Origin of the sequence: Rhizobium sp. FKL33, from assembly GCF_005222915.1 — a bacterium.
Taxonomy (GTDB): domain Bacteria; phylum Pseudomonadota; class Alphaproteobacteria; order Rhizobiales; family Rhizobiaceae; genus Rhizobium_E.
Genome location: NZ_STFX01000010.1, coordinates 1 through 230,686 on the forward strand (window position 1 = coordinate 1; position 230,686 = coordinate 230,686).

The window sequence follows — 230,686 nt, forward strand, 5'->3', positions numbered from 1 at the left end:
CGCCCAATTCACTCCAACGGATGAAGCGATTGTAGAGCGTCTTGTGGGGGCCGTATTCCTTTGGAGCGTCTTTCCACTGAAGCCCATGTTTCAAAACATAAATAATGCCGCTGACCACACGCCGATCATCAACCCGCGGGATGCCATGGGCCAGTGGGAAGTACGGGCGAATTCGGGCAAACTGGGATGGTGTCAGTAAAAACAAATCACTCATGGCAATTCCTCCCGCCGTGAGTGAATCAAAATTCGCCCGCTTTTAAAAGCCCCTTAATTAATGAGGCCTGAGCCTAGACAGATGTTGGTCTTGACGCCTGGGCCACGCCGTAGATGTTTTGCAGCGGTCGAATTTCGGCGAGTGCACGCGACAAGCGATTGAGGACCGCGCAGCCGAGGGCGTGCGATGCGAATGAACGCGCCTGCAGCCGGCGTCCTATGACCGATTTGCAGCGGCCGATCGCGGTCTCAGCCATAGATCCTTTCCCGCAGCCGGTAGCGGTCGGCCCCTTTCCCAACGACGACGTCATTGTCCGGCTCGTCCGCGCTATGCTGCTCGAACAGAATGACGAATGGGCCGTCCCGCGATCCAGATACACGACCCTGGAAACCATCGGACAAATCAGCGATGATCCCATTATCAGCCTGCCCGCTGTGGCGCGCTGACATCCCATCCGGCCCAACGCCGTAATGAACCGTGGTCGTCAAAAGCTACACCATGCTACGGGACACGATCCATCGGTTTGGTTCGGCGCCGGTTGCGGTTCAGTTCAACGGGAAATGGCAGGCGACGGAACGGCCATCCGCAGCCTTCGTCAGCACTGGTCGCTCCGCGCTGCAGCGCGGCTGGGCGTAGGGGCAGCGGGTCGAGAATTTGCAGCCCTTGGGCGGATCGAGCGGGCTCGGGAGATCGCCCGTCAGGAGGATTCGCTCGCGCTTTCCCTGCGCGCCATGTTGCGGAATGGCCGAGAGCAACGCCTGGGTATAGGGATGCCGCGGCTTGTCGTAGAGCGCATCGGTGTCGCCGAGCTCCATGATCGAGCCGAGATACATCACGGCGACGCGGTTCGAGACCTGTCGCACCACGGCGAGATCATGGGCGATGAACACGTAAGTGAGCTGCAGCTGATCACGGAGATCGGCGAAGAGATTGACGATCTGCGCCTGCACCGAGACATCCAGCGCCGAAACAGGCTCGTCGGCGACGATCAGCTTGGGCTCGACCGCCAGCGCCCTGGCGATGCCGATGCGCTGGCGCTGGCCGCCGGAAAATTCGTGCGGATACCGGTCGAGATAGTCGCGTCTGAGCCCGACGATCTCCATGAGCTCCGTGAGACGCTCGTCAATGCCCGCGCCGCTGCGGATGGCGTGGACCTTGAGCACTTCCGAGAGCATGTCGCGAATGCGCCGGCGCGGATTGAGCGAGGCGGAGGGGTCCTGGAAGATCATCTGCATCTTGCGCCGCACCCGCTTCAGCGCGCGCGTATCCGCCTTGGCGATATTCTCTCCGTCGAAGGTGAGCTCGCCGGAGGTGACGTCGTAAAGCCGGGTGAGACAGCGTCCCAGGGTGGATTTGCCGCTGCCGGACTCGCCGACGAGGCCGAGCGTTTCCCCGGGATAGACGTCGAGGCTGATCGCGTCGACCGCATGCAGCGTCCGGCCCGAGCCGGGTCGCATCGTCTTGCCGACGATGAAATTCTTGGTCAGTTCGCGGGCCGAAAGAAGGGGGGCGCTGGTCATATCCACCATCATGCAGTCTCCTGGACGCCGAGAATCTCCCCGCGCCTGTCATAGCGTTCATCATCATGGAGAACGCAGAGCGCGCTTTGCTCGCCCTCCCGGCGGAGCGGCGGTCTCGCGGCGCAAGCGGGCCGTGCGAAGCGACAGCGCGGGGCAAAGCCGCAACCTTCCGGGATCGAGCCGGGCAAAGGCGGCATGCCGCCAATGGAGACGAGTCTGTCCGGCCTGACGCCGGTGAGAGGCGGAATGGAGGCCATCAGACCCCAGGTATAGGGATGTAGCGGATTGTTGAAGAGATCGGCCGCCCTGCCGCGCTCGACAATGCGGCCGGCATACATTACCGCCACATGGTCGGCGACTTCGGAAACCACGCCCATATCATGGGTGATCAGGATGATGGCCGCGCCATGGTCGCGCCGCAGCCGTAAGAGAAGGTCGAGCACCTGCGCCTGCACGGTCACGTCGAGGGCCGTGGTCGGCTCGTCGGCCACCAAGAGCGCCGGCTGGCAGGAAATCGCCATGGCGATCACCGCGCGCTGGCGCATGCCGCCGGAGAGCTGATGCGGGAAGCGGTCGACAGCCTCATTGGGATTGGAGAAGCCGACTTCAGCCAGCAGTTCCACGGCGCGGGCGCGGGCGGCGCGGGCCGAGATCCGCTCATGTTCGCGGATCTGTTCGGCGATCTGCCAGCCGATCGTGTAAACAGGCGTCAGCGCCGTCATCGGATCCTGCGAGATCAGGCCGATCTCCTTGCCGCGGATGCGGCGCATGGCGCTTTGCGGCAGGTCGAGAATGCGCTTGCCGCGAAAGGCGACTGCGCCGTCGACACGGGTGGTCTTGGGATCATGCAGGCCGAGCAGCGATTGCAGCGTCACGGATTTGCCTGAGCCGGATTCGCCGACGATTGACAGGATCTCACCCTCGCGCAGGCTGAAGGAGACGTCGTCGACGGCGCGGATATCGCCGCGATCGGTGCGGAAGGAGACGGTCAGGCCGTTCACGTCGAGGAGAAGGGGCTTTTCCATGCTCAGCTCCCCCTCACGCGCGGGTCGATCAGCACATAGACGATGTCGACCACGGCATTGGCGAGCACCACGAAGAAGGAGGCATACATCACCGCGCCCAGGATCATCGGCAGGTCGAGATTGAGAAGCGCCTGATAGGTGAGGCGCCCCACGCCGTTCAGGCCGAACACCACTTCCGTCAGCAGCGCTGAGCCGCCGACCAGAGCCCCGAAATCGAGGCCGAACATAGTGACGAAGGGGATCAGCGAGGTGCGCAGCGCATGCCGGAGCATGACGCGTGTCGGGCTCAAGCCCTTGGCGCGGGCGGTGCGGATGAAATCTTCCTGATAGGCTTCGACGAGAGTGGCCCTGAGCACCCGACCGTAAAGGCCGATATAGAGGAAGGCCAGGGTGCACCAGGGAATGATCAGCGTCTTGAACCAGCCGACGGGGTCCTCGAACAGCGGCTTGTAGCCGAGCGCGGGAACCCAGGAAAACAGCCAGGTGTCGTGAAAGCGGCTCTGGGTGATCAGGTTCATCACCTCGCCGAGCCAATAGACCGGCATCGAGACGCCGATCAGCGCCACGATCATCAGCCCTCGATCCAGCAGCGTGTCGCGGCTCATCGCCGAGAGGACGCCGACCACGATCCCGCCGATGACCCAGAGCACGGCGGCGCCGAACACCAGGGACAGTGTCACGGGCGCCGCGTCCGCCACTTGCGGCACGATGCGCATGCCGCGATTGACGAAGGAGGTCAGGTCCTGCGTCACGAACAGCCGCTTCATCATAATGGCGTATTGGACAGGGAGAGCCCGGTCGAAGCCGAATTCGGTGCGGATCGCCGCGATGGTTTCCTGCGAGGCGTTGCGGCCGGCGATGCGGGCGGCGGGATCGGAGCCAGGGGTGGCGAAGAAGATCAGGAAGACCAGCGCCGAGATGCCGAACATCACGAAAATCATCTGCGCCAGTCGCTGGAGGATAGCAAAACCCATCTCGGCCTCCTCAAACGATCTTGGTGCGCGGATCGAGCGCGTCGCGGATGCTGTCGCCGATCACGTTGAGTGTCAGCACGGTCAGTGCAATGGCGATCCCCGGCGCCAACGCGACGGCGGGACGGGTGTAGAGCAATGTCTGTCCGTCCTGGATGATGGTGCCCCAGCTTGCATCCGGCGCCTGCACGCCGATCGACAGGAAGGACAGCGAGGATTCGGTGACGATGTTCAGCGCCATCATCAGCGGGATGAAGACGATCAGCATGGTCGAGACATTGGGCAGGATGTCTTTGAACAGGATCCGCCAGGAGGGAATGCCGAGGCCGATCGCCGCGAGCACGAATTCGCTGTTCTTGAGCGCCAGCACGCGGCCGCGCACGGGGCGGGCGACATAGGGCACATAGATGATGCCGATAATGCCGATGGGCAGCAGCAGGCTGTTGGCGTTGATCTCAAGCGGCCCGATGGTGATGCCTTTGGAGATCAGCACGATCGAGAGCGAGATGGCCAGCAGATAGACAGGAAAAGCCCAGAGAATATCGAGGATGCGGGACAGCACCATATCGACGACGCCGCCGAAAAAGCCGGCGGTCACGCCGATCAATGCCGCCAGCGTCAGACAGATGGCGGTGGCCGAGCCCGCGATCAGCAGCGAATTGCGACCGCCATAGAGCAGGCGGGCGGCGACGTCGCGCCCTTGCGTATCGGCGCCGAGAAAGTATTTCGCCTCCCAGGTCGGCCCGATCGGTGTCACGCCGAGGCCGAGACCTTCGGTGGAGGCCTGCATGATCTTCACCTTCTTGCCGTCGATCTTGATCTTGCCGCTGAGATTGGAGCGGAACGGATCTGTCTCGGCGACGTGGCGCGCATAGATCGGCGCAGCAAGGCTCGACAGGATGATCAGACAGAGCAGCACCGCTGCGGCGATGGTCGGTTTGTCGCGCTTCAACAAAGTCCAGGCGCGCCGCCAGGGACCAGCGCCGGCGCGCGCCGGTTCAGCCTTGCCTGCCGCGTCGGGCAGCGTCTCGGTAAGGGTGTTCATGTCTTTTCCTTGCAGGGAGCGTCGGCGTGACGGCGATCCTGCCGCCGTCGCGCGTCTTGGGCGACGGCGGAGCGTGGCTCCGCCGTCCTTCTGGTCACTTCACCCAGGATTGGGAGGCGATCCAGCGGTTCTGCTTGTTGAAGACATAGTTGCCGAGCCGGGCCGAGGTGAAGTTGACGCTTTTCGGCGTGAACAGCGGCGCGAGCGGCGCCTCAGCCATGAAGCCCTTGTCGATCTTGGCCCATTCGGCGTTGGCGGCCTCCTGATCGGTCAGCGACAGGGTCATCGCCGACTTCATCTTGGCGTCGAGATCCTTGTTGCAATAGCCGGCGATGTTGATCGAGGAGTCGCTGCCCTTGTGGAAGCTGTCGCAGGACAGAAGCACATTGAGGAAGTTCGACGGAGCCGGATAGTCCATATACCACTGCGAAATGCTGATCTGGACGTTGTTGTTGGTGTTCTGGATATAGGTGAACTGGATGTTCGGCGAGATCGCCTTCATCGAGGCGTCGTAGCCGAGATCGCTGAGCACGCTCTGCAGATAGGTGCCGATCGAGCGCGACACGGCGTTGTCTTCGGCGATCACCGTCACCTTCTGGCCCTTGGTGCCGGACTCCTCGACCAGTTGCATCGCCTTGTCCATATCGGCTTCCGACCATTCGGCCCCCGGATCCTTGGTGTAGATGCAGTCGTCGACACGGCCCGGGAAATCGGGCGGAAGAATCTGGCAAGTGGGCTGCGCCAAGGCTTCGCCGCCGAACAGGCCGACCAGCGCGTCGCGGTCGAGCGCATAGTTCAGCGCCTGACGGACCTTCACATTGTCGAAGGGCGCGAGATTGGTGTTCATCGGCGCGTACCAGAAGGCGGCCAGCGGATCGAGATGGATCTGCTTGGCGTATTTCTCACCGATTTCAGGCAGACGGTCGGCCGGCGGGGTGTCGAACATCCAGTCGATCTGACCGTTGATGACCGCGTTGATCGTCGCTTCTTCGGTCATGCCGAATTTGTAGACGATCTCGTCGGCATAACCATCAGGCTGGGCGTCGACGCTCCATTCCTTGAAATGCGGATTGCGCTTCAGCACCATCTTGTCGTTGGGATTGTAGCTTTCGATCATATAGGCGCCGGTGCCGGGGATCGGCGTGGTGCCGGCGTCGGCTGCGGGCGCGTCTGCCGGCAGGATGCTGGCATGCGGCACGGCGAGCTTGGAGAAGAACTCCGCATCGGGAGCGACGAGATTGATGGTGACCGTGCCGGCCGCGTCATCGGCGATCACGCCGCCGTCGAGCGTGCATGTCTCGCCCTTCTCGATGCATTTGTCGGCGCCGACAAAGCCGTTGTAGAAGCTGCCCATGGTCGGGCCCTTCACCTTGAAGATGCGCTGGAAGGAGGCCAACACGTCAGACGGCATGACCTCCTTGCCGTTGGAGAATTTCACGCCCTTGCGGATCTTGAACACATAGGTCTTGCCGTCATTCTTGACTTCGGGCATCGCCTCGGCGAGCGAGGGGACGATCTTGAAGCCTTCCGTGCCGCCGGCCTGCTTGAATTTCAGGAGGCCGTCATAGGTCATCTGGAAGATCTGCCAGAACTGGCCGGTATAGTTGATGGCCGGGTCGATGGTGCCGGCGGCTGAGACGGCGGCGAGCGTCATCGTGCCGCCGCGGTGCTCGGCCATCAGCTTGGCGCGATCTTCTTCAGCATGCGCAAGTCCGGACAGCGCCGTCTGCGCGAGAAGCAGGCCGGCAAGCAGCGCGCCCGCGCGCCGCGTCACTTTCGAAAAGGTCGATGTCATCTAGCAGTTCCCTCTGTTCTTGTTGTGTTTGAACGTTCATTGGGCATGCGCCGCCGCCCTGTGACGGGCGGCGTTATCAGGCGGCCTTGGCGTCGAGGAAGGCGGCGACCTCAGCCATGCAGGCCTCGCGCTCTTCGACATGCGGCATGTGGCTGGACTGTTCGAAGATCGTCCAGCGGACATCTGGGATTTCATCGGCATAGGGCTGCACGCAGGCGACCGTCGCTTCGTCGAAGCGGCCGGAAATCAGTAGCGTGGGCACATTGATGGTCGACAGGCGGCCGACGATGGACCAGTCCTTCATCGTGCCGATGACGTGGAATTCGTTGGGGCCGTTCATCGTGTGATAGACGGTCGGATCTTCGGCAATGGCGTCGAAAGTGCGCTTGACCTCGGCCGGCATCGGCACGACGCGGCAGACATGGCGTTCGTTGAATACGTCGGTCGCCGCCATATAGTCGGCGCTGTCGGTGGTTCCCGCCTGTTCGTGTTTGAGAAGGGTCGCCTGCACTTCGGCTGGCAGTTCCTCGCGCAGACGGTTGGCTTCGGAAATCCAGGTATGCATGGCCGCCGGCGAATTGGCGACAATCAGCGCCTTCAGGCCCGCCGGCTGGTCCACGGAGAATTCCGCGCCGAGCATGCCGCCCCAGGACTGACCGAGCAGGCAATATCCGTCGCGGATGCCGAGATGATCGATGAGATTGTGCAACTCCTTCTTGAAGAACTCCACCGTCCAGAAGTCGCCGCCCTTTTCGGGCAGATGCGTGGACTTGCCGTTGCCCACCTGGTCGTAATGCACGACGGCGCGGCCGGTGGCGGCGATGTCCTTGAAGCTGTCGACATAATCATGTGTGCAGCCGGGACCGCCATGGGCGACGATCAGCGGCGGCTTGCCGGATTTCAGATCTCCGGTGATCCGGTACCAGGTCTTGTATTCGCCATAGGGCGCGAAACCTTCGGTGACTGACAATTTAATGCTCCCTCTCGCTTGATGCTTTTCGCCAAGCCTATCCGCTCGTGCGCATGCGTTTGTCGCCACGACAGATTGCGTCCGCGGCGTCTTCAATGGTCATGCCCCATTCCATGGCGATCGAGCGCAACCGCTTCAGCGCCGCCGCTTCGTCGGCGCTGCCCGCCTGCATCAGGCGCAGCACGGCCTTCACCACCAGTGGTCGCTGGCGCAGTCGCTGTTCGAGCGCGCGGACATCATCCGCATGGGCCCGCATCTGCTGGTACCCGATCGCCGCGATCAGCAGCGCGCTATAGGCGCCCGTGGAGCTGATGGGTTTCAGAAGATGCGCATTGGCGCCCTGCGACAGCGCCCATTCGATGCGTCCCGGCGCTTCAGATCCGATCAGCGCGATCATCGGCATGGGCGCAAAACCGCGCGGCCAGGGAAACTGTTCGTCATGGCCCATATCGGCGTCGAAGAAGACAACATCGGCCTGCGCGTCGGCCTCGTCGAGCTGCGGCCAGACATCACGGCTCTCGATCCGCAGGGATTCGAGCTGGCGCGTCAGAGCATCGACGGAGGGATGCGGGCGATGCAGGATCACCGCGCGCCAGTTCAGGAAAGAGGGCCGCTCCATCCGCGTCATTTGACCACCTTCAATCCGCTGCTGGAAAGAGGCATGCGCATCGTGGCATGCGTGGCGGTGAGAAGATAGGGATCCGCCTGGATCGGCTCTCTGACGGTTTCCAGGATCGAAAAGGAGCCGTCCTCTTCCGATCGTCCAAAAATCGGCGCGAGCGCGGCATGATGCGTGCGGCGATCGATCGCGACGTCGCCCACCGGCGTTGCGAAGCGTCGGGAGGTGACGACGGCCCTGATTGCATCGGGATCGTCGGTTCCAGCGTCGGAGATCGCCTGCCCGAGCATGGACACAGCCATATAGGCGAAGGCGAAGGGGCCGGTGATACGCCGCAAAGCGCCGTGCCGGGCATGGATCTTCTGCTTGAAACGGCTGTTGTCTTCGCTGTCGAGATTGGCGAGGTAGGTCCCGACCGTGATGTGTCCCGCCTTGGCCGCCGGCGACAATCCGTCGAGATCTGACTCCGACAGATTGCAGGCGACAATTGGTCTGCGATCCCATGCGAAAGATGGATCTGCGGCCCGCAAGTCGGCATAGGCGCGGATAAAGGCGTTGGCGGAGCGGCCGACGAGATTGCTCAGAATGAAGTCGGGTTTCTTCTGGCGGATCTCTGCGATCAGATGTTCGACCTCTTCCGAGCCGAGCGGCATGAAGCGCTCGGCGACCACCTCGCCGCCGGCGGCTTGAGTCAATTCACGGGCAATGCGACCATTTTCCCAGCCCCAGATATAGTTTGAGCCGACAATGAACGGTCTTTGCCCGTAGATCGGCAGCACATGGTCGAAGAGCGGCAAAAGATGCTGGTTGGGACAAGCGCCGAGGTAGAGCACGCTGTCGCTGGCTTCATATCCTTCATAGGGAAAGGCGTACCATAGCAGCGCCCGCTGGCGCTCCACCACAGGCAGCACTTCCTTTCGGCTCCAGGAGGTGATGGTTCCGATCACATGGCGGCAGCCGTTTTCGCGGATTGCGGTATCTGCGAGGCCAGCATAGCGTTCAGCCATTCCTGACGGATCTCCGATCCGTGCCTCGAAGCCGAAGCGCCGGGAACCGTCGGCGTTGATTTCCGCCACGGCAGCCATGGCCCCGTCGATGGCATCGCGGCCCAGCGCAGCATAGGGACCTGAAGTGGAATAGAGGATGGCGAGCGGAACAGTGTGCCGAACCATCAGCAGACGCCCTCAATCCAAGAGATTTGCAAGGTCAATGTGAAAAGCGGTCGATCTGACATCGCAGCCTCATGTCTCATTTTTCGGACACGGATCGGATCTGGCAAAACCAATAAAAAAAGCCCCTTGCCGCCGTTAAGCGGTGCAAGGGGCTCGGTTGCCTTTGGCGATCAGCGCCATTTGAGGAACAGGCTATGCTAGGCTTATAAAGTAGTCAATAGGAATGTGTGCGGAATTTTTAGGCATTGATGCCCCGTGTATTCCTTTATCCTCTAGATCGGCAAAGGGGCCGTGATCGAGGCTTCCCTGGAATGTATGTTGGAGCCGCGAAGCTATTGAAATGGCATGAGCCGGGCCCTTTCGAACCCGGCTCAGTATACTAAAATCTCTCTTACAAGACGCCCACCCTTCAGGCAGCCGGCAGCAAAGACCTGGTCTTGCGGCGAGCGGGGCGAGCTGAGTGGATGACGGCCTCCTCATCGTCATGAACGTTCTGAGTATGCGCCTCGTCCGGATGCTGTATCAGCGCCCTGTTGCCGGTCATCCGCCGCGCCAGCACATAGAAGACCGGGGTCATGAAGATGCCGAAGAAGGTCACGCCGATCATGCCGGAGAACACCGCGATGCCCATGGCGGCGCGCATTTCCGCGCCGGCTCCCGTCGAGACGACGAGGGGAATGACGCCCATGATGAAGGCCATGGACGTCATCAGGATCGGTCGAAGCCTGAGCCGGCTCGCCTCGATCGCGGCCTGCACCGGGGTGCGGCCCTCGAATTCCAGTTCTCGGGCGAACTCGACGATAAGGATGGCGTTCTTTGCCGACAACCCGACCAGGACGACAAGTCCAATCTGGGTGAAGATGTTGTTGTCGCCGCCGGTCAGCCAGACGCCGGACAACGCCGCCAGCACGCCCATCGGCACGATCATGATGATCGCGATCGGCAGGGTGAGGCTCTCATACTGCGCCGCCAGAACCAGATAGACCAACAGCAGCGCGAGCGGAAACACCAGCACGCCCGAATTGCCGGCGAGGATCTGCTGGTAGGTCAGATCGGTCCATTCGAAGCCGATGCCCTTGGGCAGAGTCTCAGCCGCGATGCGTTCGATGGCAGCCTGCGCCTGGCCCGAGGAGAAACCGGGGGCAGGGCAGCCATTGATGTCTGCGGCGAGGAAGCCGTTGTAACGGTTGGTGCGCTCCGGCCCCGTGGTGGCGTCGACCCGTAACAGCGCCGAAAGCGGGATCATCTCGCCGCCTGCGGAGCGCACCTTGAGCTGACCGATATCCTCGGGATTGGCGCGGAACCTGGCGTCGGCCTGGGCGCGGACGCTGTAGGTGCGGCCGAAGGCGTTGAAGTCGTTGACATAGAGCGAACCCAGATAGATCTGCAGCGTCTCGAACACGTCCGTCACCGACACGCCGAGCTGCTGCGCCTTGGTGCGGTCGAGATCGGCATAGAGTTGCGGCACGTTGATCTGGTAGCTCGAGAACAGGCCGGCGAGTTCAGGCGTCTGATAGGCCTTGCCGAGGAAGGCTTTGGTCGCCTCGTCGAGCGCTTGATAGCCCAGCCCGGCCCGATCTTCGAGCTGCAGCTTGAAGCCGCCCGTCGTGCCCAGACCCTGCACGGGCGGCGGCGGGAACATCGCGATAAACGCGTCCTGGATGGCGCCGAATTTCTGGTTCAGCTTCATGGCGATCGCGCCGCCCGAAAGATCCGGCGTCTTCCTCTCCTCGAAATCCTTGAGGGTCACAAACACGATGCCGGCGTTGGACGAGTTGGTGAAGCCGTTGATCGAGAGGCCGGGAAAGGCGATGGCGTGTTCGACGCCCGGTTCGGCGAGCGCGATGTCGCTCATGCGCTTGATCACGTCCTCCGTTCGGTTAAGCGTTGCGGCGTCGGGAAGCTGGGCGAAGCCGATAAGATATTGCTTGTCCTGCGCTGGCACGAAGCCGCCCGGCACGGCGTTGAATAGGCTGTAGGTCCCTGCGGCCAGTGCGAGATAGACGCCCATGACCAGGGTCTTGCGCGTCAGGAGCCCGCCGATGCTGCGGCCATAGCCGTTGGAGCTGGCGCCGAAAGCGCGGTTAAAGCCGCGGAAAAACCAGCCGAACAGGAAATCCATGCCGCGAGTCAGCCAATCCTTCGGCGCATGGTGATCCTTGAGCAGAAGCGCTGCAAGCGCCGGCGACAGCGTCAGCGAATTGATCGCCGAGATAACCGTCGAAATGGCGATGGTCAGCGCGAATTGTCGGTAGAACTGGCCTGATAGGCCGGTGATGAAGGCGAGCGGCACAAACACCGCCACCAGCACCAGCGCGATCGCGATGATCGGGCCGGACACTTCCTTCATGGCGCGATAGGTCGCCTGACGTGGCGACAGACCATTCTCGATGTTGCGTTCGACATTTTCCACCACGACGATCGCGTCGTCGACGACGATGCCGATCGCCAGCACCAGACCGAACAGGCTGAGCGCATTGATGGAGAAGCCGAAGGCGTACATGACGCCGAATGTGCCGATGATCGACACGGGCACGGCGATCAGCGGAATGATCGAGGCGCGCCAGGTCTGCAGGAACAGGATCACCACGAGCACCACGAGCGCGACGGCCTCGAGCAGCGTGTCGACGACCTTTTCGATCGAACTGCGGACGAATTTGGTCGTGTCATAGACGATCTCGTATTTCACGCCTTCCGGCATGGCGACCTGCAGCTCGTTCATGGTCTTGACGACCTCGTCCGAGATTGTGATCGCGTTGGAGCCGGGGGCCTGGAAGACGGGAATCGCGACTGCTGCCTTTCCGTCGAGCAGCGACCGCAATGAGTAGTCGGCGGCCCCGAGTTCGATGCGCGCAACGTCGCGCAGGCGGGTTACCTGTCCTGCTGCGCCGGTCTTGACGATGATCTCGCCGAATTCCTCCGGCGTCTGCAGCCGTCCTTGGGCGTTGACGTTCAACTGCACGTCGATGCCGGGGAGATTGGGAGAGGCGCCGATGACGCCGGCTGCGGCCTGGACATTCTGGCCGCGGATCGCATTGGTGATGTCGCTGGCGGCGAGGCCATGCTCTGCCGCCTTTTGCGGATCGATCCAGACGCGCATCGAATAATCGCCGGACCCGAAGATCTGCACCTGGCCGACGCCGGGAATGCGCGCCAGGCGGTCCTTGATGTTGAGGACGCCGTAATTGCGCAGATAGGTGATGTCGTAGCGGTTGTCCGGCGACAGCAGGTTGACCACCATCATCAGATCAGGCGAACTCTTCGCCGTGGTGACGCCGATGTTTCGGACTTCTTCAGGAAGGCGTGGTTCGGCCTGCGACACCCGGTTCTGCACCAGTTGTTGCGCCTTGTCCGGGTCGGCGCCGAGTTTGAAAGTGACCGTCAGCGTCATGACGCCGTCGGATGTCGCCTGGCTCGACATATAAAGCATGCCGTCGACGCCGTTGATCTGTTCCTCGAGCGGGGTCGCCACCGTTTCTGCGATGACCCGCGGATTGGCGCCCGGATAGGTGGCGCGGACAACGATGGAGGGCGGCACGACGTCTGGATATTCGGAGATCGGCAGGGCTTGCATGCCCAGAAGGCCGGCGACCACGATCAGCACCGACAGCACGCCGGCGAACACCGGGCGGTCGACAAAGAAGCGGGAGATGTTCATGAGAGGAACCCTCTTCAACGAGAATTTTAAGGCGCAACTGGCATCCCCGCTCGCTTGACGCGCCGGGCAGGAAGTCTGCGTATTCGGTGGAGCCTCCCGTTCCGAAGGGAGCAGGAGGCTTAGGATGTGCTACTGCGCCTGCGCCGCCGCCTTCTCTGCGGTCAGGGCCGCGGTCTTTTCCACTTCAGGGGCAACCACGACGCCTGGACGGACGCGCTGCAGACCGTTGACCACGATCCTGTCGCCAGGCATCAAGCCGGTTTCGACAACGCGCATCCCATCAACAGCCGCGCCGAGCGCGATCTGCCGATAGGCGACCTTGTTTGCCGCATCGACGACGAAGACGAATTTCTTGTCCTGGTCGGTGCCGATGGCGCGTTCGCTGACCAGGATCTTCTTCTCAGCTTTCGGTTGGCCCATCCGGACCTTCACGAACTGACCGGGGATCAATCGACCGCCTGGATTGTCGAAGACCGCGCGCACCGCGATCGTACCGCTGGCGCTATCGACCTGATTGTCGATCAATTGCAGACGTCCCTTGATCGGCGTGCCCTTGTCGGCGACGGTGCCGATCTCCACGGGGATCTGATCGAGCGCCGGCGAGGCTGTGGTGGACTCTGGCAGCTCCGCGAGCGCCCGCGTCACTGTTTCTTCACTGACATTGAAGCCGGCGTAGATCGGATCGATGGACACGAGCGTCGTGAGCGCAGGCGAGGCCGCGCCGGCCTCCACGAGATTGCCGACTGTAATTTCCACCTTGCCGACCCGTCCGGAGACCGGAGCCTTCACCTTGGTGTAGCTGAGACTGAGGGACACGGTGCGCAGCGCGGCTTCCGCGGTCCGCAGACCCGCTTCGGCTTCGGTCAGCGCATTCTGCCGCTCGTCGAGGTCGCTTTGTGAAATCGCATTGTTTTCCGTGAGCTTCCGTCCGCGTTCGAATTGCAGCCGCGCAAGGCTTACCCGCGCCTGGGCGGACGCAACCTGGCCTTCCGCCTGGGCGACTGCCGCCTCGTAGGGCGCCGGGTCGAGGGTGAAGAGCGGATCGCCCGCCTTGACCAGCGCGCCCTCGCGGAAAGCGATGGTCTGGATGACGCCGGAGACGCGCGGGCGGATCTGCACCCGTTCGACGGCTTCGAGCCGGCCGGAAAACTCTTCCCAGGCGGTGATGGATTTGGCTTCGATGATCGCGACCGTCACAGGGACGGCGGGCGGCGCTGCCGGCGTGGCAGGCGCGGCCGCAGCGGCGGCGCCGGGAAGATCGAAGAACACTGTCGCGGCTGCCAAAGACGCAGCCAGTCCCAGGCCGGCGCCCGCGAGGGCCCAGCGTTTGCTGTTCGGTGTCATGGAATGTCTCCTTGCGATCCCGGGAGGGAGACCCGGGCTCAGTAGAGTGTCGTTATAGATCAGCTGCCGCCGAGTTCGCGCACGAAGTCCGCGAAATGCTGGCGAAGGCCGTCCGCCCACGTTGGCGCGTGACCGGATGTTCCGCCGTAAAGCTCAGGCCAGCCTGCTCCGGCGGGAAGCAGATGCTGACGAACGCGATTGCCCGCCTGGCCCAGGCGTTCCGCATAACCCAGCGCTTCGTCGCGCAGCGGATCATCCTCCGACGTCGCCAGAAGCGTCGGCGCCAAACCGGACATGCGCGAGCACAGGCACGGCGCCGCGTAGGGATGACAGACGCCGGCGCTGAGATAATGGCTCCAGCCCTCCGTCCACCGCTCCCGCATGCCCGCCGCATCGGCATCGCGCATCGACGCGGACCCCATGAACGGATCGACCAGCGGCGACAGCAGCACCTGACCATCCAGTTCGCGCGCCAGATGATCCCGGGCCTTGAAGGCGACCGCCGCCGCAATGTTGCCGCCAGCTTCTTCCCCGCCGATCAGCAGCAGGGATTTTCGGTCTCCCAGCCCCGCCCGTTTCTTGGCGAGATAGGAAAAGATCGAAAACCCGACCTCAAGCGGCTTGGGAAAAACCCCGCCAAGAGGCCTGGTGTAGTCCGGCACCACCACGATCGCTCCGGCACCCGCCAGGCATTCCGCAGCCGCATTGCTGCGGATTTGCGATTCCAGAAAAGCGCCGGCTCCGAAATACAGCAGGACCGGGGCGCCTTTGCTGTAATCCGCGCCTTGATAGATCCGCGTCGACACGGGGCCGATGGCCACCTTGTCGAACACCATGTCTTTCACGTCCACTGGCATCGTCTTCGCTTTCATGCTGCCGCATTATCACGCCCCGGATGCACAATGCTCGTCTTTTGTAGGCGGAATGTAGATTGACTTGAATGATTGAACAAGTTCCCTATTTCTGCCATCACTATTCGAAATTTCGAACAATATTGCATTGCATACAAAAGGGCAGTGGAAGGTTTAACCGATATGGATCAGCTTTCAGCCATGCGCGCCTTTGTCCGAGTCGTGGAGACCGGCAATTTCACCCGCGCCGCCGACGCGCTTCGCATGCCCAAGGCGACCGTCACCAACCTCATTCAGGGGCTCGAGGCGCATTTGCGCACGCAACTGCTCAATCGCACGACGCGGCGGGTTGTCGTCACCACGGATGGGGCGCTCTATTATGAGCGCGCCGTGCGCATCATCTCCGAGGTCGACGAACTGGACAGCAGCCTGTCCAATTCCACGACGAGCCCGAGCGGGAGACTGAGAGTGGAAATGGCCGGCGCATTTGCCGACTGGATCGTCATCCCGGCGCTTTGCGATTTCGCCATGGCCTATCCGGATATCCTCCTCGATCTCGGCGTCGGCGACCGGACGGTCGACTATCTTGCGGAGAATGTCGATTGCGCATTGAGAGCGGGCGCTCCTGGCGACCAATCTCTAATTGCGCGACGCGTATCGGAAATCTCGGTGCTGAGCTGCGCCGCGCCATCCTATATCGAGAAATTCGGGTTCCCCCAATCGCCCGCCGAATTGGAAACAACACATTACTGCGTCAACTACTTCCGCGCCCAGACCAACCGCACGCTTCCATTCGAATTCAGCCGCGATGGCGAAAAAATCGAGGTGACCGGCCGCTATATTCTCTCCGTCAACGACGCGCGCAGCTATGTCGCCGCAGCGCTGACCGGCCTCGGCGTGGCGCAATTGCCGCATTTCATGATCCGGGACGAATTGCGGGACGGACGGCTCATCCCTGTGCTCTCCGACTGGTCATGCGAGGTCATGCCGCTTTATATCGTCTATCCGTCGAACCGGCATCTGAGCAACAAGGTCAGGGTGTTTGTCGACTGGCTCGTGAAACTGCTCGGCAATCGCGCAATGAAGGACGTGGCGACGCAGAAGGAATAGGGGCTCATATCGCAGCTTGCGACCGAGATTCAGCCTCGTTTAAAGCATCAGTTGGATTTTCCTCTCAGATAAACGTCCGCCTGCCTTTGCGACAGGTCTTCCCAGATCTGATGCGCCCCCTGATCCGGCTCCGTCGCTTCGGCTTGATGCGACATGGCGTTCGTACCGCTCTTGAAGCCGTCGAACCATCCGGCCCCGACAGCCGCCGAAATGCCGGCGCCCAGCGCCGACGCCTCATCGGAGAGGCTGCGCCGCACCGGAAAGCCGGTGGCGTCCGCCACCATCTTGCGCCAGAGCGGGCTGGCAGCGCCGCCGCCGATGACATAGATCTCTTCCGCCCCAGGCGCGGCTGCTTGCATCTGTTTCAGCGCCCTGGCGAATTCAAGCGTGATGGCTTCGAGCGAGGCCCGGTAGAGGTGGCTGATCCGATGGTTCGGCCCGAGGCCGACAAATGAGGCGCGGGCTTCCTCGTCCCAATGCGGGTCCATGCAGCCCATCAGATAGGTGCAGGCGAGCACGCCGTCTGCACCGACGGGAATGGACATGGCCTCATGTTCAAGCCGCTGGAAAATGGCGGGATCACTGCGGCCGCCGGCGAAGTTGTCGATGAGCCAGTTGACGAAAAAAGCGCCTGCCCGCTGGACGGCTTCGAGCAAAAAGCCTTCCCCTGTCGGCGAAATCAGCGTGCGCCAGTAGGAACTAACCGCCGGCGTCGGCGACCAAACCCCGCCCACGACTGCGGTGCCCAGATTGAGGTAGACGGTGCGCGGGTCGATGGCGCTGACGCCGAGACCGGCGCAGTGGCCGTCGCCGCCGGCTGCAAAAACGGGAACGCCCACAGGCAGCCCTGTCGTCGCCGCAGCCTCCGGCGTCACTCGACCCAGCATGGCCCCCGGAGGATGCGTAACGGGCAGTTTTTCCAATCCGATGCCGAGGTGATCGAGCAGCGGCTTCGACCATTCCTTGGCCTCGATGTCGAAGATGCCGAACGGATCGGCGCTGGTCCATGTCGCCGCGGGTTCTCCGGTCAGGTTCATGACCAGGAAATCGTGAACCGAGAGGATATGACGGGTCCGGTCGAGGAGGTCCGGCTGATGGGCGCGATAGTGTCGCAGCCGAAAGACGCAAGGTATGACATCCACGGGTTTGCCCGAAATGCGATGCAGGCGCTCGCGACCGATTTCGTCCGACAGGATATCCGTCATGTCGCGGGCGCGGCGGTCGAGCCATACGGTCGCAGGGGCGAGCGGCCGCCGGTCATTGTCGAGCAGCACCATGGTCTCGCGCTGGTTGGAGATGGCGATGCCGTCGATGCGGTTCGGATCGATCCCGGCGACGCATTTGCGCAGCGCCGTCTGGGCCGCCGACCACCATTCATCCGCGTCCTGCTCGGCCCGGTATGGATCGGGCGTCAGCAGGGTGTGGGCGGCGCGGCCCTCGCTGCGCGGTTCGCCCGTTTGCGTCCAGGCGATCGCCTTGACCGACTGGGTCGATGAATCCATGCCGATGACATAACGTTCGTTCGGATGCATGCGGCTCCTCCTTCCGCTAGACTTCCGTATGGCGACGCCGCGGCAACCGCGGCCATCATTGTTGGAGCAGGGCTTCTCCCGTGGCCATGTCCGTGACGAGATGGGTGGCGTACCCGCCTCGCAAGGTGGCGAGAATGGCGTCTATCTTGCCTGCGCCGCCGGCGACGCAGATGCGGTTCGGCGTCTGCTTCAATTCTTCGAGCGCGATGCCGACCATGCGCGCGTCATGCTGCCCGCCGACGCCGCCTCCCGCGGCGTTGATGAAGCGGCCGATGATGACGGCGACCGCGCCATTGCGGACATAGTCGTCGATTTCTTGCTGGCTGGCGATGCCGGAGATGCGCACCGTGCTCTTCGCGCCGACATCGCCGACGCCGAACAGGATGCGGTTGGTCGAATGGATCAGGTCGAACTGCTTTTTCAAGACCGGCTCTTCGAGCAGCATGTCGCGCAATTCCGGGGTCGACAGCACCGCCGGGGCGAGCAGGTTGACGCAGCGCGCTCGAATGCGGCTCGATAACAGCGACGTGCACAATTCAGGCGAAAAATCCGGTTCGCCTGTCGAACTGCCAGACACCTGCACCACGGTGAGATCATTGACGGGGTCGGGCAGGGTGATCTGGTTGGCGACCGACAAGACGGTTCTTCCCCAGGCGACGCCGATGACGTCTCCCTGCTTGATCTGGTCGGCCAGCACGCGTGCGCCCGCATCGCCGAGGCGGCGCACGAGATCCCGATCTTCCCCGGTGGGAATGACCAGCGCGCCGTCGAGCCCGAAGCGATCCATCAGCCGACGGGCGATTTCGGTGCGTCCGCTCGCCTGCGTGTTCAGGCGAATCGAGACGATGCCGCGTTCCCGCGCCTCCTGCAGATAGTTCACGATCGTCGCCCTGGACACGTTGAGCGCCTTGGCGATTTCGCTCTGGGTCATTTCATCTGCGTAATAGAGCCACGCCGCCCAGGTGACAGCGTCCTCGAATTCGGTCGGCTTCTCGGCCACGCCTTCCAGCATGTGTTTCCTCTAGCAGTCTTTTCATCGCCATCTGACGGCATTGGAAGACAAATGTCAATGTCGCCTGTCATGTGTGTTGACAAGTGTCACAAACTGGTGTCACTTGTATTCAAGCAAAAAAATTGGATGACGGGAATGGAAACGCTGAGGAACCGGGGCGCTGCCGAGGGCGCGCCCATGGGCGGCTGGACCGCGCTTATCGATGACATCGTGGCAGGGGAATGGACCAATCCCGAAACGGGCGAACGTCCGTCCGTGCCATATGACTCGATCGTCATCGCCGAAAGTCTCGCTGGCCGCGAAGCGGACCTGGTGGAGAGCCTCGACCTCGGGTCGTCCTTCACCGTCGTGGCCGATCATGCGACATGGGAGGCGATGGGCGCGCGGGTCGCCAAGGCGCTTCAACGCCTGGGTCCCGTCAAGACGGTGCTGCTCGACCATCCGCACGCGGATATGGCGACAGTCGCGGACCTGACGGAACGGCTCAAGGGAGCCGAGGGGCTGGTGGCTGTCGGCTCCGGCACCATCAATGATCTGGTGAAATACGTGACCGGTCTCGATGGCCGCCGCTATTGCGTGTTCGGCACGGCCGCGTCGATGAATGGCTATACGTCCACCACCGCCTCCATCACGCTGGACAGCGGTCTGAAGGTTTCCTTGCCGTCGCATGCGCCGGCGGGCTTCTTTGTCGATCTCTCGGTGGCGGCGGCGGCGCCGACTTATCTGTCCGCCGCAGGATTTGCCGATTGCATCTGCCGGTCGGTCGCGCAGGTCGATTGGTGGATGTCGCACCGCCTTTTGGGCTCCGTCTACGCCAATTCGCCCTATCTCATTCAGGCCCGGGACGAGATCGAACTCAATCGCCGCGCCGCCGGGATCGGCCAGGGCGATGTCGAGGCGAATGGCTATCTCTATCGCGTGCTGACGCTGTGCGGCCTCGGCGTCTCCTTCACGGGCATGTCCAATCACGGCTCGATGGGCGAGCACCAGATTTCGCATTATATCGATTGCTTCGCCGGCGAACGGCATCCTGGGACATTGCATGGACAGCAGGTTGGCGTCGCGTCCCTGACCATGGCGCGCATCCAGCGCCACTTTCTCGACAGCGCCGCGCCGCCCAGGATCGGGCCGACGCGGATCGATCGCGACGACATGATCAGGCGCATGGGCGCGGATGTGGCGGATCAATGCCTGACTGATATCGCGCCCAAGATCTACGACCAACGCGCAGCGGACGAGATCAATGAACGTCTGGCCGACCTCTGGCCGACGCTGCGCCGCGAACTCCAGGATTTCGTCATTCCCGTCGACGCCATGACGCGCCTGCTGAAGGATGCGGGCGGTCCGACGACGGCGGCCGAGCTCGGCGTTCCCGTCGACTTCTATCGCGAAGCGGTGATCCATTGCCGGGAAATGCGCAATCGCTATTCGTTCCTCGACATCGCCGCCGACAGCGGCGTGCTCGAAGACCTCGCCGCGGCGGAGGTCTGAGCCATGCGCGCGGTCGCCGATATGCCCATCGAGACGGCCAGAAGCGTGACGACGCTGTTCGCCGATATCGACGACACCTTGACGACAGACGGACGGCTGCCCGCCGCCGCCTATGCGGCGCTGGAAGCTCTGTCGGAAGCGGGCGTCTCCGTGGCGCCGATCACCGGCCGGCCGGCGGGCTGGTGCGACATGATCGCCAGAATGTGGCCCGTCGCGGGCGTAGTGGGCGAAAACGGCGCTTTTTATTTTTCCTATCATGCGAGCGACCGCCGCATGCGCCGTGTTTTCGCCACGCCCGACCAGCAGCGGGCAGAAAATCGCCAGCGGCTGGAGCGGGTGCGCGCCCGGATTCTCGCCGAGGTGCCAGGCGCGGCAATCTCGGCAGATCAGCACTACCGCGAAGCCGATCTCGCCATCGATTTCTGCGAGGACGTGCCGCCGCTCGGCGCCGGCGAAGTGGACCGCATCAAGCGCATTTTCGAGGAAGAGGGCGCCGTCGCCAAAGTGTCTTCGATCCATGTCAACGGCTGGTTCGGCTCCTATGACAAGCTGACCATGACCCGGCGTTTCGCCATCGATGTGCTGGGCCTCGATATCGACGGCGCCAAGGACAGGATCGTCTTCGTCGGCGACAGCCCCAACGACGCGCCGATGTTCTCCTTCTTCCCGAACGCCTGCGGCGTCGCCAATGTGCTGAAATTCCTGGGGCGGATCGATGCCGAGCCGGCCTATGTAGCCAGCGCCGAGGGCGGGCAGGGCTTCGTCGAAGTCGCCGAACGGATTCTCGCTGCGCGGTCGGGGAGGGCGGCGGCATGACGGCTCCTCTCTACGACATCGCGATCATCGGCGGCGGCATCAACGGCGCGGGCATCGCCCGTGACGCGGCGGGCCGTGGCCTCAAAGTGTTTCTTTGCGAGAAGTCCGATCTCGGCTCGGCCACCTCTTCGGCCTCGACCAAGCTCATTCATGGCGGCCTGCGTTATCTCGAACATTACGAGTTCCGTCTGGTGCGGCATGCGCTGGCCGAGCGTGAAGTGCTCTGGAGCATTGCCCCGCATATCATTTGGCCGCTGCGCTTCGTGCTGCCGCATCGCAAGGGGCTTCGTCCTGCATGGCTCTTGAGGCTGGGTCTCTTTCTCTACGACCATATCGGCGGCCGGAAGAAGCTGCCGGGGACGAAGACGTTGCGCCTGAACCGCCATGAAGCGGGCGCGCCGTTGCGGGATGTCTCGTCGATTGGCTTCGAATATTCCGATTGCTGGGTGCAGGACAACCGGCTCGTCGTTTTAAACGCCCGTGACGCCGAGCATCGCGGCGCTGTGATCCGCACCCGGACACGCTGCACCCGCGCCTTCCGCGATAACGACATCTGGAAGCTTTCGCTGGAAAATCTCCGCGACGGAACTGTGGAAACCATCAGGGCGAAAGCAGTCGTGAATGCCGCCGGCCCCTGGGTCGATCGGGTGCTGGCAACCGCGATCGGCCGCAATGCGCCGGGCTCCGTGCGTCTGGTTCAGGGCTCCCACATCGTCGTGCCCCGGCTCTATGACCACGACCGATGCTACATTTTCCAGAATCCGGACGGGCGCATCATTTTCGCCATCCCCTATGAGGACGACTTCACGCTGATCGGCACCACCGATGTCGATTTCACCGGCGATCCCTCGGCGGTGACCATCACGCAGAAGGAAATCGATTATCTCTGCACGGCAGCCTCGTCCTATTTCAACCGCACGGTCACTCCCGGCGATGTTGTCTGGACCTATTCCGGCGTCCGCCCGCTCTATGACGACGGCAAGGCCAACGCCCAGGAGACGACGCGGGACTATGTTCTGACGCTGGATGCCCAGGCGAGTCAACCGCCGCTCCTCAACATTTTCGGCGGCAAGATCACCACCTACCGCTGCCTGGCGGAAGACGCCTTGGCGCGGCTTGCGGAGACGTTTCCGGAATGGAGCCGCGGTCACGGCTGGACGCGCCGACAGGCATTGCCGGGCGGCGATTTTCCCGCCGGCGAAGCCGGTCGCCTCGCTGTCGATCTCCAGCGCGACTACCCGTTCCTGGCCGAGAAGGCGGCGCGACGGCTCGTCCGTCATTACGGCACGGAGGCGCGTCTCATTCTCGGCGGCGCCCGCGCGGCGTCCGACCTCGGAAAAATGTTCGGTCCAGAACTGACCGAGGCCGAATGCCGCTTTTTGATGGAGCGGGAATATGCCCGGGACGCTGAAGACATCGCTTTTCGCCGAACCAAGGCCGGCATCCGCATGAGCCGCGAGGAGCTTGCGGCGCTTGGGGAATGGATGGCGGACGCAGAGATCGGACTGCCGGCGCGAAAAGGCGTCGCCAATGGCTGAGGCTGCGTCGCCATAGAGGGCGCGCGCGCATGACCGGCGGAAGAGGAGCCGCCGGCGTTTGAAAGGATGGGACGCGGCCCGTTTCCGCGTCCGGTCGGCATTCGCTCTTGGGAGGAGTACGGAATGTCCGTATTGCAGGTGAAACGCATCGCGATCTCGGATTCGCCATGGCCTTGGCTGGCGCCGCTCGTCGCGTTGCTCGTGGTCTTCACGATCTATCCGCTCATCTACAATATCTGGCTGAGCTTTCACGAGTTTCTGCCGCGCAAGCGAACGCTCGCTTTTGTCGGCTTCGACAACTGGATCCAGCTGTGGAACGACACGCGGTTCTGGGGCGCGCTCGCCGTCACCTTTATCTACTTCTTCATCGCGCTGATCTTCGAACTCGTATTGGGCATGGCTATCGCGCTTCTGCTCGACGCCGAACTGCCGGGCTTCGGCGCGCTTCGGGCCGTCTTGTCTATGACGCTCGTCATCCCGCCCGCCATCGCCGGCATGATGTTTTTGCTGATGGAAGATCCGCAATTCGGCGCGATCACCTATTTCCTCAATCAACTCGGCCTGCTCGACAAGACCACGCCCATTCTGGCGACCTCGTCGCTGGCGCTGACCGGCGTGCTGGTCGCGGAAATCTGGCAATGGACGCCGTTCATGGTGCTGATCTTCATGGCCGGCCTGCGCTCGCTGCCCGCCGAGCCCTATGAGGCCGCGATGATCGACGGCGCTTCCGCCGTGCAGATGTTCCGCCGCCTGACGCTGCCGATGATGAGCCGCGTCATCGCCGTCGCCATTCTGCTGCGCGGCATCGATCTGTTCCGCGTCTTCGACTATGTCTTCGTCATGACCTCGGGCGGTCCCGGCACCGCCACCTATACGGTCAGCCTGTATGCCTGGCAGCAGACCTTCAGCAATCTCAAATGGGGTTATGGCGCGACCCTCAGCCTGGTCAGCCTGCTGATCGTCATGGTCATGGCCAATCTGTTCATCAAGATCTTCAAGGTGAGGTGGTGACCATGCGCCAGAGCAGAACCGCAAGCGCCGTCCGCACCATCGCCGGCTGGTTCGTTGTCGCGATCTTCTTTTTCCCGATTTTCTTCTGGACATCGGTCGCTTTTCGCGACGCCCGGGACATTTTCAGCTGGCCGCCGAAATTCATTGATTTCGACCCGACCGTGCGCAATTTCGAGAAGGTCTTCGGCATTTCGCTTGGTTTCGGCTACGGCACCCAGGAGACCGTCGATCCCGGCGGCGGCAACTTCTACATGGCCCCCCGTCTTCTCGATTCCATCATCGTGGCGACATTCTCGACGATTCTGGCCATCGTGGTCGCCACGCTCGCCGCCTATTGCCTGTCGCGCATGCATTTCCGCGGCCGCCACGAATTCGTCAACTGGGTTCTGTCGACGCGCATGATGCCGCCGGTGGCGGTGGCGATCCCGATGTTCTTCATCTTCAAGCAGTTCAGCCTGCTCGACACCTATCTCGGGCTGATCCTGGTGCATGGGCTGATGAACCTGCCGCTCGCCGTGCTGCTGATGAAGAGCTTTTTCGACGATATCCCGGCGGAAATCGACGAAAGCGCGCTGCTCGACGGCGCGTCGCGCTGGACCATCTTCCGCCGCATCGTTTTGCCGATGGCAAAGGGGGGCATCGCCGCCTCCGCCGTGCTCTGCTTCATCTTCAGCTGGACGGAATTCCTGTTCGTCCTGACCCTGACGCAGACCGGCATCAAAACCGTTCCCGTCGTGTCTTCGACCTTTGTGACGTCGATCGGCACGGCATGGGGCAACATGGCCGCCTTGGGAGCGGCGGCCATCGTGCCAGCCTTCATCGTCATCCTGCTGGTTCAGCGCCACCTCGTGCGCGGCCTGACCATGGGATCGCTGAAGCAATGAACCGGCGCCCTGGAGGGGCCAGCCGAAACATCAATCCGGCCGACGCTTTCGTCGTTCGATAGAGGAGGAGAAGAGCATGAAAGACAGTTTGAGGAAATCATATCTGGCTTCGATCACGGACAAGTTCGTCCGCGGCCAGATGGGCCGGCGCGACTTCCTGCGCGCGGCCGGAAAGCTCGGTTTGGGCGCAGGCGCGCTCGGCATGGGGTTCGGCAATCGCCCATTCAGCATGGTCTCCAGCGCCCAGGCCGCCGAACAGTTGACGCCCAACCCGGAAATCCTCGCCTGGCTCAAGGACGTCGGCAAGCCGTTCGCCGGCACGACGCTGAAGCTCGCGACGGAATCGACGCCGCCGTCCAACGCCATCAACAGCCAGCTGAAGAAGTACTTTGAGGAAGCCACCGGCATCAAGGTCGAGATCGAAGTCCTGCCGCTCGAACAGGTGCTGCAGAAGCTGACGCTCGACGTCGCCTCTTCGCTCGGCACCTATGACCTCTACTATATCGACCAGAGCTGGGCGGCGAGCTTCAGCCAGGACGTGTTCGACCCGCGCGAACAATATTCCGGCAAGGCCGATCTCGCCATGCCCAACTACAATCTCGACGACTTCCTGCCGGCGCTGGTGGACGGGATTGCAAAATACGAGGATCGCTGGGTCGGCGTGCCCTATGACATCCCGATCTTCATCATGATCTACCGCAAGGACATCTACGAGAAGTTCAAGCTCAAGGCGCCGGAGACGCTGGAAGAGCTGTACAGCAACTCCAAGATCATCACCGACGAGATGGGGCCGACCGTCTATGGCACCACGGGCCAGATGAAGTCGGGACATTACAGTCTCGAATGCGACTGGACGGCCTGGCTCTGGGGCCATGGCGGCTCGATCTTCGGACCTGACGGCCAGTTCACCGGCAATGACGAAAGAGGCATCGCCGCGATGGAATACTGGAGCAAGCTCAAGGCCACCATGCCTCCGGGCGTCGATGGCTGGACCTGGGACGGTCAGGGTCAGTCGGTGGCCCAGGGCGTTGCGGCTTCCATGCTCTCTTGGGGCGAGTTCTTCCCCTATTTCGACGATCCGACCCAGACCAAGGTTTCCGGTCTCTGCGAAGTGGCGGTGCCGCCGCGCGCCTCGTCGCTGCGCACGGTCAAGGAAACCGGTTACGGCGAAATCCCCGGCGTCGGCCATCAGGGCGGCTCCTCGCTCGCCGTTTCCCGTTACTCCAAGAACCCGGACGCCGCCTGGATCTTCATGCAATGGGCGACCTGCGCAGACACCCAGGCGCTGATCACCACGCTCGGCGGCGGCACCGGCCCGACGCGGTCGTCGGTTTATGACGATCCGCGCGTGCTCGCCAATGCCCGTGTCGGCGCCGGCACCACCCGCCACCTGCCGGTGGTGCGCGAAACCATCGCCAAGCATATGGGCTCCGAGCCGGATCTTCCGGAATGGGCGCAGCTGTCGAGCGACACGATCCCGGTCGGGCTCGGCAAGTATTTCGCCGGCAATTACGGTTCTCCCAAGGAAGCCATGGACGACATCGCCAAGCAGGTCGGCGAAGTCCTCAAGGGCTGATCCTGCGAAGCGGGCGCGGGGGGATTATCTCCCGCGCCCGGTCCCTGGTGTTGAACAGCAGCAATCCGAGAGTCTGACATGACAAGCAAACCTCTGATCGCCATCACTGGCGCAAGCTCCGGCATCGGCGAGGCGACCGCCCGGGCCTTCTCCGCTGCAGGCCATCCTCTGCTCCTGATGGCGCGCCGTCTGGATAGGCTGGAAGCGCTCGGTCTGCCGAATGCGGTGCTGAAAAAGGTCGATGTGCGCGATCGCGCCGCAATTGCAGACGCCGTGCGCGATGCGGAAGCGCTCCACGGTCCCGTGGACATGATGTTCGCCAATGCCGGCATCGCCCGGCTGGGCGACATCGCCAAACAGCCGCCCGAAGAATGGGACGAGATGATCGACATCAACGCCAAGGGCGTGATGAACAGCGTGCATGCGGTGCTGAACGGCATGATCGCCCGCAAGACCGGCACGCTGATGATGATGAGCTCGATCGCCGGCCGGAAGGTCTATCCCGATCACACCGTCTATTGCGGCACGAAATATTTCGTCCATGCGATCTCGGAAAGCCTGCGCGCCTATCTCGCGCCGCATGATGTGAGGGTGATCGTGCTGTCGCCGGGGATCATCGACACCGAAGTGCTCGACCATGTGAAGGATGAGACGACGCTCGCCAATTACAAGGCCAACAAGGCGGCCATCGGCGGCGGCATATCGGCCGACATCGTCGCGCAACTGATCCTCGACGCCTACCAACTGCCGCAACGGGCCATCGTGCAGGAAATCGTCATTACGCCGACCCGGCAGACATACTGACGCGCAGACCTTCTCATTGATTGGAATTCGACATGGCCACCGTGGAATACAAGAACATAGGCAAGTCCTTCGGCGCCTTCACCATCATGCGGGATATCTCCTTCCTGATCGAGGACCATCAGTTCGTGGTGCTGCTCGGTCCATCGGGATGCGGCAAGACCACGCTGTTGCGGATGACCGCCGGACTTGAAACGGTGACCGCCGGCGATCTGATGATCGGCGGCCGCAGGGTCAACGACGTGCATCCCCGCGACCGCGACATCGCCATGGTGTTTCAGAACTACGCCCTCTATCCGACCATGAAGGTCTATGAGAACATCGCCTTCAGCCTGGAAGTGGCCAAATTGCCGCCCGCCGAGATCAAGAAACGGGTGGAGCGGGCGGCGGAAATCCTCAACCTGACGCCCTATCTGCAGCGCTATCCCAAGGAACTGTCCGGCGGCCAGCGCCAGCGCGTCGCCATGGGCCGCGCCATGGTGCGCGAAGCGGCCGTCTTCCTGTTCGACGAGCCGCTCTCCAATCTTGACGCCAAGCTGCGCGCGCATATGCGCACCGAAATCCGCCAGCTTCACAACCGACTCAAGACCACGACGATCTATGTGACCCACGACCAGATCGAGGCCATGACCATGGCCGACAAGATCGTGGTGATGCGCGCCGGCAAGATCGAGCAGATCGGCACGCCCGACGATGTCTATGATCGCCCGGCCAGCAAATATGTCGCCGACTTCATCGGCTCCTCGGCGATCAATTTCCTGACCGGCGTCGTGGTCTCGGACAATGGCGCGCCCGCCGTCGACACAAAGGCGGGCAAGGTGCGGATCTCCACCTCCCATGCCGTCGAGCCCGGACGGCGCGTGGTGATCGGCATGCGGCCGACCGATGTGACCGTCGACGAAGCCGGCGGGATCGCGGCGCGCTCGTTGCTCATCGAGCGCATGGGGCATGACGCGCAACTCTGCTGCGACGGGCCGGAAGGCCAGTTCCTCGCCATCGTCGACAAGAGCGCGCGCTTTGCCGAGGGACAGGAGGTTCGCTTCGCGATCGCCCCGGAGAAAGTGCACGTCTTCGACGCGGAAACCGAAAACCGGCTCTGAAGAGCCAGAAAACTGACAGTGATCCCGCCGGTCGCCGCGCGGGCAGGAAGGATATTGCCATGAAATCGAGATGGAACGACGGCGATTTCGCCTCCGTGGTGCAGGCCTATGTCGACAAGGGCGTCAATCGGGATCTCGCGATCCGCACCTATACGACGCGGCTGCTCGGCCAGGATCCGGAGCTCGTGCTGCATGGCGGCGGCAACACCTCCGTCAAGACTGTGATCGCCGATCGCGACGGCTCCGACGTCGACGTCCTCTGCGTCAAGGGTAGCGGCTGGGACATGGGCGTGATCGAACCGCAGGGCCTGCCGGCGGTTCGACTCAAGTCGCTTCAGGACCTGGTGAAATTCGACAGTCTCTCTGATGAAGACATGGTGATGTTGCAGCGGCGGCTTCTGCTCGATCCCGCCGCGCCCAATCCTTCGGTCGAAGCCATTCTTCACGCCATCCTGCCGTTCAAGCATATCGATCACACCCATGCCAACGCCATCGTCTCCCTGACCAATCAGCCGCATGGCGAAGAGCTGGTGCGGGAGCTTTTTCCTGACAGCATCATCGTGCCCTATGTCATGCCCGGCTTCGTGCTGGCGAAAGTCTGCGACGAGGCGTTTCGCGCCCAGCCGTGGGGCGACGGCATGATCCTGCTCAAGCACGGGATCTTCACCTGGTCGGAAGATCCGCGCGAGGCCTATGAGGACATGATCGCCAAGATCGACACGGCGGAACGCCGGCTGGCGCGGGGAATTGCGCGACCGTTCAAATCCTCTCCGGTGGTCAAGCCTGTTGCCGCAGCCGAAGACATTGCGCCCATTCTGCGGGGCGCCATCGCCATCGATGCCGGGCGGGAAGGGGCGCCGAAGCGGTTCATCCTCGATCACCGTGCAAGCGAAAAGATCCTCGACTTCTGCAATGCCGACAAGGTCGGCGATCTCGTGCGCCGCGGCAATGCGACGCCCGAGCACGTGCTGCATATCAAGCGCTACGGCGTCGCGCTGCCTGCGCCCGATCCTGAAAAGCTGGACGATTGGGCGCGGGATGTCCGCGCCGCCGTCGCCCGCTATGCGGAGGAGTACAAAGCCTATTTCGCGCGCAACAATGCGCGGGTCGGCGGCATCAAGACCATGCTCGATCCGATGCCGCGCGTCTTCTATGTCCAGGGCGTCGGCCTGTTCGCCGCCGGTCCGACCGCCAAGAATGCGCGCATCGCCGCTGATGTCGCCGAGGCGACCATCGACGTGATCACCAAGGCCGAGGGCATCGAGGCGTTCGAAGCTCTGTCCGAAGAAGATCTGTTCGACATCGAATATTGGTCGCTGGAGCAGGCCAAGCTCGCGAAATCCGTCGAAAAACCATTGACCCGCCAGGTGGCTGTGGTCACGGGCGGGGCCGGCGGCCTGGGTCTTGCGATCGCCAAGGCGCTGAAAGCCGATGGCGCAGAAGTGGTTCTCGTCGACATCGCCGAAGAGGCGGTGAAAGCCGAAGCCAAAAAGCTGGGCGGGGTCGGCGTCGTGTGCGACGTGACGGACCCGGTTTCGGTGAGCACGGCGATCGGCAAGGCGGTAAGCGCCTTTGGCGGCGTCGACATCGTCATTTCCAATGCCGGCGCCGCTTTCCAGGGCAAGCTCCTGGAGGTATCGGACGATATCTTCCGCAAGTCGATGGATCTCAATTTCTGGAGCCATCAACTCGTGTCGCGGGAAGCGGCGAAAGTGATGCGCAAGCAGGGCACGGGCGGCGCGATTGTCTTCAATATCTCCAAGCAGGCCGTCAATCCCGGCGCAGAGTTTGCGCCCTATGGAACGGCGAAGGCTGCAGCGCTGGCGCTGATGCGCCATTCGGCCATCGAATACGGGCCGATGGGGGTGACCTGCAACGCCGTCAACGCCGACCGCATCCGCACCGGCCTGATGACGGACGCCATGGTCGAGGAACGTAGCCGCGCGCGCGGCGTCACGCCGCATGATTATATGCGCGGCAATCTTCTCGGTCGCGAGGTGACGGGCGAGGATGTGGCGGAGGCGTTTCTGCATCTCGCCAAGGCCCGCGCCACCACCGGCGCCGTGGTCACCGTCGATGGCGGCAATGTCGCCGCGATGATGCGGTGAGGGCGCCATGGCCAAGATCGTGATCATCGGCGCCGGCGTCATGGGCTCGGCGCTTTCGGTTCCGGCGGCTGACAACGGCCATGCAGTGACGCTGGTCGGTTCGCCGCTCGACGACGGCATCATCGACCTTTTGCGAGCCCCTGGCGGCGTGCATCCGAAACTGGACGCGCCATTGCCGGCCAGGATCAGGCCCGAGACGTGTGCTGAGCTCGATCCGTCGGAACTTGATGACGCCGATATCATTGTCGCGGGCGTCAGCAGTCCGGGTATAGACTGGTTCGTGGACTATGTCGAACAGCGGCTGTCGCGTTCGAAGCCGATCGCTTTCGTCACCAAGGGCCTCGATCTTCTCGACGGGCGACTGGCGACCTATGCGGATACTTTGCCGCGGCGCATGACGCGGATGCAGACATTCATCGGCATCGGCGGCCCTTGCATCGCGCGGGAACTGGCCAATCGCAATCCAACGCTGTCGATCTATGGTAGCGCGGATCTCGGGGCCGCAAGTTGGCTTCGCGGCCTGATGCAGACGCCCTATTACCGGCTTGCCACGACCACCGACGCCATCGGCGTCGAAGCCTGCGCCGCTTTGAAAAATTTCTACGCCATCGGCGTCAGCGCCATGCAGACGCGCTACCCCGACGACAAGCGTACTGATGGGCAGTCAAAGAACCCGTGTGCAGGGGCTTTCTCCATGGCTGTTGCCGAGATAGCGGAAATCGTCAAGGCGATCGGCGGCGGCGCCGATACAGCCTTCGGATTGGCAGGTCTCGGAGATCTCCATGTCACCGTTGGGGGAGGGCGCAACAGTAGGCTCGGTCACGCCCTTGGCTCTGGCAGAACGGTCTCCGCATCGCTTGCTACCGAACTCGCTGGCGAAACCGTCGAAGGCGTGGACACCGCGCGGATGCTGGCGCTTTGGATGAAGGAGAAAGAGCGTATGACCCGCCGTTTCCCGCTCGGCGCCGCTATCATCAAAGCGATTGCCGAGAACGGGGGGCTCGATTTCGATTTTTCTGAGCTCGACTTCGAACAATGACTGCTGGAATTGGCCCCGAACGCCTTTATGCAATTCGGCCGCGTACTAACCCAAGATAGGTTCGATCACCTCTGCATGGAGCTGGCAAGCTGCTTTCCTGCTCCATCAGCGCGGAGCCGCATAGGCAGAAGAGGATTGCGATGGATGTGAATTGCCACACTTCATCACCCGCTGCGCTATACTGTCGCTCAGCCTTCGAAGGAACCGTGGCCGAATGCCAACATGCATCGATCTTATCGGTGCGCGCTAAGCCGCCAATCCAATCGTATGCTCGCGGGCCCAGGACAGCATCACCTCGTCGCCTTCCGCGGTCTCCATCGGAGCCGAACTCGGAAGACCGACGCGGATCTCCTGCTCGCCACGCTGGATGAACAGGGTCGTCCAGTGACCGGAGAAGAGACGGCGCGTGAGCCGTCCCGTCAGTCGGTTCAACTCCCCTGATGTCGGATTGGTCGGGGCGGTGATGGCGATCCGTTCGGGGCGGACCAGACAATGCGCGGCGGCGCCGTTCGGTCCGGTCTTGGCGTCGGCAGCGGCCAGAATTTTGACGCCGTCTTGGAGCTCGACTGCCCCATCCGCCCAGCGTCCTTCGAAGATGTTGGCTTCACCCAGAAAGGTGGCGGCAAACAGCGTGTTGGGCCGGTGATAGATGTCGGCGGGCGCGCCTTCTTCGATCACCCGACCGCCGCTCAGAATGCCGATGCGGTCGCTCATCGTCAGGGCTTCTTCCTGGTCATGGGTGACGAAAATCGTGGTGACGCCGATCTCGCGCTGGATGCGTTTCAGCTCCACCTGCATGTCCAGCCGCAGCGACTTGTCGAGTGCGCCGAGCGGCTCGTCGAGCAGCAGCACGCGCGGCTTGATGACGATGGCGCGGGCGAGCGCTACGCGCTGACGCTGGCCGCCCGAGAGCTGATTGGGCTTGCGATGCCCGAGCGCCGACAGTTGCACCAGTTCCAGCGCCTCGCCGACGCGCGTCTTGATCTCCTGCCGCGACACGCCGCGGATTTCCAGCCCGAAGGCGACGTTGTCGAAGACGGTCATGTTGGGAAACAGCGCATAGCTCTGAAACACCATGCCGATATTGCGCTTTTCAAGCGGCACGCGCTCGACGCTTTCGCCGTTCATGGCGATGCGGCCCTGATCGGGATAATCGAAGCCGCCGATCATCCGCAATAGCGTGGTCTTGCCGCTGCCGGACGGGCCGAGCAAGGCGTAGAACCCGCCATCCTCGAAACGGATCGAGACATCGTCGAGCGCCTTGTAAATGCCGAAGCTGCGCGACAGATTGCTGACTTCCACGCTGGCCATCAGTCATTTCCTCCGAATTTGTAGAACCGCGCGGTGAATAGCATCACGCCCATGGAGAGCACGATGATCAGCGTCGACACGGCGTTGATTTCGGGCGTGAAGCCCTTGCGGATGGCGGCGTAGATTTCGACGGGCAGGGTCGTCTCGCCCGGCGTCGCCAGGAAATAGGAAACGACGAACTGGTCGAAAGACACAGCGAAAGCGAAGAGGCCGCCCGCGATGACCCCCGGCGCGATCCAGGGAAGCGTGACGCGGCGCGTCACCTGCCATTGATTTGCGCCGAGCGAGCGGGCGGCCTCTTCGAGCTCCCGGGGAAACGTCTTGAGACGCGCATTCACCACGATGATCACATAAGGCAGCGCAAGCGCGACATGGCCGAGAATGATGGCATGCAATCCGCGGCCGATGCCTACGCCGAAGAAGAAGATCAGCATGGCGGTGCCGGTGATCAGCCAGGGAATGGCGATCGGCGGCAGCAACAGCGCCTGCAGGATTTTCTTGCCGGCGAACTCGTAGCGGAACAGCGCCAGAGACGCCGCCGTGCCGAGAGCAGTCGAAATCACCGTGGTCAGTGCGGCGATTTTCAGGCTGTTGAGCGCAGCCGAAATCAGCTGGTCGTCCTGCCACAGCGCCTCATACCAGGTCGTCGACCACTCGATCGGCAGCATGTAGAAGGGCGAGGCGTTGAACGACATCAGCGCCATGATCACGATTGGCAGATAGAGAAAGGCAAGCAGCACACCGACATAAAGCCGGCCAAGCGCATTGAGAAGCCGTGTGGTTGCGGTCATGACGCCCTCCGCATCACGGGCGACGCCAGCGCCAGGATGATCAGCACGAGCCCGAGCAGAATGAAGGACAGCGCCGCGCCCAGCGGCCAGTTGAACACCGCCACGAACTGGTCCTCGATCACGGTGCCATAGAAAGTGCCGGTGCGGCCGCCGAGAATGCGCGGCTCCATGAACGAGCCGATCACCGGCACGAACACCAGCACGGCGCCCGCCACCACGCCCGGCATGGACAATGGCAGGATGAGCCGACGGAGAATGGTGAAGCGCGAAGCGCCGAGCGACCGCGCAGCCTCGATCAGGCTGTCGTCGATCGCCTGCAGGCTCAGATAGCAGGTGAGCACGATGTAGGGCACATAGGAATGCACCAGCCCGATGATGACGGCCGGATAGGAATACATGAGATCGATATTGATCTCGAAGGGCAGGATGGCGTTGAGCCACGTATCCAGAATGCCGCCGCTTCTGAGCACCATCGCCCAGGAGAAGACGCGGACCAGCCCGTTGCTCCAGAAGGGCAGGATGACGAGCAGGAAGATCATCTCGCGGCTGCGCCCCTTCAGCACTTTCGCCAGCACGAAAGCAGTGGGGAAGCCGAGGACAAGGCACCAGAAGGTCACTTCCAGCGCCAGCCTGAGCGAGGCGAGAAGCAGTGTCGCGTAAATGCCGGTCGAGAAGAAGGCGGCATAGTTGGCGAGCGTCAGCGTCCATGGCTTGCCGGACAGCGGCAGGTCGGTGACGAAGCTGAAGAAGATCATCGCCGACAGCGGCAGAAAAATTGCCACTGTCAGCCAGAGATAGGCGGGAGCGAGCAGCGGCGCCGCCTTCGCGCCATCGGAGATGCGTCCATTGCCGCCCCCGAGGGCTGACGACGCCACAGCTGTTCCCGCCTGTCCCACTGTCATTTCACGTTGACCTTCAGTTCCTGCCAGAGCTGGAGGTACTTTTCGCGGTCGGCGTCGGACACCGGCGCCTGGAACTGGATGCGGGCCGCAACAGCCGGATCACCCATGACGGTGCGGTTGAAGGCGTCTGCCGGAAGGCCTGCGACCGCCTTGGTGTTGGCGGACACCGGCGCGCCGACCTTCGTGTCCCACTCGATATAGAACGCGGGATCGATCATGTAGTTGATGAAGGCTTCCGCGCCCTCGGCATTCTTCGAGCCTTTCGGGATCGAGAAGGCGTCGAGCCAGCCGACCGCGCCTTCTTCCGGAACGACGAAGGTCACTGGCAGCTTGAAGTTCTTCTTGGCGCGACCGGCCGAGCCGCTCCAATAGGTTCCGACATCGATCTGGTTGGCGGCGACCATCTGGTTCCAGTCGTTTTCGGCGCTCCAGAAGGTGCGGATCTGCGGCATCAGCGAGGCGAGCTTCGCCTTGACGGCGTCGAGATCCTTGATGTCGTTGATGTTCTGGCCGCTGGCGATCGCGCCGAACTGGATGGCTTCGAGCGCATCGTCACGCAGCACGACGCGACCCTTATGCGCCGGATCCCACATCACCTGAATGGAGGTCGGCGTCTTGTCGAAGGCCTTGTCGTTGACGGCGATCGAGGTCAATCCCCAGACCCAGGGAACGCCATAAACCTTGCCATCGTGATTGAGCATCGGCGACTTGGCTTTTTCCTCCCCGAGATCGGCGTAATTGCCGATCTTGGAGACGTCGATCGGCTCGATCAGCCCTTCCTTGAAGGCCTGGTCATTGAAGGCTGCGTTGATCATCACCACGTCGTAAAGACCCGGATTGGTGCGCAGCTTGGTGAGCATTTCCTGCTCGGAATTGAAAAAATCGTTGATGACCTTGTGGCCGGTGGCCTTTTCAAAGGCTGCGATGGCCCAGGGCTCATCGGCGCCGTAGCCCTTCCAGTTCAAGACATGGACGTCGCCGGCGAGCGCGGTTTGCGATAGCACGGCAAGCATGGCGGTCGCCGCCAGTTTGGCGAATAGTTTCATGGCATTCTCCTCTCAGTCGCAACGCGCGTTGTTCCCGGTTTTTTCATTGATCACGCTTCCCCGCGCGGCTCAGGAAAAGATCAACGTCTTCGCGGCGGGGCGCGGTGGCTCCGCCGTGTTCGAGTGTGGAAAGGGCGGCGGCGGCATTGGCGTATTCCACCGCCCTTTCCGGAGCGCCGCCGCGGGAGAGTGCGGCGACGAATGCGCCGAGGTGGCAATCGCCTGCGCCGGTCGTGTCGACGGCGGCAACCTCGAATGCAGGAATTGTCTGGGGTTCGGCGTCACGCATGGCGAGGATCGCGCCGGATGCGCCGAGGCGTAGCACCACGCCCTTGGCGCGAGGACAGAGCCTCTCCACGAGTGTGCGCGCGAGATCGCCGGGCTCGAGATCGTCGCCGATCATCGCGATCGCCTCGTCGCGATTGCAGCTCAACCAATCGGCGCGGGCCAGCGCCACATCCAGCCGCTCGCGCGGAATATCCGCAACGATGCCGGTGGGGTCGAAGACGAACGTCAGCCCGGGGTCGACTTCGGACAGGAACCGTGTCTGCTCCCCGCCGGATTGCGGGTAGAGAAGCGTGTAGCCCGAAGTGAACAGCCAATCCGTCGGCCTGAATTCGAGCTCCAGCAGGTCGTCGGCAGACAGGCGGCTCTCGGCGCCGGGATAGGAGACGAAGGTGCGCTCGGCGTCATCCGTCACCATCACGATGCAGACGCCGGTGTCTTCCCCCTGATAGAGCGGCGTCAGCACGTCTATTTCTTCGTCGCGGAATGCTTTGTGCAGTATGGCGCCAGCGGGCCCATCGCCGATCCGGCCGGCGAAGGCGGTGGCGAGACCGCTCCGCTTGGCCGCCGCCATCATATTGAAACCGCCGCCCGGCATGGAGAAGTAAGACGAGGCGATCAGGTCTTCGCCCGGCCGAGGCAGCCGATCCAGCCGATAGATGAAATCGATAACGGCGCTGCCGAAATGAACAAGCCGAGGCTCAGCCATCGCCGCCTCCGCCGCTTGCGGCGATCCGCGCCGTCACCAGCGCCTCGACCAGATGATCGACCTCCGCAAGATCGATGCCGCGCAGTTTCGCGATTCTGTCCTGTGGCAGGGTCTGCATGCCAGAGCATGCGCCGGCCATGGAGCAGGCGATCGCGCCGATCGTGTCGGTGTCGCCGCCGAGATTGGCGGCGATAACCGCCGCCTTCCAGCAATCGCCATCGGCGAGCGCGAGCGCCGCGAAAGCGGCGGGTACGGATTCCTGCGAGGCGACGCTCGAGCCGAGAATTGCAAAGAGGCGCATAACGTCCTCTCTCGATTGCGCTTTCCCTGCAAGGTCCAGCGCCAGTTCGATGCGGGCGGCGAGTTGGCCGCCGGCGATCCAGACGCCCTGATCCGCGCCGGCTCTTGCGGCGTCTGCCGCCTTCGCTGCGGCGTCGCGCCAGCCCATGCCGTCGAGGCCTGAACTGATTACCATGGCGACGGCGGAGGCGGCCGAAATGGCGATCGAGGTGTTGTGCGTGGCCCGGCAGGTTTCGGCCACCCGCGCGATGAGGTCGGACGAAGGCGGCGACATGATCCCGACTGGGGCAATGCGCATGGCGGCGCCATTGGTGTCGCCGTAGCGGCCAGCCTGTTCGGGCGTCATGCCGTTGCGGATCGCCTCGATGGCGCGCTTGGTCGAAGGCCCCAGGAGATCATAACCGCCGCGTCGGCGGATGTCGTCTTCCCAGGCGACCAGCGCCTCGATCCAGGCGTGATGATCGAAACCGGCGGGCGAGGCCAGCAGCACCTTGGCGAGCAGCAGCGTCTGCTCGGTGTCGTCGGTGATCGCGCCGGCCTCGAGCCCCTTGGAGACGGGATGATCGGCGTCAGGGGCGACGAAATCGTCGACATGTCCGTAGCGCGCCGCAATCTGATCCGCCGACAGCAGTTGCGTCGGCATGCCCATTGCATCGCCGAGCGCGCCGCCGATCAGCGCTGCACGGGCGCGATCCATCATCTCTGTTTTCGAAAGCGGCATGCGTTAGAACTCCAGATGCAAGGCGAAATAGGCGGGATGCAGCAGGCTGACGACATATTCGATCGGTCTGCCGTCTTCGTCGCGGCTGAGCCGGCGGGTCCTCAGAAAAGCGGAGCCGGCTGCATTCTTGAGCAGTTCGGCGTCTTCGGCCGAGAGCATTTCAATGTCGGCCCATTCCTCGCCCTTGGCGGGAACCAGCCCCGCCTCGCGCATGGTTTCCCGGAGCGAACCGGCGGTCAGACCGCGGATCGGCAGCGATTCCAGCTCCGGCAGAAGCGGCAGCCGGCTGCGCTCCAGCGAAATGGGTGTATCGCCCACGGTCAGGCAGCGCAGACGGTCGATGGCGATGAACAGGTCCCGCTCTGCGCCGATCTCGGCCGCCAGCGCCTTGTCCTCAAGCACCTCGATGCGCAGCACGCGCGTGGTCGTTTCCGCGCCGACATCGGCGAGCGCGCGCGACCAACCGGCGGCGTCATTGATCGTCTTACCTTCGAAGGTCACGAAGGAGCCGATGCCCACTTTGGTGGTGATCAGCCCGCGGTTGTTCAATTCTTCCAGCCCCTTGCGGAGCGTGTTGCGGCTCACCGAAAAGCGCTGCACCAGCTGGTTTTCGCTCTGCAAACGCTCGCCGAAGCCCAGTTTGCCGGTAAGGATCTCCTGTTCCAGCACATTGGCGATCTGCGTCGGTTTGGGCGCGCCGGGTGATAAAGCTCTCTTCATCAGAATCTGCTGTCTACCTGTTCTGTAAACCTGTTCACACCTGTATAAAATGGGGTCGCAAGCTGTTTGTCAATCGCGATTCCACGCGACGCGCAAAAAGCGGGATCGAGACACGATGTCTGGATAGGGGAGCAAGGCGTTTATACGAAGACGCCATCCGGATCGCCCTTTCGGCAATCCGGTTTCATCGACGGGTGAGTGCGCTTAAAGCGCGGCAATCCGGGATGGCGAGAAATCTTCCAGCAGGCCCGTATAGGTCTTGTGGACGGGCGTCGCGTAAGCCCCGCGTTTAGCCGTCTTGAGGCCGAGGGCGACCAGCGCTTCCGCCTGCTTCACGGCGGCGGCGACGCCATCGACGATGGGGACGCCGAATTCATGCCGGAGTTGCTCCACGAGATCCGCCATGCCGGCGCAGCCGAGCACGATGGCCTCGGCCTTGTCGTCGCGGAGCGCGGTGGCGATTTCATTGCGCAACCGGTCGCGGGCGTTGGACTGCGGGTCTTCTAGCGACAGGACCGGGATATCGGCGGCGCGGACCTTGCAGCGTCCGGCCATGCCATAGCGATGGACGAGCCCCTCCAGCGGCAGCCGCGACCGCTCCATGGTGGTGACGATGGTGAAACGCTGCGCGATGAAGGCCGTCGAGGCGAGCGCCGCCTCGCAGATGCCGATGACGGGGATGCTGGCAAGCGCCCGGGCGGCGTCGAGGCCGGTGTCGTCGAAACAGGCGATGATGGCGGCGTCAGCCCCGGCTTTCTCGCCCTTGGCAAGCTCCAAAAGCAGGCCGGGCACGGCGAAGGCTTCGTCGTAATAGCCTTCGATCGACACGGGTCCCATCGACGAGGTGACGGCGACGATCTCGGTCAAGTCATTTTTCACCCGACTTGCTGCGTCCGCTGCCGTGGCCGTCATCGTCTTCGTCGTATTGGGATTGATCAGAAGTATCCGGGTCACGCGCGCATCCGTCTGCGATTGATCAGCATGATCGTTCCGATCGTCACGGAGATCACCAGGAAGGAGAAGAAGGTCGTCACGGCTCCGAGTGCATAGAGCACGGGCGTCGTGACATTGGTGGTCATGCCGTAGATTTCGAGCGGCAGAGTGTTGTAGGTGCCCGATGTCATCAGCGTGCGGGCGAATTCGTCATAGGAGAGCGAGAAGCCGAACAGGCCGACGCCCACCAGGCTCGGGGCGATCATCGGCAGGACCACGTGATAGAAAGTCTGCCAGGAATTGGCGCCCAGATCGCGGGCGGCTTCTTCATACGCCGGCGAGAAGCGGTTGAACACTGCGAACATGATCAGCACGCCGAAGGGCAGCGTCCAGGTGAGATGCGCGCCGAAGCCCGAGGAATACCAGGCCGGCTGCAGGCCAAGCTGCGAGAACAGCACGCCGATGCCGAGCGAGATAATGATCGAAGGAACGACGAGGCTTGCGACCGAGAGATAGAACAGCGGCGTAGCACCAATGAACTTGCGGCGGAAGGCGAGGCCCGCGAGCAGCGACACCAGCACCGTGACGACCATCACCATCAGGCCGAGGAAGAGCGAGCGCCGGAAGGAGCCGCCGAAATCGCCCACCGCCTGCTTCTCGAACAGATTGACGAACCAGTGCACCGACACGCCATTGAGCGGGAAGGTCAGTCCCCCATTCGGCCCCTGAAAGGCGAGGATGAGGATGGCGGACATCGGCCCGTAGAGAAACAGCACGAAGAGCGCGAAGAAGATCGCGAGGATATAGAATTCTCGGGAGCGTTTTTCTCGATGCATGGTTCAAAGCTCCTTGCGGATATCGACGACGCGGAGAATGGCGGCCACCATCAGCAGCACCAGGATCAGCAGCACGACGGCGTTGGCGGCGGCGGCGGGATATTGCAGCAGCGACATCTGGTTCTTCATCATAAGCGCTACCGAGGCGCTCTGGCCGCCCGACATAACCTGCACCGTGGAGAAGTCCGCCATCACTAGCGTGACCACGAAAATCGTGCCGATGGCCATTCCGGGCTTGGCGAGCGGGATGATGACATTGGTGAGGATCTGCCAGCTCGAAGCGCCGGCGTCGCGAGCGGCTTCCACCAGCGATTTGTCGATGCGGGTCAGCGTGTTGAAGATGGGCGTGACCATGAACAGCGTATAAAGATGCACCATGGCCAGCACCACGGCGAAATCGGAATAGAGCAACCATTCGATCGGCTGCGGCACGATGCCTGCCCCGACCAGCGCCTGGTTGATCAGGCCGTTGCGCCCCAGCACCGGAATCCAGGAGATCATGCGGATGATGTTCGACGTCAGGAACGGCACGGTGCAGACCAGGAACAATACTGTCTGCATAGCGCTCGACCGGATATGGAACGCCAGGAAATAGGCGACCCAGAAGCCGATGAACAGCGTGATCACCCAGACGATCGCCGCGAATTTCAGCGTGTTGAGATAGGTCTTCCACGTCACCCAGGAGCCGAGCGTTTCGGTATAATTGAAGGTGACGAAATCTGGATACATCTGGGCGAAATCGTAATCCCAGAAGCTGACCACCGCGATCAGCAGGATCGGCGCGAGCAGAAATGCGGCCAGGATCAAGGTCAGGGGAGCCGCTTGAAGATAGGGCGGCAGCCATGCGGGCAGGCGCAACGTGCGCGCCGAAGGCTTGTCGCTCACGCCGATCAATCTGACTGTGGTCATGGCTGTCTCCCCGAAAAAATTGGATCTTCAGGGAGTCTTGGAGGAAGCGTTTGCCCCTCATCCCCCTGCCGGGACCTTCTCCCCGCGCGCGGGGAGAAGGAGGATGTGGCGATGACGGCGCGCCGATCGCCCTTCTCTCCGCAAGCGGGGAGAAGGTGGCGGCAGCCGGATCAGGGGCGGTGCTCCACCCCTCGCGTTGATCACGCCGCGATGAACTCGTTCCAGCGGCGAACCATGTAGCGGTCTTCGTCCATGACCGAGTTCCAGCAGGCGACTTTGCCCATGCGCTCTTCGAAGGAACCGCCGTCGCGCACTGCGCCGGCCTTCTCCATGACCTTGCCTTCCGGCGACATGATCTCGCCCTTGGCCGGCTTGCCTTCGATCCAGTAGCCCCACTCGTCTTCGGACATGAAGCCCTTGGCGGTGTCCATGCAGGCCGAATAGTAGCCCTGACGGTTGAGATAGCCGCCGACCCAGCCGGAGGTGTACCAGTTGATATATTCATAGGCGGCGTCGAGCTGCGCGCCTTCGAGATGCGCGGCGAGGCCGAGACCGCCGCCCCACGAGCGGTAGCCTTCCTTGAGCGGCTGGTATTTGCAGGCGATGCCCTTGGAGCGGACGGCGGCGACGGCCGGCGACCACATGGACTGGATGACGACTTCGCCCGAGGCCATCAGGTTGACCGACTCGTCGAAGCTCTTCCAGAAGGCGCGGAACTGGCCGGCCTGCTTGGCCTTGATCAGGAAATCGATGGTGGTGTCGATCTCCGCCTTGGTCATGTTGCCCTTGTCGGCATATTTGATCACGCCCATCGCTTCGCAGATCATGGCGGCGTCCATGATGCCGATCGACGGAATGTTGAGGATCGAGGTCTTGCCCTTGAAGGCGGGATCCATGATGTCGGCCCAGGTGGTGATCTCGCGACCGACCAAGTCAGGGCGGATGCCCAGCGTGTCGGCGTTGTAAATCGTCGGCATCATGGTGAAGAATTCGGTTTCGCCCTTGGCGAAAGTCTTGGTGTCCTTGCTTTCGACATAGCCGACGGTGTGCGGGGCGGTGCCCTGGGCGATCACGCTGTCGGGAAGCAGCTTGCCGGTTTTGAACAGCGGCACGACCTTGTCGTAATATTTCAGCTTCTTGGTTTCCATCGGCTGGATCACGCCGGTCGGATAGACCTTCTTCAGGATCCAGTATTCGATATCCGCGATGTCGTAGGAGTTCGGCTGGGTGACTGCGCGCTGGGCGGCGGCGTCGGAATCGGTCGCCGTCATCTCGAGCGTGATGCCGAGGTCCTTCTTGCACTGCTCGGCGATGGCGTTGATGTTGGAGACGCCGGTGCCGAACTGGCGGAGCGTGATCGGGTTCTGCGCCCAGATGGTGGGGAAGCCGGTGATGACGCCGGCGCCGGCTGCGGCGCCGACGGCTGCGGCGCCGGTCTTGAGCAGTGAGCGGCGGGTGACGCCGGTCTTCGCCGGAGTGGTGTTTTCAGTGGTCATGCGCAGTCTCCTCTGAGGTTTTTTGTTGTTACTTTTCAAGTTTGCCGAGCACGATGACGTCGCCCGGATTCCACATCAGCGGCAGGGCGTCTCCGACGGAGATCGTCCGGCTGAAGAAGTCGTCGTCGCGCAGGATGGCGGTAAAGTCGTCGACGCCGGCGCCGGCCAGCGAGAGCTTCACGGTCGAGCCGCGATATTCGATATTGGTCACCACGCCGTTGAAGCCGAAGCCCGGCAGCGATGTCTCGCCGATCATCACGCGGTCGGTGCGGATGGCGATGTCGACAGCTTCACCCGCGGCGGGGCCCTGGCCCGGGGCCGCGAACTGGCCGCCGCCGGCGACATCGAGCGTCAATCCGCTATCGGACACCGAGGCGACGCGGCCGGAAACGACGTTATGGTCGCCCATGAACCGCGCCACGAAGGCGGTGGCGGGCCGCTCGAACACTTCGCGCGGCGACGCCGCCTGCTCGATGCGGCCGTCATTCATCACCACGACGATGTCCGCGAGCGCCATGGCCTCTTCCTGGCTGTGCGTCACATGTACGAAAGTGATGCCCAGCGAGGTCTGCAGCTTCTTCAGTTCTGCGCGCATGCGGATCTTCAGGAAGGGGTCGAGCGCCGACAGCGGCTCGTCGAGCAGCAGCACTTCCGGATCGGTGATCAGCGCCCGCGCCAGCGCCACGCGCTGCTGCTGGCCGCCGGACAATTGCGCCGGGCGTCGCGTGGCGTAGGGTTCGAGCTGCATCAGCTTCAGCATTTCGAGCGCCTTCGACCGGCGCACATCCTTGTCGACGCCTTTCATCTTCAGGCTGAAGGCCACGTTGTCGACGAGATCGAGATGCGGGAACAGCGCATAGGACTGAAACATCATCGCCGTGCCGCGCTTGGCGGGCGGCAGATCGGTGATGAGCGTGTTGCCGAGCAGGATGTCGCCTGTCGAAATCGTCTCATGCCCAGCGATCATTCGCAGCGTAGAGGTCTTGCCGCAGCCGGATGGCCCCAGAAGGCAGCAATAGGAACCAGCGGGAATCTTGAGGCTGATCGCATGCACGGCGGTCGTTTGGCCGTAGATCTTGGATACGGCGGCGATGTCGATGTCTGCGGCTTTGCTCATGCGGCGCTCCTTTTCGCGTCGCAACATGTGATGCATGCCGCGTGCCAGTTCGAAAAAGCCTAGGAGTCAGGCGCGATTCTGCGGGTTACGGCGGTCTTCGCCGTTGTTTTCATCATTGCGGTAAATATGCTGCGCATTATTTGTGCGATTGTCATCAATATGCATATCATATTGTATGCAATATCCGTGTCGGCTGGATGCGATTGCAGGTTCCCCCGAGGTCGATTTCGCGATAGAAAGACTCTGCACGAAAGAAGCGCCATGAATCTCATCGATAAGAACCTTTTGCTCGACCAGAACCAGGAAGATCGCGCCCAGTCGATCCGCGACAGCCTGCGCGATGCGATCATCGATCGCCGTCTGGGGCCGGGCTCGAAACTCGCCGAAGCCGAAGTCGGCGCGCTGTTCGATGTCAGCCGGACGGTGGTGCGGTCGGCTTTGCAAATGCTGGCTTACGAAGGGCTGGTGCGGATCGAGCGCAATCGCGGCGCATTCGTCTCCAATCCGACCCCGGAAGAGGCGCGACAGGTGTTCGACACCCGGCGTCTCATCGAGCCGGGGATCGTGCGCGCGGCAACCGTGCGGATTTCAAAAGCCGATATCGAGGATCTGCGGGATCATCTAATCCTGGAAGACCGGTTCATGAACGAGCGCGGTCCGGCGGCGCGACGGGCGGAGATCAAGGCGTCAGGCGATTTTCATCTCAAGATCGCCCGGCATTCCGGCAACGCCATTCTCGAAAAATTCATGGACGAACTGGTGGCCCGTTCGTCGCTGGTAATCGCGCTCTATGGCCGCACCGGCGTTTCCCGCTGCGGCCACAGCGAACATCGCGATTTGCTGGACGCCATGGAGCGTGGCGATGCGGACCGCGCCTGCGCTCTGATGCTGCATCACATCGATCATATCGAGGCGGATCTCGATCTGCGCGAGGTGGCGGCGATGACGCTGAAGGACGCCCTGGCGACCTGAGCGCTTATAGCCCCTAAAATCAGCGGCTTGCGATATACATCGGCCCGCCGGTATGGGCCGGAAATCCATAGCCGTTGATGAGCACGAGATCGATATCGCTGGCTCGGAGCGCCACCCCGGCATCCAGGAGACGCTGGCCTTCGTCCGCCATGGCTTTCAGCAGTCGATCGACAATCTCTTGCTCCGAAAAGCTCTGTGGAGCGATGTTTTTCGAGGCGCGGAGTTCGGCGATGAGCGCGGTCACATCGGCATCCACCATGCGTTTGCCGTCGACATATCTGTACCAGCCCAGGCCGTTCTTCTGGCCAAGACGTCCGGCTTCACATAGCCTGTCGGCTGTTTCCACATAGCGCTCGGCTGGATCGCGCGTCGCCGCCTGCCGCTTGCGTCGCGCCCAGGCGATTTCCAGTCCGGCGAGATCGGAAATGGCGAAGGGGCCCATGGCCATGCCAAAGGCTTCGATCGCGCCGTCGACCTCATGCGGCTCAGCGCCGTCTTCCACGAGATATTCGGCCTCGCGGCGATAGGCGGAGAAGATCCGGTTGCCGATGAAGCCCTCAGTGACACCCGAATAGATCGGCAGCTTGCGCATCGCCTTGGCGACGGCGAAGCCGGTGGCGACCACATCAGGCGCGGATTTCGCGCCGCGCACCACTTCCACCAGCCGCATGATATGCGCCGGCGAAAAGAAGTGTAGTCCGAGAATGCGCTCAGGACGGGCGGTCGCAGCGGCAATCACATCGGGATCGAGATAAGAGGTGTTGGTGGCCAGAATGGCGTCGTCGCGCACGACGCCGTCGAGTCTGCGGAAGAGATCGATCTTGACGTCGAGATCGTCGAACACCGCTTCGATCACGAGATCGGCGTCGGCCAGAGCGGCGAGGTCGCTGGCGACAGTCAGACGAGCGAGCCGACCCGCATGCGCTGCCGGGTCGATGCGTCCACTCGACAGCGCCTTATCGACAAGGCCGGTGATGCGCAGCCGCCCTTTTTCGGCGGCATCCGCCGTCTGTTCGACGACTGTGACGCTAAAACCGGCATCCAGCGCTGCGACGGCGATGCCCGATCCCATCAGGCCTGCGCCAACCACGCCCAATGTCTGGATCTTCCGCGGCGCCACGCCTTCGAGGCCGGGGATCTTGCCTGCTTCGCGTTCGGCGAAGAAGACGTGCCGCAAGGCTGCGGATTGCGGCGATTGTTTTAGCTTCAGGAAGGCGGCGCGTTCCTGGGCAAGGCCGTCCGGGAGCGGCGTCCGGCCTGCGGTTTCGATCAGCGTCACCGCTTCTCCTGGGGCGATCTGGCCTTTTGCCTTCGACAGGACTTTGCGCTTTGCAACTGCGATGTCTTCGTCGGAAGCAGGGGGAGTAGTCATCTCCCCGGTCTTGCGGAAACGATGGCCAACTGCCTCCGACGCAACGTCGATCGCATGGGCGACGGGGTTTGCGGCGATCGCGTCTATGACGCTGAGCGACAGCGCTTCATCCGCCTTGACACTTCGGCCGGAACCGATCAGGTCGATGGCTATGGCTGCGCCGGTCAGTCGCGGCAGGCGCTGCGTGCCGCCCGCGCCGGGGATCAGACCCAGCTTGACTTCGGGGAATGCGACAGAGGCGCTCAGTGCGGCGATGCGGTAGTGGCAGGCGAGCGCAATCTCCAGCCCGCCGCCGAGCGCTGCGCCGTTCAATGCAGCAATGATCGGCTTCGATGAATTTTCGAGCAACTGGCAGACATCGGGCAAGATGGGATCAACAGGCGGTTTGTCGAATTCGGTGATATCGGCGCCGCCCACGAAGATCCGCCCGGCGCCTGTCAGAACGACAGCCTTGATTGCAGGATCATTGTGAGCATCGGCGATGGCTGCAGCAAGTCCCTGCCGCATCGCAAGCGAGGCGGCGTTGACGGGCGGGTTGTCGATGGTGATCACCAGAACGCCGTCCTGCGCCACGCCGCTGACGCAGATCGAATAGGTTCTCACCGGGTTTGCCGCCGCGTTTGTCATGATCAGGCGTCCGGAATGACGGCTGTGGCCTGAATTTCGATCTTGGCGCGATCTTCGACCAGCGCCACCACCTGCATGGCGGCCATGGCGGGATAGTGCCGACCGATCGTCTCGCGATAGGCCTGGCCGATGCCCTTGAGATTGCCGAGATATTCCTGCTTGTCGGTGAAATACCATGTCATCGAGGTGATGTGTTTGGGCTCGGCGCCGGCTTCGGCCAGCACGGCCACGACATTCTCCAGCGTCTGGCGCACCTGGCCGACGAAGTCATCGGTTTCGAACTGGTTCTGGCCGTTCCAGCCGATCTGGCCGCCGACGAAGATCATGCGTCCACGCGCCTCGACGCCGTTGGCGTAGCCGATGGGCTTGGCCCAGCCTTCAGGTTGCAGGATCGTGTGCATGGTCGGTCTCCAGATGATGGGTCAGCGCGGCGCGGAGGTGATCCGGCCACGGGCAGGAAGAATGGGTGTCGAGGGATGTGGCGACCAGCCGATGGCTGGCGGTGAACAGATCGTCGCCGCGCGCCGAGACAGTGTGGTCGAGGTCGAGCGAGGTGCGTCCGATGCCCGCGACCTTGATGGCAAATTGCAGCAGATCGCCGTGAAAGCCCGGTCGCTTGAAAGTCAGATTGAGGCTCACGGTCGGCGTCCCCATCCTGAGATCTTCGATCATCGGGCGACGCGGGGCGCCGAGCGCGGCGAAGAACTCCTCGATCGCGCCATCGAGAAGGCGCAGATAAGACGGGTAATAGGCGATGCCGCTCGGGTCGCAGTCGCCGAAACGCAAGGGCGTGGTATGCTGGAACATCGCTCAGCCCGCCTTTATAAGTTCGCGCGCCACGATCAGCTTCTGCACTTCGGTCGCGCCTTCATAGATCCGGAGTGCGCGGATTTCCCTATAGAGGCTTTCGACGATCTCGCCTGTGCGGACGCCGCGACCGCCGAACAGCTGCACGGCGCGGTCGATCACGCTTTGCGCCGTCTCTGTCGCGGTCATCTTGGCCATGGCCGCTTCCTTGGTGGTCGGCAGTTTCTGGACATCGCGGCGCCAGGCGGCGCGATAGGTCAGCAGCGCGGCCGCATCGATGCCGGTCGCCATGTCGCCCAGCGAAGCCTGGGTCAGTTGCAGATCGCCAAGGGTCGCGCCGAACATCTTGCGGTTCTTGGCATGCGCAAGCGCCTCATCCAGCGCCCGCCGGGCGAAGCCGAGCGCGGCGGCCGCGACCGAGGCGCGGAAAATGTCGAGCGTGCGCATGGCGATCTTGAAGCCTTCGCCCGGCGCGCCGAGCCTGCGCGACGCCGGAATGCGGCAGCCGTCGAAGCGGATGGTGGCGAGCGGATGCGGCGCGATCACGTCGATACGCTCAGCGATCGAGAAGCCGGGATCATCGGCGAAAACCACGAAAGCCGAGATGCCGCGCGTGCCCGGGGCTTCGCCGGTGCGGGCGAAGACGGTGTAGACATCGGCGATGCCGCCATTGGAAATCCAGGTCTTTTCGCCGTCGAGCACATAGCTGTCGCCATCCTCGCGCGCAGCGCAGGCCATGGCGGCGACATCGGAACCGGCTTCCTTTTCCGACAGTGCGAAGGCGGAGATCCATTCGCCTGAGGTCACTTTTTGAAGAACGGCGGCTTTCAGCTCGTCCGATCCCGAGAGACCGATCGCGCCTGTGCCCAGGCCCTGCATGGCAAAGGCGAAGTCGGCGAGACCGTCATGCCAGGCAAGCGTTTCGCGCGCGAGGCACACCGAGCGAGAGTCGATTGCAGTTTTGCCCGCGTCGCCGGTGGCAAGGCCCAGAAGCCCTACCTCACCCAGCCGCCTGACGAGGTCGCGGCAGGCATTGTCGGTGTCATGGTGATCGACAGACGCCAGTGCGCCGCTTGCGGCGAATGCGTCCAGCCGTTCCGCGACGGCGCGATGTTCCGAACCGAAAAATGGCCAGTCGAGATGGTCGCGGGTGGGGCCTGTAAGCGTCGACATCAGTTGCCCTCGTAGACAGGCTTGCGCTTGGCGGCGAAGGCCTCGAAGGCGCGGCGGAAATCGCCTGTCGCCATGCAGATCGCCTGCGCCTGGGCTTCGGATTCGATCATTTCATCGATGCCCATCGCCCATTCCTGGTTCAGCATGGTCTTGGTGACGCCATGGGCGAACCAGGGGCCATCGGCGATCGAACGCGCGAGATCCGCCGCTGCTTTATCCAGATCTTCGGCGGCATGCAGGCGATTGAAGAAGCCCCAGCGTTCGCCTTCCTCGGCGCTCATGAAGCGGCCGGTATAGAGCAGTTCCGCGGCGCGTCCCTGACCGATGATGCGCGGAAGAATGCCGCAGGCGCCCATATCGGCGCCGGCGAGACCGACGCGGGTGAACAGAAACGCCGTCTTGGCCTCAGGCGTTGCCAGCCGGAGGTCCGAGGCCATGGCGAGGATCGCGCCCGCGCCGGCGCAGATGCCGTCGATGGCGGCGACGATCTGCTGCGGGCATTTCTTCATCGCCTTGACGAGATCGCCGGTCATGCGGGTGAAGGCCAGGAGGTCCGGCATTTTCATGCGCGTCAGCGGCTCAATGATCTCGAACACGTCGCCGCCAGACGAGAAATTGCCGCCCGCGCCCTTGAGAATGATCGTCCTGACATCGGAGGCGTAAGCGAGATCGCGGAAGAGATCGCGTAGTTCCGCATAGCTTTCGAAAGTCAGCGGGTTCTTCTTGTCCGGCCGGTTCAGCGTCAGCGTCGCCACCCGTCCGTCGCCGTCGGCGGACCACAAGAAATGCTTGGGGGCATAGTCTCGGAAGGGGCGGAGATGGCCGCTCATGCTCGCCTGTTCGTTGCTCATCCTGTCATGACCTCTCCGCCGGCGATGGCGATCGCCTGGCCTGTGATTGCATCTGCGCCGGGCGACGCGAGCCAGAGAACCGCGTCCGCCACCTCTTCCGGCTTCACCAGCCGCCCTTGCGGATTGGACTTGGTGAATTCGGCCAGCGCCTGTTCTTCCGTCCGGCCGGTCTTGGCGACGATTTCGGCGATCGAGCGGGCGATAATCGGCGTATCGGTAAATCCAGGGCAGACGGCGTTAACGGTCACGCCCTTCTTGGCGAGCTCCAGCGCCAGTGACCGGGTCAGGCCGACCACGCCATGCTTCGCCGCGCAATAGGCCGAGACATAGGCATAGCCGGTGAGCCCCGCGGTCGAGGCGACATTGACGATGCGCGCGCCCTTGCCGAACGCCTTGAGATCGGTAAGCGTCGCCTGCGTGACGTTGAAGACGCCGGTGAGATCCACCGACAGGACATGTGTCCACATGTCGAGCGTCGTCTTCTCGAACGGCGCGCTCGGCGCCTCGCCGGCATTGTTGACGAGGATGCTCACGGGGTCAAAGGCGGCGCGGGCAGTCTCCAGACCTGCCGCAATCGCCTTGGGATCCGTCACGTCGAACCCGGGCAGCACGAGGGTGACGCCTTCGGGGAAATCCCGCGCCAACGCTTCCAGCGGCTCCCGGCGACGGCCTGCCAACGTGACCCTCGCGCCGGCCTGCACGAGACTGCGCGCGATGGCCGCGCCGATGCCGCTGCCGGCGCCGGTGACGAGAGCGTGACGTCCTTCAAGTGGAGACGACATCGCTTACTTCGCTCCGCCGGCGGTCTGCTGGGCGCGAACGAGATTGGTCTCGTATTGCGCCTTGCCGGAGTAATACTGCTTCGGCCAAGGCACCGAGTGAAGCCCGATCTTGGCGGCTTCATGCAGCGCCCAGGCCGGATCGGCGAGATGCGGACGGGCGACCGCGCAGAGATCGGCGCGGCCAGCCGCAATGATCGAATTGGCGTGGTCGGCTTCCGAGATTGCGCCCACGGCAATGGTGGGGATGCCGACTTCGTTGCGGATCTTGTCGGAGAAAGGCGTCTGGAACAGACGGCCGTAAACGGGCTTTTCCTCCTTCCAGACCTGACCGGACGAGCAGTCGATCATGTCGGCGCCGGCTTCCTTGAACATCGCGGCGAAGATTGCGGCGTCCTCGGGCGTGTTGCCGCCGTCGAACCAGTCATGGCAGGACAGGCGCACCGATATCGGCTTGTCCTCCGGCCAGACCTCCCGGATGGCCTTGAAGACTTCCAGCGGATAGCGGGCGCGGGCGGCGTGATCGCCGCCATATTCGTCGGTGCGGCGATTGGTGAGCGGCGACAGGAAGCTCGACAGCAGATAGCCATGCGCGCAATGGAGTTCGAGCCAGTCGGCGCCGGTGGTCGCGGCCAGTTGCGCGGCGCGGACATGGTCCTGCAGCACCCGGTCGAGATCGGCGCGATCCATCGCCTTCGGCGTCTGGCTATGCTTGAGATAGGGAAGGGCGGAGGCTGACATTAGCGGCCATGAACCCTCTTCGAGCGGCTGGTCGATGCCGTCCCAGGCGAGCTTGGTCGCGCCCTTGCGGCCGGCATGGCCGATCTGGATGCCGACCTTGGCGGGCGAATTGAAATGCACGAATTCCACAAGCCGCTTCCAGCCGTCCGCTTGCTCCTCGTTCCAGAGACCGAGGCAGCCGGGCGTGATCCTGCCATCCGGCGAGACGCAGGTCATTTCGCCAAACACGAGGCCGGCGCCGCCCATGGCGCGCGAGCCGAGATGGACGAGATGGAAATCGTTGATCAGGCCGTCCTTGGCCGAATACATCGCCATCGGCGACATCACCACGCGGTTCGGCAGCGTCACGTTGCGGACCGTGAAGGGCGTGAACATCGGCGGCAGGCAGCGGTCGTTCGCCGCAGCTGGGAGGCCGGCCTTGCGGGCGAACCAGCGCTCATAGCCTTCGAGCCAGTTCTTGTCGCGGAGACGCAGATTTTCATGGCTGATGCGCTGCGAACGGGTCAGCATCGAATACATGAACTGCTCGGGCTCCAGCGTGTCGGCGTAGCGGCGGCCGACCACTTCGAACCATTCCATGGCGTTGCGCGCCGCGTTCTGGATGCGGGCGACATCGACACGGCGGATCTCTTCATAGCTCGCGAGAACGGCAGGGATCTTTGCCTTGTCGTGGCCGGCCTTGTTGAACTGGTTGGTCAGTTCGATCGCGTCGTCGATGGCGAGCTTGGTGCCCGAGCCGATGGCGAAATGGGCGGTATGGGCGGCGTCGCCCATCAGCACGACATGGGAATTGCCGTTGAAATGGCTCCACTTGCCGCAGATCAGGCGATTGAAATTGAGCCAGGCCGATCCGCGCAGATGCCGCGCATTGGTCATCAGTTCGGCGCCTTCCAGCACCTCTGAGAACAGGTCTTGGCAGAAATCAATCGAGCCCTGCTGATCGAGCGCGCCCAACCCATGCTTCTCATAGGCTTCTTCGGTGGTTTCGACGATGAAGGTCGAGGTCTGGTCGTCGAACTTGTAGATGTGCGCCTGGAACCAGCCATGGTCCGTCTTGCGGAAATCGAAGGTGAAAGCGTCGTAGAGTTTGTTGGTGCCGAGCCAGATATAGCGGTTCGGCCGCGTGACGAGATCTGGCTGGAAGACTTCAGGATAATGATTGCGGACCTTGGAATTGAAGCCGTCGGAGGCGATGATCAGGTCGGCGTCCGGGAAGTCGAGGTCGCTGTCGACGTCGGTTTCGAACTTTAGTTCGACTCCGAGCGCTTCGCAGCGGCGCTGCAGGATGTTGAGCAGCTTCTTGCGGCCGATGCCGACAAAGCCATGGCCGGTTGTGCGCTGGCGCGTGCCCTTGAACAGGACTTCGATATCGTCCCAATGGTTGAAGGCGTCCTGGATTTCGGCGGCGCTTTCCGGATCCCAGACCTTCATTGCCTGCATGGTGGCGTCGGAAAACACCACGCCCCAGCCGAATGTGTCATAGGGGCGGTTGCGCTCGACCACGGTGATGGAATGCGACGGGTCGAATTTCTTCATCAGCAGGCTGAAATAGAGCCCGGCGGGGCCGCCGCCAATACATACGATCCGCATTTCGGTTCCCTCTTTCCCATCGAGAGCATGTCGCTCTAATATTTTAAGATTAAAGTAAATTGACGGACTGCGTCTGTCAATGCGGCGACATCGCCCTTGCGCAGATATTTTAACATTAAAATATCGAAACGTAAGACGGTCGAAAGCCGCCCGGAAACATACGCGGGCGGCTGATGCTCGGATTGTGAACCCGGGTCAGGCAGCGAGTTTTTGCAGATAGGCGTCTGCCTCTTCCGGAACCGCGAACCACGGGAAAAAGTCGCGGGGATCGTTGAAGCCGTTGGCGATGCGCTTTGCCAATGCCGGGAAGGCCTGCGCCGAGCCCATGATGTTGAGCACATGCGGCGGAGGCGGCTGCAGCAGCGCATTGGTCCAGCCCACGACGAACTGCGCATAGGCCCAATAACTGTCGAACGCGCCTTGCATGAAGGCGGCGTCGAAGGGCCGGTCTTCCTGCGCGAGAATGGCGTCGAGATAGGCTTTCGCCGCCTTCGACGCGTTGTTCGAGCCCTGGCCGGTGATGGGATCGTTGAGGCAGACCGCATCGGCCATTCCCAGCACCAACGCGCCCGATGGCAGGCGACCGATCGGCTTGCGCACTGTGGGGGCAAAAGCGCCGGACAATACGCCATTGGCGTCAGTGAGGCTGATGTCCCGGCAGCGCTCCGCCTCCCAGGGCAGGAAGGTCTCCAGCACCCATTCCGATCGCGCCAGATGCGCCTCCGGCGATGTCACGTCCTTCCAGCAATCCATGGGGCCGCCGGGAATGCCTTCGAACACCATGATGTCGCAGGGACCGCTGACCGTCAGCGCCGGAAACACGAAATATTCACCCACCGTCGGAATGAGATTGAAGTTGACGGCGGAATGATCCGGCCGGGGTTGCATGCCATGCACATAGGTCAGCGCCAGCGCCCGCTGCGGCTTGTCGAAGGGTGATTTCTCCGGGTCGCGTTCAAACAGGCGGGCAATATCGCCCTTGCCGGCGGCGGCGATGACGAGATCCGAGTTTTTGGCATAGGCTTCGAGATCGTCGATGCCGGCGTCATGAATGCTGAGATTGCCGCCACGCCGCGAAAACTCCTCCATCCAGCGCGGAATTTTCACCCGTTGGTCGACGCTCTGCGCAGGCTTGTCGAGCTTGCCGTTCCAGTCCAGCGCTTTGCCGGAGCCATCGGGGGCGGGGACGCAGAAGTTGATGGACTCGACGGTCGGGCACTCCCCAACCCAGAAATTCAGGCCGATGTCGCGCTCGTTCTGCAAGGCGGCGTCGAACATGCATTGGCTCGACAGGACCTTGCCGTTGCGGATTTCGTCGGCGCTGCGGTTCTGAATGATATCGACTTCATAGCCGTGGCCCAGCAGGGCGCAGCCGAGCTGCAAGCCGGATTGGCCGCCGCCGACGATGGTGATCTTGCGTGATGCGCTCATAGTCTAGTTCCCTCTTTTTTGATTGATGATCAGGCGCGTTCATTCCATGAGTTTGGGGATGGCTGGCACATTCTGCTCCGGGCCCATGGCGGTGTAGCCTCCGTCGACGCGGATATCGGTGCCGGTGATGAAGCTGGCATTGTCGGAGAGCAGGAAGGCCACCGCTTCGCCCACTTCGGCGCCGTCGCCTGTGCGACCGAGAAGATGGAAGGGCGCGGCGACCGCATCGGTCTTGGCGCGGTCATTGCCGGTCAGTTGCACCATGATGTTGCTCCAGGTCCAGCCGGGAGAGACGGCGTTGACGCGGATGTCGTCGGGCGCCAGATCCATGGCCTGATTGCGCGTCAATTGCAGGATGGCGGCTTTCGACACCGGATAGACCCAGCGGCCGGTTTGTGCGACACGGGCGGAAATCGAGCCGAAATTGACGATCGCGCCCTTGTTGGCCTTGAGATGCGGCCGCGCCGCCTGCATCAGCATCACCGAGCCGACGATGTTGATGTCCAGCGCCTTCAGCCAATCCGCTCGGCTCGTTTCTGCGCCATTGTCGAGATAGGTGCAGGCGACGTTGACCAGGAAGTCGAGACGCCCCGTCTGTTCGACGGCGCCGGCGACCAGGGCCGCGACATCGGCGTCGCTGGTGACGTCGGTGCGGATGAAAGACGCCTGCGGGCCAAGTTCCGCAACGGCCGAGTTGCCCCCGTCTTCATCGATATCGGCGATCACGACTTTGGCGCCGTAACCGATCAATGTCGCCGCCACGGCGCGGCCGATCAAGGTCGCTCCGCCGGACAGAATTGCTGTTTTCCCTGCCAATCCACGCATGATGTTCCCCTTTTCTTGATGCGGATGCTGGTGTTTGCTGTGGTCTTGAACCTCACGCCGCCGCGAGCGTCGTGGTGAACTGGCCCGCCACATAGACGAGCGGCTCGGCGTCCGCGGCTTCGATGAGCGTGCGGCGAACGCTGCCGATCAGGATGACATGGGTGGCGAATTCCACCGCCTGTTCGAGCTGGCAATCGAAGGCGGCGATTGCGCCTTCCAACACCGGCGCGCCGGTTTCCGCCGTTCGCCAGGCGCCGATATTGAAGCGTTCGCCGGCGGCAAGCGCCGTTCGGCCTGCAAAGGTTTCGGCCACATCCTGCTGCGTCCGCGAGAGAATGTTGACACAGAAGGCGCCGCTGAGCGGGGCGACCTGGCCGACCCAGGTCTCCCGGTTGATGCAGGCGACAACTGAGGGCGGGTCTGCCGTCAGCGAGCAGACGGCTGTGGCGGTGACGCCGCGCCATTCGCCATCGGGCGTGCAGGCGGTCACCACCGTCACTGCGCCTGCCACCTGCCGCATCGCTCTTCGAAATTCGTCTTTGTCCATGACTGCGAGCCTCCTCCCGGCCGGCGCCATGCGCCAGATCCGGCGTCCATGCATTTTAAATTTAAACTAATGGCATGATCGCGCCGTCGAGGTCTTGACGACAATCCAGATTGCGCAGACCATGATCCAGATCCGGCAAGCGCATTGAAAATCGTCGCTGCCGGCGGATCGCGCCGGAGAAAGCCCATGTCGCCTTCAGACACGCCGCTGTCCCGATTTGTCGCCGTCGACACGCGCTCGGCCGATGAGGCGCGAGACGCCGTGGGCCGCATCTTTTGCCCGCATTTCCTGAGCCCGCTCGGTCGCGCCGATCAGGGTTTCCACGCTCGCCATCATTCTGCGCCGCAGACGGGCTATTCGGTGAACTTTGTTTCCTACGGCGCCGATGTGGACATCGATCCGGGAGAACTCGAACGTTTCTATCTGGTCCAGCTTCCGCTTCGTGGGCAGGCGCGGGTCCGTTGTGGCACGCTCGCGGTCGAGGCTGACGCCGGACGCCGCGCGTCTATCCTCTCGCCAACTCTTTCGACGCGGATGACTTGGAGCGAAGGCTGCGAAAAGCTGATCGTGCTGATCGATCGCGAGGCTTTGGAAACACAGTTCGAAAGCCTGACGTATGAGGCCCGCCGCTCCGTTCAATTCAACACTGGGATCGACTTCGAAACGCCTTCGGGTATGGCCGTGGGACGTCATGCGGAGATGATGTTGGCTGCGGCGGAAGCAGGGGCCGCCATGCCGGACGCCTATCGGGTTTTGTTGCGGGATGGCTTGATCACGCTGCTCTTGACCAGCCAGCCGAGCAGCGTTTCCTGGGTCTTTTCACGACCTGCGCGTGGCGCCGATCCGATCGCGGTGCGGCGCGCCCAGGATTTTATGGCGGAGAATGCCCATCGCGCCATCGCCATGGCCGATATAGCCGAGGCGGCGGGCACACCCTTGCGGTCTCTCCAGGACGCCTATCGCAAGGCGCGGGGCGTGACGCTGTCCGAAGGGTTGTTGTCGCTGAGGCTCGATCTGTTCCGCGCCTCACTCCTGTCACGCGACAAGACCTGTTCGGTGGCGGAGGCTGCATTTACGGCTGGTTTCGGCCATCTCGGACGCGCCGCTGCCGCCTATCGCCAGCGTTTCGGCGAAGCGCCGTCCGACACGGTCAGACGGCGCTCCTGATCCCGGCTTATTCGGCGGGCTTCTTCGGATCCCAGAGCTTGGTTTCTGCGGTCTTCTCGTAAGCCATGCCATTGGGATAGCTGATCGCCTCGAATTGCAGGCCCCAGGGCGCCTGGAAATAGAGGATGGTCTGGCCAGCGGCCGGGCCTTCGGAGATCGGGATGGGACCAAGCCGCGTCGCGACACCCTTGGAATCGAGATAGGCCTTGGCGGCGGCGACATCATCGACATAGAAGGCGATGTGGAAGGCGCCGATATCGCTGTTCTTCTGCTTGATTTCCTTCTGGTCCGGAGCGGCGTATTCGAATAGTTCAATATTTGAGCCGAAGCCGCAGCGCATCAGGGTGATCTGCTTGATCACGGTCTTGGGATCGACGCCGAGCGCGTCCTCCATGAATTTGCCCTTGTCATCGCCGATCGGGCCGAAGGACATGGCCTTCTTGCAGCCGATGACATTGGAGAAGAAGTCCACGGCCTGTTCGAGATTGGGCACGGTCACGCCGGTATGATCATGGCCGCGCACGCCCGGGATCATGTCGGCCTTTGCCGCCGTCGCCCCGAGCAAAGATAAAATCGCTGCGCTGAAAATGCTGATCTTCATGGTCATTCCCCTCTGATTGCGGGCAAGGCGTCGCACTTCACCGGAACCCGCGTTTCCGGCGTGGCGTGAGTTGGAATGGATCCATGCGACGGCCGCGAGCGCGGCCGGGTGTTCAGGCGTCTTCGACCAGGCTTTCGCGCTGGAGCCAGTCGGGATCGATTTCCGGCAGCGGAATGGCGTCGAGAAGGGCGCGGGTATAAGCCGTGCGCGGCGCAGAGAAGACCTGCTCGCAAGGACCTTCCTCGACCACCTTGCCGAACCGCATCACATAGACACGGTCACAGACCGCACGGATGACCGAGAGGTCGTGGCTTATGAAGGCCATGGCGAGCCCGAGATCACGGGAGAGATCCTTGAGCAGATTCAAGACCTGCGCCTGGGTCGAGACGTCGAGGCCGGAGACGATCTCATCGGCCAGCACGAAATCGGGCCGAAGCAGCGCGGCGCGGGCGATGCCGATACGTTGGCGCTGGCCGCCCGACAGTTCATGAGGGCTGCGCTCCAGCACGATCCTGGGCAATGTAACCCGGTCTAGGATGTCCAGAACGAGTTTTTCCGCCTGCCTGCCGTCCTGCGCCAAGCCATGCAGCAGCAGCGGCTCGACGAGAATGCGGCGGATCGAGTGGCGCGGGTTGAGGGAGGCCATCGGGTCCTGGAAGATCATCTGCATGCGTCGGCGCAGAGGCCGCGTCTGCTGGTCGGGCAGATGGGTAATGTCGGCGCCGTCGAAGCGGATCTCGCCCGCGGAGACATCGACAAGCCGCAGCAAAGCCCGGCCCAACGTGGTCTTGCCCGAACCGGATTCGCCGACAATGCCGACGGTCTCGCCGCGTCCAACGGTGATGTCGACGCCATGCAGTACGCGATGGCCGGGGCTGCGGATGAGGCCGCGGCCCGCGCCATAGGTGACTTCAATGCCTCGGGCGACAAGCAGGTTTTCGGTCATCGGCTGATTCCGATCTCGGCGCGGAGTTGTTCGAACACGCTTTGCGGCACCGGCTCCAGCCCGGCGTCTGGCCGGTCGTAGCGTGGGCCGGCGGCGATCAGCGCCTGGGTGTAGATATGCCGCGGCGTCGTCAGCACCTCGGCGGTCGATCCCTGTTCGATCACCTTGCCGGCATAGAGCAGCGTGACGCTGTCGCAGATCTGGGCGACGACGCCGAGGTCATGGGTGACGAAGATCACGCCGGTGCCATGGGCCTGCTGCATGGATCGGATCAGGCGGAGGATCTGCTTCTGCACGGTCACATCGAGCGCGGTGGTCGGCTCATCGGCGATGACCAGCTTGGGTTCGAGCGCAAAGGCGTCGGCGATCAGCACGCGCTGGCGCATGCCGCCGGAGAGCTCATGCGGATAGCTGCGCAGCACCCGTTCGGGGTCGCGGATATGCACTTCTTCCAGAAGTTTCGCCGCGCGGTCATGGGCCTCGCGGATCGACAGCCCCCGCCGCATCCTGAGCCCATCGGTCAGTTGCGCTTCGATGCGCCGACCCGGATTGAGCGCCGTTTGCGGATCCTGCGGGATCAGCGAGATTTCGCTGCCCATGATCTTGCGGAGTTCGTGCGCCGGCAGCGTCAAGAGATCGCGGCCTTCGAAGCGGATCGCGCCGCCGGTGATGCGCACCGTGCGGGGCAGAATGCCGAGCAGCGCCTTGGCGATGGTGGACTTGCCGGCGCCGCTTTCGCCCACGAGTCCGCGGACTTCGCCGCGCGTCAGGGTGAGCGAGACGTCGCGAAGAATGGGCGCGCCGTTTTCGCGTTCGGAGACGGCCGACAGACCGGTAATGGAGAGGAGCGGATCGGTCATCGGCGCATCATCGGGTCAAGGGCGCGGCGCAGGCCGTCGCCGAGTTGATTGAAGGCGAGCACGGTGAGAAACAGCATCACGAGCGGCGCGAGCAGCACCCACCAGCCCTGATAGATGATCGTGCGTCCCTGCGCGATCATCGCGCCCCAGGTCGGCGTATCGGAAGACACCGACAGGCCGACGAAGGACAGGATAGCCTCGACGATCACCGCGATGCCCATTTCCAGGCTGATCAGCGCGATGATGACAGGCGCGACATTCGGCAGGATTTCCTTGAGCAGGATATGCAGCCTAGAAAAGCCGATCGTCCGGGCCGCCGTGACATAATCCAGTTGCGCCTGCGCCAGCGTCTCGGCGCGGACGACGCGACAGAAGCGCGTCCAGTCGATGATGACGATGGCTGCGATGACCGAATGCACGCCCGAGCCGAGCACGGCGACCAGCAGGATCGACAGCAGCACCGGCGGAAACGCCATCCAGATATCGACCAGCCGGGAAATCACCAGATCGACCCAGCCGCGATACCAGCCGGCGAGAAGCCCGAGCAGTGAGCCGAGAAGTGCGGCAAGCCCGGCGGCGACAAAGGCGACAAGCAAAGCGATGCGCGCGCCGTGGATGACGCGGGACAACACATCGCGGCCGAGATCGTCGGTGCCGAGCCAGTAGCCGGGCTCAGCGCCGTCCATGCCGGCAGGCGGCAAGGTTCCGAGCATCAGATCCTGTTCCAGCGGATCCTTCGGCGCGATCCACGGGGCAAACAGCGCCAGCACGATGAGCAACAGAATGAAGCCGCCGCCGAAGATGACCTTCGGCTCCTTCAAGAGAGCGCGGAGCGACTTAGCCATGGGCGAGCCTCGGATTGAAGGCCGCCACCAAGAGGTCGACGCCGAGATTGATGAGAATGAACAGCGCGCCGAAGGTCAGGACCAGACCCTGGATCAGCGGCAGGTCGCGATTGATCACCGCATCGATCGCCATATTGCCGATGCCGGGATAGGCGAAGATGCGTTCGACAATGACGGTGCCGCCGATCAGGAAGGTGAATTGCACGCCTGTCAGGGCGATCGTCGGGCCGACGGCATTGCGCAGCGCCTCCTGTAGGATCAGCCGCAGCGTGGATTTTCCCTTGAGCCGGGCGAGCAGGATATAGTCCTGCACCATGGCTTCCAGCAGCGCTTCCTTCAGCACGCGGGCGATGATCGCCGCCAAGGGCAGGCCGAGAGCCAGAACCGGCATGATCATATGGGCGGAGATGTCGATCAAAGCCGAAACGTTGAGCGTCAGCAGGCTTTCGAGCAGATAGAAATGCGTGACGAAATTGGTCTCGACGCTTGGATCCATGCGGCCCGACAGCGGGAAGACCGGATAAAAGACGCCGAAGATCAGGATCAGCGCGAGCGCCCAGATGAAATCCGGCACCGCGAGCACCGTGCCGTTGATGGTGTCGACCACCGGTTCAATCAGAGTGCGGCGGACCAGCGTGCCTGCTATCGCCACGGCGCCGCCGACGACGACGGCGAAGACCAGCGCGGCGGCCGCGAGCTCCAGCGTCGCCGGCAGGCGTTCGCCGAGCAATTCCAGCACATTGCGGCGGAGCGAGATCGACGTTCCGAAATCGCCCGACAGCGTAGCCTTCAGCCAGATGACGAACTGGCTGAAGATCGAACCGTCGAGCCCGTAATTGGCGCGCAATTGCGCGATCTGTTCCGGGGTTGCGCCGGGAGAAATCATCATGGCGATGGGATCGCCGGGAACGACGCGAAGAAGAACGAACACCACCACGGCGACGCCCAGAAGAGTGACGGCGGCGAGGAGGACGCGGTTGAAAACCGACAGGACAAGCAGCGGCATGAAAATTTGAGCCTCAGGCGCGACGACCCAGCGCGCGGCCGGCATGCGGCGCGCCTCCAGGCCAAAGAGCGGGTAAAAGGTCCGGGCGATTTCCCGCCCGGACCTCTTCAATCAGGCCTTTGACACCAGGACCGGCTGAAGCGCGCCGGACACATTCGGGGTGACCTTCAGCGTGGACTTGTAGACGATGGGCTGGGCATATTGCAGCAGCGGGATCACATAGCCCTGTTCGGCGATATATTTATCGACCGCCTTCCAGCCCGCGATGCGCTTGGCTTCGTCTTTCTCGCCCCAGAGCGGTCCGATCATGCCGTCGAGATCGTCGGTGTTCCAGACCGAATGCGGCGAGGGGCCGAACATGGCGAAGCCGGTGGAGGTGGTCGGATCGCCAATCGCATTGCCCCAGTTGTAGAAGGCGGCGGGGGCGAGCTGATCGGCGGCGCGAAGCTCGTAATGCTTGGCGATTTCGTAGACTTCGATTTCCGCTTCGATGCCGACCTTGCGCCACATGCCGACGATGGCCTGAACCATCTCGTAATCCTTCGGCTTGAGGCCGCGGGTGGTCTGGATCTTGAACTTGGCCGGCTTGTCGGTGGAGTAGCCGGAATCCGCCAGCAGCTTCTTGGCGAGTTCGGGATCGTAGGGCACCTTGATCGAGGCGTCGTAAGCCGAATATTCAGGCGCTTCGAGCGTATCGATCGGCACGCCATAGCCGCGCAGCAACCGCTTGACGATCGCGGCCTTGTCGATGGCGTGATGGGCGGCGAGACGAACGTTCTTGTCGTTCATCACCTCGATATTGTTGAGGAAGATCATGCCGATGTCGGAGATCGGGGTCGCGACGCCGGCAAGGCCTTCCTTGGCTTTCAGGCGGTCGAAATCCTCATAGGGGATTTCGAGCGTGATGTCGGACGAGCCGGATTCGATTTCAGCGACGCGGCTGGTGCTGTCGGGGGTGAACTTGAAGATCACCGTCTCGAACGCCGGCTTGCCGCCCCAATAATTCGGGTTCGCCTTGAGACGCAGGAAGGCGTTGCCTTCATAGGCGTCGACCATATAGGGGCCGGTGCCGACAGGCTTCTTCTCGAAGCCTTCCGCGCCGACTTTTTCGTAATAGGCCTTCGGCAGCACGTAGCCGGTCAGGAAGGCCATCCACATGAAGAAGGTCGGCTCGAACCGCAGCACGTCTGCCGTGATCTTGTTGCCGTCGATCTTGTAATTTCCGGCGGTCGACCAGACGAACTGGATCGGGTTGCCGGTCTTCTCATTTGCGGCGCGTTCGAGCGACCAGACCACGTCTTCCGCCGTGAACGGCGAACCGTCATGCCAGGTGACGCCTTCGCGGACGTCCATCCAGAGCTTGGTCTTGTCGTCGTTCCAGCCCCAGGCGGTCAGCAGACCCGGCTGGAATTTCAGGTCCGGCGCCTGCCCGACATATTGGTCGAACACAGAGCGATAGATTGCCTGGATCGTCGGATTGACGGCGGAGGGGCCGACCGTCGGATCGAAGGACGGCAGGTTGACGTTGAAGGCGATGGTCAGCGTGCCGGCTTCGGCTGCCTGGACGGGCAATTTGCCGGCCAGAACGCTGGACAGGAATGCGGCTGCGCCCAGACCCAGTGTCTGGCGGCGTGTCAGTTCAGTCATGATTGGCTCCGTTGTTCCCCAGTGTTCCGCCGGATCCAACCACCCGACGGCAGGCATTATTTGCTCGGAATGTTTTAATCTTAAAATTAATTTTCGACGCTTGGCAAGCGGATTTTTTGGCGCGAGCGGCTTTCGCCGTTCATGGGCCGAAAAAGTCATATATATTCATTTGCATATGAGCTCTTGGGCTTCGTGACGCCGTTCTCCTGCCGAGAAAATGCTTGCGGGAGGCCGCCATTTTTCCCGCTTGACAAGCGCCTGCAATCAGAAACATGATTTTGCATATATCTAATCGAAGACCTCGAAACGAGGCTAGGGGAACTGACAATGGCCGAACGATCGTTTGCCAGCGAGGTCGAAGACCTCAAGCTGGGCGAAGGCGAAATCTTCCGCGGCGAGGGCATCCTCGCCATCACCAAGGCACTCCTGCAATCCGGCGTCTCCTATGTCGGCGGCTATCAGGGCTCGCCGATTTCGCATCTGATGGATGTGCTGGCGGACGCCAAGGACGTGATGGACGATCTCGGCGTCCATTTCGAAACCTCGGCGTCGGAAGCGGCGGCGGCGGCGATGCTGTCGGCGTCGGTCATGTATCCCGTGCGTGGCGCAGTGACCTGGAAATCTACCGCCGGCACCAATGTCGCCTCCGACGCGCTGTCCAACCTGTCCTCGGGCGGCGTCACTGGCGGCGCGATGATCATCATCGGCGAGGATTACGGCGAAGGCTCCTCGATCATGCAGGAGCGCAGCCATGCCTTCGCGATGAAGTCGCAGCTCTGGCTGCTGACGCCGCGTCCCAATCTGCCCTCCATCGTCGCGATGGTCGAACAGGGCTTCGAGCTTTCGGAAGCGTCGAATACGCCCGTGATGCTGCAAGTCGGCATTCGCAGCTGTCACGTGCATGGCCAGTTCGTCGCCAAGGACAACAAACGCCCGGAATTTACGCTCCGCCAGGCGCTGGAGCAGCCTGTTCGCGATGTGAGCCGCATCGTCCTGCCGCCGGCATCCTTCCTGCATGAGAAGGAGAAGCTGGAGCGGCGCTGGCCGGCTGCGGTGAATTTTATCCGCGACCGCAAGCTCAACGAATATTTCGGTCCTGAAGAGGGCGAGATCGGCATCATTCTGCAGGGCGGTCTCTACAACGGCGTGCTCAGGGCGCTGCAGCAGCTCGGCCTCGCCGATGTCTACGGCCAGTCTTCCGTGCCGCTCTATGTCATGAACGTCTCTTATCCCCTTGTCGACGAGGAAATCGTCGACTTCTGCGCCGGCAAGAAGGCTGTGCTGATGGTGGAGGAGGGCGCGCCCGAATATATCGAGCAGTCGCTCAACACGCTCCTGCGCCGGCGCGACATCCAGACCCGTATCGCCGGAAAAGATGTGCTGCCGATGGGCGGGGAATACACCGCGCCGGTGCTGGTCAAGGGGCTCAAGACCTTTATTGAAACCTATCAGCGCAATCTGCTCGGCAATCAACCGCCGATTCCTGATCCGACTCCGGTGCTCGCCGATCCGCGCGTCAAGGCGCTGGCCGAAGTCGTGCCGCCGCGACCGCCCGGCTTCTGCATCGGCTGTCCGGAGCGGCCGATTTTTGCGGCGATGAAAATGGTGGAGCAGGAACTCGGCCAGCATCACGTCTCCGGCGATATCGGCTGTCACTTGTTCTCTATCCTGCCGCCCTTCAATATCGGCGCGACCACGATGGGTTACGGCCTGTCGCCGGCCGCGGCCTCCGCCTTCAACGTCAAGGCCGACAAGCGCGTCATTTCGGTGATGGGCGATGGCGGCTTCTGGCACAATGGCCTGGCGACTTCGGTCGGCAATGCGGTGTTCAACAAGCAGGATGGCGTCATTCTCGTCGTCGACAATTTCTATTCGGCGGCCACCGGCGGGCAGGACATCCTGTCGTCGCGCGCCGACAATCCGCGGCGCAAGACCAAGAATTCCATCGTCGACGCCGTCAAGGGCATCGGCGCCACCTGGGTGCGCCAGATCGACCGCACCTATGACGTGACCAAGATGCGCGACACGCTGAAGGAGGCCCTGACCACCAAGGAGGAAGGGCCGAAGATCATCGTCGCCTCCTCGGAATGCATGCTCAACAAGCAGCGCCGCATCAAGCCTTTGTTCGCCAAGGCGGTGAAAGAGGGCAAGCGCATGGTTAAGGAGCGGTTCGGCGTCGATGAGGATGTCTGCACCGGCGATCACGCCTGCATCCGGCTATCCGGTTGTCCGTCTCTCTCGGTCAAGCATACCGACGATCCGCTCAAGGACGATCCGGTGGCGGCGATCGACAACAATTGCGTTGGCTGCGGCAATTGCGGCGAAGTGTCGGAGGCGGCCGTCCTCTGTCCCTCCTTCTATCGCGCCGACATTATCCACAATCCCACCCGCTGGGACCGTTTCGCGGCGTCCCTTCGCGCCAAGGTGATCGGCTGGCTGCAGGCCCGCCGCGCCGTCGGCCGCGTCGTCTTCGCAGATTGAGGAGAGCGTCATGAACGAACATGTGTCCATCGACACCATCCGCGCCGACCGCCTCGCCACCGACAAACCGCTCGCCATCGCCGTGCTCGCCATGGGCGGGCAGGGAGGCGGCGTGCTCGCCGACTGGATCGTCAGCATGGCCGAAGCGCAGGGCTGGATGGCCCAGACCACCTCGGTGCCGGGCGTCGCCCAACGCACCGGCGCGACGATCTATTATATCGAGATGCTGCCGGAGCGGGACGGCCGCGCGCCGATCTTCTCGCTGATGCCGACGCCTGGGGATGTCGACGTCGTCATGGCCGCCGAGCTCATGGAGGCCGGCCGTTCGGTTCTGCGCGGTCTGGTGACGCCGGATAAGACCACGCTGATCGCATCGACGCACCGCTCCTTCGCGGTCGCCGAAAAGCAGACGCCCGGGGACGGCATCGGCAATCCCGAGACTGTGGTCGAGGCGACCGATTTCGCCGCCCGCCGCACCATCGCCTTCGACATGGAAACGCTTGCCGTGCGCAACGGCAGCGTCATTTCCGCCTCGATGTTCGGCGCGCTGGCCGGCTCCGGCGCCTTGCCGTTTCCGCGAGAGGCTTTCGAGGCGACGATCCGCGCGGGCGGCAAGGGCATCGAACCCTCGCTGAAAGCCTTCGCCGCCGCCTTCGACCGGGCGCGGGACAAGCCGCGCGATCCCGTCTCAGCGAAACCGGTCAAACGACTTGATCCGCTGCCGGCCTCGGCGGGTCATGTCGACCTCGATCGCCTGCTGGCGCGAATCCGCTCGGATTTCCCGGAGACGCTGCACGCCATGCTCTATGCGGGCGTCAAGAAGCTGACCGATTTCCAGGACCCCGCCTATGCGGGCGAATATCTCGATCGGGTCGCGGCGCTCCATTCCCTCGATCGCGCCAAAGGCGGCGCGGACAAGGACTTCGCTTTTTCACAGCAGGCGGCAAAATATGTCGCCGTCGCCATGGCCTATGACGATGTGATCCGGGTCGCTGATCTCAAGGTTCGTCAGTCTCGGTTCGAACGGGTGCGGAAGGAGGTCGGCGCCAAGGACGACCAGATCATCTATATGACGGAATATATGCATCCGCGCATGGAGGAAGTCTGCGGCACGCTGCCGAAGGGGCTGGGCCTGTGGATCGAAAACAGGCCTAAACTGTTCGCCTTTCTCGATCGCCGGATCAACAAGGGGCGCCGGGTGAAAACGGCGACGCTTTTCTGGTTCCTGGGGCTCTACCTGGTCTCGTCGTTGCGCTCGCGCCGTCGCGGGACGCTGCGCCATGCCCGCGAAATGGAGCACATGACCGCCTGGCTGAAGACGGCGACCGAACTTCTGACGGTGAATTACGATCTCGCGACGGAAGTTCTCGCGACGCGTCGCCTGGTGAAGGGCTATTCCGACACCCATTCGCGCGGCCTGTCGAAATTCGATCGTGTGCTCTCCGCCCTGCCGATGTTGCGCCTTCGCCAAGACGGCGCCGACTGGTTGCGGCGTCTCAAGCAGGCGGCGCTTCTCGATGAAGGCGGAATTGCTTTGGATGGCGCGCTCAAGACGGTGGCAAGCCTTTGAAGACCACGATCGCGGACGAGACGCTGTTCCCGTTCGCATTCGCCTGAGACGTTTCGTTTCCCCGCGGTCGGTTTTGCCGACGTTTGCCGGTCTTCCTTGCGAAAGGAGGACCGGTTTTGTTTGTGCGGGATAGGGTTTCTTCACAATCCGCGTTCCTGAAATATCAAGGAAACATTCGAGGAGTATCGATAAAACAAATGCATATCAGTGGATTTCGCCGATTTCTGAATCTTGTAGACACGTATTTGGTCATCTGATATATCAGACTCATCACTTGATGGCGGCGCCGCCGCCCCAACGCAGGAGACCACAATGACGGCGAATGTTTTCAGCGGCTGCATGCCCGCACTCATGACTCCCTGCAATCCGGACCGCACGCCGAACTTTGATCAGCTCGTCCGCAAGGGACAGGAGCTCATCGCAGCCGGCATGTCCGCCGTCGTCTATTGCGGCTCCATGGGCGACTGGCCGCTGCTCACCGATGAACAGCGCCAGAAAGGCGTGAGCCGTCTGGTCGAGGCCGGCGTGCCGGTGATCGTCGGCACGGGCGCGATCAACACCAAGTCCGCCGTCAGCCATGCCGCGCATGCCGCCAAGGTCGGCGCCAAGGGTTTGATGGTCATCCCGCGCGTCCTGTCGCGCGGCACCTCGGTTTCGGCCCAGCGCGATCATTTCTCGGCCATTCTCTCGGCCGCCAAAGATCTGCCGGCGGTCATCTACAACAGCCCCTATTACGGCTTCGCCACCCGCGCCGACCTGTTCTTCGACCTGCGTTCGAAGTTCTCCAATCTCGTCGGCTTCAAGGAATTCGGCGGCAAGAAGGACATGACTTACGCGGCTGAAAACATCACCTCGGGCGATGACGCGCTGACGCTGATGGTCGGCGTCGATACCGGCGTCTATCACGGCTTCGTCAATTGCGGCGCCGGCGGCGCCATCACCGGCATCGGCAATGCGCTTCCGAAGGAAGTGCTGCATCTGGTGTCGCTCTGCGAAAAGGCCGCCAAGGGCGACGCTGCCGCCCGCCGCGAGGCGCTCGAACTCGAAGAAGCGTTGACGGTGCTTTCGACCTATGACGAAGGTCCGGATCTCGTCCTGCACTACAAGCATCTGATGGTGCTGAACGGCGATACTGAATACACGCTGCATTTCAACGAAACCGACAAGCTCAGCGCTTCGCAGCAGCGTCATCTCGAAAACCAGTACGCCCTGTTCAAGGCTTGGTACGCGGCCCGCTACGCCTGACAGGAATAAACGATTGCTCCTAAACGCCTCGCGCCTGAATGGCGTGGGGCGTTTTTTGCTTTTCCGGATCGCTCTGTCAGATATCGTTCTGCCTGATATTGCGCAGGATACGGTGCAGCACCCCGATGAAGGTCTTGTATTCCTCTTCCTCGATGCCGTCGAACATCCTGAGGAAGTCGTCATACATGGTCGGCCAGATCTTTTCAAAAGCCGCGCGGCCGTCTTCCGTAATCGTCACGTCGCGGATACGCATATCGTCTGGGCGCGGCTGGCGGCGGATGAAGCCTTGTTCTTCGAGCGAATCCAGCGTCCGGCTCATCGTCGACTGTTCTGTGACGGCGAAGACCGACAATTCGTTGATGGTCACCGATGGCGTGATCGACAGGATGGCGAGCGCCCGCATTTTTGCAGTGGTGATGTCGAGCGCCTTGAGGTCATCGGCCAGATTGGCGTTCCAGCGCGCGATCACCCTGTTCATGAGATAGGGGGCGAAATTGTTGAGCCCGATTTCTCCCATGGTCGGGCGCTTGTTCTCCGGGCCTTCGACCGGGCGGAACACGGCGCCAGAAAATCGATCCGTCATGCAACCTTCCTGTTCATTTCAGCGATGAGGCCAGCAGGAAGCCGGAGCCGCCGCCAAGGCCGGGTCCGGGATGCGTCGATGCGCCGATGTGATAAAGCCCGGGAACATGGGTGCGGTGGTTAACCGAGGACTTGAAGGGACGCCAGAGGAAAAACTGATCGACGCCGCAAAAGCCGCCATAGGGATCGCCGCCGACGAGGTTCATATTCATGCCTTCGAGATCGCTCGGCGCATAGGCGCGACGGGCCAGCACATTCTCTGACCAGCCGTCGATATGGCTTTCGAGAATGCGCTCGACGCGATCGGCGAAGCGTTCCCGCAACTCTTCCGTCCAGCGACCGTCGGCGGGAATCGGCAGTTCCGCTGCGGCGTCGCCTTTGATGTAGCGCGGCGTCTCAGGCAGTTGCAGCCACAGGATCGACTTGCCTTCGGGCGCGCGGCTGGGATCGAGCGCCGTGGGCTGGCCGACGCAGATGGTCGGCACGGCGGGCAACAACCCGCGCTCGCATTCATTGGCGGCGCGGGAGACGCCGTCGAGACCCGGGGTCAGATGCAGCAGCGCCACCTGACCGAGTTCGCCGCCTGCCTTCCAGCGCGGCGGAGATTTCAGCGCATAATGGATCTGCATATTGCCCTTGCCGTAGCGATAGGTCTTCAGCCCCTCGCCAACTTCGACCGGACGCGGCTTCGTCGATGACTTCAGCAGCCGGTCGTAAAGCTGGGTTGGCGTCACCGAGGCGATCACGCCGCTCCTCGCCTGAAGCATTTCACCGCTGGCGAGGCGGACGCCGTTTGCGCGGCCGCTGGCGTCTTCGGTCACGACATCGACATCGGCATGTGTGCGGATCTCGCCGCCCTGATCCGTGATCAGCTTTTCGAACGCCTTCAGCAGATTGTCGGCGCCGCCCTTGACGATCGGGCAGCCGGCCAGCTCGATGGCGAAGCCGATCACCTTCAGCATCTCGCCGGAATAGGCGCTTTCGGGGTTCAGGCCGCAATGCAGAACCCAGGGCGCGAACAGAGCCTGCAGTTCCTCGGAGCGATAGGTGGTTTCAAGATGAGATCTGCCGCTGACCAGGGCTTCGCCGAACCAGGCCGCCAGGCCGCGCGGGCCGCGCCGCCAGGCTTCCTTCAGCACGGTTTTCAACACGCTGCCCGACCAGAGCGCGCCGCCGAGCAGCGAAAACAGGAAAGGCGCGTCGGCGCCGAGCCTGTCCATCTCACGCGAAAATGCTTGTCCGTCGCCCTCAGCGAAGGCGTCGAAGGCGGCAACGTTTCGTTTGCGATCCATCGACAGGATGGCGTGGCGGCCATCCGGCATCAGCACGCCGGTGGGCAGAGGCGAATGAGCGAATTCGAGCCCGCGCGCTTCGAGTTCCTTGCCGAGAGCGCCATAGGCGGGCGAGGTCAGGAACAGCACCATGGTCGTCGCCATCACGTCATGGCGGAAGCCCGGCTCGGTGATTTCCTCGGTGCGCAGGCAACCGCCGATGCGGTCATTGCGCTCGAGCACGAGAACTTTCTTGCCCTTTTTGCCGAGAAGCGCGGCTGTGATCAGCGCATTGATGCCGCTGCCGACGACGATATAGTCATGGATGCTCATGGCGCCCGCCCTGCCTTGTTTTTCTGCCTCGTGCATCGAAAAAGCCGGCGAAAATCTCCGCCGGCTTTTCGATGCTTACTTGCTGATCAGCGCCAGCGCGCGGATCGGCGAGCCCGTGCCCTTGACAAATTTCAGCGGCGCGGCGATCAGGATCGCGCCCTTGGCGGGCAGTTTGTCGAGATGGCAGAGGCTGGCGAGACCGTAACGGCCGGCCTTGTGCATAAGGTTATGGGCGGGGAAGGGCGGGTTCATGCCGCCGGCGGAGCCGGCGTCGGTGCCGATGGTTTCCTGGCCCCACCCCATGATGTTCTTGGAAACGAGATATTCGATCGCCTCTGCAGTCGGGCCCGGAGAATGCGGGCCGTTTTCGTCGGCGTTCAGGAAGGTTTCGGTCGAGCCGTTGCGCTTGTACCAGTCGGTGCGCATCACCACCCAGCTGTTGGCTTCGATCTCGCCATGCTCGGCTTCCCATGCCTTGATGCTGTCGACGGTCAGCAGGTAATCCGGGTTTTCCACGGCTTCCTTCGAACGGTCGATGACGTTGACCGGGCCGACGAAAGCCTGCGGCGGAATGGTGTCGGTGGTGTTGCCCGGCAGGTCCTTGCCGGTGATCCAGTGCGAGGGGGCGTCGAAATGGGTGCCGGTATGCTCGCCGAGCTCCAGCCAGTTCCAGGCCCAGAAGGGACCGTTCTCGTCGTACTGCGAGATTTCATGCACCTTGACGCTCGGCGTGTTCTTGCCGAACTGCGGCGGGAGATACAGCACCGGCGTATTGGGACCGAGCGGCGCGGTGAGGTCCACGACCTCGATGGAACCGGAAAGAAGCGCTTTCGCGACATCGGCGATAATGGTGGCTGACATGATCTGTTCCCTCTTTGGCAGGGTCTCGCTGCGGCCGGTTGCAAGCGCCGCAGCTGCCCCATGACCGCGACGCTAAGTCAGCAAATATGAAAATGCAAGTATCGGTCCGGCTTCCGCAGAAGCTGGAGTTCGTCCGGAAGCCTAATCATAAGTCGCTGAATATACTTATTAAAACCGCACTTTTCTCCCTGGTGCAAAAACCTTTAGACTTCAAATAATTTTTGCTTGCCGCTTCGTCTTCAAGATGTATGCATATGAAGCTATCGATAAAAATCGGGGAACGGACAATGAATTACGACGCCGTGGTCATCGGCGCTGGCCATAACGGGCTGGCGGCCGCCGTGGAACTGGCTTCGCGCGGCTGGAAGGTCGCCGTCGTCGAAGCGAAGGAGGAGGCCGGCGGCGCGGTGAAGACGCGAGAGGTCACGCTTGCCGGCTTCCGGCACGATCTCTGCGCCATGAACCTGTCGATGTTCGCAGGCTCCGCTTTCTTCAACAAGAACAAGGACGCGCTCTTCGCTCATGGCCTCGGCTTCGCGCCGGCCGGCGATTGTTTCGCCAGCGTGTTTCGCGATGGAACCTGGCTCGGCGTCAGTTCCGATCTCGAAACGACCGCGGGCCGCATTGCCGCCTTCTCTGCCCGCGACGCCGCCGCCTGGCGGACGATGTTCACGGAATTCGGCGCCGACGCTCCCCACATCTTCGGGCTTCTGGGGTCGCCGATGCCGTCTTTCGCTGCCGCCAAGGTGGCGTGGAAGGCCTGGCGCGCGAGAGGAACCGCCTGGCTCTATGAAACGGTCAAGCTGCTCCTGTCGTCGCCGCGCGATTTTCTCGACGCCCGTTTTGAAAATCCCAAGGTCAAGGCGATGATGGCGGCCTGGGGCCTGCATCTCGATTTCTCTCCCGATGTCGCGGGCGGCGCGCTGTTTCCCTATCTCGAAAGCATGGCCAACCAGGCCTTCGGCATGGTGATCGGCCAGGGCGGCGCCGATACGATCATCAAGGCGATGTCCGGTCTCCTGAAAGCTAAGGGCGGTGAGATCATCCTCGGCGCGCCTGTTGCCTCGGTGGAGACGTCGGCGGGCGCTGCGACCGGCGTGCGGCTTGCGGACGGACGCGTTCTGACTGCAACAAAGGCAGTGATCGCCAACGCCCATCCGCAACTCGTCTTCGGCAATCTCCTGAAACCCGAACCATCCCGCGCCGAGTTCGACGGCAAGATCGCCAAGTTCCGCGCCGGGCCGGGTACGATGATGATCCATCTGGCGCTCGACGGCCTGCCGGACTGGGCGGCGGGAGAGGCGCTGAAGCGCTTCGCCTATGTGCATCTGGCGCCCGATCTCGAAATGATGTCGCGTGTTTATGCGGAAGCGGTCGATGGTCTCTTGCCGGCCGAACCCGCTTTGGTGGTCGGCCAGCCGACGGCCATCGATCCCAGTCGCGCGCCTGAGGGCAAGCATGTGCTCTGGGTGCAGGTGCGCGTGCTGCCGGCGGATATCCGTGGCGATGCTGCAGGGGAAATCGACGGGAAAGACTGGGACGCGATCAAGGAGATCTATGCAGACCGCGTGATTGCGCTTCTGGAGCGCTACGCGCCCGGGCTCAAGAGCAAAATCCTGGGTCGCTCGGTCTTCTCGCCGGTCGATCTCGAACGGGAAAACCCCAATCTCATCGGCGGGGACAATCTGTCGGGCTCACATCACCTCGATCAGAACTTCCTCTTCCGCCCGGTTGCGGGCTATTCGCGCTACAAGACGCCGGTCAAGAACCTTTATCTTTGCGGCGCATCGACCTGGCCCGGCGCCGGGACGGGGGCGGGGTCCGGCTTCATGCTGGCCTCGATGTTGGCGGGCAAGTGACTTTCCACCGGCAAACATTGAAAACCGCGCGATTTCCGGGCATGAAGCGGGATCGACTGAGGCGAGCGGCATAGGGACAGGCGCGTGACGGCGGAACACCATAGCGGGATCGAGACGGCGGAGAGCGCCAAGCAGGAGTTGCGGGTCTGGCTGAGAATGCTGTCGACCACCAAACTGGTGACCCAGGAGATCCGTCGCCGGCTGCGCGCCGAGTTCGGGGCGACCCTACCGCAATTCGATCTTCTGGCGCAGCTCTATCGCGAACCCGAAGGTTTGCGGCTCGGGGAAATCTCCAAACGCACCATGGTCACCAACGGCAATATCACCGGTCTCGTCGAGCGGCTCGAGGCCGATGGGCTTCTCGTTCGGGAAACGCCCGGCGACGACCGCCGCGTCACGGTCGCGCGGCTGACCGAGCAGGGTCGGAAGACCTTTGCCGAGATGGCGCGGGTGCACGAGACCTGGCTCGGCGAAATGATGGCGGATGTCGACAAGGACGTCTTTCCGGCGCTCAATCACAGCATCGACCAGTTGCAGGCTTCCGTCCGCAACCATCTTTCGGGCACGGATTAGAGTGTGAAGGCGGCGCCGATCAGGGCTATTGGCTCGCCATCTGCTCCTGCCGACGCCTGTGGCGCGAAAAGAAGCGGTCGAGTTCCGATTGGCTGGCCGTCGCGCCGCCGAAGATCGTCACATATTCCGGAATCCGCAGAAACCTAGTTTCCAGATCCTCGCGCGTCTGCATCGAGATATAGCCGATCTGAACGAGATAAAGCGTCCGCGCATGCACATCCGCCGCGACGGGATCGAAGCCATGGCGCTGAAACATGCGGCAAAGCGCATCCAGCCGCGTCTGGTCGGCGGATTGCACCTCTTTCAAGATGTCTTCTGATTGCAAGGACCAACTGCGGATGGCGAATTCGAATTGGGAATCGAACAGCTTGGTGTCGAGCCAGCAGTCGAACACGTTCAACACGGCCTCGGCGATCGTTTCGGAATAAGCGTCCGTTTGTTTGACCAGATTGCCGGTATTCTTGTCCCGCCAGCGGGCGACGAGCGCAGCCAGCAGTTCTTCCCGATCTTTGAAGAACCAGTAGAAGCTGGTTCGGGACAGGTTGAGGCTCTTGGCGAGCGGCAGGATCTTCACCGCGTCGACGCCGCCTTCGAGCAAGGCCTCATAGGCGGCTTCGAGCCACCCGTCGATTGATCCGCGCCAGCCGCTGTCCGTCGAAGTCTGCACCATGAATGATTCCCAGCAATCCCTCTTTCTTACGACGCCTTGTCTGAGATTTCGACATTCAAGCTGAGAATTCGCCGAAGACCTATTTTCCCTTAGAGAGAAGCATATCCGGGATCGGACGCGACGGCGATCGCCGCCGCGTCCTGTTGGTCGCTAGAGATAGGCTGCGGCTAGCCCGCCGTCGATCGGCAGATTGATCCCCGCGACCCAACGGGCGTCGTCGGAGCAGAGGAAGAGCACGGGGCCGGCGATCTCGTCGGCGAGCGCGGGGCGCTTCATCTTGCCTGCGTCAGCCTCGACGCGATCCTGGCCGAGCATCGCCACGAAATCGCCGAGGATCGGCGTGAAGACCGGGCCGGGCGCGACGGAATTCATGCGAATGTCTCGCTCCAGAAACAGTTGGTGACCGCGCATCATGGTCCAGACGATCAGCGCTTCCTTGAAATACTGGTAGCAGGTTTCCTGGGGCGCCGGATTGGCCGCGAGCCAGGCTTGCCCTTCGGCGAAACTATTAGTCTTCGCCAGCGTCCGGTGAATATCCACGCGCTTCGGCCATTCCGCCCCGAGGATCGAGGCGAAGTTGACGATCGCCGCGCCTTTCGGCATGCGGTCGAGCAAAGCCTCGGTCAGATGTCGGAGGCCGAGATAGTTCACGCGTGCCACGAGGTCCTTGTCGGTCGTGCCAGGCACGCCCGCGGCGTTGACGACCGCATGGATCTTGTCGGGGAACAAGAGCAGTGCGGCGTCGATCGCTTCGGTGGAGCCGAGGTCGAGCTTGATGAATCCGTCGAGCGTCAACATGGCGTCGTTGCGGTCGACGCCGATCACCGTCGCGCCATGGAAGCGCGCGAGACGGGCGACTTCGCCGCCGATGCCGGAGGAGACGCCGGTGATGACGATGGTTTTTCCTGCGAGGGTCATGATGGATCTTCCTATAATCGTGGAATGACGGGCCTGCCCGCATATCCGGGCAGGGCGGCTGAAGAGGGGTGAAGACCTAGCGCCTCAGAACGGGTAGGGCGTCGCTTGCGGCTTGATCGACACCCATTGCCACTGGGTGAATTCCTCGATGTCGGCGGGGCCGCCGACACGCGTGCCATTGCCCGATTTGCCGCGACCGCCGAAGGGCGCATAGGGTCCGCCGTTCACCGTCTGGTCGTTGATGTGCAATTGGCCGACATTGAGTTGACCGCCCAGCGCCATGGCGCGACCGAGATTGGAAGAAATGACGCCAGCGGCCAGGCCGTAATCCGAGCTATTGGCCAGCTCCACGGCTTCGTCGTCGGTTTTGAACGTGGCGATGCAGGCGACGGGACCGAAGATTTCCTCCTCGAAGGCCAGCATGCCGGGTTTCACGCCGGAAAGAACGGTGGCGGCATAGAAGCGACCGTCATGGGTTCCGCCGGCGAGGAGTTTGGCGCCCTTCGCCACGGCGTCGTCGACGACCGCCTGGATCGTCTGGACCTGTCCGTCGGAGATGATCGGCCCCAGCGCAACCTGGTGGGTGGAGGGGTCGCCTGCCGGCAGATGCTGCGCCTTTGCGACCAGACGATCCGTGAACCCGGCTTCAATCTTCTCGTCGACGAGAATAAGGCCCGTGGCCATGCAGATCTGGCCTTGATGCAGGAAGGCGCCCCAGGCGGCGTTCGAAGCGGTGATGTCCAGATCGGCGTCGTCGAGAATGACGAGCGCGTTCTTGCCGCCGAGTTCGAGTTGCACACGCTTGAGGTGACGACCGCAGACCTCGCCGACTTTGGCGCCGCCGCGCGCCGAACCGGTAAACGACACCATGGCGATATTGGGATCGCTGCAGATCGCTTCGCCGGCTTCGGCGCCGCCCGGCAGGATATGCAGCACGCCTTCGGGCAGGCCAGCTTCCTCGAAAATGCGGGCGATGATGACCCCGCCCGAGATCGGCGTGCGCGGATCGGGCTTGTGAACGACCGTGTTGCCCAGCGCGATGGCGGCGGCGATGGAGCGGACGGACAAAACGAGCGGGAAATTGAACGGCGAGATGACGCCGACAACGCCATGCGGCACGCGACGCGCATAGTTGGTCCGATCGTCCATGCCTGGCAGGAACATGCCCATGGGCTGAGTGGCGAGCGTGGCGGCATGGCGGATGAAGAGCGCGCCATGTTCGATCTCGATCATCGCTTTGGGGTGGATCGAACCGGTTTCCCGCATGATCCAGCCCGCAAGTTCCGCGCCGTTCTGTTCGAGCAGATCTGCAGCGTGGTTGAAAATGCGGGCGCGTTCCGCCGGCAGGGTTTTGGCCCAGCTCTTCTGGGCGGCCCGCGCCAGCTCTGCCGCGCGCGCCACGTCGCTCTTGCCGCAGCAGCCCACGGAGGCGACTGAATTGCCGTTGGCGGGATCAGTGACGGCGATCGCGCCTTCGGAACTTTCACGCCAGCCGGAGCTATAGGCGCGACCGGTCCAGCGAGCAGCATCAATAAAATTGGGGGAATGAATGTTCATGGTTGGGGCCTCCTGTCCCAGGGATTTGGGAGGTGCAGGCATGGCTTCGCCGACGTGAGAAAGGCTGTCGCCAGCCGCTCACAGGTCGCGTTTTTCCGTGCAGTCCTCCAGCCGCCTCCTCATGCGGCCTGTTCCCGTTATCGCAAGCAGCGTGCCAGTCTATGCTGCAGCCGCCGAATCTTTTGTCTCAATCCGCATTCTGCATTGGAAAGACAGGTGTTTTGGGGGGAATCCGCAATTCAACTCAAATACTGAAACGCTTGCAAAATTCATCAAATAGTGAATGAGTAGAGAAAAATTCATAATTTGGGGAACCTGAATGGCCGATCTCGATCCGCCGCTGCTTGTGACTTTGGCCGAAGTGACGCGCGCCGCCGGCGGATTGTCGAAGGGCGCTTTCAGCGAACTTGCCAGCGGCGCCTCTCCGACGCTTGCAGAATTGAGCGAAGCGCTGCGCTTTGCTCTGGGCGACGGCCGCATCTGGCTCAACGATCAGCGCATGGTTCTGATGCAGAGCCAGGTGCTCGGACGTCTGAGGCAGGAGATCATCGACGCCTTCGGCATCGAGGTCGCCAAGGGCATCTTCATGCGGGTGGGCTACATGCAGGGCGTACGGGATGCGGAACTGATCGAGAAGCGATTTCCGAACAAGGACCTGACTCATGCGCTCGCGGCGGGGCCGCGCGTCCATACGCTGGAGGGTTTCGTCAAAGTCGAGACGAAGCAGTTCGAGTTCGACAGCGAGAAAGGCCGGTATTTCGGCGAGTTCTACTGGCGCGATTCATCCGAGGCGGCCGAGCATCTCGCCCATCATGGTCTGGCGAGCGAGCCGGTGTGCTGGATGCAGACCGGTTATCCCAGCGGCTACACCAGCACATTGTTCGGCCGTCCCGTGATTTTCCGCGAAATCGAATGTAGCGCCATGGGCGCGGAACGGTGCTATGTGGTCGGCCAGAATGCCGAGGAGTGGGGAGAGGATGCTCCGGAGCGCGCCTATCTCGGGCTGGAATGGCCGCGGCGTCAGCGGACGCAGAGGCGCGGAGCCGCGCAGCCGGTGCGGCAATCCGATGGTCCTGACGCCATCGGCGCGGGCGTGGACGCCGTGGTCGGTCTGTCGGCCAGTTTCCTGCGCGCGCGACTGATGGTTGAGAAGGTTGCGGACACCGAAGCGACCGTGCTTCTGGTCGGGGAATCCGGGGTCGGCAAAGAGTTGTTCTCGCAGCAACTGCATCGCTTGAGCCGCCGAGCGACAGGCCCCTGCGTGGCGCTGAATTGCGCCGCCATTCCCGAGACGCTGGTGGAGTCGGAATTGTTCGGTGTTGAGAAGGGCGCCTTCACCGGCGCAACGGCCTCCCGCCCCGGCTATTTCGAGCGGGCCAGCGGCGGCACGCTGTTTCTCGACGAGATTGCATCCCTGGCCTATGCGGCGCAAGGAAAACTGCTTCGCGCCCTGCAGGAGAGGACTATCGAGAGGGTCGGCGGATCCCGAACCGTGCCTGTCGATGTCAGGGTCATCGCTGCATCCAATGTCGACCTGGCCGAGGAGGTCAGGGCCGGGAGATTTCGCCAGGACCTTTACTACCGGCTCTGCGTGTTTCCGATCGCGATTCCACCGCTCCGGGAGAGACGGGACGACATCCCGCTGCTGGTCGATCATTTCTTGCGACGATTTTCCGAGCAGCATCGACGCCAGGTCGTCGGGCTCACGCGGCGGGCGATGGACGCGCTGCTCGCCTACGCCTTTCCCGGTAATATTCGAGAATTGCAGAACCTCATCGAGCGTGGCGTGATCTTCGCCGACCCGGGCGGCTGGATCGATACGCCGCATCTTTTCACCGCCGGCGAGAGCGTGATGCCTTTTCAGCCCTCGTTGACGCCCGATGGTCGGCTGACTCTCTCCGGATTTGCTGGAGGCGCCCCTTCAGGCGAGATGCGAACGGCCGATGATCTCAGTTCGGCGGCTGTCGATCTTTATCGGAGCGCCCTCGAGCGAAGCGACGGAAACGTGTCTGCCGCGGCGCGGGCTTTGGGCCTGTCCCGCGCAAAGTTGGAATATCGGTTGCGAAAACATGGCCTGATCTGAGTTGTATACACTAAAGCGAGATTGGCCGGGAATACTCTACGAAATGTGTCGAATTCAGAGGCCATATTGACATTCTGTATACATTGCGGTTTTCTGACCTCGATAGAGGAGGAGCTGTCATGTCCAAACCCACTTTCCCGCTCAATGCGTGGTACGCGGCCGCCTATGATGTCGAATTGAAGCGCGCCTTGCTGCCGCGCACGATCTGCAACAAGCCCGTCGTGCTCTATCGCAAGGAAGACGGTTCGCCCGTCGCGCTCGCCGACGCCTGTTGGCACAGGCTGGTGCCGCTGTCGCTCGGGCGGCTGGAGGGCGACAATGTGATCTGCGGCTATCACGGGCTGGAGTTCGACGATACCGGCCGCTGCGTCTACATGCCGTCGCAAGACACCATCAACCCCTCGGCCTGCGTGAAATCCTACCCGATCGCCGAGAAGCATAGGTTTATCTGGATCTGGCCCGGCGATCCCGCGCTTGCCGATCCCGCGCTCATTCCGGACATGCATTGGAACAAGGATCCCGCCTGGGCGGCCGACGGCAAATTGATCGAGGTGAAATGCGACTACAGGCTGGTGGTCGATAATCTCATGGATCTCACGCACGAGACCTTCGTGCATGGTTCGTCGATCGGCAATCGCGCCGTGGCCGAAGCGCCGTTCGAGGCCAGCCATTCCGATCGCTTCGCCTATATCACCCGCTGGATGGAGAATGTCGATCCGCCGCCCTTCTGGCGCAAACAATATGGGCGGCCCGGCAAGGTCGATCGCTGGCAGATCATCCGTTTCGAGGCGCCATGCACCGTCACCATCGATGTCGGCGTGGCGGAAACGGGAACAGGCGCGCCGCAGGGCGACCGGTCCAAGGGCGTCAACGGCTATGTGCTCAACACGATCACGCCGTCCACCGACAAGACCTGTCTTTATTTCTGGGCCTTCGCCCGCAACTACGACCTCGGCAATCAGGCGCGGACGCATGAGTTGCGCGAGGGCGTCGCCGGCGTTTTCCGTGAAGACGAAGTGGTTCTGGAAGCCCAGCAGGCGGCCATCGACGCCAATCCCGATCACCAGTTCTACAATCTCAACATCGATGCGGGGTCGATGTGGGCGCGGAAGCTGATCGACCGGATGATCGAGCGCGAAGCTCCCGCCTTCTCGCCCCGCGTCGTCGCCGCGGAGTAGGGCATGTCGGATCAAGCCCCGAGGCAACAGACCGCTAAGGCCCTGATCGGGCTGCGCGATCTCGTCTTGACCGGGCAGGTCGAGCCCGGCGAACGATTGTCGGAGGTCGCGCTCGCCGAACGGCTGAACGTGTCGCGCACGCCGTTGCGCGCCGCGCTTCAGCGGCTCGAACAGGAAGGCCTGATCACGCCGAACCCCTCCGGCGGCTATGCCGTGCGCTCCTTCAGCCGGCAGGACGTGGTGGATTCGATCGAGTTGCGCGGCGTTCTCGAAGGAACCGCGGCGCGGCTTGCGGCCGAGCGGGGCGCAACGCCAACCGCCATCGCCGCGATCAGCGGCATCGTCGGCGAGTTGGACATCGTCATGCAGAGCGAACCGCATTCGATGAGTTTCGAGCGCTATGAGGCCCTGAACGGCGAGTTTCACCGTCTGCTCTGGGATCTCGCCGGCAGCGATGTGCTGAGACGCGAGATCGAGCGGATGACAAGCCTGCCTTTCGCCAGTCCGAATGCGTTCGTGACCAATAAAGTCGACGCGCCCGCATTCTATCGGACGCTGGTCGTCGCGCAGGCTCAGCACAAGGCGATCGTGTCTGCCATTCGTCTGCGGGAAGGCGCGCGCGCCGAGGCTTTGGCGCGAGAACATGCGCGTCTGGCCCGACAGAATCTGGATTTCGTGCTGGAGGAGCAGCCCGAACTTCGTCGAAAGGTGCCCGCGCTCGCGCTGATGTCGGGCTGAAGCCACGGGTTTTATGGGAGGAAGACAATGCGTTCCAAACTGGAATGGCGCGCCGCGCGCGTCGTCGCCATCAACTACCCGGCGGAGGATGTGCGGGCTGTGACCTTTGCCGTCGAAGGTCTCCGTTCGGCCTTCGATCCCGGCTCGCACACCAATATCAAGGTGCTGATCCGGGGAGAAGCCGCAGTCCGGACCTATACCGTTCTGCCCAGCGCGCCGGGAGAACTCAGGATTGCGGTGAAATTGCATCCGAACAGCCGTGGCGGCTCGGCTTATATCTGGTCCCTCGCCATCGGCGACGAGACGGAGATGACCGAGCCGGAGAACAGGTTCGAACTATCCTGGCGTGCATCCCGCTATTTGCTGGTCGCTGGCGGCATCGGCATCACCCCAATTTACGGCATGGCGAGGGCGCTGGCCGCGCGCAATCAGCAGATCCGGCTGATCTATGGCGCGAAAGGCCTGACGCAAATGGCCTTTGCCTCGGAGTTGCGCGATCTCCTGGGTGACCGTCTCGAAACCTTTGTGCAGGATGCGGGCGAGCAATTCGATCTCGCCGCCGAATTCGCCGCGTTGCCGCCCGATGGCGAGGCCTATATCTGCGGTCCGCACGGACTTCTGGAGGCGGCGCGGACGATCTGGCGGGAAAGCGGGCGCTCCATGAGCCGGCTGCGGTTCGAAGTCTTCGGAGACAGCGGCCGGTTCGTAGAACAGGCCTTTTCCGTCAGTGTTCCGGCCTATGACCGCACAGTCGCTGTGCGGCCGGATCAGACCATGCTGGATGCGCTGATCGAGGCCGGGATCGATATGATCTATGACTGTCGGCGCGGCGAATGCGGTCTCTGCGCCGTCGACGTCCTCGACGCCTCCACCGTGATCGATCACCGCGACGTCTTTTTCTCGGCGCATGAACGACATGACAGTGCGAAAATGTGCGCCTGCGTCTCGCGCGCTGCGGGCGGCGCGATCACGATCGGCACGGGCTATCAGCCAGAAGGGGCATGAATGGCGGTCAATGAAATCCGAAGCGGCTGTCAGTGAAGACAGCCGCGATCGGGCCGACGAACAGTGTCAAATGTACACTGATGTCTTCATAATTGACTGTTGTGTACATTTCTGGCTAGATTGCGGTCAAAGCCCAAATGGAGCCGCGCCATGTCGAACGATCCCCTGCTGCAACCCTTCCCGCTCAAGCATCTCACGCTCAGAAACCGCATCATCGTGACGTCGCATGAACCGGCCTATCCGGAGGACGGGATGCCGAAGGAGCGTTACCGCGCCTATACGGTTGAGCGCGCCCGCGGCGGCGTCGCGCTGACGATGACGGCGGGATCGGCCGCGGTGTCAAAGGACAGTCCGCCGGTGTTCAACAATCTGCTTGCCTATAAGGACGAGATCGTGCCCTGGGTGCGTGAGATGACGGACGCCGTGCATGAGGCGGGCGCGGCCATCATGATCCAGCTCACCCATCTCGGGCGCCGCACGCGTTGGGACAAGGGCGATTGGCTGCCGGTGGTGGCGCCGTCGCATCTGCGCGAACCGGCCCATCGCGCCTATCCCAAGAAAATCGAGGATTGGGATATCGAGCGCATCATCAAGGATTTCGCCGACGCCGCCGAGCGCATGCAGGCGGGCGGCATGGACGGGGTCGAACTCGAAGCCTACGGCCACCTGATCGACCAGTTCGCCTCGCCGATCACCAACGATCTGGACAGTCCCTATGGCGGCTCGCTCGAAAACCGCATGAAGTTCTGTCTCGATGTGTTTGCCGCCATTCGAAAACGCGTCGGGGACAAGTTCATTCTCGGCGTGCGCTACACTGCCGACGAGCAGCTGAAGGGCGGCACCGGCAAGGCCGAGGGCCTGGAAATTTCCCGCCGCCTGCGCGACAGCGGCCTGATCGATTACCTCAACGTGGTGCGCGGCCATATCGACACCGATCCCGGTCTGACCGACCTCATCCCGATCCAGGGCATGGCCAATTCGCCGCATCTCGATTTCGCCGGCGAGATCCGCGCCGCCACGAATTTCCCGACCTTCCACGCCGCCAAGATCCCGGATGTGGCCACAGCCCGCCACGCCATCGCCGCCGGCAAGGTCGACATGGTCGGCATGACCCGCGCGCATATGACCGATCCGCATATCGTGCGTAAAATCCTGGAAAAGCGGGAAGACGATATCCGCCCCTGCGTCGGCGCCAATTACTGTCTCGACCGCATCTATCAGGGCGGGGCCGCCTATTGCATCCACAATGCTGCGACCGGCCGCGAACTGACCATGCCGCATGCTATTCCCAAAGCCGAAGCAAAACGCAAGGTGGTGATCATCGGCGCTGGGCCCGCCGGTCTTGAAGCAGCGCGTGTCGCAGGCGAACGGGGCCATGAGGTTGTGGTGTTCGAGGCGGCCAGCGAAGCGGGAGGGCAGATCCGCCTCACGGCGCAAAGCCCGCGCCGTCGCGAGATGATGAGCATCATTGCCTGGCGACTGGCGCAATGCGAGAAACTCGGCGTCACCATCCGCTACAATACCTGGGCGGAGGCCGATACTGTGCAGGGCGAGAACCCCGACGTGGTGATCATCGCCACCGGCGGCCTTCCGCACACCGAAGTCCTTTCCGATGGCAACGAGCTCGTCGTGTCGTCCTGGGATATCATCTCGGGCGATGTGAAACCCGGCGCCAATGTGCTTGTTTTCGACGACGCGGGCGATCACGCCGCGTTGCAGGCGGCGGAAATCCTCGCCAATTCCGGCGCCAAGGTCGAGATCATGACGCCGGACAGGTCATTTTCACCCGAGGTCATGGCCATGAATCTCGTGCCCTATATGCGCTCGCTGCAGAACAAGGAGGTCACCTTCACCGTGACCTATCGGCTGGAGTCCGTCGAGCGTCAGGGCAATGGCCTCGCCGCTCACGTCGGCAGCGACTACGGCGGCGTCTCCAAGACGCGCCTGGTCGATCAGGTCGTGGTCAACAACGGCACTATCCCGCTCGATGATCTCTATTTCGAACTGAAGCCGCTTTCGGTGAATGGCGGCGAGGTGGGTTATGACGAACTGATTGACGGCTTGCCACAAACTGTTTCGCGCAATCCCGACGGGCGTTTCCAGCTGTTCCGGATCGGCGACGCCGTATCGGCGCGCAACACCCATGCGGCGATCTACGATGCTCTGCGGCTGGTGAAAAACATCTGATGGGCCCGGGCGTGTCGCAAGGAGGCATGAGGCCTGCGACCGATCGGTGTCTCATCCGCTCATGACAAACGCCCGCCTCCCAGACGAATTCGCAACGTCTTCGCAAACGGGTCCCATTGCGGCTTACGGCCTGATCGGACTCGAAATCGCCATGCTGCTCTCCTGGAGCGCCGGCTTCATCGGCACGCGCTTCGCCAGCGATCATGCGCCGATCTCGCTCATCCTGTTGTGGCGCAGCCTGATGTCCGGCGTGCTGCTCCTTCCCATCGCCTTGTATTTCGGACCAAAAATCCGTCTTCGCGACGCGGTGGAGCAGGCGGTGATCGGCGCCTTCGCCATGGCCGGCTATCTCGCCGGTTTCGGCCTGGCGATCGGGCTCGGCGTGCCCACTGCGCTCGTCGCGCTGATCACCGACATGCTGCCGCTCGCAGTGGCCATTCTGTCATGGCCGCTCCTCGGGCAGTCGCTGAGCAGCAAACAATGGCTCGGCACAGCCCTCGGCATGAGCGGCGTCGTGCTGGCTTCGGCCGAGTCTCTCTCATTCGGTTCGGTCGAGATTTGGGCCTATCTGCTGCCTGGCGCCGGAACGTTGGCGCTGGCTGCATCCACGCTTCTGCAACGCCGCTTCCAGTCGCGGGATATGCCGGTTTATCAAAGCCTCTGCATTCAATGCCTCGCCGCCGCCGCCGCTTTCTCGATCTTCGCTTATCATGACGGCGGGGTTGCTCCGGTTCTGGAGCCGGAATTTATCGGCGGCGTGCTCTGGCTCGTCGTGGTCGCCACTTTCGGCGCCTGGACGCTCTACTATGTCGCGCTAAAGAAATCCTCGCCGGCGCGGGTTACCGCGGTTCTCTACGCCAGCCCGCCCGTGACGATGATCTGGGCCTGGGCGATGTTCGGCGAGCCGATGTCCTGGATGATGGCGGCGGGTCTGATCGTTTCCCTCCTCGGCATCGTCATCGTCGCCCGGGGGTGACGGGCTTCGGAAAAAGCCTGTCTCGAACGAAAGCGGCCCCTCGAAAGGGGCCGCGAGATGTGTCGACGTCAGGCCGGTTGGGCTTCGGTCGGAGGCGCATCTTCCGCCTTTTCCTCTTTCGGCCCGTCCTTCTCGTCGGGCCGCTTGATGCGGAACCAGACCACATAGAGCGCTGGCAGGAAGAGCAGCGTCAGCACCGTGCCGACGATGATGCCTCCCATCATCGCGTAAGCCATCGGCCCCCAGAAGATTTCGCGCGAGATCGGGATCAGCGCGAGGCTGGCTGCGGCGGCAGTCAGCATGATCGGCCGCATGCGATGTTCTGTGGCTTCGATTACCGCGTTCCACGGCGCCAAACCTTCCTTAATCAAGGTCTCGATTTGCACAACGAGGATCACGGAATTGCGGATCAGGATGCCAATCAGGGCCAGCACGCCTAGGATTGCGACGAAGCCGAGCGGCGCGCCGCTGGGCAGGAGTGCGGCGACCACGCCTATCAGGCCGAGCGGAGCCACGATGACCACCATGAACAGCCGCTGGAAGCTCTGCAATTGGAACATCAGGATCGTCGCCATGGTCAGCAGCATCATCGGGACCACCGCTGCGATTGGCGCCTGGCTCTTGGCGCTGCTTTCCACGGAGCCGCCCGTTTCGATCTTGTAGCCCACGGGCAATTTCGCGGCATAGGCATGGATCTGGGGCTCGAGCTTTTTGTCAATCGTCGCGGGCTGGGTGCTGTCCTTGATCGCCGCTTTCACGGTGATCGTCGGTGCCCGGTCGCGGCGCCAGATGATCGGTTGCTCCATCTCGTATCGGAAGTTGGCGATCGAGGCCAGGGGAACGGGCTGCCCGTTGCCGCCCGAAAGTTGAAGGCTTCGCAACGATTCGATCGATTGGCGTTCGTCCTTCACCGCCCTGCCCACAACATCAATCAGGTAGATGCTGTCACGGATCTGGGTGATGGTCGAGCCTCCGGTCATGTTGTTGAGTGCGGTGGCGATATCGGAGGAGGTGACGCCGAGTTGGCGCGCCTTGTCCTGCAGGATTTCGACCTTCACCGTCCGGGCGGGTTCCATCCAGTCATAGATGATCCGGCCGAGGCGTGCGTCCGAGCCCATGATCGAACCGACATCGCGTGCGAAGATTCGGACCTTTTCTGGATCGGGGCCTGATACGCGATACTGAACAGGACGTCCGACGGGCGGGCCGAGATCAAGTGTTTTCACGAACACATCCGAGCCTGGATATTCCTTCTCCGCAGCCTGGCTGAGTTGAGAGATAAGGCGGTCGCGGGCTTCTATGCTTTTGGCGACGATCACCATTTCGCCGAAATTCGGCGTGTTCGGCTGGACATCGAAGGAGAGGATGAAACGCTTCGCGCCCTGACCGACATAGGATGTCCAATGATCGATATCGGCATTGCCCGCCAGATGCTTCTGCTCGAAGCTATCCATTTCGGCCTGGGTCTGCGCGATGGTGTAGTTCTGCCGCGCGGTCCAGTCGACGACAAGCTCCGGCCGGTCCGACGAGGGGAAGAACTGCTGCTGCACGAAGCCCATGCCATATACCGACAGGCCGAACATGGCCGCCGTAAACGCGATGGTGGTTTTGGGCCAACCGACGCAGAGCTGGAGAAGGGCAGAGAAGGCAGACGCCACGCGTCCTTTTTCTTCGTGGTGCTTCTTCATTGTCTTGGGGAGTATCACGACGCCGAGCAAAGGAGCAAACAGCACCGCCACAACCCAGGATACGATCAGCGACACGGCGATGACGACAAACAGGGTGAAGGTGAATTCGCCAGCCGCGCTGTTGTTCAGGCCCACGGGAATGAAGCTCGCGACGGTCACCAAAGTGCCGGTCAGCATCGGAAAGGCGGTTGACGTGTAGACTGCGGTGGCCGCCTTTTGTAGCGTTTCTCCCTCCTCGAGTTTGGACACCATCATTTCGATGGCGATCATGGCGTCGTCGACGAGAAGGCCGAGCGCGATGATGAGCGCGCCGAGCGAAATGCGCTGCAGCGAGATGCCGGCATATTCCATGAACACGAAAGTGATGGCGAGAACGAGCGGAATGGAAACGGCGACCACCAAGCCCGCCCGCATGCCAAGGCTGAGGAAACTCACGACCAGCACAATCGCGATGGCCTCAAAAAGCGCTTTGGTAAAGCCTCCCACGGCCTCTTCCACGACCTCGGCCTGGGCGGCGACGTGATGAACGCCCACCCCGACCGGTAGGTCGGCGATGACCCGTTCCATCGTCTTGTTGAGCGCTTCACCGAAGTTGAGCAGATTTGCGCCAACCTTCATGCCGATTGCGAGACCAATTGCCGGCTTACCGTTCACGCGAAATAGCGGATCTTCGGGGTCGGAATAGCCCCGGGTGATTTTCGCGACGTCGCTCAGCCGGAAGAATCGGTCATTGACTCTGAGATTGATGTTGCGAAGGCTGTCCTCAGAGGCAAATCCGCCCGATACGCGCAGATTGATCCGTTCTCCCTCCGTACGAAGTGTTCCAGAGGCGACAACGGCGTTCTGGTTCTGCAGGGTGGTGATGATCTGATTTTGCGTGACGCCGAGCGCCGCCATTTGTCGCGTTGAGAATTCGAGATAGACGACCTCGTCCTGCGCGCCGATCAATTCCACCTTGCCGACATTGGGCACCGACAGGATTTCGGTCCGCGCCGCCTCGAGATAGTCACGCAATTGCCTTTGCGTCAGACCGTCCGAGGTAAAGGCGTAGATGTTGCCATAGACGTCGCCGAAACTGTCAACGAAACTGGGCCCCTGGACGCCAGACGGAAACTGCGAAGAAATATCCGCCATCATGTTGCGGACTTTGACCCAGGTCGGCTTCACATCCGCGGCTTTTGTCGAGTCCAGCAGGTTGACGTAAACGGTTGTCTGGCCAGGAGAACTCACGCTTTTCGTGTAGTCGAGATTGTCCAGTTCCTGCAGCTTTTTTTCAATTCTGTCAGTGACCTGGCTCGTCATCTCCTCAATCGAAGCGCCGGGCCATTGGGCCTGAATCAACATCGTCTTGATGCTGAAGTCGGGATCTTCCTCGCGGCCGAGATTGATGTAGGACAACACACCCGCCACCGCCGACAGGATCATGAAGTACCAGACGAGGGACTTGTGCGCGAGCGCCCATTCGGAAAGGTTGAATTTCTTGGTCATCAGGGCGCCTCACCGGCAATTCGAACTGTTTGATCGTTGGAAAGCGAGTTGACGCCGGCGGTCACCACGCGCTCGCCGACTTTGAGGCCGGACAAAACGCTCACGCCGCCATTCTCGGCGGCCTCGATCGTGACCGTCCTCGTCGCGACTTTCTTCGTTTGGGGATCGACGACCCAAACGAATTGAGCGCCGTCAGCGCCGCCGATGGCGCTCGCCGGAAGCCAGATTTCGTCCTTTTCCGGGCTGTCCTGGGTGGCGGTCACTGTGCTGCCCAGACGATAGTTCTCGGGCGGCGAATCCAAGGCGATCTTGGTTCGCAGCGATCGTGTTGCAGCGTCAGCCTGCGGCGCCGTCTCACGCACCTTGCCTTTGACCCGGATTGCCGGGTTGGCCTGAAGCGTGACCACGAACGGTGTGCCGATAGCGGTCAACGCGTAATAGGTGTCCGGAATATCGACCACGGCGTCGCGGTCGCCCAGTCCGGCGACGGTAAGAATCGTCTGGCCCGCAGACACGACCTGACCGACTTCAGCCGAGACCGCCGAAACAACGCCGTCGACTTCAGACCTCAATTCGGCGTAGCTCAACTGCTCCTGAGCCTTTGTCAGATCAGCTTGCAATTGTTTGACCGACGCTTCGGATGCCTCACGGGACTGCTGGGAATCTTCAAAGCTCTCTTTGGTCGTCGCGTTGGTTGCGAGAAGTTTTTTCTGGCGCTCTTCAGTCAACTTCGCAAGATCGAGCTTGGCTGTTTCGGACGCCAGGTCCGCTTTGGCTTTGTCGACTGCAAGCCGGAGACTGGAATCGTCGATCGTCGCAAGAACTTGTCCCTTGCGGACAACGTCGCCGACATTCACATTGCGAGCGGTTATGCGTCCCAGAACCCGAAATCCCAGTTCAGCGCTGAACGCGGCTTCAACTGTGCCCGTGAAGCCGACCACTTCTGGATGCCGGATCTCCGCCACCATGGTCAGAACGGGACGAACAGGGGCTTCGGCGCCTTCATGCGATTGCTCGCATCCGGCCAGCGCCGCAACGATCAGGAGCAGCGGAGGAATGGTCGTGAGCTTCATAGAGCGGCCTCGCCGGTAGTTGCGACTTTCTCGTCATTTCTCAGGAACTGGCCGCCTTCGACAACGAAAATATCGCCGGGCTTCAAGCCGTCCGCAAGCACGACGTCGGCCTGATCGTAGCGCTCGACCGAGACCGTCTTGAGTGATGTCTTCATTGTTGCGGGGTCCACGAGCCAGACAGCGGGCTTGCCGTCGAGGGAATAGAGCGACTGCCATGGAATCTTGACGCGCTTGCTGCTCGCGAAACGGACATTTGCCACCACCGCCGAGCCGAGTGTCATTTCCGGAGGCGGATTTTGCAGGGCCAGTTTCACGAGAACCGTGCCCAGCGAGCGGTCCACGGCCGGGCTGACTTCACGGATCTTCGCCTTCACCTTGATGTCCGGGCGAGATACCGGAGAGATCTCGATCTCCGGCGGGATCCCCCGAGCGCTCAACACATTTTCCTGCACGTTGAAAACCGCGTCGAGTTCTCCGTCATGCGCGAGCGTAAAGGCGGCCGTGGACGGTTGAACCACCTGACCGGCTTCGATGTTGCGCGCAGTGATGGCGCCATCCGCGTCAGCCCGAAGCACCGTCTGCTTGAGGGTGTCTTCGGCCGTCGCGAGAGACGCCAGCGCAGCGGAGAGGTCGTTCTGGGCCGACTGGTATTCCTGTATCGCACTGTCCAATTGCTGGCGAGAGAGGGCGCCGGTTTCGGCAAGCGCCTTGCGTCTTTTCAGAACGGATTCGGCGATGCGGAGACTGGCTTGCTGAGATTCCACTGCGGCGCGCGACGACGCCACATCCGCGCGCTGTTCGGTGTCGTCAAGCGTTGCGAGGATCTGCCCGCTTTTCACCCGATCTCCCACGCCCACATAACGCGCATTGACGCGCCCGCTCACTTTGAAGGAAAGGTCGCTTGCTATGCGCGGTTTGATTTCGCCCGCTCCCGAACCTTCTTCCGCATCGGCCTCCAGCGCAGCCTTCTGGACGGCGACCAATGGAATGGTTGGCGACGAAGCAGTTTTCTGCGCGTCGCAGGCGGACAGGGACACGAGTGCCAGGCCCAAAAATAGAAAGCGAGATATGGAGGGAATTTCGGAAAACCTCCAGATATTTGGTTCTGCGTCGCTTTCCAGCATGGCGCCTTCCCATAGAAGTGTTAATTTTATTCATCGATTGTTGAATATATGTCTGGGAAGCGCTATTGTTGTCAAGCCTCTGGAGGGAATGAAATTTGATCGATGACAAACGAGGGCAAGAGCGAGGCCGGGGGCGGCCCCGGCGTGGCGAGGGCCATGACAGGAAAGGGCTTCTCGAAGTCGCGCTTGCATGCTTCGCGGATAGCGGATTCGAAAACACTTCGCTTCGGACGATCGCCACACGGGCTCGGGTCGATGTCGCGCTGATATCTTACCACTATGGATCAAAACTGGGCCTCTGGACGGAGGTCGTGGCCAGCGTAGGGGAGGAATCCCGAGCCCGTCTGGCGGGGTTTTTGAGCGAATGTGAAGGGCGCGGCGATCGGGAGCGCATTGCGCACGTCTCAGCGCGGATCGTCGATATGATGAGCGAGAAGCCGCAGTTTGCTCGGCTGATGGTTGCCGAAATGATCGGCGCCGAAGACGAGGCGCGAAGCGAGGTCATCGAAACACGGCTCGTCAGACCAATGCTGGCTCTTCTCCTGCCGCTCTTGGGAGAAGAGGGGCGGGATTCCAACGAACAGGCCCCCGACGGCGCGTTGAGATTGATTGCATCTTTCGTCATGGGGGGGCTGGTCATCTCGACCCGTCCGTTCCTGTCCAGATTGACGCCAGTCGCAAGCGACGAAGTCCGCCTGCAAGCTGTTGTCAGTATGTTGATGACAAGATTGCTGAGCGCTTGAAGACCTGCGCGCACGGCAGGTTCCCCTGATTTGCACAGTTGCTTTATTGGCCCTGAAGGCTTGATTGTCTTGGGTTTCGCTGTGGCTGCCAGTGTGACTGGTCTCCAGTGCGCCGTGGTCCAGAGGGATGGATGTTGCAATTTCGCATAGAGCCAATAGTCTGGCGCCGCGCCAGAGGGGAAACTGGCGGTTAAAAAGAAAGGTGCTGCAATGAGCGTCCATCCCTATTTCAAGTCCATCAATCGTCTTCTGCTCGGAGGCGCGCTGGCCATGTCGCTGGCGCTGCCAGCCTTGGCCGAAACCGTGATCCGTCGCGGCAATGGCGGCGAGCCGCAATCGCTCGACCAGGCGCAGATTTCGATCGATATCGAAGGCTTCATCATCCGCGATCTGTCGGAAGGCCTGACCGTCTACGACGCCAAGGGCAAGGTCATTCCCGGCACGGCCGAAAGCTGGACCGTCTCAGAAGACGGCAAGGTCTATACCTTCAAGATCCGTGACGCGGCCAAGTGGTCGGATGGTTCGCCGGTGACCGCCGCCGACTTCGTCTATTCGATGACGCGCCTGCTCGATCCGGCCACTGCCGCCGGCTACGCCAATATCCTGTATCCGATCAAGGGCGCCGAAGCGTTCAACCAGAAGAAGGCGAAGGCGGAAGACCTCGGCCTCAAAGCCGTCAATGACAAGACGCTGGAAATCACGCTTGAGCGCCCGACGCCCTATTTTCTGCAGTTGATGACCCATTACACGGCTCTGCCAGTCAACAAGGCCAGCATTGAGAAAGACGGCAAGGACTTCACCAAGCCGGGCAAGATGGTCACCAACGGCGCCTATATGCTGACCGAATATGTGGCCAACGACCACGTGACCGCCGTCAAGAATCCGCATTATTGGGATGCGGCGAATGTGAAGATCGACAAGGTCATCTACAATCCGTCCGAAGACCAGGCCGCCACCGAGCGCATGTTCGAGAACGGCGAGCTGGATATCGTCTACCAGTATCAGGCCGATCAGCGCGACTTCCTGAAAAAGAAGCTCGCCGAAGACCATGTTTACGCCACTCCCGCGCTTTCAACCTACTACTACGCTTTCGACACCCGTCATGAACCCTTCAGCGACGTGCGCGTGCGCAAGGCGCTGTCCATGGCGATCGATCGCGATTTCCTCGCCGAAAAGATCTTCGGCGGCGCGCAACTGCCCGCTTACAACCTCGTGCCCCCGGGCATGGAAGGCTACACCGCGCCCAAGTTCGACATCGCCGACATGGACCAGCTCGACCGTGAAGACGCCGCCAAGGCGCTTCTCAAGGAAGCCGGCTATGGCGAAGGCGGCAAGCCGCTGAAGATCGACATCCGCTACAACACCAACGAAAACCACAAGAAGGTCGCCATCGCGGTCGCCGATATGTGGAAGGCCATCGGCGCGACGGTGACGACGCAGAATCTCGACGTCAAGGCGCATTACGCTTATCTGCAGGAAGGCGGACAGTTCGACGTCGCCCGCGCCGCCTGGGCGGCCGACTACGCCGATCCGGAGAACTTCCTCAACCTGCTCGTCTCGACCAACAAGGCCTTCAACTACGGCCATTGGGTCAACGCCAAGTTCGATGAACTGATGAAGGCGTCTTACGAGGAGCGCGACCCGGCCAAGCGCATGAAGATCCTGGCTGACGCCGAGGCGATCGCGCTGAATGAATATTCCATCACCCCGATGATGAACTACGCCAGCCTCTGGCTGGTCAGCCGCAAGGTGAAGGGGTTCGAGGAAAACACCGTCAACGAACACCTGACCAAATATCTCTCGATCGAGTGATCCTGACCGGGCTCGCGTACGCGGACCGTTTTCGGAACACGGGCGCGGCCCAGACGCCGCCGTCGTCACGACGGCGGCTTTCGGCCATTTCGCAATCGAGGAGGCGCCCATGTTGCGTTTCGTTTTCTTGCGGCTTCTGTCCGCGCTTCCGACGGTGTTTATCGTCGTGACCCTGTCTTTCTTCATGATCCGGATCGCGCCAGGCGGTCCCTTCAATCTCGAACGTCCGCTGGAGCCGCAGGTGCTCGCCAATATCAAGGCGGTCTATCACCTGGATCAACCGCTCTGGGCTCAATATTTCTATTATCTCGGCAATGTGCTGCGCGGGGATTTCGGCCCGAGCTTCATCTACAAGGACTACACCGTCGCCGAACTCATCCTTCAGGCGCTGCCCTATTCGATGATCCTCGGGGCCTGGGCGCTTGTCATCGCCGTGCTCGGCGGCGTTGTCATGGGCGTCTATGCCGCGCTTCGACAGAACACCTGGCCGGATTACGCGCTGATGGCCTTTTCCGCGCTCGGCAACACCGTGCCGAATTTCGTGATCGGGCCGATCCTGACGCTGATCTTCGCCGTCGCGCTCCAGCTCGTGCCGACCGGCAGCTGGGGCGATGGCGGTTTCCGCAATCTCGCTCTGCCGGTGATCGTGCTGGCCCTGCCGCAGCTTGCGGTGTTCGCCCGTTTGACGCGCGGCGCTATGATCGAGGCCTTGCGCGCCGATCACGTCCGCACGGCGCGCGCCTATGGCCTGCCGGCGTCGAGCGTGGTTGGTCGCCATGCGCTCCGGGCCGGTTTGATGCCGGTCATCTCCTATCTGGGCCCGACGGCGGCATCGGTGCTGACCGGATCAATCATCGTCGAAACCCTGTTCTCACTGCCCGGTGTCGGCCGCTATTTCGTGCTCGGCGCGCTCAACCGCGATTACACGCTTGTGATGGGCACAGTGGTGCTGATCTCCGTGTTCATCGTCGTTCTCAATCTTCTGGTGGATGTCATTTACGCGTTCATCGATCCGAGGGTGCGCTATGAGTGACATGACCCATCCCGCCACGCCGCCATTGGAAAGCCCCGATACCGGCAGGGGCCGCAGCCTGACGCGACTGGCGCTCGTCCGGCTCAGCCGCAACAAGGCCGCTGTCGCGAGCATTTTTGCCTTAGCGCTGGTCGCGCTCATCTGCTTCCTCGGCCCGCTCTTCAACCCGCATGGTTACGCCGATATCTATCCGAGCTATGTCGCCGTCCCGCCCAGTCTGGAGCAATATCCGCATAAGGACACGATGGAGCCGGTGATGAAGGCGGCCGTGGAACGTGGCCGCGCCGAGATGGAGAGCTTCGAGGTCGACGGCTCGACCTATACGGTTCGGCTCAAGGCGGAAAAAACCATTGATCCCCGCATTGTGCGCTATCTCGATCGCCCAGATGAATTCGACGGGGCCGAGATCACCGAGACCGGCGCCGATGGCCTGACCGCCACCGTCAAAGGACGTATAAACGGTCAGTACTTCCTGCTCGGCACCGATCGAAACGGCCGCGACATGCTGGCCCGCATCATGGTGGGTGGGCAGATCTCGCTGATGGTTGGCATTCTCGCCACGCTGGTGTCGCTGGTGATCGGCGTCGTCTATGGCGCGATATCCGGCTATCTGGGCGGCCGCGTCGACAATATCATGATGCGGCTTGTTGAGATCCTCTACTCGCTGCCGTTCATCTTCTTCGTCATCATGCTGGTGGTGTTCTTCGGCCGCCATATCGCGCTGATCTTCATTGCCATCGGGGCCATCAACTGGCTGGATATGGCGCGGATCGTGCGCGGGCAGACGCTCGCCATCAAACGCCGCGAATTCGTCGGCGCGGCGGTGGCCATGGGGCTGACCGACGGGCAGATCATCCGCCGGCATATCATCCCCAACACGATCGGACCGGTGGTGGTGTTCGTGACCCTCCTTGTGCCGCAGGTCATTCTGCTCGAAAGCTTCCTGTCCTTCCTTGGACTTGGCGTTCAGGAGCCGCTGACCAGCTGGGGCGTGCTGATCGCAGAAGGTGCGAGCTCCATCGAGGCGGCGTCCTGGCTGCTTCTCTATCCGTCGCTGTTTTTCGTCGTCACGCTCGTTGCCCTGAACTTCATCGGCGACGGCCTGCGCGACGCATTCGATCCGAAGGACCGCTGATCATGACGGACACTGTTCTCGACATTCGCGACCTCCATGTCCGTTTCGACGGCGAAGACGGCGAGATCCATGCGGTCAAGGGCGTCAGCCTTTCGGTCGCCAAGGGGGAGACGCTGGCCGTGGTCGGCGAATCCGGTTCCGGCAAGAGCCAGACGATGATGGCGGTGATGGGCCTGCTGGCGGCCAACGGTCGCGTGACTGGCTCGGCCCGCTATCGCGGCATGGAGCTGATCGGCCAGCCGGTCAAGACGCTCAACACCGTGCGCGGCGTGAAGATGACGATGATCTTCCAGGAGCCGATGACCTCGCTCGATCCGCTCTACACGATCGGCGATCAGATCGCCGAGCCGATCCGTCATCACCGCAAACTCTCCAAGGCGGAGGCGCGGGCGCGGGCGCTCGAACTCCTCAATCTCGTGCGCATTCCCGATGCCGAGCGGCGGCTCGATTCCTATCCGCATGAAATGTCGGGCGGCCAGCGACAGCGGGTGATGATCGCGATGGCTCTTGCCAACGATCCCGAACTGCTGATCGCCGACGAACCAACGACGGCGCTCGACGTAACGATCCAGGCGCAAATTCTTGATCTCCTCAAGGAGTTGAAGGACCGCCTGGGTCTCGCGATCGTCTTCATCAGCCATGATCTCGGCGTCGTCAGGCGCTTCGCCGATCGCGTTGCGGTGATGCGGCGCGGCGAGGTGGTCGAGACGGGTGGAGCGGAAGCGATCTTCGCCGATCCGCAGCACGACTACACCAAGATGCTGCTGGCCGCCGAGCCGACCGGCCGCAAGGAGCCGCCGCCCGCGGATGCGCCGATCCTGATCGATGCGCGCAACATGTCGATCCGCTTCAAATATGGCGGCGATTTCCTCGGGCGCGGGGTGAAATATCTGACCGCCGTCGACAAGGTGTCGCTGATGCTGAGGGAGGGCCAGACGATCGGCGTGGTCGGCGAATCCGGCTCCGGCAAATCGACGCTCGGCCGCATCCTGCTGCGCCTTTATGACGGCGAGGGCAGGGTGGTGTTCTGTGGCAAGGACATCTCCAAGGCCGACAAGGCGGCGATGCGTCCGCTCCGTCGCGAGTTGCAGCTCGTTTTCCAGGACCCCTATGGCTCGCTCTCGCCGCGCATGACGGCGGGCGAGATCATCACAGAGGGACTCTTGATCCACGAGCCGCATCTGAGCAAGGCCGAACGCGACCGACGAGCGATCGAGAGCTTGATCGAGGTCGGTCTCGATCCGAAGAGCCGCAACCGCTATCCGCACGAATTCTCGGGCGGACAGCGCCAGCGTCTCGCCATCGCCCGCGCCATCATCCTCAAGCCCAAGGTCATCGTGCTCGACGAGCCGACCTCGGCGCTCGATCGGTCGGTGCAGAAGCAGATCATCGAACTGCTGCGGGATCTGCAGGCTAAGCACAGGCTCGCCTATCTGTTCATCAGCCATGATCTCGCGGTCGTCCGGGCGCTGTCGGACTATATCATGGTGATGAAGAACGGTCGCGTGGTGGAGCAGGGACTGACGGACGAGATCTTCGACCAGCCTTCGATGGACTACACCAAGGAACTGATGGCGGCCGCCATGGGCGGGTAGTTTTGGATTTTCGGGCGGCGCGTGATCGCCGCCCGGCTATCCGTCATTGCCTCATATCGGCAAGCGCTTGACAAGCGAATGCTGCCCTTCCACTGATACGGCATGGGGGCACGTGGATTTACGATACCGGCACTGTTGGGTGGGGCGCTGATCAGCGCGTCGTGTCTCACTGTGCTCGCCGATCCGCTCCCCAGACCACCACCCGCAGCCGGCGCCGTCATCGCCCGCAAAAGCGGCGAAGAAGTCCGCTTTATCGACGCGTCGCAATGGCGCTTTGTCGATGTCAAACAGGACCTGCTGGCCGGCGACGTGTTGCGCACCAATGCCGTGGGCCAACTCGCGATCCTGTTTTCCGATCGCACGCAGATCCGGCTTGGCCGCAACTCCTCGCTGGTGGTCAAGAAGCTCGCCGCGTCCGACGCCGAGGAGACGGTGTTCGAACTGCAATCTGGCTCTATCTGGGCGCGTGCCGAGCGCGGCGGCTCCAGCGTGAAGGTGGAAACCCCCGCAGCAACCGCCGCCATTCGCGGCACCGACTGGACGATGACGGTCGCCGGATCCCGCACCGCGCTGCGCGTGCTCGATGGCCGCGTCTCGCTCAGCAATCCCCAGGGTTCGGTCGATGTGGCGCAGGGACAGGCGGCGGCGGCGACGATTGGGCAGGCGCCGGAGATGCTGGCGATCGTCGATTCCGACGACCGGGAACAGATGCTGTTCTATCTGCCGCGTCGCGAACCCTTCGAACGGATGTCGCCCACATTCGGCCGGCCGGTGGAGGTCCGTCGCACGATCACCGCCATCTCCGAGAAAGACGCCGCCGCGCGTAGCGTCGAAGAGTGGGTCTCCCTGGTCGAGGGACAGTTGCGGCTCGACGGCGTTCTGGCGGCGGAGCAGACGCTGGCCAGTCTCGACGACAGCAAATTCAGCCACAGTCAGCGCGCCCGACTGACGCTGGTCAGGGCGATCATCGCCGGCTTCAAGAGCGATTATAAGACCTCCGCCCGCCTGTTTGCCGAAGCGAAGCCGGGGCTCGACAAACGCCGGCAGGGGATTGCGCTCTATGGCGGCTATTATGCGCGGACACTCGCCGATCCAAACCATGTCGAGCCACTGCCGACTGCCGTGGATAGCCCTGAAGCGGCGTTCCTGCGCGCCTATGCGCTCGGGTTTCTGAAGGATCTCAAGTCGACGATCGCGGAATTCAAGAGCGCGGAAAAACGTTTTCCCGACGATCCCGTGCTTCCCGCCTATCGGGCCTGGATCGCGCTGCTTCTCAATGACCGGGAACAACTCCGCGAAGCAACGGAGCGTGCTCTCGACCTCGATCCAGACGACCCCGTAGCGCTTGAAGTGTCCGCTCATTACCTCTGGAGCATTCAAGGCGATTTGAAGGGGGCTTTGGCTCACGCTAGATATGCTGCCGAAGTGGAGCCTGGCTCCTCGTCCACTTGGAACCAAATAGGCGGGATCCAATCAGAACTGGGCGGCATACGAGAGGCGGAAGCTGCATTTCGCAGATCCCTAGCTATCGATCCACAAAGCGTAGCAGCTTTTACCAATCTCGCGATTTTCTATCTCGATCTGGATCGTGTGAACGACGCGAAGCCCCTGATCGACAAAGCGTTGTCGCTGGATCCCGGTTTCTCTCCCGCGCTCGTTGCCCGTGGCCGATACTTTCTGCAGACCGGTAAAGCGGATCTCGGCGTCGAGGATCTCTTCGCCGGGTCGGTGACAGACCCCGGCTATGCTCAGGCCCAGCTTGGTCTTGCGGCGGCCCAATATCAGAAAGGCGATCGCGTCGCCGCCGATCAGGCGCTCGACAACGCCGAACGGCTCGACAGCAATGATCCGGTGGTGTCTGCCCTGAGAGCGCGCATGGCGCTCGATGATTATGACTCCGTCAACGCCATCCGCTACGCTCGCGACTATGTTCGCCTGTCCCGTGCGAGAGGCGGCTACTACGGGGCGCTTGGCGCCAATCAGGAATCCGGATCGACGCTCAATGACGCCTTCCGCTTCCAGGGGCTGAACGCCTGGGCGGAATACTATTCAGACGCTGTGTTCGATCCCTTCTCCGGCTCTGCGCTGATCGACCAGTCCCTGCGCGGCAGCCCGCCCGGTTATTTCACCAACTATTCTTATGGCGTCGATATCGTCCAGAACGCCACGACGGTACGCTCCGCCTCCACGCTGTTCCAGGGGCTGTTGCTGGAGCCGAGCATGCTGTCGGGTCCGATCGTGCATCCGCAGGTTCTTCGCGCGCCGTTCATCGAGACCTCGATCGGCGCTGGCGTGGCGGTGTCCGGTTCAAATGTCGGACCGGTGGTGAATGCCGAAGTGCAGGCCTTCTCCAATTCCACGATTCCGCTCAGCGTCTACGCCAATTTCGATTGGGAGCGGACGACGGACGACCGGACCGTGGGCGATACCGGCTCCATTGCCTCCACGAGCGAACTGGGCAGCGGTCTGCTTTATGTCACGGCGAGCCCCACGACCTATGATCGGGTGGTTGGATTTTTCAATCTGGCGAGGGAAAATCAGGATTACCTGCGACTGGCGCGCGACAGCAATCCTGCAGATTCCGATATCCATGGCGATGGCAAGGCCATCGTAGCTGGTCTGGGTTGGAGCCACACGCTGGCCTATCACGACGTCGTCAACGCCGCGCTTTTTTACACCAAGGCCAGAGGAGACATCGCGCAAACTGACAATTATCTACAACTTCCTGACCTGCCCTCGCCATATCCCGTTTTGAGCGACCAGTCTGTCAAACAAGAAACTCTGCTCGGCTCTGTAGGGCGTACGGTCGAAACCGGGGACGTGACATGGCTTTATGGAGTGGAAGCCGGCTGGCAGACGCAAAATACGCAGTTTGCGTACAGCGAATTGGAAGATCCGAGCACAAACTTTCAACTCGCCTCCAGCGGCGACAAGATGATTGGTCGCGCCTATCTCGACGTCCTGCACGACTTCGCGCCCGGCTGGAAAGCGGAATATGGCGTAACGGCTTCGATGTTAGGTGGGGGCGAGGATGGCGCTCGAAGGCTCGATCCCCGCGCAGGTCTTGCCTGGGAACCGGTCGATGGCCAATGGCTTCGTCTCGGCTATCTCGGCGAAAGCTTCGAATTCACCACGCCGTCGCTTTCGCCATCTGGCGTGGTCGGGTTGCAATCGGCGCAAGTTCCCATCGATTCCAATGGCGGCGTCGATACGCTAGCGGCGCGATGGGATGCAGAGTGGACGCCGAATGTCTTCTCCTCCGTGGAATATCAGCATCAGGACATCGAGGATTTCTTTGTATTGGTCCCAGGCCGGAATTTCGGCGTGTCGGTGTCTGAGGGGGCGTCCGACCGCCTGAGCGCCACCGCCAATCTGGCCTTGAGCGGTGGGCTCGGCCTGTCCGCCACCGCAATCCGGACCTGGTCGGAAAACCAGGATCCGCTTTCGCGCAACGAAGGCGACCGCATGCCGTTCATGCCCTCCTGGGCGGGACAGGTGGCGGCGACCTGGGTCAATGAAAACAATCTTCGTCTGACTGTGGCGGGCAATTATCTCGGCCAACGCATCGATGGGGCGGGCGCCACGCTCGACGATGTCTGGACGCTCGACGCCGGCCTGACATGGGAGCCTTTCGGCAAGCGCTATTCCCTGGAGCTCTCGGCCTACAATATTCTCGACGCTGATTTCGAAATTTCCGACGGCGTGCCCGGTTGGGGTCCTTCCTTCCGCGGCATGTTCAAGGCTCGTTTCTGATGCCGACATGGGCCGAAGGCTGGCGGCGATGGCGCGGCTTTGGCGGACGACGAGGGCAGATCGCCCTGTTGTCAGCGCTTTTATTTGTCGCCGTCGCCGGTCTCGCGCGGCTGCCTTTCTGGCCGCTGGTCGATTATCGCGCCTTCGACTATCTCTCCACCATCGGCGCGCCGCCGCTGCCGGAGGATGCGCCTATCGTGGTCGCCATCGACGAGCCGTCGCTGGCCGACATCAACCAACGCTGGCCCTGGCCGCGCAGTCTGCATGGTCGGCTTATCGAAGCTCTGCGGGCGGGCGGCGCCAAAGCCATCGGCTTCGATATCGTCTTTTCCGAGCCCTCCACCGAAGCGGAAGACGCCGCCTTTGAAAATGCGCTGGGACCAGATGTGGTGCTCGCCGCCGATGAATCGCTCGTGACCGCCGATCAGGCCGATCAGTTGATCCGCGCGATGCCGTTGCAGCGATTCTCCGATCGCGGCGCTTTCGCCGGCGTCGCCTCGGTCGCGCTCGGCCGCGATGGGGTGCTCCGCGAAGCGCCCTCCTATCCCGACGGCTTCGCCGCCATGCTCGCCAAGGCGGCCGACGATGCTTCCGACACGCCTGAGGCAGGCCGCCTGATCCAGGTGTTCGGCGGCCCGCGCAGCTACCAGACGATCTCTTATTATCAGGCGCTTGATCCAGACAATTTCCTGCCGCCCGGTCTGCTCAACGACCGTGTCGTCGTCGTCGGGCTCAGCCTGCAGAACGCCCCGACGCTCGACAGCGGCGGCGCCGACGCTTTCGCCACGGCGCATACGGTGCATGACGGGCGGCTGACTGCGGGGGCGGAAATCCAGGCGACGATCTTCGACAACCTCCGCCATTCCCTGTCGATCCGCGACGGCTCGGACGCGCTGCGGTTGGGACTGCTCCTCTTCGTTGCGATCGCTTCGGCTCTCATCGTTTCGACCAATTCCGGCTGGCAGGGTTTCGGCGTTGGTCTGGCGTTGATCAGCGCCGTTTTCGTCGCGACCTGGTTCATGCTGCGCTTCGGCCGGTTGTTCATTTCACCGATGCCGTCGCTGGCGGCCTTCATCGCCATTCATGCAGGGCAAGCCATGATCGACTACGCGCAGGAGCGCAAATCGCGCCAGCGCATCACCAAGGCTTTTGCGCACTATCTCGCGCCGGAATTGGTGCACCAACTGGCGCGTGACCCGTCTCGGCTGAGGCTCGGCGGCGAAAAGCGCGATCTCTCCATCCTATTCTGTGATGTGCGCGGCTTCACCACCATCGCCGAGCAGCTCAAGGACGATCCGGAACAGCTGACCACCCTGATCAACCGCCTGCTGACCCCGCTTTCGGACATCGTGCTGGCGCGCGGCGGCACGATCGACAAATATATCGGCGATTGCCTGATGGCGTTCTGGAACGCGCCGCTGGAGTCGCCCGACCACGCTTTTCTTTCGGTGTCGGCGGCGCTGGATATGCTGGACGCCATGGATGCGCTCAACCGCACGCTGGAGGCGGACGCTCGGGCGCATGGCCGGCGGCATTTTCCGCTCCGCATCGGTGTCGGCGTCAATACGGGCGATTGCGTCGTCGGCAATATGGGGTCGACGGCGCGCTTCGACTATTCGGTGCTGGGCGACGCGGTCAATCTCGCCTCCCGCCTCGAAGGGGCCTCAAAGCTCTACGACGTGCCGCTTCTGATCGGCCCGGAGACGGCTCGCATCATCGGCGACAGATTGGCTGTGTTCGAGCTCGGTCGGATCGTCGTCAAGGGCAAGACCGAGGAAGCGCCCGTGTTCACCGTTCTGCGCGCAGCGTCTGCTTCCGTTCGCGCCCGCCATCGGGAGCTTCTCGACGCCTTTTACTGCGGCGATAACGCCGGGGCGCAACAGCTGGCCGTGACGCTTGCCGCGGATAATCCGGCGCTTGCCGGTTATTATGCACGGTTCGATGTGATCGCGGGTGATGAGAATCCGTTATAGCATCCTGATGCGCTGAAGCACGTTCTCCACGATTTCTTCGACCGGCGAAGTTCCATCCACCCGGACATGCCGTTCGGGGGCCTGCGGCCGCTCCAGCGTCGCGAACTGGCTGTCGACGAGGCTTGCGGGCATGAAATGCCCCGGACGATGAGACACCCTCTCAAACGAGGTTTCGCGGCTGATGTCGAGGAAAACGAAGATCAGGTCGGGCGCGTGCTGGCGCAAAGCTTCGCGGTACTTCTTTTTGAGGGCGGAACAGGTGGTCACGGTCGAGCGACCCTTGGCGAGATTGCTGTCGAGAGCCCGTCCGATGCTTTCCAGCCAGCCGACGCGATCCTCGTCGGTCAGAGGCTCGCCCCTGGACATTTTCGCGACATTCTCCGCGGGATGCAGCGCGTCGCCTTCGATGAAGTCAGCGTCGAGCGCCACCGCCAAGGCTTCGGCGACGGTGGTCTTGCCGCAGCCGGACACGCCCATGACATTGATGGCGATGGGCTTGCTCGCATCGCTTTGGGTCATGTGCCGTCTCTCCCTGTCGCCTCAGCTGCTTGGTCATCGCCCAGATGAAATGTGTCGCCCGGCAAGGGGTTCCCAATAGCACGGTCCGAAACACGAATGAAACCATGCCCATCGATTTAGTCCGAAGCCGAATCGGGAAATCTTTCGCAGCTGCGAAAGACAATGCGCCTCCAAGGGAACCAAAATGAAAAAGACCACCCACCAGCCCGTCGACGCCGCCGAAGTGCCGCGCTTTGCCGGTCATGCCACCTTCATGCGCCTGCCGGCGGTTCCCACCGCCGAAGGGCTCGATATCGCGCTGGTCGGCATTCCCTGGGATGGCGGCACGACCAATCGGGCAGGCGCGCGCCATGGACCGCGCGAAATGCGCAACCAGTCGAGCCTGATGCGCCGCATCCATCATGTCTCCAAGATCGCGCCTTTCGACCTTGCCAACGTGGCGGATGTCGGCGACGTCTCGGTCAATCCGATTGATCTGATGGACGGGCTGAAGCGCATCGAGGACGGCATCGCCTCGATCGTGGCTGCCGGCGCTATCCCGCTTGCGGCGGGCGGCGATCATCTGACCACGCTACCGTCGCTCCGCGCGGTGGCGAAGAGCCGTCCTGTCGGAATGATCCATTTCGACGCCCATTCCGACACCAACGACACCTATTTCGGCGGCAATCGCTTCACCCATGGCACGCCCTTCCGCCGCGCCATCGAAGAAGGTCTGCTCGACTCCAAGCGGATCGTGCAGATCGGCATTCGCGGCTCCAACTACGAGCTTCACGAGCACGGCTGGGCGCTCGAGCAGGGCATCCGCATCATCTATATGGAGGAATTCGTCCGCCGCGGCGTCGAGGATGTGATGGCCGAGGCGCGCGAGATCGTCGGCGCCCAGCCGATTTACGTCACCTTCGACATTGATTGCATCGATCCCTCGCAGGCTCCCGGCACCGGCACGCCGGAGATCGGCGGCTTCACCACCCGCGAAGCTCAGGCGCTGGTCCGCCTGCTCGAAGGGCTCGACATCGTCGGCGCTGACGTTGTCGAGGTCGCCCCACCCTTCGATATCGGCGGCATGACCGCGCTTGCCGGCGCGACCATGATGTTCGAACTGCTCTGCGTGATCGCCGCAAAATTTCGCTGAGAGGCGAAACGTCAGCCGATGGTCATCAGGCTGGCGTTTCCGCCTGCAGCGGCGGTGTTGATCGAGGTCGAGACCTCTTCGAGCAGCCAGTTCAGGCAATAGGCGTCGGCATCGCTGGCGACAGCCTCGCTCGACGCCGCCTGTATCAGCACCAGCGGGCCGGGGAGATCGGCGATGCGGCGGCTGACCTCGGTGATCCTGCCGGCGTCGCCTTCGACCAGCGCGCCCGAGAAGGGACCAGCGGCTGCCCAGTTGCTCGCCCAGACGAGACGGCCGGACAGACTCTGCGGCAGATCCTTCAGGTGGTCGCCAAGCCCGGCGTCCTTGTCGATGACGGCCGTGTTGCCAGTGGCGAGCGCCGCCGCCAACTGGCGATAGAGCCCGGTTCGGCTAACCGGGGCCAGCAGAATTTTGCCGCGCGGATGCAGCGCATAAAGGTTGCGTTCGCCGACAGGGCCGTCGAGTTCGGTCTCGAAACCAAGCGCCGAACGGCTGCCAAGCGTGCGGGCGAACTCCGCTTCATCTTCATGCCCCAGCGCGTCGAGCCAGGAGGCGAAGTCGCGCAATGCCGGATCGCTATGGGCCGAACTCACCTGCGGCGGGGCCGGGGCCTTCTCCACCAGACGGCCGAGATAGAGCGGACCGCCGGCCTTGGGGCTAGTTCCCGACAGGCCGCGACCGCCGAAGGGCTGCACGCCAACGACGGCGCCGATGACGTTGCGGTTGACATAGATATTGCCGACGCGAACGCGGCTCGTCACATGCGCGATGGTTTCGTCGAGGCGGGTATGCAGGCCGAAGGTCAGCCCATAGCCGGTGGCGTTGATGGCGTCGAGCAGTCGGTCGAGATCCTTGCGACGGTAACGGATGACATGCAGCACCGGGCCGAACACTTCGCGCTTAAGGTCGGCGATCGACTTGATCTCGATGATCGTGGGGGCGACGAACGTCCCCTTATCCGTATCGGCCCCCAGCAGCAGCCGCTCGACCTTGCAGCCGAGCGCGGTCATGCGCTCGACATGCGCCTCAATAATTGACTTGGCCTTGGCATTGATCACAGGGCCGATATCGACGGCGAGCCTGTCGGTGGAGCCGATGCTCAGTTCGTTCAATGCGCCCTTCAGCATGGTCAGCGTGCGGTCGGCGATATCCTCCTGCAGGCAGAGCACGCGCAACGCCGAGCAGCGCTGGCCGGCGCTGTCGAAGGCCGAGGCGATGACGTCGGCGACCACCTGTTCGGCGAGCGCCGAGGAATCGACGATCATCGCATTCTGGCCGCCGGTTTCCGCGATCAGCGGGATCGGGCGGCCAGATTTCGACAGCCGCCCGGCAAGATTGGACTGAATGAGGCGGGCGACTTCGGTCGAGCCGGTGAACATGACGCCGGCGGTCTCTGGCGCGGCGATCAGCGCACCGCCAAGCTCCCCGCCGCCGGGTGCGAGTTGCAGGGCAGAGACGGGAACCCCGGCTTCATGCAGGATCTTGACGCTTTCGGCGGCGATCAACGGCGTATCTGGCGCGGGCTTGGCGACCACCGGGTTGCCGGCGACAAGCGCCGCCGCCACCTGTCCAGTGAAGATCGCCAGCGGGAAATTCCAGGGGCTGATGCAGACGATCGGGCCGAGCGGCAGATGCGCAGGTCCCAGAGTGCGGCGCGCCTGTTCCGCATAATAGCGCAGGAAATCGATCGCTTCGCGCACTTCGCCGATGGCGTTGGGCGCGGATTTGCCGGCTTCGCGAATGATGACGCCTATCAGCGTTTCGATCCGCGCTTGCATCATGTCTGCGACGCGATCGATGCAGGCGGCGCGTTCTGCGGGCGGGGTTGCGGCCCAGCCTTCTGCGCCCTGTGCGGCGGCGGCCATCACCGCGCCGGCGTCGTCTGCCGCGAGTTCAGTGACATGGCCCACCACATCGGCATGATTGGCGGGATTGAGAACCAGCCGCGTCGTTCCGCGCGCGTCGACGCCCGACAGGATCGGTTCGGCGAACCAGCCGGTCGAAACGGTCGCCTTCAGCGACGCCGACAGCTGTTCCAGCGTCGTTTCATTTGAGAGGTCGAGACCAGCTGAATTGCGGCGCGCTCCGAACAGATCGGCGGGCGCGGCGATTTTGTCATGCTGGCTGCCGACAACAGGCATCGCTTTGACGATGTCGACAGGGTCGGCGACCAGATCGTCGATCGAGACATTCGTATCGGCAATGCGGTTCACGAAGGAAGAGTTGGCGCCGTTCTCCAGCAGACGCCGAACGAGATAGGCGAGCAGCGTCTCATGCGTGCCGACAGGCGCATAGATGCGGCAGGGACGGTCGAGCTTGTCGGCGCCGACGACTTCCTCATAAAGCGGTTCGCCCATGCCATGCAGGCACTGGAACTCATATTTGCCGACATGGAAATCCGGGCCGGCCATATGGAGGATGGTCGAGAGTGTCTGCGCGTTGTGCGTGGCGAATTGCGGGAAGATCACGTCGGTCGCCGCCAGAAGCTTGCGGGCGCAGGCGATGTAGGAGACGTCGGTGTAGATCTTGCGGGTGAAAACCGGAAAGCCATCGAGACCGTCGAGTTGCGCGCGTTTGATCTCGGCGTCCCAATAGGCGCCCTTGACCAGACGCACCATGATGCGGCGACGCGAACGGCGGGCGAGATCGATGATATAATCAAGCACATAGGGGCAGCGCTTGCCATAGGCCTGCACCACGAAGCCCATGCCGTTCCAGCCCGACAGCGCCTCGTCGAGGCAGAGTTCTTCGAGCAGATCGAGCGAGAGCTCCAGGCGATCTGCTTCCTCGGCGTCGATATTGAGGCCGATGTCATAGCGCTTGGCGAGCGCGGCGAGCGCCTTCACCTTGCCGAGCAACTCGCTCATCACCCGCGCCGCCTGGGCGCGGGAATAGCGCGGATGGAGCGCCGACAGCTTGATGGAAATGCCCGGCCCTTCATAGACGCCGCGGCCGACGGCGGCCTTGCCGATAGCGTGAATGGCGTTTTCGTAATCGCGATAATAGCGTTCGGCGTCGTCGGCTGTGGTGGCCGCTTCGCCGAGCATGTCATAGGAATAGCGGAAGCCGCGCTCTTCCAGCGGCCGGGCGCGGCGGAGCGCTTCGTCGATGGTTTCGCCGGTAACGAATTGCTCGCCCATCAGCCGCATCGCCATGTCGACGCCGCGCCGCACCACCGGCTCGCCGCAGCGGGCGATCAACCGGGTCAGCGCCGCCGACAGCGAGTGATCATTGACGGTGGAGGCCAGTTTGCCTGTTACGACCAGTCCCCAGGTCGCCGCGTTGACGAACAGCGAGCGGCCGCCGCCCATATGCGATTTCCAGTCGCCCTCGGCGATCTTGTCGCGGATCAGCGCGTCGCGGGTGGCGGTGTCGGGAATGCGCAGCAGCGCTTCGGCGAGACACATCAGCGCGACGCCTTCCTGGCTCGACAGCGAGTACTCCTGCACCAGCCCTTCGACGCCTGTGCCCTTGTGTTTGGCGCGGAGCGCTGTGATCAGGTTGCGAGCAGTGGCCTGCGCCTGGGACTGAACCGATGGCGACAACGTTGCGGCGTCGAGAAGCGGCGGCAGGCATTCCGTCTCCGGCCGTCTGTAAGCCGCGGTGATGGCGCGGCGCAGCGCCGATTGCGCCCGGACCTGCGGCGCGAAATCGCTGAACGGGGTCGGTTGGGATTGAAGTGCGGGCGAAGCGGCGGTCTGGGACATGGATCACCTCTTTGGGGGCTCAAGGGCGCGCAAAACCGTGCGGATGCACCGGTTTTCTCGACGAGGATCATAGCGCCTTTCATGCGGAATTGCTTGACTAAAAATGCGCTCGAAAATAAGCGTATCGACTAAAGTGAAATCAATAATCAGGCGATGAGATGAGAAAAGCCGTCGCGGATGGTGATTTAGACCAATTCGATCTGAAGATCCTGGATGTGCTCGCCGAGGATGGCCGCATCTCTGTGACCGATCTTGCCGTAAGGGTCGGTCTGTCGAAGACACCGTGCCAGATCCGCATGCGGCGTCTTATTGACGACGGCTATATCGACGGTTTCAAGGCGGTGCTCAATCCGATCAAGATCGGCCTCGATCACGTCGCCTTCGCCGAGGTGAAACTGACCGACACCCGTGAAGAGGCGCTGTCCAGTTTCAACGCCGCCGTAAAGCGGATCAAGGAGGTCGAAGAGTGCCACATGATCGCCGGGCGTTTCGATTATCTCCTGAAGATCCGCACGCCGAGCATTCATCGCTACCGTCAGGTCTTGGGCGAAAAGATCTCCAGCCTGCCATTCGTCGCCAGCACCTCGACCAATGTGGTGATGGAGTCGGTCAAAGAAAACTGGGGTTGAGACGATGCAGAGCCCGCGCCGTTTCCTTCCCGCCCTTCATTATCTCTCCGCCTTCGAGGCTGCGGCGCGCACCGGCAGCGTCACGGCGGCGGCGCGTGAATTGTCGCTGACGCAAGGGGCGGTGAGCCGGCAGATCAAGGCGCTCGAAGAGCAGTTGGGCGTCGAACTTTTCCACCGCGAGAAGCAGACGATCCGGCTAACCGCGGGCGGCGAGGCCTATGCCCGCGATATCCGCGATGCGCTCAGACTGATCAGCACCGCCTCTCTCAATCTCCGCGCCAATCCGTTCGGCGGCACGCTGAACCTTGCTGTGCTGCCGACATTCGGCGCACGCTGGCTGGCGCCGCGTCTGCCGCGGTTTCTCGAGGCCAATCCCGGCGTCAGCTTCAATCTGGTCACGCGGCTCAGCTATTTCGATTTTCGTCTGGACCCCGTCGACGCCGCCATCCATTTCGGCGGTCCGGAATGGCAGGGCGGGGAAATGGCGATGCTGCGTGGGGAAACGGTCTCACCGGTCTGCAGCCCTGATCTCAAGGCGCGCTTTGACTTCACCGATGCGGTTTCGGTGCGTGATGCGCCGCTTCTGCATCTGACGACCCGCCCCGATGCCTGGGAACGGTGGCTCCGTCATCACGGCGCGGCGGATGATAGCGTGCGTGGCATGTTGTTCGACCAGTTTTCAACCATCGCCGAGGCGGCTATGGCCGGCATGGGCGTGGCCTTGCTGCCGGACTTTCTGATCGGTGACGAACTGAAGTCCCGCCGGCTGGTCAAAGCCATCGATCTGCCGATGATCAGCGAAGGGGCCTATTATCTCGTCTGGCCGAGCGAGCGCGCTTCTTATCCGCCGCTCGTCGCCTTCCGGGATTGGTTGCTGGCGGAGACGGCGGGAGATCGCTGACGGCGCGGTCGCCCGCGCCGTCGCTGGTCTCAACCCAATCAGAAAGGATAATGCTGATGGGGATCTTCGATGGTGATCCAGCGGAGATCGGTGAATTCCGCGATCGCCGCCTTGCCGCCGAAGCGGCCATAGCCGGAATCCTTGACGCCGCCGAACGGCATCTGCGCCTCATCGGCCACTGTCGGCCCGTTGATATGGCAGATGCCGGTCTGGAGGCGTTGGGCGACCGACATGGCACGCTGGATGTCTCGACTGAAGACCGCCGAGGACAGGCCGTATTCGGTGTCGTTGGCGACGCGGATCGCTTCGTCCTCATCCTTGACCCGAACGACGGGTTTCACCGGGCCGAAGCTCTCTTCGTCATAGCTGCGCATGCCGGGCTTGACGCCATCCAGCAGTGTCGCTTCGACGACGCTGCCGGTCACCTTGCCGCCGGCCACCAGGCTTGCGCCCTTGTTGATGGCGTCGGAGATGAAGTCTTCCATCTTCTTCGCCGCTTCCGGATTGACGAGCGAACCCAACACCACATGGCCGCGCGGATCGCCGGCAGGCAGGTGCGACGCCTTGGCGGCGAGTTTGGCGACGAATTCATCGGCCACAGCCTCATGCACGATCAGACGCTCGGTCGACATGCAGATCTGGCCCATATTCATATAGCAGCCGAAGGCGGCGGCGTTCACGGCCGCGTCGATATCGGCGTCGTCGAGCACGATCAGCGGGGCCTTGCCGCCCAGTTCGAGCAGCGCCGGCTTCAGGTGACGGCCGCAGAGTTCGCCGATGATCTTGCCAACCTTGGTGGAGCCGGTGAAATTGACGCGACGCACTTCGGGCGCGGCAATGAGAGCCTCGACAACTGCCGCCGCATCTTTCGGGGCGTTGGTGATGACGTTGATGACGCCATCAGGCAGGCCGGCCTCGACCAGCACCTGGCCGATCAGCACATGCATGCCCGGGCAGGCTTCGGACGCCTTGAGGATGACGGTGTTGCCGCAGGCGATCGCCATGGCCACTGCGCGGGTGCCGAGAATCACCGGCGCGTTCCAGGGCGCGATGCCGACACAGACGCCCGCCGCCTGACGCACGCCCATCGACAGCGTTCCCGGCTTGTTGGACGGAATGATTTCGCCCTGGATCTGCGTGGTCATCGCTGCAGCTTCACGCAGGATGTTGGCGGCGAGCATGGTGTTGAAACCGCCCCACGGCGCGGTACCGCCGGTCTCCGCGATCATCAACTGGATGAACTCTCCGGCCTTGCTGTCCATGATGTCGGCGGCCTTGAGCAGCAGCGTGCGGCGCTGGCCGGGGCCGGTCTGCGACCAGGCGGGAAAGGCGGCCTGGGCAGCGGCGAAGGCGGCTTTCACATCGTCTATCGTCGACGCCGGGGCGCGGCTCGCCACTTCACCGGTGAAGGGATCGATGCGATCGAAAGTCGCGCCGGACGTCGCGCCGACCTTCTTGCCGCCGATAATCTGTTGGATTTCAAACATGTCTTGTCCTTTCTTCACATAAACTCAGAAGCCGAGCACGTCGGCGTTGATCGAGGCTTCGAGGCCGCCGTCATTGGCGATGTTGGCGCCGTTGATCCAGCGCGCCGCATCGGACGCCAGGAACAGCACCACGGGTGCGATGTCGGATGCATTGCCGGCGCGGCCGACGCGGTCGATGTCGGAATTGACTTTCGCGTCTCCCAGCACCGAGCGGAATTCCTTGAGAATTTGCGTCTCGACCGGGCCGGGGCTGACGGCGTTGACGCGAATGCCGCGCGACTTGAACAGCGGCTGATGCGCCGCCTTCATCGTCCAGAGCAGCAGCAGTTCCTTGGAAAGGGGATAACCTTCCTCATTCTTGACGCCATTTTCGGCAATGACGGCGGCGATGTCCGGGTAACCCTCGACCCCGACCATCGCCTTGGCGCGGGCGAGATTGGCCCGCCATCCATAGCCGGCGATGGAAGCGACGTTGACGACCGATCCGCCCTCGCGGATCTTGGGGGCGATGGCTTCGCTGAAGGCGCGCAGGCCATAGAAGTTGATCGCCAGGGTCTTCTCCGCCCCGATGACGCCGGAGACGCCCGCGACGTTCAAGACCGCGTCCACCCGCTGTGGCAAGCGGCTCACGACCGCTTCGATGCCCGCCGGAGTGGATAGATCGCCTGCGATGAAATTCGCCTGCGGCGCGGCGGGTTCACGGATGTCAACGCCGATGACGTCGGCTCCCTGCGCGATGGCGAGTTCGGCGGTTCTTGCGCCAATGCCCGATGAAGCGCCCGTTACGACGATGGTCTTGCCGAGAAGCATGGTGTTCACTCCCTTTCTCTCAGTCTTTTTTGCAGATGTTGCGGTAGTTTGAGCCGGTAGCCCACAGGCATCAGCGACAGCCCGGTGCGCTGCTCGATCGCGCCCCAGATGCCCTTTGGCGCAAACAGCGAGAAGAGCAGAGCGGCGAGCCCCAACCCGATCAGGTACCAGACGCCGAAGGCGCCGAACCAGGTTTCGATGATGAAGAAGATGATCGCCCCGAGGATCGCGCCTTCGAAGGTTCCGATGCCGCCGACCAGCACCATGAAGATCATGTAGGCGGTCCATTGCACCGAGAAATAGGTCTTGGGCTGGAAGCTGGTGGCGCTGGCGAGCCAGAGCGCGCCGGCGGCGCCGATGCCAAGCGCGGCGAGCACGAAGATCAGCCGTTTGGCGGCGGCGACATTGACGCCGAGGGCGCGCGCGGCGTCCTCATTGTCGCGGATCGCCTGGATGGCGGCGCCAGTGCGGCTGCGGAGCAGCGCGAAGAGCGCGCCGAGAATGGCGGTCATCGCCGCAAGCGCCAGCCAGTAAATGATCGCGCGGCGGGAGCCGACGTCATAGGCGTTGAGAGAAATCAGCGAGGTGCCGGTCTCGCCCTGAATGAGGCTGTCGAGATTGACCAGCATATGGGTCAGCGCCGAGACGACCCACATGCCGATCGCGAATTCGCCGCCCTTCAGTCTGAGCATGACCAGCGACAGGGGATAGGAGACGCCGGCGACGACGATGGTGGCGATGCCCATCGATAGGAACGGGTCCAGGCCCTGATCGGCGATGCGCACGGTGAAATAGGCCCCGAGGCCGAAGAACACCTGTTGGCCGACCGAGACCAGGCCGCCGAAGCCGGCGAGCGCGTTCCACATCGCCGCCAGGATCACATAAATGAACAGCGCGGTCATCCGGTCGATCAGGCCCGGTCCCATCGCCGCAGGGGCGAGGGCGAGCAAAGCGAGGATTGCAGCGACCGACCAGGCGGCGCGGCGCGACGCAGGCGTCCAACGTTCGACCGACGCTGCGGTCGGCAGGGATTCTGTTGCGGAGCGGCTCATGCGGCGCGTCCTTTCGCGAGAAGTTTGGCCGGAAGCAGTGCGAGTTCAGGCAGGAACAGCCTGCCGAGCAGCACGACGAGGAAGGTGACGTGGCCGGCGATCAGGAAGCCGAGCGGATGGATGGAGGCGCCGAGCGACTGGGCGATCCCGAGCACGATGCCGCCGATCAGCGTACCCCAAAGAGAGCCCGCGCCGCCGATGACGGAGGCCTCGAAGGCGAAGAGCAGTTGCGGCGCGCCGGAATAGGGGTCGAATGTCGCCCGCATGCCCAGAAACATTCCGGCGATGGCCACTGTCATCATCGCAATCGCCGCCGCCGCTGCATTGACCTTGGCGGCGTCGATGCCGACGAGCCCGGCGGTATCCGGATCTTCCGCCGTTGCGCGGATCGCGCGGCCGAGCCGGGTATAGCTCAGCATCAATTGCAGCCCGGCCAGAAGCGCGACTGCGGCAAGGAAGATATAGACAGGCAATTTGCCGACATAGAGCCCGCCCGGTAGTTCCCAGCTTTCCCAGGACAGATCGCCGATGGCGTTGGCGAGCGAGCGGGTGTCTGCGCCGAATTGCTCGAACAACGCATTGTCGATCACCATGGCGAGGCCGAAGGTCGACAGGATCGGCAGGAGTTGTCCAGCCCGCGCCGAACGGTCGAGAATGAGGCGCTGGATCAGCCATCCGGCCGCCGCCATCACCGCCATGGCGATGATGAAGCAGAGCCAGAGCGGCAGACCCGCCTTCTCCGTCAGGACAAACAGCAGATAGGCGCAGGCGACAGCCAGGCTGCCATGGGCCAGATTGATGATCCGCATCACTGAGAACATGAAGGAGAGGCCACAGGCGATCAGCGCGTAGTAGCCGCCGAGCAGAAGGCCTTGGATGAGCTGGTTGATCATGCGTGCATCTCCTTGCCATGCGCGCGGCCGAGACCGAAATATGCGTCGGTCACCTGGTCCCGCGTCAGGGACGCCGCGGGGCCTTCCAGCACCACGCGACCCTCCAGCATGCAGAGCAGGCGATCGGCGACGCGCATCGCTCGCGTCAGGTCCTGTTCGACCAGGATAATGGTGGTTCCCGACTTCATCAGGCCATCGAGCGATGCGTAGACCCGATCGACGATCAGCGGCGACAGGCCGAGAGACACTTCGTCGAGAATGAGAACATCGGGATTGCTCATCAGCGCGCGACCGATGGCGGTCGCCTGCTGTTCGCCGCCTGAAAGATGCCCGGTCTTGGAATGCAGCCGCTTCTGAAGATTCGGAAAGATGTCCAGCACGCGCTCGACCGACCAGTCGCCCTTGCGACCGGCTTCCGCGCCGAGCAGCAGATTTTCCCGCACGGTCATCGAGGCGAACATCCGTCTGCCCTCCGGCACGAGCGCGATGCCGGCGCGGACGCGTTTGTGGGAGGGAAGGGCGGTGACATCCTCGCCGTTCAACAGGATCTTGCCGCCGGCTGCGGCATGGCCTCCCGCAAGCGTTCTGAGCAACGTCGTCTTTCCTGCTCCGTTCGCGCCGACAAGCGCCAAAGTCTCGCCCTTTGACACGGAAAAGGACACGCCGCGGACTGCTTCCAACAGGCCATGGCGGGCCGTGAGGTTCTGGATATCGAGAATGCTCATGCGGGACCTCCGCCGAGATAGGCTTTGACGACTTCCGGATGCGCCATCACCATTTTGGGCTCGCCGTCGGCGATGATGCGGCCGGCGTCCATGCAGATCAGGCGGTCGACGACCTGCAGAAGCACATGGACGATATGCTCGATCCAGACGATACCGACGCCGCGGCTCTTGAGACCCTGGATGGTGTGCACGAGTTCCTGCGCTTCGGAATCGGTCAGCCCGCCGCCGATCTCGTCGAGCAGGATCACTTTGGGCTGGGTGGCCAGCGCCCGGGCGAGCTCGAGCCGCTTGCGGTCGAGCAGGCCGAGCGTCTCGGCCTTGCGATTGGCGACCGGCAACATGCCGCAGACGTCGAGGGACTGAATGACCCGCTCATAGGCCTCGTCGCGGCTGTTCACATCGGAATGCGAAGCCGCGACATAGACGTTTTCGAAGGTCGTCATGCCGAGAAAGGGTTTCGGGACCTGATGCGTGCGCACCAGCCCCAACCGGCAGCGTTCGGCCGCCGATTGGCGCGTCACATTTCGTCCGCCGAATTCCACACTGCCGGCGCTGGGCGGGAAAGCGCCCGCCAGCGTCGCCAGAAGGGTGGTTTTGCCCGCCCCGTTGGGGCCGACAATACCGACCGCCTCGGTCATTCCCATGGAGAAATCGACATTTTCCAGAACGCTCAGCGAGCCGAAACGCTTGTAGATGCCTTTTCCCGAGAACCGGCCCGCGCCGGTTCCTGCCTCTTCCGCATAGAGCATGTCGCCTCGCGCGCCTCAGCCGTTATAGGGCAGGAGCTTGGCTCCCACCGGCACGTTCGGATCGGTGGCGTTTTCAGTCACCACGTAATCCAGCGGGAATTTCGAGCCTTCCGGCGCCTTCACCCATTGCGTGCCGATGATCGGGCCGGGCGAGACGTTCGGCACGGGACCGGAGGTGAAGTCCACCTTGCCGGCGATCGTCACCGTGTTCAGCGTCGACAAGGTCTTGACCACCGCATCCTTGCTCTTGGGGTCGGCGGATTTCTTCAGCGTGTCGAAGCCGGCGTCGAGCAGCGAGAGCGTCGCGCCGAGTTGTTGCGTCCACTGCTTGCCCGACTCAGCCTCGTAACCGTCCGCCAACTCCTGGCCGGAAACGCCCGTTACGCTGGACTTGTAGGGGAAGGCCTTGTGCCAATAGGCGGCGCTGCCGAGATTGACGCCCAACTGCCCCAGCGCCTCGACGCCCGAGGGGAAGAGGCCTGTCTTCGCCACCTGGATGATCTTCACCTGGCGATGCAGACCCTGCTGGGCAGCCTGACGCCAGAAAGTGGCGAAATCCGGCGGGATCGGGAAGGTGTTGATGATTTCGACGCCTTCCTGCTTGAAAAGGGCGATCTGGCTGGAAAAGTCGGTGGTGCCGGTCTCGTAAGCGCCGGGATCGATAATCTTGAAGCCGTCCTTTTCGAGCAGCGGGGCGAGATTGGCGCGGATGGCGTTGCCATCGGCGTCGTTGGGATACATCACGCCGACCTTCTTGTTGGTCTCGATCAGGTTCCATTGCGACACATAGGTCTTGTGGAACTCGCCGACGCCGAAGCCGAAATGATAGGTCCATTTGAACGGCGAGGGCTGTCCCGGCTTGGCGCCGCGGCCGAAATACCACGCTTCCCAGGGCATGACGGTGGAGAGGCAGGGCACGCCGGCCGCTTCACAGGCGTCGGACACCGGGTTGATGGTCTCAGGCGTCGAGACGGCGAGCATCAGGTCGATGCCTTGGTTGTTGATGAGATCCTTGGCCAGTTGGCCGGCGCGGGATGGATCGGATTGAGTGTCCTGATCGAGGATTTCGACCTGATAGGTCTTGCCGCCGATCTCCAGTCCGTTGGCGAGCGACTTGCGCACGAGGTCGAGCACATAGCCGTCGGTCTCGCCGAAGCCGGCGAGGGGGCCTGTGCGCGGGCTGATGAAGCCGACCTTGATGACGTCCGCCGCCAGCGCGGGGCGCACGCCGATGGCGGCTGCTGCGGCGAGCGCGCCGGCGCCCGCCATCAATTCGCGGCGCGTGACGCCGCCTTGTGTCTTCTGATGATCCGTCATGTTTCCACCTCCCATGTGGTTTTGCTCTCAAGTCTCCGCGCGACGTTCAAATCGGATAGTCGCGCGGCCCCTCCGCGATGGTCACCCATCGCAATTCCGTGAATTCGTCCAGGGCGGACTGGCCGCCGAAGCGCCCGTAGCCAGAGGCCTTGACGCCGCCGAACGGCATATGCGGCTCGTCTTCCACCGTCGCCGAATTGATGTGGCAGATGCCGGATTCGATCCGCTGCGCCACCTGCAGCGCGCGGCTGACATCGCGGCCGAACACGGCCCCCGACAGGCCGTATTCGCAGTCGTTGGCCACCGAGATCGCCTCCTCGACGTCCTCGACGCGAATGATCGACGCCACCGGGCCAAAGCTCTCTTCATGATAAAGCCGCATGGGTCGCGTCACCCGGTCGATGACGGTAGCGTCCATCAAGGCGTCGCGCGCATCGCCGCCGGCGCGGAGTTCGGCGCCTTTGCTGACGGCGTCGTCGATCATCGCACGGACGCGGCGGGCTGAATCGCTGGTGATCAGCGCCCCGAGCGGCATATGCCCCCGACCTGGATCTCCGGCCTTCAATGTTTTGGCTTTGGCGGAAAAGCGCTCGACGAAGGCGTCGGCGATGCTGTCGAGCACGATGATCCGCTCCGTCGACATGCAGATCTGGCCCTGATTGTAAAAAGCGCCGAACGCCGCGGCGCGGACCGCTTCCTCCAGATCGGCGTCGTCGAGCACGATGAACGGCGCCTTTCCGCCGAGTTCCAGCAGGCAGCGCTTGAGATACTTCGCCCCGAGCAGCGCGATCGAGCGTCCGACGCGGGTGGAGCCGGTGAAGTTCACGCGCCTGACAACGGGGTGGCCGATCAGGGTTTCGACGATGATCGACGCATCGGCCGGAGCATTGCTGATCACGTTGACGACGCCGGCCGGAAAACCTGCTTCGGTCAGCACGTCGCCGATCAGCCTGTGGGTCGCGGGGCAAAGCTCGGACGATTTGAGCACTACCGTATTTCCACAAGCGAGAGCCATGGCGACCGAGCGGACGCCCAGCAACAGAGGCGCATTCCACGGGGCCATCGCGAGACAGACGCCGGCGGGTTGCCGCATTGCAAAAGACGTCATTCCGGTCTTGTCGGTCGGCAACACCGAGCCGGTGATCATCGTGGTCATTGCGGCCGCATCAAGAAGGATTTCAGCCCCGAAATTCACATTTTCATCGCACCACTGACGGGTCGCCCCCGTCTCGGCCATCATGCGGACGGCGACGTCTTCACGCTTTCCCTTCAGAACCGATGCCGCCTTTTCGAGTAGAGAGCGACGGACGTTCGGCGATGTGGCCGACCATTTCGGAAAAGCGGCGGCGGCCGCAAGCGCGGCAGCCTGCGCGTCTTCGATCGATGCTGCGGATGCGATGCTGGCCACGTCGGCCGATACGGGATTGATGCGTTCGAAGGAAGCGCCGGTGCTCGCGGCGACGGACTGACCCGCGATCAAGAGGCTCGATCGCAACGGCGCCAATGACCTGCGCCGGTCCTGGGACCGACTGGCTGAATTGCTTTCCGTCGTAAGTGGCTTGGAGCCCATTGACGCCTCCTCCCAAAGGCTGCCGCAAGACTAGTGTGCAAAAGCCAATTAAGAATGTGAATAAGTGGCGTTGACTTGTTTGAATATGGGGAAGTTTTGACAGAAAGCATCAATTGTCAGGTTTGGCGCGTGCCCAATCGGGGTTGGGATGGCTCTTGTCGCTGCCAAGCGCTCCGGTCCAATCTTGCGCGAGCCTTGCGAGGGGCCTGACAACTCTCCGGGAGAGGGACAGAAAAATCTTGACGCGACTCGTCGCCTGTCGCACCGTTGTTACGGAGTTCGGCGAAGAATGCTAAGTTCGCCGTAATTGACATCGCTTCCTGTTAGTTTCGTCTCGGCGCGTATTTCAAATCGGCGAGAATCGTGGAAGGGGTGTGTCAAAGGTTGACGCTCCGTTAATCCTCGGCATGACGCCGTTAACGCGGAGACGATACCATCATTTACGGAGATTTGGATGGCTATCCCGTCCAGTATAAATGTCGACAAAGCAGTAGGCCGCCCGGCGGATGAGACCATTGCGCTGGATGCGCAGGCTCTTTCGGCGCAGCTGAAGGCCATGCGCGAGCGGCTGTTTCCGCCTGCGTCGCAGAAGACGCTGAGATCGTTCACCTCGGGAGAGGCGGCGCGGCTTGTCGGCGTGTCCGACGGCTATCTGCGTCAGTTGACGCTCGCCGGCGAGGGGCCGCAGCCGCAGATCGGTTCGGCCGGACGACGCTATTATTCGCTGTCTGATATCGACGCGCTCAGGCGCTTCCTCGCCGACCAGGCGCTCGCCAAGGGCAATGACGCCAAGGCGCGCACCTATCTCAAATGGCGCGACCCGGCGCGCAACGAGCATTTGCAGGTGATTTCGGTCACCAATTTCAAAGGCGGTTCCGGCAAGACCACGTCCGCCGTCCACCTCGCGCAATATCTCGCCATGACCGGCCATCGCGTGCTCGCGGTCGATCTCGATCCGCAGGCCTCGTTGTCGGCGCTGTTCGGCTATCAGCCTGAACTCGATCTCAGCGGCAACGACACGATCTATGGCGCGATCCGCTACGACGACGAAGTGCGGCCTTTGCGCGACATCATCCGCAAGACCTATTTTCACGGCCTCGATCTCGTGCCCGGCAATCTCGAACTGCAGGAGTTCGAACATCAAACCCCGCGCGCGCTCTCCATGCGCAAACCGGGCGACGAGAACAGCCTGTTTTTCGCCCGCGTTCAGCAGGCGCTGGAAACCGTGGCGGACGATTATGACGTCGTCGTGCTCGATTGTCCGCCGCAACTCGGCTATCTCACGCTGTCGTCGCTCTGCGCCTCGACATCCGTGATCGTCACCGTGCATCCTCAAATGCTCGACGTCGCCTCGATGAGCCAGTTCCTGTTCATGACCGCCGACCTTCTCGCGGTGGTGCGCGAAGCGGGCGGCTCGCTGAATTTCGATTTCCTCCGCTATCTGGTGACGCGTTTCGAACCGCATGACGGGCCGCAGACGCAGATCGTCGGCTTCCTTCGCTCGCTGTTCGGCGACCGGGTGCTGACCGCGCCGATGCTGAAATCGACGGCGGTCTCAGACGCCGGCCTCACTAAGCAGACGCTTTATGAAGTCGGCCGCGAGAATTTCAGTCGCGGAACCTATGATCGGGCGATGGAGTCCCTCGACGCCGTCAACGCCGAGATCGAAAAGCTCATTCATACGGCATGGGGGCGGTGAGCATGGCGGGGCGAGACCGCAAGAATTCGCTGAAAGCTCTGTTTGGGGACGCTGCGACGCCGTCGGGCGATGTGAGCAATCTGGCTGTCTCGATCAATCCCGAAGGCGCGTCGCAGCCACCGGCCGTCGAGCAGGCTGCGCCTCCGCCGCGCGCCGCCTCCGGTGCCATCAAGGCCATGGGCCTGTCGCTCACGAACATTACCCGCGAAGCGGAAGAAGCCCGCGTGCTCCGCCAGGCTCTCGAAGAAGGCGAGCGCATCGTCTCGCTCGACACCGAGAAACTGTCCGGCTCATTCGTCAGCGATCGTCTCAGCGAGGAAGAGCGTGACGATCCAGATTTTCTGCAACTGGTCGACAGCATTCGCGAAAGCGGCCAGCAACAGCCGATCCTGGTGCGTCCGCATCCCGAGACACAGGGCCATTACCAGGTCGCCTATGGTCATCGGCGGCTCCGCGCCGTGCACCGCCTCGGCCTGAAGGTCAAGGCGGTTATCCGCAATCTATCCGACAGCGAACTGGTGCTGGCGCAGGGCAAGGAAAACGCAGAGCGGCGGAACCTGTCTTTCATCGAGCGCGCGCTGTTCGCCAAGGCGCTGATTGCGCGCGGCTTCGAACGCAAGATCGCCTGCGACGCGCTGGCGGTGCAGAAGAGCGAACTGTCGCGTCTGCTGCAGGTGGCGGACAGCGTGCCAGACGCCCTGATCCGCGCCATCGGCCCGGCCCCGAAGATCGGTCGCGAACGCTGGATGGCGCTCGGCCAGTTGTTCGACGATGATGCGGCGAAGGGCAAGGCGGAAACGGAGATCGCATCGGAGCGCTTCAAGACTTCGGCGAGCGACGAGCGGTTCCAGATGTTGTTCCAGCGACTGTCGCGCAAGAACCGTTCGGACAAAACGGCGCCGGAAGCGCTGACTGCGCCTGACGGCAAGGTGTTCGCCCGCGTCAACCGGCAGGGAAAGACCGTAAAAATCGAATTCTCCGCTGACGCCGATCAAGCCTTTATCGAGGCGGCGATCGAGCGCATGGCGGAGGACTACGCGCGGTTCATCGCGAAAGCGGGATCGTGACGACAGGCCGCGGGGGCTGAAAACAGCCCCTGTGGCGGCATTGAGACGAGAGAAAGGAAGCATCAAGACAAGAAAAAAGGCCCCAAAACGTCGCCATTTCGGAAGCCCTCTTTGATGTAGCAACCCAAGAGAATCACTTCCCAAGGTCAAAGTCAAGAGTCGGCCGCGCTTTTCGTGCGCTGCGAAGTTCGTTCGTTGCCTCCTGCGGAGCCTTTCGCAGACGACGAACTCTTTGTTGCGTCTTGAATTTTTCGGCTTTGGACCCTCCGCAGGCATATTTGCGGGGAATGCTGACCTGTGCCCCGCAGAAATGCCGTTTCAGGCCTCCTTGTCTTCTTGATCAGGGGACTGGACATGATCGAACGACCTGGAACGACGCCTTTCGGCGGCGGCAAGATGTCTGCGCGCCTTTTCAAGCGCCAGATCGACGTGGCCGAACGGCAGCAGGCGCTGCAGGGCGGCGAAGGCGGCAATGAAACCGGCCGCGCCGACAAATGGCGGCTGCTGAGGGCGCTCACGGAAGCCAAGACGCATTATGGTCTGAACGACCGGGCGATCGCCCTTCTCGAAGCGATGGCGAGCTTTGCCGCCGAGCGCGAACTCGACGGTTCCAAGCCGATCATCGTCTTTCCCTCCAATCGCGAATTGTCCTTGCGCGCGCGCGGCATGTCGCCGGCGACCATCCGCCGGCATGTGGCGGCGCTGGTCGAAGCCGGTCTCATCTTCCGGCGCGACAGCGCCAATGGCAAACGCTATTGCCGGCGTGGTGATCACGGCGCCGTCGAAGAAGCCTTCGGATTTGACCTCGCCCCTCTGGCGCTGAAGGCGGATGAAATCTTCGCCCTTGCCGAACAGGCGCGGGAAGACGAGAAACTGCTTCGGGCGATCAGAAGCGAAGTCACTCTCCATCAGCGGGACATCGCCAAGATCGTCGAGATCGCGCTGGAGGAAGGGCGGGCAGGGGACTGGCTCGATTTCTCCACCCAGCTCGCCAGCATCCGCTCCAGACTGACGCGGAAGACAGAGATTGAGGCTCTCCGTCAGACGAAACTCGAACTTAACCTGCTGAGACATAAGGTGGAAACGCTATACCTCGAAGCGCTGTCTGAAGAAGAATTGAGCGCCAATGACTCTCAGAATGAGCGTCACTATCAGAATTCAAAATCAGATCAGGCATTTGAATCTAACGGCCAAGAAACAGAAGAAGCGGAAGCGCCTCAGCGTAAAGCCTTGGTGAGCTTGGCGCGATTGCAAAAGGTCTGCCCGCAAATATTGGATTATGCCCGGGAGGGCGTGAGAGGCTGGAGCGATCTCATCAAGACGGCGGATCTCGTCCGCTCGATGCTTGGGGTTTCGGCGGACGCCTGGCGCAAAGCCCGCGCCGCCATGGGCGAGGAAGCCGCTGCTGTGGTGATCGCCGTCATGCTGGAAAGGGCCGAAGAGATCAAATCGCCGGGCGGATACCTGCGGAACCTGACGGACAAGGCCGAAGCCGGCGCCTTCAGCATCCTGCCGATGCTTCAGGCGCTCGAGCGAAAGACAAAATAATCAGGCGGCTCGCGGCTTATCGGTGTTCTGACCAATCCGAGGCGTGCAGCATGGCTCGCAGCGCCTCGATGTCAGGGGTGAGCGGCCTGTCGTCGGCATAAACAGCAGCCTTTTCGCGGACCTCGCGATAGAGGCGATCGGTTTCGGCGGCGCGCTCTCCTTGTCCGGTCACGACATCCTGGGCTTGCGCCGCAGCAAGCAATTCGATGGCGAAGATGTATTCGGCATTGTCGATCGCGGCGAGAAGCTTGTTGACCGCCGGCGTCGGGTTGGCCAGGAAATCCTCCTGCAGCGCCGAGGTCACGCCGCCATCCACCGAAGCCGGCATGGCCAGCCGGCGATTTTCATTGGCGAGGCCGGCCGCCGTATATTGGGCGATCATGAAACCGGAATGCGCGCCGGCATCCTGGGCGAGGAAGGCGGGCAGGCCGCTGACCAGCGGATTGACGAGACGATCGAGGCGACGTTCGCTCATGATCGAGAGTTGGGCCAGCGCGATGGCGAGACTGTCCATGGCTTGGGCGAGATGCGGCGCCACCGCATGCGCTTCAGATTGGACATGAGGCTGGTCGGGCGTTCCCGAGACGAAGGGATTGTCGGTAACCGAGGCCAGTTCCTGATTGACGACGCCGGCCGCCGCGTTGAAGACGTCGCGCGCTGCGCCATGAACATGGGGAATGGCCCTGAGACTGAGCGCATCCTGGGTGCGGCGACCTTTGGCGGCAGCGATCAATTGGCTGCCGGCGAGACTGGTCTCGATCTTGCGGGCGACCTCCAGACTGCCGGGGGAGGGGCGCACGGAAACGGCGAATTCGGAAAGCGCATCGATCTGCGCGCCTCCGGCTTCGAGCGTCAGGGCGGCAATCGCATCGGCCCAATCCAGCAAGCGGACCATACGAAAAACGGCCAGGCTCGAAAGACCGGTGGCGCAAGCCGAACCGTTGACGAGGCTCAGGCCTTCCTTCGCTCTGAGAGTGAGAGGCGTCAGGCCGATTTTTGCGAGCGCCGTTCTTCCATCGAGGATTTCCCCGTTCAGTTCGGCCTTGCCCTCGCCGATCAGAACCAGAGCGATAGCGGCGTTGTGGGTGAGATAGCCCACCGACCCGCGCGACGGCGTAACAGGCGTCAGGCCGGTTTCGAGAAATCTGAGATAGTAGCGGATGATGTCTGGCCGGACTCCTGATTTGCCATGGGCAAAATTGTTGATCTGGGCGGCGATGATTGCGCGTACTTCCGGTTTGGGAAGCGCCGGGCCGACGCCTGCGGCGTGGCTGAGCACGATATGCCGGGACAAGGCTGCCTGTTGTTCGCGGGTGACGACGCGATCCGCAAGAGCCCCGACGCCAGTGGTGATCCCATAAGCGCGCACGCCGCTCTCGACGATGGCGTCCACGATGGCGCCCGCCTCTTCGACCCGTGCCCAGACATTGGGAGCCAGCTCGAGCATTTCGCCATGAGCGATGCGAGCGACATGCGGCCAGGCCAGCGTGTCTTTGAGAAGAACGGTCATTTCGATGCTCCGGATAGGGTCTGGGCGGGCGGTGTGAAGCGGGCGACGAGCGCGTGTCGATCGCCGGGATAGGTGAATTTCACATGCGTGACGGGACCTGCGCCGCTCCAGGTGCGACGCTCGACCGCGAGGCAGGCGGCGCTTTTGTCGATGTCGAGCCGGGCGGCGACCTCCGAACTCGCCGATATGGCCGTGATGCGATGCTCTGCGGCGCTCCACGGCACTTCCTGGAGAAGCCAGGGCCCGGGGGCGTTTTGGGAGAAATCCGGCTTCGCGGCTTCTGGCACCGTGTCGAGATTGATGATCCGTTCTTCGAGGCAGAAGGGGCGGTTTGCCGCGAAATGAAGGCAGACGATGTCGGCGACCCGCGCCCCAGCGGTCAGTTCCAGGCGCTTGCGGTCATCAGCCGTCGCCTTGCGGGTGACGAAGCTGGCGATCTCGTAGCTATAGGCGAGATTGAGGCTCTGAACCTCCGCCTTGATGTCATGAATTTCGAGAATGGCAGACTGGGCCTTGGGAAAGGCGACGAAACTGCCGGACTTCTTACGCCGCTCGATCAACCCGGAATTGGCGAGCTGAGTCATGACTTTGTTGACCGTCATCCGCGAACAGCCGTAGTGTCCGGCGAGATCCACTTCGAAGGGGATGCGATGACCGGGCGGCCATTCTCCCGAGACGATGCGCGTCTCGATGTCGCTCAGAATTTTCTGGTGCAAGGATTCCTTGCTCGTTTCCATGGATCCGCCTCGTGTCCTGTTTCCGGCCGCGCTTACACCGCCTGTCGATCGCCGGAAAGATCAGGCGGCGAGAAGTCTCGCCATCGATGCGTGAAAGCGGCGGCTGATGGCGTCGCGCTGAAGATGGCGGCCGCCTTCGACGCGTTTGACGCCAGCGGTCCAGACCGCATCGACTCTGAGGCGGCCGGCGAAGATCCAGTGATCGAGGATCTGGTCGTCAGTAAGATGAGGCGCTTCCGACAGATCGAGACTGACAAGATCGGCCGTGTCGCCAATCGCGATCGATGCAGCTGCGCCGAGCGCCTGTGATCCGCCAACGAGCGCGCCATCGAACAGCCGCCGACCCGTCGAGCCGCCTGATGGCGCAATGACATTGCGGGCGCGGAGCGACAGACGCTGGGAATATTCGAGCGTCCGGAGTTCCTCGGAAACGGAAATCAGAACATTGGAGTCCGATCCGACGCCGAATGCGCCGCCATGCTCCAGAAAAGCGGGCGCCGGGAAGACGCCGTCGCCGAGATTGGCTTCGGTGATCGGGCAAAGACCGGCCACGGCGCCCGACCGCGCCATGGCTTCGGTTTCCGCCCCAGTCATATGGGTGGCGTGGATCAGGCACCAGCGACCATCGACCGGCATATTGGCAAGCAGCCATTCCACCGGCCTTGTGCCCGACCAGGCGACACAGTCTTCGACTTCTTTCACCTGCTCTGAAATGTGGATGTGAACTGGCCCGCCTTGGGCGAGGGGCAGGATCAATTTTAACTCTTCCGGTGTTGCGGCGCGGAGGCTGTGCGGCGCGATGCCGAGGCGTGCGCCTGGGAGCTGTTCGATGCGAGCGCGGCAGGCCTCCATCAAACGAGCATAGCTGTCGATCGAGTTGATGAAGCGCCGCTGTCCGTCGATCGGGGCTTGGCCGCCGAAGCCGGAATGGGCGTAGAACACCGGCAGCAAGGTCAGATGTATCCCGGCTTCGCTGGAGGCCGCCATGATGCGATTGGCGAGTTCGCCGATATCTGTATAAGCCGCGCCGTCCTTGTCGTGATGCACATAGTGGAACTCGCCGACGCGGCCAAAACCGGCTTCCAGCATTTCCATGTAAAGCTGCGCCGCCACGGCTTCCATGTCCTCGGGCGTCATGGTCAGCGCGAATTTGTACATGATGGACCGCCAGCTCCAGAAATTGTCGGCGCCCGGCCCGCGAAGTTCGGCCAGTCCCGCCATGGCGCGCTGAAACGCATGGCTGTGGAGGTTCGGCATCGCGGGGATGAGGGCGTCGCAGGTTTCATCGCCAGGTTCGGCTGACACCCCGGTTTCCAACTCCGCGATCCGTCCATCCGCAAGCGTCAAACGGACGTCTTTTTCCCAGCCGGAGGGGGTGAGGGCGGTCTTGGCGTGAAGTCGGGTCATCGGCGTCTTCTCCGGTTGTCTGGTCCCAGTTGACGGCGGCTTGAAAATTTCGCTTGCCTGTCGATTATTATGTATATACATGAATTGGAAAGATTGAAGCGGAATATCGAGCATGGACCAGATTTTTTCGCGACCAAACGCGCTCTACAAAAACGCCCGCATCGGAACCATGGACCCAACCCGCGAGGGTCTCGGGATCATCGACAGAGGCGCGCTTCTCGTGCGGGACGGCCGGATCGCCTTTGTCGGCGAGGAAGGTGATCTTCCCTCCAGCGAAATGCTGACCGATACGGCTGTCTATGATCTCGAGGGCCGGTGGGTCACCCCAGGCCTTGTCGATTGCCACACCCATATCGTCCATGGCGGCAACCGCGCCCGCGAATTCGAAATGCGGCTCGCCGGCGCCAGCTATGAGGAAATCGCCCGCGCCGGCGGCGGCATCGTCTCCACCGTCAGCCAGACCAATGCTCTGACCGTCGAGCAACTGGTCGAAGCTTCTTTGCCGCGGCTCGACACGTTGATCGCCGAAGGCGTCACGACGATCGAAGTAAAGTCCGGTTACGGGCTTACGATCGAAGGTGAACTCAACATGCTCCGCGCCGCCCGTCGGCTCGGCGACATCAGACCGGTGCGAGTGGTCACCAGCTACCTGGCGGCGCATGCGACGCCGGCGGCCTATAAAGGCCGCAACGCCGATTACATTGCCGACGTCGTGCTTCCGGGCATGGCTCAGGCCAAAGCAGAAGGGCTCATCGACGCTGTGGACGGCTTCTGCGAAGGCATCGCCTTTTCGGTCGCCGAGATCGACACCGTCTTCCGGCATGCGCGAGACCTTGGCCTCCCGGTGAAATTGCATGCCGAGCAGCTTTCGAACCTCGGCGGCGCCAAGCTCGCGGCATCCTTTGGCGCGCTTTCGGTGGATCATGTCGAATATCTCGATGACGAAGGTGTTGCCGCACTTCAGGCGTCGGGCACGGTCGCAGTGCTCTTGCCCGGCGCTTTCTACGCCATTCATGAAACCCGCAAGCCGCCGGTCGCCGCGCTCCGCTCGGCCGGAGTGCCCATCGCCATCGCGACCGATTGCAATCCCGGCACTTCGCCGCTGACCTCGCTGCTGCTGACGATGAACATGTCGGCGACGCTGTTCGGGTTGACGGTGGAAGAATGCCTCATCGGCGCGACCCGCAACGCCGCCCGCGCTCTTGGGATTTCGACTGAAACCGGATCTCTCGAAGTGGGGAAATCCGCCGACTTCGCCGTTTGGGATGTCGAGAGCTTGGCCGAACTCGTCTACCGCATCGGCTTCAATCCGCTGCTTCTGCATGTCTTTAAAGGCGAAAGGATCTCGCTTTGACCATCACGCTCCATCCCGGCTCCGTGCCGCTCAGTGACCTCGAAACGATTTTCTGGACGTCAGATCCTGCACGGCTCGATCGCTCTTTTGATGCGGCGATCGAGAGAGGCGCGCGCCGGATCGCGGAAATCGCCGCCGGCAACGAGCCCGTTTACGGCATCAACACCGGCTTCGGCAAACTCGCCTCGATCAAGATCGACAGCGCCGATCTCGCCACCTTGCAGCGCAATCTCATCTTGTCGCATTGCTGCGGCGTCGGCGCGCCGCTCGCCGAAAACATCGTCCGGCTGATCATGGCCTTGAAGCTGATCTCGCTTGGCCGCGGCGCCTCCGGCGTCCGCCTTGAGCTTGTCCGGCTGATCGAGGGCATGCTGGAAAAAGGTGTAACCCCGGTCATCCCTGAAAAAGGCTCGGTCGGCGCCTCCGGCGATCTCGCGCCCCTCGCGCATATGGCGGCGGCGATGATCGGCGAGGGCGAGGCCTTCTTTGAGGGCGTGCGGATACCTGCCGCTGACGCCTTGGCGAAGGCCGGTCTTAAGCCGGTGGTCCTCTCCGCGAAAGAAGGTTTGGCGCTGATCAACGGCACGCAAACCTCGACCGCTCTGGCGCTTGCCGGATTGTTCCGCGCCCATCGCGCTGCGCGCTCGGCGCTGATCACCGGCGCTCTGTCGACCGACGCCGCCATGGGCTCCTCGGCGCCGTTCCACCCCGACATTCATACGCTGCGCGGCCACAAGGGCCAGATCGACGCGGCGACTGCGCTCCGTTCGCTGCTGGCGGGATCCGAAATTCGCGAAAGCCATCTCGATGGCGACGAACGCGTGCAGGATCCCTATTGCATCCGTTGCCAGCCGCAGGTCGATGGCGCCTGCCTCGATCTATTGCGCATGGCCGCCCGCACGCTCGAAATCGAAGCCAATGCGGTCACCGACAATCCGCTCGTGCTTTCGGACAACTCGGTCGTCTCTGGCGGCAATTTCCATGCGGAGCCTGTGGCGTTTGCCGCCGACCAGATCGCCATTGCGATCTGCGAGATTGGCGCAATCGCCCAGCGTCGCATCGCGCTTCTTGTCGACCCCGCGCTGTCCTATGGACTGCCAGCCTTCCTCGCCAAAAAGCCGGGTCTCAATTCCGGCCTGATGATCGCCGAAGTCACCTCCGCTGCTTTGATGAGCGAAAACAAGCAGATGTCGCATCCGGCCTCGGTGGATTCGACCCCGACGTCGGCCAATCAGGAAGACCATGTCTCCATGGCTTGCCATGGCGCGCGCCGCCTGTTGCAGATGACCGACAATCTCAACGCCATCATCGGCATCGAAGCGCTGACAGCGGTGCAGGGCGTTGAATTCCGCGCGCCGCTGCGCACCAGTCCGGAACTCGAAAAGGCCATGGCCGCCGTCCGCGCCGTCGTTCCGACGCTTGAAGTCGACCGTTACATGGCGGGCGATCTCGATGCCGCCTCCTGCCTCATCGTCGAGGGCGGCCTGACCGAAAGCATCTCGCCCGGGCTCCTGCCGCGGCTCGAAAGCTGATTTTCCAATACACGAACAGAGGGAACCGACATGACCGCCAATCCCCGTCACAATATCCGCGACGTCCGGGCCGCCACCGGCACGGAACTGACAGCCAAGGGCTGGATGACCGAAGCGCCGCTGCGCATGCTGATGAACAATCTCGATCCCGGCGTCGCCGAGCGGCCGCATGAACTCGTCGTCTATGGCGGCATAGGCCGCGCCGCCCGCACCTGGGATGACTTCGACAAAATCGTCGCGACGCTCAGGGATCTGAACGAAGACGAGACGCTTCTGGTGCAATCCGGCAAACCTGTGGGTGTGTTCCGCACGCATAAGGATGCGCCGCGCGTGCTGATCGCCAACTCCAATCTCGTGCCGCATTGGGCGACCTGGGACCATTTCAACGAGCTCGATAAGCGCGGCCTGGCCATGTATGGCCAGATGACTGCGGGCTCCTGGATCTATATCGGCACCCAGGGCATTGTGCAGGGCACGTATGAAACCTTCGTCGAAGCCGGTCGCCAGCATTACGACGGCAATCTGACGGGTAAATGGATATTGACCGGCGGCCTCGGCGGCATGGGCGGCGCCCAACCGCTCGCCGCCGTCATGGCCGGCGCTTGCTGCCTGGCGGTCGAATGCGATGAAACTCGCGTCGATTTCCGGCTCCGCACCCGCTATCTCGACGCCAAGGCGCATACGCTGGACGAGGCGCTCGCACTGATCGACCAGTGGACCAAGGCGGGCGAGGCGAAATCGGTGGGCCTGATCGGCAACGCCGCCGATATTTTCCCCGAACTCGTGCGCCGCGGCGTCCGCCCGGATATCGTAACCGACCAGACCTCCGCCCATGATCCGATCAACGGCTATCTTCCAGCCGGCTGGACAGTCGCCGAATGGCGCGCCAAGCAGGAGAGCGATCCCAAATCGGTCGAGAAGGCCGCCCGCGCCTCGATGAAGGTGCATGTCCAGGCTATGGTCGACTTCTGGAACATGGGCGTGCCGACGCTCGATTACGGCAACAATATCCGCCAGGTCGCCAAGGACGAAGGGCTTGAAAACGCCTTTGCTTTCCCGGGCTTCGTGCCGGCCTATATCCGTCCGCTGTTCTGCCGCGGCATCGGCCCGTTCCGCTGGGCTGCCCTATCGGGCGATCCGGAAGACATCTACAAGACCGACGCCAAGGTCAAGGAACTGCTGCCGGACAACAAGCATCTGCATAACTGGCTGGACATGGCGCGTGAGCGCATCGCCTTCCAGGGCCTGCCGGCGCGTATCTGCTGGGTCGGCTTGGGCGATCGCCACAAACTCGGCCTCGCTTTTAACGAAATGGTGCGTAACGGCGAACTCAAGGCGCCCGTCGTCATCGGCCGGGATCACCTCGATTCCGGTTCGGTCGCCTCGCCGAACCGCGAAACCGAAGCGATGAAGGATGGTTCGGATGCGGTCTCAGATTGGCCGCTGCTCAACGCGCTGCTCAACTGCGCCTCGGGCGCGACCTGGGTGTCGCTGCATCACGGCGGCGGGGTCGGCATGGGCTATTCCCAGCATTCGGGCATGGTGATCTGCGCCGACGGCACGGATGACGCAGCGCGCCGGCTGGAGCGTGTTCTCTGGAACGACCCGGCGACCGGCGTCATGCGTCACGCCGATGCCGGCTATGACATCGCGCTGGATTGCGCGGCCGACAAGGGTCTGCGCCTGCCTGGCATTCTGGGCAACTGATGCGCATCCTCCGGCGGGACGACTATCGGAAAATGCCGTGGAAGAACGGCAAGGGCGTGACGGAAGAGGTCGCGTCCTTTCCAGAGGGCGCGGCGCTCGATGAGTTCGGCTGGCGCCTGTCCATCGCGCATGTGGCGGAGGATGGGCCGTTCTCGGTCTTTCCGGGGATCGACCGGACGATAACCCTGCTCTCCGGCAATGGCATGACGCTCGATCTGCCCGACGAGAGCGTCAAATTGCAGATTTCCGGCGAGCCGTTTTCGTTTTCCGGCGATCTCGTCATTTCCAGCCGAAATCATGGCGGAGCAACGGTGGATTTCAACGTCATGACCCGTTGCGGCGTCTTTGCTCACTGTGTTTCACGGCGTCCGGCGGGGTTGACGACTGCGGCGAGCCTCACCTTTCTCGTCGTCCTGCATGGCGGACTGGCGGTGGAGGGGAGGGAAGTCTCCCAATGGGACGTCATCCGCCTGGAAAAGGGCGAAGCCGTGATGGTCGAAGGCGAGGGCGAGGTGCTGAAGATCGAAATCACCCCGGCTGAGCGGTCGTCCGTCTGACGATCCTGACAGGGTGACGGGCTGGAGCCTCTCGTGGTCTCCGCCGCCGCGATTGTTTCGACTTCAGGCTTGCGGAAGTTCGGCTTCTTTCGCGATAACGGAGCGCGCAGCTCAGGCCAGCGAGGCGATCAGGCTCTTCAGTTCCGGCTCATCCACGCGCCGGGCCGCTTCGAGAATGGGCACCCATTCGGCGATCCGTTGCCCTGTTTCCGAAAACAGTTCGGAATATCTGTCGACGACGATGCGGTGAACCGCCACCAGGCAAACCACGCCTTCCTTCGGTTTGACATAGACATAGCGTCCCAAGGGCTTCGCTTGCACCACGCCTGAAACGCCCGCTTCCTCAAAGGCTTCCCGGGCGGCAGCCTGTCCGCTTCTTTCCTTCTTTTCAACCGCGCCTTTCGGCAGCACCCAGCGCTTGGAATCGCGGCTGGTCACCAGCAAGACTTCGGTCTTGCCTTCGCCATCGGCGCGCAGACAGAGCGCCGCGGCCTGTTCGACCAGCCGGCCGTCGCGTATATCGCGGGTCCACGGGGCAAGTGTGGAGAGATAGCTATGCACACGAATCCTTGCGCTAATGTCTATCTGATTAGACAATACCGGACTTAGCGGTTCAATGCCGCGCTTCGCAACAGAAAATTGCCCTTGATCGCCCAAGGGCAGGTCGCGCGCCCTTTTGGTCACACCGGCCATCTCTTATTTGACTGGTTGGAAAGTGAAAGTTGGTGCGGCCGCCCGCTCCTCCGCGCTTCACGCACGGGCGGCCGCTTTCGCCTGCGCACAGCCTCGCGGTCGCCTCGGAAAGGGCTCCGGCGCGAATTGTGGACAGTGGCGAGATGGTTAAGCAGTTGTTAATGGATAATCTATCGCGTCTTTCAGGAATCGCAAGATGCAAAAATCGCTTTCGCAACCGATTGCGCGCGAAGCGATCGACGGAGTGTTCGAACGCAGCGCTGTCGACGGGATCTGGCGCTATTTCACAAGAGGCCATTTCCTAAATCGAACGCGGCGCGAGCCCTCAAGCGTAGATCGCCATGAGCTCAGCGCGATGCCTCTTCATGGCGAGATAGGCGGCGTAATCGCGTTCGTGAAGCCGCAGGGCGTTGGGATCTGGAATGATGACCTGACGTCCGTCAGGATAAGTCGCTGATCGATTGTCGAAGATTGGACGCATATTTGCAGCGCGCATTGCGTGCAATGCGCAACCGAACAGAATCGAATCTCTATTGGCCTCGGTAACCACCGTTTTGCCTGTGACATTGGCGTAGAGGGTCGGGATGAGCGGATGGTTCACAAAGCCGCCGGCCATCAACAACGTGTCGATCCGATCGCTTCCCGGCATGTTGGCCAGGCTGTCGCGGATCGAGCAGGCCAGGCCGACACAGGCCCGCCAGAACAATTTGCAGAGGCTTTCGAAGCTTTCGTCGAGCGTCAGTCCCGCCAGGGTTCCGGTGAGTTCCGGGTCGGTGACCGGAGATCGCGCGCCGTGGAAATCAGGCAGCACGGTCAAGGGAGCGCCGTAGGCTGGGCCTTCCACTACAAGTCTGTCCGCTATCGCATCCAGAAGGAACATAGGAGATGGCGGCGATGCGCCTCGAGCAGCGGGATGCATGCGGACCAGATGATCGAGCAGCGCGCCCGATGCGGATTGTCCGGCTTCCATGAGCCAGAGATCAGGTAAGGCGACATCACGAAACCCACCCCAGCATCCAGCCTTTGTCTGCGGCTCGCGATCGAAGCGGATCACGCAACTCGATGTTCCGGCAATGAGTGCGGCCTTGCGGTCGAAATTCTCGCCGTCTTCGGACGCGAATACGCCGACCGCGCCGGCATAGGCGTCGATGAGACCGGTCGCAACGAGGCAGGCGCGGCCGAGGCCGAGTTCATTCGAAGCAGTCTCGCTCAGTCCTCCGATGATTTGGCTCGGGCGCGTAGACTTCTCTGGAACTCCTGCTTTTTCGGCAAGATCGGAAAGGCCGATGCGGCGATAGAAATCGTCCGGCCGCGCGCCGGGCGCTGTGGGGTCATATCCCCATTTCGAAGCGAGCGGCGAGTGCGAACGGGCGGAGGAACCGGTGGCGCGCCAGGTGAGATAGTCGCAGAGATCGAAGATCTGGCCGGCTTGCGCCCAGGCTTCGGGCAGATGTCGTTTCAACCAGAGAAGTTTCGGAGCCTGCATTTCCGGCGAAAGCCTGCCGCCGAAGCGCATGACGACAGGATCATCGGCAAGCGAGCACTCCGCCGCTTCTGCGCGGGCGCGGTGATCCATCCAGAGCATGGTGTCGAAGGAGCCGTTTCCGGATGCGGAGATAGATATCGGTCTCCCGTCGCTGGTCCTCGTCACCAGAGAGCATGTGGCGTCGAAGCCGATCGCGGCGATATCGTCGGGGGCGAGACCGGATGTCAGCCGCGCATCACGCACGGATTGACAGACGGCTTTCCAGATCTCTTCGCTGTCCTGCTCATAATGCAGCGGTTGTGGTCGATTGAGCCCGATGGGCGTCACCGCCCGCGCCAATTGCCGTCCGGCGAGATCGAAGACGCCGGCGCGCGCGCTGCCGGTGCCCACATCCACCGCGATGACATGTTCACCCATCAATGCCGTCTTTCGCTCTCCTCGCCTGCTCGGCAAGGTGCAGCAAATCGCCCATGGCGTCAAATCGCTGATCGGGTTCGAGCGATTTGATGGCGGCGTGGTAACTCTCGCTGCTGGCATGCGAGCCGCCGGAAAAAGCGAAGACCGTCATGCCGGCTGCGCGCGCCGCCTGAATTCCCGCGGGACTATCCTCGATCACGATGCTGCGTTCGGGGGGAAAGCCCAGTCGAGCCGCTGCATGGAGAAAGAGATCCGGCGCGGGCTTGCCGCGCGCCACCATGGTGGCGCTGAAAATACGCGGAGAAAAGCGGTTGTAAAGCCCGGTTACCTCAAGGCTCTTGGCGATCCGCTCGGGCTGGCTGGACGAGGCGACGCAGTAGAAGAATCCGGCAGAGGCCAGCGCATCCAGCGTCTCGGCTATCGCCGGGATCGGCTGCAGCTCCGCTTCGAAACGCACGAACAGCCGTTTGCGCATCCGGTCCGGGAAACCCTCCGGCAAAGCCACGCCGAATTCCTGGCGAATGAGGGCCGTCATGGAGGACAGGCTTCGACCGAGAAAGCGATCCGAGATCGCGTCGGCGTCGAGCGCGACGCCTTCCTCGGCCAGCATGTCGCGCAGGACGTCGAGCGCGATCGGCTCGCTATCGACGAGAACCCCGTCGCAATCGAAGATGACTAACCAATCGCCGCCATGTTCCTGTGTCGTCACCCGCCAAGCGTCCCGTCAAGATAGGCGGTCAAAGTCGCCGCCGCGCCTCTGTCCCGCAGACTTGCGAGCGCCTGACCGAAGCGGGCGACGAATTGCGGGTTTACACCCACATCGCCGAAAATATCGCCGAGCGCAAGAAAGGCTTTTGGATCTTGGCGCGAAGCGAGCGCGGCAGCCTGCAATCTCTCGGCGCTCGCATCGTTGAACACGATGGCCGTGCCGCTGTCCGACACACCTTCGAAATATCTGCACCACAGCGCGGACACGAGCGCCAGACCGACGACGTCAAGGCCCTTGGTGAGGCGATCACTGGTGGACGGCAGGATGAATTTCGGCTGGCGATTGGAGCCGTCCTGGGCGAGACGCGGAATGGTGTCGCCGATCTTGGGATTGGCGAAACGACGCTCGATCAGGTCGAAATAATCGCTGAGGCTGGTGTTCGGCACCGGCGGAACGACGGGAATGATCTCGTCATGCTCGAGTTTGGCGAGGAAGGCGCGGATGAGCTCATTCTCCATCGCTTCATGGACGAAGTGAAGGTCCATCAATGCGGCAGGATAGGCGATCGCCGCATGGCCGCCATTGAGGATGCGCAATTTCATCAGCTCGTAAGGGGCGACATCAGCCACGAAGGTCGCACCGACATCTTCGAAAGCGGGGCGGCCGAGGGGGAAGTTATCCTCCATTACCCATTGCTTGAACTCCTCGCAGAACACCGGCCAGCCGTCTTCGACGCCATAGGCGTCGCGGGCGATGTCGATTTCCCGCTGCCCGGTCGCCGGTGTGATGCGGTCGACCATGGAGTTGGGGAAGGCGACGTGTTCATGGATCCAGTGGGCGAAATCCGGATCGGACAGCTTGGCGAGGCCGGTGACGGTCGCCTCAGTCACTTCGCCATTGCCTGGAATATTGTCGCAGCACATCACGGTGAAAGCCGGAACGTCCTTGGCGCGACGCGCCTTGAGCCCGGCGATGATCAGGCCGAACACGGTTTTGGGATGACCGGGGTCAGCGGCGTCGGCGACGATCGCCGGGTGCTTCGGGTCGAACTTGCCGGTGGCGGGATCGATGAAATAGCCGCCTTCGGTGATGGTCATCGACACGATGCGGATCTTGGGATCGGCGAGCGTCTCGATGATGCGGTCGAAATCCGGTGCGGTAACGATGTCGATCATCGGGCCGGTGATCGTGGCTGCAGAGCGGTTGACGTCCTGTTCGACGACGGTCGTCAGATAATCCTGGGCTTGAAGCGTCGCCTTCATCTTGGCGTCGGAGGCCATGACACCGGCGCCGATGATGGCGAAATCGAGCGCCTTGCCCTCGTTCATCAGCTCATGGAGATAGACGGCCATATGGGCGCGATGGAAATTGCCCACGCCGAAATGCACGATGCCGGCCGAAAGATCTTTGCGGCGATAGCGGGGAACCCCGGCATTGGCCGAAAGCGTTTGGAGATTGGCGAGCGAGAGTTTGGTCATGGGCAGTCTCCGATCCTGGGGTCTGGGAGCCTCAGCTCATCCAGTTGCCGCCATCGACATTGTAGGTTTGCGCAACGATGTAATCGGCCTCGGAAGAGGCCAGAAACACCGCCATGCCGGTCAGATCCTCGGCGCGCCCCATGCGCCCGAAGGGCACGGAGTCTCCGACGAGCTTCTTCTTCTCGCCCAGCGGGCGGTTTTCGTGCTTGGCGAACAGCGCATCCACGCCGTCCCAATGCTCTCCGTCCACCACGCCCGGCGCGATGGCGTTGACGTTGATGCGGTATTTGATGAGATCGAGACCGGCCGACTGGGTGAGCGAGATGATCGCGGCCTTGGTGGCGCAATAGACCGCGACCAAAGCTTCGCCGCGACGGCCGGCCTGGCTCGCCATATTGATGATTTTGCCGCCCTTGCCGCGCTTGATCATCGATTTCGCCGCCGCCTGCAGCGTGAAGAGCGAACCCGCGACATTGATGGAAAACAGCGTGTCGTAGCTCTGGCGAGTGATCTCGACGATGGGCGCGAGATCGAACAACGCCGCATTGTTGATGAGGATGTCGAGGCCGCCGGTCTTCGCCTCGACCGCGGCGATCGCCGCATCGATCGAAGCCTGGTCGGTCACGTCCATACCGATGGCGTAGGCGGAGGCGCCGAGTTCCGATGCGGTCTGCTCAGCGCGTTCGAGATTGATGTCGGCGATGGCGACGGTTGCGCCCTCGCGGATATAGGCCTTGGCGAAGGCGCGGCCGATGCCGCGCGCGGAGCCCGTGATCAGGGCCGATTTGCCGTCCAGTCTTTTCATCGGATTGCCATTCCCTTGTCATTGAAGCGGTGAATTCGGCGTTCGTCGGGCGAGAGATAGACTTCATGCCCATGCCGGAATGTGGTGTCGCCATCGGCGCGCACCGTCAGGCTGCCGGCCTTTTCGGTATGGATATGGAGGAATGTGTCGGAGCCCAGATGTTCGGTGACGCCGACCTTGCCCTTCCACAGGCCTTCGGTGGTGGATAGCCTGACATGTTCGGGGCGGATGCCGATCGTATGCGCGCCATGCGGGCCGGCTGCTTCGCCGGTGACGAAATTCATGCGCGGCGAGCCGATGAAGCCGGCCACGAACAGATTGTCCGGCCTGTTGTAGAGGTCCATCGGCGAGCCGACCTGCTCGATATTGCCGGCCTGCAGCACGACGATCTTGTCGGCCATGGTCATCGCCTCGACCTGGTCATGCGTCACATAGATCATCGTGGCCCCAAGCTGCTGGTGCAGCTCGGAAATCTCCAGCCGCATCGAGCCGCGCAGCGCCGCATCCAGGTTGGACAAGGGCTCGTCGAACAGGAAGGCCGAGGGTTCGCGGACAATGGCGCGGCCGATGGCGACGCGCTGGCGCTGGCCGCCCGAAAGCTGGCCGGGCCGGCGTTCGAGATAGTTGGTGAGATTGAGAATGCGCGCGGCGTCCTTGACCTTCTTGTCGATGGCGTCGGGCGTCATGCCGGCCATCTTCAACGGGAAAGCGATGTTCTTGTAGACGCTCATATGCGGATAGAGCGCATAGGATTGGAACACCATGGCCAGACCCCGCTTGGCGGGAGGCGTCTTGGTGACATCCTTGCCGTCGATTTCGATATGGCCGGACGTGGTGTCTTCGAGACCGGCGATCAGCCGCAGGAGCGTGGACTTGCCGCAGCCGGAGGGGCCGACGAAAACGACGAACTCGCCGTTTTCGATGGAGAGGTCGATGCTCGGAATGACCGTGGTCGCGCCGAAGGACTTATTGACCTTCTTGAGTTGGATCGTGCCCATGGTGATGTCTCCCCTTAGTTTCTTATTTCACCGCGCCGAAGGTCAGGCCGCGCACCAGTTGTTTTTGCGAGAACCATCCCATGATCAGGATGGGGGCGATGGCGAGCGTAGACGCTGCCGAGAGCTTTGCCCAGAACAGGCCTTGCGGGCTCGAGAATGAGGCGATGAAGGCAGTCAGAGGCGCGGCGTTGGTGGTGGTCAGCCGGATCGACCAGAAGCTTTCATTCCAGGCCAGGATGATGTTGAGCAGCATGGTGGAGGCGATGCCCGGCACCGCCATCGGCGTCAGCACATGCACGATCTCGCCCCAGAGGGTTGCGCCATCCATGCGGGCGGCTTCGAGGATCTCGCCCGGAATTTCCCGGAAATAGGTGTAGAGCATCCAGACCACGATCGGCAGGTTGATCAACATCAGCATGACCGTCAGGCCGATGCGGCTGTCGAGCAGACCGAAGTCGCGGAAGAGCAGATAGATCGGCACGAGCACGGCGACCGCCGGCATCATCTTGGTGGACAGCATCCACATCAGGATGTCCTTGGTCTTGCTGGTTGGCGCGAAGGCCATCGACCAGGCGGCGGGAACCGCGACCAGCAGCGCAAGGATCGTCGAGCCGACCGACAGGATCACCGAATTCATGAAAGGCTTGAAGTAATCCCGTTGGGTCTGGACCTCGACATAATTTTCGAAGGTTCCCGATGGGATCAGGCTGAAGCCCTGGATCGCCTCGTTCTCGGTCTTGATCGAGGTGATCAGCGTGTAGAGGATCGGAAAGAAGATCAACAGCGCCACCGCCCAGGCGGCGAGAGTGAAGACGGCTTTGCGGCGGGTGGAAACGGCGCGGGCCATGGGTCTCTCCTTACTTATCCAGGTTCTTGCCGACGGCGCGCATCAGGAAGAAGGCGACGATATTGGCGAGGATGACGGCGATGATGCCGCCCGCGGAGGCCCCGCCCACGTCATAGCCCAGCAGCGCGGTGCGATAGATCAGGAAGGCGATATTGGTGGAGGCGTAGCCGGGACCGCCATTGGTGGTGACGAGGATTTCCGCATAGACGCCGAGCAAGAAGATGGTCTGGATCAGGATGACCACCGTGATGGCGCGCGAGAGATGCGGCAGCACCAGATAGATGAAGCGGCTCCAGACGCCGGCGCCGTCCATTTCGGCGGCTTCCTTCTGCTCGCCGTCGAGCGATTGCAGCGCGGTCAGCAGGATCAGCGTCGCAAACGGCAGCCACTGCCAGGCTACGATGATGATGATCGAAAACAGCGGATATTGGGCAAACCAATCGACAGGCTGGAAACCGAGCGAACGATTGATGTCGGCGAGCACGCCATAGCCGGGATGCATGATCATGTTTTTCCACACCAGCGCGGCAACCGGCGGCATGACGAAGAAGGGCGAGATCACCATGATGCGGACGAGACCCTGGCCCCAGATCTCCTGATCCAGCAGCAGCGCGATGAGAATACCGCCGATGACGGTGATCAGCAGCACGCCGCCGACCAGCACGAGCGTGTTGTAGATCGACTGGAAGAAGGCCGGGTCGGTATAGAAGAAGCGATAGTTGAACAGGCCGGTGAAACCGACATTGGCCGGGTTGAGCAGGTTGTAGTTCTGGAAGGAGAACCACAGCGTCATCGCCAGAGGCACGATCATCCAGATCAACAGCAGCCCCACGGACGGAGCCATCATTGCGCGCGCGAGCGTTCTCGTCTGTTGCGTCGCCATCGTTTCCTCCCCTGAGCAGCCGGATGGTGAATTGCCGAGTCAATGAATGTCGCGCTTGAGCGCGGAATTGTTCTTGGAAAAAGGCTGCCCGGAGGGGCCGGGCAGCAAGGTCAGGCCTGGGGGCCCGTGGATTACTTGATGTAGCCGGCGCGGGTCATTTCGCGTTCGGACACCTGCTGAGCCTGGGCCAGCGCGTCATCGACGCTCATCTGGCCGGCAAGCGCTGCCGAGAACAACTGACCGACGGTCGTGCCGAGACCCTGGAATTCAGGAATGGCCACGAACTGCACGCCGACATAAGGAACCGGCTTGACGGTCGGCTTGGTCGGATCGGCCGCGTTGATGGAGTCGAGCGTCATCTTCGCAAATGGCGCGGCCTTCTGGTATTCCGGGTTTTCATAGAGCGAGGTGCGCGTGCCCGGGGGAACGTTGGCCCAACCTTCCTTGTCGGCCACGAGCTTCAGATAGTCCTTGCCGGTCGCCCAGGCGATGAACTTCTCGGCCGCTTCGACCTTCTGGGAGCCGGCGGGGATCGCCAGGTTCCAGGCCCAGAGCCAGTTGCCGCGCTTGCCGAGACCGTTGTCGGGAGCCAGCGCATAGCCGACCTTGTCGGCGACGGTGGAGGCCTTGGGGTCGGACACGAAGGATGCGGCGACGGTCGCGTCGATCCACATGCCGCATTTGCCCTGCTGGAACAGCGCCAAATTTTCGTTGAAGCCGTTGGAGGACGCGCCCTGCGGCCCGGCGTCGTTCATCAGCTTCACATAGAAGTCGAGCGTGTTCTTCCATTCCGGCTGGTCGAACTGCGGCTTCCAGTTTTCGTCGAACCAGCGTGCGCCGAAGGAGTTGGACATGGCCGTCAGGAAGGCCATGTTTTCGCCCCAGCCGGCCTTGCCGCGCAGGCAGACGCCGTTCACGCCGGTGGCGCGATCGGTCATCTTCCGGGCAGCGTCGGCGATGAAGTCCCAGGTCGGGGCGTCGGGCATCGTCAACCCGGCCTTTTCCATCAGGTCCTTGCGATACATGACCATCGAGCTTTCGCCGTAGAAAGGCGCGGCATAGAGCTTGCCGTCCACGGTCAGGCCGCCGCGGATGGCGGGAAGCAGGTCGTCGACATCGTAGTCGGCGCCGAGATTGTCGAGCGCGACGAGCCAGCCCTGCTTGGCCCAGATCGGGGCTTCATAGGTGCCGATGGTCATCACGTCATACTGACCGCCCTTGGTGGCGACATCGGTGGTCACGCGTTCGCGCAGAACGTTTTCTTCGAGCGTCACCCAGTTCAGTTCGATGCCGGGGTTTTTCTTGGTGAAATCGTCCGTCAGCTTCTGCATGCGGATCATGTCGCCATTGTTGACGGTGGCGATCGTCAGCGTCTCGGCGTTCGCGAGGCCAAACATCGCCAGGGCCGAGCTTGCGCCCAGCAGGAAAGTCTTCAGGTTCATGGTCTTCCTCCCAGAAGAGAAACTTGAGCAAATGCCATGCTCATGGGCAGATATTCACTTCGCCCCGAAAACTGTCAATAGGGAATCTTTTTTGCAGCGCCGAAACGGCGCTGCAAACAATTGAAAATATTGATATAAAAATAGCTACTGATGGTTCGCCTCTGACAATGGCGGACGCAGGCAGATGAAGCGGGAAGGGAAGGGGAAGCGCCGATCAGTCGGCGAGCAGCATCCGCGCGGCGTCTTCGTCGGTGATCAAGCCGTTGATCTTGCCGCCCAGAACGGCCGCCTTGATCGCCTTGTGCTTGCGGGCGCCGCGCCCCAGACCGATGACCGTCGAGGCCTCGCGGGAGGGGATCGGCAGGCTGGCGACGCGGTCGTTGACCGGGTGGTCGAGAAGAGCGCCGTCCGGCCCGAAGATCCAGCCGCAGATCTCGCCCACCGCGCCTGCGGCGAGCAAGTCTTCCATCTCGCCCTGCTTCAGGAAACCGTCGACGAGCAACGGCGCGTTCAGCGCCATTTCGCCGATGCCGACAAAGGTGACGTCGGAATGTTTGCCGAGATCGATGGTGGTGGCCATCAGCGGCTGGCTGTGCATCAGGTCGCGTTCATTCCGCGAGGAGACGATGACCGGCAGCGGCATCGGGAAATGCGGCGCCTTCACCGCATCGGCCATCGAGAAGATGACGTTGAAATAGGCGGCCGATCCGTCCGGGCTGATATTGCCGGTGAGCGATACAATCTTGTGTTGCGGACAGTCCATCGGCGAAAGCTGGTCGATCACGGCGCGCAGCGTGCGGCCTGTGCCCATGGCGATGACCTGCGGTTCGCTGCGCTTGAGCCAGCGTTCGAGCTCGGCGGCGCCGGCTTCGGCGACGCCAAGCGGTGTGTTTCCCGCATCCGGATCGCTGGGCACCACCTCGACCTGCTTCAGGCCATAGCGGTCCTTGATGGCCTCGGCAAATTCTAGACAAGCGGCGATGGGGTGATCGAGCCGGACCTTGACCAGCTTCTCCGCCACCGAGAGTGAAATCAGGCGTTGTGCACTCTGTCGCGAGATGCTCATGATCGCGGCGATCTCGTCCTGGGTGCGGCCGGCGACATAATAGAGCCAGCCGGCGCGCGCCGCTTCATCTAGACGTCCCTGACTGTCCGGTCGCTTCGCCATGATCTCTCTGCCTGCCTATCAGCCTGTCGGCCATGTGCTGCCAAGTTTCTGACGACCTGTCAAATATCTTCAGCCGCTCTCGCCTTCCACGAAGCTCATCGGCCAAAGCTGGCGTCGCGGCGCTTCGGGATAGTGCTCGCGATAGGCGGGCATGGCGGCCAGCAGGCTTTCCGCCAGTGCCGCCCCGAGATCGCGCAGCGACAGATCGAAATAGGTCAGGCTCGGGGCCAGGAACTCGGCCTGCGGGCTGCGCATGCCGATGACCGCAATGTCGCGGCCGGGGTAAAGGCCGACTTCCGCGAGGCCCCGATAAAGGCCGAGCGCGATGGACTCGCTGACCAGCAGCACGCCATCAGGGCGCTTTTCCGCCTTGAGGATCTGGCTTGCCACGTCATAGCCGCCTTTTTCGCTGGCGGCGGCGTGGAAGATCCGCGCGTCGGGCAGATCGAGGCCATATTCGGCAAGCACGGCGCGGCAGCGCTCGATATAGACATAGCCGAGATTGAGATCGCCATGCGGCCAAACGAAGGCCAGATCGCGTTTTCCACGCTCGACCATGCGCCGCACAGACCGCTCCGCCATGCCTTCGAAATCGAGATCGATCCAGGGCTGGTCGACATCCGTCAGGCTTCGCCCGAGCGTGATGAAGGGGATGTTGCGCCTCGCAAGGTATTCGAAGCGGGCCTCGTGCCTGCGGGTGGCCGACAGGATCACGCCATCGGCGAAGCCGCGGGCCACCATGCGCTTGAGATATTCGTCCGGATCTTCCTCCGACGAACAGAGCATCGCCACGAGATCGAGGCTGTGCCGGGCGAGCACCGTCTGGACGCCGTCGAAGACGCTCATGAAAAACGTGTCGCCCCGGCCGGTGATCTCGGGCCCGGTCTGCATCATGAAGCCGATGACGCCCGTCTCACCCTTCCTCAGCGCCCGGCCCGATTGATTGGCCACGTAGCCCAGTCGCTCGGCGGCGTCGAGCACACGCTTTCGGGTTTCGGGATTGACGTCCGGCTTGCCGTTCAGGGCGCGAGAGACGGTGCCGATCGAAATCTTGAGATGCTCGGCGAGTTGGCGGATGCCTGTCATGCGGTCTCGATGCGCTCCGTGATCGTTTACGGAAATCCTATTGACAAATCTCTCTTGCTGTAAATAGTATCGTAAACGTTTACGGAGCGCGAAAGAGGAGTTTCGCTTCCGTCGGTGGAGGAAATCAGTGACATACACAGCCGTTTTGTGCGGGTGCGGAGCTATGGCCAAAGGCTGGCTTCGCGCGATCGCCGAACACCAGGATCTCAAGGATAAGATCGCCATCGCTGGATTGGTCGATCTCGAGGAAGGCGTGGCCCGCAGTCTGGCTGAGGAATTCGGTTTGACCGACATCGTGATCGGCTCGGACCTTGACGCCGTTCTCTCCGAAACGGCTGCCGATCTGTTGTTCGACGTGGTCGTGCCGCCAGCGCGCAAGGATGTGGTCAAGACAGGCCTTGCCCATGGCTGCCACGTGCTCTCGGAAAAGCCGATGGCGACCTCGATCAAGGACGCCGAGAGCCTTGTGCACAAGGCCCGCAAGAAGGGCCTCACCCACGCCGTCGTGCAGAATCGGCGCTACATTCCGGGCGTCAGGCGGATGAAGGCCTTTGTCGAGTCCGGCGCGATCGGCGCGGTCACGGGCGTGCATTGCGATTTCTTCATCGGCGCGCATTTCGGCGGTTTTCGCGACGAGATGGACAATGTCCTGCTGCTCGACATGGCGATCCACACCTTCGACGCCGCCCGTTTCGTCTCCGGCAAGACGCCGAAGGCCGTCTATTGCCTTGAGACCAATCCTGTCGGCTCCTGGTATGCGCATGGCGCCTCGGCTTTTGCGATCTTCGAAATGAGCGACGACGTGACTTTCACCTATCGCGGCTCCTGGTGCGCGGAAGGCGCCAACACCAGTTGGGAAAGCCAGTGGCGCATTACCGGCGAGAAGGGCACGCTGCTCTGGGACGGGCTCGATCAGTTCTCCGCCCATCGGGTGGCCTCCGATGACGGTTTCCTACGCGATCAGGAGGAGATTTCCGTGCCCGCCGCGCCGGATCTCACGGAGACCGAGGGCCACGCCAGCGTTCTCTCCGCCTTTATCCGGGCGATCGAAATCGGAACGCCGCCGGAGACGGCGGGCGAAGACAATATCAAGAGCCTTTCCATGGTGTTCGCCGCCATCGAAAGCGCCCGGCGCGGCAAGCGTGTCGTCATTTCCAAGGAGTAGCATGATGAGCAACCCGGCAAAATCGATCCGCGTCGGCACCATGGTCAGCGCAAGCGGCGGCAAGGCGGCCGAGCGCATCGGCCAGATCGCCGATATGGGCTTCGAAAGCTTTGAACCCTTTTTCTGGCAGACCACCAATGGCCAGGATCTGGCCGATCTCGGCAAGCGCTGCAAGGACGCCATCGGCGACCGCGACATCACCATCTCCACGCTCGGCATGTTCGGCAATCCGCTGGAGACCACCGAGATCGACCAGATCACGCTTCAGGGCTGGAAGGACTGCATCGACAACGCCCATCATTTCGGCGCGAGTTGTGTCGCAGGCTTCACCGGCCGCATCCGCAACACGCCGCTGACCGACAGCTTGGCCCGCTACAAGGAAGTCTGGAGCGAACTCGCGAAGCGCGCCGCCGACAAGGGCGTCAAGATCGCGTTCGAGAATTGCGCCATGGACGGCGATTGGCGGAGCGGCGACTGGAACATCGCCCATAATCCCGACGCCTGGGAGTTGATGTTCAACGAAACGCCGGATGATAATCTCGGACTGGAATGGGAGCCCTGCCATCAGATGGTCTATCTGATCGATCCGCTGCCGCAGATCCGCAAATGGGCGTCCAAAATTTTCCATGTGCACGGCAAGGACGCCACCATTCGCTGGGACGTAATCCGCGAACACGGCATTTTCGGCAAGGAGAAATTCGTCTTCATGCGCACGCCGGGCTTCGGCGACACCAACTGGACCGATGTGATTTCGGAGCTGCGTCTGGCCGGCTGGTCCGGTTCGATCGATATCGAAGGCTGGCACGATCCGGTCTATCGCGACGCGCTGGAAATGACCGGCCAGGTCCACGCGCTCAACTATCTCAAGAATTGCCGGGGCGGCGACTTCGTCATCGACCCGCAATGAGAATGCCCAGGCGGCGAGGAGGAAAGCCGCCCGGATCACTCTGAACCTGAATGGAGGAGAACATGGGTATCAGGAAATTTCTCATGGCGGGCGCGCTGGCGCTCGCATCGGTGTCAGCGCTCGGCCTTTCGGCCCATGCCGAAGACGTGAAGATCACCGTCTGGTCGCTCGACAAGGACATCCAGCCGGCGCCCAATCTGGTCAAGGAATTCAACGACCTCAAGAACGGGATTACGGTGGAGTATCGCCAGATCCAGTTCGACGACGTGGTCAGCGAAGCCATGCGCGCTTATTCCACCGGTCAGGCGCCCGACATCATCGCGGTCGACAATCCGGAACATGCGATGTTTTCGTCGCGCGGCGCATTCCTCGACCTGACCGACCGGATCGCCAAATCCACGGTGATCAAGCCCGAGAATTATTATCCCGGCCCGCTGAAGTCGGTGATGTGGGACGGCAAATATTTCGGCGTGCCGAAGGCGACCAACACGATCGCGCTCTACTACAACAAGGATATGTTCAAGGCGAAGGGACTCGATCCCAACAAGCCGCCGCAAACCTGGGACGAGTTGGTGGCGGACGCCCGCAAGCTGACGGACCCGGCCAATAATGTCTACGGCCTGGCTTTCTCGGCCAAGGCAAGCGAGGAGGGGACCTTCCAGTTCCTGCCCTGGGCGCAGATGGGCGGCGGCGGTTACCAGCAGATCAACGCCCCGGGCGCGGTGAAGGCGTTGGAAATCTGGAAGACCATCATGGACGACAAGCTGGCGTCTCCCGACAGCTTGACGCGCGGTCAATGGGATTCCACCGGCACCTTCAATTCCGGCAATGCGGCGATGGCGATCTCCGGTCCCTGGGAACTCGACCGCATGCTTGAGGAAGCCAAGTTCGACTGGGGCGTGGCGCTGCTGCCGGTTCCGGAAGCGGGCGCTCAGCGTTCCTCGGCCATGGGCGATTTCAACTGGGCGATCTTCTCGAACACCCAGCATCCCGACGAAGCCTTCAAGGTCCTGGAATATTTCGCCTCGCAGGACGACAAGATGTTTGCGAAATACGGCCAGCTGCCGGCTCGCTCCGACATCGTGATTGCGCCCACCGGCAAGCCGCTCAAGGACGAGGCGCTCAAGGTCTTCCTCGAGCAGCTGAAATACGCCCAGCCGCGCGGCCCGCATCCGGCCTGGCCGAAGATCTCCAAGGCGATCCAGGACGCCATTCAGGCTGCCCTGACCGGCCAGATGAGCCCGAAGGACGCGCTCGATCAGGCCGCCGAGAAGATCTCGGCCGTGCTCGGGTAACCAAACGCGCTTCCTCCTCGGGAGGAAGCCAATCCCGTTCCTCCCGAAGGGGCCGTCTTGCTTGACCGAGGCGGGCGGCCCCGAGGACGGCTAGTTTTCGCGGGGTTCCATGAAGAGATTCCTCACCAGCCTGACCGACGGACGCGGCTTCGACATCGGCCTTGTGGCCCTGCCGCTCGGATTCCTGTTCGTCATGTCCGGCCTGCCGCTGATCTACAATGTGCTCATGAGCTTCCAGGAAGTCGACATGTTCTCCCTGGGCTCGTTCATCCGGCCGTTTGTCGGCTTCAAGAATTACATCGCCTTGTTTTCCCAACCGGAGACCTGGCCGATCCTGCGCAACACGGCGGTTTTCGTCGTCGCCTCGATCGCCGGCCAGTTTCTGATCGGCTTCGGGCTGGCGCTGTTCTTCTGGAACGATTTTCCGGGTTCGAGCTGGCTGCGCGGACTGTTTCTCGTGTCCTGGGTCATGCCGGGCCTCGTCGTCGGCGCGATCTGGAACTGGATTCTCTCCGGCGATTTCGGCGTGCTGAACTATTTCCTGCGCGAGGCGGGCGTCATTTCCGGAAATATCTTCTGGCGCTCTGATCCGCATTATTCGCTCTGGGCGGTGATCCTCGCCAATATCTGGCTCGGCACGTCCTTCAACATGATCCTGTTGTCCGTCGGGTTGTCCGGCATCCCGAAGGATCTCTACGAGGCGGCCGAGCTCGATGGCGCCGGCGTCTTCCAGCGCTTTTTCACCATCACGCTGCCGATGATGCGCTCGACGATCGGCGCGATCATCTCGCTGGGTCTGATCTTCACCCTGCAGCAATTCGACCTGTTTGCCGGCATCACCTCGGGCGGGCCCAACAATTCCTCGAATGTCGCGCAATACTGGGCCTGGGACTTGTCCTTCAAGCAATATGATTTCGCCCGCGGCGCGACCGTATCGGTGATCATGATCGTCTTCGTGATGATCGCGGCGGTGATCTATGTCCGCTCGACGCGGCAGGAGGTGCGGGGATGAGCGAAACCTTTCGCAACAGGCTGATGCTCGTCATCGCGTTGATCCTCGCGGCCATCTACCTCTTTCCGCTCTACTGGATGTATATCACCGCGTTGAAGACCGGTTCGGCGATGTTCGCGACGCCGCCGAGCTTCTGGCCGTCCGATCCGCAATGGGGCGTCTATGGCGCGGTGTGGGCCTCGCGTGGCGTCGGCAATTTTCTCTGGAACTCGCTGCTGATCGCGTTTGGATCGGTGATCCTGATCACCATTCTCGGGGCAGGCTGCGCCTATGTTCTGGCGCGCTACCGTAATGTCTGGATCGATATCGGCTTGTTCCTGATCCTGATGCTGCAGGTCCTTCCCGCCTCGTTGATGATCACGCCGATCTTCGTCGGTTATTCGCAACTCGGCATGCTCAACTATCCCAGGCTCGCGGTGATCATCGCGATCGCGGCCAAGAGCATGCCGTTCTTCGTGGTTCTGGTGCGCGCCACTTTCATGAGTGTGCCGATCGAACTCGAGGAGGCGGCGATGGTCGACGGCAATTCCCGCGTCGGCGCCTTCTTCCACATCGTGCTGCCGCTCGCTCGAAACGGCATCCTCGTCTCAGCCATCCTGATCTTCATGCAGGCCTTCGGCGAATTCGTCTATTCCAAGTCGATCATCCAGGCGATCGAATACCAACCGGCGAGTGTGGGCCTCTATTCCTTCATGGGGCCGAACACCAATGAGTGGAACAATATCATGGCCTTCGCCACGATGTATGTGACGCCGATCCTCGCCCTTTTCGTCCTTCTGCAGCGCCGCATCGTGTCCGGCCTCACGTCAGGAGCTCTCAAATGATCCCGCAAATCGAGTTGACAGGCGTCAACAAGCATTATGGCGCCTATCATGCGTTGAAGAACATCAATCTTGCAATCAAAAAGGGTAGTTTCGTCGCGCTTGTCGGCCCTTCGGGCTGCGGAAAATCCACGCTGCTGCGGTCGCTGGCCGGTCTTGAAAAGATCAGCGAAGGCAGAATGACTATCGCCGGCGAAGATATGCGCGATGCGCCGCCGCGCAAGCGCGACATCGCCATGGTCTTCCAGTCCTACGCGCTTTATCCGCATATGACGGTCGAGGAAAACCTCATGTATCCGCTGCGTATGCGTGGGACGGACAAGGCCGCCGCCAAGATCAAAGCCGCAGAGGTGGCTGCGATCACCGGTCTTTCCGGTCTTCTCGATCGCTATCCGCGCCAGCTTTCCGGGGGCCAGCGCCAGCGCGTCGCCATGGGGCGCGCGGTGATCCGCAATCCCAAGGCCTTCCTGTTCGACGAGCCTCTGTCCAATCTCGATGCGGCCCTGCGCGTCTCCATGCGCAAGGAAATCCGGGCGCTGCATGACCGGTTGGGCGCGACCTCGGTCTATGTCACGCATGACCAGATCGAAGCGATGACCATGGCCGACCATGTCGTGGTGTTAAAAGACGGGGTGATTGAGCAGCAGGGCGCGCCGCTGGAGCTCTATGACCGGCCCGCCAACCGCTTCGTCGCCGGTTTCATCGGCTCGCCTGCGATGAATTTTGTGACCGCAACGGGCGCCGGCGGCAGTCGCGTGGTTCTCGACCTGCCGGGCGCGCCTGAACTCGCCGTTGCGCAGCCCATCGAGCCAGGCCGCAAACTGCTCGCTGGCCTTCGCCCCGAACATCTGAAAGTGGCGCATGGCGAGGAAGCCGGCCTTACGCTGCCGGTGTCGTTGATCGAATCCACGGGCTCGCTGACCTATATCGTGCTCGGCTCCGGCCAGAGTGAAATCACCGTGGTGGAGCAGGGCAGGGAGCGTGTGCGACCGGGCGACAGCCTACGGCTGACGATCGAGCCGGAACTGGTGCATCTGTTTGATCCGGAGACCGGGCGGCGGGTGTGATGTCAGGCGTGAACGCCAGCGTCGACGCTGTCGATATAGGCTAAGACCTCCTGCGCCCGGCCCTCGCGAACAAGATCGCGAGCGGTTGCACTTCCGTGGCCCGGCAGCGGCGTGCTGTTGAACCAGTCCCAGGCTTCGGCTTCGTGGCTGAACCGCATGATGATGCGGTTGACGATCTCGTGCTCTTCCACACCAAAGGACATAGCTTCTTTTGTCATGACCGCGTCGCCTTGATGCTGTTCTTTGCCAGTATGCCATCAGTGACGGGCGGATGGTCAGAAAACCTGCGACAGATGGATTTTCGCATGCCATAAGGGCGCCCGCGTCAACCAGTCCAGATAAGCCATGATCCGCCTCGAAAACATCTCCAAGCAGCTCAGCCACCGCATTCTGTTCATCGAGGCCTCCGCCGCCCTCAACAGGGGCGAGAAGATCGGTCTCGTGGGCCCCAACGGCGCGGGCAAATCGACGCTGTTCCGGATGATCACCAGCCAGGAACAGCCTGATGAAGGCCAGGTGTCGGTCGATAAGGGCGTGACGATCGGCTATTTCGACCAGAATGTCGGCGAAATGGCGGGCCGCAGCGCCGTGGCGGAAGTCATGGAGGGGGCGGGGCCGGTCAGCGCGGTGGCCGCTGAGCTGCGCGACCTCGAAACCCAGATGTCCGATCCCGACCAGATGGACCGGATGGACGAGATCATCGAGCGCTATGGCGAGGTGCAGGCGCGCTTCGAGGAGCTAGACGGTTATGCTCTGGATGGCCGCGCCCGCGAAGTGCTGGCCGGTCTCTCCTTCACCCAGGAGATGATGGACGGCGATGTCGCCAAGCTCTCGGGCGGCTGGAAGATGCGCGTGGCGCTGGCCCGCATCCTGCTGATGCGCCCCGACGTGATGCTGCTCGACGAACCGTCGAACCATCTCGACATCGAAAGCCTGATCTGGCTCGAGAACTTCCTGCGCGGCTATGACGGCGCGCTTTTGATGACCTCGCACGACCGCGAATTCATGAACCGCATCGTCACCAAGATCATCGAAATCGACGGCGGCACCCTGACCACCTATTCTGGGGACTACGGCTTTTACGAGCAGCAGCGAGCGCAGAACGAGAAGCAGCAGCAGGCGCAGTTCGAGCGCCAGCAGGCCATGCTTGCCAAGGAAATCAAGTTCATCGAGCGCTTCAAGGCGCGCGCCAGCCATGCCGCGCAGGTGCAGAGCCGGGTGAAGAAGCTCGAAAAGATCGACCGCGTCGAGCCGCCCAAGCGTCGTCAATCCGTCGCCTTCGAATTCCGTCCGGCCCCGCGCTCGGGCGAGGACGTCATCAACATCAAGGGCGTGCACAAGAAATACGGCTCGCGCACCATTTATGAAGGCCTCGATTTCAGCGTCCGCCGCCGCGAGCGCTGGTGCATTATGGGCGTCAACGGCGCCGGCAAATCCACGCTGCTTAAGCTGGTGACCGGGACGACCGAGCCGGACGAGGGCACGGTGGCGATCGGCGCCAGCGTCAAGCTCGGCTATTTCGCCCAGCATGCGATGGATCTGCTCGACGGCGACGCCACCATCCTCGAATGGCTGGAATCGTCGTTTCCGCAGGCGGGCCAGGCGCCGCTTCGGGCGCTGGCCGGCTGTTTCGGTTTCTCCGGCGACGATATCGACAAGCGCTGCCGCGTGCTCTCGGGCGGCGAAAAGGCGCGGCTGGTGATGGCCAACATGCTGTTCGATCCGCCGAATCTCCTCGTTCTCGACGAGCCGACCAACCATCTCGATCTCGACACCAAGGAAATGCTGATCAGGGCGCTCGCCGATTACGAGGGCACCATGCTGTTCGTCAGCCACGATCGTCACTTCCTCGGCGCGCTGTCCAACCGCGTGCTGGAGCTGACCCCCGATGGCGTTCATCGCTATGACGGCGGCTATACCGAATATGTCGCGCGCACCGGTCAGGAAGCGCCGGGTATCCGAGGCTGAGTCGCCAGCCGCTCTTCGGTCGACATGTTCCAGATCGGGAAGGGAGCGGAGCATTCCGCCCCATGCCCTGCATCGCTTACATCCTGCGTTACTAAAGCATGGCACTATTTGACGGTTCTCAGGCACCGTCTGACTGATTGACGGGTATCCAAAACCCAACCATTGCAGTGAGTTACCGAGACCTTCATGGTTTTCCTCAAGAAATTGCCGGCGATTTCCGCCGGCGCTCGAGGCAAGCGAGGAAGATTTCGAGATGCAAATAGCCAGTGTAAAAGAGCTGAATGTTCTGGGAAGCGAAGACGGCGAAGCGCTGCGTCCGTTGACGGTCAGAGAGCGCGATGCTGTGCGCCGCGCCGGATTGTTGATCGAACAGAACCTGTCCGAGCCTCTCAGTCTGGGGGAATTGGCGGAGATGGTCGGCCTCAGCCAGCGCCGGCTGACGCAGGGCTTTCGCGAGCAGTTCGGCACGACGATCTTCGGCTATCTGCGCGAGAGCCGGTTGAGAACGGCGCGGCGCTTGCTCGGCGAGACGGAAATGCCCCTGAAGCAGATCGCCTATCTGATCGGCTATGGCCACGCCAACAATCTCATCGCGGCCTATCGCGATCGCTTCGGCGTTTCCCCCCGCCGCCATGCCCGGCTTTCGGCCCTGAAAGCGATGGAACCGGCGCGGTTGAGCGCCTGATCCGGGAGCACCGCTGAGCGCGTCAGCTGCCGATCTTGGCGACCCATTGCGACCACATGGCCTGCGGGGTCGCCGCCAGCGCGCGTTCGGTGTCGGAAACGGAGAGATGCCGCACTTCCCGCGGCGTCATGCCGAACAGCCGGCGAAAGGCGCGGGTGAAGTTTTCCGGATTGGCGAAGCCGTGGCTTTCTGCGATCGAGGCAATGGCCAGATGACGCTGGTCTGCGGCGCGGAGCGCATCCCAGGCGCGGCGCAACCGTCGCTCATACACATAGGATTGGAAGCCGCCGAAACGTTCGAACAAGCGGTAAAGTGAGCGACGCGACAGGCCGAAGCTCGCCGCGACCGTTTCCGCCGAGAGATCGGGATCGAGCAGATTGGCCTCGATATGCCGGCGGATGCTGGCTGTCAGCATCAGGTTCACGGCCTCGGCCTTTTCCTCCGACAATTCGGAATTGATCGCAACCGCCGTCAGGTCCACCAAAGGCTTGAGCGCCATCTCTGCATCTTCGGCCCGCATGCGGTCGAGATTGCGCGTATAGCTCACCATCGAGTCACGCAGCAGGGTTACCAGTGGCTGATCGCCGGGGATGACCAGCTCATGGCAATTGTCGGGCATTTTCAGAAAAGGCGCGAGCATGCGGCGCGGCAGCGCGAAACTGATCTGCTCGTGGTCGGTGGTGGTGGTCGCAAGCGCCTGGGCCATATCGATGAGATAGAGATCGCCCGGTTTGGCAGTCTGGCCGCTGACGCGGCCTTCGCTCTGTCCTTGCAGATAGAACTGCAGCACATAACCGTCCATCGCATCCTTGGCGATCTTCTTGCGAGACCGATCGAAGCGCTGGCCGCCGCCGCGAATATGACCAATGCCGACTTCGCCGACCAGCCAGGCGTCCACCGATGCGAAGAAGCCATCCTCGATGCTCTTGTGCGGACGAGAATCGAAGATCACGCTGATCTGATCATGCCAGAGATCCCAGGCGGGTCCGGCCGGCAATTTCCGTGTGTCGAAGAAAGATCTCGGTATGCTCATCCGTCAGTCCATGCGCCGGCCATGCAGCTCGGCAATCTATCAAAACTTGCTTATTTGTCTGTTGACGACATCAAGTATGGTTTCTTGCGATATACGGATTATCCCTTAGACTTATTCGCGCCACATAAGATTGCGCCAATATGCGCTTCGGCGCAAGAAACAGTGACGGTCGAGCAGTTGCACTGGTCTATATTGTTAGTTCCATAATTAAGGTTATCGAGTTTACAGCGCGGTTCGCAGGGCGACCTGTGCCTTCCATCATTGCATTCCACACGTCTCTGAGTTCATATCGCATCGCCGTGTCGGGGCTCGAATTCATCTGAACCGACAATCATTTTCGGAGCCCTCATGCCGCGTTTCGCCGCCAATCTCACCATGTTGTTCACCGAGCTGCCGTTCGAAGCGCGGTTTGCGGCTGCGGCGGACGCGGGATTTGAAGCGGTGGAGTTTCTGTTTCCCTATGATCATTCGCCGGAAAACGTTGCCCGCTGGGTTCAGCAGACGGGCCTTGCCGTGGCCCTGTTCAATCTGCCGCCGGGAGACTGGAGCGCCGGGGATCGGGGTCTGGCGGTCGATCCCCGCCGGCAGGAGGAATTCGTCTCGTCACTGGCTCTCGCCCTGTCCTACGCCAAAGTTCTCGGAGTGAAGTTCCTCCATTGCATGGCCGGCATCGCCGATCCTCGCGATCCTGCCGCAGCGCGCATATACCGCGACAACTTGTTGAGAGCGGCGGAGGCTGCGGCGGGCATCGGCGCCCAGATCCTGATCGAGCCGCTCAATCCGCGCGATATGCCTGGATATTATCTCAATGATTTCGATGTCGCCGCCGAACTGGTCCGTCAGATCGATCACCCCTGCCTGAAGCTGCAATTCGACATTTATCACCGCCAGATCCTGCACGGCGACGTGTTGACCGGGCTGAGAACGCATTTCCCGCTGATCGGCCATGTGCAGACGGCCGCCGTTCCCCATCGCGGCGAACCCGGCAGCGGGGAACTCGACGATGTCCGAATTTTTGCTGAACTCGACGCGCTCGGCTATGACGGTTTCGTGGGTTGCGAATACAGACCCATGGCCGGAACCGTCGCCGGCCTCCACTGGCTCGACCGCTATCGCTGAGCCACATCCATCACGTGCGTGAATCGGTCGAGGCGGATCGATTCACCGAAGTCGTTGGACGTTCGCCGGCGCGGCTGGAAGAATCGCGCCATGACAGGTTCTTTCTCAGCTCCCTTGCGCCTTCGCCGCATCGATCCGGCCCGCAACATGGCGCGCTTCTATTTCCTCAGCCTGCAGCCCACCCTGTTCGGTGAAATCTCACTCATTCGCCAATGGGGCCGCATCGGCGGCGAGGGGCGAAAAAAGGTCGAAACCTTCGCCAGCGAACAGGACGCCGTCCGCGCCTGGATGCGGCTGGAGAGGATCAAGCGGCGGCGCGGCTACGGCTGAGAAACGTTATGTGGCGCGGATCATGCGGGTGCATTTGTCGCCGATCATCATCGACGGCGCATTGGTGTTGCCGCCGATCAGCGTCGGCATGATCGAGGCGTCGGCGACGCGCAGATTGGAAAGCCCCCTCACCTTCAGCGTTTCCGGATCGACCACCGCCATGTCGTCGACGCCCATCTTCACAGTGCCCACCGGGTGATAGACCGTGAGCGCTTCGGCGCGGAGATAGGCGCGGATCTCATCGTCTGTCCGGACATCCGGGCCTGGCAGGACTTCGGTTCCGTTGAGTTCTCGGAGCGCCGGCTGGGAGAAGATCGAGCGCGCCACCTTGATGCCTTCGACCAGTGTGTCGAGATCCTCGGACCGGCTGAAGAAGCGATGATCGATCAGTGCGTTACGCCGCGTTCCGTCTGCGGCGAGCGTGAGCTCGCCGATGCTTTTCGGCCGGAGCACGCAGGTATGCACGGCAAATCCATGCCCATATTCGACGAGCCGGCCGCGATGGCTGCGATAGCCCGGCACGAAATGGAACTGGATGTCGGGAAGCCCCGTCGAGAGCCGCGTCTTGGCGAAGCCGCCGGCCTCGACATAGTTGGTGGTCAGCATGCCCTTGCGGCGCAGGAGGTAATTCAGCGGGCTCGCGAGGATCGCGGGCAGATTGCCGAGCGACAGGCCGAGCGTCTTGAGGCTATTCGAGCGCACCGTGATCATGCCGTCGATATGGTCGCGCAAATTCTTGCCGACGCCGGCAATGTCGCGCTTCACCTCGACGCCAGCGGCGGCGAGCTCAGTTGCGGGGCCGAGGCCCGAGGCAAGAAGAATGCGCGGGCTGCCGATCGCGCCGGCCGAGAGGATGATTTCGCCGTGCGCAATGATCTTGTGCACAATTCCATTGCGCACGACATTCACGGCCGTTGCCCTGTCGTCCTCGATGTCGAGATCGACGACGTCGGTTTCGGTGAGGATGTGCAGGTTCGTCCTCCCCGCGATCGGCTTGACGAAAGCGGTGTGGGAAGAGAAGCGGCTGCCTTTGTCCTGTGTGACGTTATAGACGCCGACGCCGTGCTGACTGGGGCCGTTGAAATCGGTATTCGCGGGCAGCCCCGCCTGCTTGCCGGCCTCCACGAACATGCGGGCGACGATATTGGGATCGCGCGGATTGTCGACCAGCAATTCGCCGTCGAATCCGTGATAGACCGGGTCATGGCCGATGAGATTTCGTTCGAAACTCTTGAACACCGGCAGCACATCGTCATAGGCCCAGCCCTTGCAGCCGAGCGCGGCCCATTCGTCGTAATCCTCACGCGCGCCGCGGATATAGATCATCGAATTGATCGTCGAGGAGCCGCCGAGCGCCTTGCCGCGATTGACGGGAATGCGCCGGCCGTTCATTTCGCTTTGGGGAACGCCGACATAGCCGTAATCGAAACGCGGATTGCCGTAGAGCGAGAGAATGCCGGCTGGGACTTTCACGCGAAGGCTGTCGTCTGAGCCGCCGCCTTCGATCAGGCAGACGGTTTTCGCCGCATCCGCGCTCAGCCTGTTGGCGAGCACGCAGCCGGCCGATCCTGCGCCGACGATCACATAGTCGAAGTCTAGCTTTTCCATGCGCATATCTCCCCGCTGTCGCGCGGCATGCGCCGGCGCGAGACTGGTCTCAGCATGTCTTTTCTGAAGCGACGACGCTCTTAGTGAGCGTCGTCCTCGTCATTGCGAAGGAGTTCCAGGATTTCACGCTTCATGGCGATGAATTCCGGCTCCAGCACGATGTCGGCGGAGCGCGGCCGGGGGATCGTGACCTTGATTTCCTTCTTGATCAAACCGGGCCGGCCGGACATGACCAGCACCCGGTCGGCGAGCAGGATCGCTTCGTCGATGTCATGGGTGACGAAGAGCACGGTTTTCTTGGTCGATTCCCACACGCGTAGCAGCAGTTTCTGCATCTGGTGGCGGGTCTGGCTGTCGAGCGCGCCGAAGGGTTCGTCCATCAGCAGCACTTCGGGATCATTGGCGAGCGCGCGGGCGATGGCGACGCGCTGCTTCATGCCGCCGGAAAGCTGCGACGGATAATGATTGGCGAATTTCGACAAACCGACTTCGGCGAGATAATGATCAACCAGATCCTTGCGGGTGGCGGGGTTCAGTCCCTTTCGCTTCGGGCCGTATTCGACGTTCTGGGCGACGGTGAGCCAGGGAAACAGCGTATAGCCCTGAAACACCATGCCGCGATCGGGGCCGGGTTCGGTGACGTTGCGGGTGCCCACGGCGATGTCGCCGCCGGTCCGGTCTTCGAGACCGGCGATCAGGTAGAGAAGGCTCGACTTGCCGCAGCCTGATGGCCCGACAATGACGCAGAACTCGTTCTTCTCGACACGCAGGGAGATGTCGTTGAGCGCGAGAACCGCCTTTTTGCCGGCGCCGTAGCGCAATTGCACATGCGAGACGGAAATATCGGAGGAATTGTAATCGAGTTTGGACATGCGGCGCCTCTCAATTGGCCCAGGGCGCCAGATAGCGGCGGATGATGCGGAAGATCTTGTCGGTGAACAGGCCGAGCAGGCCGATCATGCCGATCGCCATGAAAATGACGTCGACCTGAAAGCCGCGCGCCGCCTTCAGCGAGATATAGCCGAGGCCGGCGCGGGCGGCGACGAGTTCGGCGACCACGAGATAGGTCCAGGCCCAGCCCATGGTGACGCGCAGCACATCGAGAATGTTGGGCAGCGTCGCCGGCAGCACGATGTGAAACACGGTCTCGATACGACGCGTGCCGAGCGTATAGGCGGCGTTGATCAGGTCGCGCGGCACGGAATGCGCGGCGTCGGCGATCATCACCAATTGCTGGAAGAAAATTCCGAAGATGATCACGGCCATCTTCTGTTCGATGCCGATGCCGATCCAGAGAATGAACAGCGGCACGAAGGAGGTGACGGGCAGATAGCGGATGAAATTGACCAGCGGATCGAACAGACCCTGCACCACCCGGTAGGAGCCCATCAGCAATCCGAGCGGCACCGCGAAGACGGAGGACACCACGAAGCCGAGCAGAACCACTTTCAGACTTGACGAGGTGTGTTCCCAGAGCTGGCCATTCTGGGCGAATTTGATCGTGGTTTCAAGAACATGGCCGGGCGTCGGCAGGAACATCTCCGGCACGTATCCGGAATAGGTCACGGCGATCCAGAAGCCGACCACCAATACCCAGATGAGCACGCCCAGTCCGGCGGTCATCGATTGCGGGATGGCGCGGAATGGCGAAGCCATGTCTTTGAGAAGAGAACGTTGAGACAAAATCGGAACTCCAACTCCAGCCCCGACGGGAGGCGGAGGCGTGCATACGGACCGGGCGGCAGTGCCGCCCGGCGGAGAGTGTTGCGTTACTTGATCTCGAGGAACTGGGCGTCGACGACGTCTTCGAACTTGGCGTCCATCTTGACCTTGCCGAAGCCGCCCCAGATCTCGTTGCCGAGCTTGATCAGAGTACCGGCTTCGCTGTCTGCGCCGCCCTTGAAGAAGCGGGCGTTTTCTTCCTTGCCGTAGAAATTCACGCCGGCGGCGGAATCGGCGAAGTCCTTGGGATCGGAGAGCCAGCCGCCGACGCCCTTGGCCATGATGGCGTAGGCTTCTTCCTTGTTGGTCTTGATATATTCATTGGCCTTGTAGAGGCCTTCGACCAGCGCTTTGACGTCTTCCGGGTGCTTTTCGATATAGTCGCAGCGCAGCGAGAGCACGTCGACGATCACGCCCGGGGTCTTGGAGGAGTCGATCAACACCTTGCCCTTGTTGGCCTTCTTGGCGAGCGTCAGATGCGGCTCCCAGGTGACGGCGACCGGAATGCGGTCGGCCATGAAGGCGGCGGCGGCGTCGTCGGCGGTCATGTTGGTAACCTTGACGTCGGCTTCCGTCATGCCTTCGCGCTTGAGCAGGATGTTGAACCAGAACTGCGACACCGAGCCTTCGTTCAAGCCGACTTCCATGCCCTTCAAATCCTTGATGGAATTGACGGTGGTCGGCGTCAGCATGCCGTCGCCGCCATGGCTGTCGTCGAGCGCATAGACCGTCTTGAAGCAGAAATCCTTGGTGCGGTACTGCAGCGTCTCGTCGATCGTGCCGGCGTCGCCGTCGAGTTCGCCGGAGGCTTCGGCCGCCATGGCGAGCGCATGGTCCTCGACAATCTGCAGATCGACTTCGAGGCCCTTTTCCTTGAAATAGCCGAGGTCGCGGGCGAGGAAGAGCGGGCCGTAGCCGACCCAGGTGGTCATGCCCAGCTTCATCGTTCCGGCTTCAGCGGCGCTGGCCGCGATAAGCGCGACGCCGGCGGCCAGCGAAGTCTTGAACAGGCGAGAAAGAGATTTCATGTGACGTTCCCTTGTCTGTGGTTCGTTCTCGACGTCCTGGTTGCCCATGGATTTATGGGGCGGGAGGAGCCCTAAAACCGTGGCGCACCGGCGTCTTTTGTCGTTGCCTATACAAGTAAGCATGCTTCCTTCATTTGGAAAAATAGAGTTTTCTGACGAAATTGATTAGTCTTAGCCTAATCAGTCGCATTTCTATTGGGCGGGTTAGCGATTTGGGCAATAAGCGTGCAGTGGCCGCCCAAGCCTTAGGCGGCCTGCCTTTTTTCAATCTTTTGAGTAGGAATTTGCGCTCAGCGACGCTTCTGGCCCATGGTCGGCGCGACCATGCCGGGGATGTAGGAATCTGAGATAAAGGCGCGCGCATGAGCGCTGAAGGCGGAGAGAAGCCGCGATTTGCGCAATTGCTTGAGCGTTGCGATGCCGATCGTCATCGGCCTGTGGTCGCCTGCCAGCCGCACCCGCGTCACGCGCCGGCCGTCCAGCGCTTGATCGGAACGGGAAGTGACATTGGCGAGCGTATAGCCATAGCCATTGGCGACCATGGTCCTGATCACGTCCGGCTGGGAAAACCGAAATCCGATGGTCGGCTGCAATCCTTCCTTCAGAAACAGCGCCATGAAATATTCGGTCGAGATCGGCATATCGAGCAGGATCAGCGGCAGGTCGACGAGTTCATGCAGCGTCACGGCTGATTGCCGCGCCAGAGGATGCGTTTCGCCGACCAGCGCATGCACGGGCAGATCGACGAGGGGGATGAAATCGATATCCTGGGAGATCTGCAGGTCATAGGTGATGGCGATGTCGATCGTCGCCTTGTGCAATCCCGACAGCAGCGTCTCCTGGTGATCGGCGAAAGGGCGGATCGAGGCTCTGGGAAAGGCGGACATGAAGGACAGCGCCAGTTCCGGCAGGATCATCGGCGCAAGCGTGGTGAGGCAGCCGACATTGAGTTGCCCCCTCACCTCTTCCGAGGTTGCAGTCGCCGCCGAATAGAGCGCTTCCGCCTGTTCGATCAGGCGCTTGGCCTCCATCAGCATCACGCGGCCCGCCGGTGTCAGCGACAGGCCCTGGGCGTGGTGACGAACGAAGAGCTGCACTTCGAGCTCCTGTTCCAGCTGTGAAATCGCCGTCGAAATCGAGGGCGAGGAGATGTTGATGCGCTCCGACGCCTGCGCAATGCTGCCGGTTTCGCCGGCGGCAATGAAATATTCGAGTTGTCTAAGCGTGAAGCGCATGCGGGGACATTCCGGTTACGATCGGCTTCGGCCCAGCGGGCGTGATCCGTTCAATCGAGCTTATCGTTCAGCGGCGTCTCAGCCCAGCCCGTTCTTGAGAGCATACAGCGCGCGCGACCGCTCCAGATGCTTGATCATGGCGTTTTCCGCTGCGTCGGGATCATGGGCCTCGATGGCGGCGATGATGTCCTCGTGCTCGGCCAGCGTGAAATTCTCCTTGCCGGTCCAGATCAGCATTTCCGTATGATAGGCCTTAAGCCAGCCGAGCATGGCCTCGCTGACCGCCTCGAAAATGGGATTGCCGGAGATGCGTGCAATCGCCGTATGAAACTCCATGTCGGCGCCGATGAAGCCTTCGGAATCGCCGAGCTGCGCCTTCTGCTTTTCGAGTTTGGACTTGAGTTCGCGGATCTGCTCGTCGCTCGCCTTTTCGGCGGCTTCCCGCACCATGCCGCGTTCAAAGAAGATGCGGGCGCTTTTCAGATGTTCCAGTGAATCCGAGGAGCCCGCCAGCATGACCTTGGCCGGCAAATCTACCTGCCTCAGCAGCGATTGCGCCGTGACCTTCAATACCCGGGCGCGTTCGCCATGCGAAATTTCCACCAGCCCTTTGCCGGCGAGCGCCTGCATCGCTTCGCGGATCGCCGGCCTGCCAACGCCGAACCGCTCCATCAGCGTTCGTTCCGACGGCATTTCGTCGCCGGCCTTGAGTTCGCCCGTCTCGATCAGCGCCCGCAATCTCAGGAACACTTCGTCGGATAGCTTCCGTCGCACGATCGGTTCGGAGAGGATGGTCATCGCGTTACCTTCTGTTTCGCCGCTGATCTTATGCACGATTGCGCGAAGCAAGAAAACCGTCGCCGGGCACTTGCATGACAGTGATACTCATTATACCAGTTGTCTGCGAGTTGCAACGCGAATGCTCGGGGAGGAGCGGCGTGATCAGGGTCACCTATCGTATCGAAACGGCCGGCTCCATTGAAAAAATGGCCGCCAAGATCGCCAGCGATCAGTCCACCGGCACCTTCGTGGCGCTGCCCGGCGAGACCGAAGAGCTGAAGGCGCGGGTCGCCGCCCGGGTCGTCGATATTCGCCCCCTGCCCCCGATCGACACACCGTCCTTTCCGGATGAAGGCGGCGGCGCAAGTCTGTTTCATCGCGCCGATGTCGATATCGACTTTCCGATAGACGCGGTCGGAACCGATCTCTCGGCGCTGATGACGATCTGCATTGGCGGCGTCTTTTCGATCAAGGGCATGACCGGCATCCGCATCGTCGACCTCAAGCTGCCCGACGCGTTCCGCGCCGCTCATCCTGGTCCGCAATTCGGCGTCGCGGGCAGCCGGACACTGACGGGCGTGGTGAACAGGCCCATCATCGGCACGATCGTCAAGCCGGCGCTGGGCCTGCGACCGCATGAGACGGCGGAGATGGTCGGCGAGCTGATCGAGGCCGGCGTCGATTTCATCAAGGACGACGAGAAGCTGATGAGCCCGGCCTATTCGCCTTTGTCGGAGCGGGTGGCGGCGATCATGCCGAGAATTCTCGATCACGAGCAGAAGACCGGCAAGAAAGTGATGTACGCCTTTGGCATTTCGCATGCCGATCCCGACGAGATGATGCGCAACCATGATCTCGTGGTGAAAGCCGGCGGCAATTGCGCCGTGGTCAACATCAACTCGATCGGCTTTGGCGGCATGAGTTTCCTGCGCAAGCGCTCGGGTCTCGTGCTGCACGCCCATCGCAACGGTTGGGATGTTCTCACCCGTCATGCCGGCATCGGCTTTGAGTTCTCCGTCTGGCAACAGTTCTGGCGACTGCTCGGCGTCGATCAGTTTCAGATCAACGGCATCCGGGTCAAATATTGGGAGCCGGACGAAAGCTTCGTGCGTTCCTACAAGGCAGTGTCGACGCCGATATTCGACCCTTCCGATTGCCCCCTGCCGGTGATCGGCTCGGGTCAATGGGGCGGCCAGGCGCCCGATACGATCAAGGCCACCGGCGGCTCGACGGATCTCCTCTATCTCTGCGGAGGCGGCATCGTCAGCCATCCCGATGGACCGGGCGCGGGCGTCAAGGCCGTTCGGCAGGCCTGGGAGGCGGCGGTGGCGGGCGTGGCGCTTGAGGATTATGCGAGGGATCACCCCGAACTTGCCCGCTCGATCGAGAAATTCGCCGACGGCAAGGCCGCCTGATAAACCTTCCCGGAGCATGATATGACCCGCCCCCTGATCAGCTATTACGGCGACGATTTCACCGGCTCGACCGATGTGATGGAGGCGCTTGCGTCCAATGGCGTCGACACGGTCCTCTATCTGAAACGTCCGAGCGCGGAGACGGGGAAGCGGTTTCGCGACGCGCGCGCCGTCGGGCTTGCCGGCACGAGCCGCAGCGAGAGCCCGGACTGGATGGATGTCCATCTCGCTGGGGCCTTTGCGTGGCTCGCCGGGCTAGACGCCGAAATCTGTCATTACAAGGTCTGCTCGACCTTCGATTCCAGCCCGGGGATTGGCAGTATCGGTCGTGCTATCGAGATCGGCGCGCGCATATTTGGAAATCGAACCACCAGTCTCCTTGTCGGCGCGCCGCAGATCCGTCGCTACACCGCTTTCGGCCAGCTTTTCGCCGCCTATCAGGGCAGGAATTACCGCATCGACCGGCATCCGGTGATGAGCCGGCATCCGGTGACGCCGATGGATGAGGCCGATCTCCTTCTCCATCTCTCGCGCCAGACGTCACTGTCGTCTGCACTGCTCGATTGCGTGTCCCTGACCGGCGCCGATGTCGCTGGCGCGCTTGGCGCTGCGCTCGCGGATGATCCCGCCATTCTGCTGATCGATGTGCTGGATGGGGGCACGCAGGCCGCCGCCGGACAGATCCTGTGGAATGCTCTCAGAGATCGCGGCCGTTTTGTCTGCGGCTCCTCGGGCGTCGAATATGCGCTGATCGAAGCCTGGCGACAGGCGGGGTTGATCGGGCCGAAACCTGTGTTCGACGCGGTCGGGCCTGTCGAGCAAATCGCTGTGGTCTCGGGTTCGGTGTCGCCGACGACCGAGCGGCAGATCCGACACGCGCTGGCTCATGGGTTTGAAGCCGTAGCGCTCGATCCGCTGTATCTGACCGGCGACCATGCGGTAAACGAGATTGAACGCGGCGTGGTCGCTGGTTTGGAGATCCTGTCGCGCGGCGCGAGCCCGGTGATCTATACGGCGCTCGGACCGTCCGCCGATCGCGGCAACGAAATCGACACGCAGGAAGGCGCGCGGCACCGGATCGGACAAGGGCTGGGAGAGATCCAAAAACGTCTGGTGAAAGAAGCGAAGCTCCTCCGCGCGGTGGTCGCCGGCGGCGACACATCCAGCCATGCGCTCGGGGAGATGGGGATCGAAGCGTTGACGCTGGCGATGCCGCTGCCGCAAACGCCGGGCTCGCCGCTCTGCAAGGCGCATGGCGGCGATCTCGATGGATTGGAGATCGCGCTGAAGGGCGGTCAGGTCGGCGGCGACGATTACTTCTCGATGATCCGCGCCGGCCGTCCCTGACGGGCGAGGAAAGGGCGGCTGACCGCCCTCCCCTCCGATCAATCAGGCCTTGGCGCGCTGGGCGTCGACGCTGAGCGGACCCGCGCCGGCAAACACGAAATACAGGAACAGGAAGCAGTACAGGATCGCCGCATCGCCGCCATTGTTCATCGGGAAGAAGTTCTGCGGCGCATGCGCGATGAAATAGGCGAAAGCGCACATGCCCGAGGCGAGGAAGGCGGCCGGACGGGTCAGGAAGCCGACGGTCAACAACGCGCCGCAAATCAGTTCGATGACGCCAGCCCACCAACCGAGGCTGAACGCAGCCGGGTTCATCTGCGAGACCGGGAAGCCGAGTAGCTTGGCCGTGCCATGTTCCAGAAAGATGAGGCCCGACACGATGCGGGTGATGCTGAGCATGTAGGGTGAATAAAAGTTCAGTTTTTCGGTGAACGCCATGATGTCAGTGCCTTGCTTGGGCTGGGAGGAATATGCCCAAGCGCCTTCGCACGACCCGAAAAACTTGTCACCTCAACTCCAGATAACTTCCTCGTGAACACGAATTTTATTTGGAGATCAACGCCTTGAGGCATGCGTAAGGCGGCAGCGAAACAGTGTTCGTTGAGGAAATCTCCGTAAAGCCCTTGTCGAGCGTGCCAGCGTTCAGCAGAGCGAGACTGGCGGCAGGACCGGGAAGTCTCACCTCTCGATCATGCGGCGTGATGTTGGCCGCGAGCAGAACCACGCCCCTCTCGCCTTCCGCCGCCAATCCCAGGACGTCCGATGGGGCATCCGAGGTCACGGCCCATGCGCGCCGGCCGGCGAGGCGCCCGAGTTCGGCGATGACACGGCCGAGCGGCCGGATGCTCTCCGATGCGCAAGGTTCGCCCCTGCCGGCGATAAGCCCGAACGGACCGGCCAAAGTCGACAGAGTGAGGACTTCGAGCTCCGCTGGCAGCGTGGTCGCGGCGTAAGCGAGCGCGAAGGCCGCGCCGAACAGGCCGTTATGGCGCGGATCGACATTGGCCATTGGAATGCGCGAGAGCGTCGGATTGTCCTTGGTCGCCGCGCCATAGGGGTTCTGGCGCATGGCGATGGTCGAGGGGCCGATGCGATAGGGCTTGTCGCCATAGAGGGCGCGCGCCGAAGCGACGACATCGGCCAGCGCCTCGAATGTCTGCATCACCGAGAGGTCGTCGGCCGCATGCACGATGGGGTTGGTGCAATGGCTGACGTAATCGACAAGATGGCCCGGAATGCGCTTGCGATTGAGTTCGGTGAAATAGGAGAGCATGCCGCCGCCCAGCCGAATGCCGGGAAAGGACTTGCGCGCCGCCTGATAGAGGTCTTCAAGCGGCGGGCAATCGGGCCATGCCGAGCCTGGGGGCGTCGATTGCCGGTCCACAGAGGGGCTTACAAACAGCGTGTCGATCGGGAGATTGGCCTCCGAAACGAGCGCCGCGAGTTCAGCCATCTCGTCATCGAGGTGACCTTTGCAAGCGACGGCGCATTCGAGGGTGAGTTTGAGGCCTGAGCTCCGCGCGACATTTGCATAGTGCTTGAGCGCTTCCGAACCATGACCCGCGATCGGATCATAATGGGCGATGAGATGCCGCGCTCCGATCTGCTCAAGCAAAGGGAGATGCCGCGCCTCGGCCTCAGCGCAGTCGGGCCGCAGACCAACGCCGATCTCCGGCAGTCGCACAGCCTTCGGAGATAGAGCAAGCGAGCTAGGCGTATCCGACCGCGCCAGAGCCGGCGCTGCAGCGCCTGCTGAAAGGATCAGTTCGACGCTCTGGCTATGGCGCGCGCCGCTTTCGAGGCGGTAGGGCCAGGGCAGCGCCAAGGGCCGGACATAGGTCTTGTAGGAACCATCGGTCCAGTTGCGCTGGTCTTCCATCTCGAAGATATCGCCGGCGAAGCAGGTCTCTGCTGTTATGCCCGGCGCGACCCTATGCGTGATGGAGGCGATCTCCTCGAAGGGCTGCCAGGGATCAATCGCCCTGGGCCAATGCGCCTGCTCGACCGATCCATCCGCATGGCCCACCGTCACCGGCTCGCCGGAGACGCCGACGATGGGATGCAGCACGGTGAAGCCGGCGCGGGCCGTCTCGAAATCGCCTTGCGCCGTGAAATCCGCCGTGAAGCGAATGCGCTCCGCCTCTCCTTCTATGACGATGTCGGCGACGAGTCTTGCTCCATCCGGAGCGGAATAGCTTGCGCGATAGGTTATGCGGAAACGCGGCTCACTTTCATGAATGGCGAGGTTGGAAATCTTTGCCGCGCAGGTTCCCCAATCCTTGTCGCGCACCAGAAAAGCGATGGCGCGCAAGGCTTCGTGGCCATGATAGCGGATGGTGCGGAGATTGCCGTCCTGCAGATCGACGCTCAGAGGCCCGGCCGTCAGCCTGCGCATGGGGGCCGACGGCTCATGCGTTCCATAAAGACGGAAATCGAGGCTGCTCATGGTTCCCTCCTCATGGATTGCAACAGGGTGTCAGCCAAGTAGATCCGCGAGATCAACGGTCTTTCCAGTCTCTGCGCTGAGATAGGCGGCCTCGACCAGCGCGAAGGTTTTCAGATTGTCGTCCCCGGAGGTGTCGGGCGCCTGCGCCAAGGCCAGTCGCTCGATCCAGTGCTTCTGGATCAGCGCCACGCTCTCCTGAATATTGTGCCAGGGGCGCGAGGCCCAGGGCAGCAGGTTGGGCGCGACGGTGGAGACTTTCGTGCCGGAACGGCCATGCACGGTGAAGCTGTAGTCCTTGCCGAGCCGGAGCGTGCCCTCGGTTCCGTCGATCTCGACGAAGGTTTCCGGGAACGGTTCTTCCGGCAGCTTCGAAGCGTAGGACACATCGACGACGGAGGTGACGCCGTTGTCATGGTCGAGCAGCATCGTGGCGACATCCTCGCCTGCGATGGCGGGATTGATGCGCCTGGTGCGCGCCGTCATTCTGCTGGCGTCGCCGAACAGATAGCGGGCGATGTCGAGCGAATGGATGCCGAGATCTTCGATGATGAAGCGCTTGCCCTTGGCCAGATAAGGCTGTCCGGAAAACACGTCGAAGCCGGAGCGGAAGGAGACGCGGCCCCAGAAGGCCTCGCCGATCTCGCCTGAGTCCAATGCGGCCTTGACCGCCAGGATCGGCGTCTGCCAGCGGAAATTCTCGTGGATCATCAGGGGAACGCCGGCGTCTTGGGCGGAGCGGACCATGGCCTTGGCGTCATCCAGCGTCGGGGCGAACGGCTTCTGGCAGATCATCGGAATTTTGTGCCGCGCGGCAAGCTCCACCAGCGCCCGGTGGCTGGAGACGGTGGTGGCGATATCGACAAAGTCGAAGCCGCCATCGGCAAACATCGCCTCCGCATCCTGATAGCGTCTGGCGACGCAGAACTGGTCGCCGACGATCTTCAGCCGTTCCGGATCGCGATCGCAGATCGCGACGATCTCGACATTGCCGGCGTCGCCCCATCCATGCATCTGGTTGACGGCGAAGAAGCCGCAGCCGATCAACGCGCCCTTGAATGTCGGCATCATCGCCCTCCCCTGCTCAGCCGGCCTTGGCCATCTGCATCAGCGTCACGCGCTGCTGCAATTTGCGTTGCGCCTGATCGACAACCACGGCGACGATGATGACCAGACCCTTGATGACCATCTGCCAGAAGGACGACACGCCCATCATCACCAGTCCGTCCGACAGAATGCCGATCACGAAGGCGCCGATGATCGTGCCGCCGATCGTGCCGCGTCCTCCCGACATCGAGGTGCCGCCGAGCACGGCCGCCGCGATGGCGTTGAGCTCGAAGGAATTGCCGGTGGCCGGGTGCGCGGCCATCAGTTCCGACGAGATCACCAGGCCGACGATCGCGGCGCAGAAGCCGGAAAACATATAGACGAACATCTTCACCCGGTCGACGCGGATGCCGGACATGCGGGCCGCCCGCTCATTGCCGCCGACCGCAAAGATATGCCGACCGAGCGGCACGAAACGGGCGAAATAGGCCGCCGCCAGCGCCACCGCGATCAGCAGCCAGACGGATGTCGGCAGGCCCAGAATATAGCCTGCGCCGAGAAAGCCGAAGCCCTCATTGCCGAGTTCCGGCTTGCCGACCAGATTGGGCAGCGTCTGGCCGTCGGAGTAAAGGAGGGCCGCGCCGCGCGCCATATAGAGCGTGCCGAGCGTAGCGATGAAGGGCGCGACATTCAGCTTGGTGATCAACAGCCCGTTGATGACGCCGATGAACACGCCGACCACCAGCACGATCAGCGCCACTTCGAAAATGTTGAAATAGACGGTGTAGCCGATCGGAAGCTGGATGCCGTTGAGGATCAGCCCGCCGGCGACCATGCCGCACAGGCCGACGATCGAGCCGACCGAGAGATCGATGCCGCCGGTGACGATGACGAAGGTCATGCCCATGGCGAGAAAGGCGTTGAGCGCCACATGCTTGGACATCAGGATCATATTCGCCGTCGACAGGAAATTCGGGGCGAAGATCGAGAAGAAGGCGATCACGGCAAACAGCGCGATGAAGGTGCGCAGTTTCATGAGCGTCAGGAGGAGCGATCCGGAGACTGGGCTCGCGCCCGTTGCGGCGTTGGCGGCGGCGGTCATCAGTGAAGCGTCCTTCTTTGTTTATGTCCTTCGGCGGAGGCGGCGATGATCGCCTCCTCGGTGGCGGCGGCGCGATCGAGGATCGTCACCAGTCGGCCGTTGCTCATCACGGCGATCCGGTCCGACAGCGCCATGACCTCTTCGAGATCGGAGGTGGAAAACAGGATGGCGAGCCCCTCACCCGCCAGCCGGCGCATGGTGCGGAAGACATCGGCCTTCGCGCCGACATCGATGCCCCGCGACGGCTCGTCCATCAGCAGCACCTTCGGCCCGGTCATCAGCGCCTTGCCGATGACGACCTTCTGCTGGTTGCCGCCCGACATCGAGGTGACTTCGAAATCCGGGTTCGGCGCCTTGATGGCGAGATTGCGGATCGAATCCTTGATCGCCTGCTTCTCTTTGGCGAGATCGATGTGGAACAGGCTCTTCACGAACTGACCGAGGCTCGCGAGCGTCAGGTTCTCGGCGATCGACAGGCATTGCACGAGGCCTTCGCGCTGGCGATCCTCCGGGATCAGGGCCAGTCCCTTCTGGATGCGGCGGGTTGTGTCGGGCGCAGTCAATTCTGCGCCATCGATGAAGATCCGGCCCGACGACAGGGGATGACGGCCCATGACACATTCGAACAGTTCGCTTCGGCCTGCGCCCATCAAGCCGTAAATGCCGAGGATTTCGCCCTTGCGCACCGTGAGCGACACGTGATCGACGGCATAGCCGCCCTGGGCGCGCGGCAGGCAGATCTCTTCGACGCGCAGCGCCTCGCCGCCGATCTTGTGATCCGTGGCCTTGGCGAAATCCTTGGCGTCAGAGCCGATCATCGAGCGGACGATCCAGCGGGTGTCGATGTCCTTCACCAAAGCCTGGCCGGTGATCTGGCCGTCCTTCAGCACGGTAATGTAATCACCGATCCGCATCAGCTCTTCGAGCCGGTGCGAGATATAGACGATGGCGACGCCCTGCGCCTTCAGTTCGGCGATGACGCGGAAGAGAATGTCGACTTCCGCAGCGGACAGAGCCGAGGTCGGCTCGTCCATGATGAGGATGCGGGTGTCGAGCGAGACGGCGCGGGCGATCTCCACCAGCTGCTGTTGGCCGATCGGCAGGTCTTCGGCGAGCGTCTCGGCGGAGATGCCGGCTTCCAGTCGGTTGAGGAAGGCGTTGGCCTTGTCGACCTGCGCCTTGTGGTCGATGCCGCGCAGGCCGCGGGTGATCTCGCGGGTGGCGAAGATGTTTTCGGCCACCGTGAGATTGCCGAACAGGTTGAGTTCCTGAAAGACGATGCCGATGCCATGTTTGACGGCGTCGGCGGGCGAGGAAAGCGAAATGCGTTCGCCATCCATCCAGATCTCGCCGAGCGTTGGCTGCTCCACGCCGGCGATGATGCGCATCAGCGTCGATTTGCCGGCGCCATTTTCGCCGACCAGCACATTGACCGCGCCGCGCCTGAGCTTGAGATTGGCTTTCTTGACGGCGAGAATGCCGGAATAGGCTTTGGTGACGTCGCGCAGTTCGAGGATGACGTCGTCCTGGGAAGCGTCCATCTCAGCCTCCGATCGTGATCGTCGCCGGCACGAATTGCGGCAATTGACCCGAAGACGGCTGCGGATAGGCGCCGGTCGCTTTCACGGTCTTGCCGACGAGCGTGTCGCGCGGCAGCTTTTCCAGCGTCAGCTTGTTGACGTGAATGTTGAAGGATTTGCCGAACTGCGCCCATTCGATCTGGTTGCGGAAGGAGTTGAAATCGACGAAATCCAGCGCGTCGCGCAGCGCCGTGCCGCGAATGGCGGGGCCAATCGCCACGCGCACATCCGCCTTCTGATCGCCGTCGACATCGACGTCGACATAGCCGGCGCGGGATTTGGTCTCGGCCTTGACGATGACGCCGTCGACTTTGGCGGCATAGGTCCAGGGCGCGTTGCCCTGCTTTTCCTTATGGCCATAGGTCTTGTTGGCGGCGTCCGGATCGGAGGCGACGAGGGCCGCGACGTCTTTATAGGGCGCGGCTTTCTTGTCGAAATAGGGGACGACCTTGCTGTCCCAGATCTCGGCCACCTGCCGGTCTGGATCGAAGGCGGCGGCGGCCGCTTCCTTCTGCTGGTCCTCGGTCTTGACGAATTTGCATCCGGCCAGCGTGAGCCCAGTCAGCGCCAGAAGGGCGATGAAGGCGTGATGTCGGGACATGGCGCGCTCCGGTCGTGTACACCAAAATGGGCCGGCAAACGGCCCGGAATGAAGGGAAAAGGCGCGGGGATGCTGAAAAGCGCCCCCGCGCAAAGTCGGCCGTGTGGCGGCCTTGGGAAAATCAGTCCTTCAGCGCGAAAGTTTCGAGCTTGCCGGCGTTGTCGGCGGTGATCAGCACGCAGTCCATCAGCTGCTTTTCCTCAGCCGGGCCCTTGCCGGTCTTGATGTACTGATCGGCCTGGGTCACGGCGAGCTGGGCCTGCGCATAGGCCGGCTGCATGACGGTGGCCTTGATGCCGCCTGCCAGGATCGAGTCGCGCACGTCGTTGGAGCCGTCGAAGCCCACCACGATCACGTCCTTGCGGCCGGCGGCCTGGAGTGCTGCGATCGCGCCCATGGCCATGGTGTCATTGCCGGCGATGACGCCCTGAATATCCGGATTGGCCTGCAGGATGGTTTCCATCTTGGAATAACCTTCCGTCTGGCTCCAATTGGCCGACTGCTGGGCGACCATCTTCATCTCCGGATAGTCGTCGATGACGTCGTGATAGCCCTTGGAGCGGATGCCGGCGTTGAGATCGGCTTCGCGGCCGAGAAGCTCGACATAATTGCCCTTCTCGCCCATCAGCTTGACGAACTCTTCCGCGCCGAGCTGCGCGCCCTGATAGTTGTTGGAGACGATCTGGGAGACGGCGATGCCGGTGGCGTTGATTTCGCGGTCGATCAGGAAGGAGGGGACGCCGGCGTCCTTGGCCTTCTTGACGGCGGCGATCGACGCTTCCGAGCCGGCATTGTCGAGAATGATGGCTTTGGCGCCGCGACCGATGGCGGTGTCGATCAGCTGCGACTGCTTGTTGGCGTCGTCGTCATGCACGAGCACCAGCGTGTCATAGCCGAGTTCCTTGGCCTTGGCTTCCGCGCCCACGGCTTCCGCCTTGAAGAACGGATTGTCGTGGCTGGGGGTGATGATGGCGATGAGATCGGCGGCAAAGGCCGGCATGGCGGTGGTGGCCGCCATGATGGCGGCGAAGCCGGCAAGCGTCAGTCTGCGGGTCAGTGTCATGATGTTCTCCTCCTCTTGAACAGGTTTTGGCGCGGCGCGTCGGCCGTGCCCTGTAGTCATCAAGCGGACGCCTCCACGCCCGCTTGTCTGTGGCGCTAAGCCTCAGGTGATGCGCTGAATGCTGGCGGCGATTTCTTCGGGTTCGAAAACGCGCAGCCAGTCGTCCTTCATCAGCACGGGCTTGCCGAATTCGATCGCCTTGTTGCAGGCGTCGGAAAACACGCCGGGCGTCTCTTCGAAAATGACCGCGCCGAGCACGTTCATGTGGCCGAGCAGGAAGTCGCGGGCCGCTTCCTTGGGCACGCCGCGGCGGACGCATTCGTCCATGGCTTCTTTCATGACCACGAGCAGCGAGGCGCAGACGGTTTCGGACAGACCGGGCTCCAGCAGCGCCATCTGTTCGACGGTGACGCGATGCGAGCGCATGACCGGCGCCCAGATCGTCTTGGCGATTTCCTCGCCGAGCGCATACTCGCTTTCCGGACCCTGCATCAGCGCAGACACGATATGCTGCTTGGCGTGCACGCCGCCGAAGTGATCCTTCTTGGCGGCCATGTCGGTCTCGTCGTTGAAGATCGGCGGATGGCAGGGATGGGTGACGAAATAAGTGAGGTCGGCGCGCTCCGGCAAATGGCCGGCGAAGGGGGCGGCGGCGTCGAGCACCACGACCATCACGCCAGGCTTGAGCTTGTCGGAAATCGAATGCGCGACCTTGCCGATGGCGGTATCCGGCACCGCCAGGATCACCACATCGGCGCCACCGAGCGCGGCGTCGGCGTCAACCGCCGTGACGCCCAGTTCATTGGCAAGCCGCGCCTTGCCGGCGTCGCTGACTTCGACGTGACGGACGTCGAAACGCGATCCCTTGAGATTTTTCGCCAGGCGGCAACCCATTTTTCCGCCTGCTCCGAATAGCGCGATGGCCGTCATTGTGCCGTCTCCGTCCTTGCTTCTGTGTCACCTGGAGGGTCGGCGCTTTGGGCGCAGAGGGTTGCTGTCCACCGACGCTGCGGCGGAGGCCTCCCAGGCTGCCGTCCTCCCGACGGCGCCGCTCCTCACTCTGGAGGAACGGGTAAAGCAACTGGTATGATGAGTCAATGAGGTAATGATTATTTTGTACGAACACAAAAAACCGCCGGACTGCAGCCGGCGGGCAAGGCTTCGCGGGAGAAACAGTCAGTATTTGATCCAGGCGGTCTTGAGGCCGGAGAATTTGTCGAAGGCGTGCAGCGACAGGTCGCGGCCAACGCCGGATTGCTTGAAGCCGCCAAAGGGCGTCATCGGAGACAGGGCGTCCACGGTGTTGACGGAGACAGTGCCGACTTTCAGCACATCGATCAGCCGGTGGGCGCGCGACAGGTTCGAGGTCCAGACGGAGGCCGCCAGCCCATAGATCGTGTCATTGGCGAGCGTCACGGCTTCTTCCTCGGTGTCGAACACCGTCACGGCCAGCACCGGTCCAAAGATCTCTTCCCGCGACAGCCGATCGTCAGGATCGACGTCCGCAAAGATGGTCGGCTGGATGAAATGGCCCTTGCCAGCAACCGTCACGCGCTCTCCGCCGGCGATCAGCTTGGCAGTGGTCTTGCCGTGTTCGATATAGGATTGGACGCGGTCGCATTGGCGGCCGTCGACGATCGCGCCCATGGTCGAGGCCGGATCGAGAGGATCGCCGGGCACATAACGCGCGGCGCGCTCTTTCATCTTCTCAATAAACGCGCCGGCGACGCCGCGTTGGACGAGCAGCCGTGAATTGGCCGAGCAGATTTCGCCCTGATTGAAGAAGATGCCGAAGGCGGCCATGTCGGCTGCGGCGTCCAGATCCTCGCAATCGTCAAAGATCAGGTTGGGGCTCTTGCCGCCGCATTCCAGCCAGACCTGTTTCATGTTGGATTGTGCGGAATAGCCGAGGAAATATTTGCCGACTTCGGTGGAGCCAGTGAAAGTAATGCAATCGACATCCTCATGCAGGCCGAGCGCCTTGCCGGCGGTCTCGCCAAAGCCAGGAACGACGTTGAACACGCCGGCGGGCACGCCAGCTTCAAGCGCAAGTTCGACGAGGAAGAGTGCGGAGAGCGGCGATTGCTCGGCAGGTTTCAGCACCACCGAATTGCCCATGGCGAGCGCCGGCGCGCATTTCCAGGCGGCCATGTCGAGCGGGAAGTTCCAGGGCGTCACAGCGCCGATGACGCCCAGCGCTTCGCGCCTGACCATCGCGACATTGCCGCGACCCGTGGGCGCGATCTCGTCATAGATTTTGTCGATGGCTTCGGCGAACCATTGGAAGACGCCGGCTGCGCCCGGCACATCGATGGCCGCTGCATCCGTCACGAGCTTGCCCATGTCGAGGCTTTCGAGCAGCGCGAATTCGGTGAGGTTGTCGCGGATGAGATCGGCGAGCTTCAACAGCACCGCCTTGCGCTCAGCCGGCGTCTTGCCCGACCAGCGACCATCCTCGAAGGCGGCGCGCGCGGCTTTGACCGCGCGGTCGATATCCTCGGCGTCACAGGCGGCTATCTCAGTGATCACCGCCTCCGTCGCCGGATTGACGCTCGGAAAGGTCTTTCCGGAGAGCGCCGGAACGAAAGCGCCGTCGATAAAGGCCCGGTTGCGAAACCGGAGTTTTGCCGCTGCGTCTTTCCAGTCTGCCAAAGTCATGGTCATCGGTTCGGCTCCTTATCTGTCGTCGCCGGGAACGCCGTAGCTCGGCGAGCCCGAAGGATTGAGGGCGCGGGTGACATAGGCGTCGAGCTGCGGCTTGTAGAGCCGCCAGAGATCGGCGAGCTGGCCAATCGGATTTTCGTCCGCCCAGTCGACCCTGAGATCGGCAACCGGCCAGCTAACCTGATCGACGATCAGCAGACCGGTGGAATGAACAGGCCCCGCCTCCCCGCCCGCTTCGAGCGCCGCCTGCATGGCGGCGATCAGCCGGTCGCCGAGATCGCCTTCCGCCGCTTCAAACGCCGCGACCATGCGCTTGGGAATGAAGGGATTGGCGAGCAGATTGCCGGCGGCGGCGCAATCGAGCCCTTGGGCCGTATCGTGGACGCCGAGCGTCTGCCCGCCTGAAAACAGCGCAGACTGTCCGTTTGCGTCGAGAATGACGAGCTGGCGCCACTCCGTATGTGGATAACCGTCGAGAAGCGCCGTCATCGCCGCGTCTGCGTCGAGGCCCGACGTGAGCAGGTCGAGCCCCTTTGGCCCCAGCGCCGGATCGGTGATGTTCTGGCTGGCGACGACGCCGACGCCGGCGCGAGCATGGGCGCAGCGCGCGGCGACCGCAGGTGACGACGAGGAGATCGCCATGCCCAGCCGGCCGGTGGTCTTGCAGCGCCCGAGGATCGAAAAGGTCATGGCGTCAATCCGGAATGACGGCGGTGACGTCGACCTCGACCAGCCATTCCGGCCGGGCGAGCGCGGAAATCACCACGCCGGTCGAAACAGGGAAGACGCCCTTCAGCCATTTGCCGATGACGCGATAAACGGTCTCGCGATAACGGGGATCGACGAGATAGATGGTGATCTTGCAGATATGGCCGAGTTCGGAGCCCGCTTCTTCCAGCAGCATCTTGATGTTGGCCATGGCCTGTTCGGTCTGGGCGGCGACATCGCCGATGCCGACATTCTCGCTCGTGTCGAGATTCTGGCCGATCTGGCCGCGCACGAACACCATGGTTCCCCGGGCGACCACGACCTGGCAGAGATCGTTGTCGAGCTTCTGTTCGGGATAGGTGTCCTTGGTGTTGAACATCCGGATGCGCTTGTGGACGGGCATGGTCATTCCATTCTTCGGTTGGCGTTCCCCGGCAGGGCGGAGCTGGCGTCATAGGAGCCGATGTTCGCAAGAGAGGAAAGAAAGCTTTCCGTCGCTGTTGCATCAGGAAAACCGAAGCAATGCGTTCCATTGGTTAGGTTCGCGGAAAACTCGCAGCAGCTTTCGAGGGTCGCCGCTAATTCGAAATATCCAAATCAGATGTCAAATAAATCATCATTTCCCGAACCAGTCGGCTCGGTTAGCCTTTTCCTCGTCCGGCGACAGGCCGGCTTTTCAGGATTTCGGCAAAGGAGCCCGCCTTATGACGGTGGAAACCATCGACACACTCATCATCGGGGCGGGCCAGGCCGGAATTGCGATGAGCGAGCATTTGTCCAAGACGGGAATTCCCCATCTCGTGCTGGAGCGCAACCGCATCGCCGAGCGCTGGCGCTCCGAGCGCTGGGATTCGCTCGTGGCCAACGGCCCATCCTGGCATGACCGCTTCCCGACCCGCACCTTTGACGACATCGCCCCGGAGGCTTTCGCCGGCAAGGATAGTATCGTCAGCTATCTCGAGGCCCATGCGCGGGAGAATGGCTCGCCGGTGCGTTGCGGCGTCGAGGTGACCTCGCTCAGCCGCAAGCCCGACGGGTCCGGCTTCACGGCCGAGACCAATCAGGGCGTGTTCGAGGCCAGCAATGTCGTCTCCGCCACCGGCCCGTTTCAGAAGCCGGTGTTTCCCGCCCTGATTCCGGCGTCGAGTGGAGTCACCCAGATCCATTCGTCCGCCTATCGCAATCCGTCACAGCTTGCCGATGGCGGCGTCATCGTGATCGGCGCCGGCTCCTCGGGCGTGCAGATCGCCGATGAGTTGGCCCGCGCCGGTCGCAAAGTCTATCTCGCGGTGGGGCCACATAACCGGCCGCCGCGCAGCTATCGCGGCAAGGATTTCGTCTGGTGGCTCGGGGCTCTCGGTCTCTGGGACGTCAAGGCCCATGATCCGGCGCTTGAACATGTCACCATCGCCGTCAGCGGCGCGCGTGGCGGCCATACGGTGGATTTCCGCGATCTCGCAGCCCATGGCATCACACTGGTCGGCCGCGCCCAATCCTATGACGACGGCGTCCTGACATTCGCCGACGATCTTGCCAGGAACATCGCCATGGGCGACGCCGACTATCTTTCGGTGCTTGATTCCGCCGACGCCCATATCGCTCGCGAAGGGCTGGATTTCCCGGAAGAGCCCGAAGCACGGATCATTGGGCCGGAGCCCGATTGCGTCAAGAATCCGATCCTCGACCTTGATCTTTCGGAAGTCGGCGTCACCTCGATCATCTGGGCGACGGGCTACACGCTCGATTACGGCTGGCTGAAGCTCGACGTGATGGATGAACGCGGACGCCCCTCTCACCATCGCGGCGTCTCCGCCGTGCCGGGCTTTTATTTCCTCGGCCTTCCCTGGCTCTCCCGCCGCGCTTCGCCCTTCATCTGGGGCGTCTGGCATGACGCCAAATATCTCGCCGAACAGATCGCGGCGCGCCAAGACTGATCGGGACTGGCCAAGGTCGCGGCAAGGCGCTAAGGGCGGAAGGTCTATCCACGCGCGAGGCCTTCATGATCGCCTGCCCCTGCGGCTCCGGCCGGTTCGAAATCTCCTGTTGCGGTCCCTATCTGGCCGGCAAGCCGGCGCCGACGGCGGAAAGCCTGATGCGGTCGCGCTATACGGCGTTCACTCGCGGCGATCTCGATTATATCGAGCGGACCTGCGCCGGAGAGGCGAGGCTGGCTTTCCAGCGCACCTCTCTCGCTTTGTCTATCGCAAAGACGGAATGGCTGGGCCTGACGATCGAGGACGTCCGCGCCGGCGGCGAAGAGGATGTGTCGGGAACGGTGCGGTTCACCGTGCGCTATCGCGAGGGCGGCCGGCTGTTTTCACAAACGGAAACCTCTGAATTCCAGAGACTTGCGGATGGTTGGCGCTATATGCGCGGCGATGTCGCCCGAGCATCGCAGCCCGCAGCCACGGGCTCCGGCCGCAACGATCCCTGCCCTTGCGGTTCCGGCAAGAAGTTCAAGAAATGCTGCGGGGCCGGCTGAGCACCGGCCCCTGAGCTTTACGACGGGATCATCGTTTCATAGTCGTCGCGCAGACGTGCCCACACATCCCAGAACGGCTTGGGGGCGGCCTCTTCCAGACGGGCTTTGAGAATATCCAGATGCGCGTGCCAGCCGGCGCCGATCTTGACCATATTGGCGCGGTCGCTGATGCGCTTGTGGATCACCGTCAGCAGCACATCCTCCCCCTTCGGCTCCAGCGTAAAGCTGACTTCGCCGGGTCCCCAGGCGAAGGCCAGTTTGCGCGGCGGGTCGATTTCCGTCACCCGGCTCTGCATGCGATGCTCCTCGCCGAAACCTTCGGGACGTATCCCGGGCGGATCGGTTAGTTCGTCATTGCGCCAGACCAGTTCCATGGGCCCATCGATCGTGAGATCCATCGGTCCCGACGCCAGCCATTGGCGGCGCAGCTCGCTGTCGGTGAGATAGGACCAGACGCGCTCGGCCGGACCGGGCAGCAGGCGTTCGAGTTTCAAAGTCGCCTGTTCGACGACGGCGGCATAGGCGTTCAGTTTGGCATGCTCATTCATCGGGTCTCTCCCTCTGTTGCATTTCCATCGGTGCCGCGGTCCGTCCGCAGCAGATTTTCGAGAACATCGAGACGGTCGGTCCAGAAGCGCTGATAGATCGCCAGCCACTCATGCGCGCGCGCTAAAGGGCCCGGGTCGAGCCGGCAGACATGGGTGCGCCCCCTCACCTCGCGGCGGATGAGCCCGGCGCTTTCCAGCACCTTGATGTGCTTGGAGGCCGCGGCCAGTGACATGTCATGCGGCGCGGCGAGATCGCCGACGCTGCGTTCGCCCGAGGCGAGCGCAGCCAGCATTCCTCGGCGCGTCGCGTCCGACAGAGCGTGAAAGATGAGATCCATCTGTTGTGCATTATGTTCAACCATGTGGTTGAATGTGCGTGATGGGCGCTAAATTGTCAACCGAATGGTTGAATAAATTTACATGAGGCGACGAGCCGCTTTGCAGCCCGCCTCCTATGCGCTGGAATGAAAGATCAGGACAGCCGGTCGAGGATCTTGCCGAGCATCGTCCGGCAGGCTTCCATCTGGCTGAGTTCGATGAATTCGTCGGGCTTGTGGCCCTGCTCCATATCGCCGGGACCGCAGACGATCGACGGCGCGCCGAAGGCCTGTTCGAACAACCCGCCTTCAGTGCCGAAGGAGACCTTGAATTGCTGGCCGCCGGAGAGTGATTTCACCGTCTCGGTCGCCTTGCCGCGTGGATCGACATTGAGGCCCGGATAGGTGTTGAAGATGTCGAGGCGAATGCCGGTTTCCGGGAAACGTTTCCGTCCTTCTTCGGTGATCCGCTCGGCCTTGTCGAATAGCCTGGCCATATAGGCCATGGGATCGTCGCCGGCGAGGTTGCGGATTTCGAAATCGAGACGGCAGGCGTCGGGCACGATGTTGAGCGCGGTGCCGCCTTGGATCACGCCGGCATGCAGCGTGGTGTAGGGCACGGTGTAATCGTCGTCGCGGGGCCCGGAGGCCTCGATATCGGCCTGGATCGCGCGCACTTCCGCCAGAAGCTCTGTCGCCATATAGATGGCGTTGAGGCCAGTGGGCGCCAGCGCGGAATGGGCGGAATGGCCGGTGCAATAGGCCTTGACGCCGGTCTTGCCCTTATGGCCGGTGGCGACCTGCATGGCGGTCGGCTCGCCGATCAGCACCCATTCCGGATCGATGCCGGCGGTCGCCAGTTCATCCAGCATCGGGCGGACGCCGACGCAGCCGATTTCTTCGTCATAGGAAAAGGCGAGATGCAGAGGGCGCGTCAGCCGGCGCTCGGTGGCGGCGACGGCGGCCTCCATAGCGCAGGCGATGAAGCCCTTCATGTCGGTGGTTCCACGTCCATAGAAGCGGTCGCCCTTGCGGCTCATGCGGAAGGGGTCGACGGTCCAGGCCTGGCCGTCGACCGGCACGACGTCGGTATGGCCTGAGAGCACGATGCCCCCCGGCCCTTCCGGGCCGATGGTGGCGAACAGCGAGGCGCGGTCGCCATTTTCATGCGGAAACAGCCGGGAGGGAATGCCCGCCGCCGCCAGCGCATCGGCGATGTAGCGGATCAGATCGATATTGCCGTCGCGGCTTACCGAGGGAAAGGCGATCAGGCGATCGAGAATGTCATAGGCGCTGGTCATGCGAGGCGATTCCTGTTTTCGCCAAAATAGCCCCCCGGCGGAGCGGCGCGCAAGGACGCATCGCGACGTCAGGGCGCCGCGCGCAGATTGATCGCCTTGCGCATGATCTCTTCGCTGAGCGCCGAAGTCAGCGCCTTGTCGGCCCCGCGCCGCTCCACGAGGACGAATTCGACATCTTCGAGTTCGGGGAGACGACCCGCAGGAATCTCACGTAGTCCTGAAGGAGCGAGGCTGCGCGGCTGCACGAAGACGCCCATGCCCGCTTTCGCGGCGGCGGTCAGCCCGCTGAGGCTGCCGCAGGTGCAACTGATCCGCCAGGCAACGCCGGCCTTGTTCAGCGCCTCGAGCGCGATCGATCGGGTGACGCTTGGAGAGGGAAAGGCGATCAGCGGCAGAGGGGCTTGCGTGAGGGCATGGTCTGGATCGCGGGCCAGCCAGACAAGCGGTTCGCGATGCAGAAGCGCGCCGCGGGTTTCGCCCAACCGCCGCTTGGCGAGGACGAGATCGATCTCGCCATTGTCCTGCATCTGGAACAGCGGTCCGGACAGCGCCACCGTCAATTCGAGATCGACGGACGGGTGCGATCGGGCGAAGCCTTCAAGGATCAGCGGCAACTGGCTGTTGACCAGATCTTCGGAGACGCCGAAGCGGATGCGGCCGCGCAGATCGCCGGCGCGGAAGTGACATTCGGCCCGGTCGGCGATGGCCAGCATATCGCGGGCATAAGCGATCATTGCTTCGCCATCACCAGACAGCGCGACCCGATGGGTGTCGCGCGACAGCAGCTTTCGCCCGACTGTCGTTTCGAGTTTTTGGATATGCTGGCTGACAGTGGATTGGCCGAGACCCAGCCGCTCGGCGGCGAGCGTGAAGCTGCCTGTCTCTTCGACGGCGACGAAAGAGCGGAGTTGCGAGAGGTCGAACATAGATATCGTGTTTTGCGATGAGTGTTATTTCTTGTATTGCGAAACGTGATGCAAGACAATTGGCGGGATCACAAGGATTTCGCCATGCGCCGCTATATTCCCAACAGCTTCACGCTGATGCTCATCGCCACCGTCATTGTCGCCTCGTTGCTGCCGGCGAGCGGCGCTTTCGCGGATTGGTTCGGGGTCGCGACCGACATCGCGATTGCGCTGTTGTTTTTCCTGCATGGCGCGCGGCTGTCGCGCGAGACGGTGATCAAGGGCATGCTGCATTGGCGGCTGCATCTGGTGATCCTGGCGGTCACCTTCATCGTCTTTCCGCTTCTCGGACTGGCGCTCGGCTTCCTGCCGGAAAGCCTGTTGCCGCATCCGCTCTATCTCGGGCTGCTCTATCTCTGCGTCCTGCCGTCGACGGTGCAGTCGTCGATCGCCTTCACCTCCATGGCGGGGGGCAATGTGCCGGCGGCGGTGTGCTCGGCTTCGGCCTCCAACATCATCGGCATGTTTCTGACCCCGCTTCTGGTCTATTTCCTGTTCTCGCTCGGCGATGGCGGCAGCGGCTTTTCGCTCGGCGGTCTAGAAACGATCCTGCTGCAATTGCTCGCGCCTTTCGTGCTCGGCCAGATCCTGCAGCCCTGGGTCGGCGACTGGGTGCGGTCGAAGAAGAACCTTCTTCTGCCCGTCGATCGCGGCTCCATCCTGATGGTCGTTTATCTGGCTTTCAGCCATGCGGTGATCGAAGGCGTCTGGAGCGATTTTTCGCTGCGCGATCTCGCCGTGGTCGCCGTCATCGACATGCTGCTTCTGGCGCTTGTGCTGGCGTTGACCTATTGGGGATCGAAGGCGCTGGGCTTCAATCGCGAGGACGAGATCGTCATCGTCTTTTGCGGCTCCAAGAAGAGCCTGGCGAGCGGCGTGCCGATGGCCAACGCCCTGTTCGCCGGGCCAATGATCGGCTCGATCGTGCTGCCGATCATGCTGTTCCACCAGATCCAGCTGATGGCCTGCGCGGTGATCGCCGAGCGCTATGCGGCGGCGCGCCGTCGTTCGGCGCCAGAGCCCGCCGCCGCCTGAGGTTTAAAGCGTGGCGATGAAGTCGAGGATCTCCGCTTCCGAGACCACATCGGCATATTTGGCGTTCATGTCGAACAGATTGGCCTCATGCGGGGCGGGATGCCGGTCGCCGCAGGCGTCGGCGACGACAGTGGTGATGAAGCCATGCGACATGGCGTCGACACAGCTCGCCCGCACACAGCCGCTCGTGGTCAGGCCGGTAAGGATGACATTGTCCACGCCCATCGAGGTCAAGAGCGGCGCAAGCGACGTGCCGAAAAAGGCGCTGGGATATTGCTTGGAGATCACGAATTCATCGGCGTCGGGCTGAAGTCCGGCGGGCCATGCGCCGAGCGGATTGCCGGCGGTGAACGAGGCGAGCGGCTTGGCCTTCTGGAAAAAGCGACCGCCATCCAGACCCGAGGGATGCAGCACGACGCCCGTGATGATGACGGGGACGCCTTTCGCACGGGCGGCGGCGCGGATGCGCAGCGCGCTTTGAAGCGCCGCGTCCACCCCTGCATAAAGTGGGCTGGATGGTTCGAAATAGGCCTGGACGAAATCGACCAGAACCAGCGCCGGCTTCTTGCCGAAGCCGATGCGGTTGTCATAGGCGCGAGCGTAATTTTCCTTGAGATCGGCATCCATGTCGGCGTTCCTCACGTTTCCGCATAGGTCTTTTCGAAGCTCCAGACGTCTTCGAAGCCTAAAAGCGTGTTGAAGTCCTTGAAGGGATAGAGATCCACCGCATCGGTGGTCACGCCATTGTCGAGAAGATCCCGATAGGCGGCGCGGACGGCCTGCCCATGCGCGAGGAAGCCGAGCGCTGGATAGATCGCCATGCCATAACCGAGCGACTTGAGCGTTTCGACCGGCATTAGCGGGGTCCGCCCGCCATTGACCATATTGGCGAGCAGCGGTTTGTCGATGGCGGCGGCGATCTCGCGGACTTCCTCCTCGCTCTCTGGCGATTCCACGAAAATGATGTCGGCGCCGGCCTTCGCATAGGCCTGGCCGCGGCGGATCGCCTCCGCAAGACCGAGGCCGGTGCGCGCGTCCGTCCGGGCGATGATCAGAAAATCATCGCTTGTACGACTGTCGACGGCGACGGCGATCTTTCGCACCATGTCTTCCATCGGCACGACGCGGCGATTGGGCGTATGGCCGCATTTCTTCGGAAATTCCTGATCTTCCAGCTGGATGGCGCTGACGCCGGCCTGTTCGTAGCCCTGCACAGTATGGCGCACATTCAGCAGGCCGCCATAGCCCGTGTCTGCGTCGGCGATCACCGGCGTCTTCGTGCGCGCGACGATCTGGGCGATGCGCTCGATCATATCGCGATAGGTTGCAATTCCGGCGTCGGGAATGCCGAGATAGGAGGCGACGGTCCCGTAACCCGTGACGTAAAGGGCTGGAAATCCCATCGTATCGGCGATGAGCGCTGAGATCAGTTCATAGACGCCCGGGGCGAGTATGAACCGTTTTTCCGTGAGCGCCAGTTTCAGTGCGGGATCTGCCATGCGAACTCCAGTGGCTTATGGGCATTAAGTACCGGCGCGATGCGGGCCGCGACGGCGAGAAGCGAAGGGTCTGAAAAGCGCGGACCCAACAGGGTGACGCCGATCGGCAGAGCGAATCCGGAGAGCGGCGCATGCAATGCGGGAACGCCGAGCAGCGTCCAGATGGCGTTGAACACGGGATCGCCCGGCCGTCGTCCAAGCGGCGCGAAACCCGGTGCGCTGGGCGCAATCACAGCGTCGAAATCGGATGCCAGCAGATCGAAATCGATCCGCGCCACGGCTGCGGCGTCATAGGCGTTGCGGAGATCGGCGAGCGAGCGCCCGTCGCGGTTTTCCACCCGGTGATGAAAATCATCATGCAGATCGGCGCCGAAACGGCGGGCGAGATTGCGGAAGGCGGCGGCCCCCTCTCTGTGCAGAATCGTGCGATGGTGATGATCGAGTTCGGCGAAGGATGGCGGAAGTTCGAGAAGGCGTATGTCCCATCCCACCTCGCGCAACCGGTCCTCGGCAGCTGCGAGCGCGGCTTGGGCGTCGCCATCGAGCTTTTCGGCATGCGGGCCTCGGGCGATCGCGATTGACAGGTCTCGGGAGCCCTTGGATGGACGGATTGTCTCGGTCAGACCGAAAACGCCGGCGAGGAGCGAAAGATCTTCGACGGAGCGGGCGTGCCAGCCGATAGTGTCGAGGCTGTTGGCGTAGATCTTCACCCCTTCCCGGCTGACCAGTCCGAAAGACGGCTTGAACGCGTAGACGCCGCAGAAGGAGGCCGGCCGGATGGTCGAGCCGCCAGTCTGCGTGGCGAGCGCCAGCGGAACATGCCCATCCGCCACGCCGGCCGCCGAACCCGCCGATGAGCCGCCCGACGTTCTCGTCAAATCGACCGGATTTCCCGTTGCGGCGTCGCGTCCGGCGGCGGCGAATTCCGTCGTGTCGGTCTTACCGAGAATGATAGCGCCTTCTGCATGCAGCAGATCGACCGGAGCGGCGTCCGCCGCCGGCTGAAAGCCGGAAAAGAGCGGCGAGTTATGCGTGGTCGGCAGATCCCTGGTGTCGAACACGTCCTTCACGCCGATAGGCAGACCATGAAGCCGACCCCGCTTGCTCAGTGGAACGGCGTCTGCGTCTTCCGCCATATCGAGGGCGCGGGGATGGATCGCCAGCCAAGCGCGGACTGAGCCGTCTCGGGTGCTGATCCGCTCGAGACAGGCGGCGACGAGGTCACGGGATGTTATCTCGCCTGCCGCAAGGGCGGCGAGGGCTTCCATTGCGGTCAGTCCGTAGAGGGGCTGCGTCCGGCGCGTCACAGGCCGGCCCCCGGAGGAATGGCGCGGTGGTGATCCGTCGCGCCCTGGAAGCTGATGGCCGCCTCGAGGCACAGGATATCATCGCCGGGCCGCGCGACGATCTGGATGCCGGTCGGTAATCCTGCCGCGCCGAAGCCAGAGGGCGCCATGAGCGCCGGAAAGCCCGTGAAATCGAAGATCATGGTGTTGCGGGAAATGATCTCTTGAAAGCTGATGGCTTCGCCGTTGACGTCGACTGTCAAGGAGTCGAGCCGTCCGGCTTCTCCACCGATGCCCGGCGTGATCATCACGTCCACAGTCTTCATGGCAGTCACCAGCGCAGTCTGCGCGTCCTTGCGCGCTTGCAGAGCCGCAAGGTAATCGACTGCAGAAAAAGTCAGCCCCTTGCGCAGCCGGAGGAGCAGGCCCGGATCGAATAGTTCGGCGCGGTCGAGATTTCGGCCCTGAAGGGCGGCAAGTTCGCATTGCAGGATGATCCATCCCGCCTCATGCCAAGGCTCGATGTCCAAGGCCGGCAAATCGACGAGGTGGTGCCCCAAGGTTTCCATGACCTTCAGCGCCATGCCCCAATTTTCGAGCACGGCCCGGTCGACGCGCTCGGTGAACCAGGTTTGCGGCACGCCGATGCGCAAGGGGCGGGTTGGTTCGCGACGCAAGAGATCCTCACATCCCGCGATGATGGAGGCTGCCGGCTCTGCGGTCATGAAGGGCAGGACGCGGGCCAGGTCGATCGCGTTGCGCGCCATGGGCCCGACATGGTCGAGCGTCCAGGACAGCGGCGCAACTCCTTGACGCGACACCAGTTCGCGGCTCGGCTTCAACCCGGTGACGCCGCACCAGCAGGAGGGAACACGGATCGAGCCGCCCGTATCCGTGCCGAGCGCAAATGGCATCAACCGCGCCGCCAGCGCCGCGCCCGAGCCGGTCGATGAGCCTCCGGTCCAGCGCTTTTCGTCCCAGGGATTTGTGACGGCGCCAAATCGCGGATTATGCGGAGAACCCGCAGCGAATTCTGTCGTGGCGGTGATCGCAAGAGGTATCGCTCCCGCCGCGCGCAATCGTTCGACGACATGCGCATCGCACGGCGCGATGCGATCTCCCGTGAAATGGGACCCGCAGGTAATGCCGGCGTCGCGGACATCGATAATGTCCTTGACCCCGAAAGGAAGGCCCTCGAGAGGTCGCTGCCGTCCTCGTTCCCAGCGTCTGGCGCTGTCTCTCGCCAGATCCTGCCAATTCGGGGCGAGACGCAGCACCGACTGACGACCAAAAGGGTTTGTTTCAATCGCCGAAACCAGTTCGGCAAGATAGTCCACCGGGCTCAGCGCGCCTTCGGTATAGGCTGAGAGAAGGTCTCCAAGGCTCACGTCGCGGCCTCGACGCGCCAGGAGAGATCCTGGCGCGGTCGGTATCCCGAAAGCGGTTGACGGATGCGGCGTCCGACGAAAGGGAAGGTCCGCCTGCGATGGATCCCGCAATGTCGATGGATCCATCGCCTGTCCCGTTTCCGAAGCCCGCATCCGCGACACCCTGTTATTCTGCAGCGATCTTAAGGGCGCTGCGGCTTTCCATCAGAGGCTGGATGCGCTGACCGAACTGGTCGAGACCGATCAGGAAGTCGTCGAAGGTCAGCATGATGCCTTTGGTCCCCGGAACGGTGGCGGCTTCGTCCAGCATGCGGGCGACATTCGCATAGGAACCCACCAGCGTGCCCATGTTGAAATTGACCGCGCCTTCCGGCAGGTTGATCGACTTGGCGGTCGAGGACGCGTCGGCGTTTGCGTCCTTGGAGCCCTGATCCGCCATCCAGGCGAGCGCATCGACATCCGCGCCAGCGCGATAGCTTTCCCATTTCGCCTTGGCGAGTTCATCCGTCTCGTCGGCGATCACCATGAACAACACATAGGAGCCGACGTCACGGCCGGTCTTGGCGGCGGCGGCGATCAGCCGCTCATTGTTGGGCGCATAGGCGGTGGGCGTGTTGATACCCGATCCCAGCACGAAATTGTAGTCGGCGTATTGGGCGGCGAACTCCATGCCGCGCGGGCTTTGACCCGCTGCGACGATTTCGATCTTGTGGTCCGGCATCGGCCGCATCTTGCAATCCTTCATGGTGAAGTGCTTGCCGTCGAAACTGCATTCGCCCTTCGACCAGAGCTCATTCATGATGTGCACATATTCGGTCGAATAATCGTAGCGATATCCGAAATAGTCGTCGCCGGGCCAGATGCCCATCTGGTCGTATTCGGCCATCTGCCAGCCGGAAACGATGTTGACGCCGAAGCGACCGGGCGCGACCGAATCGATCGTGGTCGCCATGCGCGCCACAATGGCCGGCGGCAAGGTCAGCACGGCGGTGGAGGCGAACAGCTTGATGCGCTCGGTGACGGCGGCAAGCGACGCCATCAGCGTGAAGGATTCGAGATTGTAGTCCCAGAATTCGGTCTGGCCGCCAAAGCCGCGCAGCTTGATCATCGACAGGGCGAAATCGAGCCCATAGCTTTCCGCCTTCTGCACTATCTGTTTGTTGAGCTCGAAACTCGGCTTGTATTGCGGTGACGCCATCGAGATGAGCCAGCCGTTGTTGCCGATGGGAATGAAGACTCCAATATCCATTTTTAGGTTCCCCTTTTTCATCAGTTTCGGAGGAGGGTCGAGACTGTATGTACGAACTAATGCAAAATTCGTGAGGGCTGTCTAGCCTAAAAATGACGCTTCTTTGTGCGTGATGAAATCATGTGCAGACGCACGGAAACCGTGCTGCATGCGGCGCCGAGGATCTGATCACGATGGATGAACAATAGGCTTCGTCCGCGCTTTCAGCGCGGGAAGGCGCGACTGGCTGTCGATGCGACTCAGTTTTCGGCGCGCAGCGTGGTCGTATAGGTGAAGCGTTCGGCGGGAAGGACTTGAAACGCGTATTCCAGGAGGCGCCGGCCCGAGCCGTAATAGCGCCGCGTCACCACCAGCGCGAGATCGCCGGTCTTGGCGCCGAGCCGGGCGGCGATGTCTTCTGTCAGGGTCATCGGTTTGATGTCCTGCTCGATTTCCTGGATCTTTTCACCGGTATATTGCTCGATATAGTGAAAGATCGCGCTACGGGCGATGTCGATGTCCTTGACCGCCGCCGACAGCCGGGCGTCGACATACACTTCATTCCATGAGAAGGGCTTGCTGCGGTTGGTCGGATAACGAATGCCGCCCATATGGAAGAATTTCCGTCCTGGTCTGCAGCCGAGATCCACCGCCAAACGTCCTTGCGCCGAAATCTCCTCCTTGAAGGCGATCACGAATTCCGTTTCTGCCGCGATTTCGAACAGTTCGGAGCGGGAGTGGGCGATAAAGCGAGTGCGCTCGGGATTGAACCCCGCCTCCACGCGGGTGCCTACGCCTTTTCGGGCTGAGAGGCGCCCCTTGTTGCGCAGCGTGCCAATGGCTTGTCGAACGGTCTGACGGCTGACGCCGAGCGCCTCCGCCAGTTCGTTTTCTGTCGGCAGCAGTGATCCGACGGGGTAGTCGCCATTGTTGATCTTGTTCTCGATGTGGCGCGCGACCTGAAGATAAAGCGGCGCCGTGTCGAGTTCGGGCTTCCAGCCTTTTCCCGTCGTCGCGGTCTGTTCTTCCGAATTGGCGAGCGTTGGTATCGAGTTCATAGGACGATCATGCCTCATGCGCGGTCTTTGAACCTTCTTTTTCAAGGGAATGCAAACAAATTCATAAGGGTTCGCGAAAGGACCTTTCGGGGCTTGTGCTTCGCTCGGCATTCGTTTAGTACGTACATATCCAAGGAAGTAGCCGGGGTGATTTCCCAGAATGTCCGATATTGTAGCGGAGACCTCGGTCGCTAAGCCGAGGGTCTCATCCCTTTTGCAGACGCTTTCCACAGCCACCCTCATCCAGATTGTCGCCACGACGAGCGTCCTGGCGCTGACGGCGATCGCGCCTGCCGTCGCGGCGGATCTTGAGGTCGGGGCATATTGGATCGGTTACCAGATTAGTCTCATTTACGCCTCCGGCATGTTTTCCTCAGCGGTCGCCGGAACGCTGGTGCAACGTTACGGGCCAGTGCGGGTGGAGCAGGCAGCGCTTTTCTGTTTTGCGCTCGGCTTTGCCGGCATCGCGACGTCATGGATACCGGCCATCGTGCTCGCGTCTCTGCTTATTGGGTTGGGATACGGGCTGAATAATCCTGCCGCATCTGAAATGCTCAGCCGCGTAACGCCTCCGAGCAAGCGCAACCTCATCTTCTCCGTCAAGCAATCTGGCGTGCCGCTGGGCGGTATCGTCGCGAGTTTCGCGTTCCCGTTTCTGTCCCGCTATATGGATTGGCGGTTGGCGCTTCTGGCCGGCGTTCTTGCGTCCGTCGCTACGATGGGCCTGTTGACGTTGACGCACGCGGCGACCGCGCCGCGTCGCGCGGAGGCTCGTTCGCTTGTCAAAGGCCTCGTCGACGAGCAGGCGCTGATCTGGAAAGACAGGAAGTTGCGTACGCTGAGCGTGCTCGGCTTTGCCTATTCGGCGATGCAGTTGTCCGTGTCCGCCTTTGCCGTCGTGACGTTGACGCATGATGCTGGCTGGTCCCTGCTCGCAGCGGGTGGGGTGGCGGCGGGCATGCAGTTTGCGGGGGCTGCGGGGCGCATCTTCTGGGGCGTCGCCGCCGATCGGCTCGGCGGGGGCTTCGTGACGCTGGCGCTGCTGGGGTTGCTTGGCGGAGGCGGTTATGCCGGGCTCTACTGGCTTGCCCTGATGCCGCACTTTCTGCAAGCTGCGCTCTTCATCCTGATGGGTGGGGTGACGATCGGCTGGAATGGCGTGTTGTTGGCGGAGGTGGCGCACAATGCGCCCGAGGGCCGGGTCGGCGCGATCATGGGCGGCGTTCTGGTCTATACGTTCATCGGTGTTATTGTTGGGCCCTCGAGTTTTGCGGCGCTCTATGCCGTCACGGGCCATTACGGCGCAAGCTTCCTCGCTTTTTCCAGTTTCGGCTTTCTGGGTATGGTCGCCGCCTGGCGCTGCCGAACCTCGGCTATCTGAACACTATGTAATGTACGAACATATGATTGGCTATTTCGGGTCGATCTACGGTGCGATTGCGCCGTGAAGTTCACTTCCATCTTTAGAATGAACAAGATTTAGCTCGTGATCTGCAGGCAAAAAGGGCAGACGCCGATTCTTTGTGCATTGCAAAAAAATAGGCAAAACCCGGTTGACGGTTCTTGGAATATGTACGTACATTAAACTCAAAGACAGCAAAAATGCTTGCTGAGAAAACACCGGAAAACCGGAACCACAGAGGGAAATGTCGACCATGCGCCTGCTTTTCACCATCTCGCTGCTTTCCACCGTCATGTCAGTCGCGGCGCCGCTCGCGGCTTGGGCCGATCCCATGGATGACGCCAAGGCGATTATCGCTAAACATCAGAAAATGCCGGTTTTCACGCCGCCGGGTGAAGCGTTCGACGCCAAGTCTTGCATGGCCGGGAAGAAGGTTCTGTCGATCCCGATTTCGATGACGATCCCCTTCAATGTCGAATTGCAGAAGGCGATGGCGTCGGCAGCGGCGGAAGTCGGCTTCACCTATACGACCTGGGACAACCAGCTCAAGAGCGACCAGTGGATCCAGGGCGTGTCGCAGGCAATCAGCCAGAAATATGATGTGCTCGATATCGCAGGCGGTCTCAATCCGGAATGGCTCGGTCCGCAGTTGGGGGAGGCGCGCGCCGCCGGTCTCAAGATCACCACCACGCATTTTTACGATGTGACCCAAACGGCGGCCCCGAGCGTCGACTATTCGGGCAAAGTGGATTTCACCGGGGCCGGAAAGCTTCTCGCGGCCTGGGCCTATGTGAAGACCGAGGGCAAGCCGAATGTGCTGATCATCGGTTCGTCGGACGTGCTGCCCTCAATTCCTTTCGTTAAGTCGATCCAAGAACAGCTGAAAGCGCTTTGCCCCGAATGCAAGCAGCAGCATCTCGATGTGCCGGTTTCGGAATGGGCGACCAAGATTCAGCCGGGCGTGCAATCGGCGCTGCTTGCGGATCCGGGCATCAACTATATCCTGCCGATCTATGACTCCATGTCGCAATTCGTCGTGCCGGCATTGCGGATCACCGGCTCCGAAGGCGCGGTCAAGCTTGCGAGCTTCAACGGAACGCCTTTCGTTCTCGACATGCTTCGCGAAGGACAGGTGCAGATGGATGTCGGCGAGAGCCTAGGCTGGGCCGGCTACGCCGCGATCGACAACATCATGCGCATGATGTGCGGCAAGCCTGAAGTCGCCAAGCTCAATGTGCCGTTGCTCGTCTTCGACGAGACCAACATCCAGACCGCCGGCGTGCCCGCCAACTTCAATGATGGATATGGCGACGCCCATCTCGATGGTTTCCGCAAGCTCTGGAAACTGAAGTAAGGCGGCATTGAACTAGCGGGAGCCTGTGATGACCGACAACGCCGTTCTCCGCATGAACAATATCCGCATGAAATTCGGCGAGCATTACGCGCTCAAGGGCGTCAGCCTGTCGATCCGGCGGGGCGAGGTGTTCGGGCTATTGGGTCAGAACGGCTCCGGCAAATCCACCCTCATCAAGGTGCTGGCCGGCTTTCATCAGCCGGAACCGGGCAGCGAGGTTGTGCTTTGGGGCCAGACCATGGCTCTGCCGCTCGACGCCGCCGAGATCAAGAAGCGCGGGGTCGCCTTCGTTCATCAGCATCTCGGCCTCGTTCCCTCTCTCACCGTAATCGAAAACATGCGTGTGACATCGGTGGACCGCCGCACACCCTGGTTCGTCAATTGGCGACGTGAGGCTGGTGGCGTCGCCAAGCTGTTCTCTGAGTTCGGCCTGGATATCGACCCGTACCGCACCATTGCGGAACTTTCGCCGGTCGAGCGGGCTTTCGTAGCGATCCTCCGGGCGTTCGAGGATTTCCGGGCGTCTGATAGCGGCCATGGCGGCGAAGGCATACTCGTGCTGGACGAGCCCACGCCGTTTCTGCCGGCCGAAGACGTCAAGCGCCTGTTCGGATTGATCCGCTCTATCGTCAAGACAGGCGCCTCGGTGGTGATCGTCACGCATGACATTGATGAAGTGCGCGATATCACCGATCGCGTCGCCGTGTTGCGGGATGGTCAGCTGGTCGATGTTCTCGACACCAGGACCTCCGCCCGCCAGGCGATTCTGGATACGATCGTCGGCGCTCGCATTGACGCGTTCAGGAAGGAGCGGATGGCCGACCAGAGTGTACCCGTCGCGGTCAAGGTGCGGGGCATCGCCGATGGTTACGGTTCGACCTTCGATTTCGATATAAGAGAAGGCGAAACGATCGGAGTGACCGGGCTGATCGGCTCAGGTTTCGCAGCCCTTCCCTATCTCCTTTATGGCGGACGTCGCGGCGCGGGTCATCTGACCGTTGGCGACCGGACGGTCGATCTGATGTCGCTGACGCCGCTTGCGGCGCAGGCGCTCGGCGTCGCGTTTCTACCGGGCGATCGCTTGGGGGCTGCCGGCGTTGGTTCGCTTTCCGTCGCAGACAATATCACCCTGCCGATCCTCGGGGATCTCGGCAGCCATTTCCGTCTTGATCGCGGCGCCATGGCGCGCGAGGCCATGCGGCTGTCGCAGGCCTATGACGTGCGGCCCGCCAATCCGGCTTTGAATCTCGCCGCGCTTTCCGGTGGCAACCAGCAAAAGGTTCTGCTCGCCAAGTGGCTGAGAGTGAAGCCGAAATTGCTGATGCTCGACGAGCCCACCCAAGGGGTGGATTTCGGCGCGCGCCAGCAGATTTTCAGGGCGCTTGACCGCGCTGCGCAAGATGGCGCGGCCATTCTCTGCGCCTCGACCGACAATGAACAACTCGAGCAGATCTGTGATCGCATCATCGTCTTTTCGCGCGGCCGGCCCGTCGCCGAACTCAAAGGTGACGAGATAAGCCGCAAGGCGATCACGGAGGCCTGCTTCTACACCCATCAACAGGAGGCCGCTGAATGACGACGCTCGACATGCCCGCCACTCCGGACGCAACCGCCAAGGCAAGCTCGACGATCCGATGGAAGAAAGAGGTGGAACGCTTCGCGCTGGTCGCCGCCTGGCTCACTCTGGTGATCCTTTTCGGCACGCTGATGCCGGAATCCTTCCTCAGCTGGCGAAATTTCTCCACCATGTTCGGGTCACAGGCCGTGCTCGTCGTTCTGACCCTTGCGATCATCATTCCGCTGACGTCGGGAGATTTCGATTTGTCCGGCGCATCGGCGTTGACGCTGAGCGCCATGTTGATCGCCGTGCTCAATGTCAAACTCGGCTGGCCGATCTTTCCCACGCTTGTTGTCGCCCTGATATCGGGCGTTCTGATCGGCGCTGTGAACGCGGTCTTCGTGCTCTATTTCCGCATCCATTCACTCATCGTCACCCTGGGTGTCGGCACCTTCGTCAATGGCGCCATCCTGTGGATCAGCGATTCCCAGACCATTTCCGGCGTGTCGATGGGTCTTGTGGAATGGGTGATCATAAACCGGCTCTTCGGCGTGCCCTTGGCTTTCTACTATGCTCTGCTGCTCGCCGCGGTGATCTGGTATGCGCTCGAGTATACGATCCCCGGTCGGAAACTGCTGTTCGTGGGCCGGGGCCGTGAAGTCTCGCGCTTGAACGGCATTCCGGTGGATCGGGTGCGCGCAACGTCGTTCATTCTGTCCGGTTTGATCTCGGCCTTCGCCGGTATGCTCTATGCCGGAATGACAGGTTCGGCCGATCCCTTGTCTGGTCTCAATCTGCTGCTGCCGGCCTTCGCGGCGGCGTTTCTCGGCGCGACGACTTTGTCTCCGGGGCGTTTCAATGCCTTTGGCGCCGTCATCGCGGTCTATTTTCTCGTGACTGGCATTACTGGGCTCACAATGCTCGGAGCCAAAGCCTATGTGCAAAACCTGTTTTATGGCGGGGCTCTGGTGATCGCAGTCTCGCTGAGCCAGCTGGTCCGCAACCGTCAACCGCAGGATTTCAGCTGATGGACAGGAATGGGGCCATCGACCACTTTGCCGAGCTGTTCTGGGGCCGGAAACCAAGCGAGGCGGAACGGAACGCCATGCAGGGCCAGATGGAGCGGGTCTCCCTCGGCATTGCGCCGCCCATTCAGCGCGAGAGCGGCGCCCTATTCGGCGTCGAGCCTGCGGCTTTCGAAGCGTTGATGCGCAAAGAGGCACTGCGATGAACCCGGAAACGCCCGAGACTCTCGCTGACGCGGCGCGCTTCATCCGGAGCGGGCAGGTGTCGTCGGAGGCGATGACCCGTGCTGCGCTGTCGCGCGCCAAGACCAGCCAGGAACGACTGAACGCCTTCATTGAAATCGAAGAAGAACAGGCGCTTGAGGCGGCCCGCGCTGCTGATCGCGCATTGGCGGAGGGCCGCGCGAACGGGCCTTTGCATGGCGTTCCTCTTGCGCACAAGGATATGTTCGACCGTGAGGGGTTCATCACTGGCTGTGGATCCGTCATTCGCGGCGGCGATCCTGCGACAGGGACTTCCACCGTGATGAAGCGACTGACCTCGGCGGGCGCTTTGTCGATCGGGCGATTGAACATGAGCGAATTTGCGATGGGGCCGACCGGCCACAACATGCATTATGGCCGCGCTTTCAATCCGATCGATCGCGATCGGATCACCGGTGGTTCGTCTTCCGGTTCCGGGGCCGCTGTCGGCGGCGGGGTCATTCTCGCCGCGCTCGGTTCGGATACCGGGGGATCGATACGGCTCCCTGCAGCCTGTTGCGGCGTCGTCGGGATCAAGCCCACCCAGGGCCGGGTCAGCCGTCATGGGGTCATGCCTCTGTCTTTTTCGCAGGATTGCGTCGGTCCCCTCGCCCGCACGGTTGAGGATGCCTGGACAGTTCTCAAGCTGATTTCCGGGCCTGATGGACTGGATGCGACCTGTCTGGACGCGCCGCCGTTGAGCGAATTGGGCTTTGATGTTTCCGGGCTGAAGATCGGGGTTCTCGGCGGATTGTTCCAAGAGGATCTAACGGAGCCGGTGGGAAGAGGCATGGAGACGGCGCTTTCGGCGCTTGAAGGGGCGGGGGCGACCATTGTCGCTGTTGCATCACAGGATCTGGCGGGAATTGCTGAACTTGCGAATGTCGTCGCCATGGCGGAGGCTGGTGCGCAACATTTTGACTGGATGCGCGAGCGCCCCGACGATTACGGAAAGCAGGTGCGCATGCGCATCAGCCAGTCGCTGGCCATCCCCGCGCCGATTTATCTCCGCGCTTTGCAGATCCGCAGCCGGATGCTGCAATCCTTTCTCGATGGCGCTTTTGCGGATGCGGATGTGCTGATCGCTCCTGTCATGCCATTTCCGCCGCCTTTGTCGGATGAAGTGGATGTCGGCGACAGCCCGGAAATGAACCGTGTGGTCGCAGGGATGACGCGCTTCACGCGTCCCTTCTCCTATCTCGGCCTGCCTGTGGTCACCCTGCCCGTCGCAAAAACTCCCGATGGTCTGCCGATTTCGGTGCAATGCATCGCCAGACCCTGGCGCGAAGACCTTGCGGCCCGTGCAGCCGGCTGCCTCGAACGCAATCTGAGTTCTGAATCAATCCCTCTTCTGCCCCTGTCTGCCGCCTGAACAAGGCCTCAAGGAAAGGACGCTGTCATGAATACGATGCCTTCGCTGACCCAACCAATCGAAGCGATCGACGACATCACGCCCAAGGCGTTTCGCGACGCCATGAGCAGGCTTGGCGCCGCCGTCAACATCATCACCACCGATGGTCCCGCAGGCAAGGCAGGCTTTGCCGCTACCGCCGTCTGCAGCGTCACCGATACGCCGCCGACATTGCTTGTGTGCCTCAACCGGTCTGCGTCGGTCTTCGAAGCGGTCATCGGCAATGGGCGGCTCTGCGTCAACGTGCTGAATGGCGATCAGGATGGTCTCTCGTCGCTCTTTGGCGGCAAGACCCCCGTGGACGAACGCTTCGGCGCCGCAAACTGGAGCCGCGGCGCAACGGGATCTCCCATGCTCGATGGGGCGATCGCGTCTTTCGATTGCGACATCGCTGAGACCAAAGACATCGGGACGCACAGAATTCTGTTTTGCGAGGTGCGGGCCATTCGTCTCGGAGATGCGGAGCATGCGCTGCTGTATTTTCAACGCGGCTACCATCGGCTTTCCGGGCCAAGTCTGGCCTGAATGGCAAACTTCGCCGCTTGGATGGCGGGGTCAGGCAGAGTCATCGCCGCGATCGCTTCGGCGCATGACGATGATGCCGCCGATGATGGTCAGCGCCGCCATGGCGAACCAGGTCAGCGCATATTGGAGGTGATGATTGGTAAAAGCGACGACGGTCAATCCGCCGACGGGATAGGCGTTCGGCGATCCCGAGGCGTCCGCGTCGATGAAATAGGGGGCGACGGACGTGAGATTTCGGGCCAAGGCGATTTCCGCGACGTCGCGCGAAAACCAGCGTCCTGCGGCAGCATCATTTGTGCGGAGGAAACCGCCTTTCGGCTCGGTCAGGCGAAGAAGCCCGGTCACGCTGACTTGGCCTGACGGAGCCAAGTAGGCCGCCTTGTCCTTGAAATCCTGGGTGATGAAGCCCCGGTTGACCAGAATGACCCGACCGTCATCCATCTTCATCGGCGTCATCACCCAGAAGCCGGGGCCGAGCTTGGTGACCGCCTGAGTCAGCGTGTCGGCATCCGGCATATAGGTCCCGTTCAGCCGGATGCGGCGATATTCGTCGTCGGATGTCACGGCTCGAGGCGGGTCCACAGGCTCCGCATGGATGCGCGCGTCGACCCGGGCGATGAGATCCTGTTTCCATTGAAGACGTTCGATCTGCCAGACGCCGAGGCCGACAAAGGTCAGGAAGGCGAGGCCCAGCAGGCCGAGAAGCAGGATGCGCTTGGTCATGTCGTCTCTCCAAACAAAAAGCCGCGGCGCAAGGATGAGCCGCGGCTTCGCTGAGGCTTATACGCCTGATGTCGCAGCCCGGTTACGGCACGTTGCGCATCATTTCCGGCGACATCGGCATCATGTTGGTGTTGAGGTGATGCATGACCCAGAGCGAACCGGTCAGCGCGATCACCACCAGAAGCAGGGTGAAGATGAGCGCCATGAAGGTCCAGCCGCCTTCCGACTTCAGGTTCATATGAAGGAAGTAGATCATGTGCACGACGATCTGCACAGCGCCGAAGCCCATGATCACCAGACCGGCGGCGAGCTTGTTGTCGCCGAACACATCCGCCATCACCACATAGAACGGGATCGCCGTGAGGATGACCGACAGGACGAAGCCCGTCATGTAACTCTTGAACGTGCCATGCGAGGCTTCATGCCCATGGCTATGGGCGTGATGGGTTTCCATGGCGTCCTCAGGTCCGTGAGAATGCGCGCTCATCCGATAACTCCGATCAGGTAAACGAGGGAGAAGACGCCGATCCAGACGACGTCGAGGAAGTGCCAGAACATCGACAGGCACATCAGGCGACGCTTGTTTTCATGGATCAGGCCATGCATCGACACCTGCACCATCAGGGTGATCAGCCAGATGATGCCGAAGGTCACGTGCAGACCGTGAGTGCCGACCAGGGTGAAGAAGGCCGACAGGAAGGCGCTGCGCTGCGGGCCTGCGCCTTCATGGATCAGGTGGTTGAACTCATAGAGTTCGAGACCGAGGAAGGCCGCGCCGAACAGGCCGGTGATGCCGAGCCACAGCAGCGTGCCGCTTTTGTCGCCCTTTTCCATCCGGAGCATGGCGAAGCCATAGGTGATGGACGAGAAGAGCAGCATGGCGGTGTTGATCGCCACCAGCGGCAGGTCGAAGAGATCCGCCGGAGAAGGGCCGGCCGCGTAGTTGCGGCCGAGCACGGCATAGGTCGCGAAGAGGATCGCGAAGATGAGGCAGTCGCTCATCAGATAGAGCCAGAAGCCCAGATTGGTGCTGTTCTCCGGATGATGCTCTTCCGTGAGGTAGAACTGCGGCTTGTCGGTGGAGGCTTGAGTTTGCGCGCTCATGATTACCCCTTGGCGGCCAGAAGCGCGGTGCGCTTGGCTTCGGTGTCGATCACTTCATCGGCAGGGATGTAGTAATCGCGCTTGTAGTTGAAGGTATGGCCGATCGACACCGCGAGGATGGCGACGAAGGACAGAGCCGCAAGCCACCAGATGTACCAGATCAGGGCGAAGGCCAACGCCACGCTGAGACCGCCGAGGATGACGCCCGTGCCGGTGTTCTTCGGCATGTGGATCGGCTTGAAGCCTTCCAGCGGGCGGGTGTAGCCGCGGCTCTTCATGTCATACCAGGCGTCGCTGTCATGGACGACGGGCGTGAAGGCGAAGTTGTAGTCCGGCGGCGGCGACGAGGTCGACCATTCGAGCGTGCGGCCGTTCCAGGGATCGCCGGTGACGTCGCGCAGTTCTTCGCGCTTGAAGAAGGAGACGACCAGCTGGATCACGAAGCAGCCGATGCCGGCGGCGATCAGCACCGCGCCGAAGGCGGCGATCACGAACCAGATCTGCAGCGAAGGATCCTCGAACTGGCTGAGGCGGCGGGTGACGCCCATCAGGCCGAGCACATAGAGCGGCATGAAGGCGAAGTAGAAGCCGACGAGCCAGAACCAGAAGGACAGCTTGCCCCAGAACGGATCGAGCTTGAAGCCGAAGGCTTTCGGGAACCAGAAGTTCACGCCAGCGAGCAGGCCGAACACCACGCCGCCGATGATCACGTTGTGGAAGTGGGCGATCAGGAACAGCGAGTTGTGGAGCACGAAGTCGGCCGGGGGCACGGCGAGCAGAACGCCGGTCATGCCGCCGATCACGAAGGTCACCATGAAGCCGATCGTCCAGTACATCGGCACTTCGAAGCGAATGCGGCCGCGATACATGGTGAACAGCCAGTTGAACATCTTCGCGCCCGTCGGGATCGAGATGATCATCGTGGTGATGCCGAAGAACGAGTTCACGCTCGCGCCGGCGCCCATGGTGAAGAAGTGGTGGAGCCAGACGAGATAGCTGAGGATGGTGATGACGACGGTGGCGTAAACCATCGAGGCGTAGCCGAACAGGCGCTTGCCCGAGAAGGTCGAGACGACTTCCGAGAAGATGCCGAAGGCCGGCAGGATCAGGATGTAGACTTCCGGGTGACCCCAGATCCAGATGAGGTTGACATACATCATCGGATTGCCGCCGAGGTCGTTGGTGAAGAAATTCGTGCCAACGTAACGGTCGAGGGACAGCAGAGCGAGGGTCGCCGTCAGGATCGGGAAGGTCGCGACGATCAGGATGTTTGTGCAGAGCGAGGTCCAGGTGAAGACCGGCATCTTCATCATGGTCATGCCCGGCGCGCGCATCTTGACGATGGTGGCGATCAGGTTGATGCCCGACAGCGTCGTGCCGACGCCGGCCACCTGCAGACCCCAGATATAATAGTCGACCCCGACGCCCGGGCTGTAATCAGCGCCCGACAGCGGCGGATAGGCCAGCCAGCCGGTGCGTGCGAATTCGCCGACGAACAGCGAAATCATGATGATCGCAGCGCCGGCAGCCGTCATCCAGAAGGAGAAGTTGTTGAGGAACGGGAACGACACGTCGCGCGCGCCGATCTGCAGCGGCACGACGAGGTTCATCAGACCCGTGACGAAGGGCATGGCCATGAAGAAGATCATGATCACGCCATGGGCGGTGAAGACCTGGTCATAGTGGTGCGGCGGCAGGAAGCCTTCATTGCCGTTGAAGGCGATGGCCTGCTGGCCGCGCATCATCAGCGCGTCGGCAAAGCCGCGCAGCAGCATGATCAGCGCCAGGATCACATACATGATGCCGATCTTCTTGTGATCGACGGAGGTCAGCCAGTCGCGCCACAGCACGCCCCAGAGCTTGAAATAGGTCAGGAGCCCGAGCAATGCGACGCCGCCGACGGCGACGCCGGCGAAGGTCATGACAAGGATCGGCTCGTGATACGGGATCGCGTCCAGCGTCAGCCGGCCGAAAATGAGTTTCAGGAATTCAGGATCGGAAAACATGGATGTCTCGTCCGTTCATCGAATGGGGCGCTGAGACGCCAGTTCAAGGATTGATCTGCGCGGGCGCAGGATCGTTGCTTTGCGGCTGGGCTCCGGCCGGCGCGCTCTGCGAGGGCGCGGCTTCTGCGGGCGCCTGCTCGGGCGCGCCGGTTTCCGTTCCCTCCGGAGCCTCATGCGACTTGGCCGGATTGCCGGTGGCGGGGAAAGTCGGGCTCAGGCCGTTCAGCGCATCGGTTTTGTGGTAGGGGCCCTGCGTGTAGTGGAACTTCTCGTAGAAATCGGTGTAGCGATTGTCATAGCGAAGCTGGTCGCGGGAGACTTCAGGCTCCTTGCCGCCGCCGCCCATGCGGTCGATGTGCATGACTTCGTCGACGCAGACGGAACCCGGCGCGGTGCAGAGATTAACGATGCGGTGGAAGAGGTCCTGCTGATAGCCGCTGTAATAGGTCGCGGGCACCTTCTCGCTCGGCTTTTCGAGTTTGAAATAGGCGTCCATGTTCAGCATGGTCCCGCGCGACTTGACGGTGGCGACCCACTGCTCGAAGCCGTCATGACCCAGCGCATGGAACTTGAAGCGCATATGCGAGAAGCCGGCGCCGGAATAATTGGCGGAGAAGCCTTCGAAAACGCCTTCCTTGTTGATGACGGCGTGCAGCTTGGTCTGCATGCCGGGCATCGCATAGATCTGGCCGGCGAGCGCCGGGACATAGAAGGAGTTCATCACCGACGTGCCGGTGATCGTGAAGCTGATCGGCCGGTCGATCGGGGCGGCCAGTTCGTTGACAGTGGCGACGCCCTGCTCGGGATAGAAGAACAGCCACTTCCAGTCGAGCGCGACCACCTGCACCTCGAGCGGCTTCACATCGGCCGGCACCGGACGATTGGCGTCGATGCGGTCGAGCGGGCGATAGGGATCGAGCTTGTGCGTGGAGATCCAGGTGATGGCGCCGAGCGCGATGATGATCATCAGCGGGGCGGCCCAGATCACCACTTCGAGCCGCATCGAATGATGCCACTCGGGCGCGTAGACGGCCTTGTCGTTGCTGCGGCGATAATGCCAGGCGAAATAGAGCGTCATGATGATCACCGGAATGATGATCAGAAGCATCAACCCGGTCGACACCAGGATCAGATCCCGCTGCTGCATGGCGATATCGCCCGAAGGAGACATGACGACCATGTCGCATCCTGCCAAAGCGAGAAGCATTGCCAGACCAAGGAGATGACAGGAAAACTTCAGCAGTTTTTGCACGTCTCTCGAACCTCTTTGATTTATATCAAGCCGCGCCTAAACCACACCAGGCGTTAACAAAATGCGGTGTCTTGTCGCATTGCGGAAGAAATATCGCGTTGCCGCAAACTGCAAAATTCTAACATTGCGCGAGCGAGCCGGACTCGAAGGGCCAAAGCTGTATTTTTGAAACCCGGGTGACAATCGTCAAGCCGCGCGGGAAAACAGTCGTTATTCCCGTGAGATAGCCAGCTGCCGAACTGTGCATGTTTTTGCCTCCTAATGCAATCGCAAGTGAACTTTTTGGACTTTTGGGCCTTGATATCGCTGCGAACTTGATCATGATCATCTCGGGACGCTTTGTCACAGGAGCGTAGGAGGAGAAAAGAATGAACACAGCTACGGAATATGACGGCCCCTCGTCATCGGCGCTCGAACGCGACGCCCGGCTCATCCACGACGACAAGCCGGTGTCGCCTGGCAGCATCGCGCTTGGCGTCGTCCTCGGGCGCATGTCCGAGTTTTTTGACTTCTTTGTTTACGGCCTTGCCTCGGTGCTGGTTTTCCCGCAGGTGTTTTTTCCCTTCGCGCCCGACCGGCTAACAGGCACGCTCTATTCCTTTGCGATCTTTTCGCTGGCCTTTATCGCCCGCCCGGTGGGATCGGTGATTTTCCAGGCGATCGACCGGCGCTATGGGCGCGGCACGAAGCTGACGATCGCGCTGTTCATCCTCGGCGGCTCCACGGCGGCGATCGCCTTCCTTCCCGGCTACGAATCGATCGGCGTCGCCTCGATCTATCTTCTGGCGCTGTTTCGTCTGGGTCAGGGCTTTGCGCTCGGCGGCGCCTGGGATGGACTCGCATCGCTGCTGGCGCTGAATGCGCCCGAAAACAAGCGCGGCTGGTATGCGATGATTCCGCAGTTGGGCGCGCCGATCGGTTTCGCGTTGGCGAGCGCTCTGTTCGGCTATTTCGTCGCCAATCTCGCCGATGCGGACTTCCTCAGCTGGGGTTGGCGCTATCCTTTCTTCGTGGCGTTCGCCATCAATGTGGTGGCCCTGTTCGCTCGACTTCGCATCGTGATGACGAAGGAATTCGGCGATCTGCTTGAAGAAAACGAATTGAGCGCAGCGCCCATCAAGGACGTGCTTCGCCTGCATGGCCGCGATATTCTGATCGGCGCTTTCGTGCCGCTCGCAAGCTTCGCCATGTTCCATCTTGTGACCATCTTCCCGCTCAGCTGGATGAACCTCTATGGCGAACAGGCGATCTCCGATTTCCTGTGGGTGCAGGTGATCGGCGCCGCTGTCGGCGTGCTGACGGTTATCGCTTCTGGACTGCTGGCCGACCAGATCGGTCGCCGCAGCCAGCTCGGCATCGCCGCCGTGATCATCGCCGCCTTCTCGTTCCTCGGTCCGAAGCTGCTCGGCAGCGGTTCGGCGGGACACGACGCCTTCGTGATCATCGGGTTCGGCGTGCTGGGCCTGTCCTTCGGCCAGTCGACCGGTTCAGTGTCGTCGCGATTCTCGCGCGGCTACCGCTATACCGGCGCGGCTTTCACCTCCGACCTCGCCTGGCTGCTGGGCGCAGGCTTTGCGCCGCTGGTGGCGCTCAGCCTCGCGGCCAATTACGGATTGGAATATGTCGGTTTCTATCTTCTGTCGGGCGCGCTCTGTACGCTGATTGCGCTCTATTTCAACAAGCTGATCGAGCCGGCCGACCGGCAGCGAAAGGTGCGTTGAACACAAAACGCGATCCGGCCGCCTTCGGGCGGCCGGATTATTTTAAGCAGCAATCGCGATGAGTGCGTATGAGGCGAGAACGATGGCGCTGATATTGCGCCTGAGGGTGAAATACCAATCCGGCTGCGCCGAAGCTTTGCGGAGCCGCCAATCCAGCGCCAGGAGCAGAGCGAATGCGCCGGCCTGAAGCGCGATGCCGAGGCCCAGCGGTCCCGGCATGAGCATCGCCGCCCAGGCCGCGAGCGCCGCGACATTGCTGAGAACCAGGAGCTTCGGCGCCTCCACGCTTGTCGCCTGAGCTTGCGACCAGATTGTCCCACCCATGAAGCCTGCGATCACGGCGCCATAAGCGATGAAGGCGTTCACCGTCCAACCTTTCTGGGCTCCTGCCGCGACCATCACGGCAAGGCCAACGAAAGGTATGCCGCCGCAATAGGTGAGCGCCTGGGTCAGTCGCTTTTCGCCATACATGGTCAGGTCTCCCTCAGCGTTTCAGCAACCGCCCGCGATAGATGCTGTGCGCTTTGAAAGGCGCATTCCACCCGGCCGCCCAGGCACCAGTCGCCGGCGGCGGCCAATCCGAGCTCGGCATCGATCAGAAATGGCGCACCCAGTGGCTTTTCCACATTGGCGTAGCGCCAGCGATGCAGATCGCGATGAGGAGCATCGGAATAGTTCTCGCCGGTCAGTTCCGCAACGCCGGCCAAGAGCTCGTGGGCAATCCAGTTACGATCCTCGTCCATATGCGCGTCCGCCCAATCATTGCGGCTGTGGATGACCAGGCATGGCGGCCCCTCGCGTCCGGGCTTGGAACTGTTGAGCGCGATCCAGCCCACTACGGGATGATGCGCGCGGATGGCCGCTGCTTCGAGCAATGGCTGCCGGTCGAGGCCGATCATCAATGTGAAACAGCCGCTCATTCGAACTTGCGCCAGTCGGTCCGCACCCGAGAATTCCGGCGGCAGGAGCCGCGCCGTCTGTGGCGCGGGCGCTGTGGAGATCACCCAATCGAAGGGGCCGGATGGTGCGTCTGTCTTATCGGTCAGAAGCCAGCGCCCGCTTTCTTTGCGAAGGGCCGAAATCTCCGTCGTACATCTGATATCGAGATCCTGTCCGATCGCGCGGGCGAGGCCGTTCATGCCGGGCGCGCCGACGAAACGACGGTCTTCGCTCTTCGTCGCCCCTGGCCTGCGATCGTCGATCTCGACGGGCCAAAGAGCCGTTGCGCCCAGGCGCATCGTCTCTTCCGTCAGCGCCAGAAAAGCCGGATCGCGGGCCGTGAAATATTGTGCTCCATGATCGAAGCGATAGCCGCTGCGGCGACGTTCCGCCATGCGGCCGCCGAGGCCCCTGCTTTTCTCGAATACCGTGACATCGGCGACGCCCCGGAGCTGGCTGGCCAATGTGAGACCGGCAAGGCCTGCGCCGATGACGGCTATGTTCGTTTGCATGGATTTCACTCTCCGCCGCGCGGCTGCATTTGGAAGTTTCTACGCGGCGGCGTCTGCCGAGGATTAGGGCGTGAGCCCTTTGCCATCAAGCCAATCGCGGATCAGCGTTTTGAGCCGCGCGCCGTCGAAGCTCGGAAAATGTCCGCCATGCACGAGCCGAACCGGCAGATCATGCAGACGTTTCATCGAGGCGACATAGTGCTTGGGATTGGCGTGATAGGTGTCCTCGATCAGCGGGCCGTCATAGACGATGTCTCCGGAGAACAGCATCTCCGTCGCCTTCTCATAGAGCGCAATGCCGCCCGGGGAATGGCCGGGCGTATGAATCACCTCGAAATGGCGATCGCCGAGATCGATGACGTCGCCGTCTTCGAGAATGCGGGTCGCGGGCGCGGCTTTGACCCCGTAGCATTTCGAGCAATAGGGCTCCGGCGGCAGTGCGTCGAAGATCTCGTCGGTCACGTAGGGATCGGCAAGCGTATTGGCGCGGGTCGGGTTTGCCAGCAGATCCGCCTCCGCCGCATGCACCGCCCGGCATTCGAACTCGTGATGGCAGCCGATGTGATCGAAATGGGTATGGCTGGCCACTGCTATCAGGTCGCGTTCACTCACCAGCGGGACCCATTCCCTCAGCGACACCACGCCCATGCCGCTGTCGACCAGCATGTCTCGATCCCGCCCGCGCACATGCCAAATGTTGCAGCGGTAGAATTCTTGGATGAAGGGCTCGGAGATGGCGGTGACGCCGTCGGCAAGCCTGCGGATGGCGTACCAGTCTTCAGGCATCACTCTTTTCATGTCAGACCTCATGCGGCGGGAAGGACGGCAATCGTGTCGGCATGCGCCGAAAGCGCCAGGCGGTCGCCGCGTTTTGGCTCCGCCGATTGCGGCAGATGCGCTGTGATTACCGTATCCGCTGAGCGGCTGGAGCGCAAATGGCAGCGCTGATGTGTTCCGAAGAAGGCTGCGTCTTCGACCAACGCCTCGCCGAAATCGACCATAGGCCCCTGCCCTTCTCCACGGAAATGTTCGGGCCGGATGACGAGCGATACCGATTGCCCCGCTTCGGGCGCGCCTGATGTGAAGGCGTCGCGCGGCAGAATATGCTGTCCCAGTGCGGTTTCGACCACTATCTCCTTGCCATCGAGCCCCGAAATGCGGCCGTTGAGAATATTGGCCTCGCCCATGAAGCCGGCGGCGAAAAGCGATCGGGGCTTGCGATAGATGCGCGAGGGCGCGCCGAAATCTTCGATCCGGCCCTTGTTCATCACCACGATCCGGTCGGCGATGGCCATGGCCTCCTCCTGGTCATGGGTGACATGCACGAAGGTCGTGCCGACGCGCTTCTGGATCGCCTTCAATTCGTCCTGCATCTGCCGACGAAGCTTGAGATCGAGCGCGCCGAGCGGCTCGTCGAGCAGCATCACGTCGGGATCGACGGCCAGCGCGCGGGCGAGCGCCACGCGCTGGCGCTGGCCGCCGGACAGTTCATGCGGCTTCTTGCCGGCGGAGGATTTCAAGCCGACGAGATCGAGGAATTCAAGCGCCTTGGCGTCGCGGCTCATCCGGTCCTGTCCCCGCATGCGCAGGCCGAAGCCGACATTGGCGAGCAGCGTCATATGCGGAAAGAGCGCGTAGTCCTGGAAGACGGTGGTGGTTGGCCGCTTGGATGGCGACACATGCGTCATATCGCGGCCGCCGATATGGATTTCGCCCTTGGAAGGTTCAAGAAAGCCGCCGAGAATGGAGAGAAGCGTGGTCTTGCCGCAGCCGGAGGGGCCGAGCAGAACGATGAATTCGCCTGCCTCGATTTCCAGCGACACATGGTCCAGCGCGGTGAACTGGCCGAAGACGCGGGTGGCGTTGCGGATCGACAGATCGGCGGTCATGGGCGGGTCCTTGCTTTTCTGAACACCGTGAACTCGGCGAGGAACAACAGCCCGATCGACACGAGGAAGACGAGGCTGCCGATGGCGTTGGTCTTGGGATTGAGGCCTGAGCGCAGCATGCTCCAGATTTCGACGGGAAGGGTGACGTCGAAACGCGAGAGCAGGAAGGCGATGATGAATTCATCCCAGCTGAAGGTGACCGAGAGGAAGAAGCTGGCGAGAATCGACGGCGCGAGCATCGGCGCCGTCACCAGCGCCACCACCTGCCATTCCCGTGCGCCGAGATCGCGGGCGGCGCGTTCGATATTGACCTGATGGCCGCCCATCGAGGCGTAGATGATCGCGAAGCAGAGCGGCATGTTGATGACCACATGGCCGATGCCGATGGTGAAGAGCGACAGCGGCACGCCCAAGCGGTTGAACAGCGCCAGCAAGCCCAGGCCGATGATCAATGTCGACACCGACATCGGCGCGGCAAGCAGCCCGCGCATCAGCGCCGAGGCAGGCAGTGTGTGTCTTGCCAGACCGTAAGCTGCGAGAAAGCCGAGAAGGCAGGAGACGAGCGAGGAGAAGACGGCGACGATCAGCGAATTGAACAGCGCGTCCATCAGGCCCCGATCGCTCAGCACTTCTCCGTACCAGCGCAACGTCAGCCCATGCAGCGGCGGCACCGGCAGCGACCCATCCTGGAAGGAGAAGATCACCAGCACCGCCACGGGCAGGAAGATGAAGATGTAGACGGCGGCCATATAAAGCGCGGAGATCAGAAGCGTGAGGCGGCGCATCAGTTTCTCTCCATCTTCAGCCAGCGGGCGGCGGCGAGATAAGCGACGACGACGACCGCCATCAGCACGATCGACAGGGCGGCGGCGAGCGGGAAATCCGCCCGGCGTCCGAGCTGCATCATGATGATCTGCGGCAGCGTCAACTCATTGTTGCCGCCGAGGATCTGCGGCGTGATGTAATCGCCGATGCAGAGCACGAAGGTCAAGAAAGCGCCGACCATGACGCCCGGCAGCGTCAGCGGCAGGATCACATGCCAGAAGGTCTGGAACGCGTTGGCGCCAAGATCGGCTGCGGCGCGGCGATAGTTCGGTGAAAGCTGGATGAGATTGGCGTAGATCGTCAGCGTCAGCAGCATGACGAAGAAATGCACGAAGCCGATCACCGTGCCGGCCCTGTTGGCCGAGAGTTGCAAGGGTTCCGACACCAGGCCGAGGGTCATCAGCGTCTCATTGACCACCCCGCCCTTCGACAGAACCAGCAGCCAGGAATAGGAGCGGACCACATAGGAGGTCCAAAAGGGCAGCACCGCGAGAATGAGCGCGAGGCGACGGAAGCGCGCCGGCACGATTTCGGCGATGATGAAGGCGAGCGGATAGGCGATGAGGATCGAGATGATCGTGACCGTCGCCGTGATTTCCAGCGACACGAACAGCGCTTTGTACATCGGCTCTTTGGTGAGGAAGGCCATGTAATTGACGCCTGTCCAGGGCGGGCCGATCTCCCGGCCCTGCCGGGTCCAGAGGCTGATCACCGCCATGAACAGGAAGGGGATCACGAAGAACAGCGCGGTGAAGCCGAGTGCGGGCAGGGTAAAGGCCCAGCCTCGTCGGCGTTCGGCGCGTTCGAATGCGGTGGATGACATGGGACGTCACTCTTAGGGAGGCGTTCGCACAGGGATCGATCGTCCGCGCCGGAACCGGCGCGAACGATGAAGGAAAACGCCGAAACGTCAGTTCTGCAGCATTTCCGTCCAGATATCCTGCATCTTGCCGTCGAGATCGGCGTCGACGACCGGATAGAGCTGGGTGTTCTTGAGATAGCCGGCCTGCTTGTCCCAGCGCAGCGCCGATTTCTGCTGGTCGGTGAGAATCGCGCCCGCCTTCTGGTTGGCCGGCATCGCCCAGTAGCAGGAGGAGGTCGCAAGCCGCGCCTGTCCTTCGGGGCTCAGGATATATTGCACGAATTTCAGCGCCAGATCCTGCTTGGTCGAATCCTTGAAGACGCCGATCGATTGCGACCAGCGCACTGCGCCTTGCTTGGGAACGGTCCAGTCGAGATTGGGCTTTTCCGCCGTCAGGCCAGCCGTCACCCATTCGCCGCCGCCGAGGATGATGTCGACTTCGCCCGAGACCAGCGCGGTCTGCGAGGAGACGACGTCGGAGACCTGGCGGGCGTTTTTCTTGAGCGCGATCAGGCGATCCTTGATCGCTGGCAGATCGGCTTCGGTGAGGCCGGCGGTCTTCTTGCCCATTTCGATGGCGGTGATGCCGATCAGCGGCAGGTAATAATCATAGACGGCGATCCTGCCTTTGTACTTCTCCGACCAGAGCTTGGAGAGATCCTCCATGTCGGCGGGGTCGACCTTGGTCTTGTCGTAGGAAATGGTGTTGTAGCCGAATTTCTCGGTGACGGCGTAGATCTTGCCGTCCTTGCCATTGTTCTCGTCCATGCGGACTTCGGGGAAGATGTCGCCCAGCGGCAGCTTGTCCTTCGGAAGTTCTGCCAGCAGGGCCTGCCCCGCCACGCGCGGAACATCGACGCCGTCGACCACGAAGACGTCCCAATCGCCGGGCTGGGATTGTTCGACGATGGAAAGGCCCGCGCCGGTGCCTTCATATTCCTTGAGATTGACCTTGACGTTGTTGGCCTTCTCGAACGGTTCGATCAGCGCCGGATCGGTATGGTCGCACCAGACCAGCGCATTGAGTTCTTCCTGCGCCCGGGCGGGGGCCGACAGGCCGAGAGCGATGACGGCGGTAGACAAGAATAGGCTGCGGACGCGCGCGCCCGTGAAAGTGCTTTTCATGATTTTCCCTCTGGTTGAGCGAATGATTTCGATCAGTCTGGCGCTCGTTCCGGCGCCTTGAGAAAAAAATTGAACGAATTCATTTTTTAAGTCAACATGGAAAATGAACCGGTTCAGAAAACGGCGCAGGGAGGAAGGATGACCAGTCTGAGGGCGAGGAAGAAAGCCGACAAAGAGCGGCGGATCCTCGAAGCGGCGACGCAGCTGTTTCGTGAACAGGGCTATGATCACGCGCGCATGGAGCATATCGCCGAACTGGCGGATGTTTCGGTCGGCACGCTCTATAACTATTACGAAAACAAGGGCGATATCCTCATGGCCACCGTCAATATGGAGGTGACGGAGGTGCTGGACGCCGGAGAAACCATCGTCGCCGATCCTCCTTTCGACGTGGAAGAGGCGGTGCATCGCCTGGTCGACCAGTATTACGACCACTCGCTCTACTATCTCTCGAAAGAGATGTGGCGGGCCGCCATGGCGATCTCCATCCAGCAGCCCGATACGCCGCTGTCGAAAGCCTATACCGAACTCGACCAGCGCCTTTCAGCACAGATGGTTCGACTGATCGAGACGCTGCAGGCGCGCCGTCTCGTCCGCCCATCCGTTTCGGCCCGGGCGGTGGGCGAAGTCCTGTTCAACAACCTCAATATGATGTTCATTGAATTCGTGAAGGACGAGCCGCAACCCCTCGCTGTGCTGAAAGCCAGGGCCGCTGAGCAGCATGGGCCGATCGCACGGTTGATAGCCCTCGAAAAGACCGCCATTTCCACGCTTGCGCGTTAACCATTACACTCGGAGACAGGGCGCAGGGGCAAAACCGGGGCAAAACGCCTCGAGGATTCTTTTCGATCCGATGCATATTTGATGTTACAAGAAATAATTCAATGAATTCATATAAATAATATGAGTGTCGTTTGTTGGACGATCCTCCGCCGCCGGGATTTCCAAGGGGTCCCAGATTTCATGGCGTCCCGCGCCGGGACGTTTGTGGCCGGCCTCCGAAATGGAATTTTAACCTTCATTTCCTATCAATGATGGTGTTCAAATTCCTTCAATGAGTGATCGAAGTTCATGCGTCTGCCGAGAACCAATCTTACCCCTGCCCAAATCGCTGATCTTGAGCAGGGAGCCGCTCCGGACGGCCTGCAATCTTCCACCTCCGGCGCCGGCAGTCTTGAGAAACTTCGCGAAATGGCCAGCAAGATGCGGCAGAGCGAGGGGGCGACCGACTGGGAGAATCATTTCTTCCTGGCCCCCAATGTCCGCTTCACCCGCACGCCCGAGCGCGTGTTCCTGACCGCCGATGCCGGTTCGCTCGACGCCGAAGCCGCCAAGGCGATCGAATCCTCCGTTGGCGGCGTGGTTGCGCCCGCCGCGCCGCGCGTGCTGCCAGAACCGGCGCAGCCTGTCGTCGCGCCTGAGGCTGTGGCTGCCAAGGCGCCGGCTCCCGCGCCGTCCCGTCCGCCGCTGCTTGCGCCGCAGATCCGCGCCGCTCGCGCCGCGGCCGCAGAGCGTCAGGCCCAGGCTCAGGCCCAGGCTCCCAAAATCGAAGCTCCCGTGTCGCCGGCGTCGAAGCCCGAGCCGGTCCTGCGCGCGGCCCAGGCGCCGACCATCAAGCTGACGTCGGCCGAACAACGTGGCGACGCCGACTTCCAGACCGCGATGTTGCTGACCGGGCGAATGGATGCGCCGTCTTACGGCGCCGAGCCCAAGATCGAGATCCGCCCGACTGCGACGCCGCTCAAGATTACGCCTCTTGAACAGGTTCCAGCCGCGCCGGCGCCGGTCGTCGCATCCGGACCGTTGACGGCCATGTCGCATCTCTCCGACTTCGCCTTCTGGGAAGCTCTGGAGCAGGAAGAGGAAACGCTTGCGCCGCCGCCGGTGATCTATGCCGAGCTTCGGCCGATCGCCAAGCCGGCAGCGCCCGTCCAGCGTCAGCCGCTCAAGATCGAGCCTGTGATGCAGCAGGCTGCCGCGCCGGAAGTGCGGGTTGCACCGATGCAGCCGGCTCTGTCGATGCGGCCGGCAGAAAACGCGCCGGCGAGCGTGGCCTTGTCTGCGCCGCAGGCCGCCGTCGATCCGCTCGCTGCTTCGGGTCTTGCTCTGAAACCGGTCGAGACGACGGAGGCTCCTGCCGTTGAGGCTGCTCCCAAGATGGCCTTCCCCTGGGCGCGCGGCGCGCGTTCGGCCGCGCCTGTTGTCGCGCCGAGCCCTGTCCAAGCGCCGATCGTGGCTGCACAGCCGATTTCCCCGGCTCCTGTCGCCATCGCCCCCGCGCCTGTGATCGTCGAGGACATGACCGAACCGCCGGCGCCGCCGCGCGCAGTGATGCCGCAAAAGGCGCTGAGCCCGGTTCGTCCTTCCGGCGGCATTCCCGTCGCGATGCCCTTCTCGATCGAGGCGATCGGCTTCAGCCGCGCTGCCGATGGTTCCTACGAGTTTCCGCCGCGCCAGTTGCTGCAGGACCCGCCGGAACGTCAGGGTTTCGTGATGACGCAGGAGCAGCTCGAGCGCAATGCAGGGCTTCTGGAAAGCGTGCTGGAAGATTTCGGCATTCGCGGCGAGATCATCCATGTCCGCCCGGGCCCTGTGGTCACGCTCTATGAATTCGAACCCGCTCCGGGTGTGAAATCCTCGCGCGTCATCGGTCTGGCCGACGATATCGCCCGCTCGATGTCGGCGCTGTCGGCCCGCGTCGCCGTGGTGCCCGGTCGCAATGTCATCGGCATCGAACTGCCGAACGCCACCCGCGAAACGGTCTATTTCTCCGAGCTGATCGACAGCCAGGATTTCTCCAAGACCGGCTTCAAGCTGCCGCTCTGCCTCGGCAAGACGATCGGCGGCGAGCCCGTGATCGCCGAACTCGCCAAGATGCCGCATCTCCTGGTCGCCGGCACCACCGGTTCGGGCAAATCGGTCGCCATCAACACGATGATCCTGTCGCTGCTCTATCGGCTCAAGCCGGAAGAATGCCGCCTGATCATGGTCGATCCGAAGATGCTCGAACTCTCGGTCTATGACGGCATTCCGCATCTGCTGACCCCTGTCGTGACAGATCCCAAGAAGGCCGTTCTGGCGCTGAAATGGGCGGTGCGCGAGATGGAGGAGCGTTACCGGAAAATGTCGCGCCTCGGCGTGCGCAATATCGACGGCTACAACGCCCGCGCCGCCCAGGCTCGCGCCACCGGCGAAACCGTATCGCATACGGTGCAAACAGGCTTCGAGAAGGGCACCGGCGAGGCGATCCACGAGACGCGCGACATGGACCTGTCGCCCATGCCCTATATCGTGGTGATCGTCGATGAAATGGCCGACCTGATGATGGTCGCCGGCAAGGAGATCGAAGGCGCGATCCAGCGTCTCGCCCAGATGGCCCGCGCCGCCGGCATCCATCTGATCATGGCGACGCAGCGACCCTCTGTCGACGTGATCACCGGCACGATCAAGGCCAACTTCCCGACCCGCATCTCCTTCCAGGTGACGTCGAAGATCGACAGCCGCACCATTCTCGGCGAACAGGGCGCTGAACAGCTTCTCGGCCAGGGCGACATGCTGCATATGGCCGGCGGCGGCCGCATCGTCCGCGTTCACGGCCCCTTCGTCTCCGACGAGGAAGTCGAGAAGGTCGTGTCGCATCTGAAATGCCAGGGCAAGCCTGACTATCTCGACACCGTCACCACGGATGAAGAGGAAGACGGCGAGGCCGAGCAGGATCAGGCCGTGTTCGACAAGACGGACATGGGCGGCGATGACGGCGATCTCTACGACAAGGCCGTCAAGGTGGTGTTGCGCGACAAGAAGTGCTCGACCTCCTATATCCAGCGCCGTCTCGGCATCGGCTATAACCGCGCCGCCTCGCTGGTGGAGCGGATGGAAAAGGAAGGTCTGGTGGGCGCCGCCAACCATGTCGGCAAGCGCGAGATCATCAGCCAGCGCGATCAGGCCCCGGTCGCCGAGGAAGAATAATCAACCCGCTGCGGCGCGTCGCTCCCGGGCGGCGCGCTCCGGTCGCGGAGGCGGAAGCATGGATTCCTCTTCCGCATCCTGCGGCTCGCCCCAGAAGGCGTCGAGCCGCGGGCCATCCTTGATGCGCTTGTCGCGGAACAGGTAATTCTTCCATTCGAAGAACCAGACGCGCCGGCCCATCCTGGTGTACCAGCGCATGGCGTGGCGGACATCTTTATCCGGGTGAAACAGGATGCGCGCGAGCGCCTTGGGCCGCGCCTGCATCATCACTTCGATCGTCTTCATCCACAGCGTCAGCCGCCAGGAGGGAAGGCCCGCTTCCAGCACCTGATGCTTGTAGTCCCATCGGCGCTGATCAAGCTGAATCACCTTGCGGTCGGCGGCGATGCGAAAATAGGGCGTCCAGCGATGCGGCGTCACATAGAGCGCCTGGATCTGATCCGGATCGTAGGCCAAGAGCACCCGGAACAGCCGCCAGAGATCGGCGTCGCGCTCCTGCTTGAAGCCTGCGACCCAGGTGGCCATGGAAATGATTCCATGCGCCCGGAGCAGTTCGATCGCCTTGCGGTCCTTCGCCGTGGAGCCACCCTTCTTGATGAGATCGAGCGTCGATTCGTCGATATTCTCCATGCCGAGCAGCCAGCGGATGACCCCGGCCTTCTTGTAGAGATGCAGAATATCGGCGTCGCGGACGATATCGTCGGCGCGGGTCGAGCCGACCAGCAGCACCTTCACATTCTCTGCGATCAGCGCTTCGAGAAAGGCGAGCCAGGCCTTGCGCGACGAAGTCGGGTTTTCGTCGGCGAAATTGAACACTTCGACGCCCTCTTCACGATGCAGGTGTGCGATCTCCTTGGCGAAGAGGACGGGATCGCGGTGCCGCCAGCGGGTCCAGAAGCCGCGCTGGCCGCAATAATTGCACAGATGCGGGCAACCGCGCGAGAACTGCACCACCACGGCCCGTTTGCCGCCCCAATAGCTGTAATCGGCATGGTCGATCAATTCCCAGCCGATCCTGTGGGCGTCGAGATCGGCGATGGCCGCCGAGGGACGTGTGGAGACGATACGATCGCTTGCGCGATAGGCGATGCCGGGAATAGTGGAGAGATCGGCGCCCTCGACCAACGCTGTGATCAGTTTCAGAGCCGTCTCCTCCCCCTCGCCGCGCACGATGGCCGAGACATAGGGCTCGTCGTTGAGGATTTCCCGCCAGTGATAGGTGGGGAAGACGCCGCCATAGACGATGGTGATCTCGGGTCTCAGCGCCACGATCCGCTGCGCAGCGAGCTTGATGACCGGATGCCCCGAAGTGGAGCCGGAATGGCCGAACAGCACCGCGTCCGGCTCATGCCGGAGCGTTTCGGCGACAAGAGCGTCGACCGTCAGGTTTTTGAGATCGCCATCCACCAGTCTGACATCATGGCCGGCATCGATCAGCGGCCCGCCGATGGAGAGCAGGCCGAGCGGCGGCAGGTGATCATCCGGAATTCTGCTGCCGATCGATGGATGCGGAGCGTTGACGAGTGCGATGCGCATGGCTGTTGTCCCTTCGTTGTTTTTCCCGAGAAGAGACGGGGAAGGTGGCGGTGTTGAGCCGGAATTGTCCGCGAATCGCGGCGGCTTTGCGGAAAAATCAGGGCTGAAGCGGAGAGCTATGTGAGGCTTGGCGATCTGGCGCGCGGTTTGCGTCTCTGCGTCGAGATGGACAGGAACAAGCATCGACAGGTGAACCAGATGGACGACGCGCGTTTCCCGCGGATTGTAAATTGGAACCTGTTCTTCGTGTTTCACGAGATCATCAGAACCGGCGGCGTTTCGGCGGCGGCGAGATCGTTGAACCGCCAGCAGCCCAGCGTCAGCGCTTCGCTGAAGCGTTTGGAAGAGCAGTTCGGAACGGCTTTGTGCGAACGCAACGCCCAAGGCGTTCAGCCGACGGAGGCCGGACGGGCGCTGTATCAACTCTCTGAAACCATGCTCGCCCAGGTGCGGCGAATGCCGCATGATGTTGCGCTGGCGGCGGGACGCGATCGCCCCCCTGTGCGGTTGCTGATGATCTCGGATCTGGTGTCGCCCGAACTCGACCAGGCCACCGCCGCCTTTCATCGCAACCGTCCCGGCGCTGCGGTCCGGCTCGAAGTGGCGCCCTGGCGGGCCGTCGTGGCGGCGCTCGAAAAAGGCGAGGCGGATATCGGCGTCACCTGCGACGGCGCGGCCTCTCCAAGCCTTGCCTATACGCCGCTGACGCGCGAAATCCAGCAACTCTATTGCGGGTCGGGCCATCCCCTGTTCGGAACGTCGCCCCGAGAACCATACGACTATGCAGGCGAGGGTTTCGTGCTGACCGGCGACGACGAGCCGGAGGAATTGCTGGCCTATCGGCGCGCGCATGGATTGGGATCGCCGGTGCTGGCGATCGCCGAGACACTGTATGAGACCCGACGTTTGCTGGAGCTCGGCATAGGGGTCGGTTTTTTGCCCACGGCGGTGGCCGAGCGATCCACGGCGGAAGGCAAGCTCTGGCCGCTTTTGCCGCGTCACTGCCTGTTGTCCTACGACGTCCATGTGGCGGTGCGCCGCGGCAAGGTCAGCGCCGATGCGCAGGCCTTGCTCGGTCTGATCCAGAGCGCGCTGAGCCCCGCCCGGGCATAGGCTGCGTCTATGCCCCCATCAGTGAATTCCGCCTAGGCGGAAGGTCACGCTCCGGCCATCATGACGATGGTCAAATTCGGAGCGGACAATGGCGGCGATTGATGAATGGGCGGGCGTGTGGCGGCGGCGCTGGATCGCCTGGCCGGATGGCAGCCGGGACGATCGCACCGATGTCACATGGGTGCAGGGGCCGTCCTTGTTCGTCGATCTCCGGCAGCCAGCGGGACGGCCGGATTTCGACGGTGTGGATAGCCTGGACGCCTGCACGTCGGAGCATCTGGCCTGGCTTGCCCGTCAGGAAGGCTTTGCCGGTCAGTTCGATTTCGACGGGACGCATCACCACTGGCGTCGCATCTTCGATTTTCAATCCGCCTCCCCTCCTCCCGATGTCGGCGCGCTGCATGGCCATGGCGATCACGCCATCGAGATCGGCCGCGACGCTCCCTATGTCGAATATTGGGCGCGGGACGGAGAAGATCAGGCCCCTGCCGCCGCGCTCAGATTCGAAGACGAGCAAGGACGCGCCGGCTTTCTCGTGCGAACAGGCGATCTATTCGCCGTGGCGTTCGATCGTCCGTCGGTTCTGCCTTCGGACAAGCCGCTCGCGGAACTTTCGACGACGGCGAGCGCTGAAGACATTCGACCGCTGCTCGATTGCGACATCTCGATCGGCGAGATCCGGGGCGGGGCCTGGATCATCACCGCATCCAGCCTGCCTTTCCGCGAAGGGGAAGACCTTGCGCCGCAGCGTGTGCGGGACAGGCTCGCATTCGGAGCGGCAGCCTCGGAGACTCGTTGGCGGATCGTCGCCGAAGAAGCTTCGCCCGCAGATTTCGCTCTCTTTTCATCGGCGAACGCCGGAACTTCCGTCTAGAAAGGAAACACGCATGCGCAGTCCGACAGAATTCGACGCCGTTCCCGTTGTCGACGTATCCGGTCTCTTCAGCGACGATCCCGCGCGTCAGGCCAGAGTGGCCGAAGAGCTTGGCGCGGCCGCCCGCGATGTGGGCTTTCTCTATGTCACCGGCCACAATGTTCCCCAGCATCTCTATGACGGGGTTCTCGCCGCCGCCAAAGGCTTTTTCGCGCAGCCGATGGAGACCAAGATGGCCTCCTACATCGGCAAGTCGCGCAATCATCGTGGCTATGTGCCGGAAGGCGAGGAGGGATTCGGCTCCGGCCCGAAAGACAAGAAGGAAGCCTTCGATCTCTCGATCGATCTGCCCGATGATCCGGACTATCTTGCTGGGAACCCCATGCTCGGACCCAATCAATGGCCTGATTTCCCGGGTTTTTCAGAGGCGGTGAAGGCCTATTACGATGCGACGTTCGCCTTTGGCCGGGTGCTGATGCGCGGCTTCGCCATGGCGCTGGGTGAACCGGCTGATGTCTTCGACGGGTTTCTCGTCAAGCCGCCGAGCCAGCTGCGTCTCATCCATTATCCGTTCAATGAGGAGGCCGAAGATCGCATGGGCTTCGGCGCCCATACCGATTTCGAATGCTTCACCTTGCTGCGATCGACCGCGCCGGGCCTGGAGGTGATGAACGGAGCCGGCCAATGGATCGATTCGCCGCCTCTGGACGGAGCCTACACCGTCAATATTGGCGACATGCTGGAACTGATGACCAATGGCGAATTCGTCGCCACCTCGCATCGCGTCCGCAAGGTCAAAGAAGAGCGCTATTCGTTTCCGCTGTTCTTCAATCTCGATTATTACGCCGAGGTGAAGCCCCTGCCCCGTTTCGTGCGTCCTGGCGAGACGCCGCGTCCGGCTTTGCTGGCGGGCGAACATCTCTATGCCCAGACCATCAAGGCCTTCGCCTATCTCAAGGAGCGGCTTGCGCGCGGGGAGATCCAGATGCCGGGTTATGTCGATGAAGCCGCCGCGACATTCGGGCGTGAGGCGAAGACTGCGCAGGGCTGAGCAAGGCAAACGCCTGCCATTTGCGCCTTTTTGTGCCTAAGGCATAGGCACGTGAGCGCGGAACAAGGTGGAACATCGCTGCAAATCTGGAATTTCGGCGGGCAGCTCGAACTGGCCCGCCCCTTGCATGGGTATAACTGAGTTGGCCGCTAGGGTTCCGGCGCAGAATGCGCGACTGGTCCGAGAGCAGCCACCGGCGGGGGAGACATCCCGCCGGGTGCACGGCGGGACAAAAGCCCGGGAGACCTCGTTAGCCAAGGGATTGGCGGCGTTGGTCTATGCCGGTCCCTTTCAAGACAAGAAGGGGAATGCACGTGAAGACAATCAGCAAAATACTCGCAACCGCCGCAGCGACTGCTCTCATCACCTGGGGCGGTTTGAGCGGCGCGATGGCAGAGCCGAAGAAGGACTTCAAGGTCGCCTGGTCGATCTATGTCGGCTGGATGCCCTGGGGCTACGCCAAGGATCACGGCATCGTCCAGAAATGGGCGGACAAATACGGCATCAAGATCGAAGTCACCCAGTTCAACGACTATGTCGAATCGATGAACCAGTACACCGCCGGCGCTTTTGACGCGGTGACCTTGACCAATATGGACGGCCTGTCGATCCCCGCCGCGGGTGGCGTCGACACGACCGCTGTCATCGTCGGCGATTTCTCCAACGGCAATGACGCGATCATTCTGAAGGGCAAGGACAAGCTCGAGGACATCAAGGGCCAGAATGTCAATCTGGTGGAATTCTCGGTGTCGCATTATCTTCTGGCGCGCGGGCTCGAAAGCATCGGCTCCTCGGAGCGCGATGTGAAGGTCGTCAACACCTCCGACGCCGACATGGTTGCTGCCTATAAGACAGCGGATGTGACCGCTGTCGTTACCTGGAACCCGCTGGTCGCTTCTATCCTCGAAGATCCGACCGCCAAATCGGTGTTCGACAGCTCCAAGATCCCTGGCGAGATCATGGATCTCATGGTGGCCAATTCCGACGTGCTGAAGGACAATCCCGATTTCGGCAAGGCGCTGGCCGGCATCTGGTATGACACGATGAAGGTCATGACCGCCGACAGCGCCGAAGGCAAAGCCGCGCGCGAGGAGATGGGTAAGGCGTCGGGCACGGATCTCAAGGGCTTCGAGGCGCAGATGGCGGCGACCAAACTGTTCGACAAGCCCGCCGACGCCGTGGCGTTCACGTCTTCGCCCGATCTGCCGAAGACGATGAATCTGGTGCGGAACTTCCTGTTCGAAAAGGGTCTGCTCGGCAGCGGCGCACCGTCCGCTGACGTCATCGGCATTGAAATGCCCGACGGCTCCGTGCTGGGCGACAAGGGCAATATCAAGTTCCGCTTCACCACAAGCTTCATGGATGCGGCGGAAAAGGGAACGCTCTGATTCCTCCGTGCTTGGCGGGCTATTGAGCCCGCCCCCTCCCCTGTTCGATCGGAGCCCATGATGCGGTGGATCAACACTCATCCCAGTAGAGGCGCGCGACTGGCCCTGATGCTTGCGCCTTTCGTGCTGGTCCTGATCGCCTATGCGATCGGTTCGGCGGCCCGGCTCGCCGAAAATCCCAATGACAAGCTGCTGCCGGGGCTGACGGGCTTTGTCGAGGCCATCAATCGCTTCGCCTTCACCGCAGACGCCCGAACCGGCGACTATCTGCTCTGGACGGACACGGCGGCAAGCCTGATCCGATTGCTGTCCGGCCTCGGGATCGCCACGATGATCGCCCTTGTCTTGGGGATTTTGATCGGCATGCTGCCCTATGTCAGATCGGCCCTCTCGCCCTTTGTGGCCACGATTTCCATGGCGCCGCCTTTGGCGCTGCTGCCGATCCTGTTCATCATCGCGGGCCTTGGTGAGACGTCGAAAATCGCGCTGATCGTCATCGGGGTCGCGCCGATCATGATCCGCGACCTTGCCTTGACAGCTGTCAACCTGCCGCGCGAGCAGATCATCAAGGCCGAAACGCTGGGCGGCTCGTCCTGGCAGATCGGGCTGCGTGTGGTGTTGCCGCAGATCCTGCCGCGCCTGATCACCACGCTTCGGCTGCAACTCGGCCCGGCCTGGCTGTTTCTGATTGCTGCGGAAGCGATTTCCGCCGATTCCGGTCTCGGCTACCGGATCTTCCTTGTTCGTCGCTATCTCGCGATGGACGTGATCTTTCCCTATGTCGTCTGGATCACGCTGCTCGCAGTCGCCGCCGATTGGCTGCTGGATCGGCTGCGGATCCGCCTCTTCCCCTGGTCAGAGCTGGAGAAGCAGGCATGAGCGCGTTGAAAATCGACAATGTCTGGAAGGAATATGGCGACCAGATCGTGCTCGAAAGCGTGTCGATCGATATCGAAGACCGCGCTTTCGTGGCGCTCGTCGGTCCCTCCGGCTGCGGCAAGACCACCTTTCTGCGCATGCTGCTCGGCCAGGAGCGGCCGACGCGCGGGCAGATCCTGATCGATGGCGCGCCTTTGCCGCCTGAACCCGGGCCCGATCGCGGCGTGGTGTTCCAGCGTTATTCGGTGTTTCCGCATCTGACCGTGCTCGGCAATGTGCTGCTTGGCCGGGAATTGACCCGCTCCCCTCGCCTCGCGCGTCTGTTCGGCGCCGAACGCAAGGCGGCGCTCGAGGATGCGCGGGAGATGCTGGCGCAAGTCGGACTGTCCCGTTCCGAGGACAAATATCCGGCGCAGCTGTCCGGCGGCATGCAGCAGCGATTGGCGCTGGCGCAGGCGCTGCTGATGAAGCCGAAAGTGCTTCTCCTCGACGAACCATTCGGGGCGCTCGATCCCGGCATTCGCGCCGAGATCCATGTGCTGATGAAGCGTCTCTGGCACGAGAACCCGATGACGGTGGTCATGGTCACCCATGACATGCGCGAAGCCTTCACGCTCGCCAGTCGCGTCGTCGCATTCGAGCGTCCACGCGACCGTCCGGAGGAAAAACTGCGCTACGGCGCGACGATCACCCGCGACATTCCCATCTGGCCGCCGCGCCGCGCTGGCCAGGCCTCTCTCATCCGACCAGACCGGGACGGCCCGGCGCCCAAAGGTCTCTAGCCGGGACGACCCGGTGTCAATTGAAGGAGAAGAACGGTGCATATCCGACGTTCGCCCGAAGAAATCGCCGCCAATCGCGCCCGCTATGAAGAGCATCAGCGCAAGGGGCTCGAATTTGCTCCCAAGGCCCTGCCCGGAAAGAGCGCCAAACCCGCCCCGGAGCTTGTCGCCGATCGGGTTCTGCACCGGGAAACCGTTCCCGGCGGCTGGTATTGGTCGACCCGGGTCCGCAAAAACGAGATCCTGCGCGTGAGCCTCGATCACGGTTTTTCGACTGTCACGCTTGTTGCCTGGAAGGCCGACGAGCCGAGCGAGAGGCTGAACTTGCCGGATACCGTTAAGGTTCAATGGACCACAGGCCTCGGCAAAGGCCGAGTCATTCTCTCGGATATGGGCACGGTGATGTTTTCGATCACCGAGGATTCCTGCGCAGCGCATGATTGCCTGATGGGCGGATCGACGGCGTCCTCCAATGCGCGGAAATATGCCGGCGCAAACGGCGCCGATATCCGCAACACCCGCGACAATCTCGTCAAGCTGACCACGAAGCTCGGTCTCGACCGCCGCGACATTCCCGCAGCGCTCGCGCTGTTTGCGCCTGTGCGGGTCGATGACGACGGACGGTTCGTCTGGAAGCCGGAACTGGTGGAAGACGGCGACTATGTCGATCTTCGCGCCGAAATGGACATGCTGGTCGGCTTTTCCAATTGCCCGCATCCGCTCGACCCGAGCCCTGTCTATTCGCCCAATCCGGTGACAATCACACGAATTGCGGCATCCGAGCCGGCTGCGGACGATCTTTGCCGCACCGCCACCGCCGAGGCCGTGCGCGGCTTCGAAAACAACGCATTGGCTGTGATTTGAGGAGGCCCTGATATGAGCAAGTTTGTCGCCACCTCCCCTGCCCGCACGCCCGAAACCGCCGTGCAGGATCATTACATCCCCGCCGAAGCGCCGTTTTCCACGGTGGTTCGCAAGGGTCAGATTTTGCGCATCGAGGACAGCTTCGGTCAGCAGGCCATCGACACGCTGTTTTACAATGCGGCAGATTATTCCGAGCGTTATTCGAACCAGGATACGATGCGGGAACAGGGCGCGGCCTACGTGACCACCGGCACCAGGATCATCTCCAATGAAGGTAAGGTGATGCTGACCATGACGGCGGACAGCTGCGGGCGTCACGACACCTCGGCCGGCGCCTGCTCCTGCGAGAGCAACACGGTGCGGTTTGGTCACGGCGCCAAATATCTGCATGCTTGCCGCGACAATTTCGTGCTCGAAGTGGCGAAATACGGCATGGGCAAGCGCGATGTGCCGCCCAACATCAATTTCTTCATGAATGTGCCGATTTCCCCAAGCGGCGAGATGACCATCGTCGACGGCATTTCCTCGCCCGGCGATTATGTCGAGATGCAGGCCGAGATGGATGTACTGCTGGTGATCTCCAATTGCCCGCAGATCAACAATCCCTGCAACGGGTTTGATCCCACGCCGATCCGCGTGCTGGTCTGGGATGGCGAGGCCGGCTGATGTTCAAGAAAGTCCTGATCGCCAATCGCGGCGAAATCGCCGTCCGCATCATCCGGACGCTGAAGCGCATGGGCATCGCCTCCGTCGCCGTCTATTCCGACGCGGACCGCTTCTCGAAAGCAGTGCTGATGGCGGATGAAGCCGTGCGGCTCGGTCCTGCGCCCGCCTCTGAGAGCTATCTGAATGTCGATGCGGTCGTCACGGCCTGCAAGCAGACCGGCGCCGAGGCCGTTCATCCCGGCTACGGGTTCTTGTCCGAGAATATCGGCTTTGCCGAACGTTTGAAGGCGGAAGGCATCGCCTTTATCGGTCCGACGCCGGATAATATCGCCGCCTTTGGATTGAAGCACACAGCTCGCGAGTTGGCGCGGGACAGCGGCGTGCCGCTGCTGCCGGGCACCGGGCTCATCGAAACCGGCGAGGAAGCGCTGAGCGCGGCTCTCGAGATCGGCTATCCGGTCATGCTGAAATCCACCGCCGGCGGCGGCGGCATCGGCATGCAGCTCTGCCACGACGCGGAAAGCCTGAAAGCCTCTTTCGACAGCGTGCAGCGCACCGCGAAAGCGAGTTTTGGCGACGCCCGCGTCTATCTCGAACGTTTTGTCTCCAAAGCCCGGCATGTCGAGGTGCAGATCTTTGGCGATGGCGCGGGACGCGTCATCGCGCTCGGCGAACGCGATTGCTCGCTGCAGCGCCGGAATCAAAAGGTGATCGAGGAGACGCCCGCGCCTGGGCTGAGCGCTGCCGTGCGTGAGCGCCTGCATGCTGCGGCGGTCGCGCTTGGTAAATCCGCCAGATACACGTCGGCGGGAACTGTCGAGTTCATCTATGATCCCGCACGCGAAGAATTCTATTTTCTCGAAGTGAACACCCGGCTTCAGGTCGAACATCCTGTCACCGAAGCCGTGTTCGGCGTCGATCTGGTCGAATGGATGATCCGTCAGGCCGCCGGAGAGGATGTGCTGACGGGTAAAGAATTGCTTACGCCGAAAGGCGCCGCCATCGAGGCGCGCGTCTATGCGGAAATGCCGCATGCGGGCTTTCGTCCGAGCGCCGGCTTACTGACGGACGTGGTGTTTCCCGAAGGCGTCAGGGTCGATGGATGGGTGGAAACCGGCACGGAGGTGACGCCTTTCTACGATCCCATGCTCGCCAAGGTGATCGTGTCAGCTGAAACGCGGGAGCTGGCGATCCGCGCCCTCGAAAATGCGCTTTCGCAGTCGGCCATCTCCGGCATCGAGACCAATCTTGAGTATCTCAAGGCGATCGCCGCCTCGGATCTGTTCAAATCAGGCGATGTCGCGACCACCGCGCTCAAGGATTTCGAGTTCACGCCCGATGTCATCGAGGTCGTGGCGCCGGGCGCGCAATCGAGCCTCCAGGAGCTTCCCGGTCGTCTCGGTCTCTGGCATGTCGGCGTTCCCCCGAGCGGGCCAATGGATGAACGCTCCTTCCGCCACGCCAACCGTCTTGTCGGCAATGCCGATGAGACGGCGGCGCTGGAACTGACGGTGTCGGGTCCTGTGCTGAAATTCTGCGCCGATGTCGTCTTTGCGCTTGCCGGCGCGGATATGCCGATGACTCTCGACGGAGAGCCTGTTGCACACAACAGCGCGATCATGGCGCGCGCAGGCCAGACGCTGGCTGTCGGCGCGATCAAGGGAACGGGTCAGCGCGCCTATCTGGCGGTCGCGGGCGGTTTTGATGCGCCTGTCGTTCTCGGATCCCGCGCGACCTTCGGGCTGGGTCAATTCGGCGGCAACGCCACCGGCACGCTTCGCGCCGGCCATGTGCTGCGGCTGGCGCGGGCTTCCCAATCCGGCGTCAAGCCCGCGAGCGAGCCTGCTGATCTCACCCGTAACTGGAGCGTGGGCGTACTCTATGGGCCGCATGGCGCGCCGGACTTCTTTCTCGATGAGGACATCGAAACGCTGTTTTCGACGGATTACGAGGTGCATTTCAACTCCGCCCGCACCGGCGTCCGCCTGATTGGCCCCGCGCCCAAATGGGCGCGCGCCGATGGCGGCGAAGCCGGGCTGCATCCCTCCAACCTGCACGACAACGCTTATGCGATCGGCGCGATCGACTTCACCGGCGACATGCCGATCATTCTCGGTCCCGACGGTCCGAGCCTCGGCGGCTTCGTCTGCCCGGCGGTGATTGCGCGCGACGAGCAATGGAAGATGGGTCAGTTCAAGCCGGGCGACACGATCCGCTTTCATCCGGTGGCGCGGGAGGGGGATGTGGGATCAGCATCCGCGATACCCCCCTCTGTCCTACCGGACATCTCCCCCCTTGAGGGAGAGATGGTCGGCAGGGCAGAGGGGGGTGCTTCCTCGCGCAACGCACTAGGCTCCCCAATCCTCGCGACCCTCAATTCTGGCCCTGTCCCTGTCGTCTATCGCCGTCAGGGCGACGACAATCTCTTGGTCGAATACGGCCCCATGCAGCTCGATATCGCCTTGCGGCTGCGCGTCCATCTGTTGATGGAGGCGGTAAAGGCAGCGAAACTGCCTGGACTGATCGATCTGACGCCGGGAATTCGTTCGCTGCAGATCCATTACGACAGTCTGACTCTGTCGCGGTCGCGTCTCTTGGGACAATTGGCGGAGATTGAGCAAAGCCTGCCGCCGGTCTCGGAGGTGAAGGTTCCGAGCCGCACGGTCTATCTGCCTTTGTCCTGGAACGATCCGGATGCCGAACTGGCCATGCGGAAATATCAGGAACTCGTGCGGCCGAACGCGCCCTGGTGCCCGTCGAACATCGAGTTCATCAGGCGAATCAATGGTTTGGTGGACGAGCAGGCGGTGAAGGACACGATCTTCGACGCCTCTTATCTGGTGCTCGGTCTCGGCGATGTCTATCTCGGCGCGCCGGTCGCAACACCCGTCGATCCCAGGCACCGGCTGGTCACCACCAAATACAATCCGGCCCGCACATGGACGCCGGAGAATGCCGTGGGCATCGGCGGCGCCTATATGTGCATCTATGGCATGGAGGGACCGGGCGGCTATCAGCTGTTCGGCCGGACGATCCAGGTCTGGAACACCTGGCGCCAGACGCCTGTCTTCGGCAAAGACAAGCCCTGGCTGCTCGATTTCTTCGATCAGATCCGCTTCTTCCCGGTAAGTCATGACGAACTGACGGAAGCGCGCGCCGCCTTCCCGCATGGCGGCTATCCGATCCGGATCGAGGAGGGCGAATTCTCCTACGCCGCCTACGAGAAGATGCTCACGGAGAATGCCGCCAGCATCGGCGCCTTCAAGGCCCGGCAGCAGTCCGCCTTCGAAGCCGAACGACAGAGATGGAAGGAGCAGGGCCTCGACAGCTTCGTCTCCGACGAAGGCGCGGCGGCTGGACTGGCTGGCGATATTCCCGAGGGATGTTTCGGCGTTGAAAGCGCCGTGCCCGGCAATGTCTGGAAAGTGCTCGTCGACGAGGGACAGCGCGTGGCGCCAGGCGATACGCTCGCCATCATCGAATCGATGAAAATGGAAATCAACATCACTGCTCATGCCGCCGGCGTCGTGCGCGAATTGCGCGCCGGGCCTGGGCGAAACGTCAAGGCCGGCGATGTGCTGGTGGTTCTGGAGGACAAATGATGCTCCCGCAAATTCTCGACATCGCATCGCTCAAAGCCGCTTATGCGAGCGGCCTGCCGCTTCTCGATCTGGTCGAAGAGGTGATTTTGCGCATGCAAGCGTCGGAAGATCCCGCTGTTTTCATCACCCCTGTTTCACCGGAGGACCTGCGCGCGGCGGCAAAAGCGCTTCTGGCGCGGGCGCCGGAGCCGAACAGCCTGCCGCTCTGGGGCATTCCCTTTGCGGTGAAGGACAATATCGACGTTTCAGGCTTTCCAACCACAGCCGCCTGCCCCGCTTATGCCTACACGCCTGAGCAGGACGCCACCGTCGTGGCGCGGCTCAAGGAGGCCGGCGCTCTGGTGATCGGCAAGACCAATCTCGACCAGTTCGCCACCGGCCTCAACGGCACGCGCTCGCCCTATGGCGCGCCGCGATCAGTGTTCGACAGCGCTTACGTTTCCGGCGGCTCGTCCTCGGGCTCGGCCGTTGCCGTCGCCTCGGGATTGGCGAGCTTTTCGCTCGGCACCGACACGGCGGGATCGGGCCGCGTTCCCGCCGCCTTCAACAATCTGGTGGGGGTCAAGCCGACGCCGGGTCTCGTGCCGAATGTCGGCGTGGTGCCGGCTTGCCGCAGCGTCGATGTCGTCACCGTCTTTGCTGCGACTGTCGGCGACGCGACGTCCGTTCGCAAGGTCATGGACGGCTATGACGCGCAGGATCCGTTCTCGCGAAAGGCTGAACCGACCGCCCTGCCCTTCTCAGGGCTTCGGATCGGCGTTCTCGACGGCGCCGAACGCGAATTCTTCGGCAATTCCGAGGTTGCAGCCTTGTACGACGCCGCCATCGAGCGCGCGAGAAGCCTCGGCGCGACGATCGTGCCCTTCGACTACGCGCCATTCCGGCAGGCGGCGGAACTGCTTTACAATGGTCCCTGGGTGGCTGAGCGGCTGGCGGCGGTCAAGGATTTCCTCGACACAAACGCCGATGATTTCGATCCGACCGTCCGCAAGATCATCGAAGGCGCGAAGGCCTATAGCGCGGTCGACGCTTTCGAAGGCCTCTACAAGCTCGGCGCCCTCGGCCAGAAAGCCAAGGCGGAATGGGAGAAGCTCGACATTCTCATGCTGCCGACCTCACCGACCACCTACACGGTGGAAGACATGCAGGCCAATCCGATCGTCAAGAACAGCCATTTCGGCCGTTACACCAATTTCGCCAATCTGTTCGGCTATGCCGCGATCGCTATTCCCGCCGGCTTTGACTCCAAGGGTCACCTGCCGGCGGGCGTCACTTTGTTCGGCCCCGGCTTCTCCGACGACGCGCTCGCGCCGTTCGCCGACGCCATGCATCGCGCGCTCGGAGTTGGCATGGGCAAGGACCGTCAGGCGGCGCTGCCTGAGGCGAGCAAAGTCGCGTCTCCGGCCTCGAACTGGGCTCAGATCGTCGTGGTCGGCGCGCATCTCACCGGCATGCCGCTCAATCATGAATTGACCGTTCCTGGCGGGCGGCTGATCAAGGCCTGCAAGACCGCAGGCGATTACCGCCTCTATGTCCTGCCGAACACCACGCCGCCGAAGCCCGGTCTCATCCGTGACCCCGGCTTTTCCGGCGCCGGGCTCGATGTCGAGGTCTGGTCGATCCCTTATGACGCTTTTGGTCGTTTCGTGGCGAATATCCCCTCCCCGCTCGGCATCGGCAAGGTCACGCTGGAGGACGGCAGCCAGGTTTCGGGCTTTCTCTGCGAACCCTTCGCTGTTCAAGGCGCGCGCGAGGTTACCGATCTTGGCGGCTGGAGAGCCTATATCGCCTCTCTGAAGAAATAAGTGGCACAGCAGGACCCGGGCCAGGTGCCCGGGTCCCCGCTTGCATGCCGGACGGGGCTTGTTTAGGAAACACAGGATGAGAGTGTGGCGACGCAACGCGCCAGACCAAAGACTATGAGGCCGCCCTCTCCGGCGGTCAGACGAGACGAGGCTGTCCGTGACCAATGTGATCAAGTTCCAACCGCGGAAAAAACCGGACGCGCCGAAGGGCCCTCGCCCGGAATGGCAGAAAAAGGCGTTGATCGGCGCGGGTGTGGCGGCGTTTTTCGTAGTCGTCTGGGCCTATTACGCCTTCATAGCCCCGGCTCAGCTGCCTGCGCCCTGACGCGCGGCCTGTGACATCGCCTGCTCGAGCCGCTCGAACACCACATCATCGCTCATCTGCGCGACGTTGAAGCGCATGAAACCCGTTGCCGTCTGTGCATGACTGAAGGCGTTGCCGGGGGCGAGAACAAGATTGTGTTTGAGCCCGGCACGCGCCACATCCGCCGCGTCCAGCCCGTCCGGCAGTCGACACCATAAAAACATGCCGGCGTCCGGTTCGATCCATGGCGAGATCCCGAGCTTGCGCAGCCTCGTCGTGGTTGACAGCCGCGCCTGCGAAAGCCGCGCGCGCAACGTCTCAAGGTGCTTGCGATAGCCGCCGTCGCTGAGGACGGCATAAGTGAGATCGGCCGACAACCGCCCTCCCCCGAAGGAGGTGGCGATCTTGATATCGATCAGCGTGTCGATCCAATCCCGCTTGGCGGCGATATAGCCGCACCGCGCCGAGGCCGAGAGCGTTTTCGAGAAACTGCCGATCTGGATGACCCGCTCCAGCCCGTCGAACGCCGCGAGCCGCGGCGCTGCCCGTTCCTCGAAATCCGCGAAAATATCGTCCTCAATGATGACGAGGTCATGCAGTTCCGCCTGTTTCAGCACCCGGTGCGCCGTCACAGAAGAGAGGACCGCGCCGGTGGGATTGTGAAGCGCGGAATTGGTGAGATAGATTCGCGGGCGGTTCTCTGTTGCGATCCTGGCGAATAGCTCGAGATCGGGCCCATGCGGCGTATAGGGCACGCTGACGATGCGGGCGCGATGCGCTCTCAACAGAGCCTGGAAATTGAAGTAGCACGGATCGTCCACCATCACGGTATCGCCGGGAGACAGCAGCAGACGACAGAGAAGATCGATCGCCTGGATGCCGGATTCGGTCAGCATGATCTGGTCGGGGCCAGCCTCCACCCCCTTCTCCGCCATCCGGCGCGACAACAGTGTCCTGAGCGCCGGCAATCCGAGCGGCGAGCTGTAAGCCATGAAGCCGGCAGCCGGCGCACGCGACGCCTGCCGCAAGGCCTTGCGCATACCCTCTTCCGGCAACCAGCTGGATGGAAGCCAGCCGCAGCCGGGCTTCGGCTCGTCGTCGCCGCTTTCGAGAGATTGCCGCGACACCCAGAATGGGTCGATGGCGCGGTCCAGTCGCGGCTCAGCCGCGGCCAGTTCAAACGGCGCCACGTGACGAGCGACGAAGAAGCCCGCGCCGGGGCGCGAGGTGATCGCCCCCTCCGCCAGAAGTCGGTCATAGGCCTCGACGATCGTGGATGTCGAAAAGCCGAGCATGGCCGCGAGTTTGCGGATCGACGGCAGCTTTGCGCCGGCAGCGAGGCTGCGATTGGCGATGCGCTGGCGAATAAGGTCGGCGGCCATGGCCGCGCGCGGCATCGCTTTGGGGGAAGCCTCATCCATCTGCACTGGTCCTTGCGCCATCACAGTTTGGCCGAACTGTATCAGACTGTTTCTGGCTTCGCCATCGAGGTCCATCCATAAGACCCGAAAACAGGAGAGGCTTATGACGCGTGAAACATCGGGACTTGTGAGCGGTCTGATCGGGGTGATCATCTTCAGCGGGTCGCTGCCCGCCACCCGCATGGCGGTCGCCGACTTTGATCCGCTTTTTCTCACGGCGGCGCGGGCGGCGATTGCGGGTGTGCTTGCTCTGGGTCTGCTGCTCATCTTTCGTGAGAAGCGTCCCGTACGGGGCGACCTCGTGTCCCTGGCCGTTATCTCCAGCGGAGTGATCCTAGGCTTTCCGCTGTTGACGGCGCTTGCGCTCCGCAGCATCACCTCGGCCCACTCAATCGTCTATATCGGCCTATTGCCTCTCGCGACAGCGGTCTTCGGCGTATTACGCGGCGGCGATCGGCCCCGCCCCGCTTTCTGGATATTTTCGCTGCTCGGCAGTTCTTGCGTCGCCGGCTTCGCGTTGATGCAGAGCGATGCGCGGCTTGCCAGCGGCGATGCGCTGATGGTCGGCGCGATCCTGGTCTGCGGATTGGGTTACGCTGAGGGCGCACAATTGTCGCGGCGACTGGGTGGGTGGCAGGTGATTTCCTGGGCGCTGGTTCTTTCTCTGCCGATCATGTTGCTGGCAGCGCTCCTGTTGTTTCCGAGTGAGAAGACATCAGTCAGCGGTCAGGCCTTGTTTGGCCTCGCCTATGTGTCGCTGTTCAGCATGCTGATCGGCTTCATCTTCTGGTATCGCGGGCTTGCCTTGGGCGGCGTCGCTTCGGTCGGACAATTGCAATTGCTGCAACCCTTCTTTGGACTGGCGCTTGCCGGGCTGCTGCTGGGTGAGACTGTGAGCCCGGCGATGCTGGCGGCCACCCTGGCGGTGATCGCCTGCGTGGTGGGCGCCCGAAGGTTCAGCCGCCCAATGGCGTCGCCGTCTCAACGTGGTTGACAGCTGGCAACTGGGTGCGCGCTTGGAAACGTGGCCTCCTGTCGTGTTGACTTGAAACTCCAGAGAAGTTGACAGCTGGCAACTGAATAGACGGATCAAGTCGCCAGCGGATCAGTATCTCGGGATGCGCGATGCTGGAAGCGCCTGAATTGCCATGCCCGTCAAGGCGTGTTAGCTCCGAGAAAGGGTTCGGCGTGTGGAGGCGCCGTCCCCGGGAGGAATAGCATGCATGTGATGATTATCGGCGCCGCCGGCATGATCGGCCGCAAACTTCTCGAAAGGCTCGTCGCCGATCCCGGAGCCTTGGGGCGCGAGATTTCTCATTTCACTTTGGTGGATGTGATTGCGCCGACGGCGTTGCCGGCTGTGCCCTCGACCCTTGTCACGGCCAATCTCGCCGACACCGGCGTATCCGAACAGCTCATCCTCTCGCGTCCGGACGTGATCTTTCATCTCGCCGCAGTGGTCTCGGGCGAGGCCGAGGCGGATTTCGAAAAGGGTTATGCGGTCAATCTCGATGGGACTCGAAATCTGTTCGAGGCGATCAGGCGGGAAGGGCAGGGGGAACCCTATCGGCCGCGTCTCATCTTCGCCTCATCGACAGCGGTGTTCGGCGCGCCCTTCCTTGATGTGATCGACGATGACTTCCTGACGGCGCCTCTGACGAGCTACGGAACGCAGAAGGCGATCGCGGAACTGCTGCTGTCGGACTATTCCCGTCGTGGCATTTTCGACGGCGTCGGCTTACGTCTGCCGACGATCTGCATCCGGCCCGGCGCGCCGAACAAGGCGGCGTCAGGTTTCTTTTCGGGAATCCTCCGTGAACCGCTCAACGGGGAGGAGGCTGTCCTGCCCGTAGACGATGATGTCCGCCACTGGTTCGCGAGCCCACGCTCGGCGGTCGGTTTCTTCATCCATGCTGCTCGTCTGGATCTGGAGATGGTGGGGACAAGACGAAACCTCACTATGCCGGGTCTGTCGGCCACGGTGGCGGAAGAGATCGAGGCTCTGCGCCGCGTCGCGGGAGACAAGGCCGTCGGGCTGATCCGTCGACAACCGGATCCGACCATCGCGCGGATCGTGGCGGGGTGGCCGACAGGCTTCACGGCGGAGCGCGCCTTGAAATTGGGCTTCCGGGCTGAGACCAATTTCGACGACATCATTCGTGTTTATCTTGATGAGGAAAAAGGAGGGCGCAGGCCATGACCGAGACAGAGCGCAAGCAACAGCGAGTGGCGTTGGTCACGGGCGGCGGCACTGGCGTGGGCAAGGCGATCGCTCGCGGATTGGCGGCGGCCGGCTGGAGCCTGGTGATAACAGGTCGCCGGGGAGATGTGCTTGAGAAAGCGGCGGCCGAACTCATCGAAGCCACCGGGCAGAATGTCATGACTGTCATCGCCGATGTCGGCGATCCCGGTTCTGTCGCCAATTTGTTCATCGCGACCGAAGCCAGATATGGCCGGCTCGATCTGCTGGTCAACAATGCCGGTGTCGGAGCGCCGGCGGTGCCGATGGAAGAACTGAGTTTTGAAACCTGGAACGCTGTGGTCGCGGCAAACCTGACCGGCGCCTTTCTCTGCACCCAGCAGGCTTTTCGGCTGATGAAGGCCCAGACCCCGAGGGGAGGGCGGATCATCAATAACGGGTCGATTTCTGCGACCACCCCGAGGCCGCATTCCGCGCCCTATACCGCCACCAAACATGCAATTTCAGGTCTGACCAAATCGACGGCGCTCGACGGCAGGGCATTCGACATCGCCTGCGGCCAGATCGACATCGGCAACGCTTCGACAGAAATGACCACCACGATCGCCAAGGGCGTCTTGCAGGCCAATGGCGACACGGCCGCCGAGCCGACGATCGATGCGTCCCTGGTCGCGGACGCCGTCGTCTATATGGCCGGCTTGCCGCTCGAGGCCA

The 230,686-nt window shown here is 62.3% G+C and carries 198 protein-coding genes, 2 pseudogenes and 1 riboswitch (1 of these 201 cut by a window edge); of the genes and pseudogenes, 81 read left to right on the forward strand and 119 right to left on the reverse strand.

The window, feature by feature from the left end:
* Both E8Q41_RS07635 and E8Q41_RS25830 read right to left on the reverse strand, forming a co-directional pair.
* Positions 1 to 214 (reverse strand): transposase (locus tag E8Q41_RS07635; protein ID WP_137154936.1); only part of this gene is annotated, 214 nt, incomplete at its 3' end.
* Between the two features lie 53 nt (positions 215 to 267).
* Positions 268 to 494, reverse strand: a pseudogene (locus E8Q41_RS25830) (hypothetical protein); the annotation flags it as partial.
* 1 nt (position 495) lies between these two features.
* Here E8Q41_RS25830 and E8Q41_RS07645 point away from each other — a divergent pair.
* Positions 496 to 660: pseudogene (locus tag E8Q41_RS07645) on the forward strand (IS256 family transposase); the annotation flags it as partial.
* 99 nt (positions 661 to 759) lie between these two features.
* Here E8Q41_RS07645 and E8Q41_RS07650 read toward each other — a convergent pair.
* From E8Q41_RS07650 to E8Q41_RS07700, 11 genes are all read right to left on the reverse strand, one after another.
* Positions 760 to 1,746 (reverse strand): dipeptide ABC transporter ATP-binding protein, encoded by a 987-nt coding sequence (locus E8Q41_RS07650; RefSeq protein WP_246660119.1) that lies wholly within the window; start codon positions 1,744 to 1,746, stop codon positions 760 to 762.
* Positions 1,743 to 2,759 carry an ABC transporter ATP-binding protein gene (locus E8Q41_RS07655; protein WP_170976403.1) on the reverse strand — a complete coding sequence of 339 codons (1,017 nt, stop codon included), beginning with the start codon at positions 2,757 to 2,759 and terminating at the stop codon, positions 1,743 to 1,745. Before E8Q41_RS07655 ends, E8Q41_RS07650 begins: the two co-directional genes overlap by 4 nt.
* Before the next feature lie 2 nt (positions 2,760 to 2,761).
* On the reverse strand, positions 2,762 to 3,733 hold the full coding sequence (locus E8Q41_RS07660) for an ABC transporter permease (protein WP_137154937.1): 972 nt from the start codon (positions 3,731 to 3,733) through the stop codon (positions 2,762 to 2,764).
* Positions 3,734 to 3,743: 10 nt separating this feature from the next.
* A complete protein-coding gene (locus tag E8Q41_RS07665) occupies positions 3,744 to 4,775 on the reverse strand; it encodes an ABC transporter permease (RefSeq protein WP_137154938.1) in 1,032 nt (343 codons plus the stop codon).
* 94 nt (positions 4,776 to 4,869) lie between these two features.
* Complete coding sequence (locus E8Q41_RS07670; protein WP_137154939.1) at positions 4,870 to 6,570, reverse strand: ABC transporter substrate-binding protein; 1,701 nt, start codon at positions 6,568 to 6,570, stop codon at positions 4,870 to 4,872.
* A gap of 76 nt (positions 6,571 to 6,646) precedes the next feature.
* Positions 6,647 to 7,540 (reverse strand): proline iminopeptidase-family hydrolase, encoded by an 894-nt coding sequence (locus E8Q41_RS07675; RefSeq protein WP_137154940.1) that lies wholly within the window; start codon positions 7,538 to 7,540, stop codon positions 6,647 to 6,649.
* 37 nt (positions 7,541 to 7,577) lie between these two features.
* Positions 7,578 to 8,168 carry an ANTAR domain-containing protein gene (locus E8Q41_RS07680; RefSeq protein WP_137154941.1) on the reverse strand — a complete coding sequence of 197 codons (591 nt, stop codon included), beginning with the start codon at positions 8,166 to 8,168 and terminating at the stop codon, positions 7,578 to 7,580.
* Positions 8,165 to 9,331, reverse strand: a complete 1,167-nt coding sequence (locus E8Q41_RS07685; RefSeq protein WP_137154942.1) for a transporter substrate-binding protein — start codon at positions 9,329 to 9,331, stop codon at positions 8,165 to 8,167. Before E8Q41_RS07685 ends, E8Q41_RS07680 begins: the two co-directional genes overlap by 4 nt.
* Before the next feature lie 409 nt (positions 9,332 to 9,740).
* Positions 9,741 to 12,989, reverse strand: coding sequence for an efflux RND transporter permease subunit (locus tag E8Q41_RS07690; RefSeq protein ID WP_137154943.1), 3,249 nt, complete (start codon positions 12,987 to 12,989; stop codon positions 9,741 to 9,743).
* Positions 12,990 to 13,118: 129 nt separating this feature from the next.
* Positions 13,119 to 14,333, reverse strand: coding sequence for an efflux RND transporter periplasmic adaptor subunit (locus tag E8Q41_RS07695; protein WP_137154944.1), 1,215 nt, complete (start codon positions 14,331 to 14,333; stop codon positions 13,119 to 13,121).
* A 59-nt stretch (positions 14,334 to 14,392) separates the two neighbouring features.
* Entirely contained in the window at positions 14,393 to 15,190 is a 798-nt protein-coding gene (locus E8Q41_RS07700; protein ID WP_137155122.1) for an alpha/beta hydrolase, read from the reverse strand.
* Between the two features lie 177 nt (positions 15,191 to 15,367).
* Here E8Q41_RS07700 and E8Q41_RS07705 point away from each other — a divergent pair, with 177 nt between their 5' ends.
* Positions 15,368 to 16,294, forward strand: coding sequence for a LysR family transcriptional regulator (locus E8Q41_RS07705; protein ID WP_137154945.1), 927 nt, complete (start codon positions 15,368 to 15,370; stop codon positions 16,292 to 16,294).
* Between the two features lie 47 nt (positions 16,295 to 16,341).
* Here E8Q41_RS07705 and E8Q41_RS07710 read toward each other — a convergent pair whose 3' ends face one another.
* Complete coding sequence (locus tag E8Q41_RS07710; protein ID WP_137154946.1) at positions 16,342 to 17,826, reverse strand: FGGY-family carbohydrate kinase; 1,485 nt, start codon at positions 17,824 to 17,826, stop codon at positions 16,342 to 16,344.
* A gap of 55 nt (positions 17,827 to 17,881) precedes the next feature.
* A complete protein-coding gene (locus E8Q41_RS07715; RefSeq protein ID WP_137154947.1) occupies positions 17,882 to 18,838 on the reverse strand; it encodes a sugar-binding transcriptional regulator in 957 nt (318 codons plus the stop codon).
* A gap of 135 nt (positions 18,839 to 18,973) precedes the next feature.
* Between E8Q41_RS07715 and E8Q41_RS07720 the strand changes: the two genes are divergently transcribed.
* The 10 genes from E8Q41_RS07720 (at position 18,974) to E8Q41_RS07765 (ending at position 31,202) form a co-directional block, all read left to right on the forward strand.
* The gene (locus E8Q41_RS07720; protein WP_137154948.1) at positions 18,974 to 20,329 is read left to right on the forward strand and encodes a sn-glycerol-1-phosphate dehydrogenase; all 1,356 of its coding nucleotides are present in this window, start codon (positions 18,974 to 18,976) and stop codon (positions 20,327 to 20,329) included.
* A 3-nt stretch (positions 20,330 to 20,332) separates the two neighbouring features.
* Positions 20,333 to 21,145, forward strand: coding sequence for an HAD-IIB family hydrolase (locus E8Q41_RS07725; RefSeq protein WP_137154949.1), 813 nt, complete (start codon positions 20,333 to 20,335; stop codon positions 21,143 to 21,145).
* Complete coding sequence (glpD, locus tag E8Q41_RS07730; protein WP_137154950.1) at positions 21,142 to 22,683, forward strand: glycerol-3-phosphate dehydrogenase; 1,542 nt, start codon at positions 21,142 to 21,144, stop codon at positions 22,681 to 22,683. The genes E8Q41_RS07725 and glpD overlap by 4 nt, the downstream gene beginning before the upstream one ends.
* A gap of 123 nt (positions 22,684 to 22,806) precedes the next feature.
* On the forward strand, positions 22,807 to 23,694 hold the full coding sequence (locus E8Q41_RS07735) for a sugar ABC transporter permease (RefSeq protein ID WP_137154951.1): 888 nt from the start codon (positions 22,807 to 22,809) through the stop codon (positions 23,692 to 23,694).
* Between the two features lie 2 nt (positions 23,695 to 23,696).
* Positions 23,697 to 24,578, forward strand: coding sequence for a carbohydrate ABC transporter permease (locus E8Q41_RS07740; protein WP_137154952.1), 882 nt, complete (start codon positions 23,697 to 23,699; stop codon positions 24,576 to 24,578).
* A 76-nt stretch (positions 24,579 to 24,654) separates the two neighbouring features.
* Complete coding sequence (locus E8Q41_RS07745; RefSeq protein ID WP_137154953.1) at positions 24,655 to 26,154, forward strand: extracellular solute-binding protein; 1,500 nt, start codon at positions 24,655 to 24,657, stop codon at positions 26,152 to 26,154.
* 78 nt (positions 26,155 to 26,232) lie between these two features.
* On the forward strand, positions 26,233 to 26,958 hold the full coding sequence (locus E8Q41_RS07750; protein ID WP_137154954.1) for an SDR family oxidoreductase: 726 nt from the start codon (positions 26,233 to 26,235) through the stop codon (positions 26,956 to 26,958).
* A gap of 32 nt (positions 26,959 to 26,990) precedes the next feature.
* Positions 26,991 to 28,055 (forward strand): sn-glycerol-3-phosphate ABC transporter ATP-binding protein UgpC, encoded by a 1,065-nt coding sequence (gene ugpC / locus E8Q41_RS07755; RefSeq protein WP_137154955.1) that lies wholly within the window; start codon positions 26,991 to 26,993, stop codon positions 28,053 to 28,055.
* Between the two features lie 59 nt (positions 28,056 to 28,114).
* Entirely contained in the window at positions 28,115 to 30,163 is a 2,049-nt protein-coding gene (locus tag E8Q41_RS07760) for a bifunctional aldolase/short-chain dehydrogenase (RefSeq protein ID WP_137154956.1), read from the forward strand.
* Between the two features lie 7 nt (positions 30,164 to 30,170).
* Positions 30,171 to 31,202 carry an NAD(P)H-dependent glycerol-3-phosphate dehydrogenase gene (locus tag E8Q41_RS07765; protein WP_137154957.1) on the forward strand — a complete coding sequence of 344 codons (1,032 nt, stop codon included), beginning with the start codon at positions 30,171 to 30,173 and terminating at the stop codon, positions 31,200 to 31,202.
* A gap of 246 nt (positions 31,203 to 31,448) precedes the next feature.
* On the opposite strand, the gene E8Q41_RS07770 is transcribed toward E8Q41_RS07765, so the two are convergent.
* The 12 genes from E8Q41_RS07770 to E8Q41_RS26190 form a co-directional block, all read right to left on the reverse strand.
* Complete coding sequence (locus tag E8Q41_RS07770; RefSeq protein WP_137154958.1) at positions 31,449 to 32,513, reverse strand: ABC transporter ATP-binding protein; 1,065 nt, start codon at positions 32,511 to 32,513, stop codon at positions 31,449 to 31,451.
* Positions 32,513 to 33,304, reverse strand: coding sequence for an ABC transporter permease (locus E8Q41_RS07775; RefSeq protein WP_137154959.1), 792 nt, complete (start codon positions 33,302 to 33,304; stop codon positions 32,513 to 32,515). Before E8Q41_RS07775 ends, E8Q41_RS07770 begins: the two co-directional genes overlap by 1 nt.
* The gene (locus E8Q41_RS07780) at positions 33,301 to 34,059 is read right to left on the reverse strand and encodes an ABC transporter permease (protein WP_246660126.1); all 759 of its coding nucleotides are present in this window, start codon (positions 34,057 to 34,059) and stop codon (positions 33,301 to 33,303) included. Before E8Q41_RS07780 ends, E8Q41_RS07775 begins: the two co-directional genes overlap by 4 nt.
* Before the next feature lie 143 nt (positions 34,060 to 34,202).
* Positions 34,203 to 35,252, reverse strand: a complete 1,050-nt coding sequence (locus E8Q41_RS07785) for an ABC transporter substrate-binding protein (protein WP_137154961.1) — start codon at positions 35,250 to 35,252, stop codon at positions 34,203 to 34,205.
* 43 nt (positions 35,253 to 35,295) lie between these two features.
* Positions 35,296 to 36,246 (reverse strand): PfkB family carbohydrate kinase, encoded by a 951-nt coding sequence (locus tag E8Q41_RS07790; protein WP_137154962.1) that lies wholly within the window; start codon positions 36,244 to 36,246, stop codon positions 35,296 to 35,298.
* Positions 36,239 to 37,267, reverse strand: coding sequence for an ADP-ribosylglycohydrolase family protein (locus E8Q41_RS07795; protein WP_137154963.1), 1,029 nt, complete (start codon positions 37,265 to 37,267; stop codon positions 36,239 to 36,241). Before E8Q41_RS07795 ends, E8Q41_RS07790 begins: the two co-directional genes overlap by 8 nt.
* Positions 37,268 to 37,270: 3 nt before the next feature.
* A complete protein-coding gene (locus E8Q41_RS07800) occupies positions 37,271 to 37,987 on the reverse strand; it encodes a GntR family transcriptional regulator (protein ID WP_137154964.1) in 717 nt (238 codons plus the stop codon).
* Positions 37,988 to 38,191: 204 nt separating this feature from the next.
* On the reverse strand, positions 38,192 to 38,941 hold the full coding sequence (locus E8Q41_RS07805; RefSeq protein WP_281405300.1) for an aspartate/glutamate racemase family protein: 750 nt from the start codon (positions 38,939 to 38,941) through the stop codon (positions 38,192 to 38,194).
* Positions 38,938 to 39,756 (reverse strand): ABC transporter permease, encoded by an 819-nt coding sequence (locus E8Q41_RS07810; protein WP_137154965.1) that lies wholly within the window; start codon positions 39,754 to 39,756, stop codon positions 38,938 to 38,940. The genes E8Q41_RS07805 and E8Q41_RS07810 overlap by 4 nt, the downstream gene beginning before the upstream one ends.
* Positions 39,757 to 39,759: 3 nt before the next feature.
* Complete coding sequence (locus tag E8Q41_RS07815; RefSeq protein ID WP_137154966.1) at positions 39,760 to 40,665, reverse strand: ABC transporter permease; 906 nt, start codon at positions 40,663 to 40,665, stop codon at positions 39,760 to 39,762.
* A 200-nt stretch (positions 40,666 to 40,865) separates the two neighbouring features.
* Positions 40,866 to 42,161 carry a PotD/PotF family extracellular solute-binding protein gene (locus E8Q41_RS07820; protein WP_137154967.1) on the reverse strand — a complete coding sequence of 432 codons (1,296 nt, stop codon included), beginning with the start codon at positions 42,159 to 42,161 and terminating at the stop codon, positions 40,866 to 40,868.
* Positions 42,162 to 42,189: 28 nt separating this feature from the next.
* A complete protein-coding gene (locus E8Q41_RS26190) occupies positions 42,190 to 43,278 on the reverse strand; it encodes an ABC transporter ATP-binding protein (RefSeq protein ID WP_137154968.1) in 1,089 nt (362 codons plus the stop codon).
* 261 nt (positions 43,279 to 43,539) lie between these two features.
* Here E8Q41_RS26190 and E8Q41_RS07830 point away from each other — a divergent pair, with 261 nt between their 5' ends.
* Positions 43,540 to 44,250 carry a GntR family transcriptional regulator gene (locus tag E8Q41_RS07830; RefSeq protein ID WP_137154969.1) on the forward strand — a complete coding sequence of 237 codons (711 nt, stop codon included), beginning with the start codon at positions 43,540 to 43,542 and terminating at the stop codon, positions 44,248 to 44,250.
* Positions 44,251 to 44,269: 19 nt separating this feature from the next.
* Here E8Q41_RS07830 and E8Q41_RS07835 read toward each other — a convergent pair whose 3' ends face one another.
* From E8Q41_RS07835 to E8Q41_RS07880, 10 genes are all read right to left on the reverse strand, one after another.
* Positions 44,270 to 46,249: a 3-hydroxyacyl-CoA dehydrogenase NAD-binding domain-containing protein gene (locus tag E8Q41_RS07835; RefSeq protein WP_137154970.1), complete on the reverse strand. Its 1,980-nt coding sequence runs from the start codon at positions 46,247 to 46,249 to the stop codon at positions 44,270 to 44,272.
* Positions 46,250 to 46,251: 2 nt separating this feature from the next.
* Positions 46,252 to 46,650, reverse strand: a complete 399-nt coding sequence (locus E8Q41_RS07840; RefSeq protein ID WP_137154971.1) for a RidA family protein — start codon at positions 46,648 to 46,650, stop codon at positions 46,252 to 46,254.
* Entirely contained in the window at positions 46,628 to 47,056 is a 429-nt protein-coding gene (locus E8Q41_RS07845) for a thioesterase family protein (RefSeq protein WP_137154972.1), read from the reverse strand. The genes E8Q41_RS07840 and E8Q41_RS07845 overlap by 23 nt, the downstream gene beginning before the upstream one ends.
* A gap of 3 nt (positions 47,057 to 47,059) precedes the next feature.
* On the reverse strand, positions 47,060 to 48,229 hold the full coding sequence (locus E8Q41_RS07850) for an acyl-CoA dehydrogenase family protein (protein WP_137154973.1): 1,170 nt from the start codon (positions 48,227 to 48,229) through the stop codon (positions 47,060 to 47,062).
* Positions 48,229 to 49,080 (reverse strand): enoyl-CoA hydratase family protein, encoded by an 852-nt coding sequence (locus tag E8Q41_RS07855; RefSeq protein WP_137154974.1) that lies wholly within the window; start codon positions 49,078 to 49,080, stop codon positions 48,229 to 48,231. Before E8Q41_RS07855 ends, E8Q41_RS07850 begins: the two co-directional genes overlap by 1 nt.
* Positions 49,077 to 49,862: an SDR family NAD(P)-dependent oxidoreductase gene (locus E8Q41_RS07860; protein ID WP_137154975.1), complete on the reverse strand. Its 786-nt coding sequence runs from the start codon at positions 49,860 to 49,862 to the stop codon at positions 49,077 to 49,079. Before E8Q41_RS07860 ends, E8Q41_RS07855 begins: the two co-directional genes overlap by 4 nt.
* 3 nt (positions 49,863 to 49,865) lie before the next feature.
* Positions 49,866 to 52,190, reverse strand: coding sequence for a bifunctional salicylyl-CoA 5-hydroxylase/oxidoreductase (locus E8Q41_RS07865; RefSeq protein WP_137154976.1), 2,325 nt, complete (start codon positions 52,188 to 52,190; stop codon positions 49,866 to 49,868).
* A 195-nt stretch (positions 52,191 to 52,385) separates the two neighbouring features.
* Entirely contained in the window at positions 52,386 to 53,621 is a 1,236-nt protein-coding gene (locus tag E8Q41_RS07870; protein ID WP_137154977.1) for a styrene monooxygenase/indole monooxygenase family protein, read from the reverse strand.
* 39 nt (positions 53,622 to 53,660) lie between these two features.
* The gene (locus E8Q41_RS07875; protein ID WP_137154978.1) at positions 53,661 to 54,446 is read right to left on the reverse strand and encodes an SDR family oxidoreductase; all 786 of its coding nucleotides are present in this window, start codon (positions 54,444 to 54,446) and stop codon (positions 53,661 to 53,663) included.
* Between the two features lie 52 nt (positions 54,447 to 54,498).
* On the reverse strand, positions 54,499 to 54,993 hold the full coding sequence (locus E8Q41_RS07880; protein WP_170976404.1) for a flavin reductase family protein: 495 nt from the start codon (positions 54,991 to 54,993) through the stop codon (positions 54,499 to 54,501).
* 186 nt (positions 54,994 to 55,179) lie between these two features.
* Between E8Q41_RS07880 and E8Q41_RS07885 the strand changes: the two genes are divergently transcribed.
* A complete protein-coding gene (locus E8Q41_RS07885; protein WP_137154980.1) occupies positions 55,180 to 56,160 on the forward strand; it encodes an AraC family transcriptional regulator in 981 nt (326 codons plus the stop codon).
* Between the two features lie 7 nt (positions 56,161 to 56,167).
* On the opposite strand, the gene E8Q41_RS07890 is transcribed toward E8Q41_RS07885, so the two are convergent.
* The 6 genes from E8Q41_RS07890 to E8Q41_RS07915 form a co-directional block, all read right to left on the reverse strand.
* Complete coding sequence (locus E8Q41_RS07890; protein ID WP_137154981.1) at positions 56,168 to 56,761, reverse strand: VOC family protein; 594 nt, start codon at positions 56,759 to 56,761, stop codon at positions 56,168 to 56,170.
* A gap of 112 nt (positions 56,762 to 56,873) precedes the next feature.
* Positions 56,874 to 57,707, reverse strand: coding sequence for an ATP-binding cassette domain-containing protein (locus E8Q41_RS07895; protein WP_137154982.1), 834 nt, complete (start codon positions 57,705 to 57,707; stop codon positions 56,874 to 56,876).
* A complete protein-coding gene (locus tag E8Q41_RS07900; protein WP_137154983.1) occupies positions 57,704 to 58,567 on the reverse strand; it encodes an ABC transporter ATP-binding protein in 864 nt (287 codons plus the stop codon). The genes E8Q41_RS07895 and E8Q41_RS07900 overlap by 4 nt, the downstream gene beginning before the upstream one ends.
* Positions 58,564 to 59,412: an ABC transporter permease gene (locus E8Q41_RS07905; protein WP_137154984.1), complete on the reverse strand. Its 849-nt coding sequence runs from the start codon at positions 59,410 to 59,412 to the stop codon at positions 58,564 to 58,566. Before E8Q41_RS07905 ends, E8Q41_RS07900 begins: the two co-directional genes overlap by 4 nt.
* Positions 59,405 to 60,418 (reverse strand): ABC transporter permease, encoded by a 1,014-nt coding sequence (locus E8Q41_RS07910; RefSeq protein ID WP_137155124.1) that lies wholly within the window; start codon positions 60,416 to 60,418, stop codon positions 59,405 to 59,407. Before E8Q41_RS07910 ends, E8Q41_RS07905 begins: the two co-directional genes overlap by 8 nt.
* Before the next feature lie 111 nt (positions 60,419 to 60,529).
* A complete protein-coding gene (locus E8Q41_RS07915) occupies positions 60,530 to 62,065 on the reverse strand; it encodes an ABC transporter substrate-binding protein (RefSeq protein WP_137154985.1) in 1,536 nt (511 codons plus the stop codon).
* Positions 62,066 to 62,392: 327 nt separating this feature from the next.
* On the opposite strand from E8Q41_RS07915, the gene E8Q41_RS07920 reads away from it, so the two are divergent.
* The 3 genes from E8Q41_RS07920 to E8Q41_RS07930 all read left to right on the forward strand — a co-directional run bounded on the left by E8Q41_RS07920 (position 62,393) and on the right by E8Q41_RS07930 (position 67,361).
* Positions 62,393 to 64,546: an indolepyruvate ferredoxin oxidoreductase subunit alpha gene (locus tag E8Q41_RS07920; RefSeq protein WP_137154986.1), complete on the forward strand. Its 2,154-nt coding sequence runs from the start codon at positions 62,393 to 62,395 to the stop codon at positions 64,544 to 64,546.
* Between the two features lie 10 nt (positions 64,547 to 64,556).
* A complete protein-coding gene (locus E8Q41_RS07925; RefSeq protein ID WP_137154987.1) occupies positions 64,557 to 66,116 on the forward strand; it encodes an indolepyruvate oxidoreductase subunit beta family protein in 1,560 nt (519 codons plus the stop codon).
* Positions 66,117 to 66,428: 312 nt separating this feature from the next.
* Positions 66,429 to 67,361: a dihydrodipicolinate synthase family protein gene (locus tag E8Q41_RS07930; RefSeq protein WP_137154988.1), complete on the forward strand. Its 933-nt coding sequence runs from the start codon at positions 66,429 to 66,431 to the stop codon at positions 67,359 to 67,361.
* Positions 67,362 to 67,437: 76 nt separating this feature from the next.
* Here the strand turns inward: E8Q41_RS07930 and E8Q41_RS07935 are convergent, their stop codons facing one another.
* The 3 genes from E8Q41_RS07935 to E8Q41_RS07945 all read right to left on the reverse strand — a co-directional run bounded on the left by E8Q41_RS07935 (position 67,438) and on the right by E8Q41_RS07945 (position 70,408).
* On the reverse strand, positions 67,438 to 67,944 hold the full coding sequence (locus tag E8Q41_RS07935; RefSeq protein WP_137154989.1) for a MarR family transcriptional regulator: 507 nt from the start codon (positions 67,942 to 67,944) through the stop codon (positions 67,438 to 67,440).
* 13 nt (positions 67,945 to 67,957) lie between these two features.
* Complete coding sequence (locus tag E8Q41_RS07940; RefSeq protein ID WP_137154990.1) at positions 67,958 to 69,547, reverse strand: NAD(P)/FAD-dependent oxidoreductase; 1,590 nt, start codon at positions 69,545 to 69,547, stop codon at positions 67,958 to 67,960.
* A gap of 75 nt (positions 69,548 to 69,622) precedes the next feature.
* Positions 69,623 to 70,408 carry a cyclase family protein gene (locus E8Q41_RS07945; RefSeq protein WP_137154991.1) on the reverse strand — a complete coding sequence of 262 codons (786 nt, stop codon included), beginning with the start codon at positions 70,406 to 70,408 and terminating at the stop codon, positions 69,623 to 69,625.
* A 287-nt stretch (positions 70,409 to 70,695) separates the two neighbouring features.
* Here E8Q41_RS07945 and E8Q41_RS07950 point away from each other — a divergent pair, with 287 nt between their 5' ends.
* Complete coding sequence (locus tag E8Q41_RS07950; RefSeq protein WP_137154992.1) at positions 70,696 to 72,267, forward strand: NAD(P)/FAD-dependent oxidoreductase; 1,572 nt, start codon at positions 70,696 to 70,698, stop codon at positions 72,265 to 72,267.
* A gap of 84 nt (positions 72,268 to 72,351) precedes the next feature.
* Positions 72,352 to 72,840 (forward strand): MarR family transcriptional regulator, encoded by a 489-nt coding sequence (locus E8Q41_RS07955; RefSeq protein WP_246660120.1) that lies wholly within the window; start codon positions 72,352 to 72,354, stop codon positions 72,838 to 72,840.
* Between the two features lie 25 nt (positions 72,841 to 72,865).
* Here E8Q41_RS07955 and E8Q41_RS07960 read toward each other — a convergent pair whose 3' ends face one another.
* The 3 genes from E8Q41_RS07960 to E8Q41_RS07970 form a co-directional block, all read right to left on the reverse strand.
* Complete coding sequence (locus E8Q41_RS07960; RefSeq protein WP_137154993.1) at positions 72,866 to 73,510, reverse strand: TetR/AcrR family transcriptional regulator; 645 nt, start codon at positions 73,508 to 73,510, stop codon at positions 72,866 to 72,868.
* 150 nt (positions 73,511 to 73,660) lie between these two features.
* Positions 73,661 to 74,428, reverse strand: a complete 768-nt coding sequence (locus E8Q41_RS07965; protein WP_137154994.1) for a coniferyl-alcohol dehydrogenase — start codon at positions 74,426 to 74,428, stop codon at positions 73,661 to 73,663.
* A gap of 84 nt (positions 74,429 to 74,512) precedes the next feature.
* On the reverse strand, positions 74,513 to 75,985 hold the full coding sequence (locus tag E8Q41_RS07970) for a benzaldehyde dehydrogenase (RefSeq protein WP_137154995.1): 1,473 nt from the start codon (positions 75,983 to 75,985) through the stop codon (positions 74,513 to 74,515).
* A gap of 319 nt (positions 75,986 to 76,304) precedes the next feature.
* Between E8Q41_RS07970 and E8Q41_RS07975 the strand changes: the two genes are divergently transcribed.
* The 6 genes from E8Q41_RS07975 to E8Q41_RS08000 all read left to right on the forward strand — a co-directional run bounded on the left by E8Q41_RS07975 (position 76,305) and on the right by E8Q41_RS08000 (position 84,152).
* The gene (locus E8Q41_RS07975) at positions 76,305 to 78,068 is read left to right on the forward strand and encodes a sigma-54-dependent Fis family transcriptional regulator (RefSeq protein WP_137154996.1); all 1,764 of its coding nucleotides are present in this window, start codon (positions 76,305 to 76,307) and stop codon (positions 78,066 to 78,068) included.
* Positions 78,069 to 78,187: 119 nt separating this feature from the next.
* The gene (locus tag E8Q41_RS07980; RefSeq protein WP_137154997.1) at positions 78,188 to 79,246 is read left to right on the forward strand and encodes an aromatic ring-hydroxylating dioxygenase subunit alpha; all 1,059 of its coding nucleotides are present in this window, start codon (positions 78,188 to 78,190) and stop codon (positions 79,244 to 79,246) included.
* A 3-nt stretch (positions 79,247 to 79,249) separates the two neighbouring features.
* Positions 79,250 to 79,984: a GntR family transcriptional regulator gene (locus tag E8Q41_RS07985; RefSeq protein ID WP_137154998.1), complete on the forward strand. Its 735-nt coding sequence runs from the start codon at positions 79,250 to 79,252 to the stop codon at positions 79,982 to 79,984.
* Between the two features lie 27 nt (positions 79,985 to 80,011).
* Positions 80,012 to 80,989: a PDR/VanB family oxidoreductase gene (locus tag E8Q41_RS07990; protein WP_137154999.1), complete on the forward strand. Its 978-nt coding sequence runs from the start codon at positions 80,012 to 80,014 to the stop codon at positions 80,987 to 80,989.
* Positions 80,990 to 81,139: 150 nt separating this feature from the next.
* Positions 81,140 to 83,176 carry an NADH:flavin oxidoreductase gene (locus E8Q41_RS07995; RefSeq protein ID WP_137155000.1) on the forward strand — a complete coding sequence of 679 codons (2,037 nt, stop codon included), beginning with the start codon at positions 81,140 to 81,142 and terminating at the stop codon, positions 83,174 to 83,176.
* Between the two features lie 61 nt (positions 83,177 to 83,237).
* Positions 83,238 to 84,152, forward strand: coding sequence for a DMT family transporter (locus E8Q41_RS08000; RefSeq protein WP_137155001.1), 915 nt, complete (start codon positions 83,238 to 83,240; stop codon positions 84,150 to 84,152).
* 68 nt (positions 84,153 to 84,220) lie between these two features.
* On the opposite strand, the gene E8Q41_RS08005 is transcribed toward E8Q41_RS08000, so the two are convergent.
* From E8Q41_RS08005 to E8Q41_RS08015, 3 genes are read right to left on the reverse strand one after another with little or no spacing between them, the layout of a single operon-like run.
* Positions 84,221 to 87,328, reverse strand: coding sequence for an efflux RND transporter permease subunit (locus E8Q41_RS08005; protein WP_137155002.1), 3,108 nt, complete (start codon positions 87,326 to 87,328; stop codon positions 84,221 to 84,223).
* Positions 87,328 to 88,401, reverse strand: coding sequence for an efflux RND transporter periplasmic adaptor subunit (locus tag E8Q41_RS08010; RefSeq protein ID WP_137155003.1), 1,074 nt, complete (start codon positions 88,399 to 88,401; stop codon positions 87,328 to 87,330). The genes E8Q41_RS08005 and E8Q41_RS08010 overlap by 1 nt, the downstream gene beginning before the upstream one ends.
* Positions 88,398 to 89,525: an efflux RND transporter periplasmic adaptor subunit gene (locus E8Q41_RS08015; protein ID WP_137155004.1), complete on the reverse strand. Its 1,128-nt coding sequence runs from the start codon at positions 89,523 to 89,525 to the stop codon at positions 88,398 to 88,400. The genes E8Q41_RS08010 and E8Q41_RS08015 overlap by 4 nt, the downstream gene beginning before the upstream one ends.
* A gap of 95 nt (positions 89,526 to 89,620) precedes the next feature.
* Here E8Q41_RS08015 and E8Q41_RS08020 point away from each other — a divergent pair, with 95 nt between their 5' ends.
* The 7 genes from E8Q41_RS08020 to E8Q41_RS08050 all read left to right on the forward strand — a co-directional run bounded on the left by E8Q41_RS08020 (position 89,621) and on the right by E8Q41_RS08050 (position 101,569).
* Complete coding sequence (locus E8Q41_RS08020; RefSeq protein ID WP_137155005.1) at positions 89,621 to 90,268, forward strand: TetR/AcrR family transcriptional regulator; 648 nt, start codon at positions 89,621 to 89,623, stop codon at positions 90,266 to 90,268.
* 270 nt (positions 90,269 to 90,538) lie between these two features.
* Entirely contained in the window at positions 90,539 to 92,080 is a 1,542-nt protein-coding gene (locus E8Q41_RS08025) for a peptide ABC transporter substrate-binding protein (RefSeq protein WP_246660128.1), read from the forward strand.
* A gap of 109 nt (positions 92,081 to 92,189) precedes the next feature.
* Positions 92,190 to 93,113, forward strand: coding sequence for an ABC transporter permease subunit (locus tag E8Q41_RS08030; RefSeq protein ID WP_137155007.1), 924 nt, complete (start codon positions 92,190 to 92,192; stop codon positions 93,111 to 93,113).
* 1 nt (position 93,114) lies between these two features.
* The gene (locus E8Q41_RS08035) at positions 93,115 to 94,248 is read left to right on the forward strand and encodes an ABC transporter permease subunit (RefSeq protein ID WP_137155126.1); all 1,134 of its coding nucleotides are present in this window, start codon (positions 93,115 to 93,117) and stop codon (positions 94,246 to 94,248) included.
* Positions 94,249 to 94,250: 2 nt separating this feature from the next.
* Positions 94,251 to 95,843, forward strand: a complete 1,593-nt coding sequence (locus E8Q41_RS08040; protein WP_137155008.1) for an ABC transporter ATP-binding protein — start codon at positions 94,251 to 94,253, stop codon at positions 95,841 to 95,843.
* Positions 95,844 to 95,945: 102 nt separating this feature from the next.
* Entirely contained in the window at positions 95,946 to 99,596 is a 3,651-nt protein-coding gene (locus E8Q41_RS08045; RefSeq protein ID WP_137155009.1) for a FecR domain-containing protein, read from the forward strand.
* Positions 99,596 to 101,569, forward strand: coding sequence for an adenylate/guanylate cyclase domain-containing protein (locus E8Q41_RS08050; protein ID WP_137155010.1), 1,974 nt, complete (start codon positions 99,596 to 99,598; stop codon positions 101,567 to 101,569). The genes E8Q41_RS08045 and E8Q41_RS08050 overlap by 1 nt, the downstream gene beginning before the upstream one ends.
* Here the strand turns inward: E8Q41_RS08050 and E8Q41_RS08055 are convergent.
* Positions 101,564 to 102,088, reverse strand: coding sequence for a gluconokinase (locus E8Q41_RS08055; RefSeq protein ID WP_137155011.1), 525 nt, complete (start codon positions 102,086 to 102,088; stop codon positions 101,564 to 101,566). The two genes, E8Q41_RS08050 and E8Q41_RS08055, sit on opposite strands and share 6 nt — an antisense overlap.
* A gap of 184 nt (positions 102,089 to 102,272) precedes the next feature.
* Between E8Q41_RS08055 and speB the strand changes: the two genes are divergently transcribed.
* Complete coding sequence (gene speB / locus E8Q41_RS08060; RefSeq protein WP_137155012.1) at positions 102,273 to 103,220, forward strand: agmatinase; 948 nt, start codon at positions 102,273 to 102,275, stop codon at positions 103,218 to 103,220.
* Positions 103,221 to 103,231: 11 nt separating this feature from the next.
* Here speB and putA read toward each other — a convergent pair whose 3' ends face one another.
* Complete coding sequence (gene putA / locus E8Q41_RS08065; protein WP_137155013.1) at positions 103,232 to 106,927, reverse strand: trifunctional transcriptional regulator/proline dehydrogenase/L-glutamate gamma-semialdehyde dehydrogenase; 3,696 nt, start codon at positions 106,925 to 106,927, stop codon at positions 103,232 to 103,234.
* Positions 106,928 to 107,085: 158 nt separating this feature from the next.
* On the opposite strand from putA, the gene E8Q41_RS08070 reads away from it, so the two are divergent.
* Positions 107,086 to 107,556: an Lrp/AsnC ligand binding domain-containing protein gene (locus tag E8Q41_RS08070; protein WP_137155014.1), complete on the forward strand. Its 471-nt coding sequence runs from the start codon at positions 107,086 to 107,088 to the stop codon at positions 107,554 to 107,556.
* A gap of 4 nt (positions 107,557 to 107,560) precedes the next feature.
* Complete coding sequence (locus tag E8Q41_RS08075) at positions 107,561 to 108,457, forward strand: LysR family transcriptional regulator (protein ID WP_137155015.1); 897 nt, start codon at positions 107,561 to 107,563, stop codon at positions 108,455 to 108,457.
* 38 nt (positions 108,458 to 108,495) lie between these two features.
* Here the strand turns inward: E8Q41_RS08075 and E8Q41_RS08080 are convergent, their stop codons facing one another.
* The 8 genes from E8Q41_RS08080 to E8Q41_RS08115 form a co-directional block, all read right to left on the reverse strand.
* Positions 108,496 to 109,944 (reverse strand): aldehyde dehydrogenase, encoded by a 1,449-nt coding sequence (locus tag E8Q41_RS08080; RefSeq protein ID WP_137155016.1) that lies wholly within the window; start codon positions 109,942 to 109,944, stop codon positions 108,496 to 108,498.
* A gap of 24 nt (positions 109,945 to 109,968) precedes the next feature.
* On the reverse strand, positions 109,969 to 110,754 hold the full coding sequence (locus E8Q41_RS08085) for a coniferyl-alcohol dehydrogenase (protein ID WP_137155127.1): 786 nt from the start codon (positions 110,752 to 110,754) through the stop codon (positions 109,969 to 109,971).
* Between the two features lie 5 nt (positions 110,755 to 110,759).
* Positions 110,760 to 111,806 (reverse strand): branched-chain amino acid ABC transporter permease, encoded by a 1,047-nt coding sequence (locus E8Q41_RS08090; protein WP_137155017.1) that lies wholly within the window; start codon positions 111,804 to 111,806, stop codon positions 110,760 to 110,762.
* The gene (locus E8Q41_RS08095; RefSeq protein WP_137155018.1) at positions 111,803 to 112,699 is read right to left on the reverse strand and encodes a branched-chain amino acid ABC transporter permease; all 897 of its coding nucleotides are present in this window, start codon (positions 112,697 to 112,699) and stop codon (positions 111,803 to 111,805) included. The genes E8Q41_RS08090 and E8Q41_RS08095 overlap by 4 nt, the downstream gene beginning before the upstream one ends.
* Positions 112,696 to 113,424: an ABC transporter ATP-binding protein gene (locus tag E8Q41_RS08100; RefSeq protein WP_137155019.1), complete on the reverse strand. Its 729-nt coding sequence runs from the start codon at positions 113,422 to 113,424 to the stop codon at positions 112,696 to 112,698. The genes E8Q41_RS08095 and E8Q41_RS08100 overlap by 4 nt, the downstream gene beginning before the upstream one ends.
* The gene (locus E8Q41_RS08105) at positions 113,421 to 114,173 is read right to left on the reverse strand and encodes an ABC transporter ATP-binding protein (protein WP_137155020.1); all 753 of its coding nucleotides are present in this window, start codon (positions 114,171 to 114,173) and stop codon (positions 113,421 to 113,423) included. The genes E8Q41_RS08100 and E8Q41_RS08105 overlap by 4 nt, the downstream gene beginning before the upstream one ends.
* A gap of 15 nt (positions 114,174 to 114,188) precedes the next feature.
* A complete protein-coding gene (locus tag E8Q41_RS08110; RefSeq protein ID WP_246660129.1) occupies positions 114,189 to 115,442 on the reverse strand; it encodes an ABC transporter substrate-binding protein in 1,254 nt (417 codons plus the stop codon).
* A gap of 94 nt (positions 115,443 to 115,536) precedes the next feature.
* Positions 115,537 to 117,060: an aldehyde dehydrogenase gene (locus E8Q41_RS08115; protein WP_137155022.1), complete on the reverse strand. Its 1,524-nt coding sequence runs from the start codon at positions 117,058 to 117,060 to the stop codon at positions 115,537 to 115,539.
* 454 nt (positions 117,061 to 117,514) lie between these two features.
* Here E8Q41_RS08115 and repA point away from each other — a divergent pair, with 454 nt between their 5' ends.
* From repA to repC, 3 genes are all read left to right on the forward strand, one after another.
* Positions 117,515 to 118,759 carry a plasmid partitioning protein RepA gene (gene repA / locus E8Q41_RS08120; RefSeq protein WP_137155023.1) on the forward strand — a complete coding sequence of 415 codons (1,245 nt, stop codon included), beginning with the start codon at positions 117,515 to 117,517 and terminating at the stop codon, positions 118,757 to 118,759.
* A 2-nt stretch (positions 118,760 to 118,761) separates the two neighbouring features.
* On the forward strand, positions 118,762 to 119,826 hold the full coding sequence (gene repB / locus E8Q41_RS08125; protein WP_137155024.1) for a plasmid partitioning protein RepB: 1,065 nt from the start codon (positions 118,762 to 118,764) through the stop codon (positions 119,824 to 119,826).
* Positions 119,827 to 120,180: 354 nt separating this feature from the next.
* The gene (gene repC / locus E8Q41_RS08130) at positions 120,181 to 121,374 is read left to right on the forward strand and encodes a plasmid replication protein RepC (RefSeq protein ID WP_137155025.1); all 1,194 of its coding nucleotides are present in this window, start codon (positions 120,181 to 120,183) and stop codon (positions 121,372 to 121,374) included.
* A gap of 16 nt (positions 121,375 to 121,390) precedes the next feature.
* On the opposite strand, the gene hutH (E8Q41_RS08135) is transcribed toward repC, so the two are convergent.
* The 3 genes from hutH (E8Q41_RS08135) to E8Q41_RS08145 are packed head-to-tail and all read right to left on the reverse strand — an operon-like array spanning position 121,391 to position 125,028.
* Positions 121,391 to 122,884 (reverse strand): histidine ammonia-lyase, encoded by a 1,494-nt coding sequence (gene hutH / locus E8Q41_RS08135; RefSeq protein ID WP_137155026.1) that lies wholly within the window; start codon positions 122,882 to 122,884, stop codon positions 121,391 to 121,393.
* On the reverse strand, positions 122,881 to 123,621 hold the full coding sequence (hutC, locus tag E8Q41_RS08140) for a histidine utilization repressor (RefSeq protein WP_137155027.1): 741 nt from the start codon (positions 123,619 to 123,621) through the stop codon (positions 122,881 to 122,883). The genes hutH (E8Q41_RS08135) and hutC overlap by 4 nt, the downstream gene beginning before the upstream one ends.
* 60 nt (positions 123,622 to 123,681) lie before the next feature.
* Positions 123,682 to 125,028 carry a formimidoylglutamate deiminase gene (locus E8Q41_RS08145; protein WP_137155028.1) on the reverse strand — a complete coding sequence of 449 codons (1,347 nt, stop codon included), beginning with the start codon at positions 125,026 to 125,028 and terminating at the stop codon, positions 123,682 to 123,684.
* A 112-nt stretch (positions 125,029 to 125,140) separates the two neighbouring features.
* Here E8Q41_RS08145 and hutI point away from each other — a divergent pair, with 112 nt between their 5' ends.
* From hutI to E8Q41_RS08165, 4 genes are read left to right on the forward strand one after another with little or no spacing between them, the layout of a single operon-like run.
* Positions 125,141 to 126,382: an imidazolonepropionase gene (hutI, locus tag E8Q41_RS08150; protein ID WP_137155029.1), complete on the forward strand. Its 1,242-nt coding sequence runs from the start codon at positions 125,141 to 125,143 to the stop codon at positions 126,380 to 126,382.
* Positions 126,379 to 127,914, forward strand: coding sequence for a histidine ammonia-lyase (gene hutH / locus E8Q41_RS08155; protein ID WP_137155030.1), 1,536 nt, complete (start codon positions 126,379 to 126,381; stop codon positions 127,912 to 127,914). Before hutI ends, hutH (E8Q41_RS08155) begins: the two co-directional genes overlap by 4 nt.
* A 30-nt stretch (positions 127,915 to 127,944) precedes the next feature.
* Positions 127,945 to 129,621 carry a urocanate hydratase gene (hutU, locus tag E8Q41_RS08160; RefSeq protein WP_137155031.1) on the forward strand — a complete coding sequence of 559 codons (1,677 nt, stop codon included), beginning with the start codon at positions 127,945 to 127,947 and terminating at the stop codon, positions 129,619 to 129,621.
* Positions 129,621 to 130,178, forward strand: a complete 558-nt coding sequence (locus E8Q41_RS08165; protein WP_137155032.1) for a HutD family protein — start codon at positions 129,621 to 129,623, stop codon at positions 130,176 to 130,178. Before hutU ends, E8Q41_RS08165 begins: the two co-directional genes overlap by 1 nt.
* 111 nt (positions 130,179 to 130,289) lie before the next feature.
* Here E8Q41_RS08165 and E8Q41_RS08170 read toward each other — a convergent pair whose 3' ends face one another.
* The 11 genes from E8Q41_RS08170 to E8Q41_RS08220 form a co-directional block, all read right to left on the reverse strand.
* On the reverse strand, positions 130,290 to 130,871 hold the full coding sequence (locus E8Q41_RS08170; protein ID WP_137155033.1) for an NUDIX domain-containing protein: 582 nt from the start codon (positions 130,869 to 130,871) through the stop codon (positions 130,290 to 130,292).
* A 325-nt stretch (positions 130,872 to 131,196) separates the two neighbouring features.
* Positions 131,197 to 132,774, reverse strand: coding sequence for an FGGY-family carbohydrate kinase (locus E8Q41_RS08175; protein ID WP_137155034.1), 1,578 nt, complete (start codon positions 132,772 to 132,774; stop codon positions 131,197 to 131,199).
* Positions 132,767 to 133,483 (reverse strand): HAD family hydrolase, encoded by a 717-nt coding sequence (locus E8Q41_RS08180; protein WP_137155035.1) that lies wholly within the window; start codon positions 133,481 to 133,483, stop codon positions 132,767 to 132,769. The genes E8Q41_RS08175 and E8Q41_RS08180 overlap by 8 nt, the downstream gene beginning before the upstream one ends.
* Complete coding sequence (locus E8Q41_RS08185; RefSeq protein ID WP_137155036.1) at positions 133,480 to 134,961, reverse strand: mannitol dehydrogenase family protein; 1,482 nt, start codon at positions 134,959 to 134,961, stop codon at positions 133,480 to 133,482. The genes E8Q41_RS08180 and E8Q41_RS08185 overlap by 4 nt, the downstream gene beginning before the upstream one ends.
* Before the next feature lie 31 nt (positions 134,962 to 134,992).
* A complete protein-coding gene (locus E8Q41_RS08190) occupies positions 134,993 to 135,766 on the reverse strand; it encodes an L-iditol 2-dehydrogenase (protein ID WP_137155037.1) in 774 nt (257 codons plus the stop codon).
* Positions 135,763 to 136,764: an ABC transporter ATP-binding protein gene (locus tag E8Q41_RS08195; protein WP_137155038.1), complete on the reverse strand. Its 1,002-nt coding sequence runs from the start codon at positions 136,762 to 136,764 to the stop codon at positions 135,763 to 135,765. The genes E8Q41_RS08190 and E8Q41_RS08195 overlap by 4 nt, the downstream gene beginning before the upstream one ends.
* A gap of 22 nt (positions 136,765 to 136,786) precedes the next feature.
* Positions 136,787 to 137,611, reverse strand: a complete 825-nt coding sequence (locus tag E8Q41_RS08200) for a carbohydrate ABC transporter permease (RefSeq protein ID WP_137155039.1) — start codon at positions 137,609 to 137,611, stop codon at positions 136,787 to 136,789.
* Between the two features lie 10 nt (positions 137,612 to 137,621).
* Positions 137,622 to 138,494 (reverse strand): sugar ABC transporter permease, encoded by an 873-nt coding sequence (locus E8Q41_RS08205; RefSeq protein ID WP_137155040.1) that lies wholly within the window; start codon positions 138,492 to 138,494, stop codon positions 137,622 to 137,624.
* Between the two features lie 131 nt (positions 138,495 to 138,625).
* A complete protein-coding gene (locus E8Q41_RS08210; RefSeq protein WP_137155041.1) occupies positions 138,626 to 139,936 on the reverse strand; it encodes a sugar ABC transporter substrate-binding protein in 1,311 nt (436 codons plus the stop codon).
* 214 nt (positions 139,937 to 140,150) lie between these two features.
* Positions 140,151 to 141,104 (reverse strand): sugar-binding transcriptional regulator, encoded by a 954-nt coding sequence (locus tag E8Q41_RS08215; protein WP_137155042.1) that lies wholly within the window; start codon positions 141,102 to 141,104, stop codon positions 140,151 to 140,153.
* Positions 141,105 to 141,173: 69 nt separating this feature from the next.
* The gene (locus E8Q41_RS08220) at positions 141,174 to 142,190 is read right to left on the reverse strand and encodes a LacI family DNA-binding transcriptional regulator (RefSeq protein ID WP_137155043.1); all 1,017 of its coding nucleotides are present in this window, start codon (positions 142,188 to 142,190) and stop codon (positions 141,174 to 141,176) included.
* 127 nt (positions 142,191 to 142,317) lie between these two features.
* Here E8Q41_RS08220 and E8Q41_RS08225 point away from each other — a divergent pair, with 127 nt between their 5' ends.
* The 6 genes from E8Q41_RS08225 to E8Q41_RS08250 all read left to right on the forward strand — a co-directional run bounded on the left by E8Q41_RS08225 (position 142,318) and on the right by E8Q41_RS08250 (position 148,457).
* Complete coding sequence (locus E8Q41_RS08225) at positions 142,318 to 143,355, forward strand: Gfo/Idh/MocA family oxidoreductase (protein WP_137155044.1); 1,038 nt, start codon at positions 142,318 to 142,320, stop codon at positions 143,353 to 143,355.
* 4 nt (positions 143,356 to 143,359) lie between these two features.
* Positions 143,360 to 144,262: a sugar phosphate isomerase/epimerase gene (locus tag E8Q41_RS08230; RefSeq protein WP_137155045.1), complete on the forward strand. Its 903-nt coding sequence runs from the start codon at positions 143,360 to 143,362 to the stop codon at positions 144,260 to 144,262.
* Between the two features lie 62 nt (positions 144,263 to 144,324).
* Positions 144,325 to 145,557, forward strand: coding sequence for a sugar ABC transporter substrate-binding protein (locus tag E8Q41_RS08235; RefSeq protein WP_137155046.1), 1,233 nt, complete (start codon positions 144,325 to 144,327; stop codon positions 145,555 to 145,557).
* 109 nt (positions 145,558 to 145,666) lie between these two features.
* The gene (locus E8Q41_RS08240) at positions 145,667 to 146,569 is read left to right on the forward strand and encodes a sugar ABC transporter permease (RefSeq protein ID WP_137155047.1); all 903 of its coding nucleotides are present in this window, start codon (positions 145,667 to 145,669) and stop codon (positions 146,567 to 146,569) included.
* Positions 146,566 to 147,393, forward strand: coding sequence for a carbohydrate ABC transporter permease (locus E8Q41_RS08245; RefSeq protein ID WP_137155048.1), 828 nt, complete (start codon positions 146,566 to 146,568; stop codon positions 147,391 to 147,393). Before E8Q41_RS08240 ends, E8Q41_RS08245 begins: the two co-directional genes overlap by 4 nt.
* Positions 147,390 to 148,457, forward strand: a complete 1,068-nt coding sequence (locus tag E8Q41_RS08250) for an ABC transporter ATP-binding protein (protein WP_137155049.1) — start codon at positions 147,390 to 147,392, stop codon at positions 148,455 to 148,457. Before E8Q41_RS08245 ends, E8Q41_RS08250 begins: the two co-directional genes overlap by 4 nt.
* A 2-nt stretch (positions 148,458 to 148,459) precedes the next feature.
* On the opposite strand, the gene E8Q41_RS08255 is transcribed toward E8Q41_RS08250, so the two are convergent.
* Positions 148,460 to 148,675 (reverse strand): DUF2384 domain-containing protein, encoded by a 216-nt coding sequence (locus tag E8Q41_RS08255; RefSeq protein ID WP_137155050.1) that lies wholly within the window; start codon positions 148,673 to 148,675, stop codon positions 148,460 to 148,462.
* Positions 148,676 to 148,802: 127 nt separating this feature from the next.
* Here E8Q41_RS08255 and E8Q41_RS08260 point away from each other — a divergent pair, with 127 nt between their 5' ends.
* Together E8Q41_RS08260 and E8Q41_RS08265 are read left to right on the forward strand one after the other, a co-directional pair.
* Entirely contained in the window at positions 148,803 to 150,425 is a 1,623-nt protein-coding gene (locus E8Q41_RS08260; protein WP_137155051.1) for an ABC-F family ATP-binding cassette domain-containing protein, read from the forward strand.
* 253 nt (positions 150,426 to 150,678) lie between these two features.
* Positions 150,679 to 151,110 carry a helix-turn-helix domain-containing protein gene (locus E8Q41_RS08265; RefSeq protein WP_137155052.1) on the forward strand — a complete coding sequence of 144 codons (432 nt, stop codon included), beginning with the start codon at positions 150,679 to 150,681 and terminating at the stop codon, positions 151,108 to 151,110.
* Between the two features lie 22 nt (positions 151,111 to 151,132).
* Here the strand turns inward: E8Q41_RS08265 and E8Q41_RS08270 are convergent, their stop codons facing one another.
* Entirely contained in the window at positions 151,133 to 152,143 is a 1,011-nt protein-coding gene (locus E8Q41_RS08270) for a helix-turn-helix domain-containing protein (protein WP_137155053.1), read from the reverse strand.
* A gap of 348 nt (positions 152,144 to 152,491) precedes the next feature.
* Between E8Q41_RS08270 and otnI the strand changes: the two genes are divergently transcribed.
* Positions 152,492 to 153,262, forward strand: a complete 771-nt coding sequence (otnI, locus tag E8Q41_RS08275) for a 2-oxo-tetronate isomerase (protein WP_137155054.1) — start codon at positions 152,492 to 152,494, stop codon at positions 153,260 to 153,262.
* 90 nt (positions 153,263 to 153,352) lie between these two features.
* Positions 153,353 to 153,592, forward strand: coding sequence for a WGR domain-containing protein (locus E8Q41_RS08280; protein WP_137155055.1), 240 nt, complete (start codon positions 153,353 to 153,355; stop codon positions 153,590 to 153,592).
* Positions 153,593 to 153,598: 6 nt separating this feature from the next.
* On the opposite strand, the gene E8Q41_RS08285 is transcribed toward E8Q41_RS08280, so the two are convergent.
* From E8Q41_RS08285 to E8Q41_RS08310, 6 genes are all read right to left on the reverse strand, one after another.
* Complete coding sequence (locus tag E8Q41_RS08285; RefSeq protein WP_246660122.1) at positions 153,599 to 155,200, reverse strand: GMC family oxidoreductase N-terminal domain-containing protein; 1,602 nt, start codon at positions 155,198 to 155,200, stop codon at positions 153,599 to 153,601.
* Positions 155,201 to 155,280: 80 nt separating this feature from the next.
* A complete protein-coding gene (locus tag E8Q41_RS08290; RefSeq protein WP_137155057.1) occupies positions 155,281 to 156,072 on the reverse strand; it encodes an ABC transporter ATP-binding protein in 792 nt (263 codons plus the stop codon).
* A 10-nt stretch (positions 156,073 to 156,082) separates the two neighbouring features.
* Complete coding sequence (locus E8Q41_RS08295; RefSeq protein WP_246660123.1) at positions 156,083 to 156,883, reverse strand: ABC transporter permease; 801 nt, start codon at positions 156,881 to 156,883, stop codon at positions 156,083 to 156,085.
* Positions 156,884 to 156,969: 86 nt separating this feature from the next.
* Positions 156,970 to 157,950 (reverse strand): ABC transporter substrate-binding protein, encoded by a 981-nt coding sequence (locus E8Q41_RS08300; RefSeq protein WP_137155058.1) that lies wholly within the window; start codon positions 157,948 to 157,950, stop codon positions 156,970 to 156,972.
* Positions 157,951 to 158,240: 290 nt separating this feature from the next.
* Entirely contained in the window at positions 158,241 to 159,185 is a 945-nt protein-coding gene (locus E8Q41_RS08305; RefSeq protein WP_137155059.1) for a LysR family transcriptional regulator, read from the reverse strand.
* 78 nt (positions 159,186 to 159,263) lie between these two features.
* On the reverse strand, positions 159,264 to 159,983 hold the full coding sequence (locus E8Q41_RS08310) for a transcriptional regulator NanR (protein ID WP_137155060.1): 720 nt from the start codon (positions 159,981 to 159,983) through the stop codon (positions 159,264 to 159,266).
* A gap of 140 nt (positions 159,984 to 160,123) precedes the next feature.
* On the opposite strand from E8Q41_RS08310, the gene oiaX reads away from it, so the two are divergent.
* Both oiaX and E8Q41_RS08320 read left to right on the forward strand, forming a co-directional pair.
* Positions 160,124 to 161,380 (forward strand): 3-oxo-isoapionate-4-phosphate decarboxylase OiaX, encoded by a 1,257-nt coding sequence (gene oiaX / locus E8Q41_RS08315; RefSeq protein WP_137155061.1) that lies wholly within the window; start codon positions 160,124 to 160,126, stop codon positions 161,378 to 161,380.
* Positions 161,381 to 161,401: 21 nt separating this feature from the next.
* Positions 161,402 to 162,727, forward strand: a complete 1,326-nt coding sequence (locus E8Q41_RS08320) for a four-carbon acid sugar kinase family protein (protein ID WP_137155062.1) — start codon at positions 161,402 to 161,404, stop codon at positions 162,725 to 162,727.
* A 42-nt stretch (positions 162,728 to 162,769) separates the two neighbouring features.
* Here the strand turns inward: E8Q41_RS08320 and E8Q41_RS08325 are convergent, their stop codons facing one another.
* From E8Q41_RS08325 to E8Q41_RS08375, 11 genes are all read right to left on the reverse strand, one after another.
* The gene (locus E8Q41_RS08325; RefSeq protein WP_137155063.1) at positions 162,770 to 163,165 is read right to left on the reverse strand and encodes a DoxX family protein; all 396 of its coding nucleotides are present in this window, start codon (positions 163,163 to 163,165) and stop codon (positions 162,770 to 162,772) included.
* Between the two features lie 106 nt (positions 163,166 to 163,271).
* Positions 163,272 to 165,173, reverse strand: a complete 1,902-nt coding sequence (locus E8Q41_RS08330; RefSeq protein WP_205910376.1) for a hypothetical protein — start codon at positions 165,171 to 165,173, stop codon at positions 163,272 to 163,274.
* Positions 165,174 to 165,203: 30 nt separating this feature from the next.
* Positions 165,204 to 166,238 (reverse strand): Gfo/Idh/MocA family oxidoreductase, encoded by a 1,035-nt coding sequence (locus E8Q41_RS08335; protein WP_137155064.1) that lies wholly within the window; start codon positions 166,236 to 166,238, stop codon positions 165,204 to 165,206.
* 16 nt (positions 166,239 to 166,254) lie between these two features.
* Positions 166,255 to 167,319: an ABC transporter permease gene (locus E8Q41_RS08340; protein WP_137155065.1), complete on the reverse strand. Its 1,065-nt coding sequence runs from the start codon at positions 167,317 to 167,319 to the stop codon at positions 166,255 to 166,257.
* Positions 167,319 to 168,860, reverse strand: coding sequence for a sugar ABC transporter ATP-binding protein (locus E8Q41_RS08345; RefSeq protein ID WP_137155066.1), 1,542 nt, complete (start codon positions 168,858 to 168,860; stop codon positions 167,319 to 167,321). The genes E8Q41_RS08340 and E8Q41_RS08345 overlap by 1 nt, the downstream gene beginning before the upstream one ends.
* Position 168,861: 1 nt before the next feature.
* Entirely contained in the window at positions 168,862 to 169,500 is a 639-nt protein-coding gene (locus tag E8Q41_RS08350) for a DUF2291 family protein (protein ID WP_137155067.1), read from the reverse strand.
* Between the two features lie 121 nt (positions 169,501 to 169,621).
* Complete coding sequence (locus E8Q41_RS08355; protein ID WP_137155068.1) at positions 169,622 to 170,563, reverse strand: D-ribose ABC transporter substrate-binding protein; 942 nt, start codon at positions 170,561 to 170,563, stop codon at positions 169,622 to 169,624.
* Positions 170,564 to 170,665: 102 nt separating this feature from the next.
* A complete protein-coding gene (locus E8Q41_RS08360; protein WP_137155069.1) occupies positions 170,666 to 171,493 on the reverse strand; it encodes a phosphogluconate dehydrogenase C-terminal domain-containing protein in 828 nt (275 codons plus the stop codon).
* A 246-nt stretch (positions 171,494 to 171,739) separates the two neighbouring features.
* Entirely contained in the window at positions 171,740 to 173,221 is a 1,482-nt protein-coding gene (locus E8Q41_RS08365) for an aldehyde dehydrogenase (protein ID WP_205910378.1), read from the reverse strand.
* A gap of 18 nt (positions 173,222 to 173,239) precedes the next feature.
* Positions 173,240 to 173,917, reverse strand: coding sequence for a DUF1028 domain-containing protein (locus tag E8Q41_RS08370; protein WP_137155071.1), 678 nt, complete (start codon positions 173,915 to 173,917; stop codon positions 173,240 to 173,242).
* Between the two features lie 4 nt (positions 173,918 to 173,921).
* The gene (locus tag E8Q41_RS08375; RefSeq protein ID WP_137155129.1) at positions 173,922 to 174,338 is read right to left on the reverse strand and encodes a RidA family protein; all 417 of its coding nucleotides are present in this window, start codon (positions 174,336 to 174,338) and stop codon (positions 173,922 to 173,924) included.
* A gap of 301 nt (positions 174,339 to 174,639) precedes the next feature.
* On the opposite strand from E8Q41_RS08375, the gene E8Q41_RS08380 reads away from it, so the two are divergent.
* Both E8Q41_RS08380 and E8Q41_RS08385 read left to right on the forward strand, forming a co-directional pair.
* On the forward strand, positions 174,640 to 175,869 hold the full coding sequence (locus E8Q41_RS08380; protein WP_137155072.1) for an NAD(P)/FAD-dependent oxidoreductase: 1,230 nt from the start codon (positions 174,640 to 174,642) through the stop codon (positions 175,867 to 175,869).
* A gap of 65 nt (positions 175,870 to 175,934) precedes the next feature.
* Positions 175,935 to 176,417, forward strand: coding sequence for a YchJ family metal-binding protein (locus tag E8Q41_RS08385; RefSeq protein WP_137155073.1), 483 nt, complete (start codon positions 175,935 to 175,937; stop codon positions 176,415 to 176,417).
* 17 nt (positions 176,418 to 176,434) lie between these two features.
* Here the strand turns inward: E8Q41_RS08385 and E8Q41_RS08390 are convergent, their stop codons facing one another.
* The 4 genes from E8Q41_RS08390 to E8Q41_RS08405 form a co-directional block, all read right to left on the reverse strand.
* Positions 176,435 to 176,965 (reverse strand): SRPBCC family protein, encoded by a 531-nt coding sequence (locus E8Q41_RS08390; protein WP_137155074.1) that lies wholly within the window; start codon positions 176,963 to 176,965, stop codon positions 176,435 to 176,437.
* Positions 176,962 to 177,327, reverse strand: coding sequence for a metalloregulator ArsR/SmtB family transcription factor (locus E8Q41_RS08395; protein WP_137155075.1), 366 nt, complete (start codon positions 177,325 to 177,327; stop codon positions 176,962 to 176,964). Before E8Q41_RS08395 ends, E8Q41_RS08390 begins: the two co-directional genes overlap by 4 nt.
* 110 nt (positions 177,328 to 177,437) lie before the next feature.
* Positions 177,438 to 178,583 (reverse strand): acetylornithine deacetylase, encoded by a 1,146-nt coding sequence (gene argE, locus E8Q41_RS08400; protein WP_137155076.1) that lies wholly within the window; start codon positions 178,581 to 178,583, stop codon positions 177,438 to 177,440.
* Positions 178,584 to 178,651: 68 nt separating this feature from the next.
* On the reverse strand, positions 178,652 to 179,509 hold the full coding sequence (locus E8Q41_RS08405; protein ID WP_137155077.1) for a LysR substrate-binding domain-containing protein: 858 nt from the start codon (positions 179,507 to 179,509) through the stop codon (positions 178,652 to 178,654).
* A gap of 48 nt (positions 179,510 to 179,557) precedes the next feature.
* Between E8Q41_RS08405 and E8Q41_RS08410 the strand changes: the two genes are divergently transcribed.
* On the forward strand, positions 179,558 to 180,583 hold the full coding sequence (locus tag E8Q41_RS08410; protein WP_246660124.1) for a bile acid:sodium symporter family protein: 1,026 nt from the start codon (positions 179,558 to 179,560) through the stop codon (positions 180,581 to 180,583).
* Between the two features lie 3 nt (positions 180,584 to 180,586).
* On the opposite strand, the gene E8Q41_RS08415 is transcribed toward E8Q41_RS08410, so the two are convergent.
* The 6 genes from E8Q41_RS08415 to E8Q41_RS08440 form a co-directional block, all read right to left on the reverse strand.
* Positions 180,587 to 181,210 (reverse strand): isochorismatase family protein, encoded by a 624-nt coding sequence (locus E8Q41_RS08415; RefSeq protein ID WP_137155078.1) that lies wholly within the window; start codon positions 181,208 to 181,210, stop codon positions 180,587 to 180,589.
* Between the two features lie 11 nt (positions 181,211 to 181,221).
* A complete protein-coding gene (locus E8Q41_RS08420; protein ID WP_137155079.1) occupies positions 181,222 to 182,082 on the reverse strand; it encodes an isocitrate lyase/PEP mutase family protein in 861 nt (286 codons plus the stop codon).
* Positions 182,064 to 183,389 carry an amidase gene (locus E8Q41_RS08425; RefSeq protein ID WP_137155080.1) on the reverse strand — a complete coding sequence of 442 codons (1,326 nt, stop codon included), beginning with the start codon at positions 183,387 to 183,389 and terminating at the stop codon, positions 182,064 to 182,066. The genes E8Q41_RS08420 and E8Q41_RS08425 overlap by 19 nt, the downstream gene beginning before the upstream one ends.
* Positions 183,386 to 184,756, reverse strand: coding sequence for an amidase (locus tag E8Q41_RS08430; RefSeq protein WP_170976406.1), 1,371 nt, complete (start codon positions 184,754 to 184,756; stop codon positions 183,386 to 183,388). The genes E8Q41_RS08425 and E8Q41_RS08430 overlap by 4 nt, the downstream gene beginning before the upstream one ends.
* A gap of 166 nt (positions 184,757 to 184,922) precedes the next feature.
* A complete protein-coding gene (gene rutA, locus E8Q41_RS08435) occupies positions 184,923 to 186,005 on the reverse strand; it encodes a pyrimidine utilization protein A (RefSeq protein ID WP_137155082.1) in 1,083 nt (360 codons plus the stop codon).
* Positions 186,006 to 186,244: 239 nt separating this feature from the next.
* Positions 186,245 to 187,042 (reverse strand): GntR family transcriptional regulator, encoded by a 798-nt coding sequence (locus E8Q41_RS08440; RefSeq protein ID WP_170976407.1) that lies wholly within the window; start codon positions 187,040 to 187,042, stop codon positions 186,245 to 186,247.
* Between the two features lie 214 nt (positions 187,043 to 187,256).
* Here E8Q41_RS08440 and E8Q41_RS08445 point away from each other — a divergent pair, with 214 nt between their 5' ends.
* From E8Q41_RS08445 to E8Q41_RS08475, 7 genes are all read left to right on the forward strand, one after another.
* Positions 187,257 to 188,423: an MFS transporter gene (locus tag E8Q41_RS08445; protein WP_170976408.1), complete on the forward strand. Its 1,167-nt coding sequence runs from the start codon at positions 187,257 to 187,259 to the stop codon at positions 188,421 to 188,423.
* Positions 188,424 to 188,697: 274 nt separating this feature from the next.
* Complete coding sequence (locus tag E8Q41_RS08450) at positions 188,698 to 189,798, forward strand: substrate-binding domain-containing protein (protein WP_170976409.1); 1,101 nt, start codon at positions 188,698 to 188,700, stop codon at positions 189,796 to 189,798.
* 28 nt (positions 189,799 to 189,826) lie between these two features.
* The gene (locus E8Q41_RS08455) at positions 189,827 to 191,374 is read left to right on the forward strand and encodes a sugar ABC transporter ATP-binding protein (RefSeq protein WP_137155086.1); all 1,548 of its coding nucleotides are present in this window, start codon (positions 189,827 to 189,829) and stop codon (positions 191,372 to 191,374) included.
* On the forward strand, positions 191,371 to 192,384 hold the full coding sequence (locus E8Q41_RS08460; RefSeq protein ID WP_137155087.1) for an ABC transporter permease: 1,014 nt from the start codon (positions 191,371 to 191,373) through the stop codon (positions 192,382 to 192,384). Before E8Q41_RS08455 ends, E8Q41_RS08460 begins: the two co-directional genes overlap by 4 nt.
* Positions 192,384 to 192,587 (forward strand): hypothetical protein, encoded by a 204-nt coding sequence (locus E8Q41_RS08465; RefSeq protein WP_137155088.1) that lies wholly within the window; start codon positions 192,384 to 192,386, stop codon positions 192,585 to 192,587. The genes E8Q41_RS08460 and E8Q41_RS08465 overlap by 1 nt, the downstream gene beginning before the upstream one ends.
* On the forward strand, positions 192,584 to 193,996 hold the full coding sequence (locus E8Q41_RS08470; protein WP_137155089.1) for an amidase: 1,413 nt from the start codon (positions 192,584 to 192,586) through the stop codon (positions 193,994 to 193,996). The genes E8Q41_RS08465 and E8Q41_RS08470 overlap by 4 nt, the downstream gene beginning before the upstream one ends.
* A gap of 36 nt (positions 193,997 to 194,032) precedes the next feature.
* Positions 194,033 to 194,560, forward strand: coding sequence for a flavin reductase (locus E8Q41_RS08475; protein WP_246660130.1), 528 nt, complete (start codon positions 194,033 to 194,035; stop codon positions 194,558 to 194,560).
* A gap of 30 nt (positions 194,561 to 194,590) precedes the next feature.
* Here E8Q41_RS08475 and E8Q41_RS08480 read toward each other — a convergent pair whose 3' ends face one another.
* From E8Q41_RS08480 to cyoA, 5 genes are all read right to left on the reverse strand, one after another.
* Positions 194,591 to 195,283, reverse strand: coding sequence for an SURF1 family protein (locus E8Q41_RS08480; RefSeq protein ID WP_137155091.1), 693 nt, complete (start codon positions 195,281 to 195,283; stop codon positions 194,591 to 194,593).
* Positions 195,284 to 195,365: 82 nt separating this feature from the next.
* On the reverse strand, positions 195,366 to 195,770 hold the full coding sequence (cyoD, locus tag E8Q41_RS08485; protein ID WP_137155092.1) for a cytochrome o ubiquinol oxidase subunit IV: 405 nt from the start codon (positions 195,768 to 195,770) through the stop codon (positions 195,366 to 195,368).
* Positions 195,767 to 196,387 carry a cytochrome o ubiquinol oxidase subunit III gene (gene cyoC, locus E8Q41_RS08490; protein WP_137155093.1) on the reverse strand — a complete coding sequence of 207 codons (621 nt, stop codon included), beginning with the start codon at positions 196,385 to 196,387 and terminating at the stop codon, positions 195,767 to 195,769. The genes cyoD and cyoC overlap by 4 nt, the downstream gene beginning before the upstream one ends.
* Before the next feature lie 2 nt (positions 196,388 to 196,389).
* Positions 196,390 to 198,393: a cytochrome o ubiquinol oxidase subunit I gene (cyoB, locus tag E8Q41_RS08495; RefSeq protein ID WP_137155094.1), complete on the reverse strand. Its 2,004-nt coding sequence runs from the start codon at positions 198,391 to 198,393 to the stop codon at positions 196,390 to 196,392.
* A gap of 43 nt (positions 198,394 to 198,436) precedes the next feature.
* Complete coding sequence (gene cyoA / locus E8Q41_RS08500) at positions 198,437 to 199,645, reverse strand: ubiquinol oxidase subunit II (protein WP_137155095.1); 1,209 nt, start codon at positions 199,643 to 199,645, stop codon at positions 198,437 to 198,439.
* Positions 199,646 to 200,013: 368 nt separating this feature from the next.
* Between cyoA and E8Q41_RS08505 the strand changes: the two genes are divergently transcribed.
* Positions 200,014 to 201,366, forward strand: coding sequence for an MFS transporter (locus E8Q41_RS08505; protein ID WP_137155096.1), 1,353 nt, complete (start codon positions 200,014 to 200,016; stop codon positions 201,364 to 201,366).
* Between the two features lie 42 nt (positions 201,367 to 201,408).
* Here the strand turns inward: E8Q41_RS08505 and E8Q41_RS08510 are convergent, their stop codons facing one another.
* From E8Q41_RS08510 to E8Q41_RS08540, 7 genes are all read right to left on the reverse strand, one after another.
* Positions 201,409 to 201,837 carry a DUF3429 domain-containing protein gene (locus tag E8Q41_RS08510; RefSeq protein WP_137155097.1) on the reverse strand — a complete coding sequence of 143 codons (429 nt, stop codon included), beginning with the start codon at positions 201,835 to 201,837 and terminating at the stop codon, positions 201,409 to 201,411.
* Between the two features lie 2 nt (positions 201,838 to 201,839).
* Entirely contained in the window at positions 201,840 to 202,817 is a 978-nt protein-coding gene (locus E8Q41_RS08515) for an FAD-dependent oxidoreductase (protein ID WP_137155098.1), read from the reverse strand.
* Positions 202,818 to 202,880: 63 nt separating this feature from the next.
* The gene (locus E8Q41_RS08520; protein WP_137155099.1) at positions 202,881 to 203,615 is read right to left on the reverse strand and encodes an MBL fold metallo-hydrolase; all 735 of its coding nucleotides are present in this window, start codon (positions 203,613 to 203,615) and stop codon (positions 202,881 to 202,883) included.
* An 8-nt stretch (positions 203,616 to 203,623) separates the two neighbouring features.
* Positions 203,624 to 204,706 (reverse strand): ABC transporter ATP-binding protein, encoded by a 1,083-nt coding sequence (locus E8Q41_RS08525; protein ID WP_137155100.1) that lies wholly within the window; start codon positions 204,704 to 204,706, stop codon positions 203,624 to 203,626.
* Complete coding sequence (locus tag E8Q41_RS08530; RefSeq protein ID WP_137155101.1) at positions 204,703 to 205,491, reverse strand: ABC transporter permease; 789 nt, start codon at positions 205,489 to 205,491, stop codon at positions 204,703 to 204,705. The genes E8Q41_RS08525 and E8Q41_RS08530 overlap by 4 nt, the downstream gene beginning before the upstream one ends.
* Positions 205,491 to 206,354 carry an ABC transporter permease gene (locus tag E8Q41_RS08535; protein WP_137155102.1) on the reverse strand — a complete coding sequence of 288 codons (864 nt, stop codon included), beginning with the start codon at positions 206,352 to 206,354 and terminating at the stop codon, positions 205,491 to 205,493. The genes E8Q41_RS08530 and E8Q41_RS08535 overlap by 1 nt, the downstream gene beginning before the upstream one ends.
* Positions 206,355 to 206,441: 87 nt before the next feature.
* Entirely contained in the window at positions 206,442 to 207,518 is a 1,077-nt protein-coding gene (locus E8Q41_RS08540) for an extracellular solute-binding protein (protein ID WP_137155103.1), read from the reverse strand.
* A 138-nt stretch (positions 207,519 to 207,656) separates the two neighbouring features.
* Here E8Q41_RS08540 and E8Q41_RS08545 point away from each other — a divergent pair, with 138 nt between their 5' ends.
* Positions 207,657 to 208,301 (forward strand): TetR/AcrR family transcriptional regulator, encoded by a 645-nt coding sequence (locus E8Q41_RS08545; RefSeq protein ID WP_137155104.1) that lies wholly within the window; start codon positions 207,657 to 207,659, stop codon positions 208,299 to 208,301.
* Between the two features lie 408 nt (positions 208,302 to 208,709).
* Positions 208,710 to 211,487, forward strand: coding sequence for a DNA translocase FtsK (locus tag E8Q41_RS08550; protein ID WP_246660125.1), 2,778 nt, complete (start codon positions 208,710 to 208,712; stop codon positions 211,485 to 211,487).
* Here the strand turns inward: E8Q41_RS08550 and bchE are convergent, their stop codons facing one another.
* Complete coding sequence (bchE, locus tag E8Q41_RS08555; RefSeq protein WP_137155106.1) at positions 211,488 to 213,023, reverse strand: magnesium-protoporphyrin IX monomethyl ester anaerobic oxidative cyclase; 1,536 nt, start codon at positions 213,021 to 213,023, stop codon at positions 211,488 to 211,490.
* A gap of 120 nt (positions 213,024 to 213,143) precedes the next feature.
* Between bchE and E8Q41_RS08560 the strand changes: the two genes are divergently transcribed.
* The 11 genes from E8Q41_RS08560 (at position 213,144) to E8Q41_RS25505 (ending at position 226,372) form a co-directional block, all read left to right on the forward strand.
* Positions 213,144 to 214,136, forward strand: coding sequence for a LysR family transcriptional regulator (locus E8Q41_RS08560; protein WP_137155107.1), 993 nt, complete (start codon positions 213,144 to 213,146; stop codon positions 214,134 to 214,136).
* Positions 214,137 to 214,224: 88 nt separating this feature from the next.
* Positions 214,225 to 215,010, forward strand: a complete 786-nt coding sequence (locus E8Q41_RS08565; protein WP_137155108.1) for a hypothetical protein — start codon at positions 214,225 to 214,227, stop codon at positions 215,008 to 215,010.
* 13 nt (positions 215,011 to 215,023) lie between these two features.
* Positions 215,024 to 216,061, forward strand: coding sequence for a 2-oxoglutarate and iron-dependent oxygenase domain-containing protein (locus E8Q41_RS08570; RefSeq protein WP_137155109.1), 1,038 nt, complete (start codon positions 215,024 to 215,026; stop codon positions 216,059 to 216,061).
* Positions 216,062 to 216,199: 138 nt separating this feature from the next.
* A riboswitch (guanidine-I (ykkC/yxkD leader) is annotated at positions 216,200 to 216,307 on the forward strand.
* Between the two features lie 68 nt (positions 216,308 to 216,375).
* Positions 216,376 to 217,449 carry a putative urea ABC transporter substrate-binding protein gene (locus E8Q41_RS08575; RefSeq protein ID WP_137155110.1) on the forward strand — a complete coding sequence of 358 codons (1,074 nt, stop codon included), beginning with the start codon at positions 216,376 to 216,378 and terminating at the stop codon, positions 217,447 to 217,449.
* 60 nt (positions 217,450 to 217,509) lie between these two features.
* On the forward strand, positions 217,510 to 218,328 hold the full coding sequence (locus E8Q41_RS08580) for an ABC transporter permease (protein ID WP_137155111.1): 819 nt from the start codon (positions 217,510 to 217,512) through the stop codon (positions 218,326 to 218,328).
* Positions 218,325 to 219,110 carry an ABC transporter ATP-binding protein gene (locus E8Q41_RS08585; RefSeq protein ID WP_137155112.1) on the forward strand — a complete coding sequence of 262 codons (786 nt, stop codon included), beginning with the start codon at positions 218,325 to 218,327 and terminating at the stop codon, positions 219,108 to 219,110. The genes E8Q41_RS08580 and E8Q41_RS08585 overlap by 4 nt, the downstream gene beginning before the upstream one ends.
* 36 nt (positions 219,111 to 219,146) lie before the next feature.
* Entirely contained in the window at positions 219,147 to 219,974 is an 828-nt protein-coding gene (locus E8Q41_RS08590; RefSeq protein WP_137155113.1) for an urea amidolyase associated protein UAAP1, read from the forward strand.
* A gap of 12 nt (positions 219,975 to 219,986) precedes the next feature.
* On the forward strand, positions 219,987 to 220,640 hold the full coding sequence (locus tag E8Q41_RS08595) for an urea amidolyase associated protein UAAP2 (protein WP_137155114.1): 654 nt from the start codon (positions 219,987 to 219,989) through the stop codon (positions 220,638 to 220,640).
* On the forward strand, positions 220,640 to 224,242 hold the full coding sequence (gene uca / locus E8Q41_RS08600) for an urea carboxylase (protein ID WP_137155115.1): 3,603 nt from the start codon (positions 220,640 to 220,642) through the stop codon (positions 224,240 to 224,242). Before E8Q41_RS08595 ends, uca begins: the two co-directional genes overlap by 1 nt.
* The gene (gene atzF, locus E8Q41_RS08605) at positions 224,242 to 226,047 is read left to right on the forward strand and encodes an allophanate hydrolase (RefSeq protein WP_137155131.1); all 1,806 of its coding nucleotides are present in this window, start codon (positions 224,242 to 224,244) and stop codon (positions 226,045 to 226,047) included. The genes uca and atzF overlap by 1 nt, the downstream gene beginning before the upstream one ends.
* A gap of 157 nt (positions 226,048 to 226,204) precedes the next feature.
* A complete protein-coding gene (locus E8Q41_RS25505; protein WP_170976410.1) occupies positions 226,205 to 226,372 on the forward strand; it encodes a hypothetical protein in 168 nt (55 codons plus the stop codon).
* Here the strand turns inward: E8Q41_RS25505 and E8Q41_RS08610 are convergent.
* Complete coding sequence (locus E8Q41_RS08610; RefSeq protein ID WP_137155116.1) at positions 226,354 to 227,772, reverse strand: PLP-dependent aminotransferase family protein; 1,419 nt, start codon at positions 227,770 to 227,772, stop codon at positions 226,354 to 226,356. The genes E8Q41_RS25505 and E8Q41_RS08610 overlap by 19 nt on opposite strands.
* A gap of 103 nt (positions 227,773 to 227,875) precedes the next feature.
* Here E8Q41_RS08610 and E8Q41_RS08615 point away from each other — a divergent pair, with 103 nt between their 5' ends.
* The 3 genes from E8Q41_RS08615 to E8Q41_RS08625 all read left to right on the forward strand — a co-directional run.
* The gene (locus E8Q41_RS08615) at positions 227,876 to 228,766 is read left to right on the forward strand and encodes a DMT family transporter (RefSeq protein WP_137155117.1); all 891 of its coding nucleotides are present in this window, start codon (positions 227,876 to 227,878) and stop codon (positions 228,764 to 228,766) included.
* A 225-nt stretch (positions 228,767 to 228,991) separates the two neighbouring features.
* On the forward strand, positions 228,992 to 229,972 hold the full coding sequence (gene denD, locus E8Q41_RS08620; protein WP_137155118.1) for a D-erythronate dehydrogenase: 981 nt from the start codon (positions 228,992 to 228,994) through the stop codon (positions 229,970 to 229,972).
* Positions 229,969 to 230,686, forward strand: the 5' portion of a protein-coding gene (locus tag E8Q41_RS08625; protein ID WP_137155119.1) for an SDR family oxidoreductase. Its footprint extends 56 nt past the window's final position; only the first 718 of its 774 coding nucleotides appear in the window; it begins with the start codon at positions 229,969 to 229,971; its stop codon lies beyond the right edge, outside the window. The genes denD and E8Q41_RS08625 overlap by 4 nt, the downstream gene beginning before the upstream one ends.

Coding starts and splice junctions, on each gene's coding strand:
- E8Q41_RS07650 (WP_246660119.1), bottom strand. CDS start 1,746: ATGATGGTGGATATGACCAGCGCCCCCCTTCTTTCGGCCCGCGAACTG.
- E8Q41_RS07655 (WP_170976403.1), bottom strand. CDS start 2,759: ATGGAAAAGCCCCTTCTCCTCGACGTGAACGGCCTGACCGTCTCCTTC.
- E8Q41_RS07660 (WP_137154937.1), bottom strand. CDS start 3,733: ATGGGTTTTGCTATCCTCCAGCGACTGGCGCAGATGATTTTCGTGATG.
- E8Q41_RS07665 (WP_137154938.1), bottom strand. CDS start 4,775: ATGAACACCCTTACCGAGACGCTGCCCGACGCGGCAGGCAAGGCTGAA.
- E8Q41_RS07670 (WP_137154939.1), bottom strand. CDS start 6,570: ATGACATCGACCTTTTCGAAAGTGACGCGGCGCGCGGGCGCGCTGCTT.
- E8Q41_RS07680 (WP_137154941.1), bottom strand. CDS start 8,168: ATGACGCGGATGGAGCGGCCCTCTTTCCTGAACTGGCGCGCGGTGATC.
- E8Q41_RS07685 (WP_137154942.1), bottom strand. CDS start 9,331: ATGGTTCGGCACACTGTTCCGCTCGCCATCCTCTATTCCACTTCAGGT.
- E8Q41_RS07690 (WP_137154943.1), bottom strand. CDS start 12,989: ATGAACATCTCCCGCTTCTTTGTCGACCGCCCGGTGTTCGCCGGCGTG.
- E8Q41_RS07695 (WP_137154944.1), bottom strand. CDS start 14,333: ATGACACCGAACAGCAAACGCTGGGCCCTCGCGGGCGCCGGCCTGGGA.
- E8Q41_RS07700 (WP_137155122.1), bottom strand. CDS start 15,190: ATGCCAGTGGACGTGAAAGACATGGTGTTCGACAAGGTGGCCATCGGC.
- E8Q41_RS07705 (WP_137154945.1), top strand. CDS start 15,368: ATGGATCAGCTTTCAGCCATGCGCGCCTTTGTCCGAGTCGTGGAGACC.
- E8Q41_RS07710 (WP_137154946.1), bottom strand. CDS start 17,826: ATGCATCCGAACGAACGTTATGTCATCGGCATGGATTCATCGACCCAG.
- E8Q41_RS07715 (WP_137154947.1), bottom strand. CDS start 18,838: ATGCTGGAAGGCGTGGCCGAGAAGCCGACCGAATTCGAGGACGCTGTC.
- E8Q41_RS07720 (WP_137154948.1), top strand. CDS start 18,974: ATGGAAACGCTGAGGAACCGGGGCGCTGCCGAGGGCGCGCCCATGGGC.
- E8Q41_RS07725 (WP_137154949.1), top strand. CDS start 20,333: ATGCGCGCGGTCGCCGATATGCCCATCGAGACGGCCAGAAGCGTGACG.
- glpD (WP_137154950.1), top strand. CDS start 21,142: ATGACGGCTCCTCTCTACGACATCGCGATCATCGGCGGCGGCATCAAC.
- E8Q41_RS07735 (WP_137154951.1), top strand. CDS start 22,807: ATGTCCGTATTGCAGGTGAAACGCATCGCGATCTCGGATTCGCCATGG.
- E8Q41_RS07740 (WP_137154952.1), top strand. CDS start 23,697: ATGCGCCAGAGCAGAACCGCAAGCGCCGTCCGCACCATCGCCGGCTGG.
- E8Q41_RS07745 (WP_137154953.1), top strand. CDS start 24,655: ATGAAAGACAGTTTGAGGAAATCATATCTGGCTTCGATCACGGACAAG.
- E8Q41_RS07750 (WP_137154954.1), top strand. CDS start 26,233: ATGACAAGCAAACCTCTGATCGCCATCACTGGCGCAAGCTCCGGCATC.
- ugpC (WP_137154955.1), top strand. CDS start 26,991: ATGGCCACCGTGGAATACAAGAACATAGGCAAGTCCTTCGGCGCCTTC.
- E8Q41_RS07760 (WP_137154956.1), top strand. CDS start 28,115: ATGAAATCGAGATGGAACGACGGCGATTTCGCCTCCGTGGTGCAGGCC.
- E8Q41_RS07765 (WP_137154957.1), top strand. CDS start 30,171: ATGGCCAAGATCGTGATCATCGGCGCCGGCGTCATGGGCTCGGCGCTT.
- E8Q41_RS07770 (WP_137154958.1), bottom strand. CDS start 32,513: ATGGCCAGCGTGGAAGTCAGCAATCTGTCGCGCAGCTTCGGCATTTAC.
- E8Q41_RS07775 (WP_137154959.1), bottom strand. CDS start 33,304: ATGACCGCAACCACACGGCTTCTCAATGCGCTTGGCCGGCTTTATGTC.
- E8Q41_RS07780 (WP_246660126.1), bottom strand. CDS start 34,059: ATGATCTTCTTCAGCTTCGTCACCGACCTGCCGCTGTCCGGCAAGCCA.
- E8Q41_RS07785 (WP_137154961.1), bottom strand. CDS start 35,252: ATGAAACTATTCGCCAAACTGGCGGCGACCGCCATGCTTGCCGTGCTA.
- E8Q41_RS07790 (WP_137154962.1), bottom strand. CDS start 36,246: ATGGCTGAGCCTCGGCTTGTTCATTTCGGCAGCGCCGTTATCGATTTC.
- E8Q41_RS07795 (WP_137154963.1), bottom strand. CDS start 37,267: ATGCCGCTTTCGAAAACAGAGATGATGGATCGCGCCCGTGCAGCGCTG.
- E8Q41_RS07800 (WP_137154964.1), bottom strand. CDS start 37,987: ATGAAGAGAGCTTTATCACCCGGCGCGCCCAAACCGACGCAGATCGCC.
- E8Q41_RS07810 (WP_137154965.1), bottom strand. CDS start 39,756: ATGCATCGAGAAAAACGCTCCCGAGAATTCTATATCCTCGCGATCTTC.
- E8Q41_RS07815 (WP_137154966.1), bottom strand. CDS start 40,665: ATGACCACAGTCAGATTGATCGGCGTGAGCGACAAGCCTTCGGCGCGC.
- E8Q41_RS07820 (WP_137154967.1), bottom strand. CDS start 42,161: ATGACCACTGAAAACACCACTCCGGCGAAGACCGGCGTCACCCGCCGC.
- E8Q41_RS26190 (WP_137154968.1), bottom strand. CDS start 43,278: ATGAGCAAAGCCGCAGACATCGACATCGCCGCCGTATCCAAGATCTAC.
- E8Q41_RS07830 (WP_137154969.1), top strand. CDS start 43,540: ATGAATCTCATCGATAAGAACCTTTTGCTCGACCAGAACCAGGAAGAT.
- E8Q41_RS07835 (WP_137154970.1), bottom strand. CDS start 46,249: ATGACAAACGCGGCGGCAAACCCGGTGAGAACCTATTCGATCTGCGTC.
- E8Q41_RS07840 (WP_137154971.1), bottom strand. CDS start 46,650: ATGCACACGATCCTGCAACCTGAAGGCTGGGCCAAGCCCATCGGCTAC.
- E8Q41_RS07845 (WP_137154972.1), bottom strand. CDS start 47,056: ATGTTCCAGCATACCACGCCCTTGCGTTTCGGCGACTGCGACCCGAGC.
- E8Q41_RS07850 (WP_137154973.1), bottom strand. CDS start 48,229: ATGTCGACGCTTACAGGCCCCACCCGCGACCATCTCGACTGGCCATTT.
- E8Q41_RS07855 (WP_137154974.1), bottom strand. CDS start 49,080: ATGAGCAACGAACAGGCGAGCATGAGCGGCCATCTCCGCCCCTTCCGA.
- E8Q41_RS07860 (WP_137154975.1), bottom strand. CDS start 49,862: ATGTCGTCTCCACTTGAAGGACGTCACGCTCTCGTCACCGGCGCCGGC.
- E8Q41_RS07865 (WP_137154976.1), bottom strand. CDS start 52,190: ATGCGGATCGTATGTATTGGCGGCGGCCCCGCCGGGCTCTATTTCAGC.
- E8Q41_RS07870 (WP_137154977.1), bottom strand. CDS start 53,621: ATGAGCGCATCACGCAAGATCACCATCGTCGGCGGCGGCCAATCCGGC.
- E8Q41_RS07875 (WP_137154978.1), bottom strand. CDS start 54,446: ATGCGTGGATTGGCAGGGAAAACAGCAATTCTGTCCGGCGGAGCGACC.
- E8Q41_RS07880 (WP_170976404.1), bottom strand. CDS start 54,993: ATGGACAAAGACGAATTTCGAAGAGCGATGCGGCAGGTGGCAGGCGCA.
- E8Q41_RS07885 (WP_137154980.1), top strand. CDS start 55,180: ATGTCGCCTTCAGACACGCCGCTGTCCCGATTTGTCGCCGTCGACACG.
- E8Q41_RS07890 (WP_137154981.1), bottom strand. CDS start 56,761: ATGAAGATCAGCATTTTCAGCGCAGCGATTTTATCTTTGCTCGGGGCG.
- E8Q41_RS07895 (WP_137154982.1), bottom strand. CDS start 57,707: ATGACCGAAAACCTGCTTGTCGCCCGAGGCATTGAAGTCACCTATGGC.
- E8Q41_RS07900 (WP_137154983.1), bottom strand. CDS start 58,567: ATGACCGATCCGCTCCTCTCCATTACCGGTCTGTCGGCCGTCTCCGAA.
- E8Q41_RS07905 (WP_137154984.1), bottom strand. CDS start 59,412: ATGGCTAAGTCGCTCCGCGCTCTCTTGAAGGAGCCGAAGGTCATCTTC.
- E8Q41_RS07910 (WP_137155124.1), bottom strand. CDS start 60,418: ATGCCGCTGCTTGTCCTGTCGGTTTTCAACCGCGTCCTCCTCGCCGCC.
- E8Q41_RS07915 (WP_137154985.1), bottom strand. CDS start 62,065: ATGACTGAACTGACACGCCGCCAGACACTGGGTCTGGGCGCAGCCGCA.
- E8Q41_RS07920 (WP_137154986.1), top strand. CDS start 62,393: ATGGCCGAACGATCGTTTGCCAGCGAGGTCGAAGACCTCAAGCTGGGC.
- E8Q41_RS07925 (WP_137154987.1), top strand. CDS start 64,557: ATGAACGAACATGTGTCCATCGACACCATCCGCGCCGACCGCCTCGCC.
- E8Q41_RS07930 (WP_137154988.1), top strand. CDS start 66,429: ATGACGGCGAATGTTTTCAGCGGCTGCATGCCCGCACTCATGACTCCC.
- E8Q41_RS07935 (WP_137154989.1), bottom strand. CDS start 67,944: ATGACGGATCGATTTTCTGGCGCCGTGTTCCGCCCGGTCGAAGGCCCG.
- E8Q41_RS07940 (WP_137154990.1), bottom strand. CDS start 69,547: ATGAGCATCCATGACTATATCGTCGTCGGCAGCGGCATCAATGCGCTG.
- E8Q41_RS07945 (WP_137154991.1), bottom strand. CDS start 70,408: ATGTCAGCCACCATTATCGCCGATGTCGCGAAAGCGCTTCTTTCCGGT.
- E8Q41_RS07950 (WP_137154992.1), top strand. CDS start 70,696: ATGAATTACGACGCCGTGGTCATCGGCGCTGGCCATAACGGGCTGGCG.
- E8Q41_RS07960 (WP_137154993.1), bottom strand. CDS start 73,510: ATGGTGCAGACTTCGACGGACAGCGGCTGGCGCGGATCAATCGACGGG.
- E8Q41_RS07965 (WP_137154994.1), bottom strand. CDS start 74,428: ATGACCCTCGCAGGAAAAACCATCGTCATCACCGGCGTCTCCTCCGGC.
- E8Q41_RS07970 (WP_137154995.1), bottom strand. CDS start 75,985: ATGAACATTCATTCCCCCAATTTTATTGATGCTGCTCGCTGGACCGGT.
- E8Q41_RS07975 (WP_137154996.1), top strand. CDS start 76,305: ATGGCCGATCTCGATCCGCCGCTGCTTGTGACTTTGGCCGAAGTGACG.
- E8Q41_RS07980 (WP_137154997.1), top strand. CDS start 78,188: ATGTCCAAACCCACTTTCCCGCTCAATGCGTGGTACGCGGCCGCCTAT.
- E8Q41_RS07985 (WP_137154998.1), top strand. CDS start 79,250: ATGTCGGATCAAGCCCCGAGGCAACAGACCGCTAAGGCCCTGATCGGG.
- E8Q41_RS07990 (WP_137154999.1), top strand. CDS start 80,012: ATGCGTTCCAAACTGGAATGGCGCGCCGCGCGCGTCGTCGCCATCAAC.
- E8Q41_RS07995 (WP_137155000.1), top strand. CDS start 81,140: ATGTCGAACGATCCCCTGCTGCAACCCTTCCCGCTCAAGCATCTCACG.
- E8Q41_RS08000 (WP_137155001.1), top strand. CDS start 83,238: ATGACAAACGCCCGCCTCCCAGACGAATTCGCAACGTCTTCGCAAACG.
- E8Q41_RS08005 (WP_137155002.1), bottom strand. CDS start 87,328: ATGACCAAGAAATTCAACCTTTCCGAATGGGCGCTCGCGCACAAGTCC.
- E8Q41_RS08010 (WP_137155003.1), bottom strand. CDS start 88,401: ATGAAGCTCACGACCATTCCTCCGCTGCTCCTGATCGTTGCGGCGCTG.
- E8Q41_RS08015 (WP_137155004.1), bottom strand. CDS start 89,525: ATGCTGGAAAGCGACGCAGAACCAAATATCTGGAGGTTTTCCGAAATT.
- E8Q41_RS08025 (WP_246660128.1), top strand. CDS start 90,539: ATGTCGCTGGCGCTGCCAGCCTTGGCCGAAACCGTGATCCGTCGCGGC.
- E8Q41_RS08030 (WP_137155007.1), top strand. CDS start 92,190: ATGTTGCGTTTCGTTTTCTTGCGGCTTCTGTCCGCGCTTCCGACGGTG.
- E8Q41_RS08035 (WP_137155126.1), top strand. CDS start 93,115: ATGACCCATCCCGCCACGCCGCCATTGGAAAGCCCCGATACCGGCAGG.
- E8Q41_RS08040 (WP_137155008.1), top strand. CDS start 94,251: ATGACGGACACTGTTCTCGACATTCGCGACCTCCATGTCCGTTTCGAC.
- E8Q41_RS08045 (WP_137155009.1), top strand. CDS start 95,946: ATGGGGGCACGTGGATTTACGATACCGGCACTGTTGGGTGGGGCGCTG.
- E8Q41_RS08050 (WP_137155010.1), top strand. CDS start 99,596: ATGCCGACATGGGCCGAAGGCTGGCGGCGATGGCGCGGCTTTGGCGGA.
- E8Q41_RS08055 (WP_137155011.1), bottom strand. CDS start 102,088: ATGACCCAAAGCGATGCGAGCAAGCCCATCGCCATCAATGTCATGGGC.
- speB (WP_137155012.1), top strand. CDS start 102,273: ATGAAAAAGACCACCCACCAGCCCGTCGACGCCGCCGAAGTGCCGCGC.
- putA (WP_137155013.1), bottom strand. CDS start 106,927: ATGTCCCAGACCGCCGCTTCGCCCGCACTTCAATCCCAACCGACCCCG.
- E8Q41_RS08070 (WP_137155014.1), top strand. CDS start 107,086: ATGAGAAAAGCCGTCGCGGATGGTGATTTAGACCAATTCGATCTGAAG.
- E8Q41_RS08075 (WP_137155015.1), top strand. CDS start 107,561: ATGCAGAGCCCGCGCCGTTTCCTTCCCGCCCTTCATTATCTCTCCGCC.
- E8Q41_RS08080 (WP_137155016.1), bottom strand. CDS start 109,944: ATGTTTGAAATCCAACAGATTATCGGCGGCAAGAAGGTCGGCGCGACG.
- E8Q41_RS08085 (WP_137155127.1), bottom strand. CDS start 110,754: ATGCTTCTCGGCAAGACCATCGTCGTAACGGGCGCTTCATCGGGCATT.
- E8Q41_RS08090 (WP_137155017.1), bottom strand. CDS start 111,806: ATGAGCCGCTCCGCAACAGAATCCCTGCCGACCGCAGCGTCGGTCGAA.
- E8Q41_RS08095 (WP_137155018.1), bottom strand. CDS start 112,699: ATGATCAACCAGCTCATCCAAGGCCTTCTGCTCGGCGGCTACTACGCG.
- E8Q41_RS08100 (WP_137155019.1), bottom strand. CDS start 113,424: ATGAGCATTCTCGATATCCAGAACCTCACGGCCCGCCATGGCCTGTTG.
- E8Q41_RS08105 (WP_137155020.1), bottom strand. CDS start 114,173: ATGCTCTATGCGGAAGAGGCAGGAACCGGCGCGGGCCGGTTCTCGGGA.
- E8Q41_RS08110 (WP_246660129.1), bottom strand. CDS start 115,442: ATGGCGGGCGCCGGCGCGCTCGCCGCAGCAGCCGCCATCGGCGTGCGC.
- E8Q41_RS08115 (WP_137155022.1), bottom strand. CDS start 117,060: ATGGGCTCCAAGCCACTTACGACGGAAAGCAATTCAGCCAGTCGGTCC.
- repA (WP_137155023.1), top strand. CDS start 117,515: ATGGCTATCCCGTCCAGTATAAATGTCGACAAAGCAGTAGGCCGCCCG.
- repB (WP_137155024.1), top strand. CDS start 118,762: ATGGCGGGGCGAGACCGCAAGAATTCGCTGAAAGCTCTGTTTGGGGAC.
- repC (WP_137155025.1), top strand. CDS start 120,181: ATGATCGAACGACCTGGAACGACGCCTTTCGGCGGCGGCAAGATGTCT.
- hutH (WP_137155026.1), bottom strand. CDS start 122,884: ATGACCGTTCTTCTCAAAGACACGCTGGCCTGGCCGCATGTCGCTCGC.
- hutC (WP_137155027.1), bottom strand. CDS start 123,621: ATGGAAACGAGCAAGGAATCCTTGCACCAGAAAATTCTGAGCGACATC.
- E8Q41_RS08145 (WP_137155028.1), bottom strand. CDS start 125,028: ATGACCCGACTTCACGCCAAGACCGCCCTCACCCCCTCCGGCTGGGAA.
- hutI (WP_137155029.1), top strand. CDS start 125,141: ATGGACCAGATTTTTTCGCGACCAAACGCGCTCTACAAAAACGCCCGC.
- hutU (WP_137155031.1), top strand. CDS start 127,945: ATGACCGCCAATCCCCGTCACAATATCCGCGACGTCCGGGCCGCCACC.
- E8Q41_RS08165 (WP_137155032.1), top strand. CDS start 129,621: ATGCGCATCCTCCGGCGGGACGACTATCGGAAAATGCCGTGGAAGAAC.
- E8Q41_RS08170 (WP_137155033.1), bottom strand. CDS start 130,871: ATGGCCGGTGTGACCAAAAGGGCGCGCGACCTGCCCTTGGGCGATCAA.
- E8Q41_RS08175 (WP_137155034.1), bottom strand. CDS start 132,774: ATGGGTGAACATGTCATCGCGGTGGATGTGGGCACCGGCAGCGCGCGC.
- E8Q41_RS08185 (WP_137155036.1), bottom strand. CDS start 134,961: ATGACCAAACTCTCGCTCGCCAATCTCCAAACGCTTTCGGCCAATGCC.
- E8Q41_RS08190 (WP_137155037.1), bottom strand. CDS start 135,766: ATGAAAAGACTGGACGGCAAATCGGCCCTGATCACGGGCTCCGCGCGC.
- E8Q41_RS08195 (WP_137155038.1), bottom strand. CDS start 136,764: ATGGGCACGATCCAACTCAAGAAGGTCAATAAGTCCTTCGGCGCGACC.
- E8Q41_RS08200 (WP_137155039.1), bottom strand. CDS start 137,611: ATGGCCCGCGCCGTTTCCACCCGCCGCAAAGCCGTCTTCACTCTCGCC.
- E8Q41_RS08205 (WP_137155040.1), bottom strand. CDS start 138,494: ATGGCGACGCAACAGACGAGAACGCTCGCGCGCGCAATGATGGCTCCG.
- E8Q41_RS08210 (WP_137155041.1), bottom strand. CDS start 139,936: ATGAACCTGAAGACTTTCCTGCTGGGCGCAAGCTCGGCCCTGGCGATG.
- E8Q41_RS08215 (WP_137155042.1), bottom strand. CDS start 141,104: ATGGCGAAGCGACCGGACAGTCAGGGACGTCTAGATGAAGCGGCGCGC.
- E8Q41_RS08220 (WP_137155043.1), bottom strand. CDS start 142,190: ATGACAGGCATCCGCCAACTCGCCGAGCATCTCAAGATTTCGATCGGC.
- E8Q41_RS08230 (WP_137155045.1), top strand. CDS start 143,360: ATGAGCAACCCGGCAAAATCGATCCGCGTCGGCACCATGGTCAGCGCA.
- E8Q41_RS08235 (WP_137155046.1), top strand. CDS start 144,325: ATGGGTATCAGGAAATTTCTCATGGCGGGCGCGCTGGCGCTCGCATCG.
- E8Q41_RS08240 (WP_137155047.1), top strand. CDS start 145,667: ATGAAGAGATTCCTCACCAGCCTGACCGACGGACGCGGCTTCGACATC.
- E8Q41_RS08245 (WP_137155048.1), top strand. CDS start 146,566: ATGAGCGAAACCTTTCGCAACAGGCTGATGCTCGTCATCGCGTTGATC.
- E8Q41_RS08250 (WP_137155049.1), top strand. CDS start 147,390: ATGATCCCGCAAATCGAGTTGACAGGCGTCAACAAGCATTATGGCGCC.
- E8Q41_RS08255 (WP_137155050.1), bottom strand. CDS start 148,675: ATGACAAAAGAAGCTATGTCCTTTGGTGTGGAAGAGCACGAGATCGTC.
- E8Q41_RS08260 (WP_137155051.1), top strand. CDS start 148,803: ATGATCCGCCTCGAAAACATCTCCAAGCAGCTCAGCCACCGCATTCTG.
- E8Q41_RS08265 (WP_137155052.1), top strand. CDS start 150,679: ATGCAAATAGCCAGTGTAAAAGAGCTGAATGTTCTGGGAAGCGAAGAC.
- E8Q41_RS08270 (WP_137155053.1), bottom strand. CDS start 152,143: ATGAGCATACCGAGATCTTTCTTCGACACACGGAAATTGCCGGCCGGA.
- otnI (WP_137155054.1), top strand. CDS start 152,492: ATGCCGCGTTTCGCCGCCAATCTCACCATGTTGTTCACCGAGCTGCCG.
- E8Q41_RS08280 (WP_137155055.1), top strand. CDS start 153,353: ATGACAGGTTCTTTCTCAGCTCCCTTGCGCCTTCGCCGCATCGATCCG.
- E8Q41_RS08285 (WP_246660122.1), bottom strand. CDS start 155,200: ATGGAAAAGCTAGACTTCGACTATGTGATCGTCGGCGCAGGATCGGCC.
- E8Q41_RS08290 (WP_137155057.1), bottom strand. CDS start 156,072: ATGTCCAAACTCGATTACAATTCCTCCGATATTTCCGTCTCGCATGTG.
- E8Q41_RS08300 (WP_137155058.1), bottom strand. CDS start 157,950: ATGAAATCTCTTTCTCGCCTGTTCAAGACTTCGCTGGCCGCCGGCGTC.
- E8Q41_RS08305 (WP_137155059.1), bottom strand. CDS start 159,185: ATGCGCTTCACGCTTAGACAACTCGAATATTTCATTGCCGCCGGCGAA.
- E8Q41_RS08310 (WP_137155060.1), bottom strand. CDS start 159,983: ATGACCATCCTCTCCGAACCGATCGTGCGACGGAAGCTATCCGACGAA.
- E8Q41_RS08320 (WP_137155062.1), top strand. CDS start 161,402: ATGACCCGCCCCCTGATCAGCTATTACGGCGACGATTTCACCGGCTCG.
- E8Q41_RS08325 (WP_137155063.1), bottom strand. CDS start 163,165: ATGGCGTTCACCGAAAAACTGAACTTTTATTCACCCTACATGCTCAGC.
- E8Q41_RS08330 (WP_205910376.1), bottom strand. CDS start 165,173: ATGAGCAGCCTCGATTTCCGTCTTTATGGAACGCATGAGCCGTCGGCC.
- E8Q41_RS08335 (WP_137155064.1), bottom strand. CDS start 166,238: ATGCCGACATTCAAGGGCGCGTTGATCGGCTGCGGCTTCTTCGCCGTC.
- E8Q41_RS08340 (WP_137155065.1), bottom strand. CDS start 167,319: ATGACCGCCGCCGCCAACGCCGCAACGGGCGCGAGCCCAGTCTCCGGA.
- E8Q41_RS08345 (WP_137155066.1), bottom strand. CDS start 168,860: ATGGACGCTTCCCAGGACGACGTCATCCTCGAACTGCGCGACGTCACC.
- E8Q41_RS08350 (WP_137155067.1), bottom strand. CDS start 169,500: ATGTCCCGACATCACGCCTTCATCGCCCTTCTGGCGCTGACTGGGCTC.
- E8Q41_RS08355 (WP_137155068.1), bottom strand. CDS start 170,563: ATGACACTGACCCGCAGACTGACGCTTGCCGGCTTCGCCGCCATCATG.
- E8Q41_RS08360 (WP_137155069.1), bottom strand. CDS start 171,493: ATGACGGCCATCGCGCTATTCGGAGCAGGCGGAAAAATGGGTTGCCGC.
- E8Q41_RS08365 (WP_205910378.1), bottom strand. CDS start 173,221: ATGACTTTGGCAGACTGGAAAGACGCAGCGGCAAAACTCCGGTTTCGC.
- E8Q41_RS08370 (WP_137155071.1), bottom strand. CDS start 173,917: ATGACCTTTTCGATCCTCGGGCGCTGCAAGACCACCGGCCGGCTGGGC.
- E8Q41_RS08375 (WP_137155129.1), bottom strand. CDS start 174,338: ATGCCCGTCCACAAGCGCATCCGGATGTTCAACACCAAGGACACCTAT.
- E8Q41_RS08380 (WP_137155072.1), top strand. CDS start 174,640: ATGACGGTGGAAACCATCGACACACTCATCATCGGGGCGGGCCAGGCC.
- E8Q41_RS08385 (WP_137155073.1), top strand. CDS start 175,935: ATGATCGCCTGCCCCTGCGGCTCCGGCCGGTTCGAAATCTCCTGTTGC.
- E8Q41_RS08390 (WP_137155074.1), bottom strand. CDS start 176,965: ATGAATGAGCATGCCAAACTGAACGCCTATGCCGCCGTCGTCGAACAG.
- E8Q41_RS08395 (WP_137155075.1), bottom strand. CDS start 177,327: ATGGTTGAACATAATGCACAACAGATGGATCTCATCTTTCACGCTCTG.
- argE (WP_137155076.1), bottom strand. CDS start 178,583: ATGACCAGCGCCTATGACATTCTCGATCGCCTGATCGCCTTTCCCTCG.
- E8Q41_RS08405 (WP_137155077.1), bottom strand. CDS start 179,509: ATGTTCGACCTCTCGCAACTCCGCTCTTTCGTCGCCGTCGAAGAGACA.
- E8Q41_RS08410 (WP_246660124.1), top strand. CDS start 179,558: ATGCAAGACAATTGGCGGGATCACAAGGATTTCGCCATGCGCCGCTAT.
- E8Q41_RS08415 (WP_137155078.1), bottom strand. CDS start 181,210: ATGGATGCCGATCTCAAGGAAAATTACGCTCGCGCCTATGACAACCGC.
- E8Q41_RS08420 (WP_137155079.1), bottom strand. CDS start 182,082: ATGGCAGATCCCGCACTGAAACTGGCGCTCACGGAAAAACGGTTCATA.
- rutA (WP_137155082.1), bottom strand. CDS start 186,005: ATGGATATTGGAGTCTTCATTCCCATCGGCAACAACGGCTGGCTCATC.
- E8Q41_RS08440 (WP_170976407.1), bottom strand. CDS start 187,042: ATGAACTCGATACCAACGCTCGCCAATTCGGAAGAACAGACCGCGACG.
- E8Q41_RS08450 (WP_170976409.1), top strand. CDS start 188,698: ATGCGCCTGCTTTTCACCATCTCGCTGCTTTCCACCGTCATGTCAGTC.
- E8Q41_RS08455 (WP_137155086.1), top strand. CDS start 189,827: ATGACCGACAACGCCGTTCTCCGCATGAACAATATCCGCATGAAATTC.
- E8Q41_RS08460 (WP_137155087.1), top strand. CDS start 191,371: ATGACGACGCTCGACATGCCCGCCACTCCGGACGCAACCGCCAAGGCA.
- E8Q41_RS08465 (WP_137155088.1), top strand. CDS start 192,384: ATGGACAGGAATGGGGCCATCGACCACTTTGCCGAGCTGTTCTGGGGC.
- E8Q41_RS08470 (WP_137155089.1), top strand. CDS start 192,584: ATGAACCCGGAAACGCCCGAGACTCTCGCTGACGCGGCGCGCTTCATC.
- E8Q41_RS08475 (WP_246660130.1), top strand. CDS start 194,033: ATGCCTTCGCTGACCCAACCAATCGAAGCGATCGACGACATCACGCCC.
- E8Q41_RS08480 (WP_137155091.1), bottom strand. CDS start 195,283: ATGACCAAGCGCATCCTGCTTCTCGGCCTGCTGGGCCTCGCCTTCCTG.
- cyoD (WP_137155092.1), bottom strand. CDS start 195,770: ATGAGCGCGCATTCTCACGGACCTGAGGACGCCATGGAAACCCATCAC.
- cyoC (WP_137155093.1), bottom strand. CDS start 196,387: ATGAGCGCGCAAACTCAAGCCTCCACCGACAAGCCGCAGTTCTACCTC.
- cyoB (WP_137155094.1), bottom strand. CDS start 198,393: ATGTTTTCCGATCCTGAATTCCTGAAACTCATTTTCGGCCGGCTGACG.
- E8Q41_RS08505 (WP_137155096.1), top strand. CDS start 200,014: ATGAACACAGCTACGGAATATGACGGCCCCTCGTCATCGGCGCTCGAA.
- E8Q41_RS08510 (WP_137155097.1), bottom strand. CDS start 201,837: ATGTATGGCGAAAAGCGACTGACCCAGGCGCTCACCTATTGCGGCGGC.
- E8Q41_RS08515 (WP_137155098.1), bottom strand. CDS start 202,817: ATGCAAACGAACATAGCCGTCATCGGCGCAGGCCTTGCCGGTCTCACA.
- E8Q41_RS08520 (WP_137155099.1), bottom strand. CDS start 203,615: ATGAAAAGAGTGATGCCTGAAGACTGGTACGCCATCCGCAGGCTTGCC.
- E8Q41_RS08525 (WP_137155100.1), bottom strand. CDS start 204,706: ATGACCGCCGATCTGTCGATCCGCAACGCCACCCGCGTCTTCGGCCAG.
- E8Q41_RS08530 (WP_137155101.1), bottom strand. CDS start 205,491: ATGCGCCGCCTCACGCTTCTGATCTCCGCGCTTTATATGGCCGCCGTC.
- E8Q41_RS08535 (WP_137155102.1), bottom strand. CDS start 206,354: ATGTCATCCACCGCATTCGAACGCGCCGAACGCCGACGAGGCTGGGCC.
- E8Q41_RS08540 (WP_137155103.1), bottom strand. CDS start 207,518: ATGAAAAGCACTTTCACGGGCGCGCGCGTCCGCAGCCTATTCTTGTCT.
- E8Q41_RS08545 (WP_137155104.1), top strand. CDS start 207,657: ATGACCAGTCTGAGGGCGAGGAAGAAAGCCGACAAAGAGCGGCGGATC.
- E8Q41_RS08550 (WP_246660125.1), top strand. CDS start 208,710: ATGGCCAGCAAGATGCGGCAGAGCGAGGGGGCGACCGACTGGGAGAAT.
- bchE (WP_137155106.1), bottom strand. CDS start 213,023: ATGCGCATCGCACTCGTCAACGCTCCGCATCCATCGATCGGCAGCAGA.
- E8Q41_RS08565 (WP_137155108.1), top strand. CDS start 214,225: ATGGCGGCGATTGATGAATGGGCGGGCGTGTGGCGGCGGCGCTGGATC.
- E8Q41_RS08570 (WP_137155109.1), top strand. CDS start 215,024: ATGCGCAGTCCGACAGAATTCGACGCCGTTCCCGTTGTCGACGTATCC.
- E8Q41_RS08580 (WP_137155111.1), top strand. CDS start 217,510: ATGCGGTGGATCAACACTCATCCCAGTAGAGGCGCGCGACTGGCCCTG.
- E8Q41_RS08585 (WP_137155112.1), top strand. CDS start 218,325: ATGAGCGCGTTGAAAATCGACAATGTCTGGAAGGAATATGGCGACCAG.
- E8Q41_RS08595 (WP_137155114.1), top strand. CDS start 219,987: ATGAGCAAGTTTGTCGCCACCTCCCCTGCCCGCACGCCCGAAACCGCC.
- uca (WP_137155115.1), top strand. CDS start 220,640: ATGTTCAAGAAAGTCCTGATCGCCAATCGCGGCGAAATCGCCGTCCGC.
- atzF (WP_137155131.1), top strand. CDS start 224,242: ATGCTCCCGCAAATTCTCGACATCGCATCGCTCAAAGCCGCTTATGCG.
- E8Q41_RS08610 (WP_137155116.1), bottom strand. CDS start 227,772: ATGGATGAGGCTTCCCCCAAAGCGATGCCGCGCGCGGCCATGGCCGCC.
- E8Q41_RS08615 (WP_137155117.1), top strand. CDS start 227,876: ATGACGCGTGAAACATCGGGACTTGTGAGCGGTCTGATCGGGGTGATC.
- denD (WP_137155118.1), top strand. CDS start 228,992: ATGCATGTGATGATTATCGGCGCCGCCGGCATGATCGGCCGCAAACTT.